This is a genomic window from Providencia sp. PROV252 (genome assembly GCF_033676005.1).
In the GTDB taxonomy this organism is placed as follows: Bacteria; Pseudomonadota; Gammaproteobacteria; order Enterobacterales; family Enterobacteriaceae; genus Providencia; species Providencia vermicola.
Window position 1 is genome coordinate 1,038,084 of the sequence record NZ_CP096294.1, and the last position, 230,686, is coordinate 1,268,769.

General features: G+C 41.5%; 200 protein-coding genes, 13 tRNA genes, 3 rRNA genes, 1 riboswitch and 1 other annotated feature (2 of these 218 only partly in view). Of the genes, 117 read left to right on the forward strand and 99 right to left on the reverse strand.

Annotated elements, in window-relative coordinates:
- From rimM to M1F05_RS04535, 6 genes are all read left to right on the forward strand, one after another.
- Positions 1-356, forward strand: the 3' portion of a protein-coding gene (rimM, locus tag M1F05_RS04510) for a ribosome maturation factor RimM (protein WP_047757188.1). 190 nt of this gene lie to the left of the window's left edge; 356 of the gene's 546 nt are visible here — the last part of the coding sequence; its start codon lies off the left edge, out of view; the stop codon is at positions 354-356.
- 38 nt (positions 357-394) lie between these two features.
- On the forward strand, positions 395-1,159 hold the full coding sequence (trmD, locus tag M1F05_RS04515; protein ID WP_047757187.1) for a tRNA (guanosine(37)-N1)-methyltransferase TrmD: 765 nt from the start codon (positions 395-397) through the stop codon (positions 1,157-1,159).
- A gap of 41 nt (positions 1,160-1,200) precedes the next feature.
- Positions 1,201-1,554 carry a 50S ribosomal protein L19 gene (gene rplS / locus M1F05_RS04520; RefSeq protein ID WP_047757186.1) on the forward strand — a complete coding sequence of 118 codons (354 nt, stop codon included), beginning with the start codon at positions 1,201-1,203 and terminating at the stop codon, positions 1,552-1,554.
- A gap of 705 nt (positions 1,555-2,259) precedes the next feature.
- Positions 2,260-3,354 (forward strand): 3-deoxy-7-phosphoheptulonate synthase, encoded by a 1,095-nt coding sequence (locus tag M1F05_RS04525; protein ID WP_272516353.1) that lies wholly within the window; start codon positions 2,260-2,262, stop codon positions 3,352-3,354.
- Between the two features lie 13 nt (positions 3,355-3,367).
- Positions 3,368-4,489: a bifunctional chorismate mutase/prephenate dehydrogenase gene (gene tyrA, locus M1F05_RS04530; protein ID WP_206084777.1), complete on the forward strand. Its 1,122-nt coding sequence runs from the start codon at positions 3,368-3,370 to the stop codon at positions 4,487-4,489.
- Positions 4,490-4,802: 313 nt separating this feature from the next.
- Positions 4,803-6,368: a methyl-accepting chemotaxis protein gene (locus M1F05_RS04535; RefSeq protein ID WP_206084778.1), complete on the forward strand. Its 1,566-nt coding sequence runs from the start codon at positions 4,803-4,805 to the stop codon at positions 6,366-6,368.
- Positions 6,369-6,416: 48 nt separating this feature from the next.
- Here M1F05_RS04535 and pheA read toward each other — a convergent pair whose 3' ends face one another.
- The 3 genes from pheA to bamD all read right to left on the reverse strand — a co-directional run bounded on the left by pheA (position 6,417) and on the right by bamD (position 9,286).
- Entirely contained in the window at positions 6,417-7,589 is a 1,173-nt protein-coding gene (gene pheA / locus M1F05_RS04540) for a bifunctional chorismate mutase/prephenate dehydratase (protein ID WP_206084779.1), read from the reverse strand.
- A gap of 25 nt (positions 7,590-7,614) precedes the next feature.
- Positions 7,615-7,733 (reverse strand) — a sequence feature (Phe leader region).
- Between the two features lie 141 nt (positions 7,734-7,874).
- Complete coding sequence (gene raiA / locus M1F05_RS04545; RefSeq protein WP_206084780.1) at positions 7,875-8,204, reverse strand: ribosome-associated translation inhibitor RaiA; 330 nt, start codon at positions 8,202-8,204, stop codon at positions 7,875-7,877.
- Positions 8,205-8,554: 350 nt separating this feature from the next.
- Entirely contained in the window at positions 8,555-9,286 is a 732-nt protein-coding gene (gene bamD, locus M1F05_RS04550; RefSeq protein WP_206084797.1) for an outer membrane protein assembly factor BamD, read from the reverse strand.
- Positions 9,287-9,423: 137 nt separating this feature from the next.
- Here bamD and rluD point away from each other — a divergent pair, with 137 nt between their 5' ends.
- The 9 genes from rluD (at position 9,424) to M1F05_RS04595 (ending at position 19,907) form a co-directional block, all read left to right on the forward strand.
- Positions 9,424-10,401, forward strand: coding sequence for a 23S rRNA pseudouridine(1911/1915/1917) synthase RluD (gene rluD, locus M1F05_RS04555; protein WP_047757334.1), 978 nt, complete (start codon positions 9,424-9,426; stop codon positions 10,399-10,401).
- Positions 10,401-11,135, forward strand: a complete 735-nt coding sequence (yfiH, locus tag M1F05_RS04560; RefSeq protein WP_206084781.1) for a purine nucleoside phosphorylase YfiH — start codon at positions 10,401-10,403, stop codon at positions 11,133-11,135. Before rluD ends, yfiH begins: the two co-directional genes overlap by 1 nt.
- A 124-nt stretch (positions 11,136-11,259) precedes the next feature.
- On the forward strand, positions 11,260-13,833 hold the full coding sequence (gene clpB, locus M1F05_RS04565) for an ATP-dependent chaperone ClpB (protein ID WP_206084782.1): 2,574 nt from the start codon (positions 11,260-11,262) through the stop codon (positions 13,831-13,833).
- A gap of 546 nt (positions 13,834-14,379) precedes the next feature.
- Positions 14,380-15,919 (forward strand): 16S ribosomal RNA (locus M1F05_RS04570).
- Positions 15,920-15,984: 65 nt separating this feature from the next.
- Positions 15,985-16,061 (forward strand) — tRNA-Ile (locus M1F05_RS04575).
- 140 nt (positions 16,062-16,201) lie between these two features.
- A tRNA-Ala gene (locus tag M1F05_RS04580) sits at positions 16,202-16,277 on the forward strand.
- A 329-nt stretch (positions 16,278-16,606) separates the two neighbouring features.
- A 23S ribosomal RNA gene (locus M1F05_RS04585) occupies positions 16,607-19,513 on the forward strand.
- A 142-nt stretch (positions 19,514-19,655) separates the two neighbouring features.
- Positions 19,656-19,771 (forward strand): 5S ribosomal RNA (gene rrf / locus M1F05_RS04590).
- The 16S, 23S and 5S rRNA genes sit together here with 3 tRNA genes alongside, the layout of an rRNA operon.
- 59 nt (positions 19,772-19,830) lie before the next feature.
- Positions 19,831-19,907 (forward strand) — tRNA-Asp (locus M1F05_RS04595).
- Between the two features lie 608 nt (positions 19,908-20,515).
- On the opposite strand, the gene M1F05_RS04600 is transcribed toward M1F05_RS04595, so the two are convergent.
- The 7 genes from M1F05_RS04600 to M1F05_RS04630 form a co-directional block, all read right to left on the reverse strand.
- Positions 20,516-21,226: an ArsR/SmtB family transcription factor gene (locus tag M1F05_RS04600; protein WP_206085234.1), complete on the reverse strand. Its 711-nt coding sequence runs from the start codon at positions 21,224-21,226 to the stop codon at positions 20,516-20,518.
- Positions 21,207-21,611 carry an amino acid-binding protein gene (locus M1F05_RS04605; RefSeq protein ID WP_206085235.1) on the reverse strand — a complete coding sequence of 135 codons (405 nt, stop codon included), beginning with the start codon at positions 21,609-21,611 and terminating at the stop codon, positions 21,207-21,209. Before M1F05_RS04605 ends, M1F05_RS04600 begins: the two co-directional genes overlap by 20 nt.
- Positions 21,604-21,927, reverse strand: a complete 324-nt coding sequence (locus tag M1F05_RS04610) for an antibiotic biosynthesis monooxygenase family protein (protein ID WP_206085236.1) — start codon at positions 21,925-21,927, stop codon at positions 21,604-21,606. The genes M1F05_RS04605 and M1F05_RS04610 overlap by 8 nt, the downstream gene beginning before the upstream one ends.
- A gap of 109 nt (positions 21,928-22,036) precedes the next feature.
- A complete protein-coding gene (locus tag M1F05_RS04615) occupies positions 22,037-22,381 on the reverse strand; it encodes a YfiM family lipoprotein (RefSeq protein ID WP_206085237.1) in 345 nt (114 codons plus the stop codon).
- A gap of 54 nt (positions 22,382-22,435) precedes the next feature.
- Positions 22,436-23,791: a CDP-diacylglycerol--serine O-phosphatidyltransferase gene (pssA, locus tag M1F05_RS04620; RefSeq protein WP_206085470.1), complete on the reverse strand. Its 1,356-nt coding sequence runs from the start codon at positions 23,789-23,791 to the stop codon at positions 22,436-22,438.
- A gap of 159 nt (positions 23,792-23,950) precedes the next feature.
- On the reverse strand, positions 23,951-26,587 hold the full coding sequence (locus M1F05_RS04625; RefSeq protein WP_206085471.1) for a bifunctional acetate--CoA ligase family protein/GNAT family N-acetyltransferase: 2,637 nt from the start codon (positions 26,585-26,587) through the stop codon (positions 23,951-23,953).
- Between the two features lie 235 nt (positions 26,588-26,822).
- The gene (locus M1F05_RS04630; protein ID WP_206085238.1) at positions 26,823-27,524 is read right to left on the reverse strand and encodes a tRNA-uridine aminocarboxypropyltransferase; all 702 of its coding nucleotides are present in this window, start codon (positions 27,522-27,524) and stop codon (positions 26,823-26,825) included.
- A gap of 170 nt (positions 27,525-27,694) precedes the next feature.
- Between M1F05_RS04630 and M1F05_RS04635 the strand changes: the two genes are divergently transcribed.
- The gene (locus tag M1F05_RS04635; RefSeq protein WP_206085239.1) at positions 27,695-28,798 is read left to right on the forward strand and encodes a tRNA/rRNA methyltransferase; all 1,104 of its coding nucleotides are present in this window, start codon (positions 27,695-27,697) and stop codon (positions 28,796-28,798) included.
- A 68-nt stretch (positions 28,799-28,866) separates the two neighbouring features.
- On the opposite strand, the gene M1F05_RS04640 is transcribed toward M1F05_RS04635, so the two are convergent.
- From M1F05_RS04640 to nrdH, 12 genes are all read right to left on the reverse strand, one after another.
- The gene (locus M1F05_RS04640; RefSeq protein ID WP_206085240.1) at positions 28,867-29,289 is read right to left on the reverse strand and encodes a hypothetical protein; all 423 of its coding nucleotides are present in this window, start codon (positions 29,287-29,289) and stop codon (positions 28,867-28,869) included.
- Between the two features lie 99 nt (positions 29,290-29,388).
- On the reverse strand, positions 29,389-30,924 hold the full coding sequence (gene emrB / locus M1F05_RS04645; RefSeq protein ID WP_206085241.1) for a multidrug efflux MFS transporter permease subunit EmrB: 1,536 nt from the start codon (positions 30,922-30,924) through the stop codon (positions 29,389-29,391).
- Positions 30,925-30,941: 17 nt separating this feature from the next.
- On the reverse strand, positions 30,942-32,123 hold the full coding sequence (gene emrA, locus M1F05_RS04650; RefSeq protein WP_206085242.1) for a multidrug efflux MFS transporter periplasmic adaptor subunit EmrA: 1,182 nt from the start codon (positions 32,121-32,123) through the stop codon (positions 30,942-30,944).
- Positions 32,124-32,340: 217 nt separating this feature from the next.
- On the reverse strand, positions 32,341-32,856 hold the full coding sequence (gene mprA, locus M1F05_RS04655) for a transcriptional repressor MprA (RefSeq protein ID WP_206085243.1): 516 nt from the start codon (positions 32,854-32,856) through the stop codon (positions 32,341-32,343).
- Positions 32,857-33,518: 662 nt separating this feature from the next.
- Entirely contained in the window at positions 33,519-34,718 is a 1,200-nt protein-coding gene (locus M1F05_RS04660) for an MFS transporter (RefSeq protein ID WP_206085244.1), read from the reverse strand.
- A gap of 134 nt (positions 34,719-34,852) precedes the next feature.
- Positions 34,853-35,848 (reverse strand): glycine betaine/L-proline ABC transporter substrate-binding protein ProX, encoded by a 996-nt coding sequence (proX, locus tag M1F05_RS04665; protein WP_206085245.1) that lies wholly within the window; start codon positions 35,846-35,848, stop codon positions 34,853-34,855.
- Between the two features lie 104 nt (positions 35,849-35,952).
- Positions 35,953-37,113 (reverse strand): glycine betaine/L-proline ABC transporter permease ProW, encoded by a 1,161-nt coding sequence (gene proW / locus M1F05_RS04670; protein ID WP_206085246.1) that lies wholly within the window; start codon positions 37,111-37,113, stop codon positions 35,953-35,955.
- A complete protein-coding gene (proV, locus tag M1F05_RS04675; protein ID WP_206085247.1) occupies positions 37,106-38,305 on the reverse strand; it encodes a glycine betaine/L-proline ABC transporter ATP-binding protein ProV in 1,200 nt (399 codons plus the stop codon). The genes proW and proV overlap by 8 nt, the downstream gene beginning before the upstream one ends.
- A gap of 726 nt (positions 38,306-39,031) precedes the next feature.
- Positions 39,032-40,003, reverse strand: coding sequence for a class 1b ribonucleoside-diphosphate reductase subunit beta (nrdF, locus tag M1F05_RS04680; RefSeq protein WP_206085248.1), 972 nt, complete (start codon positions 40,001-40,003; stop codon positions 39,032-39,034).
- Between the two features lie 13 nt (positions 40,004-40,016).
- The gene (nrdE, locus tag M1F05_RS04685; protein WP_206085249.1) at positions 40,017-42,149 is read right to left on the reverse strand and encodes a class 1b ribonucleoside-diphosphate reductase subunit alpha; all 2,133 of its coding nucleotides are present in this window, start codon (positions 42,147-42,149) and stop codon (positions 40,017-40,019) included.
- Positions 42,149-42,574 (reverse strand): class Ib ribonucleoside-diphosphate reductase assembly flavoprotein NrdI, encoded by a 426-nt coding sequence (gene nrdI / locus M1F05_RS04690; RefSeq protein ID WP_206085250.1) that lies wholly within the window; start codon positions 42,572-42,574, stop codon positions 42,149-42,151. Before nrdI ends, nrdE begins: the two co-directional genes overlap by 1 nt.
- Positions 42,575-42,582: 8 nt before the next feature.
- On the reverse strand, positions 42,583-42,810 hold the full coding sequence (nrdH, locus tag M1F05_RS04695; protein ID WP_206085251.1) for a glutaredoxin-like protein NrdH: 228 nt from the start codon (positions 42,808-42,810) through the stop codon (positions 42,583-42,585).
- A gap of 283 nt (positions 42,811-43,093) precedes the next feature.
- Between nrdH and M1F05_RS04700 the strand changes: the two genes are divergently transcribed.
- Both M1F05_RS04700 and cspE read left to right on the forward strand, forming a co-directional pair.
- A complete protein-coding gene (locus M1F05_RS04700; RefSeq protein ID WP_206085252.1) occupies positions 43,094-43,552 on the forward strand; it encodes a methylated-DNA--[protein]-cysteine S-methyltransferase in 459 nt (152 codons plus the stop codon).
- A gap of 217 nt (positions 43,553-43,769) precedes the next feature.
- Positions 43,770-43,979, forward strand: coding sequence for a transcription antiterminator/RNA stability regulator CspE (gene cspE / locus M1F05_RS04705; RefSeq protein WP_206085253.1), 210 nt, complete (start codon positions 43,770-43,772; stop codon positions 43,977-43,979).
- A 159-nt stretch (positions 43,980-44,138) separates the two neighbouring features.
- Here cspE and lipA read toward each other — a convergent pair whose 3' ends face one another.
- The 9 genes from lipA to rsfS all read right to left on the reverse strand — a co-directional run bounded on the left by lipA (position 44,139) and on the right by rsfS (position 52,654).
- Positions 44,139-45,104: a lipoyl synthase gene (gene lipA / locus M1F05_RS04710; protein ID WP_206085254.1), complete on the reverse strand. Its 966-nt coding sequence runs from the start codon at positions 45,102-45,104 to the stop codon at positions 44,139-44,141.
- Positions 45,105-45,227: 123 nt separating this feature from the next.
- Complete coding sequence (gene lipB, locus M1F05_RS04715) at positions 45,228-45,791, reverse strand: lipoyl(octanoyl) transferase LipB (protein WP_241016873.1); 564 nt, start codon at positions 45,789-45,791, stop codon at positions 45,228-45,230.
- A 218-nt stretch (positions 45,792-46,009) separates the two neighbouring features.
- Positions 46,010-46,273: a DUF493 family protein YbeD gene (ybeD, locus tag M1F05_RS04720; RefSeq protein ID WP_047756149.1), complete on the reverse strand. Its 264-nt coding sequence runs from the start codon at positions 46,271-46,273 to the stop codon at positions 46,010-46,012.
- 137 nt (positions 46,274-46,410) lie between these two features.
- Complete coding sequence (dacA, locus tag M1F05_RS04725; RefSeq protein WP_206085256.1) at positions 46,411-47,622, reverse strand: D-alanyl-D-alanine carboxypeptidase DacA; 1,212 nt, start codon at positions 47,620-47,622, stop codon at positions 46,411-46,413.
- A 167-nt stretch (positions 47,623-47,789) separates the two neighbouring features.
- Positions 47,790-48,767: an endolytic peptidoglycan transglycosylase RlpA gene (rlpA, locus tag M1F05_RS04730; RefSeq protein ID WP_206085257.1), complete on the reverse strand. Its 978-nt coding sequence runs from the start codon at positions 48,765-48,767 to the stop codon at positions 47,790-47,792.
- A 13-nt stretch (positions 48,768-48,780) separates the two neighbouring features.
- Positions 48,781-49,893, reverse strand: coding sequence for a peptidoglycan glycosyltransferase MrdB (gene mrdB / locus M1F05_RS04735; RefSeq protein ID WP_206085258.1), 1,113 nt, complete (start codon positions 49,891-49,893; stop codon positions 48,781-48,783).
- Between the two features lie 39 nt (positions 49,894-49,932).
- Complete coding sequence (gene mrdA / locus M1F05_RS04740; RefSeq protein WP_206085259.1) at positions 49,933-51,822, reverse strand: peptidoglycan DD-transpeptidase MrdA; 1,890 nt, start codon at positions 51,820-51,822, stop codon at positions 49,933-49,935.
- A gap of 32 nt (positions 51,823-51,854) precedes the next feature.
- The gene (gene rlmH, locus M1F05_RS04745) at positions 51,855-52,325 is read right to left on the reverse strand and encodes a 23S rRNA (pseudouridine(1915)-N(3))-methyltransferase RlmH (protein ID WP_206085260.1); all 471 of its coding nucleotides are present in this window, start codon (positions 52,323-52,325) and stop codon (positions 51,855-51,857) included.
- 2 nt (positions 52,326-52,327) lie between these two features.
- Positions 52,328-52,654 (reverse strand): ribosome silencing factor, encoded by a 327-nt coding sequence (rsfS, locus tag M1F05_RS04750; protein ID WP_206085261.1) that lies wholly within the window; start codon positions 52,652-52,654, stop codon positions 52,328-52,330.
- 267 nt (positions 52,655-52,921) lie between these two features.
- Between rsfS and M1F05_RS04755 the strand changes: the two genes are divergently transcribed.
- Positions 52,922-53,647 (forward strand): DUF1722 domain-containing protein, encoded by a 726-nt coding sequence (locus M1F05_RS04755; RefSeq protein WP_206085262.1) that lies wholly within the window; start codon positions 52,922-52,924, stop codon positions 53,645-53,647.
- Here M1F05_RS04755 and nadD read toward each other — a convergent pair.
- From nadD to M1F05_RS04795, 8 genes are all read right to left on the reverse strand, one after another.
- A complete protein-coding gene (nadD, locus tag M1F05_RS04760) occupies positions 53,635-54,309 on the reverse strand; it encodes a nicotinate-nucleotide adenylyltransferase (RefSeq protein WP_206085263.1) in 675 nt (224 codons plus the stop codon). The genes M1F05_RS04755 and nadD overlap by 13 nt on opposite strands.
- Positions 54,302-55,333 (reverse strand): DNA polymerase III subunit delta, encoded by a 1,032-nt coding sequence (holA, locus tag M1F05_RS04765; protein WP_206085264.1) that lies wholly within the window; start codon positions 55,331-55,333, stop codon positions 54,302-54,304. The genes nadD and holA overlap by 8 nt, the downstream gene beginning before the upstream one ends.
- The gene (gene lptE, locus M1F05_RS04770) at positions 55,333-55,872 is read right to left on the reverse strand and encodes an LPS assembly lipoprotein LptE (RefSeq protein ID WP_206085265.1); all 540 of its coding nucleotides are present in this window, start codon (positions 55,870-55,872) and stop codon (positions 55,333-55,335) included. Before lptE ends, holA begins: the two co-directional genes overlap by 1 nt.
- 30 nt (positions 55,873-55,902) lie before the next feature.
- Positions 55,903-58,485 carry a leucine--tRNA ligase gene (gene leuS / locus M1F05_RS04775; protein WP_206085266.1) on the reverse strand — a complete coding sequence of 861 codons (2,583 nt, stop codon included), beginning with the start codon at positions 58,483-58,485 and terminating at the stop codon, positions 55,903-55,905.
- Positions 58,486-58,833: 348 nt separating this feature from the next.
- A complete protein-coding gene (locus M1F05_RS04780; protein WP_206085267.1) occupies positions 58,834-59,559 on the reverse strand; it encodes an amino acid ABC transporter ATP-binding protein in 726 nt (241 codons plus the stop codon).
- Positions 59,556-60,233: a glutamate/aspartate ABC transporter permease GltK gene (gltK, locus tag M1F05_RS04785; protein WP_206085472.1), complete on the reverse strand. Its 678-nt coding sequence runs from the start codon at positions 60,231-60,233 to the stop codon at positions 59,556-59,558. Before gltK ends, M1F05_RS04780 begins: the two co-directional genes overlap by 4 nt.
- A gap of 4 nt (positions 60,234-60,237) precedes the next feature.
- Positions 60,238-60,978: an amino acid ABC transporter permease gene (locus M1F05_RS04790; protein ID WP_206085268.1), complete on the reverse strand. Its 741-nt coding sequence runs from the start codon at positions 60,976-60,978 to the stop codon at positions 60,238-60,240.
- Positions 60,979-61,093: 115 nt separating this feature from the next.
- Complete coding sequence (locus M1F05_RS04795) at positions 61,094-61,987, reverse strand: amino acid ABC transporter substrate-binding protein (RefSeq protein ID WP_206085269.1); 894 nt, start codon at positions 61,985-61,987, stop codon at positions 61,094-61,096.
- A gap of 588 nt (positions 61,988-62,575) precedes the next feature.
- Between M1F05_RS04795 and M1F05_RS04800 the strand changes: the two genes are divergently transcribed.
- The 5 genes from M1F05_RS04800 to M1F05_RS04820 all read left to right on the forward strand — a co-directional run bounded on the left by M1F05_RS04800 (position 62,576) and on the right by M1F05_RS04820 (position 67,387).
- A complete protein-coding gene (locus M1F05_RS04800) occupies positions 62,576-62,983 on the forward strand; it encodes a metal resistance protein (protein ID WP_206085270.1) in 408 nt (135 codons plus the stop codon).
- A gap of 48 nt (positions 62,984-63,031) precedes the next feature.
- On the forward strand, positions 63,032-65,113 hold the full coding sequence (locus M1F05_RS04805; RefSeq protein ID WP_206088376.1) for a protein-disulfide reductase DsbD family protein: 2,082 nt from the start codon (positions 63,032-63,034) through the stop codon (positions 65,111-65,113).
- Entirely contained in the window at positions 65,110-65,841 is a 732-nt protein-coding gene (locus M1F05_RS04810) for a DsbA family protein (RefSeq protein WP_206085272.1), read from the forward strand. The genes M1F05_RS04805 and M1F05_RS04810 overlap by 4 nt, the downstream gene beginning before the upstream one ends.
- Positions 65,842-66,245: 404 nt before the next feature.
- Entirely contained in the window at positions 66,246-66,746 is a 501-nt protein-coding gene (locus M1F05_RS04815; RefSeq protein ID WP_206085273.1) for a protein disulfide oxidoreductase, read from the forward strand.
- Between the two features lie 110 nt (positions 66,747-66,856).
- Positions 66,857-67,387, forward strand: a complete 531-nt coding sequence (locus M1F05_RS04820) for a protein K (RefSeq protein ID WP_206085274.1) — start codon at positions 66,857-66,859, stop codon at positions 67,385-67,387.
- Positions 67,388-67,434: 47 nt separating this feature from the next.
- On the opposite strand, the gene M1F05_RS04825 is transcribed toward M1F05_RS04820, so the two are convergent.
- Positions 67,435-68,148, reverse strand: coding sequence for an NUDIX domain-containing protein (locus tag M1F05_RS04825; protein ID WP_206085275.1), 714 nt, complete (start codon positions 68,146-68,148; stop codon positions 67,435-67,437).
- Between the two features lie 151 nt (positions 68,149-68,299).
- Here M1F05_RS04825 and M1F05_RS04830 point away from each other — a divergent pair, with 151 nt between their 5' ends.
- On the forward strand, positions 68,300-69,319 hold the full coding sequence (locus tag M1F05_RS04830) for an SPFH domain-containing protein (RefSeq protein WP_206085276.1): 1,020 nt from the start codon (positions 68,300-68,302) through the stop codon (positions 69,317-69,319).
- A complete protein-coding gene (locus M1F05_RS04835) occupies positions 69,319-70,242 on the forward strand; it encodes a sugar kinase (protein ID WP_206085277.1) in 924 nt (307 codons plus the stop codon). The genes M1F05_RS04830 and M1F05_RS04835 overlap by 1 nt, the downstream gene beginning before the upstream one ends.
- Positions 70,243-70,297: 55 nt before the next feature.
- On the opposite strand, the gene lnt is transcribed toward M1F05_RS04835, so the two are convergent.
- From lnt to miaB, 5 genes are all read right to left on the reverse strand, one after another.
- A complete protein-coding gene (gene lnt / locus M1F05_RS04840) occupies positions 70,298-71,830 on the reverse strand; it encodes an apolipoprotein N-acyltransferase (RefSeq protein WP_206085278.1) in 1,533 nt (510 codons plus the stop codon).
- The gene (corC, locus tag M1F05_RS04845) at positions 71,830-72,714 is read right to left on the reverse strand and encodes a CNNM family magnesium/cobalt transport protein CorC (RefSeq protein WP_206085473.1); all 885 of its coding nucleotides are present in this window, start codon (positions 72,712-72,714) and stop codon (positions 71,830-71,832) included. The genes lnt and corC overlap by 1 nt, the downstream gene beginning before the upstream one ends.
- A gap of 672 nt (positions 72,715-73,386) precedes the next feature.
- On the reverse strand, positions 73,387-73,854 hold the full coding sequence (gene ybeY, locus M1F05_RS04850) for an rRNA maturation RNase YbeY (protein WP_206085279.1): 468 nt from the start codon (positions 73,852-73,854) through the stop codon (positions 73,387-73,389).
- On the reverse strand, positions 73,855-74,853 hold the full coding sequence (locus M1F05_RS04855; RefSeq protein ID WP_412990677.1) for a PhoH family protein: 999 nt from the start codon (positions 74,851-74,853) through the stop codon (positions 73,855-73,857).
- Positions 74,854-74,946: 93 nt separating this feature from the next.
- The gene (miaB, locus tag M1F05_RS04860; RefSeq protein ID WP_206085280.1) at positions 74,947-76,377 is read right to left on the reverse strand and encodes a tRNA (N6-isopentenyl adenosine(37)-C2)-methylthiotransferase MiaB; all 1,431 of its coding nucleotides are present in this window, start codon (positions 76,375-76,377) and stop codon (positions 74,947-74,949) included.
- Positions 76,378-76,699: 322 nt separating this feature from the next.
- On the opposite strand from miaB, the gene ubiF reads away from it, so the two are divergent.
- On the forward strand, positions 76,700-77,887 hold the full coding sequence (ubiF, locus tag M1F05_RS04865; RefSeq protein WP_206085281.1) for a 3-demethoxyubiquinol 3-hydroxylase: 1,188 nt from the start codon (positions 76,700-76,702) through the stop codon (positions 77,885-77,887).
- Between the two features lie 88 nt (positions 77,888-77,975).
- Here the strand turns inward: ubiF and M1F05_RS04870 are convergent, their stop codons facing one another.
- From M1F05_RS04870 to nagB, 11 genes are all read right to left on the reverse strand, one after another.
- On the reverse strand, positions 77,976-79,307 hold the full coding sequence (locus tag M1F05_RS04870; RefSeq protein WP_206085282.1) for a metallophosphoesterase family protein: 1,332 nt from the start codon (positions 79,305-79,307) through the stop codon (positions 77,976-77,978).
- A 232-nt stretch (positions 79,308-79,539) separates the two neighbouring features.
- The gene (locus M1F05_RS04875; RefSeq protein WP_272516367.1) at positions 79,540-80,889 is read right to left on the reverse strand and encodes a dicarboxylate/amino acid:cation symporter; all 1,350 of its coding nucleotides are present in this window, start codon (positions 80,887-80,889) and stop codon (positions 79,540-79,542) included.
- A 516-nt stretch (positions 80,890-81,405) separates the two neighbouring features.
- A tRNA-Gln gene (locus M1F05_RS04880) sits at positions 81,406-81,480 on the reverse strand.
- A gap of 13 nt (positions 81,481-81,493) precedes the next feature.
- A tRNA-Met gene (locus M1F05_RS04885) sits at positions 81,494-81,570 on the reverse strand.
- 48 nt (positions 81,571-81,618) lie between these two features.
- Positions 81,619-81,693: transfer RNA gene (locus M1F05_RS04890), tRNA-Gln, on the reverse strand.
- 32 nt (positions 81,694-81,725) lie between these two features.
- Positions 81,726-81,800 (reverse strand) — tRNA-Gln (locus tag M1F05_RS04895).
- A gap of 31 nt (positions 81,801-81,831) precedes the next feature.
- Positions 81,832-81,916 (reverse strand) — tRNA-Leu (locus M1F05_RS04900).
- A 7-nt stretch (positions 81,917-81,923) separates the two neighbouring features.
- A tRNA-Met gene (locus tag M1F05_RS04905) sits at positions 81,924-82,000 on the reverse strand.
- Between the two features lie 389 nt (positions 82,001-82,389).
- The gene (gene nagC / locus M1F05_RS04910; protein ID WP_206085283.1) at positions 82,390-83,613 is read right to left on the reverse strand and encodes a DNA-binding transcriptional regulator NagC; all 1,224 of its coding nucleotides are present in this window, start codon (positions 83,611-83,613) and stop codon (positions 82,390-82,392) included.
- A gap of 3 nt (positions 83,614-83,616) precedes the next feature.
- Positions 83,617-84,786 (reverse strand): N-acetylglucosamine-6-phosphate deacetylase, encoded by a 1,170-nt coding sequence (gene nagA, locus M1F05_RS04915; protein WP_206085284.1) that lies wholly within the window; start codon positions 84,784-84,786, stop codon positions 83,617-83,619.
- Positions 84,787-84,862: 76 nt separating this feature from the next.
- Positions 84,863-85,666, reverse strand: a complete 804-nt coding sequence (gene nagB / locus M1F05_RS04920; RefSeq protein ID WP_206085285.1) for a glucosamine-6-phosphate deaminase — start codon at positions 85,664-85,666, stop codon at positions 84,863-84,865.
- A gap of 426 nt (positions 85,667-86,092) precedes the next feature.
- Between nagB and nagE the strand changes: the two genes are divergently transcribed.
- Complete coding sequence (gene nagE / locus M1F05_RS04925; protein WP_206085286.1) at positions 86,093-88,120, forward strand: N-acetylglucosamine-specific PTS transporter subunit IIBC; 2,028 nt, start codon at positions 86,093-86,095, stop codon at positions 88,118-88,120.
- Between the two features lie 67 nt (positions 88,121-88,187).
- Here nagE and M1F05_RS04930 read toward each other — a convergent pair whose 3' ends face one another.
- Positions 88,188-88,682 carry a DUF2569 domain-containing protein gene (locus tag M1F05_RS04930; protein WP_206085287.1) on the reverse strand — a complete coding sequence of 165 codons (495 nt, stop codon included), beginning with the start codon at positions 88,680-88,682 and terminating at the stop codon, positions 88,188-88,190.
- A gap of 229 nt (positions 88,683-88,911) precedes the next feature.
- On the opposite strand from M1F05_RS04930, the gene M1F05_RS04935 reads away from it, so the two are divergent.
- Both M1F05_RS04935 and glnS read left to right on the forward strand, forming a co-directional pair.
- Positions 88,912-89,727, forward strand: a complete 816-nt coding sequence (locus M1F05_RS04935; RefSeq protein ID WP_206085288.1) for a sulfite exporter TauE/SafE family protein — start codon at positions 88,912-88,914, stop codon at positions 89,725-89,727.
- A gap of 171 nt (positions 89,728-89,898) precedes the next feature.
- Positions 89,899-91,566: a glutamine--tRNA ligase gene (glnS, locus tag M1F05_RS04940; protein ID WP_206085289.1), complete on the forward strand. Its 1,668-nt coding sequence runs from the start codon at positions 89,899-89,901 to the stop codon at positions 91,564-91,566.
- Between the two features lie 209 nt (positions 91,567-91,775).
- On the opposite strand, the gene M1F05_RS04945 is transcribed toward glnS, so the two are convergent.
- The 7 genes from M1F05_RS04945 to kdpF all read right to left on the reverse strand — a co-directional run bounded on the left by M1F05_RS04945 (position 91,776) and on the right by kdpF (position 100,135).
- Complete coding sequence (locus M1F05_RS04945; protein WP_318825976.1) at positions 91,776-92,171, reverse strand: DUF5329 family protein; 396 nt, start codon at positions 92,169-92,171, stop codon at positions 91,776-91,778.
- A gap of 92 nt (positions 92,172-92,263) precedes the next feature.
- Complete coding sequence (kdpE, locus tag M1F05_RS04950) at positions 92,264-92,947, reverse strand: two-component system response regulator KdpE (protein ID WP_206085291.1); 684 nt, start codon at positions 92,945-92,947, stop codon at positions 92,264-92,266.
- 16 nt (positions 92,948-92,963) lie between these two features.
- The gene (gene kdpD, locus M1F05_RS04955; RefSeq protein WP_206085292.1) at positions 92,964-95,651 is read right to left on the reverse strand and encodes a two-component system sensor histidine kinase KdpD; all 2,688 of its coding nucleotides are present in this window, start codon (positions 95,649-95,651) and stop codon (positions 92,964-92,966) included.
- An 11-nt stretch (positions 95,652-95,662) separates the two neighbouring features.
- Complete coding sequence (gene kdpC / locus M1F05_RS04960; protein ID WP_206085293.1) at positions 95,663-96,253, reverse strand: potassium-transporting ATPase subunit KdpC; 591 nt, start codon at positions 96,251-96,253, stop codon at positions 95,663-95,665.
- 10 nt (positions 96,254-96,263) lie between these two features.
- On the reverse strand, positions 96,264-98,327 hold the full coding sequence (kdpB, locus tag M1F05_RS04965; RefSeq protein ID WP_206085294.1) for a potassium-transporting ATPase subunit KdpB: 2,064 nt from the start codon (positions 98,325-98,327) through the stop codon (positions 96,264-96,266).
- A 13-nt stretch (positions 98,328-98,340) separates the two neighbouring features.
- Complete coding sequence (gene kdpA, locus M1F05_RS04970; protein ID WP_206085295.1) at positions 98,341-100,044, reverse strand: potassium-transporting ATPase subunit KdpA; 1,704 nt, start codon at positions 100,042-100,044, stop codon at positions 98,341-98,343.
- A 1-nt stretch (position 100,045) separates the two neighbouring features.
- Complete coding sequence (kdpF, locus tag M1F05_RS22735) at positions 100,046-100,135, reverse strand: K(+)-transporting ATPase subunit F (RefSeq protein ID WP_206085296.1); 90 nt, start codon at positions 100,133-100,135, stop codon at positions 100,046-100,048.
- 446 nt (positions 100,136-100,581) lie between these two features.
- Here kdpF and M1F05_RS04975 point away from each other — a divergent pair, with 446 nt between their 5' ends.
- Positions 100,582-100,788, forward strand: coding sequence for a YbfA family protein (locus M1F05_RS04975; protein ID WP_047756317.1), 207 nt, complete (start codon positions 100,582-100,584; stop codon positions 100,786-100,788).
- 203 nt (positions 100,789-100,991) lie between these two features.
- Positions 100,992-101,735: a type 2 GTP cyclohydrolase I gene (locus tag M1F05_RS04980; protein ID WP_206085297.1), complete on the forward strand. Its 744-nt coding sequence runs from the start codon at positions 100,992-100,994 to the stop codon at positions 101,733-101,735.
- 991 nt (positions 101,736-102,726) lie between these two features.
- Here M1F05_RS04980 and M1F05_RS04985 read toward each other — a convergent pair.
- Positions 102,727-103,860 (reverse strand): multidrug effflux MFS transporter, encoded by a 1,134-nt coding sequence (locus M1F05_RS04985; RefSeq protein WP_206085476.1) that lies wholly within the window; start codon positions 103,858-103,860, stop codon positions 102,727-102,729.
- A gap of 124 nt (positions 103,861-103,984) precedes the next feature.
- On the opposite strand from M1F05_RS04985, the gene M1F05_RS04990 reads away from it, so the two are divergent.
- The gene (locus M1F05_RS04990) at positions 103,985-104,743 is read left to right on the forward strand and encodes an AraC family transcriptional regulator (protein ID WP_206085298.1); all 759 of its coding nucleotides are present in this window, start codon (positions 103,985-103,987) and stop codon (positions 104,741-104,743) included.
- A gap of 83 nt (positions 104,744-104,826) precedes the next feature.
- Here the strand turns inward: M1F05_RS04990 and M1F05_RS04995 are convergent, their stop codons facing one another.
- Positions 104,827-106,113: a citrate synthase gene (locus M1F05_RS04995; protein ID WP_206085299.1), complete on the reverse strand. Its 1,287-nt coding sequence runs from the start codon at positions 106,111-106,113 to the stop codon at positions 104,827-104,829.
- Between the two features lie 672 nt (positions 106,114-106,785).
- On the opposite strand from M1F05_RS04995, the gene sdhC reads away from it, so the two are divergent.
- From sdhC to M1F05_RS05110, 23 genes are all read left to right on the forward strand, one after another.
- Positions 106,786-107,175 carry a succinate dehydrogenase cytochrome b556 subunit gene (gene sdhC, locus M1F05_RS05000; RefSeq protein WP_004909059.1) on the forward strand — a complete coding sequence of 130 codons (390 nt, stop codon included), beginning with the start codon at positions 106,786-106,788 and terminating at the stop codon, positions 107,173-107,175.
- A complete protein-coding gene (sdhD, locus tag M1F05_RS05005; protein ID WP_047756338.1) occupies positions 107,169-107,513 on the forward strand; it encodes a succinate dehydrogenase membrane anchor subunit in 345 nt (114 codons plus the stop codon). Before sdhC ends, sdhD begins: the two co-directional genes overlap by 7 nt.
- A 1-nt stretch (position 107,514) precedes the next feature.
- Complete coding sequence (gene sdhA / locus M1F05_RS05010) at positions 107,515-109,281, forward strand: succinate dehydrogenase flavoprotein subunit (protein WP_047756339.1); 1,767 nt, start codon at positions 107,515-107,517, stop codon at positions 109,279-109,281.
- Between the two features lie 35 nt (positions 109,282-109,316).
- Complete coding sequence (locus tag M1F05_RS05015; RefSeq protein WP_004256824.1) at positions 109,317-110,033, forward strand: succinate dehydrogenase iron-sulfur subunit; 717 nt, start codon at positions 109,317-109,319, stop codon at positions 110,031-110,033.
- A 500-nt stretch (positions 110,034-110,533) separates the two neighbouring features.
- The gene (sucA, locus tag M1F05_RS05020; RefSeq protein ID WP_206085300.1) at positions 110,534-113,347 is read left to right on the forward strand and encodes a 2-oxoglutarate dehydrogenase E1 component; all 2,814 of its coding nucleotides are present in this window, start codon (positions 110,534-110,536) and stop codon (positions 113,345-113,347) included.
- A gap of 14 nt (positions 113,348-113,361) precedes the next feature.
- Positions 113,362-114,573, forward strand: coding sequence for a 2-oxoglutarate dehydrogenase complex dihydrolipoyllysine-residue succinyltransferase (gene odhB, locus M1F05_RS05025; protein ID WP_206085301.1), 1,212 nt, complete (start codon positions 113,362-113,364; stop codon positions 114,571-114,573).
- 132 nt (positions 114,574-114,705) lie between these two features.
- The gene (gene sucC, locus M1F05_RS05030) at positions 114,706-115,872 is read left to right on the forward strand and encodes an ADP-forming succinate--CoA ligase subunit beta (protein WP_206085302.1); all 1,167 of its coding nucleotides are present in this window, start codon (positions 114,706-114,708) and stop codon (positions 115,870-115,872) included.
- On the forward strand, positions 115,872-116,744 hold the full coding sequence (gene sucD, locus M1F05_RS05035) for a succinate--CoA ligase subunit alpha (RefSeq protein WP_206085303.1): 873 nt from the start codon (positions 115,872-115,874) through the stop codon (positions 116,742-116,744). Before sucC ends, sucD begins: the two co-directional genes overlap by 1 nt.
- Before the next feature lie 857 nt (positions 116,745-117,601).
- Complete coding sequence (gene cydA / locus M1F05_RS05040; protein ID WP_206085304.1) at positions 117,602-119,170, forward strand: cytochrome ubiquinol oxidase subunit I; 1,569 nt, start codon at positions 117,602-117,604, stop codon at positions 119,168-119,170.
- 13 nt (positions 119,171-119,183) lie between these two features.
- Positions 119,184-120,323, forward strand: coding sequence for a cytochrome d ubiquinol oxidase subunit II (cydB, locus tag M1F05_RS05045; RefSeq protein ID WP_206085305.1), 1,140 nt, complete (start codon positions 119,184-119,186; stop codon positions 120,321-120,323).
- An 11-nt stretch (positions 120,324-120,334) separates the two neighbouring features.
- Positions 120,335-120,448: a cytochrome bd-I oxidase subunit CydX gene (gene cydX, locus M1F05_RS05050; RefSeq protein ID WP_004909083.1), complete on the forward strand. Its 114-nt coding sequence runs from the start codon at positions 120,335-120,337 to the stop codon at positions 120,446-120,448.
- 4 nt (positions 120,449-120,452) lie between these two features.
- Positions 120,453-120,740 carry a cyd operon protein YbgE gene (gene ybgE / locus M1F05_RS05055; protein WP_206085306.1) on the forward strand — a complete coding sequence of 96 codons (288 nt, stop codon included), beginning with the start codon at positions 120,453-120,455 and terminating at the stop codon, positions 120,738-120,740.
- 125 nt (positions 120,741-120,865) lie between these two features.
- Positions 120,866-121,270 carry a tol-pal system-associated acyl-CoA thioesterase gene (ybgC, locus tag M1F05_RS05060; RefSeq protein ID WP_206085307.1) on the forward strand — a complete coding sequence of 135 codons (405 nt, stop codon included), beginning with the start codon at positions 120,866-120,868 and terminating at the stop codon, positions 121,268-121,270.
- On the forward strand, positions 121,267-121,950 hold the full coding sequence (tolQ, locus tag M1F05_RS05065) for a Tol-Pal system protein TolQ (protein WP_206085308.1): 684 nt from the start codon (positions 121,267-121,269) through the stop codon (positions 121,948-121,950). Before ybgC ends, tolQ begins: the two co-directional genes overlap by 4 nt.
- 17 nt (positions 121,951-121,967) lie before the next feature.
- Positions 121,968-122,390, forward strand: a complete 423-nt coding sequence (gene tolR / locus M1F05_RS05070; RefSeq protein WP_047756399.1) for a colicin uptake protein TolR — start codon at positions 121,968-121,970, stop codon at positions 122,388-122,390.
- 51 nt (positions 122,391-122,441) lie between these two features.
- Positions 122,442-123,560 (forward strand): cell envelope integrity protein TolA, encoded by a 1,119-nt coding sequence (gene tolA / locus M1F05_RS05075; RefSeq protein ID WP_206085309.1) that lies wholly within the window; start codon positions 122,442-122,444, stop codon positions 123,558-123,560.
- A gap of 146 nt (positions 123,561-123,706) precedes the next feature.
- Positions 123,707-124,999 carry a Tol-Pal system beta propeller repeat protein TolB gene (gene tolB / locus M1F05_RS05080; RefSeq protein ID WP_206085310.1) on the forward strand — a complete coding sequence of 431 codons (1,293 nt, stop codon included), beginning with the start codon at positions 123,707-123,709 and terminating at the stop codon, positions 124,997-124,999.
- 44 nt (positions 125,000-125,043) lie between these two features.
- On the forward strand, positions 125,044-125,541 hold the full coding sequence (gene pal / locus M1F05_RS05085; protein ID WP_047756402.1) for a peptidoglycan-associated lipoprotein Pal: 498 nt from the start codon (positions 125,044-125,046) through the stop codon (positions 125,539-125,541).
- A gap of 22 nt (positions 125,542-125,563) precedes the next feature.
- Positions 125,564-126,349, forward strand: coding sequence for a cell division protein CpoB (cpoB, locus tag M1F05_RS05090; RefSeq protein WP_206085311.1), 786 nt, complete (start codon positions 125,564-125,566; stop codon positions 126,347-126,349).
- Between the two features lie 287 nt (positions 126,350-126,636).
- Positions 126,637-126,712: transfer RNA gene (locus tag M1F05_RS05095), tRNA-Lys, on the forward strand.
- 84 nt (positions 126,713-126,796) lie between these two features.
- A tRNA-Lys gene (locus tag M1F05_RS05100) sits at positions 126,797-126,872 on the forward strand.
- Positions 126,873-127,059: 187 nt separating this feature from the next.
- Positions 127,060-127,135: transfer RNA gene (locus tag M1F05_RS05105), tRNA-Lys, on the forward strand.
- 187 nt (positions 127,136-127,322) lie between these two features.
- Positions 127,323-127,398 (forward strand) — tRNA-Lys (locus M1F05_RS05110).
- A gap of 678 nt (positions 127,399-128,076) precedes the next feature.
- Here M1F05_RS05110 and M1F05_RS05115 read toward each other — a convergent pair.
- Positions 128,077-129,024 carry an aminoglycoside 6-adenylyltransferase gene (locus M1F05_RS05115; RefSeq protein WP_241016870.1) on the reverse strand — a complete coding sequence of 316 codons (948 nt, stop codon included), beginning with the start codon at positions 129,022-129,024 and terminating at the stop codon, positions 128,077-128,079.
- Positions 129,025-129,300: 276 nt separating this feature from the next.
- On the opposite strand from M1F05_RS05115, the gene M1F05_RS05120 reads away from it, so the two are divergent.
- From M1F05_RS05120 to M1F05_RS05140, 5 genes are all read left to right on the forward strand, one after another.
- Positions 129,301-130,146 (forward strand): hypothetical protein, encoded by an 846-nt coding sequence (locus M1F05_RS05120; protein ID WP_206085312.1) that lies wholly within the window; start codon positions 129,301-129,303, stop codon positions 130,144-130,146.
- Positions 130,147-130,482: 336 nt separating this feature from the next.
- Entirely contained in the window at positions 130,483-131,523 is a 1,041-nt protein-coding gene (gene nadA / locus M1F05_RS05125) for a quinolinate synthase NadA (RefSeq protein ID WP_206085313.1), read from the forward strand.
- Between the two features lie 64 nt (positions 131,524-131,587).
- Positions 131,588-132,310, forward strand: a complete 723-nt coding sequence (gene pnuC, locus M1F05_RS05130; protein ID WP_206085314.1) for a nicotinamide riboside transporter PnuC — start codon at positions 131,588-131,590, stop codon at positions 132,308-132,310.
- A 352-nt stretch (positions 132,311-132,662) separates the two neighbouring features.
- Positions 132,663-133,718 (forward strand): 3-deoxy-7-phosphoheptulonate synthase AroG, encoded by a 1,056-nt coding sequence (gene aroG, locus M1F05_RS05135; protein WP_206085315.1) that lies wholly within the window; start codon positions 132,663-132,665, stop codon positions 133,716-133,718.
- A gap of 216 nt (positions 133,719-133,934) precedes the next feature.
- Positions 133,935-134,927: a hypothetical protein gene (locus M1F05_RS05140; RefSeq protein WP_206085316.1), complete on the forward strand. Its 993-nt coding sequence runs from the start codon at positions 133,935-133,937 to the stop codon at positions 134,925-134,927.
- Positions 134,928-134,971: 44 nt separating this feature from the next.
- Here M1F05_RS05140 and M1F05_RS05145 read toward each other — a convergent pair whose 3' ends face one another.
- From M1F05_RS05145 to modE, 4 genes are all read right to left on the reverse strand, one after another.
- The gene (locus M1F05_RS05145) at positions 134,972-135,718 is read right to left on the reverse strand and encodes a hypothetical protein (RefSeq protein WP_206085317.1); all 747 of its coding nucleotides are present in this window, start codon (positions 135,716-135,718) and stop codon (positions 134,972-134,974) included.
- A gap of 161 nt (positions 135,719-135,879) precedes the next feature.
- Positions 135,880-136,632, reverse strand: coding sequence for a 2,3-diphosphoglycerate-dependent phosphoglycerate mutase (gpmA, locus tag M1F05_RS05150; RefSeq protein ID WP_206085318.1), 753 nt, complete (start codon positions 136,630-136,632; stop codon positions 135,880-135,882).
- Positions 136,633-136,951: 319 nt separating this feature from the next.
- On the reverse strand, positions 136,952-138,430 hold the full coding sequence (gene modF, locus M1F05_RS05155) for a molybdate ABC transporter ATP-binding protein ModF (RefSeq protein ID WP_206085319.1): 1,479 nt from the start codon (positions 138,428-138,430) through the stop codon (positions 136,952-136,954).
- A 140-nt stretch (positions 138,431-138,570) separates the two neighbouring features.
- Positions 138,571-139,359, reverse strand: coding sequence for a molybdenum-dependent transcriptional regulator (gene modE / locus M1F05_RS05160; protein ID WP_206085320.1), 789 nt, complete (start codon positions 139,357-139,359; stop codon positions 138,571-138,573).
- A 231-nt stretch (positions 139,360-139,590) separates the two neighbouring features.
- On the opposite strand from modE, the gene M1F05_RS05165 reads away from it, so the two are divergent.
- Positions 139,591-139,740, forward strand: coding sequence for an AcrZ family multidrug efflux pump-associated protein (locus M1F05_RS05165; protein WP_206085321.1), 150 nt, complete (start codon positions 139,591-139,593; stop codon positions 139,738-139,740).
- A gap of 65 nt (positions 139,741-139,805) precedes the next feature.
- Here the strand turns inward: M1F05_RS05165 and M1F05_RS05170 are convergent, their stop codons facing one another.
- Entirely contained in the window at positions 139,806-140,876 is a 1,071-nt protein-coding gene (locus M1F05_RS05170; protein ID WP_206085322.1) for an ElaD/SseL family deubiquitinase, read from the reverse strand.
- Positions 140,877-141,149: 273 nt separating this feature from the next.
- On the opposite strand from M1F05_RS05170, the gene modA reads away from it, so the two are divergent.
- Genes modA through modC form a run of 3 tightly spaced genes read left to right on the forward strand, consistent with a single transcriptional unit; the run spans position 141,150 to position 143,716 of the window.
- On the forward strand, positions 141,150-141,932 hold the full coding sequence (gene modA, locus M1F05_RS05175) for a molybdate ABC transporter substrate-binding protein (RefSeq protein ID WP_206085478.1): 783 nt from the start codon (positions 141,150-141,152) through the stop codon (positions 141,930-141,932).
- Positions 141,933-141,957: 25 nt separating this feature from the next.
- Complete coding sequence (modB, locus tag M1F05_RS05180; protein ID WP_206085323.1) at positions 141,958-142,647, forward strand: molybdate ABC transporter permease subunit; 690 nt, start codon at positions 141,958-141,960, stop codon at positions 142,645-142,647.
- Position 142,648: 1 nt separating this feature from the next.
- The gene (modC, locus tag M1F05_RS05185) at positions 142,649-143,716 is read left to right on the forward strand and encodes a molybdenum ABC transporter ATP-binding protein ModC (protein WP_318825977.1); all 1,068 of its coding nucleotides are present in this window, start codon (positions 142,649-142,651) and stop codon (positions 143,714-143,716) included.
- A 102-nt stretch (positions 143,717-143,818) separates the two neighbouring features.
- Here modC and M1F05_RS05190 read toward each other — a convergent pair whose 3' ends face one another.
- The 3 genes from M1F05_RS05190 to M1F05_RS05200 form a co-directional block, all read right to left on the reverse strand.
- Complete coding sequence (locus tag M1F05_RS05190) at positions 143,819-144,394, reverse strand: LemA family protein (protein WP_206085325.1); 576 nt, start codon at positions 144,392-144,394, stop codon at positions 143,819-143,821.
- A gap of 16 nt (positions 144,395-144,410) precedes the next feature.
- Positions 144,411-145,115: a hypothetical protein gene (locus M1F05_RS05195; protein WP_206085326.1), complete on the reverse strand. Its 705-nt coding sequence runs from the start codon at positions 145,113-145,115 to the stop codon at positions 144,411-144,413.
- Positions 145,116-145,721: 606 nt separating this feature from the next.
- Positions 145,722-146,540 (reverse strand): pyridoxal phosphatase, encoded by an 819-nt coding sequence (locus tag M1F05_RS05200; RefSeq protein ID WP_206085327.1) that lies wholly within the window; start codon positions 146,538-146,540, stop codon positions 145,722-145,724.
- 241 nt (positions 146,541-146,781) lie between these two features.
- On the opposite strand from M1F05_RS05200, the gene pgl reads away from it, so the two are divergent.
- Positions 146,782-147,768 carry a 6-phosphogluconolactonase gene (pgl, locus tag M1F05_RS05205; protein WP_206085328.1) on the forward strand — a complete coding sequence of 329 codons (987 nt, stop codon included), beginning with the start codon at positions 146,782-146,784 and terminating at the stop codon, positions 147,766-147,768.
- Between the two features lie 235 nt (positions 147,769-148,003).
- Here pgl and bioA read toward each other — a convergent pair whose 3' ends face one another.
- Positions 148,004-149,284 (reverse strand): adenosylmethionine--8-amino-7-oxononanoate transaminase, encoded by a 1,281-nt coding sequence (gene bioA / locus M1F05_RS05210; RefSeq protein WP_206085329.1) that lies wholly within the window; start codon positions 149,282-149,284, stop codon positions 148,004-148,006.
- A gap of 93 nt (positions 149,285-149,377) precedes the next feature.
- Between bioA and bioB the strand changes: the two genes are divergently transcribed.
- The 5 genes from bioB to uvrB all read left to right on the forward strand — a co-directional run bounded on the left by bioB (position 149,378) and on the right by uvrB (position 155,651).
- The gene (gene bioB / locus M1F05_RS05215; RefSeq protein ID WP_206085330.1) at positions 149,378-150,415 is read left to right on the forward strand and encodes a biotin synthase BioB; all 1,038 of its coding nucleotides are present in this window, start codon (positions 149,378-149,380) and stop codon (positions 150,413-150,415) included.
- Positions 150,415-151,572: an 8-amino-7-oxononanoate synthase gene (gene bioF / locus M1F05_RS05220; RefSeq protein ID WP_206085331.1), complete on the forward strand. Its 1,158-nt coding sequence runs from the start codon at positions 150,415-150,417 to the stop codon at positions 151,570-151,572. The genes bioB and bioF overlap by 1 nt, the downstream gene beginning before the upstream one ends.
- Positions 151,550-152,335, forward strand: a complete 786-nt coding sequence (bioC, locus tag M1F05_RS05225) for a malonyl-ACP O-methyltransferase BioC (protein ID WP_206085332.1) — start codon at positions 151,550-151,552, stop codon at positions 152,333-152,335. Before bioF ends, bioC begins: the two co-directional genes overlap by 23 nt.
- A complete protein-coding gene (bioD, locus tag M1F05_RS05230) occupies positions 152,328-153,002 on the forward strand; it encodes a dethiobiotin synthase (RefSeq protein ID WP_206085333.1) in 675 nt (224 codons plus the stop codon). Before bioC ends, bioD begins: the two co-directional genes overlap by 8 nt.
- Before the next feature lie 630 nt (positions 153,003-153,632).
- Positions 153,633-155,651, forward strand: coding sequence for an excinuclease ABC subunit UvrB (gene uvrB / locus M1F05_RS05235; RefSeq protein WP_206085334.1), 2,019 nt, complete (start codon positions 153,633-153,635; stop codon positions 155,649-155,651).
- 741 nt (positions 155,652-156,392) lie between these two features.
- On the opposite strand, the gene M1F05_RS05240 is transcribed toward uvrB, so the two are convergent.
- The gene (locus M1F05_RS05240; RefSeq protein WP_206085335.1) at positions 156,393-157,301 is read right to left on the reverse strand and encodes a gluconeogenesis factor YvcK family protein; all 909 of its coding nucleotides are present in this window, start codon (positions 157,299-157,301) and stop codon (positions 156,393-156,395) included.
- A gap of 302 nt (positions 157,302-157,603) precedes the next feature.
- Between M1F05_RS05240 and M1F05_RS05245 the strand changes: the two genes are divergently transcribed.
- From M1F05_RS05245 to M1F05_RS05280, 8 genes are all read left to right on the forward strand, one after another.
- Positions 157,604-158,101: an RNA polymerase sigma factor gene (locus tag M1F05_RS05245; protein WP_206085336.1), complete on the forward strand. Its 498-nt coding sequence runs from the start codon at positions 157,604-157,606 to the stop codon at positions 158,099-158,101.
- 2 nt (positions 158,102-158,103) lie between these two features.
- The gene (locus tag M1F05_RS05250; RefSeq protein WP_206085337.1) at positions 158,104-159,033 is read left to right on the forward strand and encodes a FecR family protein; all 930 of its coding nucleotides are present in this window, start codon (positions 158,104-158,106) and stop codon (positions 159,031-159,033) included.
- A 121-nt stretch (positions 159,034-159,154) separates the two neighbouring features.
- Complete coding sequence (locus M1F05_RS05255; protein ID WP_206085338.1) at positions 159,155-161,824, forward strand: TonB-dependent hemoglobin/transferrin/lactoferrin family receptor; 2,670 nt, start codon at positions 159,155-159,157, stop codon at positions 161,822-161,824.
- A 401-nt stretch (positions 161,825-162,225) separates the two neighbouring features.
- A riboswitch (molybdenum cofactor riboswitch) is annotated at positions 162,226-162,366 on the forward strand.
- Positions 162,356-163,336 (forward strand): GTP 3',8-cyclase MoaA, encoded by a 981-nt coding sequence (gene moaA / locus M1F05_RS05260; RefSeq protein ID WP_206085340.1) that lies wholly within the window; start codon positions 162,356-162,358, stop codon positions 163,334-163,336. It overlaps the preceding riboswitch by 11 nt.
- Positions 163,337-163,362: 26 nt before the next feature.
- On the forward strand, positions 163,363-163,839 hold the full coding sequence (gene moaC, locus M1F05_RS05265; RefSeq protein ID WP_206085341.1) for a cyclic pyranopterin monophosphate synthase MoaC: 477 nt from the start codon (positions 163,363-163,365) through the stop codon (positions 163,837-163,839).
- Entirely contained in the window at positions 163,839-164,084 is a 246-nt protein-coding gene (moaD, locus tag M1F05_RS05270; protein WP_206085342.1) for a molybdopterin synthase sulfur carrier subunit, read from the forward strand. Before moaC ends, moaD begins: the two co-directional genes overlap by 1 nt.
- Before the next feature lie 2 nt (positions 164,085-164,086).
- Complete coding sequence (gene moaE / locus M1F05_RS05275) at positions 164,087-164,539, forward strand: molybdopterin synthase catalytic subunit MoaE (RefSeq protein ID WP_206085343.1); 453 nt, start codon at positions 164,087-164,089, stop codon at positions 164,537-164,539.
- Between the two features lie 134 nt (positions 164,540-164,673).
- A complete protein-coding gene (locus tag M1F05_RS05280) occupies positions 164,674-165,381 on the forward strand; it encodes a Bax inhibitor-1/YccA family protein (protein WP_206085344.1) in 708 nt (235 codons plus the stop codon).
- A gap of 177 nt (positions 165,382-165,558) precedes the next feature.
- Here M1F05_RS05280 and M1F05_RS05285 read toward each other — a convergent pair whose 3' ends face one another.
- The 5 genes from M1F05_RS05285 to cecR are packed head-to-tail and all read right to left on the reverse strand — an operon-like array spanning position 165,559 to position 171,307.
- Positions 165,559-166,665, reverse strand: coding sequence for an ABC transporter permease (locus M1F05_RS05285; RefSeq protein ID WP_206085345.1), 1,107 nt, complete (start codon positions 166,663-166,665; stop codon positions 165,559-165,561).
- 8 nt (positions 166,666-166,673) lie between these two features.
- Positions 166,674-167,813, reverse strand: a complete 1,140-nt coding sequence (locus tag M1F05_RS05290; protein ID WP_206085346.1) for an ABC transporter permease — start codon at positions 167,811-167,813, stop codon at positions 166,674-166,676.
- Positions 167,810-169,549 (reverse strand): ATP-binding cassette domain-containing protein, encoded by a 1,740-nt coding sequence (locus tag M1F05_RS05295; protein WP_206085347.1) that lies wholly within the window; start codon positions 169,547-169,549, stop codon positions 167,810-167,812. The genes M1F05_RS05290 and M1F05_RS05295 overlap by 4 nt, the downstream gene beginning before the upstream one ends.
- A 9-nt stretch (positions 169,550-169,558) precedes the next feature.
- Complete coding sequence (hlyD, locus tag M1F05_RS05300; RefSeq protein WP_206085348.1) at positions 169,559-170,554, reverse strand: secretion protein HlyD; 996 nt, start codon at positions 170,552-170,554, stop codon at positions 169,559-169,561.
- Between the two features lie 54 nt (positions 170,555-170,608).
- Positions 170,609-171,307, reverse strand: a complete 699-nt coding sequence (gene cecR / locus M1F05_RS05305; RefSeq protein ID WP_206085349.1) for a transcriptional regulator CecR — start codon at positions 171,305-171,307, stop codon at positions 170,609-170,611.
- 281 nt (positions 171,308-171,588) lie between these two features.
- Between cecR and rhlE the strand changes: the two genes are divergently transcribed.
- The 10 genes from rhlE (at position 171,589) to M1F05_RS05355 (ending at position 182,101) form a co-directional block, all read left to right on the forward strand.
- Positions 171,589-172,929: an ATP-dependent RNA helicase RhlE gene (gene rhlE / locus M1F05_RS05310; protein ID WP_206085350.1), complete on the forward strand. Its 1,341-nt coding sequence runs from the start codon at positions 171,589-171,591 to the stop codon at positions 172,927-172,929.
- A 522-nt stretch (positions 172,930-173,451) separates the two neighbouring features.
- Positions 173,452-174,261 (forward strand): DeoR/GlpR family DNA-binding transcription regulator, encoded by an 810-nt coding sequence (locus M1F05_RS05315; RefSeq protein ID WP_206085351.1) that lies wholly within the window; start codon positions 173,452-173,454, stop codon positions 174,259-174,261.
- Positions 174,262-174,345: 84 nt separating this feature from the next.
- Positions 174,346-175,026, forward strand: a complete 681-nt coding sequence (gene alsE, locus M1F05_RS05320; RefSeq protein ID WP_206085352.1) for a D-allulose 6-phosphate 3-epimerase — start codon at positions 174,346-174,348, stop codon at positions 175,024-175,026.
- A gap of 15 nt (positions 175,027-175,041) precedes the next feature.
- On the forward strand, positions 175,042-175,974 hold the full coding sequence (locus tag M1F05_RS05325; RefSeq protein WP_206085353.1) for a ribokinase: 933 nt from the start codon (positions 175,042-175,044) through the stop codon (positions 175,972-175,974).
- 94 nt (positions 175,975-176,068) lie between these two features.
- Positions 176,069-177,037 carry a substrate-binding domain-containing protein gene (locus tag M1F05_RS05330; RefSeq protein ID WP_206085354.1) on the forward strand — a complete coding sequence of 323 codons (969 nt, stop codon included), beginning with the start codon at positions 176,069-176,071 and terminating at the stop codon, positions 177,035-177,037.
- Between the two features lie 78 nt (positions 177,038-177,115).
- Complete coding sequence (locus M1F05_RS05335; RefSeq protein ID WP_206085355.1) at positions 177,116-178,630, forward strand: sugar ABC transporter ATP-binding protein; 1,515 nt, start codon at positions 177,116-177,118, stop codon at positions 178,628-178,630.
- 179 nt (positions 178,631-178,809) lie between these two features.
- Positions 178,810-179,688, forward strand: a complete 879-nt coding sequence (locus M1F05_RS05340) for an ABC transporter permease (RefSeq protein ID WP_375084316.1) — start codon at positions 178,810-178,812, stop codon at positions 179,686-179,688.
- 84 nt (positions 179,689-179,772) lie between these two features.
- Positions 179,773-180,537, forward strand: a complete 765-nt coding sequence (locus tag M1F05_RS05345; protein ID WP_206085357.1) for an SDR family oxidoreductase — start codon at positions 179,773-179,775, stop codon at positions 180,535-180,537.
- Positions 180,538-180,761: 224 nt separating this feature from the next.
- Positions 180,762-181,703 carry a tRNA dihydrouridine(16) synthase DusC gene (dusC, locus tag M1F05_RS05350; RefSeq protein ID WP_206085358.1) on the forward strand — a complete coding sequence of 314 codons (942 nt, stop codon included), beginning with the start codon at positions 180,762-180,764 and terminating at the stop codon, positions 181,701-181,703.
- 149 nt (positions 181,704-181,852) lie between these two features.
- On the forward strand, positions 181,853-182,101 hold the full coding sequence (locus tag M1F05_RS05355; protein WP_004256598.1) for a GlsB/YeaQ/YmgE family stress response membrane protein: 249 nt from the start codon (positions 181,853-181,855) through the stop codon (positions 182,099-182,101).
- 75 nt (positions 182,102-182,176) lie between these two features.
- On the opposite strand, the gene sseA is transcribed toward M1F05_RS05355, so the two are convergent.
- Both sseA and M1F05_RS05365 read right to left on the reverse strand, forming a co-directional pair.
- Positions 182,177-183,016: a 3-mercaptopyruvate sulfurtransferase gene (gene sseA, locus M1F05_RS05360; RefSeq protein WP_206085359.1), complete on the reverse strand. Its 840-nt coding sequence runs from the start codon at positions 183,014-183,016 to the stop codon at positions 182,177-182,179.
- A gap of 37 nt (positions 183,017-183,053) precedes the next feature.
- Positions 183,054-183,215 (reverse strand): hypothetical protein, encoded by a 162-nt coding sequence (locus M1F05_RS05365; RefSeq protein ID WP_206085360.1) that lies wholly within the window; start codon positions 183,213-183,215, stop codon positions 183,054-183,056.
- 240 nt (positions 183,216-183,455) lie between these two features.
- Here M1F05_RS05365 and dinG point away from each other — a divergent pair, with 240 nt between their 5' ends.
- Positions 183,456-185,573: an ATP-dependent DNA helicase DinG gene (gene dinG / locus M1F05_RS05370; RefSeq protein WP_206085361.1), complete on the forward strand. Its 2,118-nt coding sequence runs from the start codon at positions 183,456-183,458 to the stop codon at positions 185,571-185,573.
- Positions 185,574-185,663: 90 nt separating this feature from the next.
- Here the strand turns inward: dinG and dps are convergent, their stop codons facing one another.
- Entirely contained in the window at positions 185,664-186,167 is a 504-nt protein-coding gene (gene dps, locus M1F05_RS05375) for a DNA starvation/stationary phase protection protein Dps (protein WP_206085362.1), read from the reverse strand.
- 334 nt (positions 186,168-186,501) lie between these two features.
- Positions 186,502-187,389 (reverse strand): threonine/homoserine exporter RhtA, encoded by an 888-nt coding sequence (gene rhtA, locus M1F05_RS05380; RefSeq protein WP_206085363.1) that lies wholly within the window; start codon positions 187,387-187,389, stop codon positions 186,502-186,504.
- Between the two features lie 339 nt (positions 187,390-187,728).
- On the opposite strand from rhtA, the gene M1F05_RS05385 reads away from it, so the two are divergent.
- The 4 genes from M1F05_RS05385 (at position 187,729) to M1F05_RS05400 (ending at position 191,624) form a co-directional block, all read left to right on the forward strand.
- Complete coding sequence (locus tag M1F05_RS05385; RefSeq protein WP_206085364.1) at positions 187,729-188,304, forward strand: TIGR00730 family Rossman fold protein; 576 nt, start codon at positions 187,729-187,731, stop codon at positions 188,302-188,304.
- A 25-nt stretch (positions 188,305-188,329) separates the two neighbouring features.
- A complete protein-coding gene (locus M1F05_RS05390; protein ID WP_206085365.1) occupies positions 188,330-188,788 on the forward strand; it encodes a GNAT family N-acetyltransferase in 459 nt (152 codons plus the stop codon).
- Positions 188,789-188,974: 186 nt separating this feature from the next.
- The gene (gene tauD, locus M1F05_RS05395; protein WP_206085366.1) at positions 188,975-189,814 is read left to right on the forward strand and encodes a taurine dioxygenase; all 840 of its coding nucleotides are present in this window, start codon (positions 188,975-188,977) and stop codon (positions 189,812-189,814) included.
- A 211-nt stretch (positions 189,815-190,025) separates the two neighbouring features.
- A complete protein-coding gene (locus M1F05_RS05400; protein WP_206085367.1) occupies positions 190,026-191,624 on the forward strand; it encodes an ABC-F family ATPase in 1,599 nt (532 codons plus the stop codon).
- Between the two features lie 80 nt (positions 191,625-191,704).
- Here M1F05_RS05400 and M1F05_RS05405 read toward each other — a convergent pair whose 3' ends face one another.
- The 3 genes from M1F05_RS05405 to moeA all read right to left on the reverse strand — a co-directional run bounded on the left by M1F05_RS05405 (position 191,705) and on the right by moeA (position 194,223).
- Entirely contained in the window at positions 191,705-192,040 is a 336-nt protein-coding gene (locus tag M1F05_RS05405) for a zinc ribbon domain-containing protein YjdM (protein ID WP_206085368.1), read from the reverse strand.
- Between the two features lie 183 nt (positions 192,041-192,223).
- A complete protein-coding gene (moeB, locus tag M1F05_RS05410) occupies positions 192,224-192,976 on the reverse strand; it encodes a molybdopterin-synthase adenylyltransferase MoeB (RefSeq protein ID WP_206085369.1) in 753 nt (250 codons plus the stop codon).
- A gap of 5 nt (positions 192,977-192,981) precedes the next feature.
- Entirely contained in the window at positions 192,982-194,223 is a 1,242-nt protein-coding gene (gene moeA / locus M1F05_RS05415; protein ID WP_206085370.1) for a molybdopterin molybdotransferase MoeA, read from the reverse strand.
- Positions 194,224-194,473: 250 nt separating this feature from the next.
- On the opposite strand from moeA, the gene M1F05_RS05420 reads away from it, so the two are divergent.
- The 3 genes from M1F05_RS05420 (at position 194,474) to yeiB (ending at position 197,671) form a co-directional block, all read left to right on the forward strand.
- Positions 194,474-195,655, forward strand: coding sequence for a YbfB/YjiJ family MFS transporter (locus M1F05_RS05420; RefSeq protein WP_272516337.1), 1,182 nt, complete (start codon positions 194,474-194,476; stop codon positions 195,653-195,655).
- A gap of 201 nt (positions 195,656-195,856) precedes the next feature.
- Entirely contained in the window at positions 195,857-196,516 is a 660-nt protein-coding gene (gene folE / locus M1F05_RS05425; RefSeq protein ID WP_206085371.1) for a GTP cyclohydrolase I FolE, read from the forward strand.
- 3 nt (positions 196,517-196,519) lie between these two features.
- Positions 196,520-197,671: a DUF418 domain-containing protein YeiB gene (gene yeiB, locus M1F05_RS05430; RefSeq protein ID WP_206085372.1), complete on the forward strand. Its 1,152-nt coding sequence runs from the start codon at positions 196,520-196,522 to the stop codon at positions 197,669-197,671.
- A gap of 1 nt (position 197,672) precedes the next feature.
- On the opposite strand, the gene sanA is transcribed toward yeiB, so the two are convergent.
- Entirely contained in the window at positions 197,673-198,377 is a 705-nt protein-coding gene (gene sanA, locus M1F05_RS05435; protein ID WP_206085373.1) for an outer membrane permeability protein SanA, read from the reverse strand.
- A gap of 375 nt (positions 198,378-198,752) precedes the next feature.
- Here sanA and M1F05_RS05440 point away from each other — a divergent pair, with 375 nt between their 5' ends.
- The 5 genes from M1F05_RS05440 to M1F05_RS05460 all read left to right on the forward strand — a co-directional run bounded on the left by M1F05_RS05440 (position 198,753) and on the right by M1F05_RS05460 (position 203,598).
- Positions 198,753-199,445: a carbohydrate-binding family 9-like protein gene (locus M1F05_RS05440; protein WP_206085374.1), complete on the forward strand. Its 693-nt coding sequence runs from the start codon at positions 198,753-198,755 to the stop codon at positions 199,443-199,445.
- Between the two features lie 170 nt (positions 199,446-199,615).
- On the forward strand, positions 199,616-200,533 hold the full coding sequence (murQ, locus tag M1F05_RS05445) for an N-acetylmuramic acid 6-phosphate etherase (RefSeq protein WP_206085375.1): 918 nt from the start codon (positions 199,616-199,618) through the stop codon (positions 200,531-200,533).
- A gap of 58 nt (positions 200,534-200,591) precedes the next feature.
- Complete coding sequence (locus M1F05_RS05450; RefSeq protein WP_206085376.1) at positions 200,592-201,953, forward strand: PTS transporter subunit EIIC; 1,362 nt, start codon at positions 200,592-200,594, stop codon at positions 201,951-201,953.
- A 17-nt stretch (positions 201,954-201,970) separates the two neighbouring features.
- Complete coding sequence (locus tag M1F05_RS05455) at positions 201,971-202,816, forward strand: MurR/RpiR family transcriptional regulator (RefSeq protein ID WP_206085377.1); 846 nt, start codon at positions 201,971-201,973, stop codon at positions 202,814-202,816.
- Positions 202,816-203,598, forward strand: a complete 783-nt coding sequence (locus tag M1F05_RS05460) for a sulfite exporter TauE/SafE family protein (RefSeq protein WP_206085378.1) — start codon at positions 202,816-202,818, stop codon at positions 203,596-203,598. The genes M1F05_RS05455 and M1F05_RS05460 overlap by 1 nt, the downstream gene beginning before the upstream one ends.
- Before the next feature lie 45 nt (positions 203,599-203,643).
- Here M1F05_RS05460 and M1F05_RS05465 read toward each other — a convergent pair whose 3' ends face one another.
- On the reverse strand, positions 203,644-204,543 hold the full coding sequence (locus M1F05_RS05465; protein WP_206085379.1) for a rhomboid family intramembrane serine protease: 900 nt from the start codon (positions 204,541-204,543) through the stop codon (positions 203,644-203,646).
- Positions 204,544-204,704: 161 nt separating this feature from the next.
- Positions 204,705-206,402 (reverse strand): NAD-dependent malic enzyme, encoded by a 1,698-nt coding sequence (locus M1F05_RS05470; RefSeq protein ID WP_206085380.1) that lies wholly within the window; start codon positions 206,400-206,402, stop codon positions 204,705-204,707.
- Between the two features lie 403 nt (positions 206,403-206,805).
- On the opposite strand from M1F05_RS05470, the gene M1F05_RS05475 reads away from it, so the two are divergent.
- The 7 genes from M1F05_RS05475 (at position 206,806) to M1F05_RS05505 (ending at position 213,260) form a co-directional block, all read left to right on the forward strand.
- Positions 206,806-207,441: a hypothetical protein gene (locus M1F05_RS05475; RefSeq protein ID WP_206085381.1), complete on the forward strand. Its 636-nt coding sequence runs from the start codon at positions 206,806-206,808 to the stop codon at positions 207,439-207,441.
- Positions 207,434-208,069 (forward strand): hypothetical protein, encoded by a 636-nt coding sequence (locus M1F05_RS05480; protein WP_206085382.1) that lies wholly within the window; start codon positions 207,434-207,436, stop codon positions 208,067-208,069. The genes M1F05_RS05475 and M1F05_RS05480 overlap by 8 nt, the downstream gene beginning before the upstream one ends.
- A 32-nt stretch (positions 208,070-208,101) precedes the next feature.
- Entirely contained in the window at positions 208,102-208,800 is a 699-nt protein-coding gene (locus M1F05_RS05485; RefSeq protein ID WP_206085383.1) for a hypothetical protein, read from the forward strand.
- A gap of 142 nt (positions 208,801-208,942) precedes the next feature.
- The gene (locus M1F05_RS05490; RefSeq protein ID WP_206085384.1) at positions 208,943-209,659 is read left to right on the forward strand and encodes a hypothetical protein; all 717 of its coding nucleotides are present in this window, start codon (positions 208,943-208,945) and stop codon (positions 209,657-209,659) included.
- 13 nt (positions 209,660-209,672) lie between these two features.
- Positions 209,673-211,793 (forward strand): spore coat protein, encoded by a 2,121-nt coding sequence (locus M1F05_RS05495; RefSeq protein WP_206085385.1) that lies wholly within the window; start codon positions 209,673-209,675, stop codon positions 211,791-211,793.
- Between the two features lie 298 nt (positions 211,794-212,091).
- Positions 212,092-212,616 carry a hypothetical protein gene (locus M1F05_RS05500; protein ID WP_206085386.1) on the forward strand — a complete coding sequence of 175 codons (525 nt, stop codon included), beginning with the start codon at positions 212,092-212,094 and terminating at the stop codon, positions 212,614-212,616.
- Between the two features lie 254 nt (positions 212,617-212,870).
- Entirely contained in the window at positions 212,871-213,260 is a 390-nt protein-coding gene (locus M1F05_RS05505) for a hypothetical protein (RefSeq protein WP_206085387.1), read from the forward strand.
- A 157-nt stretch (positions 213,261-213,417) separates the two neighbouring features.
- Here M1F05_RS05505 and cdd read toward each other — a convergent pair whose 3' ends face one another.
- The 4 genes from cdd to metG all read right to left on the reverse strand — a co-directional run bounded on the left by cdd (position 213,418) and on the right by metG (position 217,841).
- Positions 213,418-214,305, reverse strand: coding sequence for a cytidine deaminase (cdd, locus tag M1F05_RS05510; RefSeq protein ID WP_206085388.1), 888 nt, complete (start codon positions 214,303-214,305; stop codon positions 213,418-213,420).
- Positions 214,306-214,509: 204 nt separating this feature from the next.
- Positions 214,510-215,205: a CidB/LrgB family autolysis modulator gene (locus M1F05_RS05515; protein ID WP_206085389.1), complete on the reverse strand. Its 696-nt coding sequence runs from the start codon at positions 215,203-215,205 to the stop codon at positions 214,510-214,512.
- Positions 215,205-215,672, reverse strand: coding sequence for a CidA/LrgA family protein (locus tag M1F05_RS05520; RefSeq protein ID WP_206085390.1), 468 nt, complete (start codon positions 215,670-215,672; stop codon positions 215,205-215,207). The genes M1F05_RS05515 and M1F05_RS05520 overlap by 1 nt, the downstream gene beginning before the upstream one ends.
- 141 nt (positions 215,673-215,813) lie before the next feature.
- Entirely contained in the window at positions 215,814-217,841 is a 2,028-nt protein-coding gene (gene metG, locus M1F05_RS05525; RefSeq protein WP_206085391.1) for a methionine--tRNA ligase, read from the reverse strand.
- A gap of 268 nt (positions 217,842-218,109) precedes the next feature.
- Here metG and apbC point away from each other — a divergent pair, with 268 nt between their 5' ends.
- The 6 genes from apbC (at position 218,110) to asmA (ending at position 224,438) form a co-directional block, all read left to right on the forward strand.
- Positions 218,110-219,222, forward strand: a complete 1,113-nt coding sequence (gene apbC, locus M1F05_RS05530) for an iron-sulfur cluster carrier protein ApbC (protein ID WP_206085392.1) — start codon at positions 218,110-218,112, stop codon at positions 219,220-219,222.
- A 197-nt stretch (positions 219,223-219,419) separates the two neighbouring features.
- A complete protein-coding gene (locus M1F05_RS05535; RefSeq protein ID WP_206085393.1) occupies positions 219,420-219,980 on the forward strand; it encodes a LemA family protein in 561 nt (186 codons plus the stop codon).
- Between the two features lie 85 nt (positions 219,981-220,065).
- On the forward strand, positions 220,066-221,022 hold the full coding sequence (gene htpX / locus M1F05_RS05540) for a zinc metalloprotease HtpX (protein WP_206085394.1): 957 nt from the start codon (positions 220,066-220,068) through the stop codon (positions 221,020-221,022).
- Positions 221,023-221,203: 181 nt separating this feature from the next.
- Positions 221,204-221,848: a uridine kinase gene (udk, locus tag M1F05_RS05545; RefSeq protein ID WP_206085395.1), complete on the forward strand. Its 645-nt coding sequence runs from the start codon at positions 221,204-221,206 to the stop codon at positions 221,846-221,848.
- A 38-nt stretch (positions 221,849-221,886) separates the two neighbouring features.
- A complete protein-coding gene (gene dcd, locus M1F05_RS05550; protein ID WP_206085396.1) occupies positions 221,887-222,468 on the forward strand; it encodes a dCTP deaminase in 582 nt (193 codons plus the stop codon).
- Positions 222,469-222,599: 131 nt separating this feature from the next.
- Positions 222,600-224,438 (forward strand): outer membrane assembly protein AsmA, encoded by a 1,839-nt coding sequence (gene asmA, locus M1F05_RS05555; protein WP_206085397.1) that lies wholly within the window; start codon positions 222,600-222,602, stop codon positions 224,436-224,438.
- Positions 224,439-224,515: 77 nt separating this feature from the next.
- On the opposite strand, the gene M1F05_RS05560 is transcribed toward asmA, so the two are convergent.
- The gene (locus M1F05_RS05560) at positions 224,516-225,079 is read right to left on the reverse strand and encodes a hypothetical protein (RefSeq protein ID WP_206085398.1); all 564 of its coding nucleotides are present in this window, start codon (positions 225,077-225,079) and stop codon (positions 224,516-224,518) included.
- Between the two features lie 239 nt (positions 225,080-225,318).
- Positions 225,319-226,902 carry a TerC family protein gene (locus M1F05_RS05565; RefSeq protein ID WP_206085399.1) on the reverse strand — a complete coding sequence of 528 codons (1,584 nt, stop codon included), beginning with the start codon at positions 226,900-226,902 and terminating at the stop codon, positions 225,319-225,321.
- A gap of 366 nt (positions 226,903-227,268) precedes the next feature.
- Between M1F05_RS05565 and gndA the strand changes: the two genes are divergently transcribed.
- Positions 227,269-228,675 carry an NADP-dependent phosphogluconate dehydrogenase gene (gene gndA / locus M1F05_RS05570; RefSeq protein ID WP_206085400.1) on the forward strand — a complete coding sequence of 469 codons (1,407 nt, stop codon included), beginning with the start codon at positions 227,269-227,271 and terminating at the stop codon, positions 228,673-228,675.
- 367 nt (positions 228,676-229,042) lie between these two features.
- Positions 229,043-230,236: a multidrug effflux MFS transporter gene (locus tag M1F05_RS05575; RefSeq protein ID WP_206085401.1), complete on the forward strand. Its 1,194-nt coding sequence runs from the start codon at positions 229,043-229,045 to the stop codon at positions 230,234-230,236.
- 56 nt (positions 230,237-230,292) lie between these two features.
- Here the strand turns inward: M1F05_RS05575 and M1F05_RS05580 are convergent, their stop codons facing one another.
- Positions 230,293-230,686, reverse strand: the 3' portion of a protein-coding gene (locus M1F05_RS05580) for a M66 family metalloprotease (protein ID WP_206085402.1). It continues 2,477 nt past the right edge of the window; the window shows 394 of its 2,871 coding nt (coding positions 2,478-2,871); its start codon lies beyond the right edge, outside the window; the stop codon is at positions 230,293-230,295.

Here is a 230,686-nt window from a genome sequence, read left to right on the forward strand (position 1 = left end):
AACATCATAACAAGGATATCATCGTCAAGCTGAATGGGGTCGATGACCGCGATGCAGCTGCGCTTTTGACTAACTTTGAAATTGCGGTTGATTCAACCCAACTTCCTGAGTTAGAAAACGAATACTACTGGAAAGACCTGATGGGCTGCCACGTAGTGACGTTACAAGGCTATGACCTTGGTACCATCACTGACATGATGGAGACTGGTTCGAATGATGTACTGGTCATTAAGGCGAATTTAAAAGATGCATTTGGCATCAAGGAGCGGTTGGTTCCGTTTCTTGATGGGCAGGTTATCAAGAAAGTCGATCTCGATGCTAAACTCATTGAAGTGGATTGGGATCCTGGTTTTTAAATCTCCGGTTGAACGGTTTTGATAAGTGGGACGATATCATGTGGATTGGTGTAATTAGCCTGTTTCCCGAAATGTTCCGCGCAATAACCGAGTACGGGGTAACTGGTCGGGCAGTGAAAAATGGCCTACTCACATTTGAGTGCTGGAATCCGCGGGATTTTACTCACGATCGGCACAAAACTGTTGATGACCGCCCCTACGGAGGTGGTCCAGGCATGCTGATGATGGTGCAACCGCTTAAGGATGCAATCAACGCAGCAAGAACTGAGGCTGGTGAGGGTGCAAAGGTTATTTATCTTTCACCGCAAGGGCGCAAGCTAAGTCAAGACGGTGTTTGCGAGCTGGCAACCAATGAGAAATTAATACTTGTTTGTGGCCGCTATGAAGGCATTGATGAGCGTATCATTCAAACCGAAGTTGACGAAGAATGGTCAATCGGCGATTACGTTCTCAGTGGTGGGGAACTCCCTGCAATGGTGTTGATAGACTCAGTATCTCGGTTTATACCAGGGGTGCTTGGTCATCAAGCTTCAGCTCAAGAAGATTCTTTTGCTGATGGCTTGTTAGATTGTCCTCACTATACCCGCCCTGAAGTGTTAGATGGCATGCAAGTCCCGGATGTATTACTTTCGGGGAATCACGCTAAAATAGATAGCTGGCGCATGAAACAATCACTTGGCCGTACCTGGCTTAGAAGACCTGAGCTTCTGGAAAGCCTAGCTCTGACTGACGAGCAGAGGATGTTGCTGACTGAGTTCCAACGTGAATATCAGTCTGAGCAACAAATGAATCCAGACAATTAATTGTCTAAACATATCAGTTTACCTAGGGTAAGAGAGTTATTATGAGCAACATTATTAAACAAATTGAACAAGAGCAAATGAAGCAGGACGTACCTTCATTCCGTCAGGGTGATACTGTGGAAGTTAAGGTATGGGTCGTAGAAGGCTCTAAAAAACGTCTGCAGGCATTCGAGGGCGTGGTTATCGCTATTCGTAACCGCGGTCTGCACTCTGCATTCACTGTTCGTAAAATTTCTAACGGCGAAGGTGTTGAGCGTGTCTTCCAAACTCACTCACCAGTCGTAGATAGCATTGCTGTTAAACGCCGTGGTGCTGTTCGCAGAGCTAAACTGTACTACCTGCGTGAGCGTTCTGGTAAGGCAGCTCGTATCAAAGAGCGTCTGAACGCCAAGTAATACGCTTTCGCTACATCCGAAAGTTGAAGAGGCCCGCCTTAGTGCGGGCCTTTTTATTCTTCATATTTCGTGCTGTGACGTTGTTGGCTTCGCTCGGCCACACAGGTCACATACTTATGTATGCTCCCTGCGATGTCCTCACTTTGCCGCCTAGTCACAACTCGAACTATTTAGAATATGGTTGAGGAAGCTTATTTCAAACTGTAGCGTTGTTGGCTTCGCTCGGCCACACAGGTCACATACTTATGTATGCTCCCTGCGATGTCCTCACTTTGCCGCCTAGTCACAACTCGAACTATTTAGAATATGGTTGAGGAAGCTTATTTCAAACTGTAGCGATGTTGGCTTCGCTCGGCCAACAGGTCACATATTTATGTATGCTCCCTGCGATGTCCTCACTTTGCCGCCTAGTCACAACTCGAATTATTTAGAATATGGTTGAGAAATTAACTCATTAATCGTAAATAAATGTTTACAATATAATGCATCATAGTTCTAATTTAAATTATTTTAATGTTTATTTTTTGTTAAATTAATTATTTATCAGTAGGTTAATTTGATGTAAATTATTGTTTACTGATGTGGAAATATTTTACATAAATGGATTGAATTGTTTACGATGCATGGTATGTTATTACCCATGCACTCAAACACAATATGTAAACAATAAACCAAGCAAATATAAGCTAATTAAGTAGGTAAAAAATGATCATGCAAAAAGATGTACTCAACAACGTGAATATTCAAGACGAGCAGGTATTAATCACTCCTGAGAGTCTGAAAGAGAAATATCCGCTGAGTCACAGCAACCTGCATGCCATTGCGACATCGCGTCAAGTTATTGCGGATATTATCCATCAACGTGATCCTCGCTTACTCGTGGTATGTGGTCCTTGCTCAATCCATGATGTGGATGCTGCGATTGAATATGGTGAACGCCTACAAAAATTAGCCGAAGAGTTAAGTGATAGCTTATATATTGTGATGCGTGTGTATTTTGAAAAACCACGGACAACTGTGGGCTGGAAAGGCTTAATAAGTGATCCATTTATGGATGGTTCATTCCAAATGGAAAAAGGCCTTCATATTGCTCGCGACTTATTGACTAACTTAGTCAATATGGGGCTGCCACTGGCAACTGAAGCATTAGACCCAAATAACCCACAATACTTAGGGGATTTATTCAGCTGGTCTGCAATTGGTGCAAGAACCACTGAATCACAAACCCACCGTGAAATGGCATCAGGACTCTCAATGCCTGTAGGGTTTAAAAATGGGACTGATGGTAGTTTATCTACCGCAATTAATGCATTGAAAGCGGCTGCAATGCCACATCGTTTCATGGGAATTAACCAATCGGGCCAAGTTTGCTTATTGCACACCAAAGGCAACAGCAATGGTCATGTGATTTTACGCGGTGGTAAAACACCCAACTACAGCGCAGAAGATATCGCGGCGTGTGAAGCTGAAATGCGTAAAGCGGGGCTGGAACCATCCCTAATGGTGGATTGCAGTCATGGTAACTCAAATAAAGATTACCGCCGTCAGCCACTGGTGGTTGATTCAATTATCGAACAAATTGTTAATGGTAATGAGTCAATTACAGGTATTATGCTGGAAAGCCATATTAATGAAGGCAACCAAACATCTGAACAGCCACGCGATGCGATGCAGTACGGCGTTTCTGTAACAGATGCCTGCATTAACTGGCAGACAACAGAGACTGTATTGCGTCATTTACATCAGGCATTATTGCCTGTGCTTGAACAACGCACGCAGAAATTGAGCAAAGTGAGCTGATCAAGGTATTAGTATGTCTGTTGAGTTATCCCATTTACGGGACCAAATTGATGCGGTTGATAAATCCTTATTGGATTTACTAGCTAAAAGGTTGCAACTTGTGGCGGAAGTTGGCGAAGTCAAAAGCTTACATGGGTTGCCAATTTATGTACCTGAGCGTGAGTCGAGCATGCTAGCGGCTCGGCGCGCCGAAGCAGAACGTATGGGGATCCCGCCTGATCTGATTGAGGATATTTTACGGCGGATCATGCGTGAGTCTTACGCACGCGAAAATGACAAAGGTTTCAAGACACTCAACCCGAATGCTGGCCCAATAGTTATTGTGGGTGGCGATGGGAAGATGGGGAGGTTATTCCATCGTCTTCTGACGTTGTCAGGTTACCAAGTAAAAACGCTGAATCAAAATGATTGGCCGCAGGCAGAATCGATTGTTGCGGGTGCAAGTGTGGTGGTGGTCAGCGTACCTATCCACTTAACTGTTCAGGTGATTAATCAACTGCCAAAATTGGATAAAGACACTATTTTGATGGATATCGCATCTATCAAGCAACAACCATTAGAAGCCATGCTAGCGGCACATGAAGGGCCAGTTCTGGGGCTTCATCCGATGTTTGGCCCCGATATTGGCAGCGTAGCAAAACAAGTTTTTGCATATTGTCATGGCCGTGGTGCTGAGTCTTATCAATGGTTCCTTGAACAGCTAGTAGTTTGGGGGGCGCGTTTGAAAGAAATCTCAGCGCAAGAGCATGATAAAAACATGAGTTTTATCCAAGCATTGCGCCACTTTACGACGTTCACTTATGGGCAAAATTTGGCGAAAGAGGATATCGATTTACAGCAGCTTCTTGAGTTGTCATCTCCCATCTACCGTTTAGAACTTGCGATGGTGGGGCGGTTATTTGCTCAAGATCCCCAGTTGTATGCAGATATCATCATGTCTTCAGATAAAAACGTAGAATTAATTCGCCGTTATCATCAGCTTTTAGGGCAGTCTATTGAAATGCTTGAAAATAAAGATAAAGCAGAATTTATTCGCCAGTTTAATCAAGTTAGTGAGTGGTTCGGCGAAGATGCTCACCATTTTATGAAAGAAAGCCAGTCATTGTTGCAACGCGCCAACGATAATCGTAAGTAATTATCCCCGCCTTCTATTGTATTGTTTGCAATAGAGGGCTTTTTTACTGTTAATTTTTTGTTATTTCAGGTAATCTTTCTTTTTCGACCTTCTAAATTCGATATTTTATTTTGAATAAGTAATTTTACTTATTTCCTGTGCTTTCTATTGAAAAATCTCCTTTCTAATCTAAAACAGATATCTTCCTCTATTTAAGGGTAAATTAATCGATTTATAAAATTGATATTTAATTATCGATCGATTTATCTGGTAAAGATGTGACGTATTTTACCGATAACATTACTCATTCAACGATGGCTAGCGTGGTAAACATATGTCTTTTAAAAATCTCAAAATTAGTATGAAGTTAACGATAGCATTTGGGGGATTTGTTACGCTTATTATCCTGAGCTCACTCTTTTCTTTGGCCAATATGAACCGAGCCAATGATGGAATGAAACAAGTTCTGTATGAAAGTTACCCCATTGCCTCAACAGCAGGGCAGATGATGGATAATTTTTATTCATTTATTGGTATTCAAGAATTGATTTTACTTGATGACCGAGGGAGTGATAAGCGACGTGAAGAGTTAGCCAAAATTACATTGAAAATTAATGAATTGATGGACAGCTTAGAAAAAAATGTCACGGATGATCGTTCTAAAGAAGTCCTTTCTGAATTGCGAATTATTCGCCAACAATTTCATGCATCAATCGCTCGTATCAATACATTCCTTTCTGAAAATAACCGTCAAGCGGCTATTGATGAAATGATGGTAAAAACGTCTAGCATTCAGCGTGATTATCGAGACCATATTCAAACGCTAATGGCTATCCAAGATTTAGAAATGCAGGATATTGGGCGTACCGTCAATACCCATTATGAAAGCAATAAAATTTTACTGGCGATTCTTTCTGTGATCAGCATTGCTGCGGGTTGTGCGATGGGCTGGTTTATTACCATTATGATAACCCGACCACTCGAAAATGCGGTTGGTTTAGCGCAGTCTATTGCGAGTGGTGATTTAACGAAAGACGTTAAAGTAGATTCAAAAGATGAAACAGGTATTTTATTAAATGCATTGAATGACATGAAAGGCCAGTTAGTTGAAATTGTTCAAGAGGTGCAAAGAGGCTCTGAAAGTATTTCCGCGGCCGCTGGACAAATTGTGGCAGGTAACCAGAACTTAGCCGCCCGCACCGAAGAACAAGCCGCATCTGTTGAAGAGACAGCAAGTTCTATGGAACAAATTACCTCAACAGTAAAAAACACCACTGAACATACTCATGAAGCAAGTATGTTAGCGGAACAAGCGGCCGTTGTTGTGCAGAATAATGGTCAAATGATGAATCAGCTGACGAATAAAATGCGAGCTATTAATACGTCATCATTACAGATGACTGATATTATTAACTTAATTGATTCCATTGCATTCCAAACCAATATTCTGGCATTAAATGCTTCGGTTGAAGCGGCAAGAGCAGGCGAACATGGTCGTGGTTTTGCGGTCGTTGCGGGAGAGGTACGTTTATTGGCACAAAAAAGTGCGGCATCAGCCAATGATATCAAAGGGCTGATTGAGAACTCTTCATCGCAAACCAAAGAAGGTATGGAGCTCGTAGAGAAAGCGACAGAACAAATTCATGGCATGATTGATAGTGTGAAAGAAATGAACACGCTATTACGAGAAATTGGCCAAGCAAGCCAAGAAGAAAGCGATGGCATTTCACAAATTAACAGTGCTGTAGGGCAGTTAGATTTAACCACGCAACAAAATGCTAGCTTAGTCGAGGAGTCCGTTGTGGCGGCAGACTCATTAAATGAACAAGCATTCCATCTAAAAAAACTCGTGAATTACTTCCGCGTTAATTCTAACTACCAGTCAGAAACGACGGTATAATTTTGAATGAAGGCTGCTTTTCTATTTAAGCAGCCTTTTTACGTTTAATTATGGTGCTACTTTTTCAGGTTCAACGGGAACAATATTTTCAGATGGATAGCAGCCTAACACTTTTATTGAGCGCGTAATCGCAGAAAGTTCTTTGAGTGCTTGTTGCAGGTTATCTGAACGTAAGTTCGCATGAACATCCACATAAAACATCTCCTCCCAAGGTTTGCCATTAATTGGGCGAGACTCTAATTTACTCATAATTATCTTATTATTTTTTAAGATAATTAGCGCATCAACCAATGCACCAGCTTGCTGACCTGTGGTGATTAATAACGTGGTTTTAGCAGGAACTTGTTCAGTGACTTCAATAGACTGTGGTGCAACGACAATAAAGCGGGTCATATTGATTTGTTGGTTTGCTAAATTGTGTTCAACAACATGTAAGTTATACAGTGCGCCACCTGCTTCACTGCCCAGGGCTGCAACATTAGGGGAGTCTTGCTCCGCCACCATTTGCATCGCAGTTGATGTACTGTCGCAATATTTTATTTTCCACTGTGGGAACTGGGCTAAATATTGGCTGCATTGCTGGAAAGGTTGGGGGTGACTGTAAACCGTGTCAATGAGGCTTAAATCAGTATTACCCGTGGTAAGCAAACAGTGGTTAATGGGTAAACGGATTTCCCCCACAATAGAGAGTGATGTATTTTGCAGTAAATCATAAACATCATTAATGGCGCCAGAACTGGTATTTTCAATCGGTAAAATACCGTACTCTGCTTGTCCACTTTCGACTAATGAAAATATATCTTGGAATTTATTACAGCTACATTCGACGAGTTGGTCAAAATGGCGGGCCGAATATTGGCGAGCCGCGATATGTGAGTAAGAACCTTTGGGGCCTAAAAAAGCAAAACGGGCAGTGTCACTTGGTGTTAAGTTTAAGTGCTTTTGTAAAATCGCTTGTTGGGTTAATACAGAGTCCTCAATGATCATCTGAAATAAGCGAGTAATATAAAAGCCGTCAAGCCCCAGTAGCTTACCTTTATTAATTAACACATCTAAAAGCTGACGTTCGCGGTCTTTATCACGAATAGGGCGGTTGTCATCAATTTTTGTTTCCGCAACTTCTGCTGCAAACCCACGGCGTTTTGCCAAAAGGTTTAGGAGCTCACTATCTAACTGGCTTATTTTTTCTCTTACTTTCAGTAAATTAGTGCTGTTTTCCATCCTGCCCACCCTGTAATGTCGTGATATAAAAAAAGCCCCCTAGTTGGGGGCTTTCTAATTTTGTCTTCTTTTCTTTCTTGAACGACAAAAGCCCCTAATTAGGAGTTGCTAAAGAAGAAAAAGAAAACAAAATTACGTTTCATGTGAATACCTTTAAATAAACTTGATTCAAATAAACCCGATACGCAATAAGAAGTCAATAAAAAAGAATCATAAACATAAAAAACGCGCCTATTGCAGGCGCGTTTTACAAAGTTTCAAGATAAGTTGATAGATAATATAAAATTATAACGTAACGAGGTTCGCTTCTTTTACACTATTGTTGGCTCTTCTTGATTCTCCTTTATGTTGCACTTTATTGAGTTGTCTTTCGAGTTTGTTGATCAGTTCATTTATTGCAACGTACATATCTTCATGTTTGGCGCTAGCGACTAATTTACCTGTCGCTGTTTTGATATTTGCATCAACCATGAAACCTTGTGGCTCTTTTGATAAAACAATATGCGTATTTATCAGGGAAACTTGCCACTTATCCAATTTTGTTAGACGGCTGTCAATGTGTTCACGAATAGCTGGGGTAATATCCATTTGTTTGCTAGTTATGTTCACTATCATAGTGTTACCTCTCATTGTTTCCGTCTTTGATGAATTCAGAATACGCGTTATCAGTAATAAAAAATTGATGTAGATCACATCTGATTCAGGGGAGAGTCAACACGCATCCGAAGTGTGATTTTGTATAAAAAAGGGGAGGAAAAGCATTGCCAAAATGAATGGATTAGTGGAGACTGATTAGGTTGGCTATCGGTACGGTTAATAGTCGGATCTTTTTTTGGGTTAAAATTTAGCTAATCTAAAAGATTGATTAATACAAATAAAAAAGTAAAAGAATACGGTAACGATTGGAAGCCAATCAGACAAACAAAAACAGCAGCCGAGGCTGCTGTTTTAGATCAAACTCGAGATTATTGTGGGTTCGCAACAATAATACTTTCGGCTTTATTTGCTTCTTGGTTTAAACCCATTTGTTTATACGCAATTTCCATGTATGGCAAGGCATTACGTGTTGCTTCAGTGTCTGGGTAATCTTTCAGCATTTGTTCTGTGCGATTAACAACCGCGACATAAGCACCTCGTTTGTTGTAATATTCAACCACAGAAAGGTCGAATTTTGCCAAACGTTCTTTTAAGTAGACTAAGCGCTTGCTAGCATCGTTTGCATACATACTGTTAGGATAGTAGCGAACTAGCTGGCTTAAGTCCTTAAAGGCGACGCGAGCGTGCTGAGGGTCTCTATCTGAACGGTCGATACCGAATAAGCCTTGCAGTAAACTATCGTCCAAGGCCATAGCGGTTAAACCGCGCATGTAAAGTACATAGTCAATATTTGGATGAGTCGGGTTTAAACGCATGAAACGGTCAATTGCCGCTATCGCCATAGGCAGCTCAGCTGATTTATAATAGGCGTAAATCAGGTCTAATTGAACTTGCTGGGCGTATGGGCCAAACGGATAACGGTTATCAAGGGCTTCAAACTGTTTGATGGCAGCTTTAAAGTTACCGTCCTGTAGTTTTTGCTGACCCGTTGCATAGATTTCAGCTGGGGAGCTATCAGGGCTGACTTCAGGGTTGCTGGAGCACCCAGCTAAAACCAGGCTCAACGTGGCTGCAGCCACCAGATTTTTCATACGTATCATCACGTGTAGGTTATCCTCTGAGTGTTTCGAGGGAGTCTATCCATAAGGCTCCCGGCAAAATTCGAGTTACAATAGCATATATTTTAAATGAAACGGCAGCGCCGTCAAAATACAAACACCAAAAAGTAGATTAATTTATGGCTCAACAAGTACAACTTAGTGCAACTATCGCTGAATCACAGCTCGGTCAACGTTTAGATCAGGCTTTGGCCGAATTGTTCCCTGATTATTCACGTTCACGCATAAAAGAGTGGATTTTAGATGATAGAGTGCAGGTTAATGGCAAAGTTATCAATAAGCCAAAGGAAAAAGTTTTAGGTAGTGAACAAATTTTAATCGATGCCCTTATTGAAGAAGATAATCGTTGGGAACCTCAGGATATTCCACTTAACATTATTTATGAAGACGAAGATATCCTAATTATTAATAAACCGCGTGGATTAGTCGTACACCCAGGGGCTGGAAACCCAGACGGAACAATCCTAAATGCTTTATTATACCGTTACCCAGAAATTGTTGATGTTCCAAGAGCAGGGATTGTTCACCGTCTTGATAAAGACACCACTGGACTAATGGTGGTCGCAAAAACCGTTCCAGCACAAACCCATCTAGTCGAGTCTTTACAGTTAAGAGAAATTACGCGTGAGTATGAAGCGGTGGCGGTGGGTCGTATGACTGCTGGTGGTATGGTTGAAGAGCCGATTTCTCGCCACCCAACGAAAAGAACTCACATGGCGGTTCACCCAATGGGTAAACCAGCGGTCACACACTACCGCATCATGGAGCATTTTAGAGCACACACGCGTCTACGTTTACGTTTAGAAACGGGTAGAACGCACCAAATTCGTGTTCACATGGCACATATTAACCATCCATTAATTGGCGATCAATTATACGGTGGCCGTCCTCGCCCATTAAAAGGTGCCACGGAAGAGTTTTTAGAAGTGATGCGTAATTTCGATAGGCAAGCACTGCATGCAACAATGCTGCGCTTATATCACCCAATTTCAGGTATTCAAATGGAGTGGCATGCACCACTACCTGATGATATGGTTAAGCTTATTGAAGCCTTAAAGGCAGATACTGAACTTCATAAAGACAATATGGACTGGTAATGAGCACACTGATTTTCCCTGATTGGCCGCAGCCTAAAAGCGTATCAAGTTGTAGCACAACCCGTGCGGGTGGTGTGAGCCTGCCACCTTTTGACAGTTTGAATCTTGGCGACCATGTAGACGATCGCCCTGAAGCCGTCAGTGAAAATCGCCAGCGCCTTGTTGAACTTGCTCAATTACCACAACAACCCGTGTGGCTTGAGCAAGTCCATGGTACGCACGTTCTTCATCTTAATGGTGGTGAAATCAAAAACAAACAAGCAGATGCAGTGTATAGCAATCAAGCAGGGCAAGTTTGTGCCATTATGACGGCGGATTGCTTGCCTGTTTTATTTTGTAATCAAGCGGGAACAGAAGTTGCAGCGGCTCACGCAGGGTGGCGGGGGTTATGCAATGGCATTCTTGAAAATACGGTTCGTCAATTTATTAGTCCTGCTAATGAAATAATAGCGTGGCTCGGCCCTGCAATTGGTGCAAAAAAATTTGAAGTGGGCTCTGAAGTTAAACAGGCGTTTGTTAATCAATCATCTGATTTAGCTTCTGCTTTTACATCTCATAATGAAAAGTATCTTGCTGATATCTATTTATTAGCCCGTAAAAAGCTCAATGCGGTAGGGATTAATGCCATTTATGGTGGCGATTTTTGCACGGTAAGTGATGAAAACAGATTTTTTTCCTACCGACGTGAGGGAAAAACGGGAAGAATGGCTTCTTTGATATGGGTAAATAACTAGTGTTTAGCGTTTTACTCTAAATTAACAGATATAACAAAAATTATTCAATACAAAACTTGAATATTTAAAAATAGACCTCATCTAGTATCCAGTAGCAAATTTAATCTCATTTATCGGAGGTGTTATGCGTCTGGATCGTTTAACTAATAAATTCCAGCAAGCTCTCGCTGACGCCCAATCTTTAGCCCTTGGGCGTGAAAACCAGTTTATCGAACCTATTCATCTATTAAGTGCCTTATTTAATCAAGAAGGTGGCACAGTCCGTCCTTTGCTGACGACACTTGGCGTTAACGCGGTGCAATTTAAGCAAAAGATTGAAGATGCATTAGGGCGTTTGCCTCAAGTACAAGGTGTGGCAGGAGACGTTCAACCATCAAGTGACTTAATGCGTCACTTGAACCTATGTGATCAATTGGCACAAAAGCACGGAGATGACTTTATCTCCTCTGAATTATTTCTTATCGCCGCTTTAGAAGCCAATACAACATTAGCAGACATGCTCAAAGCAGCAGGTGTTAATAAAGATAATTTAAAAAAGGCAATAGAACAGATGCGTGGTGGAGAAAAAGTGAATGACCAAAGCGCTGAAGACCAGCGCCAAGCCTTGAAAAAATATACTGTTGATTTAACTGAACGTGCAGAACAAGGCAAATTAGACCCAGTGATTGGCCGCGACGAAGAAATTCGCCGTACTATCCAAGTATTACAACGTCGTACAAAAAACAACCCAGTGCTGATCGGTGAACCTGGTGTAGGTAAAACCGCCATTGTTGAAGGGCTGGCACAACGTATTGTGAATGGTGAAATACCTGAAGGCCTAAAAAACAAACGTGTTTTATCCCTTGATATGGGGGCCTTGATTGCGGGGGCTAAATATCGAGGTGAATTTGAAGAGCGTTTAAAAGCTGTTTTGAATGACCTCGCAAAACAAGAAGGCAACGTTATTCTCTTTATTGACGAATTGCATACCATGGTTGGTGCAGGTAAAGCAGATGGTGCAATGGATGCGGGGAATATGTTGAAACCTGCGCTTGCCCGAGGAGAATTACACTGTGTTGGTGCTACGACGTTAGATGAGTACCGTCAATACATTGAAAAAGACCCTGCGTTAGAACGTCGTTTCCAAAAAGTGTATGTCGCAGAGCCTTCAGTAGAAGACACGATTGCAATTTTGCGTGGTTTGAAAGAGCGTTATGAGCTTCATCACCATGTACAAATTACTGACCCTGCGATCGTCGCAGCAGCAACGTTATCGCATCGTTATATTACCGATCGTATGTTGCCAGACAAAGCTATCGACTTAATTGATGAAGCGGGTGCAAGCCTGCGTATGCAAATGGATTCAAAACCTGAATCCTTAGATAGATTAGAACGCCGTATTATTCAGCTGAAACTTGAACAGCAAGCACTGAAAAAAGAATCGGATGAGGCGAGTAAAAAACGTCTTGAAATGTTAGAAGAAGAACTGACAGAGAAAGAACGTGAATATTCTGCGTTAGAAGAAGAGTGGAAAGCGGAAAAAGCCTCGTTAACGGGCACTCAGCATATTAAAGCAGAACTGGAAAATACGCGTATCGAAATGGAAAAAGCGCGCCGTATGGGTGATTTAGCAAAAATGTCTGAATTACAATATGGTCGTATTCCTGAATTAGAAAAACAACTTGAAGCCGCAACTAAAGCGGAAGGTAAAAGCATGAAGCTTTTACGTAACAAGGTGACTGACGTTGAAATTGCTGAAATTCTAGCGCGCTGGACTGGCATCCCTGTTTCAAGAATGCTGGAAAGCGAAAGAGAGAAACTGTTACGTATGGAACAGCAACTCCATCAACGTGTGATTGGTCAAGACGAGGCAGTAGTGGCGGTATCGAATGCAATCCGTCGTAGCCGTGCAGGGTTGTCTGATCCCAATCGACCAATTGGTTCCTTTATGTTCTTAGGGCCAACAGGGGTCGGTAAAACCGAGTTATGTAAAGCATTGGCGAACTTTATGTTCGACAGTGACGATGCAATGGTGCGTATCGACATGTCCGAATTTATGGAAAAACATGCGGTATCACGTTTAGTGGGGGCACCTCCAGGGTATGTTGGTTATGAAGAAGGTGGGTATCTCACAGAAGCTATCAGACGTCGTCCATATTCTGTCATTTTGCTAGACGAAGTTGAAAAAGCACACCCTGATGTTTTTAACATCTTATTGCAAGTGTTGGATGATGGGCGTTTAACGGATGGTCAAGGCCGTACTGTAGACTTCCGTAATACAGTAATCATCATGACATCTAACTTGGGCTCTGACTTAATTCAAGAAAGATTTGGCATGATTGGTTACTCAGAGATGAAAGATATGGTGATGGAAGTGGTATCTCACAGCTTCAGGCCTGAGTTCATTAACCGTATTGATGAAGTGGTTGTTTTCCACCCACTAGGCAAAGAGCAAATTACGAATATTGCAAATATTCAGTTGGCTCGTTTATATAAACGTCTTGAAGAGCACGGTTATGAAGTTACCGCGACACCAGCAGCACTTGAGAAAATTGGTGAAGCAGGTTTTGATCCAATCTTTGGTGCAAGGCCGTTGAAACGTGCAATTCAGCAGGAAATTGAAAATCCGCTAGCACAAGAAATCTTGTCTGGTCGGTTACTTCCAGGAAAACCTGTTGTTTTAGATGTTGAAAACAACGAAATCGTAGCAAAACAGTAATCAATGAAGGAAGTTTAGTTCGTTGATTCAGTAGTAAAACTTAAAGGCGGCATTCGATATGCCGCCTTTTTCTTATCAATTTGGTTAGAAAATCGCTTTTTTTGGTCTAAAACTGGGCGTGAAGTGCAAAAGATAATCAGTTGAAAATTATTTTCAAAAAAACACTTGCCAGATTTTTCTGACTCCCTATAATGCGCATCCACTGACCGGGAACAAGACAACGCAAAGCGCGGTGAACACTGAAACGGCAGCGAGAGATTATGAAAAGAAAAAGCAAAAAATTGCTTGACTCTCACGGAGGAAAACGTATTATACGCCTCCTCGCAGCAACGACCCAGAAGGTCAATTTCACGATGAAATGCTGCAACGCTCTTTAACAATTTATCAGACAATCTGTGTGGGCACTCACAGGACACTATCAAAAAAATATTTGATTTTAAGTCTTGAAGAGTGACTAACACGTTAATTCATATATATGAACTAATAGGTAATATGTTTTCGTAAGAAGACATACGACAGTAAACATTCTTTGAGCATCAAGCTTTTTAATTGAAGAGTTTGATCATGGCTCAGATTGAACGCTGGCGGCAGGCCTAACACATGCAAGTCGAGCGGTAACAGGGGAAGCTTGCTTCCCGCTGACGAGCGGCGGACGGGTGAGTAATGTATGGGGATCTGCCCGATAGAGGGGGATAACTACTGGAAACGGTAGCTAATACCGCATAATCTCTAAGGAGCAAAGCAGGGGAACTTCGGTCCTTGCGCTATCGGATGAACCCATATGGGATTAGCTAGTAGGTGAGGTAATGGCTCACCTAGGCGACGATCCCTAGCTGGTCTGAGAGGATGATCAGCCACACTGGGACTGAGACACGGCCCAGACTCCTACGGGAGGCAGCAGTGGGGAATATTGCACAATGGGCGCAAGCCTGATGCAGCCATGCCGCGTGTATGAAGAAGGCCCTAGGGTTGTAAAGTACTTTCAGTCGGGAGGAAGGCGTTGATGCTAATATCATCAACGATTGACGTTACCGACAGAAGAAGCACCGGCTAACTCCGTGCCAGCAGCCGCGGTAATACGGAGGGTGCAAGCGTTAATCGGAATTACTGGGCGTAAAGCGCACGCAGGCGGTTGATTAAGTTAGATGTGAAATCTCCGGGCTTAACCTGGGAATGGCATCTAAGACTGGTCAGCTAGAGTCTTGTAGAGGGGGGTAGAATTCCATGTGTAGCGGTGAAATGCGTAGAGATGTGGAGGAATACCGGTGGCGAAGGCGGCCCCCTGGACAAAGACTGACGCTCAGGTGCGAAAGCGTGGGGAGCAAACAGGATTAGATACCCTGGTAGTCCACGCTGTAAACGATGTCGATTTGAAGGTTGTTCCCTTGAGGAGTGGCTTTCGGAGCTAACGCGTTAAATCGACCGCCTGGGGAGTACGGCCGCAAGGTTAAAACTCAAATGAATTGACGGGGGCCCGCACAAGCGGTGGAGCATGTGGTTTAATTCGATGCAACGCGAAGAACCTTACCTACTCTTGACATCCAGAGAATTTAGCAGAGATGCTTTAGTGCCTTCGGGAACTCTGAGACAGGTGCTGCATGGCTGTCGTCAGCTCGTGTTGTGAAATGTTGGGTTAAGTCCCGCAACGAGCGCAACCCTTATCCTTTGTTGCCAGCGATTCGGTCGGGAACTCAAAGGAGACTGCCGGTGATAAACCGGAGGAAGGTGGGGATGACGTCAAGTCATCATGGCCCTTACGAGTAGGGCTACACACGTGCTACAATGGCGTATACAAAGAGAAGCGACCTCGCGAGAGCAAGCGGAACTCATAAAGTACGTCGTAGTCCGGATTGGAGTCTGCAACTCGACTCCATGAAGTCGGAATCGCTAGTAATCGTAGATCAGAATGCTACGGTGAATACGTTCCCGGGCCTTGTACACACCGCCCGTCACACCATGGGAGTGGGTTGCAAAAGAAGTAGGTAGCTTAACCTTCGGGAGGGCGCTTACCACTTTGTGATTCATGACTGGGGTGAAGTCGTAACAAGGTAACCGTAGGGGAACCTGCGGTTGGATCACCTCCTTACCATTGAAGTGTTTTTGTGAAGTGCTCACACAGATTGTCTGATGAAATTAAAGTGCGGTATCGATAGGCTTGTAGCTCAGGTGGTTAGAGCGCACCCCTGATAAGGGTGAGGTCGGTGGTTCAAGTCCACTCAGGCCTACCACTTTTCTCTTATGCTGCGTTATGGTTCAGCTTGTTTACCCAAAAGTAAACGTCGCTAATCCACGCCTTGCCTAAGAAAAAAGACCTCCGAGTAAGAAAGAATCTTATCAGGAGATTAATCGATACTAAAAAAACCTTTATGGGGCTATAGCTCAGCTGGGAGAGCGCCTGCCTTGCACGCAGGAGGTCAGCGGTTCGATCCCGCTTAGCTCCACCATAAATTTTTTCTGATTATTCAGAATAGATTAGTCAAATAGTCTATTGCGAATAATTATGCTCTTTAACAATCTGGAACAAGCTGAAAATTGAAAACAACGCACATTGTTTATCGCTTAAACAATGTGAGAGTCTCTCAAAATTTCAGACCTGAAATTTTCGGTCACTAACTCGAGCGGCATGCGCGAGCAGTGTGAAATTCAAGGCGGACAGCGCACAGCCAGCGCAGCGTACATAGGTACGTGAGCATGGCGAGCACTGCCCAACGAAGAAGTTCACCACGCACAGCCATGACAGTAAAGTGAACGTTGAAACAATTTCGGGTTGTGAGGTTAAGCGACTAAGCGTACACGGTGGATGCCTAGGCAATCAGAGGCGATGAAGGACGTGCTAATCTGCGAAAAGCGTCGGTAAGGTGATATGAACCGTTATAACCGACGATATCCGAATGGGGAAACCCAGTGCAATTCGTTGCACTATCGTTTGATGAATACATAGTCAAACGAGGCGAACCGAGGGAACTGAAACATCTCAGTACCTCGAGGAAAAGAAATCAACCGAGATTCCCCTAGTAGCGGCGAGCGAACGGGGAGCAGCCCAGAGTCTTAATCAGCATTAGCATCAGGAGAACAGTCTGGAAAGGCTGGCAGTAAAGGGTGATAGCCCCGTATCCGAAGGTGTTGGTGTTGTGAACTCGACGAGTAGGGCGGGACACGTGTTATCCTGTCTGAATATGGGGGGACCATCCTCCAAGGCTAAATACTCCTGATTGACCGATAGTGAACCAGTACCGTGAGGGAAAGGCGAAAAGAACCCCGGCGAGGGGAGTGAAATAGAACCTGAAACCGTGTACGTACAAGCAGTGGGAGCACCCTTTGGGGTGTGACTGCGTACCTTTTGTATAATGGGTCAGCGACTTATATTCTGTAGCAAGGTTAACCGTATAGGGGAGCCGTAGGGAAACCGAGTCTTAACTGGGCGAATGAGTTGCAGGGTATAGACCCGAAACCCGGTGATCTAGCCATGGGCAGGTTGAAGGTTGGGTAACACTAACTGGAGGACCGAACCGACTAATGTTGAAAAATTAGCGGATGACTTGTGGCTGGGGGTGAAAGGCCAATCAAACCGGGAGATAGCTGGTTCTCCCCGAAAGCTATTTAGGTAGCGCCTCGTGAACTCATCTTCGGGGGTAGAGCACTGTTTCGACTAGGGGGTCATCCCGACTTACCAACTCGATGCAAACTACGAATACCGAAGAATGTTATCACGGGAGACACACGGCGGGTGCTAACGTTCGTCGTGAAGAGGGAAACAACCCAGACCGCCAGCTAAGGTCCCAAAGTCATAGTTAAGTGGGAAACGAAGTGGGAAGGCTCAGACAGCCAGGATGTTGGCTTAGAAGCAGCCATCATTTAAAGAAAGCGTAATAGCTCACTGGTCGAGTCGGCCTGCGCGGAAGATGTAACGGGGCTAAACTATGCACCGAAGCTGCGGCAGCGATATTTAGATATTGTTGGGTAGGGGAGCGTTCTGTAAGCCTGTGAAGGTGTACTGTGAGGTATGCTGGAGGTATCAGAAGTGCGAATGCTGACATAAGTAACGATAATGCGGGTGAAAAACCCGCACGCCGGAAGACCAAGGGTTCCTGTCCAACGTTAATCGGGGCAGGGTGAGTCGACCCCTAAGGCGAGGCAGAAATGCGTAGTCGATGGGAAACGGGTTAATATTCCCGTACTGGTGATAATTGCGATGGGGGGACGGAGAAGGTTAGGCTGGCCGGGCGACGGTTGTCCCGGTTTAAGGATGTAGGCAGGTGAATTAGGCAAATCCGGTTCACTATATGCTGAGGTCTGATGACGAGTCACTACGGTGGCGAAGTAGCTCATACCCCGCTTCCAGGAAAAGCCTCTAAGCTCTAGATTATCATTAATCGTACCCCAAACCGACACAGGTGGTCAGGTAGAGAATACTCAGGCGCTTGAGAGAACTCGGGTGAAGGAACTAGGCAAAATGGTGCCGTAACTTCGGGAGAAGGCACGCTGGCATTAGGTGAAGTGGTTTACCCATGGAGCTGAAGCCAGTCGCAGATACCAGCTGGCTGCAACTGTTTATTAAAAACACAGCACTGTGCAAACACGAAAGTGGACGTATACGGTGTGACGCCTGCCCGGTGCTGGAAGGTTAATTGATGGGGTTATCCGTAAGGAGAAGCTCTTGATCGAAGCCCCAGTAAACGGCGGCCGTAACTATAACGGTCCTAAGGTAGCGAAATTCCTTGTCGGGTAAGTTCCGACCTGCACGAATGGCGTAATGATGGCCAGGCTGTCTCCACCCGAGACTCAGTGAAATTGAACTCGCTGTGAAGATGCAGTGTACCCGCGGCAAGACGGAAAGACCCCGTGAACCTTTACTATAGCTTGACACTGAACATTGAGCCTTGATGTGTAGGATAGGTGGGAGGCTTTGAAGCGTGGACGCCAGTCTGCGTGGAGCCAACCTTGAAATACCACCCTTTAATGTTTGATGTTCTAACGTTGCCCCATTATCTGGGGTGCGGACAGTGTCTGGTGGGTAGTTTGACTGGGGCGGTCTCCTCCCAAAGAGTAACGGAGGAGCACGAAGGTTGGCTAAGCATGGTCGGACATCATGCGGTTAGTGCAAAGGCATAAGCCAGCTTGACTGCGAGAGTGACGGCTCGAGCAGGTACGAAAGTAGGTCTTAGTGATCCGGTGGTTCTGAATGGAAGGGCCATCGCTCAACGGATAAAAGGTACTCCGGGGATAACAGGCTGATACCGCCCAAGAGTTCATATCGACGGCGGTGTTTGGCACCTCGATGTCGGCTCATCACATCCTGGGGCTGAAGTAGGTCCCAAGGGTACGGCTGTTCGCCGTTTAAAGTGGTACGCGAGCTGGGTTTAGAACGTCGTGAGACAGTTCGGTCCCTATCTGCCGTGGGCGTTGGAAGATTGAAAGGGGCTGCTCCTAGTACGAGAGGACCGGAGTGGACGCACCACTGGTGTTCGGGTTGTCATGCCAATGGCATTGCCCGGTAGCTAAGTGCGGAAAAGATAACCGCTGAAAGCATCTAAGCGGGAAACTTGCCTTGAGATGAGTCTTCCCTGACTCTTTAAGGGTCCTAAAGGAACGTTTAAGACTAAGACGTTGATAGGTTGGGTGTGTAAGCGTAGCGATACGTTGAGCTAACCAATACTAATGAACCGTGAGGCTTAACCTGACAACACCGAAGGTGTTTTAGAGAGACGAGATAGTTTTCGAATGTGGGTGAGAAGCCGAAAGGTGAAGGACACAGCAGCTTGTTCAAGATTGATGTTCTGGTTTAGCGAAGAAAAGCGCTGAACGGGAACGAACCGAATTTGTCTGGCGGCAATAGCGCGGTGGTCCCACCTGACCCCATGCCGAACTCAGCAGTGAAACGCCGTAGCGCCGATGGTAGTGTGGGGTCTCCCCATGTGAGAGTAGGGAACTGCCAGACATTAATTAAAAGTTTATTGCTCAATAGCAGTAAGCTGCCGAAAGGCAAAAAGAATAAGTGGAGCGGTAGTTCAGTTGGTTAGAATACCTGCCTGTCACGCAGGGGGTCGCGGGTTCGAGTCCCGTCCGTTCCGCCACTTATCGAAACCCCGTGATGAAAATCACGGGGTTTTTGTTTTATATGTTTATTTAAAAAATCCTATCTTAAATAGCTTTATATTAGTAATTCCATAATCTTTATCGAACTGTTTCACGATTAAATAAACTGGTCATAAAAATATTCGCTATTAATTTAAAGTAGTGAAAATAGTTCGTGCATTTAATTATGTTAGCGATTTATACCGATCTTTCTAGACCGCCGCAGTTATCGCTATAGTGAATGTAACGACAAGGTATAAAGTAGTGAGTAACAACTCACATCGTTATGGAAACAGTGGGATGACACCAGAGGACAAGGTGTTATAACTAAGCTATTAATTCAGTGAGTGTAATTTCAGATATAAAATACGCGAGTAGCAGCTTGGGACTTTATTTTTTTGGATGACAGTGGGAACGGCTTACTGAATACCGTTTGTTAAGTTTATCATTTAAATGAATACAGTTGAGGAGTACAAAGTAGTGAGCAACGCATAGAATTATGGAAGTATACCCACATCGCATAAGACTGCGAATAATCACTCACCACTTGGTGTATTAGAACAATATAGCGAAACGTAAAAGTTATATACGTCTCTAGTGATGAAGTTTATACGATATCAATGCCAAAAATGCGTTTTAGAGCTTTTTTGCCACTTGTCGTAAACGTAACCTCACGGTAGCCTGCTGTTTTTACTATCCATTCGTTTTGCTCAAAAGCGTGTAATAATGCAGCACCTGCGCTTCCACCTAAGTGCATACGTCTTTCACTCCAATCTAGGCAAGCACACGCCATTTTGCGTTTAGTGTGCATTGGAATATTGATATTGAGGTTGTGAAATTGCTCAATACCAATCATTGATAATTTATTTTCTTTAGATGTAAACCAGCCATTTTTATCCATAAAATCATAAATCTGAACTGCTATTTCCCCCGCTAAGTGGTCATAGCAAGTACGCGCTTTTCTTAAATGAATAGGGGTCGAGATTGGAGCCTGATATTCTAGCTTCATCGAAACCCCCATTAATATTTCCAGCAATTCAGCAATGTCCGATCCTGCAAGCCGGTAATAACGGTGTCTGCCTTGAGACAAACAACTAATTAAGTGGTTATTCAAAAGTTTCGTTAGGTGAGCACTGGTTGTTGAAGGTGCAATGTTTGCTGCAGCGCTTAACTCTGTCGCTGTCCAAGCTCTACCATCCATTAAAGCGCAGAGAATGCTGACCCTTGACGGGTCAGCAATAGCGGAGGCAACTTTTGAAATGGATTTTTCTAAATGCTCATTTTCATCAATGGGTTGGTTAATTTTGTTTTTTATCATTAGGGATATCCCATTTTTTAGTTACTTCTGAGGCTAATTCATTGTTGTCAGTTATAAGTATTAGCCTGTTATGATGATCGCTATATTGAATTAGGATATTAATTTGGTGGTTTGCTAGGCACTGTGCTATGTCACCAAGCTCCCCTGGCCGTTCTTGCTTTAGCTTACGAATTACAGGCTGTGAAATGCTTTCTACTTGTATGCCAGCTTTAGCTAGTGCCTTTTTAGCTTCTTCAGGCTGTGTGATTAAAAAATGCGCATGGCTTTTTCCTTCGACAGAAAATACCCCGCCACCTTCTAAACCAACACCATGTTGGCCTAAAGTTGTCGCGAGTAATGCTAATGTACCCACTTGGTTTTCAATAATGACATGAATATCATACATTGTAGTTATCCTCTTTATCGAAGGAATAATCCCTTATGGTCTGTGAAACTCGAATGCGATAATGAGAAAAAACGGATTTTTTCCCTTCATTTTGCGCACTTTGGTGCATAAAATGACGTTTCCATTCCATCACAGCGGCTTCATTTTCCCACCAAGACAGCGATAAAATTTTTCCTTCAGTGGTGATACTTTGAAAACGCTCAACCGAAATAAAACCTTCAATGTTTACTAGTTCAGATTTTAATTCAGCAGCAAGTTCAAAATAACGCGTTTTTTGCTCAGGGATTGGAATAGCTTCAAAGATCACCGCAATCATAGAATTCTCCTTAATGTAGAAAGCGTAAATATAAACTTTTCATTAATTAATACTTCGATGATGGACGAAGTATTAATAGCAATAGAGAGGATGATATTGAGAATAAGGATTACTTAAGAGATTGGTATAAAGTATAACCAGCGACGGATCCTGCTACATCATAGGCAAAGTCGTGCCAGCTCCAACCCGTTCCTTCGGGGCGGCTATCATAGAGTTCTTTCGCAGCACCAAGTGAAATAGAAAATAACAGACCAAATTGAGCGGCATGACGATGTGACATATTTTGTCTGTCTGCATAAGCATTACCTGCCGCAGCCATCGCCGCGGAGAATGCAAAATGCTGCGCTTTGTCTTTACCTTTCCAGTTATCATTAGACCAATGGAAACCACTGCATGCTGTTGTTGATAACATTAGCGAGCAAATGATTAATGTTCTTATGATACTAGAGATCATTACCAGTCACCTAAATTGAAAAGCGCCACTTTAAAGTGACGCTTTGTTGAAAATTTATAAAATACGACTGATGAGCCGATCTACACGTATGCGTCGTAGCCTACGAATTAGCTTCTTCACTTTAACAGGGTAGGTTTGAATGCTATCTAATTCCCTATAGTGATTAACGACTTTTGTATGAGTGCGGATACATTCTAATTCATGATGGCGTTGATCTTGAAGTTGTTGCTTAGGATCGTGAATTAAGACTGCATTTTCCAGATCTAAGCCCCATGCTCGCGGATTTAAGTTATTACCCGTAATCAATTGCCATTGATTATCGACCCACATACCTTTTAAATGATAAGTATTTTCACCGTCTTTCCAAAGCCTTACTGTCAGCTGTTTGCTATCAATAAAGCGCTGTAAGCGACTAACAAAGCGGCGTAAGTTGATTTCATATAGATAAGGAAGTGCCCCAATAATTTTGAAAGGCTCTTCAGGTGGAATATAGAAATCGTTAGCCGTTTTATCGCCAATAATAATTTCTACATGTTTACCATCACGTAGTAATCGGCTGATGATCCGTACTAATACAGCAGGAAGGTTAAAATACGGCGTACAAATAGTTAGCTTATCGCTGGTTGAGCCCATTAGGTGGGTGATCACTCGGTTGAGATCGTTTTTCTTACCTAAGCCAACAAAAGGTGTTACGGATAATTCATCATTTGATGCATTACCGACAAATTGGTAAGAAGACCCGCGTAGCCCTAAGCGGAATTGTTTTATTAGGTGCTTAAATTCAGCGGTTTTAGGGCGCGTTTCTGTATTTAGACGATGAATGGCATCAGCGGGTAATAAAGAGTCATCAATAAATTTTCGCATTGATGCGGTTAGCTGACTGTTTTTAATAAGGTGATATCGGTCATAACGATATTTTTCATGTCGTTGTAAATACACATCATTGATACTTGCACCGCTATACAATAGGGTATCATCAAAAAGAAAGCCTTTTAGATGTAAGACACCTAAAGCTTCCCGAGTATTGACTGGAATACCATAGATAGGGATGTCGACATTTGGATAATGTTGTGAGACATCGTAATACCAATCTGCGTTGGTGGAATTTGCGGTTGCACCAATGCGCCCTCGTTGAGCCCGATGCCAATCGACGAGAATCTTGATATCTAATGATGTATTAGCTTGTTTTGCCGCATACAGCGCATGAAGAATGTCTTTACCTGCGTCATCTTTCTCTAAATACAAAGCCGTAATGTAGATAGTATTTTCAGCGAGAGAAATTTGTTTAAGCAGTTCATCACGAAAATCTTCTGTCTTATATAGCGTTTTGACATCATCAACATCTTGAGAGAGTTTAGGTAAACTTACCAAATATTGTTGATGCTTTGCTTGTTTTAATTTTGACAACATCACAGTGTGAATTTTCTCTTATTAGTCCAATAGCAAATCGCTTTGCGCACATTTTTAAGCGAATGATCTAGGGATGATAGCATATTTAGTCAAACCATTTAGAATAAATTGCATATCTGTTTAATTTCCATACAGGTTATGCGACACATCCCTGCGTTGTTAAAGATGAAGAGTGAGGTTTACAACACCATCTTCAAATAGTACTTCAACCTCAAACCCCAATTTTTTGGCCAAGCTGATCATATTACGATTCTCAGGCATGGTGATTGCGGTTAATTTTTTGATGCCATGACCGCGGGTATAGTTAAGCAGTTTTTGCATCAACTGATAGCCCAGTGTTTGCCCTTTCATATCGGAGCGTACTAATACTGCGAATTCAGCCTCTTGATTATCAGGATCTGCCATTGCACGAACAACACCAATAATTTCAGGGGTGGAACTTTGGCTTTTTACTGCGACAAAGGCCATTTCACGGTCGTAGTCTATTTGGGTCATATTGGCGAGATCGTCATGGGTAAACTCGCTGATTTCACTAAAATACCGATAATAGAGATCTTCTTTTGTGACCTGCTCGATAAAAGACTTCAATAGTGGTTCATCTTCGGGAAGTATTGGGCGTAATAAGCAGCTTAAATCATCTTTTAAATGAATGGTTTCTTCTAATTCACTTGGGTAAGGGCGAATAGCAAGCCTAGAGGTTGTTGCGCTATCACTTGGGCTGAGTGTCATGGAGACATCCAGCAGGGTAAATTCATCGCCAGAGGCGAGTAATGGGTGAATGTCTAAACGTGTAATATTAGGGCAATCGATGATTAAATTTGAGACTCTGACTAATAAGCTTGAGAGCCCTGGGATATTTAACGGTTCTAATGCACTGCGCGATTTAATTTTATAACCTTTGATTGCGTTAATAACAAGATAACGCGCGAGTGCCATATTTAGTGGGGGTAAAGCGACAGCAGCTTGGCTTTCTTGTTGCCACTCAATTCCCCCTTCGCCTAGCATTATCAATGGCCCAAATACGGGGTCTAATTCTACAGCAATACGTAATTCTTGGGCGCCAGCACGGTTTGCCATGCTTTGTACTAATAAACCTTCGATGCGAGCGTTTGGAAAATTGGTGGAGACACGTTCAATAATCGCTTTTGCGGCATCTTCAACCTCTTTCGAGTTTCTCAGATATAGCATAACACCTTGAACTTCTGATTTATGCACAATATCGGGAGAACGCAGTTTTAAAGCAACGGGGTAACCAATTTTCTCAGCAATTTCAATCGCTTCATCACTTGAGTGGGCAATCCAAGTGGGTAAGCTATGTAGCCCATAAGCTTTTAAAATAGGTTGAACTTCATGCGTATCTAAATGTAAGTTGTTATTTTTTAATGCTTGTTGAATATATTCATGCGCTTGCTGTGTATTGGCAGTGATGCCCACAGGCAGTGCTGGTGTTTCTTTTAATTGTTTTTGGTTGCGTCGGTATTCCACCATATGCATGTAAGCAGTTATGGCACCTTCAGGAGTGCGGTAAGTTGGGATCCCTGCTTCACTAAACAAACGCCGGGATTCTTGGGATGAATATTCACCACACCAATTGGTTAATATCGTCAGCCATTTTCCTCGAGGGTGTTGCTTGATGGTTTTAATGATTTTTTCTGCCATGGACTTGCTTTCAGTGATCGCGCTGGGGGTATGGATCAATAAAAGAGCATCATGATCATGGCTATCGAGCATTTTGTTTAATACGTTAATGTAGCGATCTACTGTGGAATCATCACCCAAGTCAATCGGATTTTGTGTAGAGAGGTCAAGTGGAAGCAGGGCACTGAGTTCATTTTCGGTTTCAATACTGAGTTTGGCCAGCTTACCATTACGCTGTAAAAGTTCATCCAGTGCCATGGCTGCAGGCGCGGCACCATTGCTCATGATTGATAAACGTTCACCCCGTAGTGGGGTCATATAGCTTAGTGTTTCAACTGCAGAAAACATTTCATGAGTATCTTGCACCCGTAATAGCCCCGCGCGTTGGATAGCGGCATCATAGGCGGCATCCAAGCTGGGTTTTTCCCCTAAAAGCTCTTGGGCTTTGCGTGTTCGACCACTTTTTATGACGAGAATAGGCTTGTTACGTGATGCACTGCGTGATGACGATAAAAAGCGTCGTGCATCACTGATGTTTTCAAGGTAAAGCAAAATTGCACTGGTTTTGCTATCGCGGGCTAAGTAATCCAGTAAGTCATCAATATCAATATCGATACTATCACCCAGAGCGATAAAATAGGAAAAACCGATATCACGATGCCTTGCCCAATCAAGCACAGTATTAGAAACTGCCGCAGATTGGGAAATAAAAGCTAGTTTGCCTTTGAGTATTGGAATAGGAGAAAAACTGGCATTTAAACCTTGCCATGGCGCTAAAAAGCCTAAGCTATTAGGGCCTAAAAGCCGAATTTGGTATTGCTGAGCCACCTTTTTTAATTCATTAAATTGAATGGAAGGGGATGATAAGATAATGACAACTTTGCAGCCAGCTTCACCAAGTTGCTGTAAACAAGTAATATTTCTCGAATGATGTGTACAAATTACCGCAAGGTCAGGTTTGAGTGGAAGCTTGTCAATAGAGGGATAGGCCAGTACCCCCAAGACGGAGCTACGATTTGGATTAACTGGGAGAATCGGCCCTTTAAAGCCGCTGGTGAGAAGGTTTTTCATCATCACCGAACCTGCACGGCTCGGGTTTTCAGAGGCGCCAATGACCACAATTGATTTTGGCCTGAATAAAGATTCTAACTGACTCACTAAACCCATAAAGATAACCCTTCGCTTGGTGAACGGTATAATCGTTCAAGAGATAAAAAGAGGCTGAGTAATACTTATGAATACTATGCCCTATCTTTTATATTGCGCTAGTTTATCTGGTGAATTTAATTAATTTATACAAGCACCTTCACGTTTTATGATGACGTTTATCCGAAAGTTGCTATTTCTTGGAACTGCTTACGAAAAAAATCGTGAAAACAGTCCCTAAAAATAGTTAGGGAACCGCTGCGTTTAACACCATTTGTGCCACAGGGTGATGGGGTTTCCCTTCAAGGTATTTTTGACGAAACAGGCTAAAATGACTAAATAACTGCTGTGAGGCTTGGATATCACCAGCAAGCTCTAATATGGTTGCGGCAACTTCTGCGGTGCAATGCTGTTCTTCACGGGATGGTGTGCGTAGCAGGTAGTCTGTCCGAGCTTTTGTATTGATGGATAGCATTGGAATGTTATTGAGGTACGGGCTCTTGCGGAACATTTTGCGCGCTTCAGGCCAGGTTCCATCTAATAGAATAAATAAAGCTGGCTTATCAGAGATGTTCGGTTCATTCACGACAACACGGTTTTCTTGTGCATAGCTTTCAGGGAATATGAGGTAAGGCTGGCGGGTATCATCCTGTAAGGCTGCTAAAAGTAGTGCATCTGGAGCTGTTCTTGACCACTGAAAAGCAAGGGTGTCAGGCAGAACATCCGCGATCAGTTTTCCCGTGTTGCTAGGTTTAAATACTTCACCATCAAACATGATTAAGCAAAATTGGCTTTTCGCTTGAGCGGACGCCGTTTTTTGACACAGGCATTGCGGAATGGGTAGCAAGCAATATTGGCAGCGTTTTACGCGACAGCCCCTTGCTTTAAAAGGTTTTGTCGATAAGGCGAGGCGTTGCTGGCGGAGGTGATAAACGGCATTAGGTGTCATGTTCGATTACTGTTTTACGGGCCATAAAATAAGCCGCATATTGTACGCAAAACGATTTCTATGCGATAGAGGTATATTCAATAACTTTTCGGTGAGATAATAGCGCGAATCGGTAGCGTAGCCTTGCAACATCATGTAATCTTCGCGCCATAGCTTAGTAGGGGATAGTGATGAACGACTCGAATGATTTTAGTGGTAAAAACGGCAAAGTAAAAGTGATGTATGTCCGCAGCGAAGAGCAGGACAACAAAGGTAACGATAAACGCCGTGGCGGTCGTGACGGTGGTCGCGATGATAGACGTGGTGGTAGCGATAAACGCGGTGGTGATCGACGTGATGGTGGCCGTCAAGAAAGAGGGGGGCGTTCAAATCGCCCTGAAGGTGGCCGCCAAGAACGCCGTTCAGATAACCGCGAGAGTACACCGCGTGAGCGTTCTCCGTGGCGCACTGTTTCTAAACCAGATAGCGAAGAATTTGAAAATGACCATGGTGGGATTGTTGGCAAAAGCCAAATCGACCCTGAGCAACTGCGCAAGCAACGCCAAGAAGAGACCCGAATTTACGGCGAAAATGCGTGCCAAGCGATGTTTAAAAATCGACCAGATGCCATTGTTCGCGCATGGTTCTTGCAATCTGTCACCCCACGTTTTCGTGATGCCCTGAAATGGATGGCAGCAAACCGTAAAGCTTACCATGTTGTTGATGATGAAGAGTTATCGAAAGCCTCTGGAACAGAACACCATGGCGGCGTGTGCTTTATTATCAAAAAACGAGGCGGCATGAGCGCAGATGCATATTTAGCACAAGCCGCAGAAAAAGATTGTGTATTAGCGCTGGAAGATGTTGGTAACCCACATAATTTAGGCGGGATCATGCGTAGTTGCGCCCACTTTGGTGTGCAAGGTGTGATTTTACAAGATGCGGGCATGTTGGAATCTGGTGCGGCAATTCGTACCGCAGAGGGTGGTGCTGAGCACATTAAAGCTATTGATGCTGACGGTCTAACGTCCACATTAGAGAAATTCCGCAAAGCGGGTTACACCATCGTGACCACGTCAAGCCATAAAGGCAGCCAAGATTTAGCAAAAGCAAAATTGCCAGCCAAAATGGTGCTTGTTTTAGGCCAAGAAAGTGATGGTTTGAGCGATAGTACGTGGGATCAAGGGGATATGAGCCTGTTTATCGGCGGAACGGGCAAAGTTGAAAGCCTGAATGTCTCTGTTGCTACAGGGGTGATGTTGGCACAATGGTGGCAGCAAAATCAAGTTAAATAATTGTCTTATCGATATGATTCCTAAGGCCATACGTTTTCACGTATGGCTTTTTTCTATCTACTATTTGGTTAGTGAGTAAATAAATCTGCAAACTCAGCAAGTTTCGGCACGAGAAATTCATTTTCTGGATAATTACATGAATAAGCTTCTAATAAGTGATTAGTGAACTGAATGAGATCTAAACGCGTTAATGGTGTGGATTTAGTTACTATCATATATGCCGCAGATATTTCGTTTAAACTGATGCAGTATTCGTAATAACCTTCTGTAAGAGCCTGCTTAATTTCATCGGGGACTGTATTAAAATTCAAGTCATCAGCCTCTAACTTTAACTGCATATAGGCTTGAACATCGTCCAAAATATCGAATGGATAAACCTCTTGGTATTGGTTGACATAGCAAATAAGTTTTCTGCGGAATTGCTCCGCCTGAATATCACTTATTGTATTAATCAATGCTAATACCTGACTGTTTTCAATCCATGATTTCATGAGCGTTTACCTAAGCAGATTAATGGTTGAACTAGTGTATTTGATGGGAAAAAATGAAGCAAAATTAACCCTACACGGAAATGTAGGGTTAATTTGAAGTTAGTGAGCGCCACCACCGTCTTTCGACCCAGCGCCAAATGGTGGTTTAGCGAACCAGACGATCACCATAAGTAAAATAAAGATCCCTGCGGATAACCAGAAAATTTCATTAGCTGATAAGATTAAGCCTTGATCTGTAATGGTTTTCGCTAAGTAAGCTGCACTTTGCTGCTCATTCATGCCAATCTGAGCCAATTCACTGTACATATGCTGCGCATTTGGATTGTATGGATTGACAAATTCTGCAAGATTTTCATGGTGCATGGATTCTCTTTGTGTCCACATTGTCGTGGTAATCGAGGTACCAATTGCCCCCGCTAGCGTTCGGGTAAAGTTAGATAAGCTAGATGCCGATGCCATTTTTTCAGGGGGTAACCCCGATAAGGTAATGGTGGTTAATGGCATAAAGAAGCAGGCAATCGCGAGGCCTTGAACAAATTGCGGCCAGGCAGCTGCTGCAAAGCCCATACCTGGTTCAAAGGTATAAGCACGCCAGTAGTAACAGACAGCATAGATAATAAAGCTGAATGTCACTAAATAACGCATATCAATGCGGTTACCAAATTTACCGATAATTGGCGTGATCAGTAGTGGCAATAACCCAACGGGTGCAGAGGCTAAGCCCGCCCATGTTGCAGTATAACCATAAACCTCTTGCAACAACTGCGGGAGCAAGACGATGGTACCAAAGTACAGCATATAGGCGAGGCTGAGTGATAAGCAGCCAATGGTAAAATTACGTTCCTTAAATAGAGAGAGGTCAATGACAGGGTGGTCGTCAGTTAACTCCCAGACAATTAAGAAGGCTATCGCCACAACGGCGATCACCGTTAAGACAATAATTTCGGTTGAGTTAAACCAATCCAGCTCTTTCCCTTGGTCGAGCATGATTTGCAGTGCACCAATCCCGACAACCAGTAAGACTAAACCAATAGTATCAATGCGTTGGATGGAAACTTTTGTTTCACGGCCTTTTAAAGTGCGCATGATGGCAAAGATAATCGCCACACTGAATGGGACGTTGATAAAGAATATCCATCCCCAATGGTAGTTGTCACTAATATAGCCCCCAAGAATGGGCCCGCAAATTGGAGCCACAACAATGGTCATTGACCAAAGTGCCAGTGCCATGCTGCGCTTGGCAGGGGGGTAGTTGTTCAGAAGTAGGCTTTGGGATAGAGGGATCAGTGGCCCTGCGACTAAACCTTGAAGTACACGGAATAAAATTAGCATTTCTAAGCTGCCAGAAATGCCGCATAACCAAGATGTTAAGGCAAAGAGACCCGTTGACCATAGAAATAGTCGAACTTCACCAATACGCCGTGCTAGCCAGCCAGTAACGGGAATAGAGATTGCATTTGCTACACCAAACGAGGTAATCACCCACGTTCCTTGGGAGTTAGATGCTCCTAAATTACCCGCAATCGTTGGGATAGCAACGTTAGCAATGGTTGAGTCAAGTACTTGCATAAAGGTCGCCAAGGAAAGGGCGATAGTCATCCAAGCCAGTTTTGAACCAGTGAGCGGTGCTGTCATGTCAGTTGCGCCCCCAATTATTTGTTCCCAGCGTTATTATTAATTATCTCAGTAACTATTTTGTCCGCAGGAGACATATCCACCGCTAATGCAGATGTATGGTAAGCTGGCGCATCGCGCATGCCTTTTGACAGTACTTTGCCATCTTTATTGAGAGTATCAATCGTCACTTCAGTGGATAAACCGATACGCAATGGGCGTTCTTCAAGTTGCGCAGGGTCTAACGCGATACGCACGGGCAGGCGCTGTACTACTTTTATCCAGTTTCCACTGGCGTTTTGTGCAGGTAATAATGAAAATGCACTTCCCGTTCCCATGTCTAAACCGACCACGGTACCGTTAAAGACCACGTCCTTGCCGTAGAAGTCGGCTGTTACTTTCGCTGGTTGGCCGATACGCATATCTGCAAGTTGCGTTTCTTTAAAGTTTGCATCAATCCACATGCCACTCGATGGAACGATAGCCATTAATGGTGTTGATGGGGTGATTTGTGAGCCAATTTGCACACTACGGCGAGAGACATAACCGTCTACTGGACTAACAATTTTGGTGCGTTGTAAGGCTAGCCATGCATTACGAACTTGAGTCGCAGCCTGTTCTACTGCGGGTTGTTTTTCAATGGGCGAGTTAAGCACGATCGCTTGGTTAGCATTATATTGTTCAACTGCCATGTCCAATGCGGCTTTTGCGCTGACGACTGATTCACGGGCGTGTTGTAGCTCTTCTTTACCAATTAAATTACTACTACCTAGCACTTCACGGCGTTTTAGGTCGTTTTGTAAACGCCCTAATTCAGAACGTTTAACATCAATATTAGCTTGCAGCTGGCGGCTATTAATAATGTGCTGGCGGGTTTGGCGTACACTATTTGCCAGTTCGGTTTTGGCTTTATCCAGTGCAAGTTCAGCATCTCGAGGGTCAAGTTCAACTAGCACAGTACCGCTTTGTACGAAGTCAGTATTATCAACGTTAACGGTCATGACGCTCCCTGATACTTGGGATTGAATTTGCACTTGGTTACCAGCAACGTAAGCGTTATCCGTTGACTCATAATGGCGAAGGACTAAATACCAGTAAACGCCCCAACCCACGCCAATAGCGATAAAAATAAACGTTAAAAACATTAAGGCATTTTTGCGCTGTCTTTTTTTATTTCGTTGGGGAGCTTGCGTTTGTTGCATTTCCTCAGGGGAACTCATACTGGTATTACTCCATTTTTGATGGATAAGGATCACGGTTGTTTCCAGTAGCTAGTAATAACCACTGGAAACTGAGACTACAAATGATTTTGTTGCTTGATGGGAATATCGTAAAGCACAAGGTTGAAAGGATAATGAAATATTGTAGGCTGAAAAGTTTTTTTTTGCTTTTAAGCCTTCGAATGCCTCAAATACATTAACCTTACAAAAATAATGGTTAATCTTTTATAGTATCCAGTTTTGTCAGTAATTTACGCATTAGTTTATCAAGCTGTTGTTTTTCATCAGCTTCTAAAACTGACCAGATATCGATTAACGCTCGATGTTGTGGCGGTAACAAACCACTTAAAAACTCTGAGCCTTTTTCGGTGAGGTGCAAATGTAGACAACGTCTATCATTGTGACTTTCTTTACGTTCAATCCAACCATTCTTTTCGAGTTCATCAGCGATGCGTGTTGCATTGGTGCGAGATGAACCAAGCGCTGCACTGAGCTCAGAAGGTTGGATACTGCGTGAATCTTTTGTATCTAAGATCATTAAGGCCATGAAAAGTGTTTCATTAATTCCTTGAGCTCGTAGCATATTATTACGAGATTCAAGTAATTTTCCATGAACATGCATACATAAGCGTGTTAAGAGTATCTCTTGATACGGGATCGGTTTTTCGTGTGTATCTTGTTGCGCGACACGAGCATTTAAAAGCTCTTCTGTCGGTGTAAATGAACTTTCCATTATTTGGATACCTTATTAGTTTCAGTTGGTAAGATTACAACTGTCATCAACCATCTAAATGGTATATTAAAAGATAGAATTAGCAATTATACTTAATTAATATCGATGATTTTATTTTGATAATGATACATGATTCATAAATATTATGAATGTAATTTATGGATTTCAGTATAGCGCAAAGTGCATTTCTAGCCTATTTAAGTTTATTTGGCTATAATTTAACCAAAATAAATGCAATTTATACGTCAAACAAAACCATATAAAACAATATATAATCACATCGTATTAACTCAATACCATTTTTTTTATTACCCAATAATTACAAGTTAGATAGATATTGTGATCATCTAAGTGTAAGTACCTATTTTTTAATTTTATATAATTATTATTACCAGTAATTACTTATTGAATTAACAATAATTATACCTTACTGAAGAGCTATAGTATTTGTTTAACAGTGTCATTTGTTAACTTTTGCCATGGTAATAATAACAACATATAACTATTATCTTGAATTATTGATGGTAATTTATTGATTATGCATAAATATAAGTAAGAAAAGTGATGATTCCACTCTGAATATATTATGTATTTTTAAGTATTAACGTGCGGCTGATAACATTTAAAACAAAATGTTAACAGCCGCAGAAAAGGAAAACGCATTATTCATCTGAAGCAGCGATAGTTGGATCAAATCGGATACCAATGACCCAAATAATTAAGCTTAAGGCCGTTAAACTAACGCCTGCAATTGCGACTCCTTCCCAGCCTGCGCGCTCATAGGCATAACCTGATAATAACGAGCCGAGTGCACCACCAATAAAATAACTGGTCATATACCCTGCAGTGAGGCGGTTACGCGCTTCAGGCATAATTCGATATAAGGTGCTTTGGCTGGTAACGTGGACAGCTTGAACGGCAAGGTCAAGAACTAAAATGCCAATAATAAAGGCGATCAAGGAGTGTTTTGCTAAGCCAATGGGTAACCAGGAGAGCAGTAATAAAACGAGTCCAATTGTGGTGATTATCTTGCCTTTACCTTTATCCACAAGGTGCCCTGCTTGAGATGCCATCAATGCGCCCGCTGCACCAACAAGGCCAAACAAACCGATAGTTCCTTCAGAGTAGTTAAATGGGGGGCTCGCTAATAAAAATGCCATTGCTGTCCACAGTAAACCAAAATTGGCAAAAGAAAGTGCACCCAGTGAGGCTCGGACAGCTAAAACAGGTGTACTAAAAAATAATCGACCAATAGAGCAAAGTAATTGAAAGTAGTTAAGATTAGCTTTTTGATGATAGCGAGGTAATTTAATCGCTAATACAATTAATAAGATAATTAATAAAACAAATGCGACCCAATAAATCGCTCGCCAGCCTCCGACCATTGCCACTGCGCCAGATACCGTTCTCGCCAGTAAAATCCCCAGCAGTAAGCCACTCATAATAATCCCAACGGCTTTCCCCCGTTTATTGGGGTGTGCAATGGAGGCTGCCATTGGAATAAGTACTTGAGCAACAACAGAAAATAGTCCTGTGAGTGCCGTTCCTAATAGGATTTGCCAAATATTGGTTGAAAGAGCAGTAATGAGTAAGCCTGAAGCGGAAAGAAACGTCATAAATAATATTAGGCGTTTTCGTTCAAATAAGTCCCCTAGAGGAACTAAAAACAGTAAACCGACTGCGTAGCCAAGCTGTGCGGCTGTGACAATAAACCCTGCCATATTAGTTGTCAGGTTAAATTGAGCAGCAATGGTATCTAACAGTGGTTGGGCATAATAGTTGCTGGCAACGACAAGGCCTGTCGCAATGGCCATCAAAATTGTGAGGCCCGTTGTTAGCTCAGCAGTTTGGGTCTGTTTCATGTGGGTTACCTAATATTAGCTAGGCGACTACTATAAACAAAATTTATTACCTTGGTTTATTTCTTTTTGCCATTGATACAAAAAACCACCCAGATTAGCGGGTGGCTTTAGGCATTTTATTATGTGATTTATGCTTACTTAGCGGCTTCCTTCGCTGTTTTCACCCAGCCATCAAATGTCGATTGGTGAGCTTTTATCCAAGCATTTGTGTGACGTTGAATATCCGCTTGTGAGGCTTCCCCGTTATGCATTCTTAAATTCTGCGCATTGATATCCGCAATAGGCAGCTTCATCACTTCAAATAATTTTGCTGCTGAAGGGTTATCCGCAGCCCATTTTTTGTTAGCCACGATATGCATGGTATTCGGTGGGAAACCATAGTTTTTTCCATTAGGTAACGTCGTGTCTGTTTTTTCACCGTTTGGCATTGAAGAGAAAGGCACTTCTAGCCAGACCACATCACGACCAGGCTTGAGCACATCACTGATCCAGTAAGGTGTCCATGTATAGTATAAAATAGGCTTACCTTCTTTATATCGGGTAATGGTATCTGCCATCATTGCCGCGTAGTTACCTTGGTTGTGATCAACTGTTTTTTCGAGATCATAGGCTTTTAAATGATTATTAATGGCGGCTTCACAACCCCAGCCTGGGTTACAGCCTGTTAAATCGGCTTTACCATTGCCATTTGAATCAAAGAGTTTGGCAATTTTAGGATCTTTGAGTTGTTCCACATTGGTAATATTGTATTTTTCAGCCGTTTTTTTGTCGATTAGGTAGCCTTGAGCCGCATTGACGACATAATTCCCTTGACGATAGAACACGTTATCACCGCCAGCAGCATCATACTGGGCATTATGCAAAGGAACCCAGCTGGTGGCTAAGTAAGTTGCATCACCATTCGCAATGGATGCATAAGCTACGTTATAGTCGACCTCTTTGATAGGCTGAACATCATAGCCCAGTTCCTCAAGGGCTTTTGCAACGATCAGTGTTTGGAATGTTTCTTCACTGATTGTACTTTGTACAGGATTAATTTTTATTCCTTTACCAGGTAGGTCGTTAGCGGTTGCCAATGGAACGGTAAATATGGCTGTCAGTGCAGATGCAAGAATGATTTTATGTTTCATTATATTGTTCCCTCTGTTTTATTTCGCAGCGAGCTTGGCTGTAATGGGAAGAGCCAAGTTAAGTGCCAAGTGAATGGCACTCAGGTGAATGGAGGATGTTTTAATTAATTGTTTTTTTTGCAAAATGGGCGTACGACCAGTCCTATAGGGCCTTTCTGATACCAACGAGTCGGTGTTTTACCACGAGTATCTTGCCCTAAAGATTGGGTAAGGCGGTCTAAAATGATGGCGAGGATCACAATACCGACACCCCCGACGGATGCGAGGCCCATATCAAGGCGGCCTATCCCCCTTAAGACCATTTGGCCTAAGCCCCCGACTGCAATCATTGATGCGATAACCACCATTGACAGCGCTAACATTAAGGTTTGGTTAACCCCAGCCATAATGGTTGGCATAGCGAGTGGTAATTGCACTTTAAACAACATTTGACGAGGGCTTGCGCCGAATGATTCCGCGGCTTCAATTAAATCGGCAGGGACTTGCTTGATCCCTAAAATGGTCAAACGAATGATCGGCGGTAATGCAAATATAATGGTGACGACGACGCCTGGCACATTACCGATACCAAATAACATGACGATCGGCACTAAATAGACGAATGCAGGGGTGGTTTGCATTGCATCAAGTAATGGGCGAATGATTCTGGAGGCTCTATCACTGCGCGCTAGCCAAATCCCCAACGGTAGCCCTATCACAATACAAAACATCAATGAGGTGAGTACCAGCGATAACGTCACCATCGCTTCCGACCATGCACCAATTGCTCCAATGGCTATCATCGAAACAAAGGTGGCAACTCCCATTGCTCGTCCTGCAAATTGCCAAGCAAGTAATGCAAAAATGATAATGGCTACGGGAGACGGTAGCGAGGTGAGAAATTGTTCAAACCCACTAAGAATAAAATCGATGGGCGCTCGTATTCCTTGAAATACAGGGCGGAAGTTGAGAACAACCCAATCGATGGCATGGGCAACCCATGAATCAAGGGGGATAAGCGTATGCTGGAAAGGATCCATAATATTAAACTGATCGGGTACGATGCTATCTGTTGGAGCTGCATCAAGCCAATCACTGGATCCTGAATCTGTTGTGGGTGAGCTACCCCATGGATCATCTGAAGCACTTTGGTCTGGCGTGGAGCTTGTTGCCCATGGATCGTCTGATGAGGTTGTTTCAGGCGTTTGTTCTGGCGTTTGCTCAACTTGAGTATCGGCCCATGGATCCTGTTGGTCGATGGTATTTTCTTGATTTTGCTTACTCATTTGGCGTTTCCTTATCCAGTGCTTGTAGTAGCATGCCTTTCGAAATCACCCCTAAATAACGATTTTTTTCGTTGACGACAGGGACCGCACAAGGTGCTTGTGCAATCGTCGAGATGACTTCATTTAAGGAGGTATCACCTTGAATCGGCTCGATATCTGGCAAAATGGCAGCTTCAATTCCGGCTTTGTCATGCAGCGCTTTTTCTAAGGATTCAATGGATACAACACCAGCAAAAGTATGGCCGCGTGAGAGCAAATAGCCATGGTAGCGGTCTTCATCATTAAGCACTTTTAAGGCTGAACGAGGCCCAAAGCCAGGCGCGATATGCAACAATGCATTAGGGCGTCTTCGCGCTATATCTTTGGCACTGAATACTTGGCTAATATCAACTCCACGGAAGAAAGTTCTGACGTAGTCATTGGCAGGGTTATTCAGTATTTCATCGGGTGTTCCGACTTGAACGACCACGCCACCTTGCATAATGGCAATGCGGTCACCAATTCGCATAGCTTCATCGAGGTCATGGGAGATAAAAACGATAGTGCGTTGTTTATCACCTTGTAAAGAAAGCAATTCATCTTGCATTTCTGTTCGAATGAGTGGGTCAAGAGCAGAAAAGGCTTCATCCATTAAAAGAATATCAGGGTCATTAGCGAGTGCTCGCGCTAAGCCAATGCGTTGGCGCATTCCGCCAGAAAGCTCATCAGGGAATGAGTTAGCCCATTTATCGAGGTTAACTTGATTCAGTGCATCCATTGCTTTTTTATAGCGTTCTTCTTTCGAAATGCCAGAAAGTTCCATGCCAAAAGCTGTATTATCAATCACATTCATGTGTGGCATTAACGCAAAGGATTGGAATACCATACTGATTTTAGTTCGACGTACTTCACGCAGCGCTTTGTCGGAAATATTAGAGATATCTTGCCCATCAATCAGCACCTGGCCGCTGGTAGGTTCAATCAGGCGATTGAGGAGGCGCACCAAAGTGGACTTCCCTGAACCCGAAAGCCCCATGACTACGAAGATTTCGCCTTCTTCAATCGCCAGATTCACATCTTGAACACCGACCGTGAGGCCCGTTTTTTCAAAGATAGCATCTTTGTCCATTCCTGATTCTAAAAGCTTAAATGCGGAGTCAGGATTTTCCCCAAATATTTTATATAAATTTTTAACTTCTAATTTTATTGCCATATATTATTTACCCAATTTTCAATCAACAAAAGAGTTGGAGCCCAAATGAATAATGTTGATTCAATGATGATAGTCGAGCCTATTGAGACCTAAACGTAGGCTATCGCTTGAAAATTATTAGGGCAGAAATTCCTATTTTAATTTAATGGGTTTATTCATTATGGTTTAAATTCAAATGCTCCTGATTAGATTATTAGTAAAAATTGCAAGCAATAAACCCTAGCATAATAAAAACTCCTGACAACCCTTGGTTAAGCAGAATTAATCAAAAAAATGAGTGTCAAAAATGCTGAATATCATTCAAATAATCAAAAGAAAGTAGCGAGTATGAGCAATAATATGAAAATTAATAGAGATAGTTAACTTGCTGGTGAGACTGTATTTATTTTGACAGAATTAAAAATAATCAAATGAGATTTAGTGAATTAATGATGATAATTTTTAGACAACAATAATGTAATAATTAGCGAATGAAAATAAATAAGATAAAACACCATAATCATTAATTTTATTAACTTATTTTTGGGTTTTAAAATAGAGAAATGAAAAAAATGCCTGATTAATTCATTAAAAATGAGCAATCAAACAGATATCCCTATAAAAAACGAACTGATTTGAGTATTTTTTAGTCTAAAAAATACCCTAAAAAATAAAGTTATTATTATTCATCAGGGTATGTTTGGTATTGATGCTTTAAGTTAAATGTAAAATAAATTAATCAATTGATTAAAAGTTCCAGTCATCATCCTCTGTGCTGACAGCTTTGCCAATAATATAAGAAGAACCTGAACCTGAGAAGAAATCATGATTTTCATTCGCGTCAGGGGATAATGCAGATAATATTGCCGCACTCACATCGGTGACTGTATCTGGGAATAAGGCTTCATAACCTAAATTCATTAAAGCCTTGTTGGCATTATAGTGTAAGAACTTTTTAACATCTTCTGTCCAGCCTACGGGGTCATATAACTCTTGGGTATATTTTACTTCATTTTCATATAAATCGAATAATAATGAGAAAGTAAAATTCTTTATTTCTGATTGTGTTTTTTCATCATAATTCAATAATGATTTTTGGAATTTATAGCCAATATAATAACCATGAATCGCCTCATCTCGAATGATTAATCGAATTAAGTCAGCAGTATTTGTGAGTTTGCCACGGCTTGACCAATACATAGGTAAATAAAACCCAGAATAGAATAAGAAAGATTCCAAAAAGACACTCGCCACTTTTTTCTTTAATGGATGTGAATCACAATAATAAGAAAGAATGATTTTAGCTTTATTCTGTAATGCATTATTCTCCTCACTCCAACGAAAAGCTTCATCGACATCGCTGGTGGAACATAAGGTGGAGAAAATAGAACTGTAAGAGCGCGCATGTACCGCTTCCATAAAGCTAATATTGGATAAAACGGCTTCTTCGTGGGGCGTTTGTGAGTCAGGCATCAAACAAGGCGCACCAACCGTATTTTGAATGGTGTCAAGCAGTGTTAGACCGGTAAAGACACGTATAGTCAGCTTTTTTTCTGCTTCAGTGAGGGTATTCCACGACGGGATATCGTTGGATAGCGGGACTTTTTCGGGTAACCAGAAGTTAGAAGTGAGGCGGTTCCAAACCTCAAGGTCTTTATCATCTTGAATGCGGTTCCAGTTGATTGCCTTCACAGGGGCTGCGGATGTATTGGTGGTCATATTCTGATTCCTATTACAGAGTGCAAGATACGCAGCCGTCAACTTCAGTACCTTCCAAAGCGGTTTGACGTAATCGTATGTAATACAAAGTTTTTATGCCTTTTTTCCATGCGTAGATTTGTGCTCGGTTAATATCTCGCGTTGTGGCATCATCTTTGAAAAATAGCGTTAACGATAAGCCCTGGTCAACGTGTTGGGTGGCCATCGCATAGGTATCAATAATTTTTTCAGGGCCGATTTGATAGGCATCTTGGTAATACTCAAGATTCTCGTTATCCATAAATGGGGCCGGATAATAGACTCGACCAATCTTCCCTTCCTTACGGATCTCTATACGAGAAACAATTGGATGAATGCTAGATGTGGAATTATTGATATAGGAAATAGACCCTGTGGGGGGGATGGCTTGCAAGTTTTGGTTGTAAATACCATAGGTGATCACTGATTGTCTTAAGGCTTGCCAGTCTTCTCGTGTGGGAATTTCGATACCCGAACGTCGGAATAATTCCTGCACGGTTTGTGTCTTTGGTAACCAAATATCGTTGATATATTTATCAAAATAGTCACCTGAGCCATAAGTGGAGTGCTCAAAGCCAACAAAGGCGGTTTTGCGCTCAATCGCTAATTGGTTTGATGTTTTTAGGGCGTAATAAGTCACTGTATAAAAATAGATATTGGTAAAATCAAGTGCTTCTTCACTACCATAATGAATATGTTCACGGGCTAAATAGCCATGTAAGTTCATTTGCCCAAGGCCAATAGCGTGGGATTGACGGTTTCCTTGTGCAATAGACGGTACAGAACGAATATCGCTCATATCGGACACGGCACTAAGTGCTCTGACAGCAGCTTCGATGGATCGTGCAAAGTTCGGTGAATCCATGGTTTTGGCAATATTCATAGACCCTAAATTGCAGCTGATATCTTTACCAATTTCTTGGTAACTTAAATCCTCTTCATACAGGCTAGGGCGATTAACTTGCAGAATTTCTGAGCACAAGTTGCTCATATTAATTCGCCCTGCAATAGGATTGGCTCTATTGGCGGTATCTTCAAATAAAATATACGGGTAGCCCGATTCAAATTGAATTTCAGCTAACGTTTGGAAAAATTCCCGGGCATTAATTTTGTATTTTTTTATAGCTTTGTTATCCACCATTTCAGCGTATTTTTCAGAGACGCTGATTTCAGACATGGGAACGCCATAAACACGTTGTACATCGTAAGGTGAGAATAAGTACATATCTTCGTTATTTTTGGCTAACTGAAAAGTAATGTCTGGGATCACCACGCCAAGGGATAAGGTTTTTATGCGTATTTTTTCATCTGCATTTTCCCGTTTTGTGTCGAGAAAACGCATAATGTCAGGGTGATGCGCATGTAAATACACGGCTCCTGCACCTTGACGAGCGCCCAATTGATTCGCGTAGGAAAAGGCGTCTTCCAACATTTTCATCACAGGAACCACACCAGAAGATTGGTTTTCAATCAATTTTATTGGGGCGCCTTGTTCGCGTAAGTTGGTCATCATAAAGGCAACTCCGCCACCCCGTTTGGATAGTTGGAGTGCGGAATTGACAGAACGCCCGATAGACTCCATATTGTCTTCTATACGCAATAGAAAACAGGATATTAATTCGCCTCGCTGTTTTTTCCCGCAATTGAGAAATGTTGGCGTAGCGGGTTGGAAACGGCCCGTAATAATTTCATCGACATACAATTTAGCCAGTGATTCTGAGCCTTGTGCTAAAGTTAATGCCACCATGCAAACACGGTCTTCATAGCGTTCTAAATAGCGCTTTCCATCAAAAGTTTTCAGCGTATAGCTGGTGTAGTATTTGAATGCGCCAAGAAAGGTTTGGAAACGAAATTTATGCGCATAGGCTTGCTGAAACAGTGACTTAATAAAGTCAAAACGGTATTGCTGCAATATATCGTTTTCGTAGTAATTTTCTTGAACAAGAAAATCTAGTTTTTCTTTTAAATCATGGAAAAATACAGTGTTTTGATTAACATGCTGGCGGAAATAATGGTGTGCAGCTTCTTTATCTTTATCAAACTGAATATGACCTTCGCTGTTATATAAATTCAGCATGGCATTCAGGGCATGGTAATCAACTTCAGTATTATTTTGTATTGTATCCATTATGAAAAGCTCTCGTTGTGGGCATGTTGCCAGAACGTTTGTAGGCCATCTTTAACCGACTGAACATCTTTTGCAGTACCTAAGAGTTCAAAGCGATAGAGGTAAGGCACACGGCATTTTTGTGCGACGATATCCCCCGCAATTGCGTAAGCATCGCCAAAGTTAGTATTCCCCGCAGCAATCACACCACGAAGGAATAAACGGTTTTCCTCGATATTTAAAAACTGAATCACTTCTTTTGGCACCGCGCCTTTTGTGCCACCGCCACCGTAGGTTGGAAGCAGTAGAACATAAGGTTTTGTGGCAATAGGGCTCATTTCTTGTGGCCCGATTGGGAGGCGCGTTGCAGGCAAGCCCAATTTTTCAACAAACCGATGGCAATTGCCTGAGCGGCTTGAAAAATAGATGAGTGATTCCGTTTTCATGGGATTTCCTATGCGGCAAGAAGGCTTATCATATCGGGACGAAAACCAGCCCAATGTTTGTCACCCGCAACAACAACTGGTACCTGTTGGTAACCTAACTTTCTAACTAATTCAAGCGCTTGGGTATCTTTTGTTAAGTCAATTATCTGATAAGCGATTTGCTTGCGGTCTAAGGCTTGATAGGTGGCATTACATTGAACGCAGTTGGGCTTACTATAAATGGTAATCTTATTCATCATATTCACCTTTTAAATTTCTAAGAGCATCTTGGCATGTGATACTCAAAGACTATATATAGATTGAAAATTTATCAACCACACAATATATAGTGAATAGTGAATATTGAATGATAATTATTCTAATTATCTGCTAGGTTGTTATTTATATTGAAAATAAAAAAAATGGGGTATTTGATGATTCCGTTTGCCACACTAAGAAAAAATAGCATTGCAATGTAGAAATAATTTACTCTATAACTGTATATACAATCAGGTAAATGAATCCTTTTAAGGAGATACTATGTACCATCAATATTTAGCGACACCAGATAAATTTCCTAAGCCGTGGGTCCATATTACGGCGGATGACGAAGGGATCACGAGCCTCTATTTTGTTGATGAAAAAACAGAAAAAGAGAGTAAAAACGAGCACTCCAAACTGTGTGCTAAAGAATTAAAAGAATATTTTAACCACAAAAGAAAAACGTTTACGGTGGCGTTAAACCCCCATGGCACAGAGTTCCAAAAGAAAGTATGGAAGCATCTATGTGGGATCCCTTATGGGGAGCGTTGGAGTTATAAGGATTTAGCGTTGAAGTTAGGCTCTGCCAATTATTGCCGTGCGGTGGGAATGGCAAATTCACGTAATCCCATTTCATTAATCGTGCCCTGTCACCGTGTGCTAGGCCATGATGGTAAGTTAGTGGGATACACGGGGGGATTAGATATTAAAGATTGGCTGCTATTACATGAGAAGTAAAATCTAAATAATTCGCTATAGGTGATACTATTAGTTGGATTAATTGCTATTGATAAGAATAATTGGCGAAAGTAGAGCGGAAATAACCAATAAATAATATATTTTTATCATTTTAGTTGGTTTTCGTGATCTAGGTTGTAGACAAGTAACTCAGAGATCTGATGTACTGAGCTTGATACAGATGGTGTGTCTATTTTATTTTAAAGGTAATAATTTGATGTCTAAAGTTAAAGGTAACGTTAAGTGGTTCAACGAATCTAAAGGTTTTGGTTTTATCACTCCAGAAGATGGCAGCAAAGATGTTTTTGTTCACTTTTCTGCGATTGCTAGCGACGGTTTCAAAACCCTAGCGGAAGGCCAGAAAGTTGAATTTGAAATCACTGAAGGTGCTAAAGGCCCATCTGCTGTTAACGTTGTCTCTCTGTAATTTAAACAATTAACAATCAGAAACGAACAGCTGTAAACTCGCTCTAGTTAACTGGAGCGAGTTTTTTTATGGAAAAAACTGAGGAATGATTGGCAATAAAAAACCTGACTCGGTTTCCCAAATCAGGTCTTTAGGTGACTAAATGAATAAATTGAGTACTTATTTCACTTCTTCGCCTTTAGCTTGCAAGTCAGCATGGTAAGATGAGCGTACAAAAGGCCCACAAGCTGCATGGGTAAAGCCCATTGCCATCGCTTCTTCTTTCATCTCATCGAACTCAGCAGGGCTTACGTAGCGTTTTACAGGTAAATGGTGACGGCTCGGCTGCAAGTATTGCCCAAGGGTCAGCATGGTTACGCCATGGCGACGTAAATCCCGCATAACCTCAATGATTTCAGCATTAGTCTCACCAAGGCCAACCATCAAACCTGATTTGGTTGGGATATCAGGATGAGCTTCTTTGAATTTTTCGAGTAATTTCAGTGACCATTCATAATTTGCACCCGGGCGAACTTGGCGATAAACTCGTGGCACGTTTTCAAGGTTGTGGTTAAACACATCAGGTGGTGTTGCCGTTAAGATTTCTAATGCGCGATCCATACGGCCACGGAAATCGGGGACTAGGGTTTCGATTTTAATCGATGGGCTTTTCTCGCGAATAGCACTGATACAATCCGCAAAATGTTGTGCGCCACCATCACGCAGATCGTCGCGGTCAACAGAGGTGATCACCACATAACGTAATGCCATGTCTTTGATCGTTTGCGCTAATTTTTCAGGCTCATTTGCATCGGGTGCGTTAGGACGGCCGTGGGCAACATCACAGAATGGACAGCGTCTGGTACAAATAGCCCCTAAGATCATAAAGGTAGCTGTACCATGATTAAAGCATTCAGATAGATTTGGGCAGGAGGCTTCTTCACATACGGAGTGAAGGCCATTTTTGCGCATCGCTGCTTTGATACCTTGTATACGTGTTGAGTCAGCGGGAAGCCGAATTTTCATCCAGTCAGGTTTGCGTAGAATTTCTTCGCGTTCAGTCACCACATTTTTGACAGGGATCAGCGCCATTTTGTCGGCGTCACGATATTTAATTCCGCGTTCTATCTGAATTGGTTTACTCATAATATGACGGTTCCAGTTATCTTTTATGCTGATGGATAAGTTCTAATTCTAAACAAAATACAGGGAGCGCCGTAACTCACCCATTAAAAAATTTTTTAAAAATGTTAAAAAATTATAGCATTATTATTGAACAATATGAAATCCCAGTGTGTCACAGAATTGGCTAATTAGCACAGGCTGAACATCAGATAATGACACTTTGGGGGCGAGGTCACAGACTTGAGTCATTTTCAACTCACTGTAACCACACGGGTTTATACGGTTAAACGGCTCAAGATCCATATCAATATTTAATGCTAACCCGTGGAATGAGCAACCTTGGCGAATGCGTAACCCAAGAGAGCAAATTTTTTCCCCATTAACATAAACACCAGGAGCATCAGGGCGAGGGTAAGCTTCAATATTAAAATGGGCTAGAGTGTTTACCACCGTGTTTTCCAGCGCAGTGACGAGTTCACGTACGCCAATTTTATTGCGCTTTAAATCAAGCATAACATACATGACTTGCTGACCAGGGCCATGATAGGTGACTTGGCCGCCTCTATCGCTTTGAATGACAGGGATATCTCCAGGAGCTAAAACATGTTCAGCTTTCCCTGCTTGCCCCTGAGTGAAAACACGCGGGTGCTCAACAAGCCAAATTTCATCAAGGGTTTTTGCGGTGCGACACTCAGTAAATTGGTGCATGGCATCAGAAACCGTTTGATAAGGTGCATGGCCAAGTTGGCGAATGATGATGCTTCTGTCTGACAAAATTTTGTGTCCAACGGTTCAAATGAAGGCAGTATAACTCCGCAAAAAGCATATCTCCAGTTTGCTTTGTTATTAATTTGTTATTTATCTAACCCATAAAACAAAAAAGCCGAACAGCAGTGATGCTATTCGGCTTGTCAGTTAAGCGTTCATTAAAGAACAACTTTCACTAATTCTAATGCACCTAATTCACTATACAAGGTTTCAACTTGTTCAATATGGGTGGCATTAATGGTAATCGACACTGAGTGATAATTACCTTTGCTGCTTGGTTTGACATCAGGGGCATAATCACCTGGTGCGTGGCGTTGAACCACTTCAATCACTTGATCAACCAGTTCAGGCTGTGCCAAGCCCATTACTTTGTAAGTTAATGGACATGGGAACTCAAGCAGTTCACCTAATTTCGTTTTCATGGGCACTCCTAATTTTTTTTAAATTGTGTCGCTGGTTGAAAAAGATTGGCTGGTATCAAACCAGCCAATGAGTTGTCTTCATCCAACAAACATATTGATACTTACTATATGGGGATGACTTATTTTCGTTTCAAGGGCTAGCCGAACCAGCGATGGAATAACAGTTTAATATAGTCGATTAGGCGACTGAAAAAACCACCTTCTTCAACATCTTTCAGCACCGCTAATGGGTGCTGCTCGATAGTTTTGCCATCTAGTTGGAAGCTAATTGTCCCCACCTGCTGGCCCTTTGTTAATGGGGCCTGCAGCTCTGTAGTGGATAGTTCATAGCTGGCTTTCAAGTCTTTTAAACGACCACGCGGTATAGTCAGGTAGAGATCTTCGACAACACCGAGTTTGACCTCGTTTTCATCACCAAACCAGACGGGGGCACTGGCAAAATCGACCCCTGCTTGCAGTGGTTTTACTGTTTCATAGAAACGGAAGCCATAAGTTAATAATTTTTTACTTTCTGCATCACGGCCTTTGCTACTTTTGCCGCCCATAACGACAGAAATTAAACGCATGTCACCTTCAGTTGCAGAGGCAACTAGGTTGTACCCTGCGGCATTAGTGTGACCCGTTTTGATCCCATCAACTGCGAGGCTCTTATCCCATAACAGGCCATTACGGTTTGTTTGGCGGATATTGTTAAAGGTAAACTCTTTTTCTTTGTAGATAGCATATTCTTCAGGGACATCACGTACGAGTGCTTGGCCAATCAGTGCCATGTCTCGTGCTGAACTATACTGCCCATCGGCATCCAAACCATGAACCGTTTGGAAATGGGTATTTTTCAAGCCCAGTTTATTCACATAGCCATTCATTAGCTGAACGAAATTGGTTTGATCACCCGCGATATGATCCGCCATCGCGACACAGGCATCGTTACCTGATTGCAGGTTAATACCGCGCGTTAACTGAGAAACACTGACGCGATCGCCTGGTTTTAAAAACATCAATGAGGAGCCTTTAAACACAGGATTTCCTGTTGCCCATGCATCTTCACCTACCGTGACCATGTCATTCGCACCAATTTTACCTGATTTAATCGCTTGACCAATCACGTAGCTCGTCATCATTTTGGTTAAACTAGCAGGATCACGGCGCTGATCTGCATTACTTTCAGCGAGGACTTTTCCTGAATTATAATCAATCAGAATATAAGCTTCTGCATCAATTGGCGGTGCCGCAGGAATTGAGGTATTTGGAAAAGTTTCATTAGCAGTTGCAATATTGGCAGTCAAAAGCAGCAGTGCAGAACCCAGCACAGTGTGACGCACAATGCGTGATGGAGCGACATTATTCATGGTTGTACCATTACATCCGAAATTCGGTTAACACAAGGAGGCGCAGTGTAGCAAAAGAGTGAGTGAACAAAAAAGCCCCTTTTACATTGCGCCAATCATTTTATTGCATTTTATCTTTTTCATATGTGAAGTGGTGTTATCTCTTTCCTCTTCACATATTTGAAGCCTTAAGGTGCGATAACCATCGAAGCTTGGTTGCGTTCGGACTGCAAACGCCCTTGAACCTCGACAGCTTGTTGTCTTGTACTAAATGGCCCTAATTGTACGCGGTAAATTCCATTGTAAGGCTGGAGACGACCAGGCACATTAAACTGGTTTTTTAACTCATTTAGCATCGATTGTGCATTGGTTTGGCTACTAATTGCCCCTGCTTGAACTAAAAAGCCGCGTTCAGGTACCGCTTCTTCACTCGCAGCTTGAGGCGCAGGTGTAGGCGTTGGTGTTTGCAAGCTCATGTCAGGCATAGTGGGCTGCATTGGTTCTTTAGGTTGTTGAACTGGCAGTGCATTTTCTGGCGTTGGTAAATTTTCCATTACAGGTGTGCCCATTGGGCCTGAACCTAATTGTGGACGTCCTGGCAGGGCATAGCTTTGTTTGACAAAGTTGGAGCCAACGGTACCTGCACCAGATAAACTGCCATCTTGTGCAACTGAAATTGCATCAATTTTGATTTTTGTTGTCGGCATTAAATTTAAGCGATCTGCCGTTGCGCGGGAAACTGCAATACTTTTACCTGGGATGTAAGGGCCACGGTCATTAACACGAACGACCATCATACGGCCATTCATCATATTGGTAATGCGAACATAGCTTGGGATTGGTAACGTAGGATGTGCAGCCGTTAATTCAACGGGGTTTACGCGCTCACCAATTGCGGTCATATTGCCAGTCGATTCAGCACCGTAAATTGATGCATAACCGACTTGTGAAAACTGAGCTGGATCGCGAACAATTTGATATTGTTGCCCATTACGGGAATAGTCGTTATTTGCCGTCGGATGATATGGCTCATAATGAGGCTCTGCACCTAATACATCTTGTGTTGGCACATTTGTCGGCACTTGTGGTGCCTGCTTAACGTCTTCTGTCACACAGCCACTGAGTAGCGCGGCAGTGATGCCAAGCATTATCCATTGTAAACGCATACTAAGCCTCATTTTATAAACTTTTGGATAGAAATTTTCGGTGTGTATGTATCGACATGATAATACCGAACCCAGCCATTAATACAATTAAGGCAGACCCCCCATAACTCACCAAGGGGAGGGGGACGCCAACAACGGGTAATATACCACTTACCATGCCGATATTAACAAATACATAAACAAAAAGGATTAAGATCAAACCGCCAACCATCACTCGGCCAAACGTATTCTGTGCACTCGCGGCGATATACAGCCCACGAATGATTAGCAGTATATAGAGACCTAAAAGAATAAGAACACCAACCAAACCCAGTTCTTCTGCCAGTACAGCAAAAATAAAGTCGGTATGCCTTTCTGGTAAGAACTCCAGTTGAGATTGCGTACCATGTAACCAACCTTTGCCCATGAGCCCACCAGAGCCAATGGCGATTTTAGATTGAATGATATGGTAGCCAGCACCTAACGGGTCTGTTTCAGGATCGAGTAGCATCATCACGCGAGCTCTTTGATAATCATGCATCAAGAAGAACCATAACAGCGGGATAAAGGCGGCAAGTGCGATGGCTGCAACGGCGATAAGCCGCCAGCTCATCCCCGCAAGAAAGAGAACAAACAGCCCTGAAGCCGCGACTAAAATAGAGGTTCCAAGGTCAGGCTGTGCGGCAACGAGTAGTGTTGGAACAAAAATCAGTATTAAGGCAATCAGTGTATTTTTAAATGAAGGCGGGCACGAATCGCGGTTCATAAAGCGCGCTACCATCAGAGGAACGGCTATTTTAGCGATTTCAGATGGCTGAAAACGTACAAAGCCTAAATCTAACCAACGTTGAGCCCCTTTACTTATTTGCCCGAACACATCTACAAAAATCAGTAAAATCACGCAAAAAATAAATAAGTGCGGCGCCCAATTTTCATACATCCGAGGAGGAATTTGTGCCATCACAATCATGACAATAAAACCTGTGGCAATTTGCCCAAGTTTTCTTTCCATCATTTCAGGGTCTTGCCCACTAGCGCTCCACATGATAAACGCGCTGTAAGCAAGTAATGCAATAATGATCAATAACATAGGTACATCTATGTGCAGACGCGTTGATAATGAATTTTTTCTCTTATCGTCAGTCATAATCTTTATTGCTCATAAAAAAGGTTCTTAAAACACGCATTAGCGATCTTCCCCCACACCTGCTGCTGATGAGACAACTTCAGTTCGGTTATCGCCAAGCAGGACATGGTCAAATATTTGGCGAACAATATCACCAACTGCTGGACCTGCACCGCCGTTTTCTAAAATAATCGCGACAGCAATTGTTGGCTTATCATAAGGTGCATAAGCAATCATTAATTTGTGGTCACGTAAATGTTCTGCCAGCTTACTTGCATTATAGGTTTCATAGCTGAAAACCTGTGCAGTTCCTGATTTGGCAGCCACTTTATAGGGGGTGCCAATAAAGCTGCGACGACCCGTACCGTTCGGCGCATTTGCGACACCATACATACCGTGTTTAGCCAGTTCCCAATATCCCGAATGAATGTCACCAATTTGCTTGGTTTCCTTATCTTCATAAGGCACCATTGCGTTACCCAGTTTCGTGCCATACAGCAGGTGAGGGGTTTTGACTTGGCCATCATTGATTAACGTCATCAATGCTTTAGACATTTGGATTGGTGTTGCTGTCCAGTAGCCTTGTCCTATTCCAACAGGAATTGTATCTCCTTGATACCAGGGTTTTTTATAACGCTTTTGTTTCCATTCTCGGGTTGGCATGATACCTGAACGTTCTTCCGCAAGGTCAATGCCTGTGTATTCTCCGAAACCAAAACGCGTCATCCACGCAGAAAGACGGTCTATCCCCATATCATAAGCGACTTGATAGAAGAAAGTATCCGCTGATTCAACAATCGATTTAACAACATTTAATTTACCGTGCCCCCAACGTTTCCAGTCACGGTAACGTTTTTCTGAGCCAGGAAGTTGCCACCAGCCAGGGTCAAAAATGGTGGTATTCGGTGTGATCACTTTTTCGCTTAGGGCAGCAACCGAAATAAATGGTTTTACCGTTGATGCAGGAGGATAGAGCCCCTGAGTAGTGCGGTTAATAAGCGGTCTATCTGGGTTATTTAGCAACGCCTGATAATCTTTGTTCGAGATACCATTAACAAACAAGTTTGAGTCATAACTCGGGTTTGATACCAAAGCCAGTATTTCTCCATTGCGAGGATCGGTTACGACGACAGCGGCGCGGCTGGTGGTTAACAGTTTTTCGATATAAGTTTGTAGTTCTAGGTCGATAGTGAGATAGATATCACGCCCTGCTTGAGGCGGTTGCTCATGTAACTGGCGGATCACGCGACCGCGGCTATTGACCTCGACTTCTTCATAGCCTGTTTTACCGTGCAAGATATCTTCGTAAAAGCGTTCAATGCCTAATTTTCCAATATCGTGGCTCGCAGCATAGTTTGGCAATACGCCTTCTTTATCCAAGCGTTCTACGTCTTTATCGTTAATTTTTGCGACGTAGCCAATCACGTGAGTTAATGCGGATCCATAAGGGTAAGAACGGCGCTGGTAGCTTTTGACCTCTAAACCAGGAAAGCGGTATTGATTAACTGCAAAGCGCGCTACTTGTACTTCATTAAGTTGAGTTTTCAGTGCAATAGAGGTAAAACGGCGTGAACGTTTACGCTCTTTTTCAAAGTTAGTGATATCTTCATCGGTTAAATCGACAACATTGCGTAATTTTTCAAGTGTTTCTTTTAAATCATCGACTTTTTCAGGAATGATTTCTAGTTGATAGAATGTGCTGTTAAGCGCAAGTTGTGTTCCTCGTCGGTCATAAATAATTCCGCGGCTTGGCGCAATAGGGACTAATTTGATTCGGTTATCATTTGAACGAGTTTGATAATCTTCATGACGAACAATTTGCAGATGATACAAATTAGTGACAAGAATGGCAGTCAAAATAACAATCACGCCGAAGGCAATAAGCGCTCGGCGAATAAATAAGACAGATTCAGCGGTATGGTCGCGAAAAGGGGTGCGTTGTGTTTTCATCCCATTGCCATTTTGAACATATTAAAACCTGACTATTCCCTGTGGTAAGGGTGATTAGTCGTAATACTCCATGCCCGATAAAGACTTTCGGCAACAAGGACTCGAACTAAAGGGTGTGGTAGCGTAAGTGGTGACAATGACCAACTTTGCTCCGCTGCTTCTTTGCAAGCAGGGGCAAGGCCTTCGGGACCACCAATCAACAAGCTGACATTTCGACCATCTTGTTTCCATTTATCAAGTTGGACAGCGAGTTTTGGGGTATCCCAGCGGTCACCTGGAATATCCAGTGTGACAATGCGATTACCTTTCCCTACTGCGGCAAGCATTAACTCGCCTTCTTTTTCCAAAATACGCTTGATATCGGCATTTTTTCCGCGTTTTCCTGCCGGAATTTCCGTTAGTTCAAACGGCATATCTTTAGGAAATCGGTGGAGATAATCCATAAAGCCGGTCTGAACCCAGTCCGGCATTTTTGTTCCAACGGCAATGAGCTGTAATTTCAACCTCAGCTCCAGAGTTTTTCTAATTCATACATACGGCGACTTTCATCTTGCATGATGTGAACGATGGCATCGCCAAGATCAACAACAATCCAATCAGAAATTCCTTGCCCTTCAACACCTAACGGCATTAACCCGTTTTTACGGCAAGCGTCAATCAACCTGTCAGCGACGGACATCAAATGGCGGCTTGAGGTTCCTGTACAGATGATCATCTGATCGGTAATACTTGATTTCCCTTGAACATCGATAGTGATGATATCTTCGGCTTTCGCATCATCGAGACTTTCGATAATAAATTTTTGGAGTTCAGTTCCTTGCAAAAGGTTCACCTTTTATTCAAACAAACAGAATATGATGTTAAATACTGTTTGTAGTTTATAGACAAATAGTTTGCTGCCAATAAACGAATTAGACTCATTTTCAGCAGAGTCATTTTACCCTAGATTTTAAGAAAAATCGGCTAAATTCTTTTTTATTCATTTTGAAGTGAAATTTATAGGGATATCTGCTCATTTGGGCAAGAAGTTTGTGTTAACTTTACAAAATAACAAAAGAAATTTTTACCCTAACAAATATTTTAGAATGGGATGAACAGAGTGCAAATAATTAAGCCTCAAGTGTTTATGTTTGAAGGGATTAATCACCTCCCGATAGAAATACAGGATGACATCGCTCCTATTGTGGAATCCATAACCAATCTATCGAGTGTTTCTTGTACAGCGGGGGCGTTGGGAGTGGTCTGCTCATTATCGAATCTATCCGAATTAATCGGGTTATTTCCTGCGAATATACCTATTTTAACGGGAGATAAATTGCAAGATATACCCCACTGGGATGCTTTTTTAACGCAATTATATACCTTGCAACGGCTTGAATATTTGCAACAGCGGTTAACTCATCATGAAATAATTCAATTTCATAGTCGTCATAAATATTTGATTATGGCGTACTCCCCTGTGGGGTATCAATTAACAGGCCGTCTAGTGGCGACTATTCGCAAAGGTAGTAATTTGACGTTATTTTTTAATCAATATAAAGCGAGCTTGATGGAAATATTTGCAACCGTAGCGCCTAAAAATATTCAAGTAAATGCACTTAGCCATATGCAAGGCTATTTTAAACATAAAGCAACTCAAGACGAGAAAAAACGATTGTTGTTGTTAATTAATGATTATCGAGAAGGTTATTTGCCCATTAATCGGCCATTAATGATGATGCAGCAATTACTACAGCAATATCCCGATGACTACCTCAAGGGGCAATATTTCTTTGCGCCTTACCCTAACTGTAATGTATTAAGAGAAAGGCCTTATCTTTGGTAAAGACCTTGCTGGTGAATATACTGTAAAACAGCTTCAGGAATTAAATCACGGCAGCTATCACCTGCAATTAATTTTTGGCGTATCTCTGTAGCGGAAATATTAATAAGCGGTGTATCCCCTAAAAAAATATAACCGTGGGGTGTACTGCGCAATTTTTCGGGCTGGGCTGTTTTATGTTGTGAAAGCCATGCTTGCATTTTCGGGTCAGTAAATTGTGTTGCATACCCTGGACGTGAGCAAACCAGTAAATGGCAGTTATCTAATATTTTATCCCACCCGTGCCAGGTATTAATGGAAAGTAATGAGTCTTGCCCAATAATAAACGCTAAAGGTTGCGTCGAGCCCTTTTCTTGGCGTAATTCTGTCAATGTTTCAATGGTATAAGATGGCGAATTTTTTTCGAGTTCCCGTGTATCAATTGTAAATAACGGATTACCTTGAATGGCTAATTTTACCATTTCTAATCGTTGGGATGGGCTTGCTTCAGGCTGCGGGCGATGAGGCGGAACGTGGTTTGGTAGCAAAAGAACCTTTTGTAACCCAACTTGCTTTGCGAGTGCTTGAACAGGGCGCAAATGACCATAATGGATGGGGTCGAATGTTCCGCCAAATAAGGCTTGCAGACCCGTATTTTTTTTTGGAAAAGCAAACTGATTAACCATGAATAAAATTCTCTGCAAATGATTTGCCACACAGCAACATAGACAGGGATTGAAGATCGGGCCATGCAGAATGGCTAAAGTCTTGTTTAATGTGAACCTCTGCTTGAGTTAATAACATGAGTGCAGATTGTAATTGATGCAAACTTAAACGCTGCAAAGCTTCAGTCATCACGCCACGGCGGTTCTGCCAGACCTTGTGTTGGTCAAATAAGGTTTTTAAAGGTGTAGTCGCTGATTGGCGTTTTAAGGTGATCAACAGCATTAATTCTCGTTGGATTGAGCGCAATAAAATAACAGGTTCAACATCTTCATGTTGAAGTTGCTCAAGAATATGCCATGAGCGGCGAGATTTCCCCGCTAATAGGGCATCAACCCAATGAAAAGGGGTGAAATGTGCGGAATCATTCACCGCGCTTTCAACTCGTGGGTAGGTCAATTTGCCATCGGGGTAGAGTAATGAAAGTCGCTCAAGAGCTTGAGCTAACCCCAATAGATTCCCTTCATAACAATAGCAAAGCAATTGGTTTGCTTCAGCTTCGAGGGATAACCGCATATTGTATGCGCGCTTAGACACCCATTGAGGCAAGCGTTGGTATTCAGGCGTTAAACAGCTGACATAAATCGCATCTTGGCTAATAGCTTTAAACCAAGCACTGTTTTCTTGGGCTTTGGTTAACTTGTGCCCACGCAGCACCAACAGTAAATCGGCGTGCAATAATTGAGAAAGCTGGTTTAATTTTTCCGCCATTGCCGCATTTGGGCCATTTTCGGGGAGCAGTAAAGTGAGTGTTTGACGGCTGGCGAATAAGCTCAGTGCTTGGCACAAGCTAAAAATTTCATCCCAATCCGTGTTTTGCTCAAGGGCAAAAGTAAAATGCTCTTCGAACCCTTGCTCAATAGCGGCTTTACGAATCGCATCCTGACTTTCTTGAAGAAGAAGGGGCTCATTGCCCCAAATTAAATAGCGGCCTCTTAGAGACTCTTGTAACGAAGAGGCCAACTGTTCAGGGTAAATACGCGTCATTATGGTTGCGTGTTAGCTTCAGCGGCTTGAGCTTTCGCTTTTTCAAGTTCAGCTGAGTGAACCAACAGTAACTTGCGGACGATATTGCGTGCCGCCTGCTCTTGCATTTCTTGCTTAACAATCTCTTTTTCCGCATCTTTTGCAAGTGCTTCTAATGGGTTGTCAAAGAAAGTACGTTCTACACGGCTTTGCAGCGGGTATATTGCACCATCTGGCATTAAAACCTGCGCATTCATCGTGAACGTTAATTGTTTCTCAGCAGCTTTACCATCTTGATAAATCGATACCGTTTCAGTGTTTTCACTGGAACTTGTGATTTTCAAAATAGGGACGCTCGCGTTGCCTGTTTCGAGGATCGTCACGTTATTGAGTCGCAATTGTTCCCGAAGGGCACGTGTCAGGTAGCCGTATGGATCGTTTGAACTCAGCTGCAATGTTTTCAATTCTTCAGGAATTTGCGTTGTTCCTTGTAAACGAAAACCGCAACCTGCGGTAACGAGTACCGCAAGACTCAAAAATAAAGTTATTAGATAACGCACCTGGCCTCCTTATCAGCCAACAGCCTAATATCAACCTACAACAAGGTTAAGCAATTTGCCTGGAACATAGATTACTTTGCGAATACTCACCTCTTCAAGGTATTTTGACACGCTAGGCTCTTGTTGCGCCATTTCTAAGACAAATTCTTGTGTCGCATCGGCTGGAACGGTAATACGACCACGCACCTTGCCATTGACTTGAACGACAACCAACTTAGTGTCATCAATCATGGCTTTTTCATCAGCAACAGGCCACTGTGCGAAATCGATGTCTGTTTGATGACCCAAAGCTTTCCACATTTCAAAGCAAGCATGTGGGATAATAGGTGACAGCATCAGTGTAATGGCTTCGAGAGACTCTTGGACTAATGCACGGTCTTGCTCGGTTTCTTGTGGAGCACGGACTAATTTGTTCAAGAACTCCATGATCGCGGCAATTGCCGTGTTAAATGCATAACGGCGACTAAAATCATCAGAGACTTTAGCGATTGTTTTGTGTAGGTCACGGCGTAAGTCTTTTTGCTCTGTCGTTAATGCACTGATATCTAAAGGAGATGTAGCGCCTTTTTGAGAATGTTCATGCACTAAACGCCAAACACGGCGAACGAAGCGGTTGGCGCCTTCAACGCTAGACTCTTGCCATTCAAGGGTTAGCTCAGGCGGTGCTGCAAACATCATGAATAAACGAACCGTATCTGCGCCGTATTTTTCGACCATTAATTGTGGGTCAATACCGTTATTTTTAGACTTAGACATTTTGCTCATACCAGTATAAACCAGTTCATGGCCTTCATTGTCTACAGCTTTAGTAATACGGTTTTTGTCATCACGTTCAACAATGGCATCAGCAGGGGAAACCCAAACACGTTGTCCATCGCTTCCCGTGTAATAGAATGCATCAGCAAGTACCATGCCTTGGCACAGTAGGCGTTTTGCGGGTTCATCGGAGTTGACCAGCCCTGCATCACGCATCAATTTGTGGAAGAAACGGAAATACATTAAGTGCATGATAGCGTGTTCAATACCGCCAATATATTGGTCTACAGGTAACCAGTAGTTAGCTGCGGCTGGGTCTAACATACCGTCATCATATTGAGGGCAAGTATAACGTGCGTAGTACCAAGAAGATTCCATAAAGGTATCGAAGGTATCTGTTTCACGTAGTGCAGGTTGACCATTAATGGTCATTTTCGCCCACTCAGGATCTGCTTTAATCGGGCTGGTAATGCCGTTCATCACAACATCTTCAGGCAAAATCACAGGCAGTTGATCTTCTGGAACAGGAACGACAGTGCCGTCTTCCAATGTTGCCATTGGGATTGGCGCGCCCCAGTAACGTTGACGTGAAACACCCCAGTCACGTAAGCGATAGTTGACTTTACGTTGGCCTGCACCCAGTGCAACAAGTTTGTCTGAAATCGCATTGAAACCAGCTTGATGGTCTAACCCGCTGAATTCACCTGAATTAATCAGTGCGTTTTTCTCCGTCATGGCTTCTTGGGATAAATCAGGCTCGTTGCCTTCTGCATCAGCAATGACGGCTTTAATTGGCAGATTGTATTTGCGAGCAAACTCCCAGTCACGTTGGTCGTGAGCAGGGACGGCCATAACCGCGCCAGTACCGTATTCCATTAATACAAAGTTTGCGACCCAAATTGGCAGTTTTTCTTGAGTCAATGGATGTACAACGAATAAGCCTGTTGCCATCCCTTTTTTATCCATCGTTGCCATATCCGCTTCTGCGGTTTTGGTGTTACGGCATTCATCAATAAATTGCGCTAATTCAGGATTATTTGTAGCGGCTTCTTTTGCTAAAGGGTGACCTGCGGCAACGGCAACATAAGTTGCACCCATAAAGGTATCAGGGCGAGTGGTATAAACCGTTAAGGTTTCATCGCGGTCAGCAACATTAAAGGTGATCTCAGTCCCCTCGGAGCGGCCGATCCAGTTGCGTTGCATCGTTTTAACTTGCTCAGGCCAATCGTCCAATTTGTCCAGATCGTTGAGCAACTCTTCTGCGTAGTCAGTAATCTTGATGAACCATTGTGGGATTTCTTTGCGCTCAACTGGGGTATCACAACGCCAGCAGCACCCATCAATGACTTGTTCATTAGCCAGAACGGTTAAGTCATGTGGACACCAGTTGACCGCTGAGGTTTTTTTATACACTAAACCCTTTTCATACAGCTTAGTGAAGAACCATTGTTCCCAACGGTAATATTCAGGGGTACAAGTCGTGACTTCGCGATCCCAATCGTAACCGAAGCCGAGCATTTTAAGCTGGCTTTTCATGTAATCAATATTGGCATAAGTCCATGGCGCAGGAGCAGTGTTATTTTTAACCGCAGCACCTTCAGCAGGTAGACCAAACGCATCCCAACCAATTGGTTGGAGAACGTTTTTCCCCAACAAACGTTGGTAACGAGAGATAACGTCACCCATGGTGTAGTTACGTACATGGCCCATGTGTAGTCGACCAGAAGGGTAAGGTAGCATGGACAGGCAGTAGTATTTTTCTTTGCTGTTGTCTTCAGTCACTTTGAAAGTTGCTTTTTCATCCCAGTGACGCTGTACTTTAGGCTCTATATCTTCTGGACGATATTGTTCTTGCATGGCACCGATAATCCTATGGTGAATAAATGCTACATTTGTAGCGTGAATGTCTTTCTTAATTAAGATCCGCATAGCATAGCGGATCCTCACCGAAAACAACAATAGTTGATTAGCTGAACCTACGGGGGAAGCTGGATATTGCTTTTCGGGGAACGGAGTCAGAATATTTTACTCTGATAACCAAACAACTTAACTAAAAAGTCAGGCAAATGGTAGTGGTTTCTTGAACTATTTCAAATTCAGCGAGTTGTTGTGGATTTTTATTCGCGGATAATCGCAATTTGGTGTGTGAATCGGTGTGAAATTGCAATCTGAAGAGGAGGGAGCCAAGTGGCTCCCTGTAAAAAATTAATGCAAAATTTTCGCTAAGAAATCTTTGGCGCGGTCGGATTGCGGGTTAGCAAAGAACTCTTCTTTTTTACTATCCTCAACAATCTTCCCTTCATCCATAAAAATCACGCGATTAGCCACTTTTTTGGCGAAGCCCATTTCGTGCGTGACCACCATCATGGTCATGCCTTCATTGGCGAGTTCCACCATGACATCTAGCACTTCGTTGATCATTTCTGGGTCAAGTGCTGATGTGGGTTCATCGAACAGCATTGCGATTGGATCCATACAAAGTGCGCGAGCGATAGCAACGCGCTGTTGTTGGCCACCAGATAATTGCGCTGGGAACTTATTTGCATGACTTGCTAAGCCAACTCGTTCTAAGAGCTTAAGCCCTTTTGCTTCTGCTTCCTTTTTATCGCGATTTAACACTTTAACTTGCGCCAGTGTTAAGTTTTCAATAATCGATAAATGTGGAAATAATTCAAAGTGTTGGAATACCATCCCCACTTTAGAACGTAGTTTTGCAAGGTCTGTTTTTTTGCTATTGACTTGAATATCATTCACAAAAATCTCACCCTGCTGAATAGGTTCTAAGCCATTCACTGTTTTTATTAATGTGGATTTACCCGAACCAGATGGCCCACATACGACGACAACTTCACCTTTTTTAACTTCAGTTGTGCAGTCTGTGAGCACCTGAAATTGGCCATACCATTTGGATACATTTTTCAGGGTAATCATGAAACAGTCCTTTTCTTAAGATAATTCACTAACATTGAAGCGCCAAAACTGATAATAAAGTACACCAGACCTGCAAACAGTACCATCTCTACCTGTGTGCCATCTCGCTCACCAATATTTGTGGCGGTACGGAAGAAGTCGGTTAAGCTCAGGACATACACAAGGGATGAGTCCTGAAATAACACAATACCTTGTGTTAATAACAGTGGTACCATCGCTTTAAACGCTTGCGGTAACACGACGAGTCTCATGGTTTGCATTTGTGTCATGCCTAGCGCTAACGCAGCAGAGGCTTGTCCACGGGAAATGCTTTGAATACCCGCACGAATGATTTCGGAGTAATAAGCCGCTTCAAAAAGAGAGAAGGCTATCATTGCTGAAATCAAACGAATATCATTTTTTGGTGATAAGCCTAGAACATTTTGTAATAAGCTTGGAACGATTAAATAGAACCATAACAAGACCATAACGAGTGGAATGGAACGGAACGTATTCACGTAAAGCGCAGCAAACCAGCTAATTGGCTTGAAAGTTGATAAACGCATGACCGCCAAGACGGTTCCCCATAAAATCCCCACCACAATAGCAGTTAATGTGATTTTAGCCGTTACAATAAAGCCATCAATTAAGAAGGGCATGCTTGGGGCAATTGAGCTCCAATCAAAGTCATAAATCATTTTATCGCCCTCCTAATGTGCCAGGTAAGCGAACTTTGCGCTCTAATAGCGCCATCAAAATCATAATGACGACGTTAATACCTACATAAGCTAATGTAATTGCAGTGAATGATTCCCATGCGTGAGCTGAGTAATCGAGCAGCTTACCTGCTTGTGCCGCCATATCGACTAAGCCGATGGTGGAGGCAATGGCAGAGTTTTTCACCAAGTTCAACATTTCTGAGGTCATTGGTGGCAAGATCACGCGATACGCATTTGGCAATAATACGTAACGATAGGTTTGTGGCAAGGTTAAGCCCATCGCTAACGCTGCGCTTTTTTGCCCTCTAGGCAGTGATTGTATTGCGGCGCGTACCTGTTCGGTCATACGTGCTGCGGTAAATAACCCCAGACATAACATTGAAGAAATAAAAAATTGATAGTTAGGATCTAACTCCATTTTAAACCAATCGCCAATTGAGCGGGGAAGCAGCTCAGGGATCACTAAATACCACGTGAAGAATTGCACGATGAGTGGCACGTTACGGAATAATTCCACATAAGCGGTACCTAAAAAGGCTAAAAAGCGGTTAGGGACTGTACGTAAAATACCGAAAAATGAACCGACTAAGAATGCGATAATCCATGCGCAAATAGAAAGTGTGACAGTGACTTCTAGGCCAGATATTAACCACCCTAAATAAGTGGTATTCCCAAACGGGGCTTCCTGAAGGAATATTCCCCAATTCCAATTAATTGACATAATTTTGACTTCCTGTGGGCAATTAGATTGTCCCGAATACTGTGAAGAGTGAGCAAGGCGGGGAACGACCGCCTTGCAACCCTTACTTCCAGTAACACCCTGTTTGTCTTTTTTATTAGTTTAGTGCTTTGTCATTTGGCGCTTTAAACAGTGCTTTCATTTCATCGGACAACGTAAACTTCAGATTCAGATTTTTTGGTGGGATAGGTTGGTTAAACCAACGATCAAAGGATTTTTCAGCTTTGCCTGAGGTTTGTGCGGTTGCGATAGTTTCGTCAACCAGAGCTTTGAATTGTGGGTCGTCTTTACGCAACATACAGCCATAGGCTTCTTCAGTTTGTGGCTTACCAACGATTTCCCAAATTTCAGGTTTTTTCGCTTTAGCACGTTCACCCGCTAGCAGTGCGTCATCCATCATAAAGGCAACGGCACGGCCAGATTCTAAAGTACGGAATGAATCACCATGGTCTTTGGCGCTGATAATGCGCATTTTCATGTTTTTTTCGTCATTTAATTGATTTAACAGGATTTCAGACGTTGTACCAGAGGTTACAACAACGTTTTTCCCTGCTAAGTCCGCAAAATCTTTGACGCCAGAATCGTTCTTAGTCAGTAAGCGTGTACCAACCACGAAAATTGTGTTGGAGAACGCCGCTTGTTTTTGTCTTTCTATATTATTGGTGGTTGAGCCACACTCGAAGTCAAAGGTGCCATTTTGTAACAATGGGATACGGTTTTGCGACGTAATTGGGATTAATTTCACTTGCAGATCTGGCATATTTAATTTTTTCTTCACTGCATCAACGATTTCGTTTGAGTAATCCTGTGAATAACCAACGACTTTCTGGTTATTGTCATAGTAGGAAAACGGTACAGAAGATTCACGGTGACCAACAACAATGACACCGTTATCTTTGATTTTTTTCAGAGTCCCGTTTAGCTCGTCTGCTTGAACTGCGCAGGTCGCACCTAAAATCATCATTGATAATACAAGCTTACTTATACGCATAATTACAGCTCCTTTAGAACATCGGTGTAAACCCGTCATATTTCAAAGGTGACCTGTCATGGAACGAGGTTACACTTGAATGACGTTAGTTTTGTTGTGTTATGTTTGCTGATGTGTCGAGGATTTCGATAACGCCACGATCATCGGCTGTATGTTTTATTATTGTTAAAAAGTAATTAAATTTGTTAACTAATGAAAATGGATTGTTTCAATTTCGGGAGCTATCTCGCATATTATTTGGTGCATTCTTGAATCAGCGCACTAATATGGTGAATAACGACTAAAAATTGTTTAAAACTGATAATCGCGCACTGTTAGGGTGCAAACTATCGCCACTTTCATTCCTGTATAAGATGTAGCAATTTCTGTGCCGAGTTTTAGAGATAGGTAAGTTTTTGTTTATCGAAAAGGGAAATGTATTTGTAAAGTTAGATGATGCTACTTGTACGGAATGTTTTGCTGTGTAAGATGTAACCTCCATTTAACTTATAGATGGCATAACGGTTTTAGTCAAAGTTAGATTTCTACCGTTATTATTGCTAAAGTTGTTTAATTGGTGTTATTTCAGGAAGATATACCGAGAAACGCATGAACAGGCATTTAAAATTAGGTAAAGGATTAGTGATATTCGCCTGTCTGATGGTATTGATTTGTATGAATCAGCGCGCCGTCGGAGAGCGTCTATTTGCCAATTTTTTTGTGCCGAACGTTTTAGTTCACGCACAAAGTCATGCTGGATCTAACCTTACCTATACCGATAAATCTCAATTAGAACAAAGTGATAGCAGTACGCATCTTTCTAGTTGTGAGCTTAGTGCTAAATCATTAATCACTTTGCTACCTGCTGTTATCGAGCCTTTCTTCTTTATGTTTCTTGCTTTAGCTGCATTAATGGTATTTTGCACTAATCTATTTATATCTAGAGCAAACAATGAAGAAAAGCATGCCCCTCCAAGAGTCAGACGACACTTACAGTTTTGTAATCTTCGGAATTAGCGCACAACGAATTTCAATTCGTTGGTGTAATTTATTCTGGAGGAAACAATGCGTTTTTTAATTAATTCATTTTTGATTTTATTTGCTCTATTTTCGAGCAGCTTACAGGCTGCGGATACGGGGTGGCTGCAACCTGCAAAAACTGGGTGGATGAGTGATAACACCCCAATGCATGCACAAGTGCGTTTGCTGAGTTCGACTCAACAGGACGATGGCAAAATTGATATTTTGCTGGATGTGAAACTCGATGATGGTTGGAAGACCTATTGGCGCTCACCGGGAGAAGGGGGCGTCGCACCTGAAATCGTTTGGTCAACACCCGTCGATACAATAGATTGGCAATGGCCCGCACCTGGGCGTTTTGATGTGGCTGGGGTGTCAACTCAAGGCTATATGGGCGATATTATTTTCCCCATTACAGTCTCTAGCAAAGACAAACTCGATAAATTAACAGGTGTTTTAACGTTATCGACCTGTAGCAATGTCTGTATTTTAACCGATTATCCTTTTGAGCTTGATTTAACGGAGCCAGCCCCCGCTGATTTTACGTGGGCTTTTAACCAAGCCAAAGGGGCCGTGCCACCAACGAGTGGTTTGGTTGAGCAAGCAAAAGCGGGTTTTGCCAATGAAAAATTGGTTATTGAGCTGCAAAAAAATTCAGGTAGTGCATGGATTAAACCAAATATTTTCACTGATGTAGTCGATGGCGCTGTTTTAGGGGTGCCAGTGATTAAAACATCAGGGAATAGCCTTACCGCAATCATTGATGTAAGTGATGATTGGGGGGAGGAATCACCAAACTTAACAGGAAAAACCGTATCATTTGTGGTCACTGATGGTGACATTTCCCAGCAAATTAGCAGTGAAGTGACGCCATTTACTGGCACAATTAGCCCAAATGGAGCGGGAAGCGCAATTTCGTTGTGGCAAGTGGTCTTGTTCGCTGTCGTTGGCGGACTAATTCTTAATTTGATGCCATGCGTTCTTCCTGTGCTTGCAATGAAACTCGGCTCCGTATTGATGGTGCCACAGGGTGAACAAAAAACCATTCGTCGTCAATTTTTACTCTCTTCCTCTGGGATCTTAGTTTCTTTCTGGTTACTCGCACTGTTGATGACGCTGTTACGTGTTGGCCAGCAAGCAGTTGGTTGGGGAATTCAATTCCAAAACCCGTGGTTTATTGGTTTTATGGTTCTAGTTACCGCATTGTTTACAGCAAATTTATTCGGTTTATTCGAAATTAACCTTGGCAGTAAAGCGAATACACGCCTCGCGACAGCGGGGGGACAGGGGAATAGTGGGCATTTCTGGCAAGGCGTATTTGCAACGTTATTAGCCACTCCGTGTTCTGCACCATTTTTGGGCACCGCTGTAGCCTTTGCGCTCGCCGCGCCAATGAGTGAGTTATGGTTAATTTTCACTGCATTAGGTATTGGAATGAGTTTACCTTGGTTACTGATTGCCGCTTTCCCTGCTATTGCAAAATTACTTCCGAAACCTGGCACATGGATGCTGAAATTACGCGCGGTGCTTGGCTTGATGATGTTAGTGTCTAGCCTTTGGTTAATTAGCTTATTAATTCCTCATTTTGGTGCAACCTACTCCACCGCGATTGCCATGATATTCTTAGTCTTGCTGGTGGTCTTTATTGCTATCAAAAAAGGGATAAAAGCGGCTATTTTCCCCTTAGTATTATTTACATTGTTTGCGGGCACTTTTGTTTGGATGACCCAAGGACAGCAGGCAGGAAGTCGCTCATTAGTCAAAGATACAGTGAATTGGCAACCTTTAACTGAGCAGGCAATTACCGATGCCCTAGCACAAAACAAGCGCGTTTTTATTGATGTAACGGCAGAGTGGTGTGTTACCTGCAAGGCAAATAAATACAATGTACTATTAAGAGATGATATTCAGCAGCTATTAGGTGAGCCAGATGTTGTCGCATTACGTGGAGATTGGACCAAACCGTCTCCTGAAATTACTGCGTTCTTGCAAAAACGTGGGCAAGTAGCAGTTCCTTTTAATCAGATTTATGGCCCTAACTTGGCCGACGGCGAGGTGCTGTCAACAATACTTGACCGTGAATCGTTAATCTCAGTTATGAATCAGGCCAAAGGAGCCACAAAATGAAAAAAACAATTTTAGCTGTTCTATTTTCATCTCTCATGATAGGGGCAACAGCTCAAGCCGCCCCATTAACGGCAGACCAAGAAGCGCAAGTGCGTAAATTGGTACGTGATACGTTAGTTGAAAACCCAGAAATTTTGGAAGAAGCTATTGTTGCGCTGCAAGCGAAGCAAGGTGAAAAACAACAAGCGCAGATGAAAGAAACGCTAAAAGCCGAGCACAATGCCTTATTTAACGACCCAACAAGCCCGCGCATAGGTAAAAAAGATGCCAAGTTGGTGTTAGTTAACTTTACCGATTTTAACTGCCCATATTGCAAACGTTTTGACCCACAACTGATGGATATCGTGAAAAAATACCCAGATGACGTTGCAGTGGTGATCAAGTATTTACCATTTAAAGGCCAAACATCGTTAGATTCAGCACAATTAACCATGACACTCTGGCAAGAAGACCCGAAAGCATTTGAAGCATTGCATCATAAATTTATGCAAAAGCAAGGCATGCTGTCAGATGCAAATATCAAAGATGCGCTCAAAGCAACGGGTAACGACAAGCTTAAAGCGAGTGAGAAAAGCCGTGAAGGCATTCGTACAAATATGATGTTAGCAGAAAAACTTGGGGTAAACGGAACGCCTGCAACGCTGGTGGGTGATGAGATGATCCCAGGGGCTATCGATGCACAGCAGTTTGAAGAGGTGGTGAAGGAGCAGCTCGCTAAGCTCAAATAATATCCTCGTTATCCTCGTCATACTTCGCGCTGTGGCGTTGTTGGTTATCCTCGTCATACTTCGTGTTATGGCGTTGTTGGCTGCTCTCGACTACGTGGGTAACATACTTATGTATGCTCCCCACGATAGTCTCGTTTGCCGCCTAGCCTCAACACGAATTATTTAGAGGATAAATTATCTCGTCATACTTCGTGTTATGGCGTTGTTGGCTGCTCTTGACTACGTGGGTCACATACTTGTGTATGCTCCCCACGATAGTCTCGTTTGCCGCCTAGCCATAACGCGAATTATTTAGAGGATAAAAACCAAGCATTTTAAATAGCAAGGCATTCATTTCAATTGAATGTTTTGGTTTCTTACATTCTAGATTTGTACTATTTGATAACAAATAGGTTAATAACCTTATGAATAAACTGAAAAAGTGGTCTAAAGAAATTATTGTTTTGGCGATTATTTTATTTATTGCTTTTACCGTCATGGACTTGTGGCGCAAACCACAAGCGCTTGCACCTGTGCTATTGGAGCAACACACTTTGGTTAATGGTGAGACCGTTTCATTGGCTGAACTAAGCAAGGAAAAACCCATATTGGTTTATTTCTGGGCAACATGGTGTGGGGTATGCAATTTAACATCGCCAACGGTATCCGATTTAAGTCAATCAGGTATGCCAATTATCTCGGTTGCAATACGTTCGGGTGAAACACCGCGTTTAATAAAAGGAATGGAAAGCAAGGACTTAACGTTTCCTGTGATCAACGACATTAGCGGGCAGCTTTCCAATGCAGTGGGGGTTAGTGCAACACCAACATTTATGGTGATTGATAACGGTGAATTAGTCAGTTTTACTTCGGGCTGGACCAGTTCTTACGGCTTAAAAATGCGCATGTGGTTGGCCTCATTTTAGTATCTTCATTGTCCCCTTTGGGTTAAAAAAGGGGACTTTTCCGTCTATAAGTTTAATTTATCGTTGTGGTAAACTCATCTGGCATATAAATAATAAAATGGGTGGATGGGATGGTTGTGTTCAAAAAAGTGGTTGGGTTATTGCTAGGTGCGGTATTAATTGCGGGATGTTCCCCCGATGCCGAAGAGAAAAAGCCCGTTGAACAAACATCAGGAACGACGGCAAATTCAGAATTAAAACAGCGTTATGATGAAATCAAAGCCAATTCAACGGAAGAGAAAATTAATGCGTTTAATGCCAAAGGAGACGATGACCCGACGTTATTACGAGAGGTTTTCTTGACCGAAATGGCAAAAGCATTACCGATGTTGATTGACGACGTCACATTATTGACGGAAGTTACGGCAAACCAAAATGGTATGCTGTTTTATCAGTACACCATCAAGGGGATCCCTGATAATGTTCTGGAAGGAAAGAACTGGCAGCAAAATATGCGTGAAATCTTAGATAAAAACTATTGTGGTAAAGACGTTGGCATGAAAATGCTGCATGAAATGTTCCCTGAAGGGATCACACACAATTACCATAAATCAGATAAATTGGTTTTCACCTACATTGTGACGCCAGCTATTTGCCACTAATCTCTTTTATAGTGCCTGATAAGCATTTTTATCAGGCATATCAATAGCTAAAACTCTAAATTGCGAATAAAACGGTAATCGGCTGATTGGGGCTTTAAACGGTATAAATTAGCGGGTCGGCCGCGCTCATGGCGCTTTTTCCCTGTATCAATCAATAAATCTGCTTGTTCTAGGCGACGTCTAAAAGACTTATTTTGCAATGGCTTACCAATCAAGACTTCATGCACATGTTGCAATTCTGCTAAGGTGAATTCATCGGGAAGGGCAAATCCTGGCACAATGGAATACAGTGATTTTTGTGTTAAGCGTGCTCTGGCTTGTTGGTAAAGTTCTAGATGATCAAAAGCGAGAGAAAGATGCTCAATCTCATCAATCGCCACCCATTTGACGGAGTCCACCGTTTCAATATGCGCGTTGCAGGCTTGGTAAGCGATCAGCGCGGTATAGCACACTGTTACAGACCAACCACGCGGATCGCGTTGGTGGTTGCCGACTGTACAAAGTTGCTCAATATAAGGGGGGATCACGCCTGTTTTTTCGTTTAGTTTGCGCAAAACCGTCTCTTCTAACGTTTGATCACTTTGCTCATCAATAAATCCCCCGGGTAAGCCCCATTTCCCTTTTTCGGGGAAACTTGCTCGTTCAACCAGTAATACCTTCAACGTGTTTTCATGGTAAGTAAACAAAACGGCATCGACAGTGAGTAAAGGTGATAAGTAATCTTTTCTGTCATAGCTAGCGAGAAACTCTTTTTCATTCATATTGTTACCACTCAACGTTAAAGATGAAGTATAGGGCTAAATCATACACGCAAAAACAATTATTGTCATTAAGACATTTAATGCTTGACTTGTTTGTGTCTATAGGACAATAATTAATTAAAGTCATAAAGACATTAATGAGGATTCCACTATGATTAACTTTAAATATTTCAAAGCAGACTCATCCACTTTTGTTATTCAATCAGTGAATGGAAAGGTACGTAAGCAAGGCAAAGGGATCAGTTTTTGGTATAACGCAGACAAAACATCGATAGCCGCTTTGCCTCTCAATGCTCAAGAGGCGCCGTTTATTTTTAATCTGCAAACGGCTGATTTTCAAAGCTTACGAGTACAGGGGCAAATTTCATTTCAAGTCAAAGAGCCTGAAAAAACGGCCGATGTATTAAATTTTAACTTAACTAAAGATGGGAAAGGCTATTCATCTGAAGATCCGTTAAAGATGAGCGACAGGGTAGTACGAGCAGCACAAACAGTGATCCAAGCAAAAATCCAAAGTACATCATTACGTGATGCACTATTAATTAGCCGTTCATTAGTCACGTTGGTTTCCCAGCAGTTAACTGAGCAGTCGGTTATCAATTCATTAGGAATAGACATTCTTGAGGTCTCTATTGCAGCGATTACACCATCGCCAGAAACCTTGAAAGCACTTGAAGCGCAGGCGAGGGAGTCTATTTTAAAAGAGGCGGATGATGCTATTTACGCAAGGCGCAAATTCTCCGTTGAACAAGAACGCACTATCAAGGAAGCTGAATTAGAAACCGATCTTTCTGTTCAAGCAAAGGAGCAGCAAATCGAAGAAGCTCGGTTAGACAATGAACGTAAATTATTACGTGAGCGGGCTGAAATTGAACAAGAGGAACTGACCGCACAAGTGAATGCTGAAGAGAAACGCCAAGAATTGGTGGCACTTAGTGTCGGGAACCAGCGTATTCAATCCGATGCGGATGCTTATGCCATTGAATCAAAAATGAAAGCTTATAGCCAATTACCCGTGGAGAACTTAAAAGCGTTAGCCCTTGCCAAAATGGGCCCTGAACAGTTGATGGCGATGGCGTTTGAATCACTGGCTCAAAATGCAGGGAAAATAGGTGAGCTCAATATCTCCCCTGATTTATTCGGTCAATTAATGAAAAAGGGGGCTAAATAATGAAAGTAATTGATGATGCACGTTTTGTTTTGGTTATGCGTAAGACACGCTTACAAGAACTCATTGAACGTTTTAATACATGGCCGCAAGCGAAATTCTATTTAGAACATAACCATGTTGAAGTTGATGATTATTTGCTTGAACATGATTTATACCAGCGACAATTAGTTCAAGCAGAATCAGTACTGAAATCACTAGGTCGATTTCAATTACTAGAAAGAAAATTATTGCCCAGTTATCAATTTTCCAAACAGGATATTGTGGTGGTGATTGGGCAAGATGGCTTGGTCGCGAATACGTTAAAATACTTGCAGGGGCAGCCTGTGATTGCTATCAATCCAGATCCAAAACGCTGGGATGGTAAGTTATTACCTTTTGAAATAGGCCAATTAAAGGAGGTCGTGACTCAAACATTAAAAGGGAAAATGGCGCAAAAGTCGGTCACTTTTGCTGAGGCGATAACGAATGATGGGCAGTCTTTATTGGCGGTAAATGACTTATTTATTGGCCCGAAAAGCCATACATCAGCGCGGTATCTCCTTAACTGGCAAGGTGAACAAGAGTTTCAGTCGTCCTCAGGGATCATTATTTCGACAGGATTAGGGTCAACAGGGTGGTTTCAATCTATTTTAGCGGGGGCTCAGGCTATAACAGGCACGAAAAACCATCCACTTGCGAGTGGATTTGCATGGGGAGATAATAAGTTACAGTTTAGCGTGAGAGAGCCATTTCTCAGTAAAACAACGGGTATAAAGTGGGTATTTGGAACGATAGAACCTAATAGCCCGTTAGCATTGGAGTCTTTAATGCCTGATAACGGCGTGATTTTTTCAGATGGGATTGAAGAGGATTTTTTGCAATTTAACGCAGGATGTATTGTAACGGTGGGAATTGCTGATATACAGGGGCAACTCATTGCTTAGTTTAATATCACTAGCCTCAATAGACGTTTATTGACTATTGAGGCCAGTTAATAACTCAGTGCTTACGGCGTCGGTTCATTGCAAAACCAAGCACACCAAAGACCACGACAGCTCCCCACATTGGGTAGTTGCTCCAGCGTGCATAAGGGGTTAACCCTGTGGTTGGTGTCACTTCTGTAGCAAGCGTGGCAGTTTTGAATTGTGGAAGCATATCTTGAATAGAACCATCTGCACTGATCACTGCTGTGATACCGTTATTGGTTGAGCGTAATAGTGGGCGACCTAACTCCAAGGAACGCATCCGCGCCATTTGGAAGTGCTGCCAAGGGCCTATGGATTTTCCAAACCATGCATCATTTGAAACGGTAAGTAAGTAGTCGCTATCTGGTTTAAAGTTATCCCTGACCTGCGTACCTAAAATAATCTCATAACAAATAGCTGCGGTCAGATGAATATTGCCAACCGCTAATTGCGCTTGTTCGTAATCACCACGGCTAAAACCCGACATTGGCAAATTAAAGAAAGGGGCGATAGGGCGCAGCAAATCTTCTAAAGGTACATATTCACCAAATGGTACTAAATGGTGTTTGTTATATCGGTTTTTAGACGGGTATAAATACGGTTTTTTATCCCCTAATACAATGATTGTATTATAGAAAGTATATTCACCATCTATTGGCCTTGCATCCACAATCCCTGTAATTAACTGAGTATTTGACTCCGCTAATAATTGGTCGAGAGATTTAAGCCAGGTCTGGTTATCGAGCTCAACGGAAGGTACTGCTGATTCAGGCCAAATAATCAAAGAGGCTTTACCGATATACGGTCGAGAGAGCTCCATGTAGGTGTCTTTGGTTTTTTGTAAAAAGCTGGCTTCCCACTTCATTGATTGAGGAATATTGCCTTGAACCAGTGCCACTTCCATTTTTTTGCCATCAAGGGGGGTGAACCACTGCACATTTTTGGCAATTAATGGGGCAAAAATCAAAACAACTGCAACTGTGAGCGCAACAAAGCTGCGGCGCAAGATAGCGAGTACTAACAGGCCACTGATGCTAAATAATAGCAATGTAACCATTTCCACCCCAAATACAGGGGCGAGTGCTTTCATCGGCCCATCAATTTGGCTATAACCAAATTGCAGCCATGGGAAGCCTGTTAACACCCAACCACGCAGAAATTCGGTGACTTGCCAGAGGGCGGGAGCGGCAAAAACCAAACGCCAAATATTGGCTTTAGGCGCAAATTTAGCCAATAACCCGCCAAATAGCCCTGTATACAGCGAAAGGTAAGCGGCTAATAAAATAACAATAAAGACGTTGACTGGGCCTGGCATTCCGCCGAAATCAGCAATACTGACGTAAACCCAATTGACGCCACTGCCAAATAGGCCAAAGCCCCATGCAAAACCTATCGCAAAAGATTGTTTTGTATTACGTTCTAGGGTGAGTAGCTGGAGAAATAAAATTGAGAGTAGCGCAGCAGGCCAGATGTCAAAAGGCGAAAAAGCCAGTGTTCCACTGGCTCCGAATAATAAAGCCAGCAGTAACCGCAACCACTGGCTTTGATACATAGATGTTGAGTTCATTAAGTCTGTTCTTCTTCCAAAGTAGGAACTGGCGCATCGTCTGGAATTTTCACGTGAAGCAGAAGAATTCGGCGACTGTCTGCCATAGCAACTTTAAACTGATAATTATCTATTGTGATGGTTTCACCGCGGGAAGGCAAATGACCAAAGGCCTGCATGACTAAGCCACCAACGGTATCTACTTCATCATCACTAAAATGGGTATTGAACGCCTCATTGAAATCTTCAATCTGCGTTAGTGCGCGGACAGAATAGGAATGACGACTCAATTGGCGAATATCGACATCATCTTGATCGTCGTATTCGTCTTCAATTTCACCCACAATCAACTCTAAAATATCTTCAATGGTCACAAGACCAGAAACACCACCAAATTCATCGATAACGATAGCCATATGGTAGCGTTGGGAACGGAACTCTTTGAGTAATCGGTCTACTCGTTTACTTTCAGGGACAACAACCGCTTGGCGTAAGACTTTATCGATACTAAAAGGCTCGGCATCCGTACGCATAAATGGCAGTAAATCTTTTGCCATCAACAGCCCTTCAATGTGGTCTTTGTCTTCGCTGATAACAGGGAAGCGTGAGTGAGCAGAGTCAATAATGACATCCAAGCACTCATCAAGCGTTTGGTTACGTTTTAAGGTAACAATTTGGGAACGCGGGATCATAATGTCGCGCACGCGCTGATCCGCGATATCCATAACCCCTTCAAGCATTTCACGGGTATCAGGATCGATTAAATCGTTTTGTTCAGAGTCGCGAATTAATTCGACTAAATCATCACGATTTTTAGGTTCACCATGGAAAAGGTGATTTAACAGTGCAAAGAACCCTTTCTTAGGACCAGGGTTATCGCTACTCGAAGAGTTATCGTCGCTCATGGCGGTTAATTTTTTTTTCCTCAAAAAATACTCGTCATACTTCGAACCGCAGCGTTGTTGGCTGCACTTGGCTACCCGAATCACATACTTGTGTATGCTCATCGGGATAGCCTCGCTGGCCGCCTAGCTGCAATCCGAATTATTTAGAGTATTGAATAGTCGTTACTCGTCATATATCGAACTGCAGCGTTGTTGGCTGCACTTGGCTACCCGAATCACATACTTGTGTATGCTCATCGGGATAGCCTCGCTGGCCGCCTAGTTGCAATCCGAATTATTTAGAGTATTGAATAGTCGTTACTCGTCATATATCGAACTGCAGCGTTGTTGGCTGCACTTGCTACCCGAATCACATACTTGTGTATGCTCATCGGGATAGCCTCGCTGGCCGCCTAGCTGCAATCCGAATTATTTAGAGTATTGAATAGTCGTTACTCGTCATATATCGAACCGCAGCGTTGTTGGCTGCACTTGGCTACCTGAATCACATACTTGCGTATGCTCATACAAAAAAGTTAGCAGGTAAAGTACTTAGAGCGTTAGTTAGTTAATAAAAACAGCTTACTTCATTCTTTTTTAGCATAAAACCGGTGGTTTATCTGCAAAATTACCATCAGTTTTTTGTAAAATAATGCATTCTTCGTAAAAGATGCCTAAAAAATTATAGTTAGGTCACTCTTTTTCTGCAAGATAGGGGTCTTCATAACCCAATTCAGCCAAAATTTCGGTTTCTAAACCTTCCATTTCTTCAGCTTCATCATCTTCAATATGGTCATAACCTAACAGATGCAAGCAGCCGTGAACCACCATATGCGCCCAATGTTCTTCGGCACTTTTTTGTTGTTCAATAGCTTCTTGTTCAACTACTTGGCGACAAATAATTAAATCGCCGAGCAGAGGAAGCTCAATTTCAGGTGGTGCTTCAAAAGGAAAAGATAACACATTAGTGGGTTTATCTTTTCCACGATAAGTGAGGTTGAGATGATGACTTTCCGCTTCATCGACAACACGGATAGTGACTTCGCTTTGAGCTTGGAATTTTGGTAACACAGCGGCTAACCAGCGCTCGAATAGTGCTTCAGAAGGTAAACCTTCAGGGTTTTCACACGCAATTTGTAAATCGAGAATGATGTCACTCATTTATTGGTTTTCCTGCTTTTCCAGCTCTTTTTGCTGTTCTTTTTCTTCACGTAACTGTTGACGGCGCTTGTTATCTTGTTCTTCCCACGCTTCGTAGGCCATAACAACTTTGGCAACGACAGGGTGGCGAACTACGTCTTCACTGTGGAAGAAATTAAAGCTTAAATCATCCACGCCAGAGAGCACTTCAATGGCATGGCGTAGACCTGATTTACTGCCGCGCGGTAAGTCGACTTGGGTGATATCACCAGTCACAACCGCTTTGGAGTTAAACCCAATCCGCGTCAAAAACATTTTCATCTGCTCGATGGTGGTGTTTTGACTTTCATCTAAAATAATAAATGCATCATTTAAAGTACGACCACGCATGTATGCCAGCGGGGCAACTTCAATCACGTTGCGCTCAATCAGTTTTTCAACCTTTTCAAAGCCTAACATCTCAAATAGCGCATCATAAAGCGGACGTAAATATGGGTCGACTTTCTGGCTTAAATCCCCAGGTAAGAAGCCCAGTTTTTCACCAGCTTCAACGGCAGGGCGCGTAAGCAAAATGCGGCGAACTTCTTGGCGTTCTAAGGCATCGACCGCAGCAGCTACCGCTAAATAGGTTTTCCCCGTTCCTGCAGGGCCAATACCGAAGGTAATATCATGGTCCAAAATATTGGCAATATATTGCGCTTGGTTTGGTGTGCGAGGCTTTATCACGCCACGTTTGGTTTTGATATTCACCGCTTTGCCGTAGTCTGGAACGCTTTCGGCGGATTGCTCTAAAATGCGGCTATCCAAAATGGCCAAGTGAATATTTTCAGGGTCGATATCAGGAATAACACCGCGCACAGGCGCGGTATCGACATACAGTTGACGCAAAATTTTGCTCGTCGCTTGTACATTAAGTGGCTTACCCGATAACTTAAAGCGGTTATCACGGCGGTTAATTTCGATAGCAAGGCGGCGTTCTAGCTGCTTGATATTATCGTCAAATGGCCCGCAGAGGCTCATTAAACGTTGATTATCTGCGGGTTCTAGAAAGATTTCTTGTGTTGCGATTTGCAAATTTTTTGTCTCGGTCACTGAATATCCTATGGTTGTGGCTTAGGGCTGGAAACTGCCAACACCTAGCTCATCTTCTTTACGGGTGCGTGCAATAACAGATTCTGGTGATTCGTGAACGCGAAGGCCCATTTGATCTTCTGTACGAATAACTTTACCGCGTAATGAGTTGGTATAGACGTCTACAATCTCAACATCCACAAACTTACCGATCATATCTGGCGTGCCTTCAAAGTTCACAACACGGTTATTTTCAGTACGACCAGAAAGCTCCATAACATTTTTACGGGATGTTCCTTCAACTAAGATACGTTGAACGGTACCCACCATTTGGCGGCTGAAGCTCAATGCTTGCTGATTAATGCGCTGCTGTAATAAGTATAGACGTTGTTTTTTCTCTTCTTCAGTGACATCGTCAGGGAGATCTGCTGCTGGCGTACCAGGACGCGCGGAATAGACAAAGCTGTAGCTCATGTCAAAATTCACGTCAGCAATCAGTTTCATCGTTCTTTCGAAGTCATCAGTCGTTTCACCTGGGAAACCAACAATAAAGTCAGAGCTGATAAGAATACCAGGACGCGCTTCGCGCAGTTTGCGAATAATGGCTTTGTATTCCAGTGCAGTATGAGCACGTTTCATCATGGTGAGAACGCGGTCAGAACCACTTTGCACAGGTAGGTGTAAGAAACTGACTAATTCAGGCGTATCACGGTAAACTTCGATGATATCGTCAGTAAATTCAATTGGGTGGCTAGTGGTAAAGCGAACACGGTCGATACCGTCAATAGCCGCGACTAAACGCAGTAATTCTGCGAATGAGCAAATTTCGCCATCAAAGGTTTCACCGCGGTAAGCGTTAACGTTCTGACCTAATAAGTTGACTTCACGTACGCCTTGCGCGGCTAATTGTGCGATTTCGAATAAAATATCATCACAAGGGCGGCTAACTTCTTCACCACGGGTATAAGGTACTACGCAGAAAGTACAGTATTTATTACAGCCTTCCATAATAGAAACGAATGCCGTTGGGCCTTCAGCGCGTGGCTCAGGCAAACGGTCAAACTTCTCAATTTCAGGGAAGCTGATGTCAATAACTGGGCTGCGTGTACCTTGCACTTGGTTTATCATCTCTGGAAGACGGTGCAATGTTTGTGGGCCAAAGACAATATCAACACTCGGCGCACGTTGGCGGATAAAATCCCCTTCTTGGGACGCAACACAGCCACCGACACCAATAATGATGTCAGGGTTTTTATCTTTAAAAAACTTCCAACGACCAAGCTGATGGAAGACTTTTTCTTGGGCTTTTTCCCGAATTGAGCAGGTATTGAGCAGGAGTAAATCTGCTTCTTCAGCAACTTCAGTTAGTTGATAACCGTGGGTACTTTCTAATAAAGAGACCATTTTGGATGAGTCATACTCATTCATTTGGCAGCCCCACGTTTTAATGTATAACTTTTTATTCGTCGACATGTCGTATATCCGGTGTTTTCGAAGCGGCTAGTGTAATGGACCCCGAAACGCGTTGTAAATCCAAAGTCCTACCCTCTTTTGGGAACTCGTTTGCATTTTGATTAAGAACATCATTGTATGATGGGATAAATGCAAAGATAGCAAGAAATAATATCACTTCACGAAATTTAAGGGCAGGCAATTTGCCTATTGTTTTAAAAATTAGGACGTATTGTATTCATTTGGGGCTTCAGTGACTAGAGTTCAAGTGGAGATATTGTCTGCGAGGGTAATAAATTTTCGGTACAATACGGCAATCAATTCATAAATAGTGGCCAATGTGATGAATAAACAAATCGAATCTTATGATGTTGTCGTGGTAGGTGCGGGAATGACAGGCGCAGCGGCGGCATTGGGCTTTGCCCAAGAAGGGATGAAGGTGGCTTTGCTTGAGAAGGCACAACCTGCACCATTTGAGCCACACAGTACCCCAGATGTTCGCATTTCGGCAATTAGCCGCGCTTCAGTCGAATTATTAAAGCAACTCGGTGCATGGCAGCATGTAGAAGTCATGCGCAGTGTGCCTTATCGCCAATTAGAAACATGGGAAGAACCCGATAGCAATGTGGTGTTTGATGCCCAAAGCCTTGGTTTGCCAGAGCTAGGTTTTATGGTTGAAAACCGAGTCTTGCAGCTTGCTTTATGGCAAGAGTGCCAACAATACAGTAATTTAGAACTTGTTTGCCCCGCAAAGCTGGTGAATTTATACCAACCCAAAAACCAAAAAGCGTGGCGATTAGAACTCGATGATAACCGTCTGTTAGAAGCAAAATTAGTTGTGGGCGCAGATGGCGCAAATTCCCAAGTGCGTAAAATGGCAGGGATTGGCAGCCGCGGTTGGCAATATCGCCAAGCTTGTATGTTGATTACCATTCAAACAGAACAACCTCAACAAGACAAAACGTGGCAGCAATTTTTCCCATCAGGCCCGAGGGCATTTTTACCGTTATACAATAATTGGGCCTCATTGGTCTGGTATGACAGCCCAGCAAAGATTAGACGTTTGCAAAGTATGTCCATGGAACAACTCACTGGTGCGATTTCGGAAGCGTTCCCTGAGCGTTTGGGCAAGGTGACCGCAATTGCATCAGGGGCATTCCCCTTAACACGTCACCATGCTAACCGTTATGTTATTGATGGTTTAGCATTGATTGGCGATGCAGCGCACACAATCAACCCTTTAGCTGGGCAAGGGGTTAATTTAGGCTATCGTGATGTAGAGAGTTTGCTGAATGTGGTGAGTTACGCACGTGAATATTTGCAACCTTGGTATTCTGTTGATGTCTTAAAGCGCTATCAGCGTCGCCGTTTGCCTGATAATTTGGTCATGCAAGCAGGAATGGATGTGTTCTATATGGCGTTTAGCGAGAATCTTCCAGGTTTAAAAATGTTGAGAAACCTAGGGTTGATGGCGGCTCAAAGAGCTGGGGAAGCGAAAAAACTTGCCCTGAAATATGCATTAGGGCTGTAAATGATAAGTGCTTTCATGTTCAGTGAAATATTTCACTCTAAACACCCTAATACTTTAGGGTGAGATAATGTTTGAATGATAAACAAGGTTATTTTGTTTTTTGGATATCAAAAAAGGCTTTTGATTTTAATAAGTATTCTTCCCCTTTGGAAATAACAAAAGTCTCTTGAGATGTAATTACGGTGCTCTTATAACCCGCAGAGGAGTTTATTTTGATGGTTTGATTTTTTTTATTTGCATCGGAAATGTATATTTCAGGAGACCAATGACCGTCTTTTAAGTATATGGCAATATTATCAGATAAGGCTAAGGCTTCATTGAGCATGTTTTGAGTGATAATTTCTGTATTCTCAAATGATACTTCGTGATATTCAATATTAGTTTCGAGATCGATTATTTTTTTGCGAAGTGAATTAATATTATTCCAAGTCTCAGGGCTGTAGTTTTTCTCGAGCCCATAATATTCTTGTGGTCTATAGGTCGCATCACCACTTGGTATATCATTATGATATTTTTTATTCATTAATGAATTTGCTTCTGCTAATAAACGAGGTTTGTCCTCATCATCATTGTTTTCCAGTTTTTTTGCGAGAACAGATAGTGTGGGTAAATGGATTGCATGGCCATATTCAGGTAGTTGAGTATTATGATAGAAGTTCCATGCTTCAAAGATAAGTTTATCATCACTGACTTTTAATAAATAACCTGTTCCTGATGTGGTGACGCCGTTTTCACCTTTAGTAAGGCTTGGGATCTCAATGAGTGTTCCAAAAGGTCGCTGAATGAACTCAATTGTCCCAAAGCCATTGTGAATGTGTCCGCTCAGTAAAATAATTTGGGGATAATCTAAAAAAATCTGTTTTAATTCTTCATCTTGGTTTCCAAAACCACCAAATAAGCCTGCTCGCCAATGTGTTGAGTTAAAGGCTTGATGAGTGAGTACAAAGATAGGTTTATCCGCTACTGCGCCCTCAGGTAATTTTTCTTTTAACCATGCGAGCGAATTAGCGTTCAGCTCCATTTCATCCTTTAGGCCAACATCAGTGTTTAAGCATAAAAAGTGATAGCCTCCGATCCATGCATCTATGCACATCGTACCTTCGTAGCGTGATACGCGGCAATTATCAAGATAGTCGTGATATATCTCAATAAGGTCTGGATCCAATGAACCGTCAGAAGCAGCTCCAGTTCTAACATCATGGTTTCCAAGCATGAGTAATAGATTTTGATGGTATTTCGTTGGGAAATTATTCTGGAAGGTTTGCAATGCTTCTTTTCTATTGGCGTGATAGTCACCAATATCTCCCGCCATGAGCAGGGCAGTCGCCCCACAGTCTGCAATATTAATAATTGATTGTGCTAAGACTGTTTTATCTTCGGCCGAGTTTTGATGGATGTCACTAATAATACCTATAATCACAGAATATATCCTTTATATAATTTATACGTATTACTAATTAACTGTTTATTTAAAATAACTCAATTTCACCTTTTATTAGTTTTAAATAATATAAATTTAAATTGTGATTTATCAGGCTTGAATCTTGTGTATCGTTTTAAAAAAGTTGTAGAAAGTGAGAGATAAAAAACCTCTCATGATTGAGAGGTTTTTTGGGATAGCTATCAAGTTTTATCAGAAGAAATGCTCGATCCTATTTAGGATTTCCAAGATCAACCGCGATTTTTTCTTTGGTATTAATGCTGTCATCTTCAGTAATCACTGAATCTAACGTTTCATTTTTTGCTGAGAATGCATGAGCCAGTTTCTCGGTATCTAGCTCTTTTTCCCAACGTGCAACCACGATACATGCGCAAGCATTACCGACTAAGTTGGTTAATGCCCGGCACTCTGACATAAAGCGGTCAATACCAAGAATTAAGGCCATACCAGCAACTGGAATACTTGGTACAACCATCAGTGTTGCGGCTAAGGTAATGAACCCTGCACCTGTTACCCCCGCTGCACCTTTTGAGCTGATCATGGCAACGAGCAACAAGGAGATTTGTTCCCAAATCGTGAGCTCGATATTGGTAGCTTGTGCGATAAACAAGGCCGCCATGGTCATATAGATGTTGGTACCGTCAAGATTAAATGAGTAACCTGTTGGGATCACTAAACCCACAACGGATTTTTCACACCCTGCATGCTCCATTTTTCTCATTAAGCTTGGCAGTGCTGCTTCAGAAGAAGAGGTACCTAAAACTAACCAAAGTTCGTCTTTGATGTATTTAATCAACTCAATGATTGAGAAACCGTTATATTTTGCAACAGCCCCTAATACCAGTAATACAAAGAGTAAAGAGGTGATGTAGAACGTCATTATCAGCATCATTAAGTTGCCAATAGATGAGATCCCATATTTCCCAATGGTAAATGCCATTGCACCGAATGCCCCGATTGGTGCGAGTTTCATTAGCATCGCAACCATTTTGAACACAGGTTCAGAGAAGTTTTGCAGTAACTTAACAATTGGCTCCCCGTGCTTGCCTGTTGCTGCTAATGCTAATCCGAAAATAACGGCAATAAACAGAACCTGAAGAATGTTACCGTTTACCAGCGGACTAATCACGGTATCAGGAATGATGTTCATCAAGAAGCCAACAATTGATGACTCGTGTGCTTTGGCAACGTAACCTGCTACTTTTGTGCTATCGAGGGTTGCTGGGTCAATATTTAAGCCATCACCTGGGCGAATGACGTTCGCAACGATGAGACCAATAATGAGTGCGACAGTAGAGAAGGTAATGAAGTAGAGCATTGATTTACCCGCAACGCTACCCACAGCCTTCATGTTTGACATGCCTGAGATACCTGTTACCACTGTTAAGAAGATAACTGGCGCGATGATCATTTTAACGATTTTGATGAATGCATCACCAAGCGGTTTTAGTGACTCTCCAATGTCTGGGAAAAAGTGGCCTAGCGCAATACCTAAGGCGATGGCTACGATGACCTGAACATATAAGATTTTATATATTGGTTGCTTTATCATGTTTCGCATAAATTTTCTCTGTAAAAATGTTGCGTTTTGGCAATTTATAATTATTAGGTTTAAAACTTTTATTTGAGTTTTTGAGAACTAATTAATGGAACGGAAGATGGGAGTGAGTTTTCCAGTGACTTATTTGTCACCAATCATACCTAACTACAATTCGAGCGCAGGTTACCACTTTCAACAGTTAAATAGAAATGATTAAAGTCACAGATTTAATAGAAAAGTTATGCAAAAGTAAATTTTATGGGCGAAATGTTGCTTGGTTAACATTTAAAACGATTAAGTTACTGGTTAATTAGTATCCACGAGATTTAATAAAATAAAAAACATGAAAAAAGAGTACGATTCTACTGAAAAAGTGCATAAACATGCAAATTTTTATGCAATAAATTGGTTTTCAGTAAGAAAAATGGATTTATTATCTAATCTTCTAAACTTGATTTAATTTATTAATAAAAATGATAATGAAAATAAGCGAATTGAAAAGAGACTGTATTAGAAAGATAAGGAAGAAAAAAGGAATGGCTGGGGTACCAGGATTCGAACCTGGGGATGCCAGGATCAAAACCTGGTGCCTTACCGCTTGGCGATACCCCAACAACAAAAGAAATGGTAGCTACGACGGGATTCGAACCTGTGACCCCAACATTATGAGTGTTGTGCTCTAACCAACTGAGCTACATAGCCATTTTTATTTCTTTAAGATGATTTTTTGCAACAAGAGGGGATAGTAGATGGCTGGGGTACCAGGATTCGAACCTGGGAATGCCAGGATCAAAACCTGGTGCCTTACCGCTTGGCGATACCCCATCCGGGAAATTCTACTATTGAATGTTTTAAGATGGCTGGGGTACCAGGATTCGAACCTGGGAATGCCAGGATCAAAACCTGGTGCCTTACCGCTTGGCGATACCCCAATCTTAAATTCAATACTACCGAGAAGGAAAATGGTGCGGGAGACAAGACTTGAACTTGCACACCTTGCGGCGCCAGAACCTAAATCTGGTGCGTCTACCAATTTCGCCACTCCCGCAAATAAATGGTGGCTATGACGGGATTCGAACCTGTGACCCCAACATTATGAGTGTTGTGCTCTAACCAGCTGAGCTACATAGCCATCTTTTTTTGCTTAACCTTCATCGGCGTTGCGGGGCGCATTATGCTAATTACAGACCCTACAGTCAACAGCTTTTTGCACTATTTTTCAGAAAATGCGTCTGTTTGTTTGTTGAATAATCATTTTGTCGATAAAGCCAGCAAAAAACAACCCTTAATTTGAAAAAAATCCGTTTTTGACTACTCGTCTGTTCAAAAAATAGTAGGGAGAAATAAAGATATTTTTCGACGTTTGATTGTCAATGAAACCGAGATTATTTGATAAAATACAAATAGATTTTAAATTGAACAATAGCAGGGTGAAGGGATAGGTATTTTTTGATAGTGGGTCTCTCAAAGCAAAGAAGCAGGTTAAAACCTGCTTCTATTCGTTCATTGAGTAGAGTGAAATTAATTATCAAACAGCTTTTGCAGTAATTCACCATTAAGCATTGCGCGTTTGGTTAAGGCAAATGCACCAATTGCTGAATTATGAACTAATTGGGAGGTGACAATCGGTAAGTTCTCACGAAAGCCTTTGAGTGCTTGAGTATCAATACAGCTTTGAATCGCAGGCAGTAAAATTTGCTCGGCCTCAGTAATATCCCCTGCAATCACCACTTTTTCTGGGTTGAACAAGTTAATGGTAATCGCAACGGCTTTACCAATTTGCCGGCCAACGTGCTGAATAACTTCGGTGGCCAGTGGGTCGTTTTTATTTGCGGCTTGGCAAATAGAGGAAATCGTGCAAGTTTCTGCAGTAAGGGTGCTGGAGTAGCCTTGCTCTAAACGTTGTTTAACGCGCGCTTCAATCGCTTGGTTGGAGGCAATGGTTTCTAAGCAGCCAAAATTACCACAGTGGCACAACTCACCAAGAGGGTCGACTTGGATGTGGCCAATTTCCCCTAAATTACCGCGATGGTTGAGCAATATTTCTTTATTGATCACAATACCAGCCCCAGCGCCTCTGTGAATACGCACTAGTAAAGAGTCTTCGCAATCCCGAGTAGCGCCAAAAAAGCTCTCAGCAAGCGCAAGGCTGCGAATATCGTGGCCAACATAACAGGTGATATTAAAATGGGCTTGTAGGTTATCAATTAGGTGCCAGTTATCCACTTTGATGTGGGGCATATAGAAAATAATGCCACGATTTGGATTGACTAAACCAGGTAGGATAATTGAAATGGCAATCAACTCTTTGATACGACGATGATTTTGTTCGATAAAATCTTCGAGGGAGGCAATCAATTTTTGCTCGACCGCTTCTTGGGTAGGCTCAGAGATAGGGTAGTGCCCATCCACAATCATTTTTCCGCCTAAGTCGTACAATGCAATAGTGGCATCATAGCGGCCTAAACGGACACCAATAGTGTGGAAGTTTTTGTGTTCAGAAACAATAGAGATAGCACGACGGCCCCCTGTGGAGGCCTGCTGGTCAACTTCTTTAATTAAACCGCGTTCGAGTAGCTGGCGAGTGATCTTAGTGACACTGGCTGGGGCAAGTTGGCTTTGTTCCGCTATCTGAATTCTTGATATCGGACCCTGTTGGTCTATCAAGCTATAGACGACAGCACTATTGAGTTGTTTGACGAGGTCAATATTACCAATTTGCTTTAGCGAGTGGCTTTGATTCATTAGCTAGTTACTCATTTTGTAGACTTCCTTTCCGTTTACGTAAGTCGCGAGAATAGTGAAGTCGTGGTTAAATGCGGTCAAATTCGCAATTTTACCCGGAGCAATTGACCCTAAAGTTTCATCAACTCCGATGGCTCTTGCTGGATAGAGCGTTGCCATTCTAAGTGTTTCATCCAATGCGATACCGACATGTTCTACGCTGTTTCTGACTGCTTCAATCATCGTCAGTGACGAACCGCTGAGTGTGCCATTTTCATCAACACATAATCCATCACGATAGTATATGGTTTTACCTGCGAAGATAAAATGATCCATTTCACCAGTTTGAGGATCAATTCCTGCTGGTGCTGTTGCATCCGTCACTAAAATTAATTTATCACCTTTCAGATGCTTACTGTTCCGAATGTTAGCCCATTGAACATGTAAGCCGTCGGCAATAATGCCTGCATACACTTCTGGCGTATCATAAATGGCGCCAACTAAACCTGGGCCGCGGCCTGAAATGTATGGCATCGCATTGAAAAGGTGAGTTGAGAAACGGATACCAGCTTTAAAGCCAAGTTTCGCTTCTTCGTATGTGGCATTTGAATGCCCCGCAGAAATCACAATGCCAGCCTCTTTTAATTGGCGAATATAATCGAGGTCGACCATTTCAGGCGCTAAGGTGACTTTTGTGATGGCATCGGCGTGGGAGGCCAAATAATCAATCATTTGAGCTGAAGGCTGGCGAATAAATTCAGGGTTATGGGTCCCTTTTTTGATCACATTAATATAAGGACCTTCTAAATGTAGGCCAAGGGCTTGGTTTTTGTGATCTTTTAAATATTCAGTCATGACGTTAATGCCATGTTTCATTAGATCATCAGAGCAAGTGATCAGCGTTGGTAGGTAGCTAGTACAACCTGTGCGTTCATTGGCTTTTTGCATGATATCTAAATTTTTCAATGTGACATTTTCTTTGTTGTCATTGAATTGAACGCCACCGCAGCCGTTAACTTGCAGATCAATAAAACCAGCAGAGAGAATTGCGCCTTGCAAATCGTGTTGTGGGATATTTGCAGGTATTTCAGAGACAGGGCAAACCTCTTTGATGATTTCACCATCAACGATGACAGCATGGTTATCCAGTCTTTCATGACCTGTATAAATAATGCAATGAGTTAGTGCATACATGGTTTTAAACTCCTGACCTCTGGAAAAATGGGTCACCGACTAGCCGTCGCCAGTCGGGTGATTGATAAATATAATCTTAGTTAAACGTCTCAATAATTTCAGATTCTAGCTGTTTGAAGTATTTGAGTGTTTTGACTTTTAACTCGAGTGTTGCAGGCTCATCACAGACAATCAGCGCTTTTGGGTGCATTTGTACACAGCTCACTGTCCACATATGGTTGATGGAACCTTCCACGGCAGCGTGAACTGCATTTGCTTTATTCGCACCTGTTGCCAGAACCATTAGCTCTTCTGCATCCATTAATGTGGCAACACCCACCGTTAACGCAAATTTTGGCACTTGGTTGATATCGTTATCAAAGAAGCGTGAGTTTGCTTGGCGTGTTTCAGGGGTTAACGTTTTGATTCGGGTACGAGAATTCAGTGATGAACCTGGTTCATTGAATGCAATATGGCCATCATTTCCTACGCCACCCATGAACAAATTGATTTTGCCATAAGATTTAATTTTATCTTCATAACGTTGACATTCCTCATCAACATTTGGGGCATTCCCATTGAGCAGATTGATGTTTTCAGCTTGGATATCAATATGGTTGAAGAAATTATCATGCATAAACGTATGGTAGCTTTGTGGATGATTAGCAGGAATGCCAATATATTCATCCATATTAAATGTCACCACATGTTTAAAGCTCACTTTACCTGCTTGATACAAAGTAATCAGCGCTTTATAGGTTGCGAGTGGTGTGCCACCTGTTGGTAAGCCGAGAACGAAAGGGCGTTCAGCGGTTGGGTTGAATGCGTTGATTTTATCAGCGATATACTGTGCAGACCAAGTGCCGACATCATGCGCATTGTTTAATGGGATTAGCCTCATGTTTCAATTACCTCTAATAAGTCTGTGAAATCTTTCATATATATGTGTATCCCTGGTGTTATGCATTAGATATAGGAATACTCGTTATACTACAAATTTATTACGCGTTGGTGTTGGTATACAGTGCCGTTTTAACGGCTGCACCTGCATTTTAAACGCGCTGAGAATATACAGGTTAATGACGTAAATAAGTTATTTTTAATCATAAAATAAGTTTTCAATAATAGCTACTAATTTAGTCAGAACATGAACGATTTCGTTGACATTTATCACAAATTGCACCTATTTATTTTGCATCGCGAAACAATTAATCTAAAGTATGAAACTGATATAATTAATCATCAAATATTATCGGTTGCTGATCATTGATCGATTGAACAATAAGATCCTGTTAATGGGGCAAAATAAGGTTATAAGGGGGAGTTTGTGAATATTCTTAGCTACTTACAGCGGATTGGTAGGGCACTGATGGTGCCAGTTGCTGTACTACCAGCCGCAGCAATCCTAATGGGGATTGGCTATTGGATTGACCCAGATGGTTGGGGCGCTAATAGTGCAATCGCGGCGTTACTGATTAAATCTGGTGCGGCAATTATTGATAATATGTCCGTGCTATTTGCAATTGGTGTTGCATATGGGATGTCGAAAGATAAGGATGGTGCTGCGGCACTGACTGGTTTTGTCGGCTTCTTAGTGGTGACAACACTGTGTTCTCCTGCATCTTATTCTATGATTATGAATGTTCCTCTGGAAACTGTCCCAGCGGCATTCGGTAAAATTAATAACCAGTTCGTGGGTATTTTAGTTGGGGTACTGTCAGCTGAATTATACAATCGCTACAGTGGTGTTGAGTTACCAAAAGCGTTGTCATTCTTTAGTGGTCGTCGCCTTGTGCCGATTTTAACCTCATTCCTAATGATCATCTTAGCCTTCGTTCTGATGTATGTCTGGCCAGTGGTGTATAACGGTTTAGTGTCTTTCGGGGAAAGCATTAAAGATTTAGGTTCTGTCGGTGCGGGTATTTACGCATTCTTTAACCGTCTGTTAATTCCTGTTGGCTTACACCATGCACTGAACTCGGTGTTCTGGTTTGATGTTGCGGGTATTAACGATATTCCAAACTTCCTCGGTGGGGCTAAATCTATCGAAGCAGGTCTGGCAACGGTAGGTATCACAGGTCGTTACCAAGCTGGTTTCTTCCCAATTATGATGTTTGGTCTACCAGGTGCAGCACTCGCTATTTACCACTGCGCACGCCCTGAAAATAAAGCCAAAGTAGCTGGTATCATGATTGCGGGTGCATTTGCGGCATTCTTCACGGGTATCACTGAGCCGCTTGAATTCTCATTTATGTTCGTGGCACCAATCCTGTACGTTATTCACGCACTGTTGACTGGTATTTCTGTGTATATCGCAGCAACAATGGAATGGATTTCTGGCTTCGGCTTCAGTGCAGGTTTAGTGGATATGCTGTTGCAATCGCGTAACCCATTAGCAGTTCAATGGTACATGTTGATTGTTCAAGGCTTAGTCTTCTTCTGTATTTACTACGTGATTTTCCGCTTCATGATCCGCAAATTTAACCTGTTAACTCCAGGCCGTGAAGAAAGCGCGGGTGATGAAACTATTGATGGTTACGATGAAAGCCTCAGCCCTGCTAATACCACGGATAGCGATATCCAAAAAGAAGCACGTCAGTACGTCTCTGCGGTAGGCGGTAGCGATAATATCGTGAATATCGATGCGTGTATCACACGTTTACGTTTAACGGTAAAAGACACTGCAATTGTTAACGATGCGATGACAAAACGTCTTGGTGCTTCAGGTGTTATTCGCTTGAACAAACAAAACGTACAAGTGATTGTAGGAACGCGCGCTGAGTTGGTTGCTAAAGCAATGACGGAAGTGATTGCGAAAGGGCCGATTGCCGGTACTGCGCCTGTTGCAGCCGCGGAAGAGAAAAAAGCAGCAGAGCCAGCGAAAGCGAAAGGCAATGCGATTTTATCCCTCGTTGCGCCAGTCAGTGGGCAAGTATATTCCCTCGATGATGTACCAGATGAAGCGTTCTCTAGCCGCATTGTGGGCGATGGTATTGCCATCAAACCAACCAGCAGTGAAGTTTTAGCCCCTGCATCAGGTACAGTGGTCAAGATTTTTGAAACTAACCATGCATTCTGCCTTGAAACTGAAAATGGCGTAGAGCTCATCGTTCATATGGGTATCGATACCGTTGCGCTGAAAGGTGAGGGTTGTGCGCGTTTAGTGGAAGAAGGTGCCGAAGTCACTGCGGGTACACCAATCCTGAAATTAGACTTACCGTTCCTTGAAGCGAATGCTAAATCAATGATTAGCCCTGTTATCATCAGCAATATCGATGATTTTGCTGGCGTCGAGATTTTAGTTGAAGGCGACGTGAAAGCAGGCGAAACGGTTATTTATAATGTTCTGAAATAATGTATTAAGTCTGATTTAAGTTTGTGATGATGCCAGCCGATAAAAAGGCTGGCATTTTTTATGGACGTTATCGGATAAAAACTTGTGGGATACGGTCAGATTTAATGAAATAACCAATCCACAGCGCGGCACTGAATGTGCTCATGAGTATTTGCTGGTAATCTGTATTGGTTAATTTAGCACCATAAATTATGGCGATAAAAACGGTAAAATACAGCGTTACGATGAGCGCAAAAATGTAGTAGGAAATCATAATCCATTTAGTCGCTTTTTTCTTATTAAAGAAAAACCAACAAGCGACGAGTGTGATAATTATATAGACAAGCTGTAGCACAATGGCGCCAAGGTAAAATGCAGGAACACCCTTCGTATTTTCAGCATAATAGGTGACAACTTGGACTAATTGGTATGCCCCAAAGATAGACAAAAATGCGGTAATAATTAGCCCTAAAGCTGGCAGATAAAGTACGCCATTAATTTTATGGACTTCCAATTGTTCGCATTCATGACACCAACCAGACTCTTTATTCGCTTCGCGCTCATTGCAGTTAATACATTTCATTGACTTACCCAGCTGTGAATTTTTAGATTTAACTATTATCGGGATATTTTTTGAATAAATGAATTCTTAGAGGCACATTTATTTCACTTAGTTGGTTTAGTCATGTAGGAAATAAGTTATCAATGTTAACAATGTTGGCGAAATCTCAAAGCAGGTTGTCGAATCTGCACAAGCAAGGCGGCTTACTCATCGATAAGATATTTTCTCAATGACTGATGAGGAATTTTCTGTGGAACTGCTTCTTTGCTTATTTGGGTTTATTTCAGGGATCACAACTGCATTATTTGGTTTTGGTGGTGGGTTTATCACGGTTCCACTGTTGTATGCATTAATTACCTTAGTCTGGGGGCCGCAAAGCGATGCAAGCGCAGTGGCAATGCAAGTTGCGGTGGCAACCTCCACTTGTGTGATGATTTTTTCATCAACGCTATCGAGCCGTGCCCATTATTTAAAAGGCAACCTAAGCTGGCCAATTATCAAGCCGTTTATTATTCCGATTTCAATTGGCGGAATCATTGGGGCAATTGTGGCGTTATCGGTAGATAGTGCGTTGATCCGCTGGATATTTATTAGTTATTTGATAATCACGATTTTGGATTGTTTTATTCGCCCTGGTTTTATGCAAACAGGATCGGAAGGTATCAAAGCTTCTCGAGGGGGCATTTTTGCTGATACCCCGATTGGCGTGGTGATTGGTGCTGTGGCGGCATTTTTAGGGGTGGGCGGTAGTGTGATGACCGTTCCATTAATGCGACGCCGCGGTGCGAGTATGATCCAAGCGGCGGCTTTTGCTAACCCGTTGACGCTACCGATGGCAATCACAGGGACATTAACTTACTTTTATTTTGCAATTGATAAGCACGTTGACCTCGGCGCGGGTTTTCTTGGCATGATTTACCTCAAAGGCGCGTTAATTTTGATTGCTGCTTCTTGGTTGGGGATCCGTTTTGCTTCATTATTAATGCCTTACCTCAGCGATAAGCGCCATGCACAAAGCTACCCATTGTTGCTGTTAGTGGTATTAACCGTGATGTTATTGACCTAAAAAAGGCGAGCAAGCAGAGCTCAATGTGCCTATTTTTTGTTGTGTTTGCCTCTTTGCTATAGCTTTTATCGGTTAAGCTCAATCAAACGGTTGTTTCCTGACGGATTATGGTAGAATATATCTGGTTACTAACCGCTTTTAGCGCGCTTTTGGCATTGAGGAATGATGACAATGAATGAGGCAGATGCTCGCCCAACAAATTTTATCCGTCAGATCATAGATGAAGATCTGGCGAGCGGAAAACACACGTCGGTCCATACGCGTTTTCCACCAGAACCGAATGGCTATTTACACATCGGCCACGCGAAATCAATCTGCTTGAACTTTGGCATTGCAAAGGACTATCAGGGACAGTGCAACTTACGTTTTGACGACACCAACCCTGTTAAAGAAGACGTCGAATACGTTAACTCAATCCAAGAAGACGTCAAATGGTTAGGTTTCGAGTGGACGGGCAATGTTCGTTACTCTTCTGACTATTTTGATACTTTATATCAATACGCCATTGAGCTGATTAAAAAAGGCTTAGCTTACGTTGATGAGCTAAGTGCGGACGAAATTCGTGAATACCGCGGCACATTAAAGGAGCCTGGTAAAAATAGCCCATACCGTGAACGCTTAATCGAAGACAACCTCGCATTATTTGAAAAAATGCGTGATGGCGGCTTTGAAGAAGGTAAAGCGTGTTTACGTGCGAAAATCGATATGGCATCGCCATTTATGGTCATGCGTGATCCCGTTTTATATCGTATTAAGTTTGCAGAACATCACCAGTCTGGCAATAAGTGGTGCATTTACCCAATGTATGACTTCACGCATTGTATTTCTGATGCGCTAGAAGGGATCACACACTCTTTATGTACATTAGAATTCCAAGACAACCGTCGTTTATATGACTGGGTACTGGATAACATCACGATTGATTGCCATCCACGTCAGTACGAGTTTTCTCGTCTGAATTTGGAATATACGGTGATGTCTAAGCGTAAGCTGAACCAATTAGTGACAGAAAAGCACGTGAACGGCTGGGATGATCCACGCATGTTAACCATTTCAGGTTTACGTCGTCGTGGCTATACCGCTGCGTCAATCCGTGAGTTTTGCCAACGCATTGGTGTGACTAAACAAGATAATAACGTCGAAATGGCGTCACTAGAGTCATGTATTCGTGATGATCTGAACGTGTCGGCTCCACGTGCCATGGCGGTGATTGACCCTGTGCGTGTGGTGATTGAAAACATGCCAGCAGGCGAAGAAATTTTAACGGCGCCAAATCATCCAAATAACCCTGAAATGGGTACGCGTAAAGTGCCTTTTAGCAATGAAATTTATATTGACCGTGCGGATTTCCGTGAAGAAGCCAATCGTCAATTTAAACGTTTAGTGTTAGGCAAAGAAGTGCGCTTACGTAATGCATATATCATCAAAGCAGAACGTGTGGAAAAAGATGCTGATGGCAACATCACAACCATTTTCTGTACGTATGATGCAGGCACATTAAATAAAGACCCAGCCGATGGACGTAAAGTGAAAGGTGTTATTCACTGGGTAAGCGTACAACATGCATTGCCAGCGGAAATTCGTCTGTATGACCGTCTGTTTACTGTGCCAAACCCTGGTGCGGAAGAGGATTTCTTATCGGTTATCAACCCAGAGTCGCTGGTTATTCGCCAAGGCTTTGTTGAACCAAGCTTAAAAGATGCTGCCCCTGAAAAGGCGTACCAATTTGAGCGTGAAGGGTATTTCTGTGCGGATAATAAGTTAAGCAGCGCAGATCATTTAGTGTTTAACCGGACTGTTGGGTTGCGTGATACTTGGGCTAAAATCGAAAATTCTTAATTTGATGTCCCCGTCATACTTTGCACCACAGGGGTGTTGGCTTCATTAAGTTACCCGAGTCACATACTTATGTATGCTCACGGGATAACTTAATTTGCCGCCTACCTGTGGTACAAATTATTTAGGGGCCAGACCGAGTATTAGAACAAAAAAAACGCTGGCAAATAAATGCCAGCGTTTTTTATAGTAATCTACAAAGCCTGCAGAATCTATTCGGGCTTGCTATCTACTTTTTCTTTTAATAAATCATGTAAATATTGATTGGCGGGGAATACGTTACCTTGGGCGTCTTTAACTTGGTATGCTTCGCCTGTGATGGACGATTTTGAGGCCACATTGTCAATAAACTGTTCAGTGGTGTTTAGGCGTTTTTCTGTTTTGCGTAATTTTAAACGTAAATGGGATTCTGCATCGGCCGCGTTATGTTCTGTGCCGTTACGAGTAAATGTCAGGTTTTGTTGCTTACCAAGTTCCGTGAGTAAAGATTCAGTACGCGTTTTTTCTTCTGGGCTTAACGCGAGGACTTGAGTAGTCACAAAAATCCCTAAAAAAAGGACTAAGGCAGATGAAAAGCGGTTTGATAATTGGGTCGTTAATGTTTGCACGAATTTCTCTCCATAGAAAATAATGGGGAAATTATAGCCAGCCAAGGGGTTTAAACTAGCGGAAAGATTCCGAGAATTGGGTGTAAAATGACTTATGGCATAAACCGATAGCCAATACCTGTTTCCGTTAATAAATGAATAGGGCGAGTCGGGTCATTTTCCAGTTTTTGCCGTAAATGCCCCATATAAATCCGCAAATAATGGTTATGCTCAATATAACTAGGCCCCCACACTTGCAATAACAAATGTCGTTGAGTCAAGACTTTACCGCTATTGGCAACTAACTCGCTAAGTAAACGAAACTCGATAGGCGTTAGGTGTAATTCTTCGTTTTGCTTAGTGACAATGCGATTAATAAAATCGACAGTGACATCCCCAAATTGAAATTGTGAGCTTTCTTGACCCACTTTACCAAAGCGGCGTAGTGCTACACGGACTCGAGCTAGTAACTCACTGATACCAAAAGGTTTTGTTAAATAATCATCCGCACCTGCATCAAGAGCCGCAACTTTTTGTGATTCTTCTTCACGGGCAGACAAAACAATAATGGGAATGCTGCTCCATTTTCGTAAATCACGAATTAAATCAAGGCCATCACCGTCAGGCAGCCCGAGGTCTAAAATCAGTAAATCCGGTTGTCTTGTACCTGCTTCAATCAAACCCCGTTGGCAATTCTCAGCTTCGAAAACTTTCCAGCCTTCACCCTCCAATGCAAGTCGGACAAAGCGGCGAATTTCTTTTTCATCTTCAATAATCAGAATTTGATGGCTGCTCACAATAAGTTAATGTCTCCTAAACTTCAGCTTCAATATCAGGGAGTTGCTTTAAAGGTAAAACAAAGTGGAAGCTGGCTCCACCTTTATTATTGTTTTGTGCCCAAATTTCTCCTTCGTGTAATTGAATAATAGCACGACAGATAGCAAGCCCAAGGCCAACGCCAGGAATTGCGGATTCTTTTTGAGCGCGGGAGAATTTATCAAAAATTGTTTTTTCTTGCCCATCGGGAATTGCGTTACTGGCATCCCAGACTTCAATATGAATTTTCTGCCTTTCGACTCGGCCATTGATACCAATTGGGGTATCTTCATGGCTATATTTGACGGCATTTTCCAATAAATTAATTAATACCCGTTCAATTAACATAGCATCGCAATATAACAGTAAATCAGCAGGAATATTAATTTCCAATGGGTGGCTGTGTAGCGTGTAATCTAATGTTCTAACGGCGCTACTGGTTATTTCTTGCAAAGATTCCCATTCAAGGTTGGGTTGAATACTGCCTGATTGCAAACGTGCCATGTCGAGTAAATTATTCACTAAACGCGAGGTGCTAAGCACTTGTTGACGCATTTGGTTTACTTGCGCGGTATGGGGCGAATTTTCCGCGGATAAATCTAACATCAATATTTCTGTTTGCCCAAATAGCACGGTTAGCGGTGTTTTTAAATCGTGGGAAAGCGCTGCCAGCAACGAATTACGCAATTGTTCACGTTCAATATCTAATTTAGCGGACTCTGCTTGTTTTGTCAGCTGTAAGCGCGAAAGGGCGCTGGCGATCAGCCCAGTAAAAGTTTGCAGCATGCGTTGTTGTTCTGGGATCATCAACTGGCGTAAATTACGGGGTTCGATAGCTAATACTGCGAGGGTTTGGTCTGCTGTCGTGATAGGTTGTAATTGATAAGGTACACTCGGCAGAGTATCTGTCCCAGCCCCTGCGGGTTGGCGCTTATCAAAACTCCATTTTGCGATGGCTTTGTCAATCTGCATGGGGGTATGCCCATCACATAGCAGTGGTAATAAATCACCATTTTCATCGGGTACTAATAGGCAGCTTTTGGCTTGAAACGCGTTATTAAGGAAGTGATAGCCTGTTTTACCAATATCTTCTGTATTGAGTGCTTGCCCTAGTTCTTTTGTCATTTCATATAAATGACGAGTTCGCTGTTCTCGATAGCGGGCAATTCTCGCTTGATAGCGCATACCAGCAGTTAGGTTTCCCACCACAACCCCAACAATCAGCATCACCGTAAAGGTTACTAAGTACTGCATGTCCATGATGGCGAGTGAAAAGTGTGGTTGAACAAAAAACAGGTCGAAACTAATAACATTCACGAGTGCGGCAAAAATAGAAGGACGGCGTCCGTAAAACAGAGCTATCAACACAACACCTAAGAGGTACAGCGTCACAAGGTTTGCTTTGTCTAACGCGAGTAAAAATGTTCTCGAAAATAAAGTGATAGCAGCGCACATCACAATAGCCATCATGTAGCCATTTAAATCAGAGCGCCATTTTTCAGAAAACGGCTTTCTTTCAGGTTCTTTATCCCAATCACTTTTTTCTTCAAGGGCGACAATCACTAAATCGAGATCGGGCCCTAATTTCCCTAAGCGGTCGGCAAAACCAGGGCGGAAATTGAGTTTGGGCCATTTACGGTGTTTATCGCGGCGCCCAATCAATATCTTGCCTAAATTATGTTCCCGTGCATAACGGAGTATGGCTTTTTCTTCTGAAGAGTCGGATAGGGTAGCAGTTTCTGCCCCTAAATCTTGGGCAAGGCGCAGCGCTTTGAGTACGGCGCGGCGTTGAGATTCAGGGAGCTGGTGGAGGGTGGGAGTCTCGACATAAACCGCATGCCACACGCTGCCAAACTTTGCAGCAAGTCGCGCCGCGGCACGTACCAGTTTTTCGTTACCCATATTGTGGCCAATGCACAATAAAAGCCCGTCACGGGTGTGCCAGACGGGGGCTTCCCCTTTGCCATCACGAAACTCTCTCATTTGGTCGTCGACACGATCGGCGGTGCGGCGTAAAGCCAGCTCACGTAGCGCGATTAAATTTCCTTTACGGAAAAAATGCTCAATAGCGCGTTCGGCTTGCCCTGGAATATACACTTTGCCTTCTTTCAGGCGTTGGCGTAGATCGTCAGGGGGCAAGTCGACTAACACCACTTCATTAGCGGCATCAAAAATATGGTCAGGAACCGTTTCGCGAACACGAATACCCGTAATGCTCCCTACAATATCATTCAAGCTTTCAATGTGTTGAACGTTAATGGTGGTGAGCACATCGATGCCTGCATCTAATAACTCTTCAACATCTTGCCAGCGTTTTGGGTGGCGGCTGCCTGTTGGGTTACTAAATGCCAACTCATCCATGAGTATAATGGCAGGGTGTCTTGCAATTGCCGCATCAATATCAAACGCATTTAAGCGACGACCGCGGTGCTGCAATTTTCTGTGTGGTAACACAGAAAGCCCATCCAATAAGGCTGCAGTTTCTTCCCGTTCATGGGTTTCTACTACGCCGATAAGGACGTCTAACCCTTGTGAACGCATGCGTTGAGCCTCTTGTAGCATGGCGTAGGTTTTTCCGACGCCAGCACAGGCACCGAAAAAAATTTTTAATTTACCTCGGCCATCTTCATTGGCTTTTACCAATAAGTCATCAGGGTTTGGGCGAGCAGGTTCCTGATTTTTCATAACTCACCTTATTAACGTTGGCTATTTATTTGCTGCATGTATTCATCTAGTGCCAAATTCAGTTGTAGCACATTCACAACGGGTTCACCTAAAAAGGGCAGCAAGGCCGTTTCTGTTTGTGCCGTAATTAATGATTTTACGGCCTCTAATGAAACCTGTCTGCTTTTCGCAATGCGTGGGGCTTGATAAATGGCCGCGTCAACCGAAATATTAGGGTCAAGACCACTAGCAGAGGCAGTCAATAAGTCTACAGGGATCGCATTTCCAGCTTCAGGATTCTGTGCACGCAGCAGTTTACTACGTTCAGCCATCGTTTGTTGTAACAAGGGATTACTTACCGCAAAGTTACTTCCCCCAGATGCTAACGTGTTGTATGGACTTTCCGCGGTGGCGGAGGGGCGACCATGAAAATACCCCTCACTTTGTATATTTTGCCCAATCAGTTTGGAACCGACAACATGCTCATCTTGTGTGATTAAAGAGCCTTTTGCTTGCCATGGGAAAAAGACATTGGCAAGGCCTGTGACCAATAGAGGGTAGGCTATTCCAGTTAATAGGGTTAGCACCAATAACATGATAATGGACGAACGGATCATGCTCATAATCAAATCCTTAAATACCAAATAGGCTAATAAACATATCGATCAATTTGATCCCCACAAAAGGCACCAACAAGCCACCTAAACCATATAAGCCTAAGTTTCGTTGCAAAAGTGATTGGGAGCTCATTGGGCGATAATTCACGCCTTTAAGTGCCAATGGGATCAAAAAGACAATAATCAGTGCGTTGAAGATTACCGCAGAAAGCAAGGCAGAAGCAGGTGAGTGCAAGTGCATAATATTTAATGCGTTAAGTTGTGGCCATGTCACGGCAAAGGCGGCAGGGATGATGGCAAAGTATTTGGCAATATCATTTGCAATACTGAAGGTGGTCAATGAACCACGAGTCATTAGCATTTGTTTACCAATGTGCACGACTTCAATAAGTTTGGTTGGGTTTGAGTCTAAATCTACCATGTTCCCAGCTTCTTTCGCGGCTTGGGTGCCCGAGTTCATGGCAACAGCAACGTCAGCTTGGGCGAGTGCAGGCGCATCGTTTGTCCCGTCACCGGTCATGGCGACCAATCGGCCTTCTGATTGGTATTGACGGATCAAGGCAAGCTTAGCTTCGGGGGTTGCCTCGGCAAGGAAATCATCGACACCCGCTTCCGCCGCGATGGCAGCGGCAGTTAAGTGGTTATCCCCCGTGATCATCACTGTTTTGATCCCCATGCTGCGCATTTGGGCAAATCGTTCTTTCATCCCACCTTTGACGATATCTTTGAGCGCGACGACGCCTAAAACAGTTTGGTCGTCAACGACAACTAATGGTGTTCCTCCTAAATGGGCGACTTTCTCCACCAATTTATCGGCTTCTTCGGGAAATTTTTGATGATTAGCTTCAACGTAGCGACGAATGGCATCGGCAGAACCTTTGCGGATCATGCGTTCACCGACGTTAACACCACTCATACGGGTCATTGCAGAGAATGGTACGAAAGTAGCATTCATTCCGTGAATATCTCTTTCACGTAAATTGAATTTTTGTTTCGCAAGCACGACGATACTGCGTCCTTCAGGGGTTTCATCAGCGAGTGAAGAAAGCTGTGCTGCATCTGCTAGTTGCTCTTCCGTAACGCCAGTTAAAGGCAGAAACTCAGAGGCTTGGCGGTTTCCTAAAGTGATGGTGCCTGTCTTATCAAGCAATAAAACATCCACATCCCCCGCGGCTTCAACAGCTCGCCCGCTGGTGGCGATAACATTCGCACCTAACATGCGGCTCATACCTGCTACACCAATAGAGGAAAGCAGGCCACCAATGGTCGTTGGGATCAAACAGATTAATAATGCAATCAGTACTAATATGGAAACCGCGCTGCCAGCCCCTGCATACTCAGCGGCAAAAACCGTAAATGGATACAAAGTTGCACACACTAATACAAAGATAATGGTGAGTGCAGTTAACAAAATAGTTAAGGCGATTTCATTCGGTGTTTTACGGCGCTGTGCGCCTTCGACCATGGAGATCATGCGGTCTAGGAATGTCTCCCCAGGGTTAACGGTACATTCAACAATCAGCCAGTCGGACAGCACACGTGTTCCGCCTGTCACAGAGGAAAAATCGCCACCTGATTCGCGGATCACTGGAGCAGATTCCCCTGTGATCGCGCTTTCATCCACAGATGCTCCGCCCTCAAGAACTTCCCCATCACAAGGAATGGTTTCCCCTGCACGGATCAGCACGATATCACCTTTGCGCAGTTGATCGGAGCTGACAATTTCTTGTGTTGCATCCAATGAGGCCGCGGTAAGGCGAGTGGCATTGCTTTGCTGTTTTACACCTTTTAAACTTTGGGCTTGGGCCTTACTGCGTCCTTCGGCTAAGGCTTCAGCAAAATTGGCGAACAGTACGGTAAACCACAACCATAAGGTGACCATACCGCTAAACCATGCACTTCCTTCAGACAAACCTGCTGCCATCATTGCCCATAATAAGGTGGTGATCAGGCTACCGATATATACCACAAACATTACGGGGTTACGCCATTGGGCTTGTGGTGTGCATTTTTTTACGGCATCAATAATAGACTGTTGGATTAATTTTTTATCAAATAAAGGTGTTTTTTGCTTTTTCATTTTTTTCCCCTGATTATCCCGCAAAACCAATTTGTAGCTGCTCAGCAATTGGACCTAGTGCCAATGCAGGGACAAAAGTCAGTGCGCCAATAAGGAGGACAGTAAAGATTAATAAGCCAATAAAGAGTGGGCCTACGGTCGGCAATGTAGCCTGGCTTTGTGCTTGGGATTTTTTAAGTGCCATTGAGCCCGCAATCGCAAGTACGGGCAAGATGACGCCAAAGCGGCCGATAAACATGGCGATAGCAAGTAGCACATTGTAGAACGGGGTGTTGGCACTGAGTCCTGCGAATGCGCTACCATTGTTATTGGCAGCCGATGAAAAGGCATATAACACTTCGCTAAAGCCATGGGCGCCTGGGTTTAAAATGCCTGAACGTCCTGCATCGGTCATTAAGGCGATGGTTGTACCAAGTAGCACTAAGGTTGGTGTCACTAAAATTGCCAGTGCAACCATCTTCATTTCACGGACTTCAATTTTTTTCCCTAAGTACTCGGGAGTACGGCCAATCATTAGTCCAGCAAGGAAGACAGCGAGAAGAACAAACAGCAACATGCCATACAGACCAGAGCCGACACCGCCAAAAACGACTTCACCAATCTGCATTAACCACATTGGCACCATGCCGCCCATCGCTGTAAAGGAATCATGCATCGCATTGACAGCACCACAGGAGGCAGCGGTTGTGACAACGGCATATAAAGCCGAGGAAAGAATACCAAAGCGGCTTTCTTTACCTTCCATGTTAGCGTTACTATTGGCGTGTAACTCACTTAGAAATGGATTGCCAACATACTCCGCTTTAATGACCACAATGGCGGCGATAACAAAAATGATCCCCATAACCCATAACAAGGTATGTCCTTGTTTGTTATCACCCACAGAACGACCGAAGGCAAAACACAACGCGGTAGGGATTAAGAATATTGCCAGCATCTGAACAAAATTACTTAATGCAGTCGGGTTTTCAAACGGATGAGAGGAGTTTGAACCAAAGAAGCCACCGCCATTGGTTCCCAGTAATTTAATCGCTTCTTGGGATGCGACAGGGCCCATTGGTAACAGTTGGGTTGTGTTATCTAAATTGTCAACTAAGAGGTAGTCAGAAAAGTTTTGGATCACCCCTTGGCTGACAAAAAATAAAGCAACAACAATGGCGAGAGGGAATAATAAATAGAAGGTGATACGGTAGATATCGACCCATGCATTCCCCAATGTTTTACTGCCATGGCGTGAAAAAGCACGGATCAAGGCAAAAACCACAGCTATACCCGTAGAGGCTGAGAGGAAGTTTTGTACGGTTAAGCCTGCCATTTGGCTTAAATAGCTCAACGTATTTTCACCGCTGTAAGATTGCCAGTTGGTGTTTGCTACGAAGCTTATCGCAGTATTGAAGGCTAAATCCCAACTCATACCAGCAAAGTGCTGTGGATTGAGCGGCAAGCTGCCCTGAAACATTAAAATGGCGAATAGCAAAACAAAACCGAGCACATTGAATAAAACAATGGCTAAGGCATATTGTTGCCAATTCATTTCGGCAGCTGATTTTCCAGGTTGTTTAATCCCCGCTAAACGCCAAAGCAATGATTCACTAGCCATTAAAGGACGAGGAATATCACTGTCAATAAGACGTGCAATTCCATTACCTAACGGTTTAGCTAAGATAAATAAGACCAGCAGGAAGCTGCCAATCAGTAAAAATGCTGTGGTGGCCATATCAGAAATCCTCCGCGTTAAGCAGGGCATAAATCAGATAAACCAGCAGTAGAACAACGAGAACTGCCCCAAAAATGGAAAGTAATGACACAGTGTTTTCTCCTTATTATTTCCATGAAATAAGGGTAGAGAGTTCGTTGTAAAGAAGCTGATAAAAAGATAGGACTAGGTGTAAAAAAAGTATAAAAATACACATTTTTTAATCAACTAAGCGAGGAATAGACACTCTTAAGTGAAATAACTAATAATACTTAAATTTTAGCTTGTTATCTATTTGTTGTCATAATGTTTGTTTTTAACGATTTTTGGTTAAATTTTGTAGTAAAAATACAGAATAATGGGGAATTATTAGTAATATTTTAACTTTAGTGGTCAGATGAGTAGTTTTATTACACGATTTGCGCTATTCTATATTCAGTTAATTAATTCTCGTATTATCTGTTCGGTTTTAGTCGCTCTGTGAAATAGCTGTATTTGGGGAGTTTTTAGAGCAAAGCTGGGATCGACAAATAAAGTGGCAACTGAAGGAGGATATCGATGTCCACATACCGCGAATATTCCCGTAATCAGGTACTTGCACGCCGCACTGCTGCTGTAACGGCAGGCATTATTGCGTTTCCTGTTATGGTTTTTCACCCGAAAAGAGCTAAATATTACAGTTACTTAAATAAAGTTTGGTCGAAAACAAGCGATAAGCCTGTATGGTTAGAGCGTTCAGAGACCACACTTGAAAGCCATCGTTAACCTTGCGTCTTAAGTAATTGATAAGAGCCCCTGCAATGGCTCGTTGTGGGGGTTTTGTTTTTTATACCCCTACTTTTCTTTTCGAATGATGCACTTCAAATAACACAGAAAAAAAGTATGTTTCCGCTTATGATTATTGATTATCAGTAAATTATATTCAAAATGGCGTTATAGATTCGCTGTGCAGTAAAAAGGACAACATCATGCATAACTTAAGATTAGAAGAAGTCATTAACGATGAGCTCAAAGTGAGTGAGTTTCAAGATTTTGCACCAAATGGGCTGCAAGTTGAAGGACGCCCTCATGTGCATAAAATCATCACAGGAGTGACTGCCTGCCAAGCTTTACTCGATGTCGCCGTTGAGAAAAAAGCGGATGCGGTGATTGTTCACCATGGCTATTTTTGGAAAAATGAGCCTGCCATTATTAAAGGTATGAAAAAGAATAGATTAAAAACATTATTAGCTAATGATATTAATCTTTATGGTTATCACCTTCCTTTAGATGCGCACCATCAATTAGGGAATAATACACAGCTTGCTTATATCATGGGCGTCCAAGTGAATGGCCAAATTGACCCATTAATGCCATTTGGCTTTTTTGACCAGCCAATTACCCCAGCAGAATTGACCAATCGCCTAGAAACGCGCCTAGGTCGTAAAGTCCTTCACTGTGGCGACAACGCGAAAGAGGAAATTCGTCAAATCGCATGGTGCACAGGGGGCGGGCAAGGTTTTATTCTGCAAGCCGCAGAGTTTGGTGTTGATGCCTTCGTCACAGGGGAAGTCTCAGAACAAACGATTCATATTGCAAGGGAAATGGGGATCCATTTTTACAGCGCAGGGCACCATGCCACAGAGCGTTACGGGATTAAGGCGTTAACCAAGTGGCTAGTTGATGAGCAGGGGTTGGACGCCGAGTTTGTCGATATCGATAACCCAGCCTAAATTCTCGTCATATTTCGAGCTGTGGCGGTGTTGGCTTCACTCGGCTACTTGGGTCACATACTTATGTATGCTCCCCAAGCTATCCTCATTTGCCGCCTAGCCACAACTCGAACTATTTAGAGAATTAAATTTTCACCAAATCTTTATTTAAGCTTCGTCATTTTTTAAACCGCAGCGGTGTTGGCTTCACTCGGCTACTTGGGTCACATACTTATGTATGCTCCCCAAGCTATCCTCATTTGCCGCCTAGCCACAACTCGAACTATTTAGAGAATTAAATTTTCACCAAATCTTTATTTAAGCTTCGTCATTTTTTAAACCGCAGCGGTGTTGGCTTCACTCGGCTACTTGGGTCACATACTTGTGTATGCTCCCCAAGCTATCCTCATTTGCCGCCTAGCCACAACTCGAACTATTTAGAGAATTAAATTTTCACCAAATCTTTATTTAAGTTTCGTCATTTTTTAAACCGCAGTGTTGTTGGCTTCACTCGGCTACTTGGGTCACATACTTATGTATGCTCCCCAAGCTATCCTCATTTGCCGCCTAGCCACAACTCGAACTATTTAGAGAATTAAATTTTCACCAAATCTTTATTTAAGCTTCGTCATTTTTTAAACTGCAGCGGTGTTGGCTTCACTCGGCTACTTGGGTCACATACTTATGTATGCTCCCCAAGCTATCCTCATTTGCCGCCTAGCCACAACTCGAACTATTTAGAGAATTAAATTTTCACCAAATCTTTATTTAAGCTTCGTCATTTTTTAAACCGCAGCGTTGTTGGCTTCACTCGGCTACTTGGGTCACATACTTGTGTATGCTCCCCAAGCTATCCTTATTTGCCGCCTAGCCACAATTCGAACTATTTAGAGAATTAAATCTTTATCTGACCTTCGTCATTTTTTAATCACTGAGTTGTTGGCTTCACTCTTTTGCTGCCTAGCCACAACACAAACTATTTAGAAAATTATGTGTTTAGTAAAACAATAACTTAACTCGTATAAACTCGATAGCGTAATGATGCAAGAACGAGAACTACACTTGAAATAGTGAGCACTAAACCTAAGTGTTGGCTCCAACCTGCAACCACCAGTCCGATAGCGAGTCCAATATAATAAAGTAATCCTAAAATTGCGCCTGCAGTGCCTTTTCGGTCGCTATAACGGTTTAAGGCGTGAGCAAGAATGTTCGGGATTGCAATACCATAGCCAATCACGACGCCAATAACAGGTAAAACAAACCAAACAGAGTCCATAAGAGCAAAAACTGCACAGCTGCTGACCAACGAAATGACACTTGATAGCTTAACAAGTTGCTCAGATGTGTGTTTTTTAGCCAATAAATGACGGTTAATCATCGATCCTAAACCCACACCAAGCGCCAATAAAATTCCCGTGAGGCCAAACTGTTGTTGAGTGAGCATTAATTGTTCAAAACTGAAAGGAGCCAGCTGATAATAGCTAAATAAATTAATGTTGAAAAATGCAATCAAGATCACATTTCTCATAATCTCTTTATCCGTGATCATCCGTAAAAATGTCTCAACAAATGGGACTTTGATCACATTTTCTGGGCGTGTTTCAGGTAATCGATATATTGACCACAGTAAAAGTACGACAGCTAAAATAGCTAAACCAATAAAAACACCACGATAACCTCCCAAACTGACGAGGCTCGCACCCGATAACATACCTAATGCAGGGCTAATGGCTAATGCGACGCCCATGACTGAAAAAACTCTAGCTAATTCATGACCTTGATAACTATCACGCATTGCAGTTTGTGTACCAATTGAACCCACAGCGGCACCAAAGGCGGCTAACATCCGTAGCAGTAGCAATAAGTAAAATTGACTAATGAGTAAGGCACCAATTGAGGCAATCCCATAAACCAGTAAACCCGCTAAAATCGTTGGACGGCGGCCAACTGTGTCACAGGTTCTACCCCAAAATACAACGCCCAATGCAAAAGCAAAGAAATAGAGAGAAAGCGTCTGTGAAGCTTGTTCTGCATTGACAGAAAAAGCGCTCGCAATGTCCGTCAGTGCAGGGCTGTAGATGGTTTCTACAATTTGTGGGAACATCATTAAGGCCACAGCCAGCCATAATGAAAGAGAGTGTTTCATATTCATTTTCCTACCCTGTGTAATAAAAAATAACGGTCTAAACCTTTAATGGTGGGCAGTTTAGTGGTAATTTTGATGTCTTATTACAATAATAAAGACTATAAATATCAAAAAAAGGACATTTATGGCATGGTTAAATCAAACGGATGAGTTTCAAACACATTGGTATCCGGCCCCTGTTTTAGGAATTGCTGCGCAGATGGGGCAGCACGATTCTGGCACGCATACCCATGAAATGGGGCAGCTTTTGTTTACTCAGCAAGGGTGCATTCGTATATCCCTCGAAAAGCGCCTCTCTTTGCTTCCTCCTGGTAGGGTTGCGTGGATCCCACCATATGTTCGCCATCGCGCACAAATGCGTGCATCAGTGGGGTACCGGTCAATTTATCTCAGTGAAGAATATGCCCAAAAAGTCGGAAACGAAGTGGTCATTTTGAGTATTTCGCCGCTGTTAAGGGAGTTATTAGAGCGTATTGCTATCTCTCCTTTTGACAGTGATTGGCAAACGGGAAGGTTAGCCAATTTATTACCTGTTTTTATTGATGAGCTACAAGCTGCGACAACTGAACCCACTTTGCTTTCTTTACCGCAAGATAGGCGCTTGAAACACCTGGATATCGAGCAATTACCCCCGAATTTGAGCCAACTTGCTCAAATTGTTGGTGCGAGTGAAAAGACAATAACGCGTGTTTTTTTGAAAGAAACAGGCATGACATATCAGTCATGGCGCCAACAATGGCGGTTTATTAAAGCGATTGAATTATTAGCACAAGAAAAGCCATATCACTTTATTACTCAAGAACTTGGACTTACCAGTGACAGCGCGTTTATTAGTTTTTTTCGTAAAATGAGCGGAATGACACCAAGAGAGTATCAACAGTAGGAAATGTTGTGGTTATATAAACAAAAAAAGACCTTGAAAAATCAAGGTCTTGCTTTACGTAGGGATTGGAATTTATCGAAATATTATTTTTTTGCTAATTCAGAGTTGAATTCACGTTTGTCATAACCGGTATACAGCTGGCGAGGACGTGCAATCTTCAGGCCGTCATCATGCATTTCGTTCCAGTGTGCAATCCAACCAATAGTACGCGCAATGGCGAAGATCACAGTAAACATGGAAGATGGAATACCCATTGCTTTCAAGATGATACCTGAATAGAAGTCAACGTTCGGGTACAGTTTCTTCTCAATGAAGTACGGGTCGTTCAGTGCAATACGCTCCAGTTCCATTGCGACTTCCAGTAAGCTGTCGTTCAAGCCCAGTTCATTTAGAACTTCATGGCAAGTTTCACGCATTACAGTGGCACGTGGGTCGTGGTTTTTGTAGACGCGGTGACCAAAGCCCATCAGTCGGAAAGAGTCATTTTTGTCTTTCGCACGTTCGATAAACGCAGGAATGTGCTCAACAGTCTGAATTTCTTCCAGCATGCGTAAGCAAGCTTCGTTAGCACCACCGTGTGCAGGCCCCCATAGAGACGCGATACCCGCTGCGATACAAGCAAATGGGTTTGCACCCGATGAACCCGCAGTACGTACGGTTGACGTTGATGCATTTTGTTCGTGGTCAGCGTGCAGAATTAAAATGCGATCCATTGCACGTTCAAGAACTGGATTTACCGTATATTCTTCACATGGCGTAGAGAACATCATGTGCAAGAAGTTACCCGCGTATGACAGATCATTACGTGGATAAACAAAAGGTTGGCCAATTGAATATTTATAACACATTGCTGCAACAGTTGGCATTTTGGACAGCAAACGATAAGCCGTAATTTCACGGTGACGAGGGTTATTAACATCTAACGCATCGTGATAGAACGCCGCCAGAGCACCTGTTACACCACATAATACAGCCATTGGATGTGAGTCACGGCGGAAACCATTAAGCATGCGTGTAATTTGCTCATGGATCATGGTATGGCGAGTCACCGTATTTTTAAATACGTCGTATTGTTCTTGAGTCGGTGCTTCACCGTACAGCAGGATATAACAGACTTCGAGATAAGAGGCTTCAGTTGCGAGTTGGTCGATAGGGAAACCACGGTGCAGTAGAATACCTTTATCACCATCAATATAGGTGATTTTTGATTCACAGGATGCAGTAGAAGTAAAACCAGGGTCGTAGGTAAAGAACCCTTTTGAACCTAAAGTTCGGACATCGATAACGTCTTGACCAATCGTAGGGCTTAAAATATCGAGTTCAATGTCACCCGCACTACCAGTCATTAGCTTAGCTTTGTTATCAGCCATTTACGGTCTCCTTAGCGCTTGATAATCGACACCCAACAACCCAGAAACCCAGCGTTATACTGTGTCTTCGTGCATTGTTCTACCGGTATGCTTTGGAAATCAGCTCGCTATCACATAAAACCTGAAATCTGACGACCGACGACAATGTAATTAGGTTGTTTATGAGTGTGTAGATGTTATGTTCTTTTTGTTGTTTTCCCTACAATATCATTATTTGTGGTAAGAGGAACAACTTTCATAACTTTTGTTATTAATACCCATCATAGTTCAAATTGTGGAGTATCTAACATTGCAACATTTACGTTTTTATTTTTACGGTGAAGTGTCAACCACACCGTTAAGATAATTCTGCCAGACCTATATGTAAGATAAATGTTGAATCATTGTCAAATAACATAGGCACATTTATACAAAATGTTTAAATCGTGATCCTTCTCACTGTTCGGGCTAAATGTCTCCAAACATTTTGTGTGGGAATTGTAATGGCATTGTGAAGACTTTATACTAGCGGCAGGTCTCCGGATTACCCTGTAGTAGGAGTTCCCAGCGTGATCAGCATGCAACTTTATTTAAACATGATGGATTAGAGTTTGTGTTAAGTTGCATTTTGTACCCCTGTCGCTGTCTGATTTCCACCCCAGGTCCGGAGGATGGAAAATAATAAAGAGCTGTGTGGGCAAAATTGTGAAAAAACAAAGACCTGTCAACCTTGATTTGCAGACGATTCACTTCCCGATCACTGCAATATCTTCGATCTTGCACCGTGTCTCTGGCGTCATTACTCTCATCGCAGTTGGTATTCTGCTTTGGTTGTTAGGGACATCTCTCTCCTCTCCAGAAGGTTTTCAATACGCGTCTGAAATAATGACTGGCTTTTTTGCTAAGTTCATTCTTTGGGGCATCCTGACTGCATTGGCTTACCATATTTGTGGTGGTATCCGTCATATGTTAATGGATTTCGGCTGTGTTGATGAAACCCTTGCTGCTGGTAACTCATCTGCAAAAATTACATTTGTTATTACCGTAATTCTGGCAATTCTGGCGGGGATCTTAGTATGGTAAGTAATGCATCAGCTTTAGGCCGTACTGGTATCCAGGACTGGCTGTTAATCCGTGGCTCTGCGATTATCATTGCACTCTACGTACTCTACATTGTTGGTTTTGTTGCGATTAATGACATTACCTATGAAGTCTGGCGCGGTTTCTTTGCCTCCTCTGTGACGAAAGTATTCACTATCCTCACTTTGTTCTCGATTCTTGTGCATGCATGGATTGGCATGTGGCAAGTGCTGACTGACTATGTTAAGCCGCTGGCAATTCGCTTAGTGCTGCAACTGGCTATCATTGTAGGTCTGTTGGCTTATTTAATTTACGGAACAATTGTTGTGTGGGGTGCATAAAATGAATCTGCCAATCAGAGAGTTTGACGCTATCGTTATCGGTGCTGGCGGTGCAGGTATGCGCGCAGCACTTCAAATTTCACAGATGGGCCTATCTTGTGCACTTCTGTCAAAAGTCTTTCCAACCCGTTCTCACACTGTATCCGCGCAAGGTGGTATCACGGTTGCATTAGGTAACACGCACCCTGATAACTGGGAATGGCACATGTACGATACCGTAAAAGGTTCTGACTACATCGGTGACCAAGACGCTATCGAATATATGTGTAAGACAGGCCCAGAAGCTATCCTCGAATTAGAACATATGGGGTTACCTTTCTCGCGCCTTGATGATGGAAGCATTTATCAACGTCCATTTGGTGGCCAATCTAAAAACTTTGGTGGCGAGCAAGCCGCGCGTACTGCAGCCGCAGCTGACCGTACAGGGCACGCACTATTACATACGCTGTATCAGCAGAACTTAAAAAACCACACCACCATTTTTTCTGAGTGGTATGCCCTTGATTTAGTTAAAAACCAAGATGGCGATATTGTAGGTTGTACTGCAATTTGTATGGAAACAGGCGAACTCGTTTACTTCAAAGCGAAAGCCACCATCCTGGCAACAGGTGGTGCAGGCCGTATTTACCAATCAACCACCAATGCCCATATCAATACAGGTGATGGTGTGGGGATGGCAGCGCGTGCTGGTGTGCCACTACAAGATATGGAAATGTGGCAATTCCACCCAACGGGTATTGCAGGGGCTGGGGTTCTGGTCACTGAAGGTTGCCGTGGTGAAGGTGGTTACTTGCTGAATAAAGACGGTGAGCGCTTCATGGAGCGTTACGCACCAAACGCGAAAGACCTCGCAGGTCGTGATGTTGTTGCACGTTCAATCATGATTGAAATTCGTGAAGGCCGTGGTTGTGATGGTCCTTGGGGGCCACATGCTAAGCTGAAATTGGACCACTTAGGGAAAGAGGTTCTGGAATCACGTTTACCGGGTATCCTTGAGTTATCACGTACCTTTGCGCACGTTGACCCAATAAAAGAGCCAATCCCAGTTATTCCAACATGCCACTACATGATGGGCGGTATTCCAACGAAAGTTACTGGCCAAGCGATTCGCTATAATGAAAAAGGCGAAGATGAAGTTATTCCAGGTCTGTTTGCTGTTGGTGAAATTGCTTGTGTATCAGTACACGGCGCTAACCGCTTAGGCGGTAACTCACTGCTTGACTTAGTGGTATTCGGTCGCTCTGCGGGTCTGCACCTGAAAGAATCCATCATGGAACAAGGTTCAATGCGTGATGCTTCTGAGTCTGACATCGATGCAGCAATGACTCGCTTTAATCGTTGGGAAGGTGCACGCACAGGCGAAGATCCAACCGAAATCCGTAAAGCACTGCAAACCTGTATGCAGCATAACTTCTCAGTATTCCGTGAAGGTGATGCAATGGCGAAAGGTTTAGAAGAACTAAAAGTGATTCGCGAACGCCTGCAAAATGCACGCCTTGATGATACGTCAACGGAGTTTAATACGCAGCGTATCGAATGTTTAGAATTGGATAACCTGATGGAAACCGCTTATGCAACTGCACAAGCAGCAAACTTCCGTACAGAAAGTCGTGGGGCGCATAGCCGCTTTGACTATCCAGAGCGTGATGATGCGAATTGGTTATGTCACTCATTGTATTTACCGCAATCTGAAACGATGACGCGTCGTGAAGTCAACATGCAACCAAAATTGCGTGAAGCCTTCCCACCGAAAATTCGTACCTACTAATGCGTGGTGTTAATCCAGTTGCGGAGAAATAAACTATGAAATTACAATTTTCGATTTATCGCTACAATCCTGATGTGGACAACGCACCACGTATGCAAGATTACACGCTAGAAGTGCCAGAAGGGCGTGACATGATGTTGCTGGATGCGTTAATCCAAATCAAAGAGCAAGACCCAACATTATCCTTCCGCCGTTCTTGCCGTGAAGGGGTATGTGGTTCTGATGGTCTGAACATGAACGGTAAAAACGGCTTGGCTTGTATCACGCCATTGTCTGCTTTAATTCGTGGTGGGAAGAAAATTGTCATTCGTCCGTTGCCAGGTCTGCCTGTTGTGCGTGACCTGATCATCGACATGACTCAGTTCTACACTCAATACGAAAAAATCCGTCCATATCTGATTAACGATAACAAAAATCCGCCAGCGCGTGAGAATTTACAAACTCCTGCACAACGTGAAAAACTCGATGGTTTATACGAGTGCATCTTGTGTGCATGTTGTTCGACTTCTTGCCCATCTTTCTGGTGGAATCCGGACAAATTTATTGGTCCAGCAGGCCTGTTAGCGGCGTATCGTTTCTTGATTGATAGCCGTGATACTGAAACCGATTCTCGATTAGATGATCTGAACGACGCTTTCAGTGTTTTCCGCTGTCATAGCATCATGAATTGTGTCAATGTATGCCCTAAAGGACTAAATCCAACAAAAGCTATTGGTCATATTAAATCTATGTTGCTAAAGCATAGCGCTTAATAGCTAAATTTAACCCGCAGTGCCTTGGTACTGCGGGCTAAAGTGAAAATAGCACGAAATAAAAACATAAGTTAAAAATAAAGCGTAAAGTAAATTCAAGATTTTGATTTAAATAGCGCTTAAGGTCACAAAAGCGCGAAAACCAAATATCCTTAAAGGTCATCAGAAAGTAACATTGTCATCAATAAAACGTAGCATTAAATAAAAACGTTGTAACAACAAAAGCGCAAAAAAGTGAACGTAACAAAAGCAACAGTAAAAAGTAAAAAAAATAGCCAACTGCAAAAGATGAAGAAGACGAAAGCGTAATCTTAGGGGCCTTTAAAAACCGTAGCCAGTTTTTAAAGGTTCCTTAAAAGGGAAACCCTTACTGATAAAGGGCCTCCCAAAGAGAGAACATGCATAAAGCACGTCCAAGAGAACCTTTATCGAGGTCGCTTAAATGCGACGATTAGTTAACCACGGCGAAAACTAAAGCTTATAAAGCTTAAGGGATCACAATGCAGAACGGCGTAATGAAGGACTGGCTGGATTCAAGCTTTCTGGCAGGCGCGAACCAGACATATATAGAACAGCTCTATGAAGATTATCTGACTGACCCTAACTCTGTCGATGCCGAGTGGAAAGCCATTTTTGAGCAACTACCTGGTGCAGCCCTCGGCACTAGCGGTGAGCAATTCCACTCCCAAGCGCGCGATTACTTCCGTCGCTTAGCAAAAGACTCTACACGTTATCACACCTCTGTTAGCGATCCAGCTATCGACGCAAAACAAGTTAAAGTTTTGCAGTTAATTAATGCATTCCGCTTTCGCGGACACCAAAATGCTAACCTTGACCCGTTAGGGCTTTGGAAACGTGAATCTGTTCCAGATTTGGACCCAGCGTTTCATAACTTAACGAAAGAAGATTTCAACGAAACCTTCAACGTCGGTTCTTTTGCTATCGGCAAAGAAACCATGAAACTCAGCGAGCTATATGACAACCTGAAACGCATTTACTGTGGTTCAATCGGTGCGGAATATATGCACATCACGAATACAGAAGAAAAACGTTGGATTCAACAACGCCTTGAGTCTGTTGATGTGTCTAAAATTTTCTCTGCGGATGAGAAAAAACGTTTCCTGTCTGAGTTAACTGCGGCTGAAGGTCTTGAGCGTTACATCGGGGCTAAATTCCCAGGTGCAAAACGTTTCTCATTGGAAGGTGGTGATTCACTGATCCCAATGCTGAAAGACTTAATCCACCATGCTGGCAAACAAGATACTCGCGAAGTTGTTCTTGGTATGGCGCACCGTGGTCGTTTAAACGTACTGGTTAATATCTTAGGTAAAAAACCAGGCGAATTATTTGATGAATTCGCAGGTAAACATAAAGATCATTCAAGTGCGGGCGACGTTAAATATCACCAAGGCTTCTCTTCTGACTTCGAAACCGCGGGTTCACGTGTTCACTTAGCGCTGGCATTTAACCCATCGCACCTTGAAATCGTTAGCCCAGTGGTCATCGGTTCTGTACGCGCTCGTCGTGACCGTTTAGATGAAGGTCGCAGCAACATGGTTCTGCCAATCACCATTCACGGTGACTCCGCAGTGACTGGCCAAGGTGTTGTGCAAGAAACCCTGAACATGTCTCAAGCACGTGGTTATGAAGTGGGCGGTACCATGCGTATCGTCATTAACAACCAAATTGGTTTCACCACTTCTAACCCTAAAGATACTCGTTCAACTGAATACTGTACTGACATTGTGAAGATGGTTCAGGCGCCAATTTTCCACGTGAATGCAGATGACCCAGAGGCGGTTTCATTTGTCACACGTTTAGCGCTGGATTTCCGTAATACCTTTAAACGCGATGTGATGATCGATTTAGTCTGTTATCGCCGTCATGGTCATAACGAAGCCGATGAGCCAAGTGCAACTCAGCCTGTGATGTACCAAAAAATCAAACAGCACCCAACGCCACGTAAAATCTACGCAGACCGCTTAATTGCAGAAAACGTATTGAGTGCAAATGATGTGACGGAAATGGTTAACCTGTACCGCGATGCGTTAGATGCGGGTAACTGCGTGGTTGAAGAGTACCGTGAAATGGGGCTGAACTCATACACATGGGCACCATATCTGAACCACGAATGGGATGCATCCTACAAATCAACAGTTGATATCAAACGTTTAACGGATCTGGCTGTTAAAGTCAGCACTATCCCTGAAGGCGTTGTCGCGCAATCTCGTGTTGAGAAAATCTATGCGGATCGCGCAGAAATGGCGAAAGGCGAGAAATTACTCGACTGGGGTGCTGCCGAGACTTTAGCGTATGCAACGTTAGTTGATGAAGGCATTCCAGTGCGTTTATCGGGTGAAGATGCCGGCCGCGGAACCTTCTTCCATCGTCATGCGGTTATTCACAACCAAACTAACGGTTCTGTCTACGTTCCACTGCAAAACATTCATAACGGCCAAGGCGTATTTAACGTTTGGGATTCTGTTCTGACTGAAAATGCGGTATTGGCATTCGAATACGGCTATGCAACCACTGAACCTCGTGCTTTAACCATTTGGGAAGCACAATTTGGTGACTTCGCGAACTGTGCGCAAGTGGTTATCGACCAATTTATTAGCTCTGGTGAGCAAAAATGGGGTCGTATGTGTGGTCTGGTGATGTTACTGCCTCATGGTTATGAAGGTCAGGGCCCAGAGCACTCATCTGCACGTTTAGAACGTTACCTACAACTGTGTGCTGACCAAAACATGCAAGTGTGTGTGCCGTCAACACCTGCTCAGGTTTATCACATGTTACGCCGCCAAGCCTTACGTGGCATGCGTCGTCCTCTGATTGTGATGTCACCAAAATCCCTGCTGCGTCATCCATTAGCGGTGTCTAGCATGGAAGAACTGGCAAATGGTACATTTGAACCTGTTATCGGTGAAATCGATGAAATCAATCCGAAAAATGTGAAACGCGTCGTTATGTGTTCAGGGAAAGTCTATTACGATCTGTTAGAACAACGTCGTAAAAATGAACAAACTGACGTGGCTATCGTTCGTATTGAGCAGCTGTATCCGTTCCCACACGATGATATCCAAAAAGCGTTGTCGCAATTTAGCCATGTGAAAGACTTTGTATGGTGCCAAGAAGAGCCATTAAACCAAGGTGCTTGGTATTGCAGTCAACATAATTTCCGTGAAGCTATCCCTGCAGGGGCAACTTTACGTTATGCAGGTCGAGCTGCTTCTTCATCTCCAGCAGTTGGCTATACGTCCGTACACCAAGAGCAACAAAAAGCTCTGGTAAATGACGCTTTGAACATTGAATAATTAAAGGATAGAAAATGAGTAGCGTAGAAATTCTTGTTCCCGATCTTCCTGAGTCCGTTGCCGATGCTACGGTTGCCACATGGCATAAAAAACCAGGTGACAGTGTTCAGCGTGATGAAGTCCTGGTTGAGATCGAAACAGATAAAGTGGTACTGGAAGTGCCTGCGAGCGAAGCTGGCGTATTAGAAGCTATTGTAGAAGACGAAGGCGCAACGGTATTATCTAAACAACTGTTAGGTCGTATTCGTTTGGGTGATAGCACTGGCATCCCAGCAGAAGTGAAAGAATCACAAGAAGCAACACCAGCACAACGTCAAACTGCAAGTCTGGAAACCGAAAGCAACGATGCGCTGAGCCCAGCAATTCGTCGCCTGATTGCAGAGCATGACCTGAACCCTGCGGATATTAAAGGTACTGGTGTTGGTGGTCGTTTAACGCGCGAAGATGTTGAAAAACACTTAGCAGCAAACAAATCTGCAGCGCCAGCAGCATCTGCACCAGCTGCACCACAGGCTCCTTTGGCACACCGTAGCGAAAAACGTGTTCCAATGACACGTTTACGTAAACGTATCGCTGAGCGTCTGTTAGAAGCGAAAAACACCACAGCAATGTTGACCACGTTTAACGAAATCAACATGCAACCAATCAAAGACTTACGTAAACAGTATGGCGAAGCGTTTGAAAAACGTCACGGTGTACGTTTAGGCTTTATGTCTTTCTATGTAAAAGCTGCGGTTGAAGCACTGAAACGCTATCCAGAAGTGAACGCTTCTATCGATGGCAGCGATGTGGTTTACCATAACTATTTTGATATCAGCATCGCAGTATCAACGCCTCGTGGCCTGGTCACCCCAGTGCTGCGCGATGTTGATGCAATGAGCATGGCGGATATCGAGAAGAAAATTAAAGAACTGGCTGTTAAAGGTCGTGACGGTAAATTAACTGTTGAAGACTTAAGCGGCGGTAACTTCACTATTACTAATGGTGGCGTATTTGGTTCTCTGATGTCTACACCTATCATTAACCCACCACAGAGCGCAATTTTAGGCATGCATGCCATTAAAGACCGCCCTATGGCTGTAAATGGTAAGGTAGAGATTCTTCCTATGATGTACTTAGCGCTGTCTTATGACCACCGCTTAATCGATGGTAGCGAGTCAGTCGGCTTCTTAGTCGCTATCAAAGATATGCTGGAAGATCCAACTCGTTTACTGCTGGACGTATAGCAACATAACAGGGTAGGGAACAACCTGCCCGGTCTGAAGTAACCGATGCAGCCCGTTCGCGGGTTGCTAAATCAGTAACAATTGCAGGAGGCGAATAAACGCCTCTTCAGACTCAATTATGGATAGAACATCATGAATTTACACGAGTACCAGGCAAAACAGTTGTTTGCACGTTATGGGATGCCTGCACCAACAGGTTATGCCTGTTCATCAGTCGCTGAAACCGTCGATGCTGCGAAAAAAATTGGCAACGGCCCATGGGTAATTAAATGCCAAGTTCACGCAGGTGGACGCGGTAAAGCTGGCGGCGTTAAAGTTACTAGCGATATCAACGAAGTTAAAGCTTTCGCAGAAAACTGGTTAGGTAAAAATTTAGTTACCTATCAAACAGATGCAAACGGCCAGCCAGTTAACCAAATTTTGGTCGAAACGGCGACTGACATTGCGAAAGAGTTATATTTAGGTGCGGTTGTTGACCGTAGCACTCGTCGCGTTGTTTTCATGGCATCGACTGAAGGTGGTGTGGAAATTGAGAAAGTTGCTGAAGAAACACCAGAATTGATCCACAAAGCCATTATCGACCCACTGACAGGCCCAATGCCTTTCCAAGGCCGTGAATTAGCGTTCAAATTAGGCTTAACGGGCAAACAAGTTAGCCAATTCGCGAAAATTTTCATGGGTCTGGCGACACTGTTCCTTGAGCGTGATTTAGCATTAGCCGAAATCAACCCTCTGGTTATCAGCACAGCAGGTGATTTAGTGTGTTTAGATGGTAAATTAGGCATCGACAGTAATGCATTATACCGCCAACCTGAAATCCGTGAACTGCGTGACGAATCTCAAGAAGATGCGCGTGAAGCACAAGCGGCTCAGTGGGAACTGAACTACGTTGCACTAGATGGCAATATCGGTTGTATGGTTAACGGTGCAGGCCTCGCAATGGGTACCATGGACATCGTTAAACTGCACGGCGGTGCACCTGCTAACTTCTTAGACGTTGGCGGCGGCGCAACAAAAGAGCGTGTTACTGAAGCATTTAAAATCATCCTTTCTGATGAAAACGTGAAAGCGGTTTTCGTTAACATCTTTGGTGGTATCGTTCGTTGCGACCTGATTGCAGACGGCATCATTGGTGCAGTTGAAGAAGTTGGTGTAAATGTACCAGTAGTTGTGCGTTTAGAAGGTAACAATGCTGAGTTAGGTGCTAAGAAACTGGCAGACAGCGGCTTGAACATTATCGCTGCAAACAGCCTGACTGACGCAGCTAAAAAAGCAGTAGCAGCAGCGGAGGCTAAATAATGTCTATTTTAATCGATAAAAACACCAAAGTAATTTGCCAAGGTTTCACCGGTGGTCAAGGTACATTCCACTCAGAACAAGCAATTGCTTATGGAACACAAATGGTTGGTGGTGTGACTCCAGGTAAAGGTGGCACAACTCACCTTGGCCTGCCAGTATTTAACACTGTGCGTGAAGCCGTTGAAGCAACGGGTGCAACCGCTTCTGTTATCTACGTTCCAGCGCCATTTTGTAAAGATTCTATCTTAGAAGCTATCGATGCAGGCATTAAACTGATCATCACTATCACTGAAGGTATCCCAACGCTGGATATGCTGACGGTGAAAGTGAAATTAGACGAAGCTGGCGTTCGCATGATTGGTCCAAACTGTCCAGGTGTTATCACTCCAGGTCAATGTAAGATTGGTATCCAACCTGGCCACATTCACTTACCAGGTAAAGTCGGTATCGTTTCACGTTCAGGTACACTGACTTATGAAGCGGTTAAACAAACGACAGATGCAGGCTTAGGTCAATCTACTTGTGTTGGTATCGGTGGTGACCCAATCCCAGGTTCTAACTTCATTGATATCTTGAAATTATTCCAAGCTGACCCACAAACTGAAGCGATTGTCATGATCGGTGAAATCGGTGGTAACGCAGAAGAAGAAGCGGCAGCTTATATTAAAGAGCACGTGACTAAACCTGTTGTTGGTTACATCGCAGGTGTGACTGCGCCGAAAGGCAAACGTATGGGGCACGCTGGTGCAATTATCGCTGGCGGTAAAGGTACCGCAGATGAAAAATTTGCTGCATTAGAAGCGGCGGGCGTGAAAACCGTTCGTAGCCTTGCAGACATCGGTGATGCCGTTAAATCATTACTGAATAAGTAAATGACCCGCTAGGAAACTAGCAACTGTAAGAGACAAAAGCCCGTGCTTGTTTGAGTACGGGTTTTTTTTGCTTGTCGTAAGGCTAGATACAAAGACTTAACAGAATTTCTGTACCACTTATAAGGTTTTCTAAAAAAGAGTGTCTATACTTAAAAAATGCGTTCATAGGCTCTGTCATGGGGGATTGGGGTTAACTGTTGTGTGCATTGATGGATTGTGAGGCTATCGTTCGCACTTTATGCAAAAAATAGCGAAATTGCGGCACATCAATTTTATAACTTTTAGGAGGAATGAATTATCTGAATATAGGAATTTAGTTGAGTTAGATTCGTATATTAATAAAATTCATAATAACTTTAAAATAAGATACTATTACAAATTAAATATTCTTTTTTAGAGACCTTAATACAAAGATTATATTTTTTTGTTAATCTTTGGGAAAATTAAGTACATTTATATCAATACCAATAACAGTGCATTAACAAGTAAATAACTATTAATTGACTGAGACTCAGAACAATTAACAAGGTGAAAAAAATTGACGTAAATCAATTCATTGGAACTAGCTTTATTCTGTTAAATTGCTTAAATTGGTGCTCGATCAAATACTCGGTTTTCTATTAAAGAGTATAATTATTGATGTAAATTCAGAATTCAAATCTGAGTCACGTAAAAGAAGTTTATTGTGTGTGAAGATAGGCGTACTATTATTATAGTAACGTTCGTTCTTTTAATTTTGTTAATTATTTGTTGTTTTGAGGCATTTTTTGCTGGTAGTTAAGAGGCTTTCTAAAAACATAATTTGGAAGCTGGGTTGCCGCAAGTCGGTGTCTTCCTGCTAGGAGCAAGGAGTCAAGATGTTTGATATTGTCGAACTGTCACGATTACAGTTTGCCTTAACTGCGATGTATCACTTCCTGTTCGTACCATTAACGCTCGGTATGGCGTTTTTGCTTGCGATCATGGAAACGGTATATGTGCTGTCTGGCAAGCAAATTTATAAAGATATGACTAAGTTCTGGGGTAAGTTATTTGGTATTAACTTTGCTCTGGGTGTTGCAACGGGTCTGACCATGGAGTTCCAATTTGGTACTAACTGGTCTTACTACGCGCACTATGTTGGAGATATCTTCGGTGCACCTCTTGCAATCGAAGGTCTGATGGCGTTCTTCCTAGAATCAACGTTTGTCGGTTTATTCTTCTTTGGTTGGGATCGTTTAAGCAAAAAACAACATCTAGCTGTAACATGGTTAGTTGCTTTAGGTTCTAACTTCTCTGCTTTGTGGATCTTGGTTGCGAATGGTTGGATGCAAAACCCAATCGCTGCTGATTTCAACTTCGAAACAATGCGTATGGAAATGGTTAGCTTCTCTGAGCTAGTCTTAAACCCAGTTGCGCAGGTTAAGTTTGTCCACACAGTTGCTGCGGGTTATTGTACCGGTGCAATGTTTATCCTTGGTATTAGCTCTTACTACCTGCTTAAAGGTCGTGATGTTGCTTTTGCTAAACGTTCTTTTGCAATTGCTGCAAGTTTTGGTATTGCTGCCGTTCTGTCTGTTATCGTTCTTGGTGATGAATCAGGTTACGAAATGGGTGACGTTCAAAAAACCAAATTAGCTGCTGTTGAAGCCGAGTGGGAAACCCATGCTCCACCAGCTGCGTTTAACTTAATCGCTTGGCCAGATACTGAGAAGCAAGAAAACAAATTTGCTATCTCGATTCCTTGGGCGATGGGTATCATTGCAACTCGTTCTATTGATACGCCTGTATTAGGTCTGAAAGACCTGATGAAACAGCATGAAGTTCGTATCCGTAACGGTATGGTTGCATATGGTCAGTTACAAGAGCTTTTAGCGGGTAACAAAGATCCTGATTTGCGTGCAGCATTCGAAGCAAGCAAAAAAGATCTGGGTTACGGTCTTCTGTTAAAACAATATGCACCAAATGTTGTTGATGCAACAGAAGCGCAGATTCAAAAAGCGGTTAAAGACAGTATTCCGAACGTCGGTCCTCTGTTCTGGGCATTCCGTATCATGGTTGGTGTCGGCTTCCTGTTACTGTTAATCATTAGCTGGGCATTCCTGTCAGTCGTTCGCAACCGTATTGGTCAAAGCAAACTGCTGTTACGTATCGCCTTGATTGGTATCCCATTACCATGGATTGCAATTGAAGCGGGTTGGTTCGTTGCAGAATATGGTCGTCAGCCATGGGCAATTGGTGAAGTGTTACCTGTTTCGGTCGCACACTCTAATTTGACAACTCATGACCTGATCTTCTCTATGGTACTGATCTGTGGTCTGTACACGCTGTTCTTAATTGCTGAAATGTTCTTAATGTTCAAATTCGCTCGTAAAGGGCCTAGCAGCCTAAAAACCGGTCGTTATCACTTTGAACAGAAAAACACTTCTGCACACGACGTTCAGTAAATAGGAGCCACTTATGTTTGATTATGAAGTTCTTCGGTTTGTGTGGTGGATCCTTATCGGTGTATTACTGATTGGATTTGCTGTCACGGATGGCTTTGACATGGGCGTTGGCTTCTTATTACCTATCTTAGGTAAAACAGATACTGAACGCCGTATCATGATTAATGCCGTTGCGCCGCACTGGGATGGTAACCAAGTTTGGTTAATCACAGCTGGTGGTGCGATGTTTGCTGCATGGCCACAAGTCTATGCTGCATCATTCTCTGGTTTCTATATCGCCATGATTTTGGTCTTAGCGGCATTGTTCTTCCGTCCGGTTGGTTTCGACTACCGTTCAAAACTGGAGAACCCAAAATGGCGTAACATGTGGGACTGGGGTCTGTTTATTGGTGGTTTCGTTCCACCATTAGTTATCGGTGTTGCGTTTGGTAACCTGTTACTGGGTGTTCCACTGCAAATCGATAACCAACAGTACCTGACTTATACTGGTAACCTGTTTGGTCTGCTGAACCCATATGGTCTGTTAGCCGGTGTGGTTGGTTTAATGATGATTGTTACCCAAGGTGCAACTTATCTGCAAATGCGTACGACTGGCGAGCTGTATCTCCGTGTGCGTAAAACAACGTATATTTGTGCACTAGTTACACTGTTAGCGTTTGCAGGTGCGGGTGTTTGGCTGGTAATGGGAATCGATGGCTATGTTATCACTTCAGCGATTGATCACCATGCAGTGTCAAACCCACTGAATAAAACAGTAGAGATTGTTTCAGGTGCTTGGTTGACTAACTTCAACACCTACCCAATCCTGTGGGCTCTGCCTGCACTGGGTCTAGCACTGCCATTATTAACCATGCTGTTTAGTAAAGCAGACAAAAATGGTTGGGCGTTTGTCAGCTCTTCATTAACAATCGCGTGTATCATTTTAACTTGTGGTGTAGCAATGTTCCCATTCATCATGCCTTCAAGCATCATGCCAAATGCAAGCTTGACCATGTGGGATGCGACTTCTAGCTTGTTTACTCTGCAAGTGATGACTGTGGTTGCTATTATCTTTGTTCCAATCGTACTGGCATACACCGCATGGTGTTACTACAAAATGTTTGGTCGTCTGGACAAAAACTTCATCGAAGGCAACAAGCACTCACTGTATTAAGGAGCATAACTATGTGGTATTTCGCCTGGATCCTCGGCACGCTGTTAGCTTGTAGTTTTGCAGTGATTGCAGCATTAGCGTTAGAGCACTCTGAAGACTCTAAAGCCGCTAAAGATGGTGAGTAAGTAAATGCTGGTGGATAAAACCTATCAGCTATTGGATAAGGGGCCGATAAGGGCCCTTATCCTTATTTTAGCTTTAGTGACAGCTGGTGCGGTAATGTGGGATCCAACTATGTTCGCAGCCAAAACCAGTTCTTTCCAAATATGGCAAGGCTTGTTATTAATTTGGGCAACCTGTACAGCGATGATTTTTGGGGTGGGTTTTAAACCTCAAAAAGTTATCTTTCGTGCCGTTTTTCACCCATTGCCAGCTGCCATCATTCTTATCTGGGGACTTTTTCAAGTCTTTAGATAATTCTAATTGCTAATTGTGGGTCAATGGACCCATAATTATTTTTGATATCTTTACTTTCAAAGTGATTCCAAACTGACACTGTCTTGCGTATAGTGGCACCGTTAATGAATTTAACCTAAGACGGAGTGGTTGATATGTTATTTCGCTGGCCTGTTCGCGTGTATTATGAAGATACAGATGCGGGCGGTGTGGTTTATCACGCGCGCTATTTAGCTTTTTTTGAGCGGGCTAGAACAGAAATGTTGCGAAATAAAGGGATCAATCAGCAAAGTATGCTTGCTGAGAACCTTGGCTTTGTTGTGCGTAGCATGACAATTGATTTTGTGAAGGGCGCTCGGTTGGATGATATGTTGGAAGTTGAGACGCAAATCGTTGAAATGAAACGCGCCTCATTAACCTTTCATCAAAGGTTAGTTGATTCGCAAGGTAACCTGCTTTGTGGGGCTAATGCCCTAATTGCTTGTGTGGACACATCAAAAATGAAGCCTACAGCGCTTCCTAAGTCTATTGTCGCGGAGTTTAAACAGTGACTGACATGAATATCCTGGATTTATTCCTAAAAGCGAGCCTTTTGGTTCAGCTTATTATGTTCGTTTTGATCGGTTTTTCTATTGCATCATGGGCGATCATCATTCAAAGAACCAAAATTTTAAATGCCGCTAGCCGTGAAGCAGAGGCATTCGAGGATAAGTTCTGGTCAGGAATCGAGCTATCGCGCTTATATAAAGAAAGCCAAGCGCGTCGTGATGAACTCAGTGGCGCAGAACAAATTTTCCACTCAGGTTTTAAAGAGTTTGTTCGTTTACATCAAGCGAATATTCATGCACCTGATGCCGTGGTTACAGGGGCTTCCCGTGCAATGCGTATTTCAATGAATCGTGAATTAGAATCCGTAGAGGCACATATCCCATTCTTAGGTACCGTCGGGTCAATTAGCCCGTATATTGGTTTATTTGGTACGGTTTGGGGGATCATGCACGCATTTATTGCATTAGGTGCGGTTAAACAAGCGACATTGCAAATGGTTGCACCTGGTATTGCAGAAGCACTGATCGCGACAGCAATTGGTCTGTTTGCCGCAATTCCAGCGGTTATGGCGTATAACCGTTTAAACCAGCGTGTCAACAAGTTAGAACAAAGCTACGATAACTTTATGGAAGAATTTTTAGCCATCTTGCATCGTCAAGCCTTCTCTGCTGATAAGAAATAATACGGGGAGATAAGCGAATGGCGCGCACAAGTCGCAGACGTGAGCTGAAATCCGAAATTAACATTGTTCCATTGCTGGATGTATTATTGGTACTTTTGCTGATCTTTATGGCAACTGCACCCATTATTTCTCAAAGCGTGGAAGTTGAATTGCCGGATGCAACTGATACACAAACCGTATCATCAAGTGATAACCCACCGATTATTTTAGAAGTATCGGGAGTGGGGCAATACAATATGCGCCTTGATGGCGAGGTGTTAGAATTGCTTCCACCAGAACAGATTGCAGCTGAAGCTAAAGCTCAATTAGCGAAAAATCCCAAAGCGATTTTCTTAATTGGGGGGGCAAAAGAAGTGCCTTATGAAGAAGTGATTAAAGCATTGAACATTTTGCACAGCGCAGGGATTAAATCTGTCGGCTTGATGACTCAGCCTATCTAGGCTGGGTTGTTGTGGTTTGAATAAGTCACACATCTTTTTTTGGATACCAGAGTGGGAAAGACAAAAGAGAAAAAAGATAACTTAAACCGGTCACTTGTGATGTCAGTGGTTCTGCACGTCCTGTTGATTGGTTTGATCGTTATAGGCTCTTTAGTTTCCGTCGTCAAACTTGGTGGTGGCGGAGAAGAAGGGACTGTCATCGATGCGGTGATGGTCGACCCTGGCGTGGTTGTTGAGCAGTATGAAGAAATGCAAAAACAACAAAACATGGCCAGACAAGCGGCTAAAGAGCGCAAAGAACAAGAGCAGAAACAAGACGCTGAGCTAAGAGAACAGCAAGAGAAGGAACAAAAACGCCTTCAAAAACTGGAAGAAGAGCGGATTAAAACTGAACGTGATACAGCTGAGCAACAAAAACAAGCTGAGGAACAACAGAAAAAAGCGTTAGATGCCGCGAAGAAAGCGAAGGAAGAGCAGAAAATTGCGGAAGAAGCGGCTGCAAAAGCAAAAGCAGAGAAAGAAAAGTTAATTAAAGAGCAAGCGGCAGAAAAAGCCAAAGCCGAAGCTCAAGCGCAAAAAGAAGCCGAAGCCGCTAAAGCTAAAGCCGAAAAAGAAGCCAAAGAAAAAGCTGAAAAAGAAGCCAAAGAAAAAGCCGAAAAAGAGGCCAAAGTAAAAGCCGATAAAGAAGCTAAAGCCAAGGCAGATAAAGAAGCGAAAGAAAAAGCAGACAAAGAAGCCAAAGCAAAAGCCGCGAAAGCCAAAGCGGAAGCTGCCAAAAATGCCGCTTCAGTTGATGATTTACTCGGTGATTTAACCGCATCAGGCCCAAGCAAAAAAGGTGGCCAAGCTGCTGCAGGAAGTGGTGGTGGTAAAAAATCTGGGGCCTCTAATGCAGATGTAGACAGTTATGCAGGGAAAGTCAAAGCGGCGATTCAAAGCAAGTTCTATGATTCGGATACGTTTCGTGGGCGGACCTGTGAGCTACAATTGAAACTTGCTCCAGATGGATTATTGGTGAGTATTACGCCAAAGAATAGCCCGACCAATGATGCAGCGTTATGTGATGCGGCAATTAGAGCAGCGAAACTTGCGACAATGCCAAAACCACCTAGCCGTGAGGTCTATGATACATTTAATAAAGCAGGTAGCACTGTTGTGTTTAAACCTTGATTTTCAATAACTCAGAGCTATCTGTATTGAAAATTTTATGGCAATAGCATAAATAGTTTGCGTGGTATCTAGTTTTGTTATTATACCTTTGTTAAAATTCAGCGAATTATTGCGGTGGTAAATAATACGCAATAAGGGAGATAAGAATGAAGCAGGCTTTTAAAGTAGTTTTAGGGTTCCTAATGCTATGGGCGACAGTGGCTCAGGCTGAAATACGTATTGAGATCACTGAAGGTGTAAACTCAGCTCAACCAATTGGTGTGGTACCTTTTAAATGGTCTGGTGCAGGTGCGCCACCACAAGAAGTTGGCCAAATCGTAGGTGCTGATTTACGTAATAGCGGGAAATTTAACCCGATTGAGCCAAGTCGTATGCCTCAACAACCTGGCACTGCATCGGAAGTCATTCCTGATGCATGGACTGCATTAGGCATTAATGCAGTGGTTGTGGGTCAAGTACAGCCAGCAGCAGATGGTAGTTTTGTGGTTAGCTATCAGTTAGTGGATGTTGCCGCTAACCCAGGTGCTGTATTATCTCAAAATCAATTTAAAGTCACTAAAGAGTGGTTACGCTATGCGGCGCACACTGCAAGTGATGAAGTCTTTGAAAAACTGACAGGCATTCGTGGTGCATTCCGTACACGCATTGCATATGTTGTTGTGAACAAAGGCGGTCAGTATCCATATGAATTACGAGTTTCTGATTATGACGGTTTTAACCAATTCACGGTTCACCGTTCACCAGAACCTTTAATGTCGCCAGCTTGGTCACCAGATGGTGAGAAACTGGCGTATGTAACTTTTGAAAGCGGTAGTTCAGCACTTGTCATTCAAACCTTGTCTTCAGGGGCGGTTCGTCAGGTTGCATCTTTCCCACGTCATAATGGGGCACCTGCATTCTCTCCTGATGGGACAAAATTGGCATTTGCACTGTCTAAAACAGGCAGCCTGAATTTATATGTTATGGATTTAGCAAGTGGGCAAATTCGTCAGGTAACCGATGGTCGCAGTAATAATACTGAGCCAAGTTGGATGCCAGATAGCCAAACTTTGGTCTATACTTCAGATCAGGCTGGACGTCCGCAGATTTATAAAATGAATATTAATGGTGGCAGCCCGACACGTGTATCTTGGGAAGGAACACAAAATCAGGACGCTGACGTTAGCCCGGATGGTACTTTCTTAGTGATGGTCAGCTCCGGCGGCGGTCAGCAACATGTCGCCAAACAAGATCTGGCAACGAATAACGTTGAATTTTTAACGAAAACGTTCCTAGATGAAACGCCGAGTATCGCACCTAACGGCACTATGGTAATTTATAGCTCCTCTCAAGGCTTGGGGACTATATTGCAGCTAGTTTCGACCGACGGGCGTTTCAAAGCGCGTCTTCCGGCGACCGATGGACAGGTTAAATTCCCTGCCTGGTCTCCGTATCTGTGATGCATAATAATAATGTGTGGCAAAAAATATTAAGGATCAAAACGATGCAACTGAATAAAGTGCTTAAAGGGCTGATGATCGCGTTACCAATCATGGCAGTCGCAGCTTGTAGCTCTAACAAAAACAATGACCAAGATGGCGTAGATACTTCTACTAACCAAACTAACACTGGTCTGTCTGCGGAAGAGCTGGCACGTCAGCAAATGGAACAGCTGCAACAAAACAACACTGTTTACTTTGGCTTTGACAAATACAACGTATCTCCAGAATACGCTGATATGTTAGATGCACACGCAGCATTCCTGCGTAGCAACCCATCTGTACGTGTTGTTGTTGAAGGTCATGCGGATGAGCGTGGTACTCCAGAATACAACATCGCACTGGGCGAGCGTCGTGCTAATGCAGTTAAAATGTACCTGCAAAGCAAAGGTGTTTCTGGTGACCAAGTTTCACTGGTTTCTTACGGTAAAGAAAAACCAGCTGTGTTAGGTCATACTGAAGCAGACTACGCGAAAAACCGTCGTGCAGTCATTGCATACTAATAGATAAGCGAAATTATCTATTATGAACAGTAACTTCAGACATTTACTAGTCGGTCTGTCGTTATTGGTTGGCGTAGCGGCCCCTTGGGCCGCTATTGCCCAAGCGCCAATCAACAATGTCGGATCTGGTTCTCCAGGTGACCGTCTATCCCAACTTGAGACTGCAGTTTCTTCTCAAGGTCAAATTCTGTATCAAATTCAACAACAACTCGCTGATAACCAACGTGATATCGATATGTTACGTGGTCAGATTCAAGAAAGTGAATACAAATTGAATCAAGTCATCGAGCGCCAAAAAGATTTGTACATGCAATTAGACAATGCGGGTGGCGGCAATTCAGCTAACTCAGGTGATGCGCCTGATACAAGTTCAGCAAATACATCATCTTCCTCAAATACACCAGCGGCAGCTGCTAACACAGGTGGAAATGAGAAAGATGATTACAATGCTGCGGTTAAGCTCGCAATGGAAAGCAAGTCAAAAGCTCAAATTGATGATGCTATCGGTGCATTACAAGGCTTTGTTAAAGTCTATCCTAAGTCAGGATATCAATCTAACGCCAACTATTGGTTGGGGCAGTTAAACTACAATAAAGGTAGCAAGGACGACGCTGCATTCTACTTTGCCACTGTAGTGAAGCAATATCCAAAATCCCAAAAAAGCAGTGAAGCTCTATATAAAGTTGGGCTGATCATGCAAGACAAGGGACAAAAAGATAAAGCGAAAGCTGTTTACCAGCAGGTGTTGAAACAATATCCAAACAGTGCGGGCTCTAAATTAGCTGAAAAAAAGCTAAGCGCACTTTAATTCCTAGCCCCGAAGCGATATTGCCGAATATTTCGGGGTTATCAGTATGATAAATGTGCATTCAATCTTTTTATGCAAAAAAATCATTGCACCCTCGTCAGAAATCAGTAATATAAGCCGCCGTTGATACGAGAATACGGTTAACCGAAAATCTCGCAAAACAGTAAGAAATTTAGTTTTAGGTGAACCGTTAGCTCAGTCGGTAGATTGATTGAGTTTTACAAAATGGTCACAGGTTCAACCCGTAGGGTAAGAAACGGTGACTAGTTAGAAAAGATTTACAAGATGGGTCGTTAGCTCAGTCGGTAGAGCAGTTGACTTTTAATCAATTGGTCGCAGGTTCGAATCCTGCACGACCCACCATCTAAAGCAGTAAGCAGTTTAAAACTTAAAGCTGTTCAGATGGGTAGTTAGGTCAGTCAGTAGATTGATTTGGTTTTACAAGATGGGTCGTTAGCTCAGTCGGTAGAGCAGTTGACTTTTAATCAATTGGTCGCAGGTTCGAATCCTGCACGACCCACCATCTAAAGCAGTAAACAGTTTAAAACTTAAAGCTGTTCAGATGGGTAGTTAGGTCAGTCAGTAGATTGATTTGGTTTTACAAGATGGGTCGTTAGCTCAGTCGGTAGATTGATTGAGTTTTACAAGATGGTCGCAGGTTCAACCCGTAGGGTAAGAAACAGTGGCTAGTTAGAAAAGATTTACAAGATGGGTCGTTAGCTCAGTCGGTAGAGCAGTTGACTTTTAATCAATTGGTCGCAGGTTCGAATCCTGCACGACCCACCATCTAAAGCAGTAAGCAGTTTAAAACTTAAAGCTATTCAGATGGGTTGTTAGGTCAGTCAGTAGATTGATTTGGTTTTACAAGATGGATCGTTAGCTCAGTCGGTAGATTGATTGAGTTTTACAAGATGGTCGCAGGTTCAACCCGTAGGGTAAGAAACGGTGACTAGTTAGAAAAGATTTACAAGATGGGTCGTTAGCTCAGTCGGTAGAGCAGTTGACTTTTAATCAATTGGTCGCAGGTTCGAATCCTGCACGACCCACCATCTCAAGTCACACATCACAGTATCCATCACACACTCAAGTCAATATTCAATCGGTTTCCATACCTCGACAAGCTGGTTGCAGGTTCAGGCCGAAGGCTAAATCCGAAGGATTTAAATCCTGCACGACCCACCATCTCAAGTCACACATCACAGTATCCATCACGCATTCAAGTCAATATTCAATCGGTTTCCATACCTAGACAAGCTGGTTGCAGGTTCAGGCCGAAGGCTAAATCCGAAGGATTTAAATCCTGCACGACCCACCATCTCAAGCCACACATCACAGTATCCATCACACATTCAAGTCAATATTCAATCGGTTTCCATACCTCGACAAGCTGGTTGCAGGTTCAGGCCGAAGGCTAAATCCGAAGGATTTAAATCCTGCACGACCCACCATCTCAAGCCACACATCGCAGTATCCATCACGCATTCAAGTCAATATTCAATCGGTTTCCATACCTCGACAAGCTGGTTGCAGGTTCAGGCCGAAGGCTAAATCCGAAGGATTTAAATCCTGCACGACCCACCATCTCAAGTCACACATCACAGTATCCATCACACATTCAAGTCAATATTCAATCGGTTTCCATACCTCGACAAGCTGGTTGCAGGTTCAGAAAATACTGACCTAATCAAAAACACCGCATTCCCTTGCAGTGCCTTATTTAAAAATGACTACTTTTCTGGTAACAATCCGTTGTCCAATAAAAAACCAATCACTAACTCTTGCATTTTTTCAGCCATATCACGCATATCGTCATAACTCTGTAATTTCGCGAGACTTACACTAACTTCAGCAAAACAGCGCATTAAACACTGTAATGATAACGCCGCTTTCTCTGCTGTACCGCAATTAAAAATGATTTCTAGCGCTTGAATATATTTTAATGGCATCCATTCATGGTACTTACGGCCCTTATACCAAACATGCTCACCTTGGATAGAAACCAGATGCTCAATCAGCGTCAGAAAATACTGCTTCATATCTGCGCTTCGTGACCACGCGACCCATAACTCATCACGTGTTAATGCAATCGCCACTTGGTGGGCTTCATGCCAAAAATCGGTAACAATCTCAGCAAATTCACAGGCGCTCAAGGGGGCGGGTATTAAAGAGGTTGGATTGGCATTTTCAGGTAGACTATCAGTGATCCCCGTTTTATCTAATAAAACAGCAAAGCCCCGTGAAAATGTGGCATCTAACCCCTCACGCTTCATTTTTTCTAGGCGTTCAGGCTCTGAGAAAGTAAAATCCACTTTTCGGCCTTCTTCATAGATGACTAAGCAGGTTGGCCAATCAGGGGCATCATCTTCCAAGTTAAGTAAATGAAGTGCAGCGAGTGGTTTGCCAAAGTTATCAATCCAATGCTTTTGTTGAAAGAGTTCTGTCACGCCATGGCCGATTAATTCGATATCAATATCGGAATAACTGTCGATATCTTGCTCCCGACCTCGCGAACCTGTTAATACCACGGATTCAATTCTCGGGTCGAGTAGTGAAATAGAAATTATTTTATTTATTAACGATGCAGGTGATTCCATAACTGGCCTATTCAATATAACAGGATGCGCTAAGATACCGATAAAGGGACAGAAAAGCGAAGGATCAAATGTAAAAAGCATGAAAAGTGCACCTAAATGACAAAATTTCTTTACAAGTGAGTGAAAAGCGTCGGAACTTAGTGATGTTAGCAACTAATAGTACATTATGTTAAAAATCGGTAACCAAGGAAAAATAGAACAGTGATGGAAAATTTAATGTAATTTCCATTTTTATGAATGTATCTTGAGTTATTATGCTTATATTTTGAAATTATTATTTTTTCTTTTTTATATTAAAATAAAATTTGTATTTTATTTCTTATGAAATTATTATTCATTTTTTTAAAGGAAATTAAAATGGAAGGGAATAAATTGGAAGGGAATAAATATTTTTTAGATTTAAAGGAAAATTACCAGTACATAAATGAAAAAATTAGAAGGCTTTATTTAGAGGTGGATTCATTAACTGAAGAAATATTAATAATTGAATCTAAGTATCAGAAGATATTTGATGACAATAGTTATCAAAACAAAACACAACTAACCGATGTGGAATATATTCAGCCTAAAAACTATATAAAAAGAATTAAAGATTATATTAATACCGTTAAGGGGGTGCTAGATAAATACCAGAAACTACAAGATAAACTGATGTTTTACATTGAAAACCCATCAGAGATAAAAAATATTACACCCAATATCGCAGAGGATTATACTAATTTAGCAAATAGTATACGTAATTATCCATTCATTGGTTCTCAATTTAATAGGTTGTTATTCAAATTTGATTATAATATTAGCCAGTTAGTTATAGATGCTAAAGAATATACATTAACTTTTCACTCTTCTGTTGCTGATTTAAGGTATGCAGCACATGATGTATCTTATGCAATAGATTATTTACAACATGATGATGCATTAGACATGGGTGATGATATTAATAATCCTGAAAATGATAACGTTGACACTGTTACAGATAATAAACAAAAAGCTGATATATTGAGTGATAAGTTAATGCAAAATGATATGAATAAAAAAGAAGGAGTCAGTAATCAAGATAATATAAAACTGGAACGGCGTAGTGATGATGGTCATTTAGCAGAGAGTATGGTAGGTTTTTTACGTGGGCAGCCCTCGTCCTTTCAGGCAGTAAGCTATTTTGATGTTATAACATCAATTTTACCGCCGATGCCAATATATTAATATTCTATCTGCCTATACTAGAAGTAGGCAGATAGCCATTGTTTATTCGATGCACCTACAACGTTAACTTGTTCTATTTTGTATGTACAGATGCTCCGTTCATTAAACAGCTAGCTATCAATCAATCAAAGAGTGGTCATCTTTCGTTTTTATGTATAAAAATCCGTTAAGAAAAATGGATAACGGTGAAAAATGATGCTCAATAAGTAAAATGAGTGGAGACATCTTGAACGAAGTGGAGTATCTTGTTTAGTATATAAAACAAAATTGCTTTATTTTTCGGTTTTAAACTTAATTAAAGTCATAAAATCGATTTATGCTAAACAGGGGCAAGAAATGAGCGTGTTTATCGATTTTGAACAGTCAGTTTACCCATTCCCACCGAAACCTGCGATATTAAGCTCGGATGAAAAAGCGTTTTATCGTGAGCAGATCAAATCATTGCTGATTGAAAAAAATGCCGTTATCGTTGCACACTACTATACCGATCCTGAAATTCAAGCACTAGCAGAAGAGACTGGTGGGTGCGTCGCAGACTCGTTAGAAATGGCACGTTTCGGCGCTAAACATTCTGCATCAACATTGCTGGTTGCTGGCGTAAAATTTATGGGTGAAACCGCCAAAATACTCAGCCCAGAAAAAAACGTTTTGATGCCAACATTGGACGCTCAATGCTCCCTTGATCTTGGTTGTCCAGAAGACGAATTTATTCGCTTTTGTGATGCTCATCCAGATAGAACAGTGGTGGTATATGCCAATACGTCAGCTGCGGTAAAAGCCCGTGCAGATTGGGTTGTGACCTCCAGTATTGCCGTTGAGTTAATAGAGCACCTTGATAGCTTAGGTGAAAAAATTATTTGGGCACCCGATCGCCATCTTGGGCGCTATGTACAGCAGCAAACTGGCGCAGATATTCTGTGCTGGGAAGGCGCATGTATTGTACATGATGAATTTAAAACACAGTCCTTGGAAAAAATGAAGGCGCTTTATCCTGAAGCTGCTGTGTTGGTTCACCCTGAATCTCCTCAAGCCATTGTTGATCTTGCCGATGCAGTAGGCTCCACAAGTCAATTAATTAAAGCAGCACAAGATTTACCTAATCCATCCATGATTGTGGCAACGGATAAAGGGATTTTTTATAAAATGCAGCAGGCTTGCCCTGAAAAAGCCCTATATATTGCGCCAACCGCAGGAGAGGGGGCAACATGTCGAACATGTGCTCATTGTCCTTGGATGGCGATGAATGGCTTAAAAGCGATTGCAGAGGCATTAGAAGGGAATTCACAGAGTCATCAAATACATGTTAGTGATGATTTACGTAAAAAAGCGTTATTACCGCTGAATAAAATGTTAAATTTTGCACAGAGTCTAAAATAACCCGCATAATTTAAATGCAATACTGAGCAATATAATATTGACTAACCTTTAAAAGGATTTCGGGATGGATTTTTTTAGTACAGCCAATACGTTAGTACAAATTCCTCTATGGGGTTCCGTGTATGATTTATCGTATATTGAAGCCGTCGGGACAATAGCAGGCTTGCTTTGCATCTTATTGGCAAGTTTAGAGAAAACGATTAATTACCTGTTTGGTTTAATTAACGTTTCTCTATTTGCTGTCATTTTCTTTCAGATTCAATTGTATGCGAATTTACTTTTACAGATATTTTTCTTTGTCGCTAATATTTATGGTTGGTATGCATGGAGCCGTGTGAATAGCTCTCAACAAGCGGAATTAAAGATCCGCTGGTTAAGCCTACCAAAAGCCTCTGTCACCCTAGTGCTTTCGGTATTAGCAATTCTCTATCTGACTTTTAATATTGATGTGGTATTTGGTGTGCTTGCGACTTGGGCGGTTGAGATCTTGAATATGCTTGGTGCCAATTTGGCGATGCCAACCATAGAGCCTGATGCATTTCCGTTCTGGGATTCGACAATGACCATTCTTTCTGTGGTGGCGATGATCTTAATGACGCGTAAGTACGTTGAAAACTGGTTATTATGGGTGATCATTAATGTGATAAGCATTGTGATTTTCTTTATCCAAGGGGTATACGCGATGTCGTTGGAATACCTTATTTTGCTGGGTATAGCCTTAAATGGCTCCCGACTTTGGATAAAATCAGCAAAAGATAATGGTTCATCGCCTTTATCTCGTCCATAACCTGAAAAAAAACAGAAAACGGCTAAAGTAATATCCTCGTTATTTAGCCGTTTTACTTATTTTTAACGCTGTAAAATGCGAATTGATCCTACTTATTGTGCTAAATATTCATATTTCTCCTCATTTTATAATCAGCCGTAGATAAATCCCTTGTTTCTGTATGCGCTAAGCTGTTTACAGATGTTCGCTGAACGGTTAGATTAAAAATTCGATGCCGATTATCTTTTAAGTTATCAATTCATCTTTTAAGTGCAGTGAGCGAGCTCATAGGTCTATTTTGTGCTCTAGCTTGGGATAAATTAGGTATGCAAATCAACAACAGTAAAAAATAATAAACATTGGATATACAGGTATGAACTATCAGAACGATGACGTCAGAATTAAACAAATAAAAGAATTATTACCCCCTATTGCTCTGCTTGAAAAATTTCCAGCAACCGATAAAGCTGCGTTTACCGTTCATGAAGCACGCCTTGCTATTCATAATATCCTAGAAGGGGATGATGACCGCTTAGTTGTTATTATTGGCCCTTGCTCAATTCATGACACAAAAGCTGCACTAGAATATGCTGAGCGCTTAAAAAAACTACGTGATGAGTTAAAAGACTCCTTAGAAATCGTTATGCGTGTTTATTTTGAAAAACCGCGTACCACAGTTGGTTGGAAAGGGCTAATCAATGATCCACATATGGATCGTAGTTTTGATATTAATGAAGGCTTGCGCATCGCACGTGAGTTATTATTAACAATTAATAGTCAAGGCTTGCCGACGGCAGGAGAATTTTTAGATATGATAACTCCGCAGTACGTGGCAGATTTGATGAGTTGGGGGGCAATCGGAGCAAGAACAACAGAATCACAGGTTCATCGTGAGCTTGCTTCTGGATTATCCTGTCCTGTGGGCTTCAAAAATGGAACTGACGGCACGATTAAAATTGCGATTGACGCCATCAACTCAGCACGTTCAGCACATAGTTTTTTGTCCGTCACTAAATGGGGACATTCGGCTATTGTTAATACCAGTGGGAATCCAGATTGCCATATCATTTTACGTGGTGGAAAAGAACCAAACTATAGTGCGGAGCATGTCAAAGCGGTTAAAGAAAGTTTAGTTAAGGCTGAACTTGCTCCAAACATTATGATTGACTTTAGTCACGCCAATAGCTGCAAGAAATTTGAAAAGCAGATGGAAGTTGCTGTTGATGTTTGTGAACAGATTCGTGGCGGCACGTACACAATCAGCGGTGTCATGATTGAAAGTAATTTAGTTGAAGGTAATCAAGATTTAGAATCTGGCGAGCCTTTAGTTTACGGACAAAGTGTGACAGATGCGTGTATTGGTTGGGATGATACAGAAAAAGTATTACGCCAGTTATCAGAAGCTGTGATAGCGCGTCGAAATAAATAAGTTATTCAATAAGATTAAATAAAAAACCTATTCATATTATTGGAATAGGTTTTTTATTATTTATTTATAAAACCTCTTAGTTTACTTAATTATCATTATCATCATTTTTTTGTTTTTATATTATACTAAAACTAAATTTGTCATTCTTAGTTTTATGGCGTATTTTTAATTTTCCGCTAGATGGCTTTTAAAATATAAATTTAAAAGGAATTTAAAATGATATATAATGAATGTAGTAATGCTAGTTATGAAACAAATACAATGAGAGTAGCAACCGATCTGCATGTAGAAGTGGTTGAGTTAATTGATGAGTATAATAAATATAAAAAAGAAATTATTTTAAATAATAAGAAGCTTCGAGATTTATTAGATGAAAAACCTGATGATGATGTTAAGTTTGAAGATATTATCCGTATGTTAAGGTTTCAATATGAATTTACTTCTTATTTACCAAAGATGGAAGAACAAATTAAAGAGTTAGGTATGTTATTAGTTAAGATTGAAGCATATCAGAAATCACCTGACGATATTAAAATATCTGAACTTATCTCAGATAAAAAAAGGATATTAATAAACATGCTAACATTAATACCGGAAATTAGTCTGGATGATATTGCTAATCGTAATGGAAGAGAAAATGAGTTTCAGTCAATATTTCAAGATCTCAATGAGAGTAGCTATAAATTAAATAATAAAATAAATAATAAAATAAATGATAAAATAAATGATAAAATGAATCAAATGATAAACTCCATTGATAACTTATTTTGTAAAAATTGCCTTTATGAAAACAATATAAGCTATGATAATTATACTCTAGAGTCCAACGGAAAGAAAGTGTATATGAAATATCCTGATGGTAAAATTGTTAATCTTAATTTTAATATTGATTTTGAATATAAAAAATCAATGGAAGATGAAGTTAGAGATAAATTTAGTGATATAAATGCTGAGATTGAAGGCTATAAAGTTTCTTATGAACAAGCAAACATTAACTTACAAGATAAAAATGTAAATATTTTAAATGTATTTAAATTTACAACAAATGATGTTGTAAATGTATTTAAACTTACAACAAATGATGTTACAGAACAATTAACGCTCTCTCTTGCAGGGTTTAAGGTTCTAGATGCTCATGCTATTAATGATGCTGCAATAAAAGTAGAGCCCATTAAACCATTTATACCAATGGTGCCACAAGTAAATTAAGTCAATCATGGTCGGCTTGTTTGCTGACCATGATTTGTTGTTTTTTATTGATTTTTTGGGAGCTTTTCGAGAAATGCTTTTAAATTAGCTTGTTCTTCAGGTGTAGCATTTGCTGGTGTCGCAGTTAATTGCAATGGCTCCTCTGAGGTTTGAACATCAAAGAACACTTTCCCTTTCTCACCTTTCACATAAGTAACGTTTTTTAGTGGAATGCGATAACAATGCGCAAAAATATTTGGGCGAATATAAAACTGCGCGTCTTTAATAGCTAAATAGAGGTTATCACTTGCTTTTTTACCAAAGTAACCAAGAAAAATGGTCAGAACAAATAAAAACATCCCCAAACTTTGGCTCAATAAAATAAAGGCAATGCTGATGATCCCAAGGGAAATCACAACAATGCGGTTATTACGTTTATTAAATTCAACCTTCTCGGTAAAACCGACATTAAGGCTGGTATCAAATGGCTCTAATTGACGATAACGCCAGCGTGTGGCAGAAAAAATCATTCCCATGGCAAAAACAATGGTGATTGGCATTAAGGCTACACTACTAATGATAGCGAGAACAATTGATAATTTGGGCTTATAAGCCATCACCATCATGCTAACAATTTGGATTGGAAAGCTGACGCAAGCAATGATCATTAAGGTTTTCATCAGTTCATGATTGGCGGCACCATTTGAACCATCAATAACCAGTTCACCTGCATTGATCATATACAGAAGTGAACCTAAAATACTGGCGCTGAGCACCAGGCCAACCCAAACATAGATATTAAATTTATTCATTTCGTTGTTTTATCAACCTTTCAAAAAATTTTCCCTATGATAGTCGGTTATTTGAATTTCTGACACCTTGAGTTGGTAATTTTTGTAGGAAGGAGAACAAAGGATAATAAAAAAGGGCTAAGCTTGCGCTTAACCCTTTCTCGGTAATATAAAGTGAATACTTACTTCGCTTTACCTTGGTTCGCTACCGCAGCTTGTTTTGCTGCGATTTCGTCTTGGTTACCTAAGTAGTAACGTTTGATTGGTTTCATGTTTTCATCGAACTCATAAACCATAGGTACCGCAGTTGGGATGTTAAGGTTCAGAATTTCATCTTCACCCATGTTATCCAAGTATTTCACCAGTGCACGCAGTGAGTTACCGTGTGCAGCAATAATGACTTTCTCACCGCTTGCAACGCGTGGCTTAATTACTTCTTCCCAATAAGGAACAACACGGTCGATAGTGGTTGCTAAGCTTTCAGTCACAGGTAATTCGCTTTCTGATAGTTTTGCATAACGTGGGTCGTGACCTGGGTAACGCTCATCATCTTTAGTCAGATCTGGTGGAGTGATGGCGAAGCCACGGCGCCACAGTTTAACTTGCTCGTCACCGTATTTTGCCGCTGTTTCTGATTTGTCTAAACCTTGCAGGGCACCGTAGTGGCGCTCATTCAGTTTCCAGCTTTTTTCAACTGGCAGCCATTGTTGCTCAACTTGATCAAGAATGTTCCACAGAGTATGGATAGCGCGTTTCAGCACAGAAGTGTAAGCAAAATCAAAGACAAAGCCTTCATCTTTCAATAATTGGCCCGCAACTTTTGCTTCTTCGCGGCCTTTATCAGATAACTCAACATCCGTCCAACCTGTGAAGCGGTTTTCTTTGTTCCACTCACTTTCACCGTGTCTTACTAAAACCAGTTTAGTTACAGCCATAGCTAAAACTCCTATCAGTACATTCTAATTAGAAATGAATTGTTGCTGACCTACATTATAGGGATAGTCAACTTGAACGCCAGTAGCAACTTGTTTTTTATCCCTATCAATGTGAAAAACAAATACGACACTAATAGTGATATTTGTTTTCTTGGTTAATTAATTTGTCGATACAGTAAATTTAACTCTAATTGAATCGATACAGCAAGCGATAAAATCACTGTTTACATATTCTTATGATGGATATCAAGCAAAGCATCTTGCGACTTTATGAAAAGCTATCAGCAACTTGGTTTATTTGCCAAATTACTGACACTTTTTAGCTGCGGATAACCTCTTCAATATCGTAGCGATATTTCCCACTCTCAGGAACGAAGGTTAACCGATGAGTTATACAGTCTGGCGCATCTTCCTGATGGTGGGTAACAAATAGCAATTGGGTATTACCTTGCTTGAGCATCACATCAATAAAGCGCAAAACGAGTAATCTATTCAGTCCATCAAGCCCTTGCAATGGTTCGTCTAGAATGAGCATCGCTGGATGTTTGACAAGTGCTCGCGCGATTAAAACTAACCGTTGTTGGCCCCATGAAAGGCTATGGAAAGGTTGTTGCGCGGTTTGAGACGGAAACCCTAACAACGCTAACCATTCATACGCTAATTGTATCTGGCGATCCGATGGTGTTTGGTATAAACCGATGGAATCATGGAAACCAGAAATAATCACATTGAGCACACTAGTCGCGACGCGATACTCTTGGTGAATACTGTTACTCACATAACCGATGTGGCGCTTAATGTCCCAAATAGTTTCTCCGCTGCCGCGGCGGCGGCCAAATAAAGTTAAATCATTGCTATAGCCTTGTGGATGATCTCCTGTGATTAAGCTTAATAAGGTGGATTTCCCCGCGCCATTTTCACCAATAATTTGCCAGTGTTCACCAGGGTTAACATGCCAAGTTAATCCATGCAAAATGGGCTTGTCGTTATAACTGATGACACCATTATTTAAAATGATACGAGGGGTTGTATCATCCAGCTTTTCGTCGTTGGTTGGGTCTTCTGTATCTGGAATGGACAGCTGCTTAATTTTTTCACTGTGCTGTAACTGGCTGATTAGGGTGTTAGCAAGTACTGACTCTCTATCACCAGACATCGTTAATTTACAACCCGCTACTACGCCCATATTTTCAATATAATCTGGAAGTTCATCAAAGCGGTTTAATACTAAAACTAACGTTAGGCCTTTTTCAGACAAACTGTAGAGTAGTTCGCTCAAGTTGCTACGCGAATAGACGTCTAAACCATCAAAGGGCTCATCTAAAATCAGTAGGTCAGGATTACCCATTAATGTTTGGCATAACAGAACCTTACGTGTTTCCCCTGTAGAAAGATATTTAAAACGACGAGAAAGTAAGTCACGGATGCCGAATCGTGCGGCGAGTTCTAAGCAATATTCATTGTCTTTATGGTTAAATTGAATGATTTCAGCAGCGGTATAACCAGTATCTTCCTCGTCATCACTGAGCAGGTCGGTATTATTACGTTGCCACTCTTCACTAATGATTTTTTGTAGCTGTTCAAACGAAAGGCGGACAGGGGCGTTAAAGGTATTTTTGACAACACCAGAAAGTGGTTTGAGCTCGTTGGAAAGAACGCGAGCCAGTGATGATTTACCACTGCCGTTAGAACCAATAAATGCCCAGCTTTCACCTTTGTTAATATTGAGTTGTGGAATATCAAGCGTTTGTGTTTCACTGAGCTTAAAGCTGCTATGTTGTATTGTTATTGCGCTCATCAAGCTTCCTTATCATGAATATTTACCTTGTTATCTAACAGGAATAATCAGGATTGAGGATAAAGTCAACAATTGAGCGAGGAGGGCGAGAGAAAAAGGTGAATGCTTACTTACTTTTTCAAGCAAGTAAGCTGATTTATTTAGCAAAGGGTAGCGACAATCACTTGGTCTGCATTGAAAAGTGCAGTGATCGTATCGTTAACTTGCAAAGATAGAGCATCAACATCACTATTTGGCAGGGTTGAACAGAGTGTTTCACCGCCTGTTAGTGTGACGATCACTTCGCTATTATCTTTACCACGTTCTAGTGTAGTGATTTTGCCTTCAAGACGGTTATCGAACTCGGTTTGGTTTGGTTGTTTGCTGAGCTTAACCCAAGGCGCTTTAATTAATGCGAGCACTTCTTTGCCTTCGACTAACCCTAAACGGTTAGCACTTTGCTCAGTCAGTGCGGCATTGATCACTGTACTGTTATCCGCTAAACGGATTTGAACGTGTTGTTGGACATGTGTATGGTCGCGAGCAATCAATGTACCAAAAAACTGGTTACGTGCACTCGTTTGCAGTGAAAAGCGCGAAATTGCCGCAAGTAGGCTATCAAGGGGTAAATTATCTTCCTTGAGAACATCAAAGGCTTTCTGTTGAATTTGTGCTAATAAATCATATAGCTGGAGCAGTCTTTCGCCGTAATGTGTTAATGTGGTGCCACCACCGCCTTTTCCGCCAGTTGCGCGATCAACCAGAATATCATCGGTGAGTTGGTTCATCTCATTGATGGCATCCCAAGCACTTTTATAACTAATACCTGCAAGTTTAGCGCCTTGGCTGATAGAACCGGTCGCTTTAATTTGTTTGAGTAGTGCGATACGGCGTGGATCAGCAAATAAGCTGCCCTGCAACTTAAGTGTGAGTAAGATTTCTGCCTGCATATTTTTCTCCCTTCCAGCTAGGTTGGTGGTGACAGAGTTAAAAAGCACGTTTAGTATGTCGTTAGTATAATATTTTGTCTAAAATAGTCTGCATTATAACGTGATTATGCGTTATTATTTTGATTTGATTTATAATCATTGTATTTATAATAGATGTATTGAGAGTCGAATTTTCCCTCGTCAGCGTATCTTGTAGGCTGGTGGGTACAGTATCACTGAAGAGGCTTTTTTATGTTAGAACTCATTAAAAGTTTAGGTTTTGCTCTGATGATGGTTCCAGTTGTGATGTTTTTAATCATGGGCTTGATTTATGGCTTAGGCGCATTCTTTAACTTACTGTCTAAAGCTCATGTTCCGCATCATAACACTGAGAATAAGTAACCCTTAGCGATTACCGCTCGTACTGATCATAGACCCCCTGATTGCGAATGCAATCAGGGGGTTTTTCATGTTGAAGAGAAATCTCTTAATGATAGGTATTTATTATCGTAGTAATTTGAAAATAACTGTCGACGGCGGTGAAGGTTAAATTGTTCTTGTTCTTCTTCTGTTCTCATCAAAAAATTATTGTGAAACTTTTGTAGTGTAGCGACAGGGTCGTTTTGATTATTATCTACAAATTGTTTAATAGCTTCGATAACAAAAAGCCCACAACCGTTTGGGACATGCTTTTGAAGATTTCCTTCAATAAATACGACGTCAGGATTGTTTACTCCCATTAATTCAGCAGAATTGATGAGTTGATTACGAACATCCAAGCTGAGGGGATGGAAGGAGTTAAAGACCAAAGCTTTCATTTCATCGGTTGATGAATCTTTATAAATCATCAACAAAATCCAATGCTCATGTGTGTTTACGGGGATTAATTCATATTGATTAAATGTCTCATTTATTATTTTTTCTGCGATGATGTCGTTCAATTGATTTGTATTGCTTTGTTGTGGATCGGGAGCATAAAGGCCTAGAGCATGGTTGATAGTGATGTCTTCTGATAAGACATTAATCCCCTTAATTGCGGAGTCGATTTCATCCGATTGTGTCATCCGGTTATGACTCCATGGGTTTAATTCCTCTAACGGTTTAGAGAAGGTTTCTTCAGGTAAACACGCTTTAAGCAAATTCACAGTGTCTCGCTTAGATGCCTGATTTTCTATTGTTGAACCAATGATATACAGTAACTTAGATGGTTTAATGAAAGCGTCTTTATGATGTGTTGATTGATATAAGACTTTACTCGTTTCTTGTATTTCTTTATCGATACCTTGCTTTCCAGATCGTTTCCCGCTAAATAAATCAAACAGGATATTCTCTGCTTTTCTTCCCTCTATATCTTGTCGAAGAGCGATATTGTGTAGTAAATCAATGCTATTCAAGTTTCCATCACTCGCAGAACTAGCCAAAAACTCTAAGGTTTCAGGGACAATTTCTTTTGCAAATAGCCCATGGAATTGCTCAATAGTTAATCCACCCATATAGTGAGTTTGAGATGGAGAAAGAGTTGTCGGTTGAATGGCCATGGTCTCTCCGTTGTTTTTATCTACTTGCAAATATTTGACGAAAAATTCACATGTGTACGATTTGTGCCGATAAAGTTACAAGGGAAATAAGTTGTAAACTATACAAAAACGATTTTTTCAAAAACTAAAAATGGTGGGGACTGATTTATTATTTATGGATAACATGCAGTAAAGTTGCATCATTTCTTGAGCCAGCACACTTTTATACGTAGTTTAACTTTAAGTTATCGCTGTGTCCTGATATATATAGCGTGTTAACTAATACTATGGTGGATTAAAATGAAAAAAGGTTTGGTATCTCTTCTTGCTAGTGCAACATTAACGTTAACAATGGCAAGCAACAGCTTTGCCGCTGATAAAATTACCGTTTTCGCTGCTGCTTCTTTAACTAACGCGCTGAATGAAATTTCAGAACAATACAAAAAAGAATCCAATGTAGAAGTGGTGGCATCTTATGCATCGTCTTCCACATTAGCCCGTCAAATTGAACAAGGCGCACCTGCTAATCTGTTTATTTCTGCTGACCAACAGTGGATGGATTACGCTATCGATAAAAAATTAATGGTCGAAAATACACGCTACACCTTATTAGGTAATGAGCTAGTATTAATCGCACCAAAAGATTCAAAAATAGATAAAGTCGAAATTAACAAACAAACAGATTGGAAAAAACTGTTAGATGGTGGCCGATTAGCAGTTGGTGACCCTGACCACGTGCCAGTCGGTATCTATGCGAAAGAAGCATTAGGTAACTTAGGGGCATGGGAAACCGTTGATCCATTATTAGCACGTACCAATAACGTGCGTAGTGGTATGGCACTGGTTGAACGCCAAGAAACACCTTTAGGTATTGTGTACGGCTCTGATGCGGTTGCAAGCCAAAAAGTAAAAGTGGTGGGTATTTTCCCTGCAGATTCACATAAACCTGTTGAATACCCAATGGCTATCGTTAAAGATCAAGACAATAAAGCGACTCGTGACTACTACGAATACCTGAAAACCCCAGCGGCTTCTGAAGTGTTCAAACGTTACGGTTTTGATCCACGTACTAAATAAAAACTAAGAGAGTGTTTCGTTGCAGATGTTAAGTCCTTATGAATGGGAAGCAATTTACCTGAGCCTCAAAGTATCCAGTGTCGCTGTGATCCTCAGCTTACCCCTCGGTATTTTAACGGCTTGGGTATTGGTTCGCTGTAATTTCCCGGGTAAAACACTGCTCGATAGTATTATCCATCTACCACTGGTGCTGCCACCCGTGGTAGTGGGCTATTTATTATTGATCAGCATGGGAAAACGCGGTTTTATTGGTGAATGGCTGTATAACTGGTTTGGTTTTAGCTTCACGTTTAGTTGGCGAGGTGCAGCACTTGCATCTGCGGTGGTGGCTTTCCCCTTAATGGTGCGGGCTATTCGCTTGGCTCTCGAAGCGGTAGACCGTAAACTCGAACAGGCCGCGAGAACACTAGGGGCAACGCCTTTACGTGTCTTTTTTACGATCACGATCCCTCTTTCTTTACCGGGTATTATCGTGGGTACTGTGCTGGCTTTCGCTCGTTCTCTGGGTGAATTTGGTGCCACTATTACTTTTGTGTCTAATATACCAGGTGAAACCCAAACGATTCCCCTTGCTATGTATACCCTGATTGAAACACCTGGTGCGGAAGTTGATGCTGCCCGTTTGTGTATTATTGCCATCGTTTTAGCTTTGATTTCATTATTAATTTCAGAATGGCTAACCCGTTGGGGTAAAAAACGTTTGGGGGTAGCGTAAGATGTTAGAACTCGACTTTTTCCAAAAGTTAGGGGATTTGCAATTAGAAGTGAATACCCAGCTACCCACTGAAAGTATTACTGCCGTTTTTGGATTATCGGGGGCAGGCAAGACCTCTTTAATTAACGTGATTGGTGGGCTAACGAAGCCCAACAAAGGGCGCATAGTGTTAAATGTCCGCACCTTAGTGGATATCGAAAAGAAAATTTGTTTGCCGCCTGAACAACGCCATATTGGCTATGTGTTCCAAGATGCTCGGTTATTTCCGCATTATCGTGTCAAAAATAATTTGCGTTATGGCATGGCCTCAACAATGAAATCACGTTTTGATGACATTGTTGAGTTATTGGGTATTGAACAACTCCTTAATCGCTATCCGATAACGTTGTCGGGTGGGGAAAAACAGCGTGTTGCTATTGGTCGTGCATTGTTAACGGCCCCTGAAATTTTATTGATGGACGAGCCGCTGGCTTCTTTAGACTTACCGCGTAAACGTGAGTTATTGCCTTATTTAGAAAAACTGTCTCAAGACGTTAAAATTCCCATTCTGTATGTAAGCCATAGTTTAGATGAAATCCTGCGCTTGGCGGATAAAGTGATTGTGATGGCAGATGGGAAAGTTAAAGCGTTTGGGCCACTTGAAGAAGTATGGGCGAGCAGTGCGTTGCGTCCTTGGCTACAAAAAGAAACATTAAGTAGTGTCATCAGTGCGACAGTGCATAGCCAGCATCCAGATTACGATATGACAGCAGTGGTTGTCGGTGGTCAAAAGTTATGGATCCCGCGGGTTGATAGCCATCAAGGTGCAGAATTACGTATTCGTGTCGATGCTTCTGATGTTTCATTGGTGCTAGAAAAACCGTCAATTAGCAGTATTCGTAATATTCTTTCTGCAGAAGTGGTTGAATGGATTGAAGATGGCGAGCAAATTGATGTGAAACTGGATTTAGGCGATGAGCACTATTTGTGGGCTCGTATTACGCGCTGGGCTCGTGATGAGCTGTCAATTCGTAAAGGCCGCAAGGTGTACGCGCAAGTTAAGGCTGTGTCGTTGTCACGTCATTTATAATCTTAAATCATGTGGTTAACAGAAAGCCACATACAACAGTATGTGGCCAAGATGGTGGTATTTATTCGTTATCCGTGCTGACTGAAAGTGATACATTCATAATCAAAAGGAGGGCTTAAATCCAATTGCATTCGCAGACTCTTCATGATCAAACGGCATGGCTGGGTTTTTCTTTGTCATTATATTGTTAATCATACTGTTAGGGAAAACCTCTATGGCTGTATTGAAGGTTGCCACATTACTGTTGTATATACGAATTGCAGCCCCTACGTTGTCTTCTTGTTCTGAGATTTCATTCGCCAAATCACGATAAAGTTGAATTGATTTTAAATCAGGGTAATTTTCTACGGCGACATTAAAATGACTTACCGCATTTTTAAAATCGTGCTGAAAATCCTTTAATGTGTCAGGTGTTACATCATTAGCTGAACGGTTTAATTTCGCGGCTGCGGTACGCATTTGAGTTAAACTATTGAGCAATGATGATTCATATTCTTTATGGTCTTTTACCAAACCTTCAATTTTAGGAATAATTTGTGTTTTTTGACGCTCTTGAGTGATCACATCAGCCCAAGATTGGCGAAGCCGATTGTGTTTTTGAATAATACTGTTGTGGATGAGGATCGTTGCGAGTATAGCAATAGCGATGATGACTATAAAAATTAAAAATCCACTCATGGATGATTTCCTTATTTTAAAAATTATTATTAGTATATTTTATGATATTTTGGTGTAGCGTCATTAGTTTCTCTAGTTTCGGTAACTTATTTTTTTCACTAATTTCATCAGAAAATTCAGAAATACTTTCCAGATTATAATGATATTTTCCACTAATAACATCGTCATCAGAGAAACTAATACACATTACACCCTGTTGGTCTATTTCAATATTGAGCTTTTTAAATGTATTTCGTGCATTCAGTAATAATTCAACGATAGTTGGTTTTAACCATTTAGATAATTCTAACTCATTCATCGCACCAAGTTTGAAATATTTAGAGAATTCGATTGATGAAGCTTTATATTTTGTTGCATGGGGTACGATACCGCTTGAGATAACTGCTATATTTTTAAAATATGAGTAGTCGGTCATGATCCCATAACGGTAATAATGGTCATAACGGGTTTTCTTCGTTGTTGTCGTGTTACCTTTGCTGTCGGTTGTCGTTTCTTCGGTCTCAACTTCATCAACAAATTCAAATTTATAAAAACTGAATGCTGGTACTGTGTCTGAAAGTGTGGGGTATTCATACATTATTTGCCGTGAATAGTTGCCTCGGTTAAATTCGACAAAATTTTCAAGGTTATTATGCGCTATACCTGAATTAAGTGGCTGAGGATGAATCCCATAATCTAATAACGCAATACCAGTGTAGATTTTGTGACTGATTTTCTTCATTCTGGATCTTCTAAATAGGCATACAGACAAGGACATCAGAGTTATGGCAGCACTGGCAACTAGGATATAGGAATGATATTCCCCCCACGTTTTATCATAGTCGGAATAATAGGTGATATATAGCACCCAGAGAAAAACACTAAAGCTCAAAGAAGCAAGGGTATACAAAATACCATTTTTATACTTGAGTGGTTGGCCAAAGTTCTGTACTAACTTTAGTGCCTTATTGAAATCATCGTGATTTATTGCATTGTTGGCGATGTATTCAATTTCTTTAATGATTTTTCTGACAGAAGAATTATGTTTTAGCATTTTTAAATTATTATATTTATGAGTCCTAAAAGCATTATCTAAAAAAAAGAGGCATTAATATACAAATATAAAAAGATTGAAAATAATGGAGATTGAGGAATATAAGTAAAAATAATAAAGATATGGGTTAAAATACTTCTCTTTTCCCAGAGGCGATAAAGATGCAGAATAAAATAGTATTATTTATTATTTTTAAGCTTTTGTTGTTTTCTTCTTGATGATTAATTTTCAGAAATGACCTAAAAAATAAAAAGAGAGCATTGCTCTCTCTTTTTATACAAAAACGTTTAAATATTATAAAACGTATTTGCGGATCACTTCAGCGATACCAGGTTCGGTATTTTCGCGAGTGACCAGTTTGGCTTGCTGCTTGATTTCATCGACAGCATTGCCCATTGCGACGCCGAGGCCTGCGGTGGTAAGCATGCTTAAGTCATTGAAATTATCACCAAAAGCGACAACATTTTCCATTGTCATACCTTGGGATTCAACCCACTCTTTTAAACGTTGGCCTTTACTATTTCCTTTACGACCCACATCCACCTGATCCATCCAAGACCATTCACAATCTAAGCCAAAATCATTTTCGATTTCGTTGACGACTTGGTGTAACTGCTCTTTATTTTGTGAGCTAACCGCAAATTTCCAAATAGAATCATAGTTATGCATCACATCCGCATAGTCTTCAACAAACTCAATGGTTGGACGTTGTGCGGCGGGTAATGAATCAGCCCAATTTAATGTGCGCGTAATACCTTCAGTTTTTGCGTTATATAACATCGCGTTATCCACATACATTAAATGTTGGATATCGGTTCCGCGTAACTTATCAATCATTTGAGTGACTGAATCGAGGGTCATTGGATTTGATTTGAGAACTTTTTTCCCGAGATAGTCATAAAGGTAAGTACCGTTACAGCAAATAGCAGGAGTATCCAGATCAAGCGCTTGGTAAAAAGGGTGAATGGCGACATGGTGACGGCCTGTCACGATGATCACTTTGACGCCTTGGCGGCGGGCTTCTTGTAGGACAGCTAACGATTCAGGCAGGATCTTCTTTTGATGATCAAGCAGTGTTCCATCGAGATCGAGCGCAATAACGCGGTATGACATAAACGGCTCCACGTGATTTTAGAAGTGACCTATAGGCGAGCTATAGGAATGAGGTCATTTTATCATCATAGCTGATAATAGTAACGAACTGAACCGTTTTAGTTTAACGATGTTGGTTTAAGGTAATAGCGGCATTGGCGTTAATTACTCACAGTAATTTAAAAAATATAAGGTATAGTGGCCTAATACATTTAGGTTATCGATGCGGCTTAGCATTTTTGTCATGAATTAAGGAGTTCAGATGGAACAGGTTGTTTATATTGCAAGTCCCGAAAGTCAGCAAATTCATGTGTGGTCAATGAATGAAGTGGGGGAGTTGACGCTTCTGCAAACTGTGAAAACACCAGGACAGGTACAACCAATGGTGCTAAGCCATGATAAAAAGCACCTGTATATTGGTGTGCGCCCAAATTTTCGCGTCGTAACCTATGAGATTGAAACGAAAGGCACGTTACGCTTAAAAGCAGAAACATCAGTACCAGGTACACCTGTACACTTATCCCTTGATAATACAGGTAAATACTTGTTTGTGCCTTCCTATCATCAACACAATTTATCTGTGTTATCGATGAATCAAGATGGTGTACCGAGTCAAGTGATCCAAGTGATTGAAGGCTTGCGTAACCCTCATTCATCTCATGTCGATGCAGATAATCAGCAACTTTGGGTGCCTTGTTTAGGGGAAGATCATATCCGCTTGTTTGATCTGAATGAGAAAGGGTATTTAACGGAAGCAACAGCTGACCAAATAACAACCGCGCCAAATTCAGGCCCTCGCCATTTGGCATTCCATCCAACGGAGAAAGTTATTTACTGTGTAAATGAACTGGATTCAACCATTGGTGTTTATCGTAAGTTCACCCGTTATCGTACAATGCAAACATTGGCAAACTACCCTGCAGGCAATGAAAGCCAACGTTGGGCTGCCGATATTCATGTGACGCCAAATGGTCGCCATTTATATGTCAGTGAGCGTTCAGAAAGCTACATTAGCCACTATATTATTTCTGATGATGGCTGCGAACTCACGTTAGAGGCGCGTTACCCAACCGAGGTACACCCAAGGGGCTTTAATATCGATGCAACTGGGCGTTTTTTAATCTCCAGCGGGCAAAAATCCGACCATATTTCAGTGTCAGAGATTGACGGGATTACTGGAAAGTTAACAGAGGTGGGGCGTTATTCTGTAGGTAAAGGCCCTATGTGGGTACTGTCTTTCATCCTTTAATCTCCGTCATACTTCGAGTTATAGCTGTGTTGGCTTCACGCGGGTACCCTAGTCACATACTTATGTATACTCCTAGGGATACCCTTGTTTGCCGCCTTGCTATAACTCAAATTATTTAGGAGATTATCTGTTTAAAAATCTGTTTAAAAATCTGTTTAAAAATCTGTTTAAAAATCTGTTTAAAAATCTGTTTAAAAATCTGTTTAAAAATCTGTTTAAAAACAAAGTATTAAGTTTATTTTATTGATTGCCCTAAGACTTTGGCCATAGTATCGATGACCTTAGTGAGTTGCTCAGGGGTGATGATATACGGTGGCATAATATAAATTAATTTGCCAAATGGGCGTACCCATACGCCATTTTCCACAAACACCTTTTGTAAAGCGGCGGTATTTACAGGCTGCTTCATTTCAATCACGCCAATAGCGCCAAGTATACGCACATCTGCAACAGCAGAGTGTGAGGCTAAGGGCAGCAGTTCGGTTTTGAGTTGTTGTTCAATATTGGCAATCGTTTGTTGCCAAGGGCTATTAAGCAACAGAGTTAGACTTGCATCGGCGACAGCACAGGCTAGGGGGTTACCCATAAAGGTCGGGCCATGCATAAAACAACCCGCTTCACCGTTGCTAATCGTTTCTGCGACGTGGCGTGTTGTGAGCGTCGCTGAAAGCGTCATATAACCGCCTGTTAATGCTTTACCTAAGCACATAATATCTGGTGATATATTGGCGTGATGACAGGCAAACAGTTTTCCTGTACGCCCAAAACCTGTAGCGATTTCATCTGCAATGAGCAAGATCCCATATTCATTACATAACTGGCGTACACCTTTCAAATACTCAGGGTGATAGATACGCATTCCCCCCGCGCCTTGTACGATCGGCTCTAAGATGATCGCTGCAATTTCACGATGATTTTTAGTTAATTCACGAATTAAAGGCTCAAGATCACTTGGCTCCCATTCATCATAAAAACCACATTGTGGGGCATCCACAAAGATATGCGGTGGTAAATAGCCTTTATACAGACCATGCATGGAGTTATCTGGGTCACAGACCGCCATCGCACCAAAGGTATCCCCATGATATCCATGGCGTAATGTTAAAATTCGTTGACGTTTTTCACCTCTAGCTTGCCAATATTGCAGCGCCATTTTAAGCGCGACTTCGACGGCAACAGATCCTGAATCGGCCAAAAATACACACTCCAGTGGATCAGGAGTCATGGCGACTAACTGCCTGCATAAATTCACTGCGGGTGGGTGGGTTATTCCGCCGAACATCACATGAGACATCTGATTTAATTGGCTTATGACTGCTTGGTTGAGTTCAGGATGGTTATAGCCATGAATCGCTGACCACCACGAGGCCATCCCGTCAATCAATTTTTTTCCATCTGCCATTTCGAGCTCAACCCCGTGTGCTGCAACGATTGGATAGGCTGGGATAGGGTGACTCATTGAGGTATAAGGGTGCCAAATGTGTTGGCTATCAAAAGCAATATCGTGACTATTCATCATTACCCATTGTAAACTTTTTTAGATCATTTTAGTTGACATGATAACCACAATATTTAAACTGGCAACAATTTTTTCAACTGGAGTGTCTCCATGAATACATTAAAACAGTGGACAATAAAACAAGCTAATGAACTGTTTTCAATGCCTTTTTTTGAGTTGTTATTTCAGGCGCAACAAACACATCGCCAACATTTTGACCCACAGCAAGTACAAGTCAGTACCTTGTTGTCTATTAAAACAGGCGCATGTCCCGAAGATTGCAAATATTGTGCGCAGAGCGCTCGCTATAAAACAGGTTTAGAAACAGAACGTTTGATGGAAGTTCAGCAAGTGCTTGAATCAGCAAAAAAAGCTAAGCAGGCCGGGTCTACGCGTTTTTGTATGGGGGCCGCGTGGCGCAATCCAAAAGAGCGTGATATGCCTTATCTTGAAATGATGGTGAAAGAGGTGAAATCCCTAGGGATGGAAACCTGCATGACTTTAGGGATGATTGATAACTCCCAAGCCCAGCGCCTCGCTGAGGCGGGTTTAGACTATTACAATCATAACCTTGATACATCCCCTGAATATTACGGCAATATTATCACGACGAGAACATACCAAGACCGTTTGGATACTTTGGGCAATGTTCGAAATGCAGGGATAAAAGTGTGCTCAGGCGGTATTTTAGGCTTAGGTGAAAAAGTTAGCGACCGTGCCGCTTTGCTGGTGCAATTAGCCAATTTACCAAAACCACCAGAAAGCGTACCAATTAATATGCTAATGAAAGTGGAAGGCACGCCAATGGCAGACAATGAAGATGTCGATGCCTTTGATTTTATTCGTACTATTGCAGTGGCTCGTATCATGATGCCGACGTCATATGTACGTTTATCGGCAGGTCGCGAGTATATGAATGAGCAAACTCAAGCGCTCTGTTTTATGGCTGGGGCAAACTCAGTTTTCTATGGCTGTAAGTTACTCACCACACCTAATCCAGATGAAAACAAAGATTTAGCACTGTTTAGGAAACTGGATATTAACCCAGAGCGTATTGATACGGATGAAGGGGATAACCAGCAAGCTGCGAAATTGGCAGAAACATTGTTAACCGCTGATAACGCAAAGTTTTATAATGCAGCAGTATGATGAGCTGGCAAACTTTCCTACAAGACCAGATCGAACAGCGCAAACGTGCCTCGATCTGGCGTCAACGTCAATGTATTGAAAGATCTGATGGTAGAGAGCTATACCAAAATGGCGAAAAATACCTAAATTTTTCGTCTAATGACTATTTAGGGTTATCTCACCATCCTGAGATTATTGCTGCATGGCAACGTGGTGCAGATATCTATGGAATTGGGAGTGGCGGTTCAGGGCATATTACTGGGTATACCCAAGCGCATGTTGCACTTGAAAGTGAACTGGCACAGTGGTTGGGTTACTCAAAAGCACTGTTGTTTATTTCCGGTTTTGCAGCAAACCATGCGGCGATCACGGCGTTAATGACAGCAAATGACCGCATATTAGCCGATAAACTCAGCCATGCATCTATTATAGAAGCCTCAATACATTCAGGGGCTCAATTAAGACGCTTTTACCATAACAATACATCCTCTCTTGAAAATTTAATTAATAAGCCAGCTTCAGGGAAAACCCTTGTGATTAGCGAGGGGGTTTTTAGTATGGATGGGGATAGTGCCCCACTGAATACCTTGCAGGATATTGCAAAAAAACACAGTGCGTGGCTAATGGTTGATGATGCTCATGGTATTGGTGTTTGCGGCTTTCAAGGGAGAGGGAGTTGTTCGGCTTATGGCATTAAACCTGAAATTTTGGTGGTGACATTTGGTAAAGCGTTTGGTTTAAGCGGAGCTGCCGTGCTTTGTGATGACCAAACCGCGGATTTCTTGGTTCAATCAGCACGCCATTTAATTTACAGCACGTCTATGCCACCCGCGCAGGCGGTTGCATTATTAGAAGCAGTTAAACAGATTAAGTTGGCAGATAAACTGCGTGAAACTCTTCAGCAGAATATTGAATACTTAAGGAAAAATGCCAACTTTAAACAAATGAAATTTGCTGACTCAACCACAGCCATCCAACCTTTAATCATTGGTGATAATGAGACATGCCAACGTGCTGCAGCATTTTTACGCCAAAAAGGGATTTGGGTTCAAGGGATCCGCCCACCAACAGTTCCGCCAGGCAGTGCAAGGTTGAGGATCACGTTGAGTGCAGTACATCAACAAAACGATCTTGATAAATTATTGGAGGCTTTAGATGACTTCGATCATTTGTCATGACAAACAAAAAATTGCGGCGGCATTTGGCCGAGCAGCGACAAGATACGATGCTATCGCTAACTATCAGCAGACAGCAGGAGAGCAACTGCTCAATAAATTGAAATCGACCCTCGTTGCAGCGCAGGTTAACATGCCTTTACGGGTATTAGATGCGGGTTGTGGTACGGGTTTTTTTAGTCAAAAGCTGAAACATCAAGGCCATACAGTCACTGCACTGGACTTATCTTCTGGCATGTTAGATGTCGCCAAAAGTAAGAATGCAGCAGATGAATATTTGTGTGCTGATATAGAGTCGATCCCGACTCATTCAGCGCAGTTTGATGTGGTTTTTTCCAATTTATCCATTCAATGGTGTGAAAACTTACATGGTGCATTGAGTGAGCTATACAGAGTAACAAAGCGTGGTGGTGTGATTGTTTTTACGACGCTCGCAGAGCATTCGCTTAATGAATTATCCAAAGCTTGGCAGCTGCTTGATGAATATTCTCATGTGAACACCTTTTTGAGCCCACAAGCTATCACCTCGAGCTGCCAAACATGGCGCCATGAGCTGTCTTTTCAAAAAGATACGCTGTATTTCCCTGATTTAATTAGTCTATTGAATTCACTTAAAGGGATTGGAGCGACCTATTTGACCGAGGGACGCCAAACAGGGCTAATGACTCGTAAGCGCCTTCAGCAGTTAGCTTTAGCTTATCCGATGGCTCATCAAGGGCTACCGTTAACTTATCAAACCGTATTTGGAGTCATCTATCGTGACTAAAACTTATTTTGTAACAGGAACGGACACTGAAGTTGGAAAAACCGTGGCAAGTTGCGCTTTATTGCAAGCCGCTAATGCTCAAAAGTTTAACACTGTCGGTTATAAACCTGTTGCCTCAGGGAGTGAACAAACACCAGAAGGGCTGCGCAATAACGATGCTTTATTATTACAAGCGAATAGCCGAGTGAAATTGCCGTATTCATCAGTCAACCCCATTGTTTTTGAAGCCCCTACTTCACCGCATATCATCAGTGAAAAAGTGGGAGAGCCTATTGATTTTTCGGTTATTAATCAAGGGTTGTTAGAGGTTCAGAAAAAAGGGGATTGGGTGTTGGTTGAAGGGGCTGGCGGGTGGTATACCCCATTATCCACTGAAAAAACCTACGCAGATTGGGTTATTGAACAGCAACTTCCTGTTATTTTAGTGGTGGGCGTGAAATTAGGTTGCATTAATCACGCATTATTAACGTTAGAGGCGATTAATACCGCTGGTTTATCTGTGGTCGGCTGGATTGCCAATGAAATTGAACCCGCAGGTATTTATCAGGCTGAATATCTTGCAACACTCAAACGCATGATTAACTCACCTTGTTTAGGGATCTTACCTTATCAGCCCCAACTTAATGAATCCACGTTAGGTCAATATTTGGATCTTACGTTATTGTGAAATAAATAAAGGGCTTAATATTATTGTTTTAGGCCCATTTCCCCCTCTAATAAATGATCAATTGTTAAATGCTTTGTTGATCTTGTTTAACGTTCTTAACCTATTTTTTGTCAAGTTTTACCGTAGAAATAGTCTGATGATCGAACTAAAACAGATAAAATCTCTTTTTTTAAACGGATACTACGTAAAAATTTTTTCATATAACTGCCATCGTTTTGTCATTTATTCAATGTTTAACAAATTTTACTCATGACGAGAAAGCATGAGCCCTAAGGGCTTCAAGAGTTATCCACCATTTCTGTGGATAACCTTGTGTATTAACATTATAAAACAACTTCTATGCTAGGCGGCAAGCGGCTTTGCCTTTATTTGATGTGATTCTGGACTTTGAGATAATTTTATTTAAATACAATAGGTTAAATAAAATCAAGACTTCAATCTATATTTGCGATAGGGCGATAAAAACCAATAGCATAAAATATAACGTTTTCCAAAGGTCAAGCATTATTTTGGGGATAACATTTTTATAAACTCATTGGAACGTCGGATAGAGAAAATATTAAATTCAGGACTTGAAGCTGTTTTTTTATCCAGTATTATAGAAAAAGAGACACGTTACGAGGCGGTAATATGAGTAAGGATTTTAAGCTGTATTCTGATTTTCAGCCAGCGGGGGACCAACCTGAAGCAATTCGTCAATTACGCGAAGGGCTGCAAGATGGCTTAGCGCATCAAACGTTATTGGGAGTAACAGGGTCAGGGAAAACCTTTACGATAGCTAATGTTATCGCAAAAGAAAATCGCCCAACCATGTTGATGGCTCATAACAAGACCCTTGCGGCACAACTTTACAGCGAAATGAAAGCTTTCTTCCCAGATAACGCAGTAGAGTACTTTGTTTCTTACTATGATTATTACCAGCCTGAAGCCTATGTGCCTAGCTCTGATACATTTATCGAAAAAGATGCCTCTGTAAACGAACACATTGAGCAAATGCGCTTATCTGCGACTAAGGCCTTACTTGAACGTCGTGATGTCATTGTGGTGGCTTCTGTCTCAGCTATATATGGGTTAGGCGACCCTGATAGCTACTTAAAAATGATGCTGCACCTCACCGATGGCATGATCATTGACCAACGCTCTATTTTAAGGCGTTTAGCTGACCTGCAATACAGTCGTAACGACCAAGCTTTTACCCGTGGTACTTTTCGCGTTCGCGGGGAAGTGATTGATATTTTTCCTGCAGAATCTGACGAATACGCGTTACGTGTCGAGCTGTTTGATGATGAAGTTGAACGTCTATCTCTCTTTGATCCACTGACGGGGCAAATTCAACACCGTGTGCCTCGCTTTACGGTTTACCCAAAAACACATTACGTCACACCAAGAGAACGTATTTTGGAAGCGATGGAGCATATCAAAGAAGAGCTGGTGGATAGGCGAAAAGTGTTGTTAGAAAATCACAAACTGGTGGAAGAACAGCGTATTACTCAGCGCACTCAATTTGATTTAGAAATGATGAATGAACTGGGTTACTGCTCAGGGATTGAAAACTATTCACGCTATTTATCGGGTCGTGCTCCAGGTGAACCACCTCCGACATTGTTTGATTATTTACCTGCGGATGGCCTACTGGTGGTGGATGAATCTCACGTGACCATTCCTCAAATCGGGGCGATGTACAAAGGTGACCGTTCCCGTAAAGAGACCTTAGTTGAATATGGTTTCCGTTTGCCTTCGGCATTGGATAACCGACCAATGCGTTTTGAAGAGTTTGAAGCTTTAGCACCGCAATCTATCTACGTATCTGCAACTCCTGGCAAATATGAGCTAGAAAAATCAGGCAATGAAGTTATTGAGCAAGTGGTTAGGCCGACAGGCTTACTGGATCCGATTATTGAAGTGCGCCCTGTGAGCACGCAAGTAGATGATTTGTTATCTGAAATCCGTATTCGTGTGCAGAAAAATGAGCGTGTATTAGTCACCACGTTGACCAAACGAATGGCGGAAGATTTAACAGAATATCTGGAAGAACATGGGGAGCGTGTTCGTTACCTTCACTCAGACATTGATACGGTTGAACGGGTAGAAATTATTCGTGACTTACGATTGGGTGAGTTTGATGTGCTTGTTGGTATCAACTTATTAAGGGAAGGCCTCGACATGCCAGAGGTGTCTTTAGTGGCTATTTTAGATGCAGACAAAGAAGGTTTTCTGCGTTCAGAACGTTCTTTGATCCAGACAATAGGCCGTGCAGCACGTAACTTAAACGGTAAAGCGATCCTTTACGGCGACCGAATCACCAATTCGATGGAAAAAGCGATAGCAGAAACCGAACGCCGCCGTGCAAAACAAATGGCATTCAATGAAGAACATGGCATCGTACCGCAAGGGTTAAACAAGAAAATTGGCGATATCCTGCAGATAGGTCATAAAGTTGGCGGGAAAGGCAAAGGGCGCTCAAAAGATAATGCCAAGAGTGAGACATCAATTGATATACAAGGTATGTCGACGAAAGAGTTGGAACGACGTATTTCGCAACTTGAGGCACAAATGTATAAGCACGCACAGGACTTGGAGTTTGAAGCGGCAGCGCGAGTGCGTGATGAGTTGCAAGAGATACGATCTCAGTTTATCGCCAATTCCTAATCTTCTTTATCTTCTTCATACTTCGCGTTGTGGGGGTGTTGGCTGCGCTCAATCACTCGGGTCACATACTTATGTATGCTCCCCGAGATGCTTTCACTTGCCGCCTACCCACAACGCAAATTATTTTGAAGATAAATTGTCATTTTATTTCATTATGTTGGGGAGTAGGGGAGTAGGGGAGTAGGGGAGTAGGGGAGTAGGGGCAATCACTCGGGTCACATACTTATGTATGCTCCTTGGGATACTTTCATTTGCCACCTAGCCACAACGCGAATTTTCTACATACTTCGCGTTGTGGGGGTGTTGGCTGCGCTCAATCACTCGGGTCACATACTTATGTATGCTCCCCGAGATGCTCTCACTTGCCGCCTACCCACAACGCAAATTATTTTGAAGATAAATTTTCATTTTATTTCATTATGTTGGGGAGTAGGGGCAATCACTCGGGTCACATACTTATGTATGCTCCTTGGGATACTTTCACTTGCCGCCTGCCCACAACGCGAATTATTTTGAAGATAAATCTTCATTTTATTTCATTATGTTGGGGAGTAGGGACAATCACTCGGGTCACATACTTATGTATGCTCCCCGAGATGCTTTCACTTGCCGCCTACCCACAACGCAAATTATTTTGAAAATCAATAGGATTGGTATAGAAATATCTTTAAAATAGAGAACAAAAAATTGGCTTGAGTAGCATTCCACCTTTGGGAGCCAAAGGTGGGATAAATTAGGAAATTACAATAGCGGGACGGTTTCTTCGATGGCTTGTAGGAGCAGCTTTCTATCGTGGCGATAAGGGATATCATCCGCTTCGAGGACGCGCTGGATAATCTTACGGTCACTGCTAATATCACTGGTTTGTGTGCGTGGCCCAAGGATCAACGCATCAATCTTTTTGCAGCCAATATAGTTTTCCATCATCTGCAATTTCTCAGGTAAAGTCAGATTAGCGGCTGAAGAGCCCACTTCCTTACCTAAATTACCAATATAAATCATTGGGGATTTACATTCACGCAAGGCAGTGGCAATCTCGTCCAGTAGTAATAATGGCATTAAACTGGTGAAGAAACTACCAGGACCAATGATAATCAAATCCGCTTGGTGAATAGCTTCTAACGCTTCACGTGTGGCCTTAACGCGAGGGTATAGGCGTAACTCTTTCGGAATTTCGCGCAGGGCATCCACATTGACCTCGCCATAGACCTCATTACCCATCTCATCAATCGCCATCAAATCAACAGGGGATTCTGACATTGGAATGAGTTGCGCATCCACTTTGAGCATATTGCGAATTAAATTAATGGCCTCGAGTGGCCTAACACTCAGGTGATCTAATGATTTTAGCATTAGGTTACCTAAGTTGTGGCCAGAGAGTTCTCCATTACCGCCGAAACGGTATTCAAACATTGCTGAAGCAATTGATGGTTCAGTGATTAACTGATTCAAACAGTTCCGCATATCGCCCCAAGCAATCCCGCCTTCGGAACGACGAATTCGACCTGTAGACCCGCCATTATCTGTGGTGGTCACAATTCCAGTTAGGCGAGGGCCTAAAGAGGAAAGGGAAGACATTACGCGACCTAGCCCATGCCCGCCGCCAAGGGCAACAACATGTTTCAGGCTCGCCAGACTACTATTTGGCATAGTGTTCCTATATCAATCAGTCAATATTCGGCAAATAAACAGTCACTACTTAGTGCTTTTTATCTGTGGTTTGCAGTGTTTACAGAGCCGAACGTATCAAAAATGAAATCTAAAATAAATTGGGCGTTAATCTACCATAAAACATCATTGTTCGCTGAGTTACTGTGATAAAAAACAATAAAAGGCAATATTCCAGATTTACCTTAACCTCTTAGCAAAAAACACCTGAATGTTTCCATTTTGAATATTTACCTATATAGTGTAAATAATTCTCATTTTCATTGTTTGTGTTATGGCTCAATATGTCTGATTCTGAGTTGCAACGCTTGTTTGCACGCCATTCTTCCTCATTATGTCGCTACCTCAACATGTACCTTAAAGACCATAGTTTGAGTATGGATATTGTGCAGGAAAGTTTTGTACGGATGGCTGAACTGATGAAGCACTCAACGATTCAAGATTTTGACGCTTATCTTTATCGGATTGCGAAAAACCTGATGATTGATCACTTTAGGGAACAAAAAGCACGCCCTTCAATGGTTATCAGTGATGAGCAATGGCAAGAAATACCTGCACAAGTAAAAAGCCTTGAAGCAACAGCAATAAGAGAGCAGCAACTTAGCCAGATACAAGCCATTATTCAAACATTGCCCAAGAGAACACAGGCTATTTTTCGTTTGCACCGAGAAGAGGGATTGACTCAAACCGAAGTGGCTCAATTGTTGAATATTTCGCTCAGTACTGTTGAAAAGCATTTAGCCAATGCATTGGCTGTTCTGATTCATCAATGGAAGGATTAATCATGAAATCAACAACATCTCCATCTGAAATCGAAAACACAGCGGCGATGTGGGTCGTCAAGACCACTCAAAGAGAGCTGAATGCACAAGAAAATAGCGAGTTTCAGCATTGGGTGAATGCATCGAAAGAGCATGCCAATGCTTATTATCGTGCAAGGCAAATTTGGGCGTTAACTTCCTATAATCAACAGCCTAGAAAAACAGAGAAACCAATTAAAGCCACAAAAAGTTTTGTGAAAGTTTCCGTTGCAGCCAGTATTTTAGTGTGTGGTTTGGTGACTTTGATTTGGTGGGGTGAAAATCAAGAACAGATTGATTACCAAGCCAGAATTGGTGAAGTTCAACATATCATATTGCCCGATGGCAGCCAAGTCGACCTCGATAGTGGTGCACAATTACAGCTAGCTTTTGACGGGCAATATCGACAAGTCAATTTGCTCCAAGGACGTGCCTATTTCTCTGTTGCACCTATCACTGGTAGTGAACTGCGTCCTTTCCAAGTTAAGGCGAGAAATGGTGTAACTCAAGCGCTGGGAACAGAGTTTGCCATTGATAATGAAGGGGATAATGTTGGTGTAAGTGTCTATCAGCACAGCGTTAAAATATCGCTATTATCAGGACAAGAATTGACGGTAAAAGCAGGCAGCTTTACGCAATACCAGCAGCAAATTTTACCCACAATACCACTTGCCAAACAAGCGTCAGAAGGATGGCGTGAAGGCCAGATTATTTTTCAACAGCAAACGCTTTCTGAGATTACCGCTGAAATTAATCGTTACCATAAAAAGCGAATTATTATTTTAGCTAGCGACAGTAAGGAAAAACTAAGCGGCGTATTGCAAATTAACACACTAGAAAGTGGACTTAAGTACCTTGTGTCATCAAAAGGACTCACGATTTATGAAGTACCATTTTTCACATTAATCTACTGATAGATAAAGAAATTATTATTTTTCACAAGTATTTAAATTATTTTTACGGGTTTCTTTCATTTCTACGTCTTAACCTAAGTGATTATGATTTTTATTACCATTATCATTTTAGGAATGGGAAATGACTCAAAAAAAGCACCAATATAAAACAGCCACACTCTGTGTTTACCTTGTATTAGGAGCACTACCTGCATATTCATTATTTAACATTGCTCATGCCAGTCAATCAATAACTGCAACCCAACAGAAAATTTCATTTTCGATTGGAGCAGGATCGCTTGAGAACGCATTGTTGCAATTTGCCCAACAGGCAAAAGTTGAAATCATTATTAATAGCCAAGAAATGAACGGCTTAAAAAGCCAAGGCATCAAAGGGCAGTTAACCTTGCAAGAAGGATTGCAGCAACTTGTTGGCGAAAATCCAGTTCAGGTCCAAATACACAATAATCGTATTTCTATTCATCGGGTAATTAATTCCTCCACAAGTGAAAACGTCATTAAGTTAGATAATATTACGGTGACAGCAAGCCAAATACAGCAAGGAGATTGGGTCTACAGTAGTCCCTCATCGGTGAGTGTGATCAGTAAAAAACAAATTGAAGACAGGCCACCGAAGCATATTGCTGACGTACTAGAGCTTACCACAGGCGTGTATTCCAGTGTCAGCCAGCAAGACCCGTCGCTATCAGTGAATATTCGTGGGATCCAAGATTATGGGCGTGTGAACATGAATATTGATGGAATGCGGCAAAACTTCCAAAAAAGCGGCCATGGGCAGCGTAACGGCTCAATGTATATTGATTCTGAGTTGCTATCTGGCGTTGAAATTCAAAAAGGAAACAATAGTGGTATGGGGAGTGGGGGAACGCTTGGCGGAGTTGCCACATTTAATACGGTAAATGCATCTGATTTTTTATCGAAAGATAAGACATTTGGTGGAAAATTACATGCCAGTACAGGGACGAATAATACTCATTTTATCGGTAGTAGCGCATTTGCCTTGGGAAATGAAAAGGGGGATTTACTGTTTGCTGCCAGTGAACGCCGCTTAGGTGACTATAAACCAGGGACGCACGGGAGTATTGGCGACATTCGCATCAACAATGATGCAGGGCATTATGACGAATTAGTGCGTGGTTTAAAACATACCCGAATTAACGATAGCAATTACCAGATGACCTCATATTTGGCGAAAGCAGGTTGGAATCTCAGTGAGTCACAACGCTTACAATTCAATTATTTAGAAACCAAAGTAGCGACACCTAATGCAGGTACATTAACTAATTTGGCGCAAACGTGGCCATATAAACTTGGATGGAAAAGTAGTGGGTTTAGTGATGTGACAACCCAGAACTATTCCCTTGATTATACGCAGTTTAGTGGCAGTCCATGGAGTACAGAATTTAAAGGGAAAGTGTATTTTGTTGATACGAAAGATGACACTGAAACTTATTCAACGAGCCAAATTTTTAATAATGGCTATCAGATGGATACTCGGGTTAAAACATTCGGGGTGCAACTCGAAAATCATTCAGAGATTGAATTTAATCATAATAATTTATTAAAAGCGCATTATGGTTTTGAAACTTTCCAAGATAAAGCTAGCAGCACCTCAACACGAGAAGCCGCATCAGGCGTAACACCAGATGGAAAACGTACGTTGAGCTCATTGTTTACTAATTTAACTTACGAATATGACGATTGGTTAACATTGGAAGGGGGAATGCGTTACGACTACTATACCCTCAAAGGGCAAACCAGCATGCGTTATGCCATCTTCCCTTATACAAAGGAAAATCCATGCACAGGTAGACGGTTACGTGATTGCCCAAGCACGCTGTATACAGAACATTGGAATGTTGATAAATCGGAAGGGGCGTTTTCACCTAATGCTCGTCTGGCTATTCGCCCAGGTGTCGAGTGGATGGAGTTCTTTACCAGTTATGGTCGTTCTTGGCGTCCACCTGCGATTACCGAAACACTCACCACTGGCAGCGCTCACAGTTCTTCAACACAGTTTCCTAACCCGTTTTTAAAAGCAGAACGCTCAAATGCGTGGGAAATCGGGGTGAATCTGAATTACCCCCAACTGATGCTTGAAGAGGATCGATTATTGGCTAAAGTGGCTTATTTTGACACGCGGGTTGATAACTATATCAACCTTGCGATTAACCGAACTAAGCCGGGATTGGTTAACCCAAGTATGGGGAATGCTGCGTACAGCAATAACTTAAATACGACACGTTTTAGAGGGTTTGAATACCAACTCAACTATGATGCAGGGTTTGTTTATGCAGATTTAACCTTCACCCATATGATTGGTAAAAACACATTCTGTGCTAACCGTGCGTGGTTAGGTGGCGTCTTGAAATTCCCAGAAGGTATTGGCCCTGGTAATTGGTATGCAGAGCCCGATGAGCAAGCAGACAATTATGTTAACTGCGATAGCGGCTCCATCTTTGGTAGTGCAGCAAATCTGCCAGGTGATAGAGGTTCATTCACACTCGGTGGACGTGCTTTTGATAGAAAACTGGATGGCGGAATGGTTATCCGTTTCACACCAGGTTTCCAAGACTATTCTGCACAAACCAATTACCCTTATTTAGCGGACTGGCCGAAATATACCCTCGTCGATTTATACGCAAGTTATTCAATTACGGATAATTTAATTATTCGCGGTAACGTGGAGAACTTAACCAATCGGGCCTATGTGGTGAGCTACGGGGAGAGCTTAGCGAATACATTAGGTCGTGGAAGGACGATATCTGGTGGGGTTGAGTTCCGTTTCTAAATACGTTCAATTACTTGGGGCAAATGCTTTCGTTTTTGATTGGGATAATGCTTAGCAAAGTATTGAGTGAAAAATACGAAGCGATTGGTAACGATATTTATAACGGAAACAATGAGATGGGGAGCTTGCTCCCCATTTTAGATCTACATCAAGAAATGTTTAATTAAATAATAAGAGATGTTAATCATTTAAAGTGAAATTGTATCTTTGGCTAGGCTCTTTTTAAGAAAATTGTCTATGATAATAAGAACTTCGGAGATTATCGCTAATGTTCTGTAAGTCGTTGTATATTATATTATATATCGAATTCAGGTTCGCTTTTTCATATTCTATACGCTAGAATCCTTACAGAAATTAAGTGAACAGAGTGGTTTGTTTTCGTTATTAAATTAGCGGCTTTGTTCCAAATAAAACTCCTAGCCTTTGCGTCTAAGTTTGTTTTCACAAATATGATGCTCTGGCCGTGGCCTTAGAGTCACCAGGGTGCAAGATAGAAATGTCTGCATCTCCCGTATTTGGAAAGGTGTGATTATGCAGCAACTCGTCGATCAATTTGACCGAAAATTTTACTATCTTCGGCTTTCTATAACAGATGTTTGCAACTTTCGTTGCACATACTGCCTGCCTAATGGTTATCAACCAAGTGGCCGCCATGAATTCCTCACTCTGGATGAAATTCGCCGTGTTAGCAGCGCATTCGCTGAATTAGGCACAGAAAAAGTGCGTATCACAGGCGGTGAACCTACCATGCGCAAAGATTTCAGTGAAATTATTGCCACCATTCATGAAAATGCAGCGATTAAAAAAATCGCAGTTACCACCAATGGTTATCGCATGGCGAGAGACGTTCAATCGTGGAAAGATGCAGGCCTGAATGCAATTAATGTCAGTGTGGATAGCTTAGACCCACGACAGTTTGCGGCAATCACTGGGCAAGACAAATTCTTCCAAGTGATGAAAGGGATTGATGCTGCCTTTGAGGCTGGCTTTGAAAAAGTGAAAGTCAACGCTGTGTTGATGAAAAATATCAACGACATTGGTCTGAAGTCATTCTTAAATTGGATTAAGCACCGCCCAATTCAACTGCGTTTTATTGAGTTAATGGAAACAGGGGATGGCAGTGATATTTTCCAACGTTTTCATGTTTCTGGCGAAACGATTCGCGACCGTTTAATTGAAGAAGGTTGGTATCGCCTTCCTCGTTCTCGCAATGACGGCCCTGCTCAGGTCTTTAGTCACCCAGATTACCAGGGTGAAATAGGCCTTATCATGCCGTATGAAAAAGACTTTTGTCAAAGCTGCAATCGCCTTCGTGTATCTTCTTTAGGTAATCTCCATTTGTGCCTGTTTGGTGAAAATGGCATTCCTCTACGTGATTTGTTAGGGGATGATAACCAAAATGAAGCGCTAAAAGCGCGGATACAGCGTGGTTTGCATCACAAACGCGAAACGCATTTTCTACATATGGGTGATAGCGGTATTACCCCTAATTTGTCCGTTATTGGCGGTTAATTCTTTTAAGATTTTCAGGAGAAACTATGTCCCAACTGACTCACCTCAATGCGTCGGGCGAGGCGCATATGGTTGATGTTTCAGCTAAAGCTGAAACTGTCCGTGAAGCTCGTGCAGAAGCTTATGTCACCATGAACCCCGAAACCTTAGCCATGATTGTTGATGGCAGTCACCATAAAGGGGATGTGTTTGCAACGGCACGTATTGCGGGCATCCAAGCCGCTAAAAATACATGGCAGTTAATTCCATTATGTCACCCTCTGTTGTTAACTAAAGTGGAGGTTGTTCTTGAAGCAGAACAAGCACATAGCCGTGTTCGCATCGAAACATGCTGCCGTCTAACGGGTAAAACTGGTGTGGAGATGGAAGCACTGACTGCAGCCTCGGTGGCGGCATTGACCATTTACGATATGTGCAAAGCGGTACAAAAAGACATGGTCATCGGCCCTGTTCGTTTGTTAGAAAAAACAGGCGGTAAATCTGGACATTTTAAGGTGGAATGATGATTACAGTATTATTTTTTGCACAAGTTCGCGAATTAGTGGGAACAGATAGACTTGAAATAACGGAAAAATATCAAACAGTTGAGTCTCTACGTCTTGCTTTGTCGCAAAAAGGTGATCGCTGGGCTTTGGCGTTAGAAAGCGGAAAATTACTGGCAGCAGTTAATCAATCATTTGTTTCCCTCGAACATTCACTGGTGGAAGGGGATGAAGTCGCCTTTTTCCCACCAGTAACAGGGGGATAATGATGGAAAATACCCATATTGCCGTCCAAACACACAACTTCAGTGTTGGTGAACAATATCAATGGCTTGCAGAGTGTGATAGCGATGGAGCCGTCGTGACTTTTACAGGTAAAGTTCGTAATCATAACCTTGGTGATACTGTTGCGGCCTTAACGCTTGAGCATTATCCAGGTATGACAGAAAAAGCCTTAGCAAACATTGTAGTAGAAGCAAGAGAACGTTGGCCTTTGCAGCGTGTGAGTGTGATTCATCGCATTGGTACTTTGCAGCTAGGTGAGGAAATTGTGTTTGTTGGGGTGACAAGTGCGCATCGCAACGCAGCATTTCAAGCCGCTGAGTTTATTATGGATTACTTAAAAACCAAAGCACCATTTTGGAAAAAAGAGACGTTGCCAGATAACGAACGCTGGGTTGAAGCGAAAGAAAGTGACGAAACGTCCGCAAGCCGCTGGTAATCGCACTTTTTCCTCCGAAAAATACGAATTTGCCGAATGGTAATGTCATAATAATGTGTTAGACTTTGGTTAATTTTCTCCGATTGCAGTATTTTTACTGTGTCGATTTTTATTTTAGCAAAAGGGTAACCATCATGGGTCAGTTTGATCAACGTAATGATTCTCTTGTCCAGAGGGCCGAAACTGGCGTTCAGGCATTTATGTCGCAAGTCTATGGTTGGATGACCGTCGGTTTGCTGTTGACAGCATTTGTAGCTTGGTATTCAGTCAGCAGTGGCTTGTATTACACCATTGCGACTAACAAAATTTTATTCTTCGGGATGATCATTGCTGAACTGGGTTTAGTGATGGGTATTTCCTTCTTACTGCAAAGAATTAGCGGAATGATGGCGACGGGCATGTTTATGCTCTATTCATTGTTAACGGGCTTAACTATTTCTGTCATTCTTGCCGCGTATACTGGTGAATCTGTCGCAGGTACCTTTGTTATCACTGCGGTCATGTTTGGTGCATTAAGCTTCTATGGCTACACCACTAAGCGTAGCTTAACAGGAATGGGTAACTTCCTGTTTATGGCGCTGATTGGTATCGTTGTGGCTTCCTTAGTTAACATCTGGCTACAAAGCTCAATGATGTACTGGGTGATCACTTACGGTGGTGTGTTACTGTTTGCTGCGTTAACGGCTTATGACACTCAAAAGCTGAAAGAAATGGGTGCTCAAATTAATGAAGATGACAGAGAAACAATGCGTAAATACTCCATTATGGGGGCGCTGTCTCTGTACTTAGACTTCATCAACTTGTTCCTAATGTTACTGCGTATCTTCGGTGACCGTCGCTAACAGCGAGTGAAACATTCATCACTAGAATGTTTTAGTGAATAAAATTCAAAACCCTTGTTACTTCGGTAGCAAGGGTTTTTTCATAGTAATCGTACTAAAAAATATAATTTTCTTATTATTTGAATGCCAAGCCTGAGTTTAATTAGGCAGCCAAATCGACAGATATTCATCATGGCATTAGGCAATTTTCTTTCTAAAGAGATAATACGCCGCAGAACTGGTGATAATAGCAATAATCAGCAATGGCCATAAACTTTGGAAAACCACTGAAAAATCTGCGTCTTTAAGGTAGATTTGTTTAGTGATTTCAGTGAAATGACGAATTGGGTTAACCCAAGTGATATCTTGTAGCCAAACGGGCATGTTCTCGACTGGGGATATATAACCAGAAAGCAGTACGGCAGGCATCATAAAGACAAACACCCCAATGAAGGCTTGTTGCTGCGTTGAGCACAGCGCTGAAATTAACAAGCCAAAACCCACTAGCGATAGACCATAAAATATCATAGTGGCGTAGAACAGCAGCAGTGAACCTGCAAATGGAATCTGATAACAAAAAATCCCGATAACTAACACAAGGCTTGCTTGGGCTGTCGCCACAATTAATGCAGGCACAGCCTTACCAATAAAAATCTGCCATGTTGTTAATGGGGAAACCAGGAGTTGATCTAGCGTCCCTTGCTCCCGTTCTCGCGCAATGGAAAGGGAGGTCACAATCAGCACGCCAATCGTGGTAATCAGCGCCACCAAAGAGGGCACAATAAACCACTTATAATCTAAGTTTGGGTTGTACCAATTACGAATAACCAACTCACTATTATTGGGTTTGATTTGGTTTTGTGTTAACTCTTGTTGATATTGCATCACAATCTGTTCGACATAATTTGCCGCAATTTGTGAACTGTTTGAGTTGCGACCATCAAGTAACAGCAGCATATTAGCAGGAGTATGTGAGGCGATATCTGCGCTAAAGTTTTGGCTAAAACGCACGGCTAACAGTGCTTTACGGTTATCGAGTGTGTCGCGAACTTCATGTTCACTTTTGACGAGCAACACGTGGGAAAATGCACTGGCTTTGGCTAACCGCTGGGTAAGTTCAACAGAATGTTTGCCGCCATCTTGGTCAAAAATTGCAATGGTGGTATTTGTGACTTCTAGTGTTGCCGCAAGTGGGAACAAAATCATTTGGAAAATCACAGGTAAAATCAAAATAATTCGAGTTTGTGGCTCTTGTAATAATGATTGTAACTCTTTCATAATTAAGGTGTATAAGCGATAAAGCATAGTGCACCTCAATCCAGTCGACGGCGAGTTTTCAGCGCCGTTAGGCCAATAAATAAGATTGCTGATGCAACCAATAATAAGAAATCGATCAGTAAAACCCAGTAAATATCCCCTGCAAGGAACAACGTTTGCAAGCTGCTGACAAAGTAACGTGCGGGGATAAAATAAGTTACCCACTGAATGATGGCTGGCATGCTATCAATCTCAAAAATAAATCCAGACAGCATAATTGCAGGTAAAAATGCGGCATTTAATGCTACCATTGCTGCATTAAATTGGTTGCGGGTAATGGTGGATATTAATAGCCCCATGCCAAGGGCCGTAGCAAGATATAGGCTCGTGATAACAAACAGCACCAATAATGACCCGCGGTATGGTACGCCCAGAACAAAGGTTGTAACGAGCATGCAAAGTACCATTACAAAAGAGCCAAGAACTTGGTAAGGTAATAATTTTGAGAGTAATAATTCAGTGCGAGTGATTTGGGTTGAAAGTAAGGCTTCCATTGTGCCGCGTTCCCACTCCCTGGCAATAACCAGTGATGTTAAAATTGCGCCAACCACAGTGATAATAATGCTAATTGCTCCTGGAATAATAAAATGTTGGCTTATTGCTGCCTCATTAAACCAGTAACGCATATTGAGCTCGATTAATGGCGAAACTGTGTTTGCCCGGTTTTCACTTTGTTGCTGCTGCCATATTTGCCAGACACCTTTGGTGTAGGCTTGAACAAAGTTTGCGGTGTTTGGTTCGCTCCCATCGGTAATAATTTGTATCGCTGCATGTCCTTCAGGTTGCAGCAATTGTGCTGAAAAATTCACTGGGATCACGATAATTCCACGAATTTCACCTGCTTGCATTTTGTCGATTAACGCTTTTCGGTTATCACTGATAGTGGCGTCAACAAAAGGAGAGCCCGTAAAGGTATCAACGAGCTCTCGTGCAGGCTGGCTTTGTTGCTCCATTAAAATGCCAAGACGCAATTTACTTGAGTCTAAGTTAATGCCGTAACCAAAAATAAATAGCAGCATCAATGGGATAAGTACTGCAATTAGAGCACTACTGGGGTCGCGTACTATTTGCTTGGTTTCTTTCCAGCACAAGGCTTTTAGCCGACGCCATGAAAAAGAAGAGGCGGCATGATTCATTTAGCCTCCTGTTGTTTGTCGTAATTCATTATAAGTTCGATAAATGCATCTTCCATGGAGGGGTCTGGGTTATCACGAGTAGCAACTTGTTGTTTTAGCTCGTCAGGTGTGCCAGCTGCGATAATTTTACCATGGTAAACAAGCCCTATTCGGTCGCAATATTCTGCTTCATCCATAAAATGTGTGGTGACCATCACGGTCACGCCTTTATCCACCATCCCATTGATATGTAGCCAAAATTCACGACGAGTTAATGGGTCGACGCCTGAAGTGGGTTCATCCAAAAATAAAATATCGGGCTCATGCATGAGTGAGCAGGCAAGGGCAAGGCGCTGTTTATAACCCAAAGGAAGGGAGTCTGTAATTTGATTGATAATTGGCTTGAAGCTAAAGGCATCCACCATTTCTTGGATCTTAGCCGACTGTTTTTTATGATGTAATCCATAAACTCCCGAAAAAAACTTTAGGTTTTGCCCCACTTTTAGATTCCCATAGAGGGAAAATTTCTGTGCCATATAACCAAGGTGCTGCCTGGCTTTATTTGAGCTAGTTTTTAAATCCATACCCAGCACTAAAGCATGTCCCTCAGTGGGCTTCATCAGGGCGCACATCATTTTAAAGGTTGTCGATTTTCCTGCGCCATTGGGGCCTAACAGCCCAAAAATTTCACCGCGTTTGACTTGAAAATTGACGTGATCTGTCGCTGCAAAATCCCCAAATTTTTTGGTGAGATTACGCGCTTCAATCACCGTTTCCTGAGGGTTTGGTGGAATTTGTGGCACAATGGCGGCTAACTCTGAACGGTGAGAAGGGCCGCCGCCAAGAAGGTCAATGAACGCATCTTCAAATCGAGGTTGTGCGGTAATTAGCTTGTTTTCTTGCATATTGAGCGCACTTAACAGACTTTCTTGAGATGCGCCAGGCTTTAGAATCAAGCGAACATAGCGGCCTTGGATAACGCCATCTGTCGTTTCAGGAAGCACTAATGCATTTTGTAATACAGTGCGCTTTTGTGCAGCTGGAACCTCAAGTAAATAGGAGCGCCCCGCCATTTTTTGTGTTAATAACTCAGGTTTGCCAGAATAGAGTAATTGCCCTTTATTAAGAAGCAGTACCTCTTTACATTGTTGGGCTTCATCAAGATATGAAGTGCTCCATAATATTAACATTCCATCATCGGCAAGGGTGTGAACCATCTGCCAAAGTTCACGCCTTGCAATAGGGTCAACGCCAACGCCTGGCTCATCCAATAATAACACTTTGGGCTTACCAAGCAGTGTACAGGCTAAACCTAGCTTTTGTTTCATTCCACCTGAAAGTTTGCCTGCAAGGCGTTGCGTAAAAGGAGCAAGGTTAGTGAATGACAGCAACTGTTGATAGGTTTTTTCGCGCTCTTCGCCAATAACACTGCGCAAATCTGCGTATAAGTCCAAATTCTCTTGAACCGTTAAATCCTCATACAAACCAAACTTTTGAGGCATATAGCCGAGGTTTGCACGCACTGCAATACTGTCTTGAATAGGGTCTAACCCCATCACACGAATATGCCCAGCATCAGGTTTGAGTAGCCCTGCGAGCATACGCATTAATGTCGTTTTTCCTGCGCCATCAGGACCAACTAACCCTGTGACAGACCCACCGTTGATATCCATTGTGAGACTTTCAACTGCAGGAGAATCTAAGCCGTTAAAGCTTTTTTCGACGCCTTTAAGACTGATGCTGTAATCATCACTCATGACTATTCTTTACTTCTTGTTATTTGCAAAGTAAATGGTGACAGGCATGCCTTGGCGTAAAGCATCATCTGCATCATCAACAATAATACGTAAACGATAAACCAAATCGGTTCTTAAATCAGGTGTTTGTACACTTTTAGGCGTAAATTCAGCCGTTGGAGAAACAAAGCCAATTGTGCCATGGTATGGTTGATTAGGGCGGCTATCTGTATAGAGGGTAACTTGCGATCCAGGAACAGCGTTGCCAAGGTGTGGTTCACTGATATAAGCGCGTACCCAAACTGGGTGAGTGAGGGTAACACTAAAAATACTGTTTCCTGCACCAACATTAGTGCCTGGTTCAATGGCGCGGGTTAAAATAGTGCCATTGGATGGGGCAATTAGCACGGTGTCTTGTAAATCTAGCTCAGCCTGAGCAACAGCAGCTTCTGCTTGTAACCATTCCCCTCTAGCCGCCGCAATTTCTTCTTGGCGGAAGCCACTTTGGTATTGATTCAATTTGTCTTGGGCGGCTTGAAGAGCTGCAAAAGCTTGATTGCGGTTATTTTTTGCATTATCGAGATCATTGGCAGAAATGACACGAGAAGCTGCTAGGCCTTGTTGGCGTTTATAAAAGTTATCTGCATATTGCCAAGCCGCTTGCCGTTGGGCAACTTCAGCTTCAACTTGGGCAATTTCTTGGGTGCGGTAGCCACTTTCTTTTAGCATTAATTGGGCTTTGGCGCTTTCTCGCACACCTTTAGCTTTATTTAAAGCATTAATGTAAGGCGCATCATCTAATTGACCAAGTTTATCACCGATCGCAATGCGCGCGCCCTCATCAACAGTTAAGGACACGAGCTTGCCAGGTACTCTGAAACTTAAGTTAACCGTTCGTACATCAACATTGCCATATAACGTTAATGTTTTATCTTGTTGAGATTGATAGTAATAATAACCAGAAACTGCAGCACCGATTAATATAACAATAATAAAAACAAAAATAGAACGGCTTTTATTGTTCATCGTTCACCCTAGTTAATCGACAAGAAATGATTCCACTTTAATCAATTAATCATATCACTTTTCAATTTGTTTGCGATGACGTAATCCCGCTAATAATATATTTGTGTGTTCAATAAGAACTTGATTAATAATTTTAAATTCATTTTCATTGATATGTTTCCACCCCGTTTGGCGTAATAAGGTTTCACGAGCGATACGAAATGACAACGTTTCACCTAAAATGGCGTGGGTATGAATAAGTGTTGTGAGGTGATTGGGGTCAGCCCCGATATAAACAGCAATTAAGCGGTTTAAACGAGAATGGATAGGGCCTAAAGCTTGCTCATGAATAATGGTATAAGCTTCGGTGGGGTTAAGTTGTTCTCGCGCTAAAATACGAGAAAAACTTAAGTTTTTCTTTTCAAGCTGAAAGTAATTATACGTTACCACTGTTTTTTGTAACAAATCGAGTGCTTCTTGGGGCGTTTTTTCATTAGCGGATTGATTTAAAAAGCGATCAATGGCAAGAAATACATCATGGAAACTGTCTTTAATATTTTTTGCAATCATCTTCGCGACAGCTAAATAAAGCCCTTCTTTAGAGCCAAAATAGTAGGAAATTGCGGCGATATTTTGCCCTGATGCTTGCGCAATCTTGCGGGTGGTTGCCCCATCAAGCCCTTGTTCTCCATAAACATCCGCAGCTGTAAGTAGTAGTTGTAACTTTGCGTTTTCTCCCCGCAAGGTTGGTGACGAATTTATATTCATAAACATTCCTTTAAATCAGAATTAAATCATACTTTATAAGCTCTAAGTGGCTCTTTATGTTTAAAAGGGGTCATAAACGACAACTCATAGTGTTGTATAAGTATATATACTATATAGAGGGAATTTTATATTAATTTATTACCCAAACTAAATTAATATATTTATCACCATCAAATAATGTTAGAATTTTGCAATGTCGCACGGCAGTTTGCGCTTTTTTCTTCTGACTCACTTCCCCCAGAACTGCCACAATCAATTTGAAGCGGTGAAGCTCGGAGTAATTTAATTTGACAACTTTTTCAGACCTCGCGTTAAACGAGGAAATTTTGCTTGCCATTAATGAGTTAGGCTATGAAAGTCCAACGCCTATTCAACAACAAGCTATCCCCGCAGTGCTTGCAGGAAACGACCTTCTTGCGAGTGCACAAACTGGAACAGGTAAAACAGCAGGCTTTACACTGCCTATTTTACAAAAGCTGGTTTCTAACCCTCGCGGTAATAATCGTCGACCAATCCGTGCACTCATTTTGACGCCAACGAGGGAGCTTGCGGCTCAAGTTGCTGAAAATGTAAAAGAATATAGCCGTCACTTGCGTATTCGTTCATTTGTTGTTTTTGGTGGTGTGAGTATCAATCCGCAGATGATGAAATTGCGTGGTGGGGTAGATATTTTAATTGCTACGCCAGGCCGTTTATTGGATTTAGAGCACCAAAATGCGGTTGATCTTTCTCAGGTCGAAATGTTTGTATTGGATGAAGCTGACCGCATGTTGGATATGGGCTTTATTCACGATATTCGCCGTGTTATCAATAAATTACCGAAAAAACGCCAAAATTTATTGTTTTCAGCAACCTTTTCGGATGACATTAAACAGCTAGCAAACAAGTTACTGAATAATCCCGTAACTATTGAAGTTGCCCCTCGAAATTCAGCATCTGAGCAAATAACGCAATACGTTCATTTAGTGGATAAAAAGCGTAAAGCTGAGTTACTGTCATTTATGATTGGTCGTGATGACTGGCAGCAAGTTCTTGTTTTTACAAGAACAAAACACGGAGCAAACCGTTTAGCTGAACATTTGAATAAAGATGGTATTAAAGCGGCGGCTATCCATGGTAATAAGAGCCAAGGTGCACGAACACGCGCTTTAGCGGACTTTAAATCAGGGGATATCCGTGTTTTAGTGGCAACTGATATTGCTGCTCGCGGCCTCGATATTGAGCAGCTGCCTTATGTGGTGAACTTTGAATTACCTAATGTTGCAGAGGATTACGTTCACCGTATCGGCCGTACTGGCCGCGCAGATGCAACTGGTATGGCGGTATCATTAGTGTGTATTGATGAGGCTAAACTGCTTAAAGATATTGAAAAACTGCTGAAAAAATCGATCCCATTGATGGCGATTGACGGTTATGAACCCGATCCATCTATTAAAGCAGAGCCGATTCAAAAAACACCACAGCGCAATGAACGCCGCTCTGGTGATAGAAACCATGGCAACAATACTAAGTCTCCACGTCGTAGTCATTCACCAGCTGCGAAAGCCGGTGGTAACAGAGGTTCAGCATCTACATCACCGTGGAAAAGTGCCCAGAAAAAAGTGAGTCAAGGGCGTAAGGATAGCTAGTTACATCAAAAAATGATGTGGCTATTAGTAACATAATGAGTGCACTAAATTTTAAGGGAGTAAGGCTTGGCTTTATTCCCTTAAAATTCACCTTTTATTCTATTGTTTAAACCAATCATTTGATTGATGCCAATCTTCCCAGCTTAATATTAATTTCAGCACGATACTATCTCAGTGATCATCAAATTGAGATGTACAGCATAAGATAACAATATTTTCACAAAATCCCTTTCAAATTTTAATAAAACAAATTAATTTCATCAGTGAATTATCAAAACGGGCATAAACGGGTTTATGCGGGTAAATACGGGCTTTTGTATTTTTCTTTGTATTTGCCCGTATTTGACCGATATGCAAACTATTAAGCGATACAGCATCGCTAAGTTAGGGGGAATTTGTGTTTTCTGAGAGAAAAATCACAGAAAATGGCTTTTTCCCCTGATCCTAACGTTATGAGAAAAACGGCTCAGTAATCATGAATTGATACGGCTATACTCATCACCATATTGAAAGGGGACAAATATGCTACAACTCGAAAGACATAATGCTATTGTTGCCCTCATTCAAGAACATGGTGCAATGCGTGTTAATGATTTGGCCGAGCGTCTACAGGTATCTCGGGAGACGGTGCGGCGAGATTTAACAGACCTTGAACATCAAGGAATGGTGAATCGAAGCCATGGTGGGGCGTTGTTATCAAATAAGCTAAAAACGTCGTTGATACCCTATTATGCACCTCAAGAAATGCCACCTTCAGTAAAACAAGGCGCATTTCGAGTTCGAACGGCGTTAAATATAGAAAATAAAACACGCATGGCGAAAGTTGCGTTGGATTTTATTCAACCACAGCAAATTATTTTATTAGATGGTAGCAGCAGCAGTTGGTTCTTAGCTAGGCAACTTCCTGAGTTTGAATTAACAGTTGTAACGCCTTCTGTTGCGATTATTCAAACGCTGATGCCGCGGACATCGACGCGTGTCGTCGGGTTAGGTGGGGAATTTTCTGTTGCAGAAGAAGCTTTTTTTGGTGAAACGACAATCAAACAAATTAATGAACAGAATGTCGATACACTATTTTTTTCCTGTCAAGGAATTGATAGAGACAGAGGCATTTATGCGGATAGTGAAGCTCATGCAGCACTCCTTAGGCAAATGTTTTTAATATCGCGTCGAATTATTTTATTAGTTGACCAAAGTAAGTTTGGAAAGATAGGAACAGCTCGAGTTTGTGGATTTGGTGATATTGATCTATTAATTACTGAAAAATTTGATGACCCATTATTCCAAAAAGAAATGACGTGGCATAACGTTAAAGTTATTACGATTAATTAAACTTATAATTAAATAATAAAACTCTGAATTTATATATGTCAGAGGCAGCATTGTATTAAATAAAATATTTATTAGGATGAAAAGATGAAATACTTAATTTCACCGTCTTTAATGTGTATCGATATGATGAAAGTATCTGAGCAATTATCATTTTTAAATGATAATGCGGATATGCTGCATGTGGATATAATGGATGGGCATTATGTCAAGAACTTGGCATTGTCAGTTGATTTTATTCGACAAATCAAACCTTATACACAGCTACCCATTGATGTTCACCTCATGGTAGAACACCCAATGGATTTTATTGATGATTTAATTTCTGTTGGAACTGACAGTATTTCTTTGCATGCGGAAATTATAAGTTCATATGCATTTAGAGTGATTAGTCATATTCGTAATAAGGGCAAAAAAGTTGGGATTGTTTTAAATCCTGCGACAAGTATTGAGGTGTTAAATCCTTATATTCATTTAATTGATAAAGTAACTGTGATGACGGTTGATCCAGGTTATGCAGGGCAAGCGTTTATTCCCGAAATGGTAGAAAAAATCTATGCTTTGAATCAGAAAAAAGCAGAAGGGAATTATTCTTTCTTAATTGAGGTTGATGGTTCTTGTAATAAAAATACGTATAAAGCCTTATTAAAAGCAGGTGGGCAAGTTTTAATTATGGGAAGTAGTGGGTTATTTAAAAAAGGTATTCCGCTATCTGAAACGTGGCAAACGATGCAAGAAGATATTCTCACCTCACTGAATTATGCTTAGTTTTAAGGATTAATTATGGCAGGAAAAGTATGTGTATTTGGCTCGTTTAACTTTGATATGGTTGCCAGAGTATCTCGTTTCCCATTTCCAGGTGAATCACTTGTCGCAAACAGCAGTATGACAAGTGCAGGTGGAAAAGGAGCAAACCAAGCAACGGCGGCTTTAAAATCAGGTGCAAATGTCCATTATATCGGAAAAATAGGTGAGGACGCTTTTGGGCAATATGCACGTAGGCATCTAAAGTCAGTTGGTTTTAATGCCGTTACCTTATTGGTAACGAATGAAATTTCAACTGGAAATTCACTCGTTTATGTCGCTGAACGTGATGGTGATGCTGAAAATATGATAGCCGTTGACCCCGGCGCAAATATGACAGTGACAGACGATGAAATCACCCAATGTGAGCCAACAATTTCTTGTGCTGATGTTGTATTAGTGCAATTAGAAAATAATTTACAAGCTATTGAGCGCGTGATTGCTATTGGCAAGGCGAATAATGCTTTTGTCATTTTAAACCCAGCGCCTTGGCAACCAGTGACGAGTGAGATGTTACAACAGGTTGATTTAATTACACCTAATTCAACAGAGGCATGGCTAATTACAGGGTGCAAAGTGGAAGACTATGAAAGTGCGAGCCAAGCTGCTGACTTAATCCACGCTAAAGGATGTAAAAACGTCATTATCACAATGGGTTCGCTTGGCGCATTGTTATCTGATGATGAAGGGAAAATGATTATTCCGTGTTTCCCTTCACAACCTATTGATACGACTGGTGCTGGAGATGCATTTAATGGTGCGTTAGCGGCGAGATTAGCAATGGGAGATTCAATCCGTTTTGCGACCCGTTTTGCATCTGCCTATGCGGCTGTGAGTGTTGAAAAGCTAGGGGCTGGCACGTTACCTGATTTATCTGAAGTAGAAGAAAGGTTACTCGCTCAGTCTATTTAATCAATTAAATTTAATAATAAAGGCATTAGGAAAATTTAGTTACATAGTTATCAAAATAATAGAAAGCACCATCCCTACATATAAGGTAAATATAATGAAAGCTATTAATAAATTATTGCTTTGTACTATTGTTGTCTCTGCATTTTCAACAGGTTTAGCTAATGCTGAAGATAAAATAAAAATTGGTTTTGCGAATAGAACATTAAATGGCGCATTTTTTAATGGGCTTGATCAATACATGCAAAAGCATGCTAAAGAAAAAGGTTATGAAATAATCACGACAGATGCACGCGGGGATTTAAATAAGCAAATCTCAGATGTAGAGGATATGTTATCTCAAGGAATTAATTATTTAGTTTTAAATCCACAAGATCCAGAAGCAGGTATTCGTATTACGAATATGGCAAAAAATAAAGGTATTCCAACCATTATTTTAGACAGTGATATTCCACTAAGTGCTCCTGTCATAACACGTGTTCAGGCTGATAACGGAAAAAACAATGTCTTAATGGGAGAGTATGCAGTTGATTTATTTGGTAAAAATCCAATGAACTGTGTCTTTATCAGTGGGAATCAAGGTAATTTAGTCGGTGAAGCTCGTCGAGCAAACTTTGTTCGTGGTGTGATGGAAGCGCAACTTAGAAAATATAACCAAACAAATCTAACAGTGTTAAGCCAAGGTTGGGGAAATTGGGACCAGCAAGGTGGTCTTAAAGCGATGGAAGATTTGCTCGTTGCACAGGGAGATAAAATTAACTGCGTTTATACCGAATCTGATGAAATGGTCTTAGGTGCAGTTTTATCTTTGAAAGCCGCAAACAAATTAGATAACGTGAAAATTTTCTCGAATGATGGATATAAAAAAGCACTTGAAGCGATTTCACGTGGTGAATTGCAAGCAACATCTTCAAATAACCCAGATACACTAACATCTGCTGTTATCGATGTTATTGCTAAGCATAAAGCAGGCCAAACAGAATTCCCTGATTATTCTTACATCACGCCAGTTGTCATTAATAAAGATAATGTTAAGAAATATTATGATGAAAAAGCACTGTATTAATTAAGTGCGTGAGGTGCGGTAATAGAATACCGCACCTCTAAAAATCTATCATAGTTAATAAAGCAAAAGGTATTTATGATGGAAGAATATGCAATTGTGACAAAGGGTGTGAAAAAAAGTTTTGGTGGGGTTCATGCCTTAAAAGATATTAACCTTAAAGTTAAGCGGGGTGATATACATGCAATTGTAGGTGAGAATGGAGCCGGAAAATCAACATTAATGAAAATTCTATCTGGCATATATACAAAAGATAGTGGGCAAGTTTTTATTAATGGTGAAGAAGTGAACTTCACGACACCAAAGCAAAGCAGACAACATAAAATTGGTATTATTTACCAAGAACTTGCTATTTCACCTGAGCTAACTGTCGCCGAAAATATTTTTCTGGGGGACCTTGGTTTTGGGAAAGCGACTATAAACCGAAAATTATTAAATAAACGTGCTAGTCATGTTTTAAAAAATTTAGGTTTTGATATTGATCCCACCGTTAAGGCTAAAACACTGAGTGTTGCATATCAACAAATGGTTGAAATAGCGAAGTCATTGGCTCGAGATGTTAATATTTTAATCTTAGATGAGCCTTCAGCTGTATTATCTGAGCGTGAAATTAATATTTTATTTAGCCAATTGAAATTTTTAAAGGCACAAGGTGTCACTATTTTATATATTTCCCATCGGTTAGAAGAAATATTTAGAATTGGGGATGCAATTACGGTTATTAAAGATGGGGAAACGACGAAAGAACTGGATCCTAAAACGTGTACAGAGGACGATATTATTACAGGTATGGTGGGGCGAAGTTTTGAAAATCTATACCCAGTTAAAAATACGCCAAGTAATGAGATTGCTTTGCAGGTTGAAAATTTATCCACTAAAAGCTTACTTAATAATATTAATCTTTATGTTAAAAAAGGTGAAATTGTAGGCCTAGCTGGGCTCGTCGGTTCAGGACGCACGGAAATTGCAAGATGCTTATTTGGCATCGATAAAATAATGTCGGGTAGAATCATTAAAGATAATAAAGAAATTATTATTCACCACCCAAGTGATGCAATGAGCAAAGGTATTGGATTAGTTCCAGAAGATAGAAAAATTCAAGGCGCAATTTTATCTAGACCTATTCGTGAAAACATTAGTTTGACAAAGTTACGCTCTATTTGCCAATTAAAAGGTGTTATTCGGGTTAGTAAAGAACGGGCATTAGCGAGCATCTTTAAAGATAAGTTAAAAATTAAATTTAACAATATGGATGACCCAATTTCGAGTTTAAGTGGTGGGAACCAACAAAAAGTCGTTATTGCCAAATGGCTAAATACAAACTGTGATGTATTAATCTTAGATGAACCCACTCGAGGTGTTGATGTTGGCGCTAAAGTTGAAATTTATCACTTAATTAATGAATTAGCGCAAAAAGATTTTTCAGTAATTGTTATTTCATCGGAAATGATTGAAGTCATTTCGCTTTCTCATCGTGTTTACGTTATGAGTGAAGGGCGAATTACCGCTGAGTTACAAGAAAATGAACTATCAGAAGAAAATATCATGCGTCACGCTATTGTCAAACATGAAAAAACAGCTGCAATGGCAAATTAACTCATTTTTAAATGTAGCGCTGTAATCTAAGTTACAGATAAAAATAAAAAGGATACACCATGGAAACACTAGAAAACTCAAATTTGAGTGTGGAAAATAAATCGAACAATCAACCATCTTTATTAAGAAAAATAGCAAAGTTGATCGGCGAGAATTCAACACTACTTGTTTTTATTATCATGCTTGTTGTTGCGGGTTTTTTATCAGATCGGTTTTATAGTGCCGATAATATTACTAACGTATTAAGGCAAAGCGTTCCTCTCGGGCTAGCTACACTAGGTATGCTATTTGTTATTTTAACAGGGGGAATTGATCTATCCGTTGGTGCAATTATGGCCTTAGTTTCTGTGGTTGTTGCATTAATGATCCCTGATATTGGTCTATGGCCCGCATTAGCCGTTGGTATTATTATGGCAACCATTATTGGTGCTTTTGCAGGTATTTTAGTGACCTGGTTTAATATCGCACCATTTATTGCCACATTAGCAATGATGACAATTGCTCGGGGCTTAGGGTTGATAATATCAAAAGGACAGCCTGTATTTATTGATGACCCTGCATTAATCGAATTTGGTACTGGTTATTTATTTGGGATTCCTTTACCTGTTTACGTATTTGGTATCTTTATTTTACTAGCTCAATTTTTATATAAGCATACGGTATTTGGTCGTTTAGTGGTTTCAATTGGTTCAAATGAAACGGCAACACGCTTTGCAGGTATTCGAGTTAATTATTACAAGTTAGCTGTTTATGCACTAAGTGGGTTAGCCTGTGGGATTGCAGGAATTTTAGCCACAACAAGGACAGGTGTTGGTTCTCCAGTATTAGCGGTTGGTTTTGAATTAGATGTTATTGCAGCGGTAGTTGTGGGTGGTGCAAGTTTAGCGGGTGGTCGAGGCACTGTTATTAACACGATTATTGGCGTTTTAATTTTAAGTATTATTTCTAATTTGATGAACCTGATGAATATCTCTGGTTATAACCAACAAGTGGTTAAGGGCATCATTATTATTATTGCTGTGATGCTGGAAAGTATTAAATCAAAAGTAAAATTGTAAGAACAATAGGTAGTGAGCTAATAAATAGAGCTTATTTCCTGTAAAAAAACAAGCAAATAATTATCCATTATGGAGAGTGCGATTATGAGTAGTGATATTTTTTCTTTAAAGGGGAAAGTTGCCATTGTCACTGGTGGTAAGCAAGGTATTGGAAAAGTTGTTGCACAATATTTAGCGAATGCAGGTGCAGATATTGCTATTTTTGATCTTGCTGATGCCAGTGATATCGCTGAGCAATTAGAAAAAAATTATCATATCAAAGCAAAAGCCTACCGCTGCAATGTGGTAGACCCTGAAAATGTGAAGGCGTGCATTGAGTCCGTTGGAATTGATTTTGGTACCTTAGATTTATTATTTAATAATGCAGGGATTTGCTTGCATAAACCGGCAGTTGATTGCGCCCCTGACGAGTGGCGTAAAATTGTTGATGTGAATTTAAATGGTGTTTTCTTTGTTGCTCAAGCATTTGCTCGTTATCTGATTAAAAATGATAAACCAGGTAGTATTGTGAACACAGCATCGATGTCTGGGACTATCGTGAATATTCCACAAGAGCAAGCGTCCTATAATGCATCAAAAGCGGCTGTCGTGCATTTAACCAAATCTTTAGCAGTTGAATGGAGCCAGCTTGGTATTCGCGTTAATTCAATTAGCCCTGGCTATATTCGAACTGAAATGACGGCGACGGTAAGACAAGATTGGCAGGATGAATGGGTTAAAATGATCCCATTTAAACGAATGGGGACACCTGAAGAGCTTGCTGGTGCTGTCATTTATTTATTATCTGACGCTGCAAGTTATACCTCTGGTGCTGATTTAATAATCGATGGTTGTTTTACTATCGTTTAATTGTTCATATTTTGAATGAAAAACACCTCAGTAAGTTATACTTATTGAGGTGTTTTTTTGTCATTGCAAAGCATGCTCATTTTTATACTTATTTAGCCAAGAAAATGTATTATAGTCAGCTCAAATTCGTGCCTTTATTTTCCATGTGAACATATTGAGCTATCCCATGGCCAATATGGCCTGTAAAAATTGATTTTTACCTTTGTTGTTTTTGTGAGCCATTTATGCGTGTTTTATTAGCTCCTATGGAAGGAGTTTTAGACCCCCTTGTTCGCTCTTTATTAACTGCGGTCAATGATTATGACCTTTGCATCAGTGAATTTGTGCGAGTTGTTGATACGTTATTACCAGCAAAAACATTTTATCGTTTATGCCCTGAACTCAAATATCAAAGTCGAACATTATCGGGAACCCTTGTGCGCGTTCAAATACTTGGCCAGCACCCACAATGGTTAGCTGAAAATGCTTATCGAGCCATTGAATTAGGGTCATGGGGGGTTGATTTAAATTGTGGTTGTCCTTCAAAAACAGTTAATGGTCACGGTGGTGGTGCAACGTTATTAAAGCAGCCAGATTTAATTTACCAGGCAGCAAAAGCGATGCGTGAAGCTGTACCAAAAGAACTCCCAGTGTCAGTTAAAGTGCGTTTAGGTTGGGATAGTATTTCATTCGCTCATGAAATTGCGGATGCTGTTCAACAAGCTGGGGCAACAGAACTAACGATTCATGGACGTACAAAAGAAGATGGTTATAAAGCCGAACGTATTAACTGGCAAGCTATTGGTGAAATTCGCCATCGATTATCAATTCCAGTAATAGCGAATGGTGAAATCTGGGATTATGACAGTGCTCAGCGTTGTCTTGAAGTAACAGGCTGCGATGCTGTTATGATTGGCCGAGGTGCACTTAATACCCCAAACCTTAGCCGTGTCATTAAATATAATGAAATTAAGATGCCTTGGGAGCAGGTTGAATCTCTACTACTGAAATACACGGAACTCGAAAAGTTAGGTGATACAGGTCATTACCATGCTGCTCGGATTAAACAATGGTTGGGTTATTTACGCAAAGAATACCAAGAAGCCGATGAATTATTTTCACAGGTTAGGGCGTTGAAAAATGCAGAACAAATTGCAGCGGTAATTATGCGAGTTGTTAACCATTAATTGTAAACAATCCTGTTTAGTTACTATTTTTATTTGCGAATTTCGCTTATAAGGTCTTTACTTAAACTATATGGTAGGTATATCTAATACCTATGATTGCATGCTTTTTTAGCTACTGTTAAATAAAACCTAGTCTTGGGAGGCTTTAAATGGGCGTGATTGCGTGGATTATTTTTGGTTTGATAGCTGGTGTTTTAGCTAAGTGGTTGATGCCTGGCACTTATCATATGGGGTTCATTATGACGACGGTGCTAGGGATTGTTGGGGCAGTCGTTGGTGGTTATATCAGCACGTTTTTTGGCAAAGGTAAGGTTGATGGTTTTAACTTTGGTAGCTTTGTCGTTGCGGTGATTGGTGCCATTGTTGTGCTATTTTTAGCAGGGATATTTGCAAAATAGTCCTTATAGACCAAAAAACTTTCTTAAATAAGCCACTTAAGTATGAGTGGCTTATTTATTATATAAGCTAAAAAATCAAGGTTCTATTGGTAAGCCATTATCTTGGCCCCATTCTGCCCATGAGCCGTCATATAGACGTATATTATCGTTACCTAATAGTGTTAACGCCATAAGAACGACAGCGGCTGTCATTCCTGAGCCACAAGTAGTTATTGATGGAGCTTGAATGTCTACGCCTTGCTCTGCAAAGATAGCTTTTAGGTCTTCAGGGGATTTAAATTCGCCATTCGCAACTAACAAGTCCCATGGAACATTTTTACTTCCTGGAATGTGCCCCATGCGTAAACCTGGGCGAGGTTCTGGTGCCTGTGCTAAGAAGCGGGGGGCTGCTCGAGCATCAATAATTTGTATTTGACCTTCGTTAACAACATCAAGAACTTGCTGTTGGTTTAACGCGTTTGTATCTTTACGGGATGCTTTAAATTGCTTGCGTGTAGGAGGTGTCACTTCACCCGATTGTGTTGCAAAGCCTTCAGCTTTCCAAGCTTCGATGCCTCCAGCAAGGATTTTTACGTTTTTGCATCCCATTGTTGTAAATGTCCACCAAGCGCGTGGTGATGAAAATAAATTATTCTGTGAATAAATAATAACTTGAGTGTCATTATCAATTCCCATTGAACCAACTGCTTGGCTAAAGACTTCTGAACTTGGCAGCATATGCGGTAGGTCGCAAGTTTTATCGGCGATTTCATCTTGGTGGAAAAATTGCGCGTTTGGAATATGCTCTTCTAAATAGTGCTGTCGGCAATCATAAGGGGCAGTTGGTGGTGGAGATGAAGCATCAAGTACAATGATATTGCCATCAGATAGGTGTGTATTAAGCCATTGAGGGGTTACAAAATAATCGTTGTACATAAGTTATCTCCGTCCTGGGTTGATAAACCACTTTATACTATTGAACTTGGTTTGGTGCAGGCAGTAATGATGGTGATTGTGGTTGCCCCTGTTCTATCGGGGTTGTGGAGCGAGTGTAGATATTCATCCCTGCAAGGACGATGCCGCCTACGGAACCAAAAGCGCATAATGCGCAAAGTGCGATAACAACCTTTTTCATTTTTTATAGCCTGCGTAGAAATAAGAACCCAAAGTATAACTGGATGAGTGTTGCAAACAAGTTAAAAGCGATTTTTTCTGCCTCTGAGTTGGTGTTTTGCAAAAGGCTTCCCAATTTTTATGTATAATGGGTTTTAATACAGTAGTTTTGCGAAGCGGTTGGCAAAAGTTATTTTTCGTGTTTCCCTGCCGTTGTGGTTTTCGTTACCTTACATCTCACATTTGGTCATCAACGTAATTTATGTCCCTATCAAACAAAATTAAAGAGCAAATAACCCAGTGGTATAAAGGGTTGTCATCACAAATTGATGGGTTTGTTTCCCGAGCGCCGCAGCGCCAAATGATAGCGGAAGTCGCTAAAAACTTAGCGGATGACGGTGGACGTCATTTAGTTATCGAAGCGCCCACTGGGGTAGGAAAAACGCTTTCTTATTTAATTCCAGGTATTGCAGTGGGTAGGGAAGAAGGGAAAACGCTCGTTGTTAGTACAGCGAATGTGGCATTGCAGGATCAAATTTTTAGTAAAGATTTGCCGTTACTGAGCAAAATTATCCCAGATTTAAAATTTACGGGTGCATTTGGGCGTGCACGTTATGTTTGCCCGAGAAATTTAGAGGCTATTTGTGCCGCAGAAGGCGAACAAATTGATTTAATGTTACTGGTGGAAGATAAAACGGAGATAGCCAATAGCGAAGAGCGGGCAATTTGTCAGCAATTACGTAATGACTTCAATTCCTTTATATGGGACGGTTTACGGGATCACCACAAACGGGCTTTTCCAGACAGCTTGTGGCGTAAAGTTAGCACGGACAAAATGAATTGCTTAGGTCGTAATTGCCAGTTCTATCAACGATGCCCATTTTTTATTGCAAGGCGTGAAATTGAAGATGCTGATGTCGTCGTGGCTAATCATGCTCTAGTGATGGCGGCGATGGAAAGCGAATCGGTGTTACCTGATCCTAAAAAATTACTATTAGTTTTGGATGAGGGGCACCATGTACCCGATGTAGCACGTGATGCTTTAGAGGTTGAAGGTGAAATCACATTAGTGCAATTGAATGCGCAAGTGGATAATTTTATGAGTCATGTGGGGCAATATTTAGCGCAGTTTCGGCCAGTGAAGCCCCCTAAATTGGCCAACCCAGACAAGTTACAACAGCATGCTGAAAAGCTGCGTGAGGCATTTCGTGATTTTTCTTTATTAGCAAATGCAGTATTGCCTGAAACTTCAAAAGAAAGTGAGTATCTTTTCCCGCTAGGTGTATTGCCTGAGGCAATGCAACAGTGTTGCCAAGACCTTTTTAAGCAAACAGATGCATTAAAAGGTTTAGCGGAATCAATATTGAATGATTTGACGGAGCAAACTGCAAAACAAGACATCGTACGTTTACACCGTTCTATATTAACAACGAGTAGAGCGATGGGCTATTTTGAGAATATGGCAAAACTTTGGCGATTAGCCGCGCTTGAACAAAGTTCAGGCGCGCCAGTTTCGAAATGGTTAAGTCGCCGCTATGAAAAGAATCAGTCGCGTATTTTTATGCATTGCGCGGGCATTCGAGTGAGTGAACAACTACAACATCTATTGTGGCGTAATGTGCCTCATATTGTCATTACATCAGCAACACTTCGCTCCTTAAATAGTTATTCAAGGTTTATGGAATTAACGGGGTTATCGGAAAAAAATGATGACCACTTTGTGACGTTGTCTTCGCCTTTTAATCATGTTGAGCAAGGGAAAATTATTATTCCTCAAATGGAATATGAGCCCACAATAACCACTGAATCGCAACATCTTTCTGAAATGGCAGCATTTTTTCGTGAGCAATTCACCCAAGGTAAGCACCGTGGTGTTTTGGTGTTATTTAGTAGCCAAAGGGCAATGGAAGGGTTTCTTGAACATGTAAAAGACTTTCGCTTGCAATTGTTAGTTCAAGGAGATCAGCCACGTTATCGTTTGGTTGAAACTCACTGTGAAAGAATTAGCAAGGGGCAAGCAAGTGCGTTGGTTGGTTTACAGTCCTTCGCAGAAGGGCTTGATTTAAAAGGTGAGTATTTAACACAGGTGCATATTCATAAAATTGCATTTCCGCCTGTGACCAATCCAGTTATCGTGACTGAAGGGGATTGGTTAAAATCGTTAAAACGCTATCCGTTTGAGGTGCAAAGCTTGCCAAGTGCTTCATTTAATTTAATTCAGCAAGCAGGGCGTTTAATCCGTAGTCATGAATGTTACGGTGAAATTATTATCTATGATAAACGCTTACTGACAAAAAATTATGGTAAACGTTTATTAAATGCTTTACCTGTTTTCCCAATAGAACAACCTGAAATGCCTAAGGTAATAAATAAAAAGTAGAAAGCATTAAATATGTATTAGGTTATAAACAGTAAAAGGCCACAATTAAGTGGCCTTCAGGTCAATTATAATTGACTCTATGGTATGACATTACTCAATATTTGCTTCTAAAAACCAAAGGAATTTATCCATATCACGAGATGCAGCGGTAAACATATCTGCAGTATCTTCATCCTCGACTTCATCAATAGCTTTACGAATATCATTTGCGACAACAGCATAACGGTCTGCGAGCGCTTTTAAATGGTCTTGTACGCTGTGGATATTAATTGGGTAAGCTTCTAATGAAGTAAAGCGGTTAACTTCTTGTGTTGTCCCAATCGCGACTCCTCCTAATTGGACAGCACGCTCTGCAAACTCGTCTAAATGTTCAACTAAAGTGGTTCTAAAACCATCTAACATTTCATGGACAGCAATGAAATTGCGACCACGCATATTCCAGTGAGCTTGTTTTGTCATTAAAGAGAGATCCGTAAAGTGAACAACCATAACATTTAAAATGCCAATGGTTTCTAATTTTACGCTATCTTCCAAGTCGTTACGTGTATATAAAAGTTCAGTTGAAGATGTTTTAAATAATTTAGCTGTGCTCATGGTTCATCCTCTTTTTAAATATTGAAACTGGTTGATAACCTCATCTGTTAATAAATATAAAGTAATCAGTTTAATTTGTCATAGTGTAATAAACGATTAATTTAATAGGCCGATTCGATATGTTTTATTCTACTTGATTTTATTGTGGCTGCTAGGGATTTATTATTTTTTGCAATAAGTGCGATAGGTCAAGGTTATATTAATTTAAAACAATTTTAATAAATAAATATGACAAGAAAATGAAATGTTAATGGCAAGATAACAGGTTAATAAACCGAATGAATAAGTTTATTAACCTAATTAATGCTTCAAAAAACAAGATATTATTTGTTTTTTATGAGACTTCTTCAATTTTTGATTTCGGTGAGGCTGTGGATGTTGACCCGATAGAGGCACAAACAATACACAGCAGAGCCAGCCATTGGGTTAATGTCAGGTGCTCTTGCAAGAAAACAATACCGAGGAATGCGCCCATGCATGGCTCTAGGCTCATTAATGTGCCAAACGTTTTTGCTGGTAGGCGTGTTAAGGCAATCATTTCAAGGGTATAAGGAAATGCTGTCGATAAGATGGCAACGGCTAAAGCGAGGGGTAAAATTGCTGGGTCAAACATCACCTCAAAGCCTGTCTGCATAAGTCCGATAGGGAAGAAAATCAGAGCAGATATAAAGGAACCAACTGCCACGGTTGCTGCGCCGTAACCAGCACCTGCACGTTGGCCAAATATAATGTAAATTCCCCAACATACGCCAGCCCCTAGCGCATAAATAGCGCCGAGTGGGTCGATGGAATTAATGTTATCACCGATAGGTAGCAAAAAGAGTAACCCAGCAATAACCAGCCCAATCCACAAAAAATCGATAGGTCTGCGAGAAGAAAACATCGCAACCGCTAATGGGCCTGTAAATTCCAGTGCGACAGCAATCCCAAGAGGGATGCGCTCAAGTGATAGATAAAATAGGTAATTCATTGTTCCGAGAGATAGCCCATACGTTAACAATGGAACCAATGAGCTTCTTCTAAACTTCAAGCGCCAAGGTTTAAAAATAACAAACAAGATGATGGTGGCCAGCAATAAGCGTAAGCCTGTTACACCTGGAGCGCCGATAAGAGGAAATAGTGTTTTAGCTAAAGAAGCGCCACTTTGAATTGAGGTCATTGCTAGCAATAATAACCCTATTGGTAATAGTGGAAATGCGCTCTTTTTGGTATCGGCAGACATAAATAATAAAACCTCAGAAAAACGTCACTAAGTCAGTAAACACGCGATAACAGTGATTCGTGTTAAATAAAAATTAAAATATTACAATGAAAAATAATTTCACAGGATTATCGCATAAAATAAGACTGCTTTATATTTGTTTATTACCTTATAGCACTCGCTGATGGGGGATAAAATGTGATATAGGGAAATCGATATTGGTTTAGTGAAATAGCAATGGTATAAAAAGAGATTAATAGGGTTTTATTATGGCAAATAATCTGGGTTGAGCTTCTTTAACGCTCCCGTATAATCCTTTTTTTACCAAAAAGTCATAATAAAATGAAAAACGAGGACGTAATGGGAACAATTAAAAGTATTGCAGTATATTGTGGTTCTAGCATGGGTAAACATGAAATCTACCAGCAAAAAGCCATTGAGTTTGCTAAAGAGATGGTCAAGCGTGATATTGCATTAGTATATGGTGGTGCCAGTGTCGGTATCATGGGGACAATCGCAGATACTGTTTTATCGTTAGGTGGAAAGGCAATAGGTGTTATACCGTCATTGCTCGAAGAGCGTGAAATTTCACATAAGAACCTGACTGAACTGTATAAAGTTGAAACAATGCATCAGCGAAAAAATAAAATGATTGAGCTGGCGGATGCTTTTGTTGCTTTACCAGGCGGATATGGCACGTTAGAAGAATATGCGGAAGTGTTTACATGGAGTCAAATTGGCCTGCATACCAAGCCTTGTGCGTTGTTTAATATCAATAATTATTGGCAGCCATTAATTGATATGACAAATAAAATGGCGGATGAAGGTTTTTTACACGAAAAGTATCGTCATATGGCGATTGTCAACGATTCACCAGCAGCGTTAATTGATAGTTTTGAATCTTATATTGCACCACCAGTAAAAACATACGATTAAACTGCGTAAAAATAATGGGAAAATGATGATAAGAGAAGCTACACGTGATGATTTAAATGCTGTTTTATCCCTCTATCAAACCTTGTTTACGGAAATGGCCTTACTTGACTCTGAGCGTATGAAGCCTGCAGAACAATCACAAGAATTTATTGAAAATGCTATTGTTGATGATAAGTTTCATCTATTAGTCGCGGAATTTGAAGGCGAAGTTAAAGGGTTTTGTATTGCCGAGCACCAATCTGCGGCTCCCTATAATTGTATGGTTCCACGGGATTTTGCCTACGTTTTTGATTTGATTGTTTCCCCAGATTCTCGTGGTGAGAAAACAGGGCATCAATTACTTGATGGTATGAAAAATTGGGCGAAAAACAAGCAGTTTAGCCACTTGGAGCTATCGGTGTTAGCACAAAACCATAATGCGATTCGTTTTTATGAGCGTGAAGGTCTATCTGAAATTACTCGCACCATGGGCATTAAGTTATAATTTACCTCATGTCGGCCGAATACGGCCGATATATCCTATTTTACATATAAATTAGCAATCTATTACTAAGATAATTATATTTCTAATATATTGTTTTATATTAACTTTATTTTTTTTGATATTTTTTAAAAGCCTAATTTAGATTACTTTTATTTTTACATTAAAACTGAAGTGATTAGGAATTATATGGAATATCCTTTTAAAATAAAGCGAGTCTCACCCGCATTAGGCGCTCTCATCAGTGGTATCGATTTATCTCAACATATTGATGATAAACAGTTTACAGCGCTGAACTATGCGTTGCAGGCATATCATGTCCTTTTTTTTAGAAACCAACCTATACAACCTGAACAGCAAAAACAATTAGCTGAGCGGTTTGGTTTATTACACACACATCCCATTTACCCTCATACGCCTGAATGCAAAGAAATAATGGTACTTGATACGGATGAACAGAACCCACCCGATAACGACAATTGGCACACTGATGTTACATTTATTGAAACACCGCCAATGGGGGCGGTATTAGCGGCAAAACATATTCCAGAATTAGGGGGTGACACATTATGGGCCAGTGGTGTGGTGGCTTATAGTGCATTATCTGCTCGGTGGAAACATATGCTAGCGGGTCTTCAGGCAGTACATGATTTTACAAAGTCATTCCCAGAGTATCGTTTTAGCCATTCAGAAGAAATTCATTCGAGATGGTTGAAAGCCAAAGAAAATAGCCCACCCGTATCACACCCTGTCGTTAGAACTCACCCAATTTCAGGGCGAAAAGCGTTGTTTGTTAATGAAGGCTTTACTACCCGTATCATTGGGTTAACGCCCAAAGAGAGCGAAATAACATTAGGTTTTTTGTTCCAACATATTAATAAACCAGAGTTTCAGGTGCGTTGGCAATGGCAAAAAGATGATATGGTGATTTGGGATAATCAAATCACTCAGCATTATGCGACAGCAGATTATTTGCCCGAAAGGCGTATTATGCACAGGGCAACAATCATTGGCGGCGTACCTTATTAGAATGATTGCAGAATGACAATTATCAAAAACAGAACAAGATCTAAGCGCTCGATTATGGCATAATGCGCCGCTATTTATATCCGTCGTATTACATATCATAGAAATCGCTGTTTTCTTTACTGTTTAAAGCAGTGTTAGTGTTGTTGGCTTTTTCTATGATGCGCATTCTTTAAGACAGGTAACTCTACACCGTTTAATTTAAGGCATAGCAGTGTTAACAACCAACAATATCACTATGCAGTTTGGCAGCAAGCCACTGTTTGAAAACATTTCAGTTAAATTTGGTACAGGCAACCGTTACGGTTTGATCGGCGCAAATGGTGCGGGTAAATCGACGTTTATGAAGATCTTAGGTGGCGATTTAACCCCAACAGCGGGTAACGTCAGTACAACAGATCCGAATGAACGTATTGGTAAGCTTCGCCAAGACCAGTTTGCATTCGAAGAATATACGGTTCTGGATACGGTCATTATGGGCCATACTGAACTGTGGAATGTGAAACAAGAGCGTGATCGTATTTACGCACTACCTGAAATGAGCGAAGAAGATGGCTACCGTGTTGCTGACTTGGAAGTCGCATATGGTGAAATGGATGGCTACAGTGCGGAAGCTCGTGCGGGTGAATTATTATTAGGTGTAGGCATTCCTGTTGAGCAACATTATGGCCCAATGAGTGAAGTTGCACCAGGCTGGAAACTACGTGTATTGCTGGCACAAGCCTTGTTTTCTAACCCAGATATTTTGTTACTCGATGAGCCTACGAACAACTTGGATATTGATACTATCCGTTGGTTAGAGCAAATCCTGAATGATCGTAACTGTACTATGATCATTATTTCCCATGATAGGCACTTCCTCAACACAGTTTGTACGCACATGGCAGATTTAGACTATGGTGAGTTGCGTTTATTCACGGGTAACTATGATGAATATATGATTGCAGCGACACAAGCGCGTGAGCGCTTACTGTCTGATAATGCGAAGAAAAAAGCGCAAATTGCTGAACTGCAATCTTTCGTTAGCCGCTTTAGCGCTAACGCATCTAAATCAAAGCAAGCGACATCACGTGCACGTCAAATTGATAAAATTCAATTGGATGAGGTTAAAGCGTCTAGTCGTCAAAACCCATTTATTCGTTTTGAACAAGAGAAAAAACTGTTCCGTAATGCCCTTGAATTAGAGGCAGTAGCGAATGGTTACGATCAAGGCCCACTCTTCAAAAACGTTAATTTACTGCTTGAAGTGGGTGAGAAAATGGCGGTTATCGGAGCCAATGGTATTGGTAAAACCACTTTCTTAAAAACCTTAATGGGTGAGCACCCAGCAACAAGTGGGATGGTTAAATGGTCAGAAAATAGTCGTATTGGTTATTATGCACAAGACCACGCAGAAGATTTCGAAACTGATCTAAATGTTTTTGACTGGATGAGCCAGTGGAAAAACGAAGGTGATGATGAGCAAGCGGTGCGTAGTATCTTAGGCCGTTTATTATTTTCACAAGATGATATTAAGAAAAAAGTGAAAGTGTTATCGGGTGGTGAGCAAGGCCGTATGCTATTTGGTAAGTTGATGATGCAACAACCAAACATTTTGATTATGGACGAACCAACCAACCATTTAGATATGGAATCTATCGAGTCATTGAACTTAGCACTGGAGATGTACCAAGGAACGTTGGTGTTTGTTTCCCATGACCGCGAGTTTGTCAGCTCATTAGCAAGTCGTATTTTAGAAATCAAAGAAGATAAAGTGATTGATTTCAAAGGTACTTATGATGAGTACCTGACAAGTCAAGGCGTTGTTCTTTAAATAAGCTTTTCTCTAACATAAAGCCCCAGTAACGTGTATGTTACTGGGGCTTTTGTATTTAAAACAGAATTAGCTTTAACTTAGTTCTTTTTCACAAACTCAGATTTCAGCTTCATTTGGCCAAAACCATCAATTTTACAATCGATATTGTGGTCACCTTCGACTAAGCGAATGCCCTTGACACGGGTACCGATTTTGAGCATGTTAGAACTGCCTTTAACTTTCAGGTCTTTGATTACGGTGACTGTGTCGCCATCCGCTAACAGATTGCCGTTGGCATCTTTAACAATCAGTTCATCAATCTCTGCCACGGGTTCTGCGTCATTCCATTCGTGCGCACATTCAGGGCAAACATACATATCATTATCAGTATAGGTGTATTCAGACTGACATTTCGGGCAAGGAGGGAATTGCATATTCATACTCTCAGTAGCATTATAAAATAATAAAACGTGGTGATATTTATACGTACAGGTACCACAAAAGAGGGATAGTATAAGCTCAAAGGGCCATTAATTTGTTTTTTCGGAATAATCTTAATTTTGTGCTTGGAAAGAGATTAATTAGGCAAAAATATTTTCGCCTAATTAAATAACTAGCTAGTTTGAGTTGCAGACTTCACAGTGCGGGTCTTTGCTCAGTTTAAATTGGCGAAAATCCATCGCCATCGCATCAAACAATAAGACTTTGCCTGAATTCACTTTGCCATAGTTGGCGAGGAGTTTAATGGTTTCCATTGCCTCTAATGTGCCTATAGTCCCAACTAGCGGAGACATCACCCCTGCCTCGACACAGGTTAAGCTATTTTCCCCAAACAAACGGCTTAAACAGTGGTAACAGGGGGTATTATCTTCATAAGTAAAAACAGACAGTTGGCCTTCCATACGAATGGCTGCGCCAGAGACTAACGGTGTTTTCTGCGCTAAACATAAACGGTTAAGTTGCTCACGAATAGCGACGTTATCGGTGCAATCTAAAATCACATCATGGCGAGTGATTAATTCACTAAGCTGCGCATCTTCAAGTTTGGCATTAACCGTATCAATATGGATATGTGGATTAATTGCACAAAGTTGCCACTTTGCAGAATCGACTTTGGGTTCGCCAATTGTGGTATCACGGTGCAAAATTTGTCGCTGTAAGTTAGAAAGCGATACGGTATCAAAATCAACTAATGTTAAATAACCAACACCCGCCGCAGCAAGGTATTGCGTTGCCGCGCAACCTAGCCCACCTAAGCCAATGACCAGTACTTTGCCCGCTTTGAGCTTTTCTTGCCCGTCAAAATCAAAACCGCGAAGAATTATCTGACGGTTATAACGCAGCATTTCGTTATCGCTAAGTTCTTGCACGGTAATTATTCGCTTTTCAATAAGTAGTTAAACATTTCAACATCAACGGTTTCACCTGCTTCTACTCGACCACGTTCTCTTTCTAGTACGATAAAGCAGTTGGCTAAGCTAAAGGAACTAAATACGTGTGAGCCTTGATGGCCTGTTGTGGCAACTTGAAGTTGCCCTTGCTCATTGGTACTTAAAATACCGCGTTGGAAATCCAGACGACCAGGCGTTTTTTTCAAAGGTGTGGTGACGGGTACTTTGAAACGTAGTGGGGCTTGCCATTGGCTATTTCCTGCTAAGCGTGCAATCAATGGCTGAACAAGTTGATAGAACGTGAGTGCAGCAGAAACGGGGTTTCCTGGTAAGCCACAGAACCAAGAATGACTCAGTTTACCAAAGGCAAAAGGTTTTCCTGGTTTGATGGCTAATTTCCAAAAACCAATCGTGCCCAATTCATCAAGGATTTGTTTAGTATAATCGGCTTCACCAACAGAAACGCCGCCACTGCTGATCACTAAATCCGCTTGTTGATCTGCTTCAATAAAGGTTTGTTTTAGTTTTTCAGGGGAGTCAGGGATCACGCCTAAATCTAAGACTTCACAATTGAGCTTTTCTAACATCAAGCGAACAGTAAAGCGGTTGGTATCATAGATTTGCCCATCATGAAGTGGTTGACCCACAGCTTGTAGCTCATCCCCCGTTGAGAACACAGCCACTTTTAAGCGACGATAAACTGTCACATCCGCAATACCAAGTGAGGCAATCAACGGTAATTGGGCGGTTGTAAGTAGGGTTCCTGTAGGGAACACTGAACTGCCTTGGGCTATATCTTCGCCAGCTTTACGGATGTTACTGCCTTTTTTAATTGGTTGAGTAAATAGGATGCCGCCATCTATTCGTTCAGTTGATTCTTGCATAACAACCGTATCTACACCTTGTGGAATAGGCGCACCAGTCATAATACGCACGCAACAGCCAGCTTTTAGTTCGCCTTCCATCGGGTTGCCTGCAAATGATTTACCCGCAACAGGCATTGGCGTTTTTCCATCCCAATCTGCAAAACGCAAACCATATCCATCCATTGCTGAATTATCAAAGGGAGGGACATTGATAGGGGAAATAAGATCAGTGGCAATAATCCGTTGCGCTGATGAAGTCAGTGGAATGATTTCTGTACCTACCACAGTTTGGGTTTCAGAAAGTAATTTTTCCAATGCAAGATCTAAAGAAATCAAATCGTTAGTATGACACTGATCCATAAATAATGGCCCTCATTATTGTGAAATGCCTTGAGGCTTAAAATGTGTTCGTAATGCACATTATGGCAGAAATCATGAGTTGGGTGAATGAATAGAAATTGATTACAGATAGCTTTTGAGCAGATATTACGGTTATAAAGAACAAATAAATGCACTAAATGATAAAACGGTTTTTGTTGTATTAATGTTAAATAGTAAAAAAGTAAACTATTCTAGGTGCAATGTTTCTAGAACGTAACGAGTGAGAATTGTGTCAATAAAGCCGATTGTAACCTCACCAAGCCGCAGTGCTGCTGCTTTTCATATTGCTTTTACAGGTTTTCTGTCGTTAATTGTGGTAATGGGAATAGGGCGATTTACGTTAACGCCTCAAGTCCCCCTAATGATTGAGGAACACCAATTAACGTTATCGAGTGCCAGTATTGTGGCTGCATGTAACTACCTTGGTTACTTGCTAGGCTCTTTTGACGCGATGCGAGCACGTTCATATGTAGAAAGGCGTATGTGGTTGGGCGTGTGGGGGGCGGTAGTGATCACGTTACTGAGTGCATTGCTTAATGGTCCGATATTACACAGTATTGCCCGTTTTGTGATTGGCTGGGCAAGTGGCATTGCGTTAGTGTTGGTCGCAGCTTGGGCCAATGAAACCTTGGCGAGACTTAACCGACCAGCTCTTAGTGTGGCGGTATTTGCGGGAACGGGAACGGGAATTTTCGTTAGCGGTATGTTAGCGGTAGCGATCCAACGATGGCATTTAACGGCGAGTGAAGCGTGGGTAATTTATGGTGTATTGGCGCTGATTTTGAGCCTGTACATCAGCCGTTATTTACCTCGCTCGGGGCAATGGCAACGGCCAGCGGGGGAAATTAAAAAATTAACCCTAACCCCTGAAATCAAACGCTTGGTTTGGTGTTATGGGCTCGCTGGGTTTGGTTATATTTTGCCAGCTACTTTTTTATCACAAATGGCCGCACAACGTTTTCCTGATAGCTTATTTGCTCAGTTTGTTTGGCCTGTTTTTGGGGCATCTGCGGTAGTCGGTATATTATTTGCGATGTTGCTGCGAAATTTATCAACAACCCGTAATCGGTTAGCGATTAGCTTATGGCTACAAGGGATGGGGATATTGCTTGCAGAAGTGATCCCGAGTATTTCAGGGCTGGTTATCTCTGCAATATTGGTCGGAACAGGGTTTATGTGTACAGTGCAATTAGCATTACAACTTGGCCGCGAGTTGGCACCTGATCACAATCGTTTTATGGCGGGGCTGCTGACTACCTTTTACGCTATTGGTCAGTTAGTTGGGCCAACACTGTCATTTATTTCCACCGCTTTAACAGGAAAATTAGAGCCTGCGCTGTATATCGCATTTATCGCATTGGTAGTGGGGGGATTATTGGTTTACTGTCGCGGAAGCAAACCGATTTATTAATAAATATTTAGCTAATCATATTTTATAAATGATAGTGATTTGCCGTAATGGGTTTACCATAGTGAATAATGTTGTTGATGCGAATGCAAATATTTCACACATGTTGTAACGGTTGTACTGGATTATCTGCACCTGCTGTTTTAGAGTACGGCGCACACCTGCATTTTTATAAAAATAGTCACACCATTTGTGGAGGATCACATGTCATCTCTCAGTAAAGAGGCCGAATTAGTTCACGCTGCGTTGGAAGCCAGAGGGTTAGAGACCCCTTTGCGTATTCAGCCAAAATCAGGCGATGAGCGTAAGCAACTGATTGAAGGGCACATGACAGAGATCATGAAGCTGCTCAACCTTGATCTAACTGACGATAGCCTCGCTGACACGCCTCGTCGTATTGCAAAAATGTATGTTGATGAGATCTTTTCAGGATTGGATTACGCCAATTTTCCTAAAATCACATTAATTGAAAATAAAATGAAAGTGGATGAAATGGTGACGGTTCGTGATATCACGCTAACCAGTACCTGTGAACATCACTTTGTGACTATTGACGGTAAAGCGATAGTGGCTTATATCCCAAAAGATAAAGTGATTGGGTTATCGAAAATCAACCGTATAGTGCAGTTTTTCTCCCAACGTCCGCAAGTTCAAGAGCGTTTGACACAGCAAATTTTAGTGGCATTGCAAACATTACTTGGAACCACGAATGTGGCGGTTTCCATTGATGCGGTACATTACTGCGTAAAAGCGCGTGGCATCCGTGATGCAACCAGTGCTACCACCACAACATCGTTAGGTGGGTTGTTTAAGTCGAGCCAAAATACACGGCAAGAGTTTTTACGTGCGGTTCGCCATCTATAATCTATGGCAATCATTACATCATCAAGCCGTATCAAGCAGCTTGATACCGTTCGTGGCATGGCAATTCTTGGTATTTTTTTATTAAATATCTTTGGTTTTGCTTTGCCATTAGCGGCCTATCTAAACCCTTATTACACTGCCAGCACACCACCTTCTGAAGCCTTTGTTTGGATTGTATTTAATCTGTTTTTTCAAGGGAAAGTCCTCGCTATTTTTTCGATTTTATTCGGTGCCACATTAGCGCTATTGCAGCCTCGAACTTTAAGGTGGAACCATCAACGTTTGTCTATTTTAGCCTTATTTGGGGTGATTCACGGCATTGGTCTTTGGGATGGTGACATTCTACTGGCTTATGCATTAACGGGGCTGGTGGCTACGTATTTATTGAATCAATACGATGATAGGGCGTTATTGAAAATAGCGGCATCCATTTATTTCATTGGTTTACTTATTCTGCTTATTTTAGGTTGGGGAGTTGACCCTCAAGGTTTTTGGCAGACCTCAGATGAACAAATATATTTCGAATACAGTGCAAAAACAGTGGGTGGTATTGAGGGCATTATTTATCGCATGAAAGAAATCCAAGCGATGCTTCAAATGCTATTTATTCAGTATGGTTGGCAGCTTATTGCATTGATGATTATTGGAGCATTATTAATCCGAAATGGTTGGCTACGAGGGCAATTTAGTGCCATGCATTATCGCCGTATGGCGCTGTTTTTTATTGTCCCTTCGCTGCTTATTCAAGTGGTTGCGTTATATGGGCAGAGCCAGTTTGGATGGAGTTATTTTTCTACCTCAATTATTGGCTACATCATTAATGAGCTAGTCATTCCTTTTCAGGCGCTGGGTTATATTGCCTTGGTATATGGTTTTTGGGGGCAGATTCAGCATGCTGTGGTTATTTCATGGTTACAAAATATTGGTCGAATGGCGTTGAGTAACTACATTTTACAAACGCTGATTTGCACCACTATTTTTTACCATCTGGGGTATTTTGCGCAATTTACCCGTTTTGAGTTATTGGCTTTTATCCCGCCTGTTTGGTTGGCAAATATTTTGTTTTCGTATTATTGGTTACGATTTTTCAATCAAGGCCCGCTTGAATGGGTATGGCGGAAGTTAACTGAGAAATTAAACCAAGTGAATGGATAAGTTAATTTAATTTGCTGACTTCATCAGGTGATACGGCTGGGTAGCCTTTGATGCCATCTGGCATTTTTATCGGAGCAGGAATGGATTCTTGCTCACCTAAAAACTTCGGTTCACGTTTTAAAATATACACATCAGCGAGAGCGCCTAAACGAGCGAACACTTCACGGACACGAACTTTGAACATCCCAGCAGGTGCTGGAACCGCATAGCACTGTGCATCAATCCCTTTATGTTTAGCGATAAAAACGGCACGCTCACAGTGGAAGCGTTGCGTGATGATCGTGAAGTTATCGGTATCAAACACTTTTTTGGTACGGACAACCGAGTCTAAAGTACGGAACCCCGCAAAATCCATCACAATCTTAGAGGCTGGAACACCCGCTTTAATTAAATCCTTACGCATATTGATGGGTTCATTGTAATTATGAGCGCCATTATCACCACTGAGTAGCAAATATTTTACTTTTCCACTGTGATAGGCTTGTGCCGCGCCATTGATTCGGTTGGTGTAATAGAGGTTAGTGGCGCCAGAGGTGTAGTATTTGGATGTGCCAAGTACCATGCCAACATCACGGGCAGGTAATTGCGCTACATCTTCATAGATATAGGGTGCAGTATCCCAGCTAATCCAGCGATCAAGTAGAATAATGGTCGTAACTGCTATCCCTGCAAGAATAAGAAGACCAATAAGCAGACGTTTCCTCATGTCCTAGCCTTGAAAATAAAAATCATAATAAGAAGGTGTTAGCCTCAGTAGACTCGCTTCTAGGCTACTTGACTTAAATTAGTGACGCAAGTCGCCCAACGTAAAGTCATGTCAATGTTGAGGACAGATTCAAAGTTGACCGCTATTAAACCTAAAAATCGATTTAAAATTAATCAGATATTGGATGAAAAATGGGTGAGTGAAGATTATTCAAACAGTGAGTTGCTTCACAGAGCGAAATTTTTTACCACAGATTGTCTGTTTGTTTTGAAATTTTAATTCTATATTTAATATAGATGATGAAATTTCATTTCTTTTGGGGTGGGAATCATCAGTCCATAAAACAAATATGAAAATCTGATACGTGAGGGAAATATGAAACTGACCACATTACTTGCCGCTGGTGCGATGTTAGTGACAGCCAGTGTTGCGGCGAAAGAGTACCAAATCAACCATACTGATCAATTAAAATCACTAAATGATGCACAAAACGAAGCCGTATGGCAGCAAGCTGAAGTGTTAACCGACTTTATTTATCCATGGGAAAAAGAAACACCACCAAAAACCGACTTCCGTGCGCTTTGGAGTGATGATGCCCTTTATTTTCGCTTTATCGCGGATGATAAAGACATTCAGCTAGGTGATAACGCCGATAAAGACCAAGCGGTGCTAGATTCTGACCGTGTTGAACTGTTTTTTGCTACCAGCCCTGAGCTTAAACCTTATTATACTGCGGAAATGGACCCAAAAGGCCGCACGTTCGATGCAAAAGCCAACTACTATCGTGAGGTTGACCCAAGTTGGAACTGGGAAACGTTGCAAACAGTGGGGGAAATGACACCGAATGGCTATGTATTAACAGGGAAAATCGATTTGGATGAATTCACGCGTCTAAACCTGTGGCAAGACAAAGACAAGCAAACGTTAATGTGTGCTATTTTGCGTGGTGAATTCAGCGCGGGTGAAGAAAAACAAGTTCGCAAATGGATTAGCTGGATTAAACCAGATTCTGTGAAACCAGATTTCCATATCCCATCAGCCTTTGGTACCTGCAAATTTGTGAAGTAACCTGATAGCCGGTCTTTCATGGCCGGCAAACACATCATTTTTCCTTGAATGAACTGTGAGAGCGATCATATTCGCTGACGAAAATATTCATTTGTTGTGATTTTATTTGAAATTAAAGTTCATATATAGTAATTTTTTATGAAATATAATTTCAATGTGAGGGCGTTTTAATGTCTCTAGCGGAAAATACACTGAGCGACTGCCTAAAAAATGAATTCAACCATGAGACATTACAGTTTTCACGGTTGGAAACGTTAGCGATGGCTACTGCGATTAACCAAGCGGATGCGACAGTTGCTGGGGCTATCCAACAAGTTCTACCGAATATTGCGCAAGCGGTTGATGCTATCGCACAGTGCATGAAACAAGGTGGACGGCTATTTTATATTGGCGCAGGTACCTCTGGTCGTCTGGCGGTATTAGACAGTGCGGAGTGCCCCCCAACCTTTGGTACCTCCCCTGAATTAGTCCAATCCATTATTGCAGGTGGCCATAATGCCATGCTAAAAGCAGTTGAAAATATTGAAGATTCAACGGATGCGGCTATTGATGAGTTAAAAAAACGCCACCTCACTGCAAAGGATGTGGTTGTCGGTATCGCGGCGAGCGGGCGAACTCCTTTTACCCTTGCAGGTATTGAGTATGCCAATGAAGTTGGGGCGCTAACTGTCGCGATCACTACGCGGGGTCATGGGCTAATCAGTGATGTGGCGAAATTAGCTATCGCTCCTGACGTTGGGCCTGAAGTGTTATCGGGCTCAACACGGATGAAAAGTGGCACTGCACAAAAAATGATTTTAGGCATGTTAAGCACATGTGTGATGGGGCGTTTAGGACGCATTCACACCAATTTAATGGTTGATGTTGTCGCAAGTAATTATAAGTTATTGCGCCGTGCAGAACGCATTGTCAGTGAAGTTTGCGGTATTGATACCGAAGCCGCAGCACAGTTATTAGAGCAAGTGGACTACCATCCGCGACGCGCAATTTTGATGTTTGAATTACAAATTAATGCACAGCAAGCAACGGAACTCGTTCAACAACATCCAAATACTACATTGGATAGCTTGTTAGAAACTCGCCGTTAATAAATGGGAAAATGCGGGTAAGTTATGGAAATAGCTTTGCCAACATTAGGGGAACGATATGGCTAATAAAATAGAACATCTGGAAGTACTCGCCAGAGAAATAGAAAAATATGCGGGCGGCTTTGAGAACGTGGCAACATTGACTCACTGTATGACTCGCATCCGTTTAGTCTTAAAAGATAATGAAAAATTTGATGCCGAAGCTTTAAAGCAAATTGAAGGGGTAAAAGGCGTTATTTTTAACGGTGAACAACAGCAAGTGATCGTTGGTATGGGAACTGCGGCAAAAGTGTTTTCTGTGATGAATAAACGTATGCAAGGCAGCGGCGCAGCAAGCATAGAAAATACAGAACCTGAAAAGAAAAAAGGTTTCTCAATTCGCCGTACCCTCAATACATTAGCCGCGATTTTCGTACCAACCATTCCTGCACTAATTGGTTGTGGTCTGATTATGGGGCTGATTAATATCGTCCGTTTAGTCGCACCTGAAGTGGTCGATCAGTTCCCTGAGCTGTTCAAGTTATTGAAGTTAATTGGTAGTGCGGTGTTTGCTTACCTATCGATTATGATTGGGGTTAATACCGCAAAAGAGTTAGGGGCATCAACATCGATTGGTGCTGTGATGGCAGGCTTGTTGTCAATGCCAGGGTTAGCGGATATCACTTTATTTGGCTCAAAATTAGTGCCAAATAGCGGCGGTATTTTTGCGGTCTTGATGGTGGTGGTGTTCTCTTCCAAATTTGAAGTGTGGTTTAGAAGCATTATCAAAGAGAGTTTAGATCTGATAGTGACGCCATTTGTGACCATTTTAGTCTCAGCGATGGTGGCAATTGCGGTATTCCAACCTGCGGGTCATTATTTAAACCAAATTTTGGCGCAAGGGGTCTCCGTTGCGTTATTAAATAGTGGTGGCGGTGCGGTCGCAACGGGGGGGATCTTAGGCGGCAGCTTCCTGTTCTTATTGTTAACAGGTTTACACCAAGGCTTAATCCCAATCCACGCAGAAATCTTACAAACTTTTGGTTTAAATTACTTATTCCCTATCTTAGCCATGGGCGGTATGGGGCAAGTGGGTTCTTGTTTCTGGGTATTCTTAAAAACCAAAAACCAACGCCTGAAAAAAACCTTAGTCGGTGCGTTACCTGTGGGGATCTTTGGTGTGGGTGAGCCGCTGTTATTCGGTGTGTCATTGCCACTAGGCAAACCTTTCATTGCGGGTTGTATTGGTGGTGCAGCGGGCGGGGCGTTAATGGCGTTTTTCCATGTGGGTATTATCATTCCATTTGGTACCGCAGGGTTATCGTTAATCCCATTAGTGGGTGATGGCCAAATCCTTGATTTCCTCATTGCTGTTGCAGGTGCATGGATTGTCGGATTCATTGCCAGTATGATAATAGGCTTCACCGATCCTGAAAAATAATTAAATAAGGAATAGCCATGTCGACACTGACGGTAAAACTGGAAAGCTTGCAGACAAGAGGTAAAGGCACTGAACAGCGGATCGCGAAATTTTTACTTGATAATCGCGAAAGCTTAATTGCCATGAATGCTGCTGAGTTAGCTCAAGCGGCAGGGGTTAGTAGCGCGTCTGTTATTCGCTTTTCACGCCAAATGGGTTACCGTGGCTATCCTGAATTTAAGGTGGATTATCTCTCCGATGAGAAGCAACACAAAGCGGAAAGCCTGTATGGTAATTTGAGCCGCAGTGATGATACGTCTCAAATTATTGCAAAAACGGGGCAAATGTTTATTTCAGCGATTGAAAAATCCCTTGAGCTATTAGAACCGTCAACGGTTGATGAGGTCGCTAAGCGTATGGTTAATGCCAAACGTATTGTGTTGTTTGGGATTGGGTCTTCAGCGATTGTAGCGAGTGATATTTTCCATAAACTGATCAGGGTAAACAAGCACACATTATTTAGCTATGACTTGCATGTTCAACTGAGTTATTCTGCAAATTTGAGTGCCGATGATTTTGCAATTGCAGTGACTGCGCGTGGAAATACACAAGAAATCAATAACATGTTGCGTTCCGCTAAAGAAGCAGGTTGTTCTACTGTTGCCTTATGCCGTTTTGGGCAAGATGAAGCGACAAAGCTGGCCGATTTCACTTTACCGTACTTTTATGATGAACAGCACACGCAGCTTGGGGTCATTACCCCACAAGTTTTGCAGATGGTGACGTTCGATACGCTGTTTTTTAAATACCTTACTCTCGCAGACAGTGATGCTGATACAGCACTGCAAAAAGGGCGGCGAGCCCTGATACAAGGCAAGAATTAATGATTTTAACGGAGTTAGCCATCGGTGCAGTGATCGGATTGATTATTAGCACTACAGGAGTTGGCGGTGGGGTGATTGTTTTGCCAATACTCACCTACTTTTTCGGCTTAAATGCATTAGCTGCGGTGGCAACAGCGAACTTTTTATCGATGTTGATGAAAATATCCTCCTCATATATGCACTTTCGCCTCGGGAATATCCCATTCAAAGGGGCAATGATTGTTTTAGCAATTATGTTGCCAAGTACGTTTTTAGCCAGTTTGTTGGTGACATGGCTGGGTAGTCTTGAGGGATATGAAAAACAAGTTGAGTGGGGGATTAATCTTCTCGTTGCAGCTGCAATTATTTTTTCCCTTTATTTATTTGTACAGAGAATGTTTTTCGCCGCGCCAGCAAAGATAACTGTAGTGCAGGCCTCCCAATTGAAGTCCATGGCACTTCCTGCAGTATTAGCGGGGATTGTTCTCGGGGCGACAGGGGTTGGCGGTGGCGTGGTCGTCTTGCCCATGTTGTTACGTTACATGCAATTGAATATTAAGCAGGCGATAGGCACCTCGATTTTTGTCACAACGGTATTGTCGGGGTCATCGGCACTGGCTTATGCGCAGGAAGGGTATACTGACTTAAAACTGGCGCTTATTTTATGTGTGGGCGCATTGATTGTCATGCCAGTGGCGAAATATTTGCTGGTTCACCTGTCAGAGCGCACATTTCAATACATTACCCTGTTACTGATCACCTGCAGTGCAGTCATGATGACACTGAATTTATTCTCTTTTTAAACAGATAGCCCTATTATTGATATTGTGAATAATAGGGCAAGTGAGCTAATCTAAATCCCATTTCTTTAAGTGATTCAGTTCTTTTTCCATTTCTTGGTAAATAAAAACGCGCTCATCATTTAGGTCTTCATCTTGCGAGGACGAATAGTGCTGCAACGCGAAAATAAGTAATCCCGCTGCAATCACTGAAATCAATAGACTGGAAAGGTGTTTCGACAACGGTGTAGATTGCGGTGCGAGAACAAAGGCTCCACTAATGACTGCCCCTAAAATAGCCCCGCCGATATGGGCTGCGTTATCAATGCCAGACTGCAAACCATTCACTAAAGTTAAAGCAATCATCCCAATGATATTATACAGCGGGCGTTTTAATTGGTTTTTTTCTTCGATGGACAAGTTGGGTTTATTCAGGGCTTTTAAAAGATAAATAACCGAAGCGGCAGCAAGCCCCATAATGGCACCTGACGCACCAATACTCACAGTGATATAAACCGTATTATCAGGTAAATATAAGCTGTTCCATGAATTCATTGATGCACGGCTGGTGGCTTCACGAATACTCTCGCTATATTGCCAATAAGCACTAAAAAAGGCTGCACCAATACCTGAAAATAGGTAGATAGCGAGGTATCTGAATTTGCCGTATGTCCGCTCACATTCAATCCCTATTACAAACAGAGCCAAGGTATTTAAGGCGAGGTGAAAGCCCCCTGAATGCAACACCATACTCATCGGGTAGCGCCACCAATCCCCCGTTAAGGAGAGTTGGTAAACATTTGCACCAAATATTAATAAGTTATTTTCTTGGGAATCAAGGGGCGCTGCATAGGTAAGCTGATAAAAATAAACGGTGATATTTATGGCGACTATCAATAAGGTGAGTGCCATGGCCCAAATGGAAAACTTCGGTTTATGGGGAGTGTGTGTCTCTAAAGGGTCAGCCATTTCAATATCCTATCTTCGCTTTGTATTGATATATTAAATAAGCTAAGCCATTAGCGCAATTTACCATTATCTGAACTCGGGTATTTTCTCTTTTTTCAGACAAATAAGAAAATAAAAAAAGGCACATAAAATATGCGCCTTTCAATTTAATAAACAACAAATTAGAACGAGGTACGTTTATAAGTACGGTATTCTGGTTTCCAGAAATTACGTTCAATGGCTTCATCTAAAGCGCTGTCAGAGGTGACGGTTGCTACACCTTGAATCTGCGCTTCTTTGGCAACTTGTTTGGCAATAACGCGTGAAACATCTTGGATATCCGATAGCAATGGTAATAAAGCACCTTCGCCATTTTTTGCCAGTGGTGAACAGCTTGCTAATGCGCGGCTCGCTGCCATCAACATACCATCAGTCACTCGTTTTGCGCCTGACGCGATAACCCCTAGGCCTATTCCTGGGAAAATATAGGAGTTATTGCACTGGGCAATTGGGAAAACTTGGTCTTTGTAAGACACTGGGCTAAACGGACTGCCTGTTGCAACTAATGCTTTTCCGTCTGTCCAATTGATGATGTCTTCTGGGCGAGCTTCAACGCGTGAGGTTGGGTTAGACAATGGCATCACAATTGGGCGTTCACAGTGTTTATGCATCTCTTTGATGATTTCTTCAGTGAACAAGCCAGCTTGGCCAGAAACGCCAATCAAAATAGTTGGTTTGGCATTGCGAACCACATCCAGCAGCGAAATTGAATCACTGTCCACATCCCAACTGGCTAAATTAGCGCTATCTTGCGTTAATTTAGCTTGGAAATCGAGCAGGTTAGGGAGTTTATCCGTCAATAAACCAAAGCGGTCAACCATGTAAATGCGTGAGCGAGCTTCTTCGTCGCTTAACCCTTCGGATTTCATTTGGGCAATAATTTGCTCGGCGATACCACAACCAGCTGAGCCTGCACCCAAGAACGTCACACGTTGGTCACTTAATTTACTGCCTGCGGCATTGCTGGCGGCGATGAGGCTACCTAATGCTACGGACGCAGTCCCTTGAATATCATCGTTAAAGCAGCAAAGCTCATCACGGTAACGGGTTAATAACGGCATCGCATTTTTCTGTGCGAAGTCTTCAAATTGCAATAAAACATTTGGCCAACGGCGCTTAACTGCTTGCACAAACTCATCGAGGAATTCGTTATATTCGTCACCGGTAATACGTGGATGACGCCATCCCATATACAGCGGGTCATTCAAGCGTTGTGGGTTATTCGTTCCTACATCAATAACAATTGGTAAGGTATAAGCAGGGCTGATACCGCCACATGCGGTATACAGTGACAGCTTACCAATTGGAATGCCCATGCCGCCGATACCTTGGTCACCAAGGCCTAAAATACGCTCACCATCTGTGACAACGATGACTTTTACATTTTGTTTTGTGGCATTTTGCAGCATGTCGTCAATATGTGCGCGGTTTGGATAAGAAATAAATAACCCACGGGCACGACGATAGATATCAGAGAAATGTTCGCACGCTTCACCCACAGTTGGAGTGTAGATGATTGGCATCACTTCCGTTAAGTGGGCATCAATCAAGCGATAAAATAAGGTTTCGTTGGTATCTTGAATGTTTCTTAAGTAGATGTGTTTATCAATATCTGTTTTAAAATCAATTAATTGACGATAAGCACGCTCAACTTGCTCTTCGATAGTTTCAACTTGTTCAGGCAGTAAGCCATGCAGGTTGAAGTTCGCGCGCTCTTCTTCAGTGAACGCACTGCCTTTATTCAATAAAGGGAATTCAAGTAAAATTGGGCCAGCATAGGGGATATAGAGAGGGCGTTTTGTTTCGTATTCATGTTCCATGAAATATCACTCTTCGGACGATTAATCAACAAAGTCAGGGTAGATCCTAAGCTAAACAGGAAATATGTACAGTAAATAATGATGCAAAATCGTTAAAAATTTTATAGACATAATAAAGAATTTAGTTAAGGAATGAAACTAAAGCGTACTTTTAGGTTGTGATTACGACAGGTAGATCACGGTTAGCAACATAATGGTTTTAATCCATTTTTTAAATTTAAAGGTGTAAATACAGTTTTCTTTATTATTTCTTGAATTTGTTAATTGATGTTTATCTTTTGTCTAATAAATGATTTTTTAACTAAATAGCGGTAAAACTATATTTAAAAATATCATATATTGCTGCATGTTTTTTATTGATTTATTTTTATGTTAATTTTTATCAACATAAAAGGCGGTAAATATGAGGTTTTTATTTTTTACTTTAATTTTATTACTAACAGCATGTAATGGCGGTCAAACACTAAAGGTAAATAATAAGGATGAAAAGAATATAACATATGGGGAATCTGAATATAAAAAGGTAAAATTACTCGCCGGGTTGAATTTCAGTTATATGTATATCGCAATGAGAATGCCTGAAAATATAACTAAATATAAGCATAACAAGTTAGCTCATGTTAGGGTTATAGCGGATTTTATAAAGCTAGATAAAAAGTGTTTTGATGAAGGAATTGATTATAAAAAAGCAATTGTTTTATATCATGAATCATTAGATAAAAGGAATGTGTCTCGTACTATTTGGTTTTTTGAACATATTTTAAATGTGATAGATGAAAACGAAAGAGATATAGTATGGAAAGCCTATCTTTATTCAATAAATAAAGGTGGTAGAAAGGACGAATTAGCATTAATTATGAAAATATGGTACGCGATGTTAATAGAAGCGGCTAAGCCACCATCTGAAAAACAACAAAGAAGTATTGAATGGCTTTCTATTGCAAGACAAATTTCGACAATAAATAAGATGGAGAAACACATTAATAGTATGTGGACTAATAATCTTAAAACTAAATCTATAGGATTTAGAAATGAATAGAGCAAAAAATAATTATAACATTATTATTTTATTTATTACTTTACTGCTTTTTTCATTTCAAACTTTAGGTTTGGAACCAAAAAATAAAAAACAAAGTATATTTATAGAAATTATCCATGGCTATATGTATGTCACTATGGATGAATATAAAAGACCTTTATCAAAGGAAAATATGAAGAAATTCCACTATGAATCAGCATTGGCACATATAGAGTTTTTAAAAAATTGGTTTGATGTAAATAAGGATAAAAAAACTAGAAAAGGGGATATTAATTTCCATGAAGCTGTCATGATAAATAAAAAAGGGTTTAAGGCATCAGATTTACCTTATGATGCATGGTTCTTTGCTGATATTTACGATGTTCTTGATGATGCTGAACGAGATAAATTATGGCAAGATATTCTTAATGCTATTTCCCACCCAGAAACAAATGCTGAGGTAAACGTATTTATTAAGCTTTGGTCAAAAATGAGGTTCGAGACAGATAGCCAATCTGTTGATAAAAAGAAGCTAAGCCAGCGGTGGTTAAATAGAATGAAAAAGATCCCCTTAGTTATTGAAATGGTAAAAACCATGGAAGCTGTTGAAGATTTATTCATTTATTCTCATCCGGAGCTTATTCAATAAATTTTAAAGTAATATTAAGGTTTAAATAGAATATGCGATTGAATATTTATTTAATATTTCCATTAATACTATTCTCGTGTGTAATTAATGCAAACAACAGACCTGGGTTTGTCTGTGGCCAGTTTAATAGCAATGTTATAGAGGTTCCTGACAAGTATGTTTTTCCATTTGCTGAATATGAAGGGTATAGCTATTTTGACCCAAGGTTTATTGAAAATAAAAAAGGGTGTGAAGCTAATTTTAGAATTCTGCCAATGAGGATGTCTTGGTCTGATTTGAAACCATCTAATGAGGTTAGTAATGATGTTAAAATTATAGAGGTTTATGTTGAACCATTAAAGGGAGACCCTGAAAAATATTTGAGTTATAGAAAACACGTGTATTTAGATATGGGGTACCTCAAAAGAAAGGGGGAGTTATATTATGATGAGGAATTAGAACTTTATTTTAATGAGGTTTCTATTGAGTTTAAACATATTAATGGTAATAAAGTGGATGTCAATATAATAAAGTATGGTTACTATTGGGATGAAGATAATGGTGAAGTCAATGTTTTAATGGAGTGTTCATGGAGACAGTTAGATGATAGTTATCGGCGTTGTAAATTATTATCATTAATGCCTGAATTTGGTCTTAAATATAGTGTTTCATTTGAATTTTCAAATCTTGTTAATTGGGAAGCTATTCAAGACAAGGTAAGACTATTTTTATCAGAACGTATTAAAAATTAGGGACTAAAATATGAATATTAGTGGTCGTAGGCAGGGAAACTTAGAATTAATATCAACCGATTTATCTAATGTTACCCGAATTTTAATGGTTAGCAAAAGGCCAGAGCTTATGTATGATTAGTTTATTTTAATAGGTGTAAGTATGAGATTTAAACTAATAATTAGTTATCTAATTAAATTTACAGTTAATTGTCTTATGCTATTAAGCGCAATAAATAGTTACGCTAATAATCGCCCCGGTTTTGTCTGTGGGAAATTTAATGGAAATATTGTTGAAGTACCTCGAAATTATGTTGATTTTATTGCGGAGTACGAGGGGTATAGTTATTTTGACCGTAGAGCAGTTAACAATAAAACAGGGTGCAATGCTAACTTCACTGTATTACCTTTAAGAATGACATGGCCGGAAATGAAACCCGTCGATAGAATGGGGTTAGACAAAAATATAGAGGAAATAAAAATAGCAGTAAAACCAATGACAAATAATACGGCAACAATGAACAAACTTAGAGATAATTCAATTAATAACGATTTTTTTGGTAAAAGAAGTAATGTTTATTATGATGATGAACTTGATCTCTACTTTGTTGAGTACTTAAGGGAAAATGCAATAACGTATAAAGGGAAAAATTATCAAGATAAAACTCGAGTGTATTGGTCTGAAAATAAAAATGAAGTAATAAGTGTAATTAAATGTCACTGGCTGACTTTAAAAGGAGGTTATAATCGATGTGATATAAATGGGCGTATCCCAGAAATTAATGCTTATTTTCAAATAGATATCAATTGGAATAAGATTCATCAGTGGGAAAATATTTTGTTAAAATCAAAAGGGTTTGTAATAACTCAACTTAAATAGAAAAGGAGTTTCAATGTCAAATAATACAAAATACAGTGCGAGTAGGGTGTTTACAAAAAATGATCTTACTATAATAAAAAAATTATTAAGGAAAGATAAAAGTCCTAAGGAAATGTATCAGTATCTAGCGAGTAAAGGTGATCGGTATGCTCTATTCGCAGGGGGGAGTGGAAGTGAATCAGGTTTTTGGGGGAAATATACGTTATACACTCCGAGTGAAGAAGCATTGTTAAATAATGAGAAAATAAAATCAGAGGAATTTAGGAATATAGATTTTAGACTAGCTGAGGAATATTTAAATTTACTGGAAAGTAAACTCAATGAATCAGGCAGTGAAATTGTTGAAATATTGGACATTAATCATGAGGAGTTGATTTTAATTAATACTAAAGCTTGCTCTAAAAGTAGGTTAAGCATTGATAACTGGTATTTACATGCAGTATTTGAATCACTCTCACCAAATGAAAGGCAAGGCTTTTGGATTCATAGACTAAATTCTAGCACAGAATTCAAAGAGCAAATCAATCATCATTATAAGACATTTGATATGATGATTAAAAAATATATTTCAAGTAATGGTTCTGAAAAAGAGATGTTAAAGTCATGGTTAACGAATAATTTCTATATTTCAATGTATAAGGAATTAAGTAATTCACAAAATTATGAGCTTGATAAGATAAGAAGCTCTGAGTCAGAATTATCTAATTTAATGACGGATGTGATTGGTCACATAAAAACAAACGAAAAAGTGCTAGGTGATGTCGTTCCGTGGGTATTTCATGAAGTTGATGCTGATGAGGTATTAACTCAAGATGCTTTTTCATCAATAAAAAGTGAGGTAGATATCTTATTTTGGGAAACCAAAGAGGAAAAATTAAAATTTTTAATGAATGAAATCAGTGTAAATAGGTATAATCGCAGGAAGAAACGCGCTGCCTTATTTGATGTGAATGAACAGGATAAATTTGAATTGCATTTAAAAGATACACAGGATGTGTGTAAAAAATTAGAAGAGAAAAAAGATCCTAAAATTTTATATGACTATTTAGAAGCAAATAATGAACGGTATGGTGAGATCCCTAATGGGCTTGTTAGAGGTGACTCATATGCAGGGAAAATGGCAACAAATTTTTTAGTTGAAAGAGCAAGAGAACATGGAGTTATATTAAATTACACTGATTTGAAAAATATACAGCTTAAAATAGCAATTAAGACTTGTGATCTATTACTTGATAAGTTCGAGTATAATAATACTAAAGTTTTGAATGAAAGAATGAATATTTTTGAAGCTAAAAAAATACATGATGATTCACTTTCTGATTTTAATTTACCTAAAGAAGCCTGGACATTATCAATTCCACTACAGATTATCCCTATTGAAAAACATAATGAAATTTATAATGAAATGATATCAAGTTCAGGAAGTAATAAACAACAGGTTGAGTTTGGGATTTATTTAACCGATGAGATGTTGACTGAGATAATAAGAAACCCATCTAAAGAAAAAATTGATTTATTTATTGAGTGGACTAATACTGTATTCACAGTTGATAATATGAAAGAAACAGAGTCTGTTTTTGGTGATTATTTTGTAGAAAGAGGAATAACACTCAAGGAAGATATAGTAGCTTACGTGAATGAATTAAAAAAGGTTATTCCTAAAGGTGATTTAGATATTTATGGTGTTGATAGCACAACATCACCAAGTATAACACAGCCTATAAATAGGGAAGTGTTACCCACTCCACCAATCAAACACTCTCACAATATGGTAGATAAATCGATATTGGAAAGCACTTATCCAAAATCCGAACAAAATAGGCAATTAGCACCGCTTACAACAAATTTGCTAGATAGTTCAAAGTTTGAAAATAATGAAGCACCAACAAGTTATTATCTAGAACGTCCAAGTGTTGTTCTTCCGGGAACGTCAGGATTTAAAGACTTCCCTACAGATACCATAAGAAATAACCATCATTTTGAAAATATGATTGATAATTTAAGAGACAATATGTCATTAATGAACAATTCAATAGACTCATTTGATGATAAATACTCAATACCCTCAATGCCAAGTATACCTGAATTTAGTTATAGTGGTTATTCTTCTGGAGGATCTTTTAGTTTTAATTAATATTTAAAAAGTCTACTTATAATAAAATAAATTATTTTAATTATTAGTAATGGAATGGTAATTACTGATGTTTGTTTTTATGTGGGCAATGTGTTTTTTACATAATTGCTTTTTAAGATTGTTGGTTTCTAACTTTATGAATTACAAGGATGTATATGAATTATAAATTAATAGTTGTGCTTTCAGTTTTTCTTCTTGGTGCTTGCCAAAATCCTCAAGAAAATAATGTAAAATATAATAAAAAAAATATAATTATTTTTTTTGAAAAAAAGGTGTTAAAACACTACGTCTTTTCTTTATGCTACAGATGTTATACTTTTCTGAATCTAAGGATTTAATATTTGATAGAAAAAAATTAGTCCTTTTTAAGGGTGAAAAAGATAATAACCCAATGTCAGAATTTTTAAAGTATCCAAAGGACGCATTTATTAAAAAATTAAGCCATGAACAGGCAATGGGTTTTTATCGTGAGAATTTAAATGAAATGGGAATGTCTTATCATGCTTGGATTTTAGCAGATGTTTTAGATGTTGTTAATGAGAGAAACCGAGAGGCACTATGGCAACAGTTCATTTTTGTGGTGAATAACAACGATCCTGCGAAGGAAGCTAAATTATTCATGATGCTTTGGTATACAATGGTAAGGGAAGCTTCCAAACCACCATCAGACAAGCAAATTAAAAGCAAAAGGTGGCTGGAGAAAATGAGGCGGATTACTTTAGTTAATAAGCTAGAGAAAAAGTTAGATTTTATGTTTGAAGAAATGATTAATGATTCAAAGTTTGATAATAAAAGCCGAAGGGGTTCTAATGATATCTTTTAAATCTAAATCTATTATTACATTAATTTTTTATTTTTATAATTTTATCATGTTTAAGTCTTTTAAATAAAGGTCATGCTTTTACTGATATAGACAGTATTCAAAAGGTTAATAATTCGGATAATAAATATTTCAGTATTTTTATTTATCTAGAAAAAGAATTTTTAATTAATCACATGAAGGAGCGAGGTGATTCATTTACCAGTGAAAAACTGAGAAAATATTAACGTGAATTAATGTTAGCATATGACAGAGTTATGAAAAATCGCAAAGAAATTGATAACATCCGAATTGGTGATATTACACATCAAGAATTTATTAAAATACAAAAAGAAGCGATGTTAAATTCAGGAATTCCTTATGAAGGTTGGTTGTTTAAAGATGTATTTGAAGTATTATCTATAGATAAAAAGAATAAAATTATAGGGAAACTATTAAATAGCTTTTCTAATAAATCACATAATGGTGAATCAGCGTTATTCGTTAGCATTTGGCTAGACATGAAAGAAGAAGCCGCGCAATCTGCATCGATAAAACAGCAACAAAGCCAAGCTTGGCTAGAAAAAATGCGAAAGATCCCTTTAGTTATTACATTAGAAGACACGATAAATGAAACAGAGAAATTGTTTAATGAATTCACTTACTAGGGCATATATTAATCAAAACTAGTGAGTCCTATTATGGATGGCCACTTTGCAGGTAAATGGTTTTGTGAACAAGACTAAAGCTCTAATAACAACTATACGGTTATTGCTGTTTATTCAAGCTCCCAGCAATAACCGTTATATTTAAATAAATATAAAATTAATCCAAATAAGCTAATTCAATATTTTGGCAACCCAGTGCTTGTAATGTATTTTCGGTAACACACCAATGTTTGATAATCGCATCTTGCTTTTCAACAAATTTAGCTTGGTCGATGGCGTGAATATCTTTACCTGAGAGGTTAATCATAATTAACGCCGCTTGCAGTGGTGGCAAACTTGGGTTGAATGCGGCATTTTCTGCGTAGCGGCCTGTAAATAATGAACCATCTTTTAACTGTAACGCAATACCTGAATGGGATTGGCTATAAGGCGCATGGGATTGGTTTGCTGCCTCGATTGCAGCAGTTAATAACCTGTCGCGGCTTTGGTTTTTATAACCATGGTCGACAGGGTCTAGCAGTAAAGTGGTAATATTGAGGTCAGAAGGCCCAAACGAGTCGGGTAAATAGTGGTGCAGTACCGCAGGTGTGCGGCCGGGTAAATTCACCATAATTTTACCACCTTCGCGTAATTCATTCATAAACTGGCGGCAGTGCCCACAAGGTGTGTAATTTACCGTGATAGAGGTAAGTTGTTTTTCACCTTTCATCCATGAATGGGTTACAGCGCATTGTTCTGCATGGATCACTTGGCCCATTGAAACATGGCTAAATTCCATATTGGCACCAAAGTACAGGTTACCACTGGCACCGCAAGCGATTGCACCAACTTGAAAATGGGAGATAGGTGTAACGGCATAGGCCGCAGCGAAAGGTAATAACGCAAAGGCTAATTGAGAGTCATCTACGCCAGCCTCAGCTTTAATCTGTTTAACCTGCTCCGCGGTTAACATACCTTGGAAATCAGATTTATCAATGATAGGTCTAAGTACAGACTGTAGCTTCTCTGGAAGCTCGGCCCAAGCGGCCTTAAATCTTGAATGCATGAGTTACCCTCCCTATTTAATTGTTTTCATTCTATTCAATAAAGTACATATTGATATGTGATTTAAATCACTAATTTAAATGAAACATATGAAACAAATTCTTTAATTGAGAGATGTATCTCATGTTTTTAGTGTTCAATGATAAGTAAGAGAACATCGTTTTCTCTTACTCATCATACTTAACGGAGTGTTTAACTAATAAGATTAGCTAAAAAGATGCAAAATGACAGGAAATATAAATGGCGCACTTAACGAGGTGATCACCCCACAGGTCATCAATGCGAGCGAACTATAAGCCCCCTCAATGTAATTAACCTCAGCGCAACGTGCGGTGCCTAATGCGTGGGAAGCCGTTCCCATCGCAAGCCCACGAGACGCATGGGTGCGTACACGTAAAGCATCAAATAAACTGTGGCCAAACATGGCGCCTAAAATCCCCACAAACAACACACAAGCGGCACTAATTGCAGGGATCCCACCAATTGAATCGGCAACCGCCATCGCAATTGGCGTCGTAACAGATTTCGGTAATATTGAGGCGGCGATATCCGGCGTTGCCCCGAGCCAAAATGCAATTGCTGCGCCACTGAACATCGCGACGATGCTACCCGCAAAGCAGATACTAAACAAAGATTTCCATTGGGCACGAATTTGGTGCATTTGCTCATACAGGGGGAAAGCCAATGCCACAACGGCGGGTTGCAGTAAATCATTCAGGATTTTACTGCCCGCAAAATAATGCTCATAGGATGTATTGGTGATAACCAGTATGGCAATAAGCACCGCAATGGTAATTAATAATGGGTTTAATATCGGTAATTTAAATTTCACTGATAATTTGCGGGCAAGGTAAAACACCACAATTGTCAGCGGTAACGACCACCAAATGTGCGTTAACATTATTCATTCCCCTTAGTTTTATCATTATTAATCACCGAAGAAATTGGCTCTTCAGGAGGAAGGGGAACTTCATCAGGTTTAGCACCCACGACAGGGCGTTCTTTGTGGATATAGTTGGAACTGATAGCGACGACTATCATTACAATTAAGGTACTGACCACACAAGAAACCACAATCGGGAGCAGCTGTTGACTCAGTAAGTCATAGTAATTCATGATCCCCACACCGATAGGCACAAATAGAATGGTCATATTTTTCAATAAAATACTGCATCCAGGTTGTGCCCAATGTGCAGGGATAATTTGCAGCGCCAGTAGTGCAAATAAAATGAGCATGCCGACAATACTGCCAGGGATAGCAAAAGGAAGTAGGGTAGAGATAAGGTTTCCGATAATCAGGCAGAGGTAAAGTATTGCGAAAGCGCGCAAATACTGCCATCCCGTTATCAGTACCTGTTTAAATGACATGAGACTGGTCCTGTTATGTGATATCTATTCATCATACAATTAACGTTATTATTGTGCTACCGATCACAATAAAAAGCCAATAAAAAATGGAGAGTATTTAACCCTCCATTTTGACGAGTAACAACGCAATTTAATGTGTTGTTATTTAACTTGCATACCTGGCTGTGCGCCGCTATCAGGGCTGAGCAGATAAATGTCTTTTCCACCAGGGCCTGCTGCCATGACCATACCTTCGGAAATACCAAAGCGCATTTTACGTGGAGCAAGGTTTGCGACCATCACCGTTAAACGGCCTTCTAATGCTTTCGGGTCTGGGTATGCAGAGCGAATACCAGAGAACACTTGGCGCGTTTCACCACCAATATCTAACTGTAATTTCAGTAATTTGTCTGAACCATCAACAAAGTCAGCCTGTTTGATTAGTGCAATTCGCAGGTCGATTTTTGCAAAATCATCAAAGGTGATCGTATCTTGAATTGGGTCATCCGCCAGTGGGCCAGTGACTTGCTGGATTGGCTTGATGCTCTCTTTTGATGCTTCAACCATTGCATCCACTTTTGTCATTTCAATGCGGTTAAATAGCGCTTTGAAAGGTGCAACACTGTGACCAAGTAATGGTGTGTTAATCGCATCCCAAGATAACTCAGTATTTAAGAACGCTTCTGCACGTTTGGTCAGACCTGGTAAAACGGGTTTCAGGTAAGTCATCAATATACGGAACAGGTTAATCCCCATTGAGCAGATATCTTGCAGCTCTTGGTCTTTGCCTTCTTGTTTAGCAACTACCCAAGGGGCTTTTTCATCAACATAGCGGTTAGCAATATCCGCTAGTGCCATGATTTCGCGGATCGCTTTGTTGTATTCGCGATTGCTATAATCTTCACCAATGACTTTTGCCGCATCAACAAACTGTTGATATAACTCAGGCTCTGCTAAGTTTGCAGATAACTTGCCATCGAAGCGTTTAGCAATAAAGCCTGCGTTACGCGAAGCTAAGTTAACCACTTTGTTCACAATATCGCTGTTGACGCGCTGAACGAAATCTTCAAGGTTTAAATCAATATCATCGATACGAGAAGACAGTTTTGCCGCGTAGTAATAACGTAAGCAGTCCGCGTCTAAATGGTCTAAATATGAACGCGCAGTGATAAAAGTACCACGCGATTTTGACATTTTCGCGCCATTAACCGTGACATAACCATGGACAAATAGGTTAGTTGGTTTACGGAATTGGCTGCCTTCTAACATCGCAGGCCAGAACAGGCTGTGAAAATAGACGATATCTTTACCGATAAAGTGGTAAAGATCTGTTTTCGAGTCTTTATTCCAGAATTCATCGAAACTCAGGTCACCGCGTTTGTCGCACAGGTTTTTAAATGAACCCATGTAACCAATTGGTGCATCTAACCAGACATAGAAATATTTACCTGGCGCATCTGGGATTTCAAAGCCGAAATACGGTGCATCGCGGGTAATATCCCACTGTTGCAGACCTGATTCGAACCATTCTTGCATTTTGTTCGCGACTTGTTCTTGCAGCGCACCCGAGCGAGTCCATGCTTGCAGCATGTCGCTAAATGCAGGTAAATCAAAGAAAAAGTGTTCTGAATCACGCATTACAGGTGTTGCACCAGAGATAACAGAACGCGGGTTGATTAATTCTGTTGGGCTGTAGGTTGCGCTACACACTTCACAGTTATCACCGTATTGGTCTTCTGCTTTACATTTCGGGCAAGTACCTTTAACGAAGCGGTCTGGTAAGAACATGCCTTTTTCTGGGTCGAAAAGCTGAGAAATAGTGCGGTTTTTAATAAAACCGTTATTTTTCAGTTTCCCATAAATCAGTTCTGATAATGCTTTATTTTCTTCACTGTGTGTCGAGTGATAGTTATCATAGCTAATGGAAAAACCTGCAAAATCGTTCTGATGTTCTTGGCTCACTTCAGCAATCATGGCTTCAGGCGTGACACCTAGCTGTTGTGCTTTAAGCATGATTGGGGTTCCGTGCGCATCGTCAGCACAGATAAAATGAACCTCTTTGCCGCGCATTCGCTGATAACGGACCCAAATATCAGCCTGAATGTGCTCCAGGATATGACCAAGATGGATTGAACCGTTAGCATAGGGTAACGCACAGGTTACCAGTAATTTATTCGCGACTTGAGACATAGTAACTTTCTTACTTCCATTATTTGAAAAGGGTCTTTGATGTTAACCGATCAAAACCATCGCTGCTAGGGATATAAAAGATTAATTGGAAATTTGTTGGAAAAAGAAATTTTCGCCTCTTCTTGGCTTTTCCTGCGCTTGGCAATCACTATTTTTTATGTTCTCTGTTATGATTAACCTCAGTCAAAGTATATCCGTCTAATCTCAGGTAGCTTATCGAGTTATATAGGATATCTATAAGTTCAAAAATATAAATAAAGGAGCCGGGATGAACGATAAATCCCCCGAGCAGAACAAACCAGAACTGCTGACTGAACAAGTCTCCAAAGTTTTGGCCTCATTTACACACCCAACGCTGCAACGTAATCTGATTTCCATCAAAGCGTTACATCATTGTGCAATGTTGGACAATGTGCTGCACGTCGAATTAGTCATGCCATTTGTTTGGAAAGGGCCTTTCCAAACGCTGATTAGCGAAAAAACGGCAGAACTGAAGCAGTTAACTGGCGCTCATGCGGTTGAGTGGAAACTGCGTCACGATGTGACGACGCTAAAACGCGCTAACGATTTGCCTGGTATCAAGGGTGTGCGCAATATTCTGGCGGTGAGCTCAGGTAAAGGCGGTGTGGGTAAATCCAGTACTTCTGTCAACCTCGCGCTAGCACTGGCGCAAGAAGGGGCGAAAGTTGGTATCCTTGATGCGGACATTTATGGTCCGTCAATTCCAAATATGCTAGGCACAACACTAGAGCGCCCAACGTCTCCTGATGGCCAGCACATGGCGCCGATTATGGCGTATGGCTTAGCGACTAACTCCATCGGTTATTTAGTCACTGACGATAACGCAATGGTATGGCGTGGCCCAATGGCAAGTAAGGCGTTAATGCAAATGCTGCAAGACACCTTATGGCCTGATTTAGACTATTTAGTGATCGATATGCCACCAGGAACAGGGGATATCCAATTAACTCTGTCACAAAACATCCCTGTAACAGGCGCGGTTGTGGTGACAACGCCACAAGATATCGCACTGGTTGATGCCATGAAAGGTATCGTGATGTTTAAGAAAGTGAATGTGCCAGTGTTAGGCGTAGTAGAAAATATGAGCGCACATATTTGCAGTAACTGTGGCCATGTTGAGCCAATTTTTGGTACTGGTGGTGCAGAAAAACTGGCTGAAAAATACAACACGAAACTGTTAGGCCAAGTTCCGCTGCATATTTCTTTGCGTGAAGATCTCGATCGTGGTCAACCAACTGTTATGCGTGATCCTGAAGGTGAGTTTGCGGATATCTACCGTGAAATTGCATCGGGCATTTCAGCATTAATGTATTGGGAAGGGGATAAAATCCCAACGGAAATTTCATTCCGCGCGGTGTAGTTCACCATAATCTATTAGGGGCTATTTAGTGTTTAACATTAAATAGCCTTTTTTTATTTGTATTGCTTTCCTATCCAACCCACTTTCCCTTTTTCTGATTTATCTGTGGATTGTTTCTATATTGGGAAAGGATAGCGTAGAATAAAGTGATATTGTTGATGAATTCTTTTCCTATGGGCAAGGCCTAAAAGGTGATTATGAAATTTTTAATTTTTATTGTCGTCGTGGTGCTGATCGTTATTTATTTTTATAACCGTATCGTGGCATTACGCGAAGCCGTAGTTTCCAGCGAAACTGAAATTTCAGTTCAATTAGACAGACGCGGAAAAGTGTTTGATAGCTTACTTGCGACGGTGAAAAAATACTTAAGCCATGAAACGGAAGTGTTCAGTAAAATTACAGAGCTACGCACTCAGGCACAAAATTCAACGGGCGATAAAGCACGCGAAGCGGAAGATGCGCTATCCAAAATGGTGAGTAGTGGGGCGATTAATGTCGCAGTTGAAGCCTACCCAGAGCTGAAATCTGATGCAATCATGGCTAACTTGCAAGAGGAAATCGTTTCTTCAGAAAATAAGCTGTCTTTTGCAAAACGCGGTTATAACCGTTCATTAGAAACCTATAATGCGTATATTGCATCCATGCCAGCTGCGCTTATTGTTGGCATTATTCCGAGCTTAAAAATATCAAAAGAATACTGGCGTCTTGACGAAGAGACGATTAAGTCTGAAGAATCACGTCGCATTAATTTTGACTAATTATCGGTTTATCGTCATTTGGACAAATTATCGGGACAGCTTAGGACGTTCCGATAATTATCTGTGATAGAAAGCAGGGTATTTTATGGATTTTCGTAGCGTCATACGTAAAAATAATATTCGGACTCGTTTTGTGGTGATGAGCTATATTTTTATTATGCTTATCATTGGGTTATTAGCGGATATTGCCACGCATCCAAATGAGCAGTTAGATTTGTTTGATAATGCAATGGAATTTGTGACGTTAAAAGAAATGCCAATTGCGACATTTATCGTTTTAGGTTTGACATTCCTTGGGTTGGTTTATATTCATTTTCGTGGTCATAAAATGATGTTAGCAGGGATGAATGCGAAAGAAATCAACCCAGAAAATGCCACCAGTTCAGAAGAAAAACAGCTGTTTAATATTATTGAAGAGCTGAGTTTAAGTGCAAGTTTAGGCTATATTCCTCGTTTATATATTTTAGAAAGTGATGAGCCAAATGCATTTGCCGCAGGTTGGAATGGCCGTAATGCATTGGTTGGGGTGACGCGCGGTCTGCTTCAAACGCTGAACCGCCAAGAAGTACAAGCCGTTCTGGCACATGAAGTCGGCCATATTATACATGGTGACTCGAAGCTGACTTTGTATGTGGGGATTTTAGCGAACGTGATTTTAACGATAACCAACGTATTTAGTCAGATTTTTATTCGTACTGCAGGGCGAAGCCGTAATAATGCTGCCAATAAAGCCCAAATGATTTTATTGGTGTTGAATTTTGTGTTGCCGTGGATCACACAAATTCTGTATTTTTATTTGTCCCGCACCCGTGAGTATATGGCAGATGCGGCGGCGGTTGATCTTACCTCTGATAACCAAGCCATGATCAGCGCGCTGAAAAAAATATCAGGCAAGCATGCAACCCATGAATATGATCAGAGCAGCACAGGGCAAGCTTATCGAAGAGCGGCTTATATTTTTAATAAGGGGGATTCTGTTTTTTCCACTCACCCGTCTATTGAAAACCGCATTGCCGTTTTAGAAGGGAAAAAGCAGTTTTAGCCACATAAATTAAAGGGCTAATTGGAAATCCCCCCTTTTTCATTAAATATTGGCGTTTTTTTTAGCGAACTTTGCCGAAGGACGCTGGAACAACACGCCATTACCTCCTATAATTCCGCCAACGTAACATTTTGATGTTATGTATTTTCATTTCTAAAATATTTAACCAGGTTATCATTTTATGACTGACATAGCGCATCACTGTACCATTGTAGGTATATCGGGAGCCTCTGCATCTGGCAAAAGCTTAATTGCAAGCACTCTATATCGTGAATTACGAGAAAAGGTCGGTGATCATAATATCGGTGTTATTCCAGAGGACTGTTATTATAAAGATCAAGCAGATGTACCGATGGAAGAACGACTTAAAGTGAACTATGACCATCCTAATTCAATGGATCACAGTTTGCTGTATGAACACCTCAGATCACTAAAAAGTGGTCAAGCAGTAGAAATTCCGCAATACGACTATGTCGCTCACACTCGCAAAGAAAAAACCATTACATTCAAACCTAAAAAAGTCATTATCATTGAAGGCATTTTATTGTTAACCGATAAACGCTTACGTGGTGAGATGGATTTTTCGATTTTTGTTGATACACCACTCGATATTTGCTTGATGCGTCGTATTAAACGTGATGTAAATGAACGAGGCAGAACATTAGATTCCGTGATTGACCAATACAATAAAACGGTTCGCCCAATGTTTTTACAGTTTATTGAGCCATCGAAGCAGTATGCCGATATTATTGTGCCTCGTGGCGGGAAGAACCGTGTGGCAATTGATATCTTAAAAGCGAAGATCGGGGAATTTTGCCAAGAGTAATCAAGGTAAAAACTAACATTATGAAGGGGGAAACAGCCATGCGTCTTTGTGACCGCGATATTATTCAATGGATGGATGATGGCAAATTAGTCATTAGTCCGCGCCCACCTGTTGAACGGATCAATGGTGCGACCGCAGATGTCCGTTTAGGAAATCAGTTTCGTGTTTTTCGTGGACATACCGCGGCATTTATCGATTTAAGTGGCCCAAAAGATGAAGTGAATGCCGCACTGGATCGTGTGATGAGTGATGAGATCGTGCTGAGCGAAGACGAGCCATTTTTCTTACATCCAGGGGAATTAGCACTTGCAGTGACGCTTGAGTCTGTTACGCTCCCAGATAACCTTGTGGGTTGGCTTGATGGTCGCTCATCACTGGCTCGATTAGGCTTGATGGTGCATGTTACCGCGCATCGTATTGACCCTGGCTGGAAGGGGCAAATCGTACTAGAATTTTATAATTCAGGTAAGCTACCATTAGCATTACGCCCTGGCATGGTCATTGGGGCGCTAAGCTTTGAGCCATTATCAGGCAGTGCAGATCGCCCTTATAATAGCCGCCAAGATGCAAAATATAAAAACCAACAAGGGGCTGTTGGTAGCCGTATCAGTGAAGACTGATATTCGCTAAACTTCGCGGAAATTGTGTCATTAATGGATTTTAATGGTGTAATTTTCGCCCATTTTCAGGGAAAGTGATGGTGTGAGTTCACGTTGGTGATGGTCGCAGGTAAAGTTTAAGAGAGGGAAGCATGAAACGTTTTTTAACGACACTGATTATTTTACTTGTCGTCATTGTTGCGGGTCTGACAACATTAGTGATGTTGGTAAATCCGAATGATTTTCGTCATTATATTGTCGAGCAAGTAGAGAAAAAAAGTGGTTATCAGCTTGAATTTAATGGGGATATGCGCTGGCATGTTTGGCCAACGTTGAGCATTATCACCGGTCCCGTATCTTTAACTGCACCAAATGCATCCAAGCCTGCCTTGAGCGCTGAAAATATGCGTTTAGATGTTGAACTGTGGCCTTTGATTTCCCACCGTTTATCTGTTGAACAAATTGTGATTGATGGTGCAGTGATCCGTAAAACACCAGAAAGTGAGCCTCAAGCACATAGTAGCGACCCGATTGCACCTGGTGGCTCAACCTCTCAGACTCCCACTATTGATAAGAATAACTGGTTGTTAGATATTGAAAAAGTTGATATTTCTAACAGTTTAGTGATTTGGCAAACACCAAAAGATGAATTTAACCTCCGCAATATTAATCTGTCACTGAAAAAAAATAATAATAAGCAGGTGGCGGTAAAATTCAGCGGTAACCTAAATAAAAACCAACAAGAATTTGTGTTCGATACTCGGGCAGATATTGATTTATCAGCGATAAATCAAAAAATCAGTGGTCAATTAACACAGTTTGATTATTCACTTAGTGGTGTAGATTTACCTGAAAATGGCATTTCTGGGCAAATTACTACCGATTTTTTGTATACCAAGGGGCAACAACCTAACGCGAATTTAACTAATCTATCGATTAAAGCCAATGAAAGCCTGCTAACAGGGAATGTTAGTGTAAAATTAGGTGATATCCCACAGCTGGCTGTTGAATTAACGTCTGAAAAATTAGATTTAGATAGTTTATTGGGGACGGTAGTGACCGCTTCGGCTTCTGAGCTGGAAACCAATAATAACCGTGTTGGGGTCAAGCCTGTTATTTCAGGGGCAAATACACAGCGATATGATTTATCAGGTTTAAAATCATTCACGGCTAACGTTGACTTATCGGTAGGGAATTTAATTTACCGTGGAATGACTGTAACTGATGTGGTGATTAGTGCCCAAAATCAAGCCCCGCGTTTAACGGTTTCTAAATTACAAGGGAAAGCATTTGGTGGTGAATTTTCATTACCTGTTACTCTAAATTATAGCGCAACCCCCGTTACTGTTTCAGCAAAACCTGACTTTAAAAACATCGATTCAGCACCGTTATTAAAAGCCTTCAATATGCCACAAAAACTGAGTGGTATTATCTCCCTTAATGGTGCGTTATCAGGTGTCGGCTATGATGATTATGCAGTGAAGAACCAATGGCAAGGGCCTGTTAGCTTTGAACTGAGAAATGCGAAATTACATGGGTTGAATATTCCACAACTAATTCAGCAATCAGTTTCCCGTGTGACGAATAAAATTAATGCACCTGTGAATACAGGGAATTATACAGAAGTTGAATTATTTACAGTTAAAGGCTATTTAAATAAAGGTAATATGAGCATTTCATCAATGAATGCGCAGTCTTCTTTAGTGAATATTAATGGGCAAGGCCGTGTAAATATTCCAAATGAAACGATTGATGTGAATTTGGGCGTGAATATTTTTGGGGGATGGGCGGGGGATTCTCGTCTTGTTCAGCAATTGCAAGGAATGACTATTCCGCTGCGTATTTATGGTAATTGGCATAGCTTGCAATATCAGTTGGATGTGGAAAAACTGTTGCGTAATGAGCTACGTACGCAAGCGAAACAAGCTATTGGTAACTTCTTGAAAAAAGAAGAAAATAAAGGGCTAAATGAATTATTGAATGCGTTGTAGAAGAAAAATGCCGTTATATAATTATATTACGGCATTTTTTTCGATGATATCTAGAAAATTGAACAATTATTTTTTAATCAACGTTGATTTTTGATATCAATTCTTTTAATTTGTCTTTCATTTGCTTGCTGATTTCTTTCCATCTTTTCATCGTCAGCACGATTTCGCAAAATATTATTTGTCTTATTACTTGAAATTACTTCCTTTTCCATTTTCTCGACTTGTTTCGTTAGGTTGTTGAGCTGAGGTTCTTTCTTCGGATTATGTGTATAAGAGCTTATAGAAAATGCGTTATTTTTATATGCAGTGATTTGTTTTTTTAGGTCCCCTAAATTTTCCTGCATAGTTATAGATTCCTTATTATCAGGCCTTCTACTTGCATTACTGTCGTTAGCTTTATCTAAAAAAATTTTTGTATCTTTAATTACGCTACCTATTAGCTTTGACAGTGCTTTTAAATCTTTAGTTACAACTGTTTTTGTGGTGATTTTGCTATTATTTTCTATTTTTGGTAACTTACTTGATAAGTTTTTAATTGTATCAATGGCTTGTGTCATATTAGATTGGTTTTTATGACTGTTGATCTTATTATTATTATTATTTACTTGCTGATATGACACTCTATTTGAGTTTACGTGCATTGCTATATTCCTCTTGTGATTTATTCGTGTTTTACTATATTAATTATGTATGAAAAAATGTGTTTTTCTTTAATAAAACGACACTCTATTTATCATTAATGAGCAAAGTATTTTTAGATTTTTTTTGCAGAAAGGTTGTTTTTCTATATTCTATATAGAATGTATAGATTTACTTATTGATATTTAAAAAAAATACCGACTCAAAGAGCCAGTATTTATCATTAGTTCAGAGCTAAAGGTTAATCATCTTCATATTCATAACCATCCCCTTCACGGGCGGGGGGGGTGATTAAGACTTTATTGACGCGGTGACTATTGACTTCCAATGGTTGGAAAATGCAGCCATTAATGGTGACTTGTTCCCCCACTTCTGGAACACGTTGTAAATGCTCCATTAAAAGACCCGCAATGGTTTCGTATTCACGTTTGTCGTCTAACTCCATTGGTACAAACATGATCAGGTCTTCCAGTGGCATAAAGCCATTGGCAATCCATGTACCATCATCAAGCTTCTGAATATCATGACGTGAATCATTCTCTTCATCGCCAACAGGCAGGTTACCTGCGATGGTTTCCATCACGTCGGTCAATGTCACGATACCTTCAATTGAACCAAACTCATCGACAACAAAAGCAAAGTGGGTATGCGCTTTACGGAACTGTTCGAGGGCTTTGAGCAGTGATAGACCTTCTGGGAAAATCAGCGGTTGAGTGATTAACGCACGTAAATCCAATGGCTTACCATTTAGTTGTTGTTTCACTAAATCCATCACATGTACAACACCGACAGGCTCATCACTAATCGTCTCATCAATCACTACAAGGCGCGAGTGTGGGTTTTTCTCCATTAATTGCAACAAGTCGCTAGAAGACTTATTGATATCAAGATAGTCCACATCGTGGCGTGAGGTCATGATACTTTCAACGTTACGCTGCGCCATCCCTAACACTCGAGCAATCATTAAACGCTCTTGTGGGTCGAAGACTGATTTATTATCTGCGATAAGATCTGAGGTATGAGGGTCTAATTCACCGCGTTCTGAATTACCACTTAAAATACGTAACACGGCTTCTGCTGTACGTTCACGCAGTGGGCGCGTCCCCGTTAGGAACTTACGGCGGTTAAACTGAGCAAATTGGTTTAGTACTTCAATCATAATGGAGAAGCCGATAGCGGCGTACAGATAGCCTTTTGGAATTGCGTAGCCAAAACCTTCTGCCACAAGACTGAAACCAATCATCAACAAGAAGCTTAAACACAGTATGACAATAGTAGGGTGGTTGTTCACAAAGCTGGTCAGTGGTTTACTTGCCCAGATCATCAGCAGCATAGCAATCGTGACCGCCGCAATCATTACGCCGATATGGTCAACCATACCCACTGCAGTGATCACAGAGTCAAGAGAGAACACAGCATCAAGAACAATAATTTGTGCAACAACGGCCCAGAAATTCGATGTTTTTCTTTGGGTATTTGCGTGTTCGTCTTTACCTTCTAATCGCTCGTTTAGTTCCATTGTTGCTTTAAACAACAGGAATAGCCCCCCGATTAACATAATTAAGTCCCGAGCACTAAATGGGTGCTCGAACAGCGTGATTATCGGTTTCGTGAGGGTAATGAGCCATGACAGGCTGAATAGAAGCACAACACGCATAACTAAGGCTAATAAAAGCCCAGTTACACGGGCTCTATCGCGCAGCTTTGGCGGGAGCTTATCTGCCAGAATGGCGATGAAGACGAGGTTATCAATACCAAGAACGATTTCTAGAACGATTAGGGTAGCGAGGCCCGCCCAAATCGAAGGATCTGCGATCCATTCCATACAGTTTGTTTTACCTTCTGATATGACGGCTTATACCGACTGGAGAATAATGCGGTTTGTTGAAAGAAATATCAATAAAAATTCACTTTATCCTCGAAATCCTTCAAGTTGCAGCGGTGTTGACTACGCTACGCTCGCCGGGTCACATCGTTTATCTATGCGCCCCGTCTATCTTCGCTTGTCGCCTACCTGCAACTCGGATTATTTGGGGTATAGTTGGACAATTCTTGACAAAAATGGCGTTGTGTACGTCATCGATTGCATCAATAACTACCATGCTGCACGATCCTAGGTTAATATGTGATCCCGTTAACAGAATGTCAGCACATTGAGGCTGACTTGGTCCTAATCAGACAGGAGTTGTTCATGTCAAAGCAGCAGATTGGTGTTGTCGGAATGGCTGTCATGGGGCGTAACCTTGCGCTCAATATTGAAAGCCGCGGTTACTCAGTGTCTATCTTTAACCGTTCTAAAGATAAAACAGACGAAGTAATTGCCGAAAATCCAGGGAAAAACCTTGTTCCCAACTATACAATTGAAGAGTTTGTTGACTCTCTGGAAAAACCACGCCGCATCTTATTGATGGTTAAAGCGGGTGAAGCAACGGACAAAACAATTGCCTCGCTGACTCCTCATCTGGATAAGGGTGATATCCTTATCGACGGTGGTAACACGTTATTTACGGACACAATCCGTCGTAACCGTGAATTATCTGCACAAGGTTTTAACTTCATCGGAACGGGTGTTTCTGGTGGTGAAGAAGGTGCATTAAAAGGCCCTTCAATTATGCCTGGTGGTCAAAAAGAAGCTTACGAATTGGTTGCGCCAATCTTAAAAGAAATCGCAGCGAAAGCGGAAGGCGAGCCTTGCGTGGCTTACATGGGGCCAGACGGGGCAGGTCACTACGTTAAAATGGTACATAACGGTATCGAATACGGTGATATGCAATTAATCGCTGAAGCTTATTCATTGTTAAAAGGTTCATTAAACCTGAGCAATGAAGAGCTGGCAGGCACCTTTGCAGAGTGGAACAAAGGTGAATTGAGCAGCTACCTGATTGAAATTACAGCAGATATCTTCAAGAAAAAAGATGAAGAAGGTAAGTACCTTGTTGACGTGATTTTAGATGAAGCGGCAAACAAAGGCACCGGTAAATGGACGAGCCAAAGTGCGCTGGATTTAGGCATTCCGCTGACATTAATCACGGAGTCTGTTTTCGCTCGTTATATTTCTTTCTTAAAAGACCAACGTGTTGCAGCGTCTAAAGTCTTAACTGGCCCAGTCTTAAAACCGGTTGAAGGGGATAAGAGCGCGTTTGTTGAGAAAGTACGTCGCGCGCTGTACTTAGGTAAAATCGTCTCTTATGCGCAAGGTTTCCAACAGCTAAAAGCGGCATCAGACGAGTACAATTGGGACCTGAACTACGGTGAGATTGCAAAAATCTTCCGTGCAGGCTGTATCATTCGTGCACAATTCCTGCAAAAAATCACGGATGCCTACAACCAAGATGCGAAAATTGCCAACTTACTGTTAGCGCCATATTTCAAACAAATCGCGGACGAATACCAACAAGCTCTGCGTGACGTTGTGTGCTACGGCGTGCAAAATGGTATCCCAACACCAACCTTCTCTGCGGCGATTTCCTATTACGATAGCTACCGCTCAGCGGTATTGCCTGCAAACTTAATCCAAGCGCAGCGTGACTACTTTGGTGCTCACACCTATAAACGTACGGATAAAGACGGTGTTTTTCATACAGAGTGGATGGAATAATTCCAATATCATCCTTTACCGATGATACAAAAGGCGCTAACTTTGGCGCCTCAGACTGCTGACAAACCGATTAGGTTTGGCTGCAGGTTGGATAGATTTTGAAAATAGACGAGGAAAATCAAAGAATTGATTTTCGGCTGATAACACAAAGCAGGAAAAACCACGCTTTTATCCTGCTTTGCTAACAACCTAAGGCGCTAACTTTAGCGCCTTTTTTGCCTTTCACAAATCGTCAAATTGCCTAAAGAAATGATAAGGTTATTTATTTTTACGTTTCTTTTTTGATAGCTAGATGAATAGGTTCCGCTACATTATTCATCAATTGTTGAATGACATAACTTTTATTACGGTATCTGAGCATAGTTTTATGCGTAACTTTCTTATTTTATTACTTTTATTAGTATTGCTTGGCCCATTGGGTATTGATTTATACCTGCCGACTATCCCTGATATTGCGAAGGATTTAGGTAGCAGTGAATCCGTGATTCAATCGACCATTGCACTATTTATTTTAGTCCTAGGCTTAGGGCAATTGATTTCTGGGCCACTGGTCGACCGATACGGGCGAAAGCCCATCGCGATAGTTGGTATGGTGCTCTACATTATTGGGGCTGGTGTTGCCATTTCAGCCACGACGCCAACGGTATTTATTGCCTCGCGTTTACTGCAAGGGGTTGCAGTCTGTTGCACTTCTGTGGTGGCATTTAGCTGTGTTCGTGACCGCATGAATGGCACTGAAGCGGCTCGTGCATTTGGTTTTCTTAATGGCACATTGAATATTGTGCCTGCACTCGCGCCGTTATTAGGCGGTTTGCTGGCAGAAGCATGGGGTTGGCGTGCACCGTTTTGGTTCCTTGCATTATATGCTGTCATCATATTGGTATTAATCGCGGTATTTTTACCTGAGACACGACCGACAAATTTGCCTAAAGTGAAAATTATTCCTTTGGAAACCTATTGCCGTATTTTAGGTCATCGCCAATTTATCATTTTTGCTCTCGTCAATGCAGGTACGATGGGGATGGCATTAACCTATGTTTCCCTTGCACCAACGGTGTTGATGGGGGAGGCTCAGCTGAGCCCGTTAGCGTTTTCCATTGTGTTTGGGATTAACGGTTTTTGGATTATGTTTGCCAGTTATATTGCTAACCATTTTATTCATAAAATCGGGCGTCCTGCCTGCTTGTTGGTTGGTAGCTCAATGATGGCGATCGGTTGTTTAGGGTTGATATTAGGTTTTGTTGTGTTGCCAGAAGCTATTCAAAGTCATTGGGTTGTTTATATGTTGCCTGTGGCTTGTGCGTGTACAGGCCTTGCCTTTATGATGGGAACTGCAACCAGTTATGCTCTTGAGCCTTTTGGTAATGAAGCGGGGACGGCATCTGCATTGGTAGGGTTTGTGCAAATGGCTGGCGGTGCAGCACTGGGTCTTTTGGCTATAGCATTACCAATCGTGCCAAAGTTATCGTTAGCGATTGTGATGTTAGTCGGCTGTATTTTTGGTTTAGTGGCAAGAAAGGCCAGTTTAAAATTAAATTTGAGTCCCCCCACGAGTGATTAATAAGATTTAAGACTCTATTGATTATATTTTCATAGAGTCTTAAATCGACTTAATGATTAAATGACATAGCCATTAACTGTGGTAGCAAGCTTATTTGGTTTAATATCAATATGCTGTGTATGAACAAGTTTGTTATGCACATAAATATTGGCTTTTATTGGATTAAGCGCTCTTTCAATATTTATATGAAATTTGTTCATGACGTCTTTTGATTTTCTAACGTCGCTTAATTGGTATTTATGTATTTTACCATTTTGTAAAATGACTTCTATGTAGGGAGCATAAGCCCCAATTTGCGTATCAGGCTGATAAACCATCCCGTATGACCCATAAATAGGAATGCAGCTTTGTTTCTCAATTTTACCTTCAGGGTCATAAAACCCAGTTAAGTTCACGATGGGAACACCTTGTTTATATGGTTTTTTAGTTATTATATGGGAAGCTGATTTT

Coding starts and splice junctions, on each gene's coding strand:
- trmD (WP_047757187.1), top strand. CDS start 395: ATGTGGATTGGTGTAATTAGCCTGTTTCCCGAAATGTTCCGCGCAATA.
- rplS (WP_047757186.1), top strand. CDS start 1,201: ATGAGCAACATTATTAAACAAATTGAACAAGAGCAAATGAAGCAGGAC.
- M1F05_RS04525 (WP_272516353.1), top strand. CDS start 2,260: ATGATCATGCAAAAAGATGTACTCAACAACGTGAATATTCAAGACGAG.
- tyrA (WP_206084777.1), top strand. CDS start 3,368: ATGTCTGTTGAGTTATCCCATTTACGGGACCAAATTGATGCGGTTGAT.
- M1F05_RS04535 (WP_206084778.1), top strand. CDS start 4,803: ATGTCTTTTAAAAATCTCAAAATTAGTATGAAGTTAACGATAGCATTT.
- pheA (WP_206084779.1), bottom strand. CDS start 7,589: ATGGAAAACAGCACTAATTTACTGAAAGTAAGAGAAAAAATAAGCCAG.
- raiA (WP_206084780.1), bottom strand. CDS start 8,204: ATGATAGTGAACATAACTAGCAAACAAATGGATATTACCCCAGCTATT.
- bamD (WP_206084797.1), bottom strand. CDS start 9,286: ATGATACGTATGAAAAATCTGGTGGCTGCAGCCACGTTGAGCCTGGTT.
- rluD (WP_047757334.1), top strand. CDS start 9,424: ATGGCTCAACAAGTACAACTTAGTGCAACTATCGCTGAATCACAGCTC.
- yfiH (WP_206084781.1), top strand. CDS start 10,401: ATGAGCACACTGATTTTCCCTGATTGGCCGCAGCCTAAAAGCGTATCA.
- clpB (WP_206084782.1), top strand. CDS start 11,260: ATGCGTCTGGATCGTTTAACTAATAAATTCCAGCAAGCTCTCGCTGAC.
- M1F05_RS04600 (WP_206085234.1), bottom strand. CDS start 21,226: ATGATAAAAAACAAAATTAACCAACCCATTGATGAAAATGAGCATTTA.
- M1F05_RS04605 (WP_206085235.1), bottom strand. CDS start 21,611: ATGTATGATATTCATGTCATTATTGAAAACCAAGTGGGTACATTAGCA.
- M1F05_RS04610 (WP_206085236.1), bottom strand. CDS start 21,927: ATGATTGCGGTGATCTTTGAAGCTATTCCAATCCCTGAGCAAAAAACG.
- M1F05_RS04615 (WP_206085237.1), bottom strand. CDS start 22,381: ATGATCTCTAGTATCATAAGAACATTAATCATTTGCTCGCTAATGTTA.
- pssA (WP_206085470.1), bottom strand. CDS start 23,791: ATGTTGTCAAAATTAAAACAAGCAAAGCATCAACAATATTTGGTAAGT.
- M1F05_RS04630 (WP_206085238.1), bottom strand. CDS start 27,524: ATGACACCTAATGCCGTTTATCACCTCCGCCAGCAACGCCTCGCCTTA.
- M1F05_RS04635 (WP_206085239.1), top strand. CDS start 27,695: ATGAACGACTCGAATGATTTTAGTGGTAAAAACGGCAAAGTAAAAGTG.
- M1F05_RS04640 (WP_206085240.1), bottom strand. CDS start 29,289: ATGAAATCATGGATTGAAAACAGTCAGGTATTAGCATTGATTAATACA.
- emrB (WP_206085241.1), bottom strand. CDS start 30,924: ATGACAGCACCGCTCACTGGTTCAAAACTGGCTTGGATGACTATCGCC.
- emrA (WP_206085242.1), bottom strand. CDS start 32,123: ATGAGTTCCCCTGAGGAAATGCAACAAACGCAAGCTCCCCAACGAAAT.
- mprA (WP_206085243.1), bottom strand. CDS start 32,856: ATGGAAAGTTCATTTACACCGACAGAAGAGCTTTTAAATGCTCGTGTC.
- M1F05_RS04660 (WP_206085244.1), bottom strand. CDS start 34,718: ATGAAACAGACCCAAACTGCTGAGCTAACAACGGGCCTCACAATTTTG.
- proX (WP_206085245.1), bottom strand. CDS start 35,848: ATGAAACATAAAATCATTCTTGCATCTGCACTGACAGCCATATTTACC.
- proW (WP_206085246.1), bottom strand. CDS start 37,113: ATGAGTAAGCAAAATCAAGAAAATACCATCGACCAACAGGATCCATGG.
- proV (WP_206085247.1), bottom strand. CDS start 38,305: ATGGCAATAAAATTAGAAGTTAAAAATTTATATAAAATATTTGGGGAA.
- nrdF (WP_206085248.1), bottom strand. CDS start 40,003: ATGACCACCAATACATCCGCAGCCCCTGTGAAGGCAATCAACTGGAAC.
- nrdE (WP_206085249.1), bottom strand. CDS start 42,149: ATGGATACAATACAAAATAATACTGAAGTTGATTACCATGCCCTGAAT.
- nrdI (WP_206085250.1), bottom strand. CDS start 42,574: ATGAAAACGGAATCACTCATCTATTTTTCAAGCCGCTCAGGCAATTGC.
- nrdH (WP_206085251.1), bottom strand. CDS start 42,810: ATGAATAAGATTACCATTTATAGTAAGCCCAACTGCGTTCAATGTAAT.
- M1F05_RS04700 (WP_206085252.1), top strand. CDS start 43,094: ATGTACCATCAATATTTAGCGACACCAGATAAATTTCCTAAGCCGTGG.
- cspE (WP_206085253.1), top strand. CDS start 43,770: ATGTCTAAAGTTAAAGGTAACGTTAAGTGGTTCAACGAATCTAAAGGT.
- lipA (WP_206085254.1), bottom strand. CDS start 45,104: ATGAGTAAACCAATTCAGATAGAACGCGGAATTAAATATCGTGACGCC.
- lipB (WP_241016873.1), bottom strand. CDS start 45,791: ATGCACCAATTTACTGAGTGTCGCACCGCAAAAACCCTTGATGAAATT.
- ybeD (WP_047756149.1), bottom strand. CDS start 46,273: ATGAAAACGAAATTAGGTGAACTGCTTGAGTTCCCATGTCCATTAACT.
- dacA (WP_206085256.1), bottom strand. CDS start 47,622: ATGAATAATGTCGCTCCATCACGCATTGTGCGTCACACTGTGCTGGGT.
- rlpA (WP_206085257.1), bottom strand. CDS start 48,767: ATGCGTTTACAATGGATAATGCTTGGCATCACTGCCGCGCTACTCAGT.
- mrdB (WP_206085258.1), bottom strand. CDS start 49,893: ATGACTGACGATAAGAGAAAAAATTCATTATCAACGCGTCTGCACATA.
- mrdA (WP_206085259.1), bottom strand. CDS start 51,822: ATGAAAACACAACGCACCCCTTTTCGCGACCATACCGCTGAATCTGTC.
- nadD (WP_206085263.1), bottom strand. CDS start 54,309: ATGGTTAATCAGTTTGCTTTTCCAAAAAAAAATACGGGTCTGCAAGCC.
- holA (WP_206085264.1), bottom strand. CDS start 55,333: ATGACGCGTATTTACCCTGAACAGTTGGCCTCTTCGTTACAAGAGTCT.
- leuS (WP_206085266.1), bottom strand. CDS start 58,485: ATGCAAGAACAATATCGTCCAGAAGATATAGAGCCTAAAGTACAGCGT.
- M1F05_RS04780 (WP_206085267.1), bottom strand. CDS start 59,559: ATGATTACCCTGAAAAATGTATCCAAATGGTATGGCCAATTTCAGGTG.
- M1F05_RS04790 (WP_206085268.1), bottom strand. CDS start 60,978: ATGTCAATTAATTGGAATTGGGGAATATTCCTTCAGGAAGCCCCGTTT.
- M1F05_RS04795 (WP_206085269.1), bottom strand. CDS start 61,987: ATGCGTATAAGTAAGCTTGTATTATCAATGATGATTTTAGGTGCGACC.
- M1F05_RS04800 (WP_206085270.1), top strand. CDS start 62,576: ATGAACAGGCATTTAAAATTAGGTAAAGGATTAGTGATATTCGCCTGT.
- M1F05_RS04805 (WP_206088376.1), top strand. CDS start 63,032: ATGCGTTTTTTAATTAATTCATTTTTGATTTTATTTGCTCTATTTTCG.
- M1F05_RS04810 (WP_206085272.1), top strand. CDS start 65,110: ATGAAAAAAACAATTTTAGCTGTTCTATTTTCATCTCTCATGATAGGG.
- M1F05_RS04815 (WP_206085273.1), top strand. CDS start 66,246: ATGAATAAACTGAAAAAGTGGTCTAAAGAAATTATTGTTTTGGCGATT.
- M1F05_RS04820 (WP_206085274.1), top strand. CDS start 66,857: ATGGTTGTGTTCAAAAAAGTGGTTGGGTTATTGCTAGGTGCGGTATTA.
- M1F05_RS04825 (WP_206085275.1), bottom strand. CDS start 68,148: ATGAATGAAAAAGAGTTTCTCGCTAGCTATGACAGAAAAGATTACTTA.
- M1F05_RS04830 (WP_206085276.1), top strand. CDS start 68,300: ATGATTAACTTTAAATATTTCAAAGCAGACTCATCCACTTTTGTTATT.
- M1F05_RS04835 (WP_206085277.1), top strand. CDS start 69,319: ATGAAAGTAATTGATGATGCACGTTTTGTTTTGGTTATGCGTAAGACA.
- lnt (WP_206085278.1), bottom strand. CDS start 71,830: ATGAACTCAACATCTATGTATCAAAGCCAGTGGTTGCGGTTACTGCTG.
- corC (WP_206085473.1), bottom strand. CDS start 72,714: ATGAGCGACGATAACTCTTCGAGTAGCGATAACCCTGGTCCTAAGAAA.
- ybeY (WP_206085279.1), bottom strand. CDS start 73,854: ATGAGTGACATCATTCTCGATTTACAAATTGCGTGTGAAAACCCTGAA.
- M1F05_RS04855 (WP_412990677.1), bottom strand. CDS start 74,853: ATGAGCCTCTGCGGGCCATTTGACGATAATATCAAGCAGCTAGAACGC.
- miaB (WP_206085280.1), bottom strand. CDS start 76,377: ATGTCGACGAATAAAAAGTTATACATTAAAACGTGGGGCTGCCAAATG.
- ubiF (WP_206085281.1), top strand. CDS start 76,700: ATGAATAAACAAATCGAATCTTATGATGTTGTCGTGGTAGGTGCGGGA.
- M1F05_RS04875 (WP_272516367.1), bottom strand. CDS start 80,889: ATGCGAAACATGATAAAGCAACCAATATATAAAATCTTATATGTTCAG.
- nagC (WP_206085283.1), bottom strand. CDS start 83,613: ATGAATCAAAGCCACTCGCTAAAGCAAATTGGTAATATTGACCTCGTC.
- nagA (WP_206085284.1), bottom strand. CDS start 84,786: ATGTATGCACTAACTCATTGCATTATTTATACAGGTCATGAAAGACTG.
- nagB (WP_206085285.1), bottom strand. CDS start 85,666: ATGAGGCTAATCCCATTAAACAATGCGCATGATGTCGGCACTTGGTCT.
- M1F05_RS04930 (WP_206085287.1), bottom strand. CDS start 88,682: ATGAAATGTATTAACTGCAATGAGCGCGAAGCGAATAAAGAGTCTGGT.
- glnS (WP_206085289.1), top strand. CDS start 89,899: ATGAATGAGGCAGATGCTCGCCCAACAAATTTTATCCGTCAGATCATA.
- kdpD (WP_206085292.1), bottom strand. CDS start 95,651: ATGAAAAATCAGGAACCTGCTCGCCCAAACCCTGATGACTTATTGGTA.
- kdpC (WP_206085293.1), bottom strand. CDS start 96,253: ATGAGCATGATCCGTTCGTCCATTATCATGTTATTGGTGCTAACCCTA.
- kdpB (WP_206085294.1), bottom strand. CDS start 98,327: ATGAAAAAGCAAAAAACACCTTTATTTGATAAAAAATTAATCCAACAG.
- kdpA (WP_206085295.1), bottom strand. CDS start 100,044: ATGGCCACCACAGCATTTTTACTGATTGGCAGCTTCCTGCTGGTCTTA.
- M1F05_RS04975 (WP_047756317.1), top strand. CDS start 100,582: ATGTCCACATACCGCGAATATTCCCGTAATCAGGTACTTGCACGCCGC.
- M1F05_RS04980 (WP_206085297.1), top strand. CDS start 100,992: ATGCATAACTTAAGATTAGAAGAAGTCATTAACGATGAGCTCAAAGTG.
- M1F05_RS04985 (WP_206085476.1), bottom strand. CDS start 103,860: ATGAAACACTCTCTTTCATTATGGCTGGCTGTGGCCTTAATGATGTTC.
- M1F05_RS04990 (WP_206085298.1), top strand. CDS start 103,985: ATGGCATGGTTAAATCAAACGGATGAGTTTCAAACACATTGGTATCCG.
- M1F05_RS04995 (WP_206085299.1), bottom strand. CDS start 106,113: ATGGCTGATAACAAAGCTAAGCTAATGACTGGTAGTGCGGGTGACATT.
- sdhD (WP_047756338.1), top strand. CDS start 107,169: ATGGTAAGTAATGCATCAGCTTTAGGCCGTACTGGTATCCAGGACTGG.
- sdhA (WP_047756339.1), top strand. CDS start 107,515: ATGAATCTGCCAATCAGAGAGTTTGACGCTATCGTTATCGGTGCTGGC.
- M1F05_RS05015 (WP_004256824.1), top strand. CDS start 109,317: ATGAAATTACAATTTTCGATTTATCGCTACAATCCTGATGTGGACAAC.
- sucA (WP_206085300.1), top strand. CDS start 110,534: ATGCAGAACGGCGTAATGAAGGACTGGCTGGATTCAAGCTTTCTGGCA.
- odhB (WP_206085301.1), top strand. CDS start 113,362: ATGAGTAGCGTAGAAATTCTTGTTCCCGATCTTCCTGAGTCCGTTGCC.
- sucC (WP_206085302.1), top strand. CDS start 114,706: ATGAATTTACACGAGTACCAGGCAAAACAGTTGTTTGCACGTTATGGG.
- sucD (WP_206085303.1), top strand. CDS start 115,872: ATGTCTATTTTAATCGATAAAAACACCAAAGTAATTTGCCAAGGTTTC.
- cydA (WP_206085304.1), top strand. CDS start 117,602: ATGTTTGATATTGTCGAACTGTCACGATTACAGTTTGCCTTAACTGCG.
- cydB (WP_206085305.1), top strand. CDS start 119,184: ATGTTTGATTATGAAGTTCTTCGGTTTGTGTGGTGGATCCTTATCGGT.
- cydX (WP_004909083.1), top strand. CDS start 120,335: ATGTGGTATTTCGCCTGGATCCTCGGCACGCTGTTAGCTTGTAGTTTT.
- ybgE (WP_206085306.1), top strand. CDS start 120,453: ATGCTGGTGGATAAAACCTATCAGCTATTGGATAAGGGGCCGATAAGG.
- tolR (WP_047756399.1), top strand. CDS start 121,968: ATGGCGCGCACAAGTCGCAGACGTGAGCTGAAATCCGAAATTAACATT.
- tolB (WP_206085310.1), top strand. CDS start 123,707: ATGAAGCAGGCTTTTAAAGTAGTTTTAGGGTTCCTAATGCTATGGGCG.
- pal (WP_047756402.1), top strand. CDS start 125,044: ATGCAACTGAATAAAGTGCTTAAAGGGCTGATGATCGCGTTACCAATC.
- cpoB (WP_206085311.1), top strand. CDS start 125,564: ATGAACAGTAACTTCAGACATTTACTAGTCGGTCTGTCGTTATTGGTT.
- M1F05_RS05115 (WP_241016870.1), bottom strand. CDS start 129,024: ATGCTTTTTACATTTGATCCTTCGCTTTTCTGTCCCTTTATCGGTATC.
- M1F05_RS05120 (WP_206085312.1), top strand. CDS start 129,301: ATGGAAGGGAATAAATTGGAAGGGAATAAATATTTTTTAGATTTAAAG.
- nadA (WP_206085313.1), top strand. CDS start 130,483: ATGAGCGTGTTTATCGATTTTGAACAGTCAGTTTACCCATTCCCACCG.
- pnuC (WP_206085314.1), top strand. CDS start 131,588: ATGGATTTTTTTAGTACAGCCAATACGTTAGTACAAATTCCTCTATGG.
- aroG (WP_206085315.1), top strand. CDS start 132,663: ATGAACTATCAGAACGATGACGTCAGAATTAAACAAATAAAAGAATTA.
- M1F05_RS05140 (WP_206085316.1), top strand. CDS start 133,935: ATGATATATAATGAATGTAGTAATGCTAGTTATGAAACAAATACAATG.
- M1F05_RS05145 (WP_206085317.1), bottom strand. CDS start 135,718: ATGAATAAATTTAATATCTATGTTTGGGTTGGCCTGGTGCTCAGCGCC.
- gpmA (WP_206085318.1), bottom strand. CDS start 136,632: ATGGCTGTAACTAAACTGGTTTTAGTAAGACACGGTGAAAGTGAGTGG.
- modF (WP_206085319.1), bottom strand. CDS start 138,430: ATGAGCGCAATAACAATACAACATAGCAGCTTTAAGCTCAGTGAAACA.
- modE (WP_206085320.1), bottom strand. CDS start 139,359: ATGCAGGCAGAAATCTTACTCACACTTAAGTTGCAGGGCAGCTTATTT.
- M1F05_RS05165 (WP_206085321.1), top strand. CDS start 139,591: ATGTTAGAACTCATTAAAAGTTTAGGTTTTGCTCTGATGATGGTTCCA.
- M1F05_RS05170 (WP_206085322.1), bottom strand. CDS start 140,876: ATGGCCATTCAACCGACAACTCTTTCTCCATCTCAAACTCACTATATG.
- modB (WP_206085323.1), top strand. CDS start 141,958: ATGTTAAGTCCTTATGAATGGGAAGCAATTTACCTGAGCCTCAAAGTA.
- modC (WP_318825977.1), top strand. CDS start 142,649: ATGTTAGAACTCGACTTTTTCCAAAAGTTAGGGGATTTGCAATTAGAA.
- M1F05_RS05190 (WP_206085325.1), bottom strand. CDS start 144,394: ATGAGTGGATTTTTAATTTTTATAGTCATCATCGCTATTGCTATACTC.
- M1F05_RS05195 (WP_206085326.1), bottom strand. CDS start 145,115: ATGAAGAAAATCAGTCACAAAATCTACACTGGTATTGCGTTATTAGAT.
- M1F05_RS05200 (WP_206085327.1), bottom strand. CDS start 146,540: ATGTCATACCGCGTTATTGCGCTCGATCTCGATGGAACACTGCTTGAT.
- pgl (WP_206085328.1), top strand. CDS start 146,782: ATGGAACAGGTTGTTTATATTGCAAGTCCCGAAAGTCAGCAAATTCAT.
- bioA (WP_206085329.1), bottom strand. CDS start 149,284: ATGAATAGTCACGATATTGCTTTTGATAGCCAACACATTTGGCACCCT.
- bioB (WP_206085330.1), top strand. CDS start 149,378: ATGAATACATTAAAACAGTGGACAATAAAACAAGCTAATGAACTGTTT.
- bioF (WP_206085331.1), top strand. CDS start 150,415: ATGAGCTGGCAAACTTTCCTACAAGACCAGATCGAACAGCGCAAACGT.
- bioC (WP_206085332.1), top strand. CDS start 151,550: ATGACTTCGATCATTTGTCATGACAAACAAAAAATTGCGGCGGCATTT.
- uvrB (WP_206085334.1), top strand. CDS start 153,633: ATGAGTAAGGATTTTAAGCTGTATTCTGATTTTCAGCCAGCGGGGGAC.
- M1F05_RS05240 (WP_206085335.1), bottom strand. CDS start 157,301: ATGCCAAATAGTAGTCTGGCGAGCCTGAAACATGTTGTTGCCCTTGGC.
- M1F05_RS05245 (WP_206085336.1), top strand. CDS start 157,604: ATGTCTGATTCTGAGTTGCAACGCTTGTTTGCACGCCATTCTTCCTCA.
- M1F05_RS05250 (WP_206085337.1), top strand. CDS start 158,104: ATGAAATCAACAACATCTCCATCTGAAATCGAAAACACAGCGGCGATG.
- M1F05_RS05255 (WP_206085338.1), top strand. CDS start 159,155: ATGACTCAAAAAAAGCACCAATATAAAACAGCCACACTCTGTGTTTAC.
- moaA (WP_206085340.1), top strand. CDS start 162,356: ATGCAGCAACTCGTCGATCAATTTGACCGAAAATTTTACTATCTTCGG.
- moaC (WP_206085341.1), top strand. CDS start 163,363: ATGTCCCAACTGACTCACCTCAATGCGTCGGGCGAGGCGCATATGGTT.
- moaD (WP_206085342.1), top strand. CDS start 163,839: ATGATTACAGTATTATTTTTTGCACAAGTTCGCGAATTAGTGGGAACA.
- moaE (WP_206085343.1), top strand. CDS start 164,087: ATGGAAAATACCCATATTGCCGTCCAAACACACAACTTCAGTGTTGGT.
- M1F05_RS05280 (WP_206085344.1), top strand. CDS start 164,674: ATGGGTCAGTTTGATCAACGTAATGATTCTCTTGTCCAGAGGGCCGAA.
- M1F05_RS05285 (WP_206085345.1), bottom strand. CDS start 166,665: ATGCTTTATCGCTTATACACCTTAATTATGAAAGAGTTACAATCATTA.
- M1F05_RS05290 (WP_206085346.1), bottom strand. CDS start 167,813: ATGAATCATGCCGCCTCTTCTTTTTCATGGCGTCGGCTAAAAGCCTTG.
- M1F05_RS05295 (WP_206085347.1), bottom strand. CDS start 169,549: ATGAGTGATGATTACAGCATCAGTCTTAAAGGCGTCGAAAAAAGCTTT.
- hlyD (WP_206085348.1), bottom strand. CDS start 170,554: ATGAACAATAAAAGCCGTTCTATTTTTGTTTTTATTATTGTTATATTA.
- cecR (WP_206085349.1), bottom strand. CDS start 171,307: ATGTTTATGAATATAAATTCGTCACCAACCTTGCGGGGAGAAAACGCA.
- M1F05_RS05315 (WP_206085351.1), top strand. CDS start 173,452: ATGCTACAACTCGAAAGACATAATGCTATTGTTGCCCTCATTCAAGAA.
- alsE (WP_206085352.1), top strand. CDS start 174,346: ATGAAATACTTAATTTCACCGTCTTTAATGTGTATCGATATGATGAAA.
- M1F05_RS05325 (WP_206085353.1), top strand. CDS start 175,042: ATGGCAGGAAAAGTATGTGTATTTGGCTCGTTTAACTTTGATATGGTT.
- M1F05_RS05330 (WP_206085354.1), top strand. CDS start 176,069: ATGAAAGCTATTAATAAATTATTGCTTTGTACTATTGTTGTCTCTGCA.
- M1F05_RS05335 (WP_206085355.1), top strand. CDS start 177,116: ATGGAAGAATATGCAATTGTGACAAAGGGTGTGAAAAAAAGTTTTGGT.
- M1F05_RS05340 (WP_375084316.1), top strand. CDS start 178,810: ATGCTTGTTGTTGCGGGTTTTTTATCAGATCGGTTTTATAGTGCCGAT.
- M1F05_RS05345 (WP_206085357.1), top strand. CDS start 179,773: ATGAGTAGTGATATTTTTTCTTTAAAGGGGAAAGTTGCCATTGTCACT.
- dusC (WP_206085358.1), top strand. CDS start 180,762: ATGCGTGTTTTATTAGCTCCTATGGAAGGAGTTTTAGACCCCCTTGTT.
- M1F05_RS05355 (WP_004256598.1), top strand. CDS start 181,853: ATGGGCGTGATTGCGTGGATTATTTTTGGTTTGATAGCTGGTGTTTTA.
- sseA (WP_206085359.1), bottom strand. CDS start 183,016: ATGTACAACGATTATTTTGTAACCCCTCAATGGCTTAATACACACCTA.
- M1F05_RS05365 (WP_206085360.1), bottom strand. CDS start 183,215: ATGAAAAAGGTTGTTATCGCACTTTGCGCATTATGCGCTTTTGGTTCC.
- dinG (WP_206085361.1), top strand. CDS start 183,456: ATGTCCCTATCAAACAAAATTAAAGAGCAAATAACCCAGTGGTATAAA.
- dps (WP_206085362.1), bottom strand. CDS start 186,167: ATGAGCACAGCTAAATTATTTAAAACATCTTCAACTGAACTTTTATAT.
- rhtA (WP_206085363.1), bottom strand. CDS start 187,389: ATGTCTGCCGATACCAAAAAGAGCGCATTTCCACTATTACCAATAGGG.
- M1F05_RS05385 (WP_206085364.1), top strand. CDS start 187,729: ATGGGAACAATTAAAAGTATTGCAGTATATTGTGGTTCTAGCATGGGT.
- M1F05_RS05390 (WP_206085365.1), top strand. CDS start 188,330: ATGATAAGAGAAGCTACACGTGATGATTTAAATGCTGTTTTATCCCTC.
- tauD (WP_206085366.1), top strand. CDS start 188,975: ATGGAATATCCTTTTAAAATAAAGCGAGTCTCACCCGCATTAGGCGCT.
- M1F05_RS05405 (WP_206085368.1), bottom strand. CDS start 192,040: ATGCAATTCCCTCCTTGCCCGAAATGTCAGTCTGAATACACCTATACT.
- moeA (WP_206085370.1), bottom strand. CDS start 194,223: ATGGATCAGTGTCATACTAACGATTTGATTTCTTTAGATCTTGCATTG.
- folE (WP_206085371.1), top strand. CDS start 195,857: ATGTCATCTCTCAGTAAAGAGGCCGAATTAGTTCACGCTGCGTTGGAA.
- yeiB (WP_206085372.1), top strand. CDS start 196,520: ATGGCAATCATTACATCATCAAGCCGTATCAAGCAGCTTGATACCGTT.
- sanA (WP_206085373.1), bottom strand. CDS start 198,377: ATGAGGAAACGTCTGCTTATTGGTCTTCTTATTCTTGCAGGGATAGCA.
- M1F05_RS05440 (WP_206085374.1), top strand. CDS start 198,753: ATGAAACTGACCACATTACTTGCCGCTGGTGCGATGTTAGTGACAGCC.
- murQ (WP_206085375.1), top strand. CDS start 199,616: ATGTCTCTAGCGGAAAATACACTGAGCGACTGCCTAAAAAATGAATTC.
- M1F05_RS05450 (WP_206085376.1), top strand. CDS start 200,592: ATGGCTAATAAAATAGAACATCTGGAAGTACTCGCCAGAGAAATAGAA.
- M1F05_RS05455 (WP_206085377.1), top strand. CDS start 201,971: ATGTCGACACTGACGGTAAAACTGGAAAGCTTGCAGACAAGAGGTAAA.
- M1F05_RS05460 (WP_206085378.1), top strand. CDS start 202,816: ATGATTTTAACGGAGTTAGCCATCGGTGCAGTGATCGGATTGATTATT.
- M1F05_RS05465 (WP_206085379.1), bottom strand. CDS start 204,543: ATGGCTGACCCTTTAGAGACACACACTCCCCATAAACCGAAGTTTTCC.
- M1F05_RS05470 (WP_206085380.1), bottom strand. CDS start 206,402: ATGGAACATGAATACGAAACAAAACGCCCTCTCTATATCCCCTATGCT.
- M1F05_RS05475 (WP_206085381.1), top strand. CDS start 206,806: ATGAGGTTTTTATTTTTTACTTTAATTTTATTACTAACAGCATGTAAT.
- M1F05_RS05480 (WP_206085382.1), top strand. CDS start 207,434: ATGAATAGAGCAAAAAATAATTATAACATTATTATTTTATTTATTACT.
- M1F05_RS05485 (WP_206085383.1), top strand. CDS start 208,102: ATGCGATTGAATATTTATTTAATATTTCCATTAATACTATTCTCGTGT.
- M1F05_RS05490 (WP_206085384.1), top strand. CDS start 208,943: ATGAGATTTAAACTAATAATTAGTTATCTAATTAAATTTACAGTTAAT.
- M1F05_RS05495 (WP_206085385.1), top strand. CDS start 209,673: ATGTCAAATAATACAAAATACAGTGCGAGTAGGGTGTTTACAAAAAAT.
- M1F05_RS05500 (WP_206085386.1), top strand. CDS start 212,092: ATGCTACAGATGTTATACTTTTCTGAATCTAAGGATTTAATATTTGAT.
- M1F05_RS05505 (WP_206085387.1), top strand. CDS start 212,871: ATGAAAAATCGCAAAGAAATTGATAACATCCGAATTGGTGATATTACA.
- cdd (WP_206085388.1), bottom strand. CDS start 214,305: ATGCATTCAAGATTTAAGGCCGCTTGGGCCGAGCTTCCAGAGAAGCTA.
- M1F05_RS05515 (WP_206085389.1), bottom strand. CDS start 215,205: ATGTTAACGCACATTTGGTGGTCGTTACCGCTGACAATTGTGGTGTTT.
- M1F05_RS05520 (WP_206085390.1), bottom strand. CDS start 215,672: ATGTCATTTAAACAGGTACTGATAACGGGATGGCAGTATTTGCGCGCT.
- metG (WP_206085391.1), bottom strand. CDS start 217,841: ATGTCTCAAGTCGCGAATAAATTACTGGTAACCTGTGCGTTACCCTAT.
- apbC (WP_206085392.1), top strand. CDS start 218,110: ATGAACGATAAATCCCCCGAGCAGAACAAACCAGAACTGCTGACTGAA.
- M1F05_RS05535 (WP_206085393.1), top strand. CDS start 219,420: ATGAAATTTTTAATTTTTATTGTCGTCGTGGTGCTGATCGTTATTTAT.
- htpX (WP_206085394.1), top strand. CDS start 220,066: ATGGATTTTCGTAGCGTCATACGTAAAAATAATATTCGGACTCGTTTT.
- udk (WP_206085395.1), top strand. CDS start 221,204: ATGACTGACATAGCGCATCACTGTACCATTGTAGGTATATCGGGAGCC.
- dcd (WP_206085396.1), top strand. CDS start 221,887: ATGCGTCTTTGTGACCGCGATATTATTCAATGGATGGATGATGGCAAA.
- asmA (WP_206085397.1), top strand. CDS start 222,600: ATGAAACGTTTTTTAACGACACTGATTATTTTACTTGTCGTCATTGTT.
- M1F05_RS05560 (WP_206085398.1), bottom strand. CDS start 225,079: ATGCACGTAAACTCAAATAGAGTGTCATATCAGCAAGTAAATAATAAT.
- M1F05_RS05565 (WP_206085399.1), bottom strand. CDS start 226,902: ATGGAATGGATCGCAGATCCTTCGATTTGGGCGGGCCTCGCTACCCTA.
- gndA (WP_206085400.1), top strand. CDS start 227,269: ATGTCAAAGCAGCAGATTGGTGTTGTCGGAATGGCTGTCATGGGGCGT.
- M1F05_RS05575 (WP_206085401.1), top strand. CDS start 229,043: ATGCGTAACTTTCTTATTTTATTACTTTTATTAGTATTGCTTGGCCCA.